At 64.5% G+C, this 221,970-nt stretch carries 220 protein-coding genes, 2 tRNA genes and 2 pseudogenes (2 of these 224 only partly in view); 85 read left to right on the top strand and 139 right to left on the bottom strand.

From position 1 onward, the window contains the following. Nucleotides 1–137 carry the 5' end (the start) of an ArsC family reductase gene (locus I6F12_RS07765; protein ID WP_036000881.1) on the bottom strand. It extends 223 nt beyond the left edge of the window, so only the first 137 of its 360 coding nucleotides appear in the window; the start codon lies at nucleotides 135–137; the stop codon falls past the left edge of the window. 105 nt (nucleotides 138–242) lie between these two features. On the opposite strand from I6F12_RS07765, the gene I6F12_RS07760 reads away from it, so the two are divergent. After that, nucleotides 243–614 (top strand): tRNA-binding protein, encoded by a 372-nt coding sequence (locus I6F12_RS07760; protein ID WP_225155908.1) that lies wholly within the window; start codon nucleotides 243–245, stop codon nucleotides 612–614. A gap of 13 nt (nucleotides 615–627) precedes the next feature. Here I6F12_RS07760 and I6F12_RS07755 read toward each other — a convergent pair whose 3' ends face one another. Together I6F12_RS07755 and I6F12_RS07750 are read right to left on the bottom strand one after the other, a co-directional pair. After that, nucleotides 628–1,359, bottom strand: coding sequence for a glutathione S-transferase N-terminal domain-containing protein (locus I6F12_RS07755; protein ID WP_225146780.1), 732 nt, complete (start codon nucleotides 1,357–1,359; stop codon nucleotides 628–630). A gap of 86 nt (nucleotides 1,360–1,445) precedes the next feature. Then, nucleotides 1,446–1,592 carry a hypothetical protein gene (locus tag I6F12_RS07750; RefSeq protein ID WP_192893234.1) on the bottom strand — a complete coding sequence of 49 codons (147 nt, stop codon included), beginning with the start codon at nucleotides 1,590–1,592 and terminating at the stop codon, nucleotides 1,446–1,448. Nucleotides 1,593–1,758: 166 nt separating this feature from the next. Here I6F12_RS07750 and I6F12_RS07745 point away from each other — a divergent pair, with 166 nt between their 5' ends. Next, nucleotides 1,759–1,971, top strand: a complete 213-nt coding sequence (locus I6F12_RS07745; RefSeq protein ID WP_225155907.1) for a hypothetical protein — start codon at nucleotides 1,759–1,761, stop codon at nucleotides 1,969–1,971. Between the two features lie 6 nt (nucleotides 1,972–1,977). Here I6F12_RS07745 and I6F12_RS07740 read toward each other — a convergent pair whose 3' ends face one another. Continuing rightward, a complete protein-coding gene (locus I6F12_RS07740; RefSeq protein WP_225112239.1) occupies nucleotides 1,978–2,649 on the bottom strand; it encodes a DUF429 domain-containing protein in 672 nt (223 codons plus the stop codon). A 942-nt stretch (nucleotides 2,650–3,591) separates the two neighbouring features. Between I6F12_RS07740 and I6F12_RS07735 the strand changes: the two genes are divergently transcribed. The 3 genes from I6F12_RS07735 to I6F12_RS07725 all read left to right on the top strand — a co-directional run bounded on the left by I6F12_RS07735 (nucleotide 3,592) and on the right by I6F12_RS07725 (nucleotide 6,631). Beyond that, nucleotides 3,592–3,747: transfer RNA gene (locus I6F12_RS07735), tRNA-Arg, on the top strand. Nucleotides 3,748–3,853: 106 nt separating this feature from the next. Beyond that, nucleotides 3,854–5,179, top strand: a complete 1,326-nt coding sequence (locus I6F12_RS07730) for a TROVE domain-containing protein (RefSeq protein WP_225155906.1) — start codon at nucleotides 3,854–3,856, stop codon at nucleotides 5,177–5,179. Nucleotides 5,180–5,290: 111 nt separating this feature from the next. Next, nucleotides 5,291–6,631, top strand: a complete 1,341-nt coding sequence (locus tag I6F12_RS07725) for an RtcB family protein (RefSeq protein WP_036022627.1) — start codon at nucleotides 5,291–5,293, stop codon at nucleotides 6,629–6,631. A gap of 74 nt (nucleotides 6,632–6,705) precedes the next feature. Here I6F12_RS07725 and I6F12_RS07720 read toward each other — a convergent pair whose 3' ends face one another. From I6F12_RS07720 to I6F12_RS07695, 6 genes and pseudogenes are all read right to left on the bottom strand, one after another. After that, the gene (locus tag I6F12_RS07720) at nucleotides 6,706–7,203 is read right to left on the bottom strand and encodes a sigma-70 family RNA polymerase sigma factor (protein WP_225155905.1); all 498 of its coding nucleotides are present in this window, start codon (nucleotides 7,201–7,203) and stop codon (nucleotides 6,706–6,708) included. Then, nucleotides 7,164–7,310: pseudogene (locus I6F12_RS07715) on the bottom strand (DUF2892 domain-containing protein); the annotation flags it as partial. The gene I6F12_RS07720 and the pseudogene I6F12_RS07715, both read right to left, overlap by 40 nt. A gap of 95 nt (nucleotides 7,311–7,405) precedes the next feature. After that, on the bottom strand, nucleotides 7,406–8,590 hold the full coding sequence (locus I6F12_RS07710) for a serine hydrolase domain-containing protein (protein ID WP_225155904.1): 1,185 nt from the start codon (nucleotides 8,588–8,590) through the stop codon (nucleotides 7,406–7,408). Between the two features lie 71 nt (nucleotides 8,591–8,661). Next, the gene (locus tag I6F12_RS07705) at nucleotides 8,662–9,354 is read right to left on the bottom strand and encodes a GNAT family N-acetyltransferase (RefSeq protein WP_225155903.1); all 693 of its coding nucleotides are present in this window, start codon (nucleotides 9,352–9,354) and stop codon (nucleotides 8,662–8,664) included. Nucleotides 9,355–9,358: 4 nt separating this feature from the next. Then, entirely contained in the window at nucleotides 9,359–9,706 is a 348-nt protein-coding gene (locus I6F12_RS07700; RefSeq protein WP_225125733.1) for a Lin0512 family protein, read from the bottom strand. Between the two features lie 213 nt (nucleotides 9,707–9,919). Then, nucleotides 9,920–11,575 (bottom strand): acetolactate synthase large subunit, encoded by a 1,656-nt coding sequence (locus I6F12_RS07695; RefSeq protein ID WP_225125734.1) that lies wholly within the window; start codon nucleotides 11,573–11,575, stop codon nucleotides 9,920–9,922. Between the two features lie 162 nt (nucleotides 11,576–11,737). On the opposite strand from I6F12_RS07695, the gene I6F12_RS07690 reads away from it, so the two are divergent. After that, the gene (locus I6F12_RS07690; RefSeq protein WP_225112235.1) at nucleotides 11,738–12,610 is read left to right on the top strand and encodes a bifunctional helix-turn-helix transcriptional regulator/GNAT family N-acetyltransferase; all 873 of its coding nucleotides are present in this window, start codon (nucleotides 11,738–11,740) and stop codon (nucleotides 12,608–12,610) included. 55 nt (nucleotides 12,611–12,665) lie between these two features. After that, nucleotides 12,666–13,052, top strand: coding sequence for an ester cyclase (locus I6F12_RS07685; RefSeq protein ID WP_109144036.1), 387 nt, complete (start codon nucleotides 12,666–12,668; stop codon nucleotides 13,050–13,052). A gap of 21 nt (nucleotides 13,053–13,073) precedes the next feature. Here I6F12_RS07685 and I6F12_RS07680 read toward each other — a convergent pair whose 3' ends face one another. Next, the gene (locus I6F12_RS07680; protein ID WP_225155902.1) at nucleotides 13,074–14,294 is read right to left on the bottom strand and encodes an MFS transporter; all 1,221 of its coding nucleotides are present in this window, start codon (nucleotides 14,292–14,294) and stop codon (nucleotides 13,074–13,076) included. Between the two features lie 342 nt (nucleotides 14,295–14,636). Here I6F12_RS07680 and I6F12_RS07675 point away from each other — a divergent pair, with 342 nt between their 5' ends. Beyond that, a complete protein-coding gene (locus tag I6F12_RS07675) occupies nucleotides 14,637–15,092 on the top strand; it encodes a cupin domain-containing protein (protein ID WP_225140223.1) in 456 nt (151 codons plus the stop codon). Nucleotides 15,093–15,105: 13 nt separating this feature from the next. On the opposite strand, the gene I6F12_RS07670 is transcribed toward I6F12_RS07675, so the two are convergent. Both I6F12_RS07670 and I6F12_RS07665 read right to left on the bottom strand, forming a co-directional pair. Further along, nucleotides 15,106–15,681 (bottom strand): DUF308 domain-containing protein, encoded by a 576-nt coding sequence (locus I6F12_RS07670; RefSeq protein ID WP_074447870.1) that lies wholly within the window; start codon nucleotides 15,679–15,681, stop codon nucleotides 15,106–15,108. Between the two features lie 78 nt (nucleotides 15,682–15,759). Next, nucleotides 15,760–16,344: a TetR/AcrR family transcriptional regulator gene (locus I6F12_RS07665; protein ID WP_036000944.1), complete on the bottom strand. Its 585-nt coding sequence runs from the start codon at nucleotides 16,342–16,344 to the stop codon at nucleotides 15,760–15,762. 80 nt (nucleotides 16,345–16,424) lie between these two features. On the opposite strand from I6F12_RS07665, the gene I6F12_RS07660 reads away from it, so the two are divergent. Continuing rightward, nucleotides 16,425–16,925 carry a peptide deformylase gene (locus I6F12_RS07660; RefSeq protein WP_225155901.1) on the top strand — a complete coding sequence of 167 codons (501 nt, stop codon included), beginning with the start codon at nucleotides 16,425–16,427 and terminating at the stop codon, nucleotides 16,923–16,925. Between the two features lie 163 nt (nucleotides 16,926–17,088). On the opposite strand, the gene I6F12_RS07655 is transcribed toward I6F12_RS07660, so the two are convergent. Beyond that, complete coding sequence (locus tag I6F12_RS07655) at nucleotides 17,089–17,451, bottom strand: metalloregulator ArsR/SmtB family transcription factor (RefSeq protein WP_225146625.1); 363 nt, start codon at nucleotides 17,449–17,451, stop codon at nucleotides 17,089–17,091. Then, nucleotides 17,451–18,113: an SRPBCC family protein gene (locus I6F12_RS07650; RefSeq protein WP_036000961.1), complete on the bottom strand. Its 663-nt coding sequence runs from the start codon at nucleotides 18,111–18,113 to the stop codon at nucleotides 17,451–17,453. The genes I6F12_RS07655 and I6F12_RS07650 overlap by 1 nt, the downstream gene beginning before the upstream one ends. 173 nt (nucleotides 18,114–18,286) lie before the next feature. On the opposite strand from I6F12_RS07650, the gene I6F12_RS07645 reads away from it, so the two are divergent. Beyond that, on the top strand, nucleotides 18,287–18,637 hold the full coding sequence (locus I6F12_RS07645; RefSeq protein ID WP_109144042.1) for a cupin domain-containing protein: 351 nt from the start codon (nucleotides 18,287–18,289) through the stop codon (nucleotides 18,635–18,637). Between the two features lie 160 nt (nucleotides 18,638–18,797). Here I6F12_RS07645 and I6F12_RS07640 read toward each other — a convergent pair whose 3' ends face one another. The 5 genes from I6F12_RS07640 to guaA all read right to left on the bottom strand — a co-directional run bounded on the left by I6F12_RS07640 (nucleotide 18,798) and on the right by guaA (nucleotide 25,358). Then, nucleotides 18,798–20,054 carry a serine hydrolase gene (locus tag I6F12_RS07640; protein WP_225155900.1) on the bottom strand — a complete coding sequence of 419 codons (1,257 nt, stop codon included), beginning with the start codon at nucleotides 20,052–20,054 and terminating at the stop codon, nucleotides 18,798–18,800. A gap of 307 nt (nucleotides 20,055–20,361) precedes the next feature. After that, nucleotides 20,362–21,372 (bottom strand): cytochrome d ubiquinol oxidase subunit II, encoded by a 1,011-nt coding sequence (gene cydB, locus I6F12_RS07635; RefSeq protein WP_225140217.1) that lies wholly within the window; start codon nucleotides 21,370–21,372, stop codon nucleotides 20,362–20,364. Further along, on the bottom strand, nucleotides 21,369–22,814 hold the full coding sequence (locus tag I6F12_RS07630) for a cytochrome ubiquinol oxidase subunit I (protein ID WP_225155899.1): 1,446 nt from the start codon (nucleotides 22,812–22,814) through the stop codon (nucleotides 21,369–21,371). The genes cydB and I6F12_RS07630 overlap by 4 nt, the downstream gene beginning before the upstream one ends. Before the next feature lie 296 nt (nucleotides 22,815–23,110). Continuing rightward, entirely contained in the window at nucleotides 23,111–23,548 is a 438-nt protein-coding gene (locus tag I6F12_RS07625; protein WP_225155898.1) for a nuclear transport factor 2 family protein, read from the bottom strand. A 211-nt stretch (nucleotides 23,549–23,759) separates the two neighbouring features. After that, nucleotides 23,760–25,358, bottom strand: coding sequence for a glutamine-hydrolyzing GMP synthase (guaA, locus tag I6F12_RS07620; protein ID WP_225155897.1), 1,599 nt, complete (start codon nucleotides 25,356–25,358; stop codon nucleotides 23,760–23,762). A gap of 260 nt (nucleotides 25,359–25,618) precedes the next feature. Between guaA and I6F12_RS07615 the strand changes: the two genes are divergently transcribed. Together I6F12_RS07615 and I6F12_RS07610 are read left to right on the top strand one after the other, a co-directional pair. Then, complete coding sequence (locus I6F12_RS07615; protein WP_036000985.1) at nucleotides 25,619–25,951, top strand: DHCW motif cupin fold protein; 333 nt, start codon at nucleotides 25,619–25,621, stop codon at nucleotides 25,949–25,951. Between the two features lie 263 nt (nucleotides 25,952–26,214). Continuing rightward, on the top strand, nucleotides 26,215–26,424 hold the full coding sequence (locus I6F12_RS07610; RefSeq protein WP_008141931.1) for a cold-shock protein: 210 nt from the start codon (nucleotides 26,215–26,217) through the stop codon (nucleotides 26,422–26,424). Nucleotides 26,425–26,629: 205 nt separating this feature from the next. Here the strand turns inward: I6F12_RS07610 and I6F12_RS07605 are convergent, their stop codons facing one another. Both I6F12_RS07605 and I6F12_RS07600 read right to left on the bottom strand, forming a co-directional pair. Beyond that, nucleotides 26,630–27,931 carry an RsmB/NOP family class I SAM-dependent RNA methyltransferase gene (locus I6F12_RS07605; RefSeq protein ID WP_225155896.1) on the bottom strand — a complete coding sequence of 434 codons (1,302 nt, stop codon included), beginning with the start codon at nucleotides 27,929–27,931 and terminating at the stop codon, nucleotides 26,630–26,632. Between the two features lie 28 nt (nucleotides 27,932–27,959). Further along, nucleotides 27,960–28,382, bottom strand: coding sequence for an MAPEG family protein (locus I6F12_RS07600; RefSeq protein ID WP_036000992.1), 423 nt, complete (start codon nucleotides 28,380–28,382; stop codon nucleotides 27,960–27,962). A 154-nt stretch (nucleotides 28,383–28,536) separates the two neighbouring features. Between I6F12_RS07600 and I6F12_RS07595 the strand changes: the two genes are divergently transcribed. The 3 genes from I6F12_RS07595 to I6F12_RS07585 all read left to right on the top strand — a co-directional run bounded on the left by I6F12_RS07595 (nucleotide 28,537) and on the right by I6F12_RS07585 (nucleotide 30,796). Beyond that, nucleotides 28,537–29,151 (top strand): acriflavin resistance protein, encoded by a 615-nt coding sequence (locus I6F12_RS07595; RefSeq protein ID WP_225155895.1) that lies wholly within the window; start codon nucleotides 28,537–28,539, stop codon nucleotides 29,149–29,151. Between the two features lie 69 nt (nucleotides 29,152–29,220). Continuing rightward, nucleotides 29,221–30,063: a metallophosphoesterase gene (locus I6F12_RS07590; protein ID WP_225155894.1), complete on the top strand. Its 843-nt coding sequence runs from the start codon at nucleotides 29,221–29,223 to the stop codon at nucleotides 30,061–30,063. 202 nt (nucleotides 30,064–30,265) lie between these two features. Beyond that, nucleotides 30,266–30,796 carry a DUF992 domain-containing protein gene (locus I6F12_RS07585; RefSeq protein ID WP_225155893.1) on the top strand — a complete coding sequence of 177 codons (531 nt, stop codon included), beginning with the start codon at nucleotides 30,266–30,268 and terminating at the stop codon, nucleotides 30,794–30,796. Nucleotides 30,797–30,814: 18 nt separating this feature from the next. On the opposite strand, the gene I6F12_RS07580 is transcribed toward I6F12_RS07585, so the two are convergent. Next, nucleotides 30,815–31,756 (bottom strand): alpha/beta hydrolase, encoded by a 942-nt coding sequence (locus I6F12_RS07580; RefSeq protein ID WP_225155892.1) that lies wholly within the window; start codon nucleotides 31,754–31,756, stop codon nucleotides 30,815–30,817. Nucleotides 31,757–31,986: 230 nt separating this feature from the next. On the opposite strand from I6F12_RS07580, the gene I6F12_RS07575 reads away from it, so the two are divergent. Beyond that, nucleotides 31,987–32,583: a phasin family protein gene (locus tag I6F12_RS07575; RefSeq protein ID WP_036001015.1), complete on the top strand. Its 597-nt coding sequence runs from the start codon at nucleotides 31,987–31,989 to the stop codon at nucleotides 32,581–32,583. 173 nt (nucleotides 32,584–32,756) lie between these two features. Here the strand turns inward: I6F12_RS07575 and I6F12_RS07570 are convergent, their stop codons facing one another. The 3 genes from I6F12_RS07570 to I6F12_RS07560 all read right to left on the bottom strand — a co-directional run bounded on the left by I6F12_RS07570 (nucleotide 32,757) and on the right by I6F12_RS07560 (nucleotide 36,082). Beyond that, nucleotides 32,757–33,050, bottom strand: coding sequence for a hypothetical protein (locus I6F12_RS07570; protein ID WP_057028917.1), 294 nt, complete (start codon nucleotides 33,048–33,050; stop codon nucleotides 32,757–32,759). 257 nt (nucleotides 33,051–33,307) lie between these two features. After that, nucleotides 33,308–34,330, bottom strand: coding sequence for an NADP-dependent oxidoreductase (locus I6F12_RS07565; RefSeq protein WP_225155891.1), 1,023 nt, complete (start codon nucleotides 34,328–34,330; stop codon nucleotides 33,308–33,310). Between the two features lie 186 nt (nucleotides 34,331–34,516). Next, the gene (locus I6F12_RS07560; protein WP_225155890.1) at nucleotides 34,517–36,082 is read right to left on the bottom strand and encodes a winged helix-turn-helix domain-containing tetratricopeptide repeat protein; all 1,566 of its coding nucleotides are present in this window, start codon (nucleotides 36,080–36,082) and stop codon (nucleotides 34,517–34,519) included. A 195-nt stretch (nucleotides 36,083–36,277) separates the two neighbouring features. Between I6F12_RS07560 and I6F12_RS07555 the strand changes: the two genes are divergently transcribed. The 3 genes from I6F12_RS07555 to I6F12_RS07545 are packed head-to-tail and all read left to right on the top strand — an operon-like array spanning nucleotide 36,278 to nucleotide 38,561. Next, nucleotides 36,278–37,048, top strand: a complete 771-nt coding sequence (locus I6F12_RS07555; RefSeq protein WP_225155889.1) for an SDR family oxidoreductase — start codon at nucleotides 36,278–36,280, stop codon at nucleotides 37,046–37,048. Further along, nucleotides 37,045–37,866, top strand: coding sequence for an alpha/beta hydrolase (locus I6F12_RS07550; RefSeq protein WP_225155888.1), 822 nt, complete (start codon nucleotides 37,045–37,047; stop codon nucleotides 37,864–37,866). Before I6F12_RS07555 ends, I6F12_RS07550 begins: the two co-directional genes overlap by 4 nt. A 47-nt stretch (nucleotides 37,867–37,913) precedes the next feature. Continuing rightward, a complete protein-coding gene (locus I6F12_RS07545) occupies nucleotides 37,914–38,561 on the top strand; it encodes a hypothetical protein (protein ID WP_225155887.1) in 648 nt (215 codons plus the stop codon). Nucleotides 38,562–38,690: 129 nt separating this feature from the next. Here the strand turns inward: I6F12_RS07545 and guaB are convergent, their stop codons facing one another. Beyond that, the gene (gene guaB, locus I6F12_RS07540; RefSeq protein WP_036001027.1) at nucleotides 38,691–40,184 is read right to left on the bottom strand and encodes an IMP dehydrogenase; all 1,494 of its coding nucleotides are present in this window, start codon (nucleotides 40,182–40,184) and stop codon (nucleotides 38,691–38,693) included. Between the two features lie 453 nt (nucleotides 40,185–40,637). Here guaB and I6F12_RS07535 point away from each other — a divergent pair, with 453 nt between their 5' ends. Continuing rightward, on the top strand, nucleotides 40,638–42,128 hold the full coding sequence (locus I6F12_RS07535) for an MDR family MFS transporter (RefSeq protein WP_225140203.1): 1,491 nt from the start codon (nucleotides 40,638–40,640) through the stop codon (nucleotides 42,126–42,128). A gap of 105 nt (nucleotides 42,129–42,233) precedes the next feature. Here the strand turns inward: I6F12_RS07535 and I6F12_RS07530 are convergent, their stop codons facing one another. Continuing rightward, on the bottom strand, nucleotides 42,234–42,920 hold the full coding sequence (locus I6F12_RS07530) for an RlmE family RNA methyltransferase (protein ID WP_036022539.1): 687 nt from the start codon (nucleotides 42,918–42,920) through the stop codon (nucleotides 42,234–42,236). 2 nt (nucleotides 42,921–42,922) lie between these two features. Further along, nucleotides 42,923–43,996: a Ppx/GppA phosphatase family protein gene (locus I6F12_RS07525; protein WP_225155886.1), complete on the bottom strand. Its 1,074-nt coding sequence runs from the start codon at nucleotides 43,994–43,996 to the stop codon at nucleotides 42,923–42,925. A gap of 210 nt (nucleotides 43,997–44,206) precedes the next feature. Between I6F12_RS07525 and I6F12_RS07520 the strand changes: the two genes are divergently transcribed. Next, nucleotides 44,207–46,579 (top strand): xanthine dehydrogenase family protein molybdopterin-binding subunit, encoded by a 2,373-nt coding sequence (locus tag I6F12_RS07520; RefSeq protein ID WP_225155885.1) that lies wholly within the window; start codon nucleotides 44,207–44,209, stop codon nucleotides 46,577–46,579. Between the two features lie 170 nt (nucleotides 46,580–46,749). Here the strand turns inward: I6F12_RS07520 and I6F12_RS07515 are convergent, their stop codons facing one another. After that, nucleotides 46,750–47,550: a hypothetical protein gene (locus tag I6F12_RS07515; protein WP_225155884.1), complete on the bottom strand. Its 801-nt coding sequence runs from the start codon at nucleotides 47,548–47,550 to the stop codon at nucleotides 46,750–46,752. Between the two features lie 107 nt (nucleotides 47,551–47,657). Here I6F12_RS07515 and I6F12_RS07510 point away from each other — a divergent pair, with 107 nt between their 5' ends. The 3 genes from I6F12_RS07510 to I6F12_RS07500 are packed head-to-tail and all read left to right on the top strand — an operon-like array spanning nucleotide 47,658 to nucleotide 51,046. Next, nucleotides 47,658–48,149, top strand: coding sequence for a YaiI/YqxD family protein (locus tag I6F12_RS07510; protein WP_225155883.1), 492 nt, complete (start codon nucleotides 47,658–47,660; stop codon nucleotides 48,147–48,149). Nucleotides 48,150–48,151: 2 nt separating this feature from the next. Then, nucleotides 48,152–49,963: an ATP-binding cassette domain-containing protein gene (locus I6F12_RS07505; protein WP_036001046.1), complete on the top strand. Its 1,812-nt coding sequence runs from the start codon at nucleotides 48,152–48,154 to the stop codon at nucleotides 49,961–49,963. A gap of 3 nt (nucleotides 49,964–49,966) precedes the next feature. Then, nucleotides 49,967–51,046, top strand: a complete 1,080-nt coding sequence (locus I6F12_RS07500) for a D-TA family PLP-dependent enzyme (RefSeq protein ID WP_225155882.1) — start codon at nucleotides 49,967–49,969, stop codon at nucleotides 51,044–51,046. 115 nt (nucleotides 51,047–51,161) lie between these two features. Here the strand turns inward: I6F12_RS07500 and I6F12_RS07495 are convergent, their stop codons facing one another. The 8 genes from I6F12_RS07495 to I6F12_RS07460 all read right to left on the bottom strand — a co-directional run bounded on the left by I6F12_RS07495 (nucleotide 51,162) and on the right by I6F12_RS07460 (nucleotide 60,350). Further along, nucleotides 51,162–52,379 carry a TIGR03862 family flavoprotein gene (locus I6F12_RS07495; protein ID WP_225156134.1) on the bottom strand — a complete coding sequence of 406 codons (1,218 nt, stop codon included), beginning with the start codon at nucleotides 52,377–52,379 and terminating at the stop codon, nucleotides 51,162–51,164. Further along, nucleotides 52,376–53,293 carry an SDR family NAD(P)-dependent oxidoreductase gene (locus I6F12_RS07490; protein WP_225141536.1) on the bottom strand — a complete coding sequence of 306 codons (918 nt, stop codon included), beginning with the start codon at nucleotides 53,291–53,293 and terminating at the stop codon, nucleotides 52,376–52,378. The genes I6F12_RS07495 and I6F12_RS07490 overlap by 4 nt, the downstream gene beginning before the upstream one ends. Nucleotides 53,294–53,411: 118 nt before the next feature. Further along, nucleotides 53,412–53,891 (bottom strand): MaoC family dehydratase, encoded by a 480-nt coding sequence (locus I6F12_RS07485; RefSeq protein WP_036001055.1) that lies wholly within the window; start codon nucleotides 53,889–53,891, stop codon nucleotides 53,412–53,414. Continuing rightward, on the bottom strand, nucleotides 53,892–55,610 hold the full coding sequence (locus I6F12_RS07480; RefSeq protein ID WP_225155881.1) for an AMP-binding protein: 1,719 nt from the start codon (nucleotides 55,608–55,610) through the stop codon (nucleotides 53,892–53,894). Then, complete coding sequence (gene mmsB / locus I6F12_RS07475; RefSeq protein ID WP_345944149.1) at nucleotides 55,610–56,530, bottom strand: 3-hydroxyisobutyrate dehydrogenase; 921 nt, start codon at nucleotides 56,528–56,530, stop codon at nucleotides 55,610–55,612. Before mmsB ends, I6F12_RS07480 begins: the two co-directional genes overlap by 1 nt. Continuing rightward, complete coding sequence (locus I6F12_RS07470) at nucleotides 56,526–57,590, bottom strand: enoyl-CoA hydratase/isomerase family protein (protein WP_225155880.1); 1,065 nt, start codon at nucleotides 57,588–57,590, stop codon at nucleotides 56,526–56,528. Before I6F12_RS07470 ends, mmsB begins: the two co-directional genes overlap by 5 nt. Beyond that, nucleotides 57,587–58,732 carry an isobutyryl-CoA dehydrogenase gene (locus I6F12_RS07465; RefSeq protein WP_225155879.1) on the bottom strand — a complete coding sequence of 382 codons (1,146 nt, stop codon included), beginning with the start codon at nucleotides 58,730–58,732 and terminating at the stop codon, nucleotides 57,587–57,589. The genes I6F12_RS07470 and I6F12_RS07465 overlap by 4 nt, the downstream gene beginning before the upstream one ends. 121 nt (nucleotides 58,733–58,853) lie before the next feature. Further along, nucleotides 58,854–60,350, bottom strand: a complete 1,497-nt coding sequence (locus tag I6F12_RS07460; RefSeq protein WP_036001072.1) for a CoA-acylating methylmalonate-semialdehyde dehydrogenase — start codon at nucleotides 60,348–60,350, stop codon at nucleotides 58,854–58,856. A gap of 102 nt (nucleotides 60,351–60,452) precedes the next feature. Here I6F12_RS07460 and I6F12_RS07455 point away from each other — a divergent pair, with 102 nt between their 5' ends. After that, the gene (locus I6F12_RS07455; RefSeq protein WP_036034254.1) at nucleotides 60,453–61,361 is read left to right on the top strand and encodes a LysR family transcriptional regulator; all 909 of its coding nucleotides are present in this window, start codon (nucleotides 60,453–60,455) and stop codon (nucleotides 61,359–61,361) included. 160 nt (nucleotides 61,362–61,521) lie between these two features. Here I6F12_RS07455 and I6F12_RS07450 read toward each other — a convergent pair whose 3' ends face one another. Together I6F12_RS07450 and I6F12_RS07445 are read right to left on the bottom strand one after the other, a co-directional pair. Then, on the bottom strand, nucleotides 61,522–62,142 hold the full coding sequence (locus I6F12_RS07450) for a TetR/AcrR family transcriptional regulator (RefSeq protein ID WP_036001077.1): 621 nt from the start codon (nucleotides 62,140–62,142) through the stop codon (nucleotides 61,522–61,524). A 69-nt stretch (nucleotides 62,143–62,211) separates the two neighbouring features. Then, nucleotides 62,212–62,739, bottom strand: a complete 528-nt coding sequence (locus I6F12_RS07445) for a PaaI family thioesterase (RefSeq protein ID WP_036022513.1) — start codon at nucleotides 62,737–62,739, stop codon at nucleotides 62,212–62,214. A gap of 155 nt (nucleotides 62,740–62,894) precedes the next feature. Here I6F12_RS07445 and I6F12_RS07440 point away from each other — a divergent pair, with 155 nt between their 5' ends. The 4 genes from I6F12_RS07440 to I6F12_RS07425 all read left to right on the top strand — a co-directional run bounded on the left by I6F12_RS07440 (nucleotide 62,895) and on the right by I6F12_RS07425 (nucleotide 67,390). Then, entirely contained in the window at nucleotides 62,895–63,665 is a 771-nt protein-coding gene (locus I6F12_RS07440; protein WP_225125777.1) for an enoyl-CoA hydratase, read from the top strand. 270 nt (nucleotides 63,666–63,935) lie between these two features. After that, nucleotides 63,936–65,126 carry an acetyl-CoA C-acyltransferase gene (locus I6F12_RS07435; protein WP_225155878.1) on the top strand — a complete coding sequence of 397 codons (1,191 nt, stop codon included), beginning with the start codon at nucleotides 63,936–63,938 and terminating at the stop codon, nucleotides 65,124–65,126. A gap of 109 nt (nucleotides 65,127–65,235) precedes the next feature. After that, on the top strand, nucleotides 65,236–66,525 hold the full coding sequence (locus tag I6F12_RS07430) for an MFS transporter (RefSeq protein ID WP_225155877.1): 1,290 nt from the start codon (nucleotides 65,236–65,238) through the stop codon (nucleotides 66,523–66,525). Nucleotides 66,526–66,646: 121 nt separating this feature from the next. Beyond that, a complete protein-coding gene (locus I6F12_RS07425) occupies nucleotides 66,647–67,390 on the top strand; it encodes a DUF72 domain-containing protein (protein ID WP_051056846.1) in 744 nt (247 codons plus the stop codon). A gap of 22 nt (nucleotides 67,391–67,412) precedes the next feature. Here the strand turns inward: I6F12_RS07425 and I6F12_RS07420 are convergent, their stop codons facing one another. Further along, on the bottom strand, nucleotides 67,413–67,580 hold the full coding sequence (locus I6F12_RS07420; protein WP_081494475.1) for a DUF2934 domain-containing protein: 168 nt from the start codon (nucleotides 67,578–67,580) through the stop codon (nucleotides 67,413–67,415). A 182-nt stretch (nucleotides 67,581–67,762) separates the two neighbouring features. Between I6F12_RS07420 and I6F12_RS07415 the strand changes: the two genes are divergently transcribed. Next, nucleotides 67,763–69,232, top strand: coding sequence for an FAD-binding oxidoreductase (locus I6F12_RS07415; protein ID WP_225141517.1), 1,470 nt, complete (start codon nucleotides 67,763–67,765; stop codon nucleotides 69,230–69,232). A gap of 78 nt (nucleotides 69,233–69,310) precedes the next feature. Here I6F12_RS07415 and I6F12_RS07410 read toward each other — a convergent pair whose 3' ends face one another. From I6F12_RS07410 to I6F12_RS07395, 4 genes are all read right to left on the bottom strand, one after another. Continuing rightward, a complete protein-coding gene (locus tag I6F12_RS07410) occupies nucleotides 69,311–69,904 on the bottom strand; it encodes a hypothetical protein (protein ID WP_085974346.1) in 594 nt (197 codons plus the stop codon). A gap of 279 nt (nucleotides 69,905–70,183) precedes the next feature. Further along, the gene (locus I6F12_RS07405) at nucleotides 70,184–71,881 is read right to left on the bottom strand and encodes a GMC oxidoreductase (protein ID WP_225155876.1); all 1,698 of its coding nucleotides are present in this window, start codon (nucleotides 71,879–71,881) and stop codon (nucleotides 70,184–70,186) included. Nucleotides 71,882–72,156: 275 nt separating this feature from the next. Continuing rightward, nucleotides 72,157–73,716, bottom strand: a complete 1,560-nt coding sequence (locus tag I6F12_RS07400; RefSeq protein ID WP_225155875.1) for a carboxyl transferase domain-containing protein — start codon at nucleotides 73,714–73,716, stop codon at nucleotides 72,157–72,159. Then, nucleotides 73,646–74,620, bottom strand: a complete 975-nt coding sequence (locus I6F12_RS07395) for a helix-turn-helix domain-containing protein (RefSeq protein ID WP_225124252.1) — start codon at nucleotides 74,618–74,620, stop codon at nucleotides 73,646–73,648. The genes I6F12_RS07400 and I6F12_RS07395 overlap by 71 nt, the downstream gene beginning before the upstream one ends. Before the next feature lie 95 nt (nucleotides 74,621–74,715). Here I6F12_RS07395 and I6F12_RS07390 point away from each other — a divergent pair, with 95 nt between their 5' ends. The 4 genes from I6F12_RS07390 to glsA all read left to right on the top strand — a co-directional run bounded on the left by I6F12_RS07390 (nucleotide 74,716) and on the right by glsA (nucleotide 80,452). After that, nucleotides 74,716–74,937 carry an acetyl-CoA carboxylase biotin carboxyl carrier protein subunit gene (locus tag I6F12_RS07390; RefSeq protein ID WP_225155874.1) on the top strand — a complete coding sequence of 74 codons (222 nt, stop codon included), beginning with the start codon at nucleotides 74,716–74,718 and terminating at the stop codon, nucleotides 74,935–74,937. Between the two features lie 167 nt (nucleotides 74,938–75,104). Continuing rightward, nucleotides 75,105–76,271 carry a TAXI family TRAP transporter solute-binding subunit gene (locus tag I6F12_RS07385; protein WP_225112202.1) on the top strand — a complete coding sequence of 389 codons (1,167 nt, stop codon included), beginning with the start codon at nucleotides 75,105–75,107 and terminating at the stop codon, nucleotides 76,269–76,271. 236 nt (nucleotides 76,272–76,507) lie between these two features. Beyond that, the gene (locus tag I6F12_RS07380; protein WP_225155873.1) at nucleotides 76,508–78,583 is read left to right on the top strand and encodes a TRAP transporter permease; all 2,076 of its coding nucleotides are present in this window, start codon (nucleotides 76,508–76,510) and stop codon (nucleotides 78,581–78,583) included. 21 nt (nucleotides 78,584–78,604) lie between these two features. Beyond that, on the top strand, nucleotides 78,605–80,452 hold the full coding sequence (glsA, locus tag I6F12_RS07375) for a glutaminase A (RefSeq protein WP_225155872.1): 1,848 nt from the start codon (nucleotides 78,605–78,607) through the stop codon (nucleotides 80,450–80,452). A 130-nt stretch (nucleotides 80,453–80,582) separates the two neighbouring features. On the opposite strand, the gene I6F12_RS07370 is transcribed toward glsA, so the two are convergent. The 14 genes from I6F12_RS07370 to ugpC all read right to left on the bottom strand — a co-directional run bounded on the left by I6F12_RS07370 (nucleotide 80,583) and on the right by ugpC (nucleotide 93,748). Beyond that, nucleotides 80,583–80,885: a nucleoside triphosphate pyrophosphohydrolase family protein gene (locus tag I6F12_RS07370; protein WP_036022497.1), complete on the bottom strand. Its 303-nt coding sequence runs from the start codon at nucleotides 80,883–80,885 to the stop codon at nucleotides 80,583–80,585. Nucleotides 80,886–80,913: 28 nt separating this feature from the next. Beyond that, a complete protein-coding gene (locus I6F12_RS07365; protein WP_036001128.1) occupies nucleotides 80,914–81,441 on the bottom strand; it encodes a carboxymuconolactone decarboxylase family protein in 528 nt (175 codons plus the stop codon). 639 nt (nucleotides 81,442–82,080) lie between these two features. Further along, nucleotides 82,081–82,440 carry an OB-fold domain-containing protein gene (locus tag I6F12_RS07360; RefSeq protein ID WP_225155871.1) on the bottom strand — a complete coding sequence of 120 codons (360 nt, stop codon included), beginning with the start codon at nucleotides 82,438–82,440 and terminating at the stop codon, nucleotides 82,081–82,083. After that, nucleotides 82,437–83,573, bottom strand: a complete 1,137-nt coding sequence (locus I6F12_RS07355; protein ID WP_225155870.1) for a thiolase family protein — start codon at nucleotides 83,571–83,573, stop codon at nucleotides 82,437–82,439. Before I6F12_RS07355 ends, I6F12_RS07360 begins: the two co-directional genes overlap by 4 nt. A gap of 157 nt (nucleotides 83,574–83,730) precedes the next feature. Further along, nucleotides 83,731–84,930 (bottom strand): CoA transferase, encoded by a 1,200-nt coding sequence (locus tag I6F12_RS07350; RefSeq protein ID WP_225125788.1) that lies wholly within the window; start codon nucleotides 84,928–84,930, stop codon nucleotides 83,731–83,733. A gap of 124 nt (nucleotides 84,931–85,054) precedes the next feature. Further along, nucleotides 85,055–85,261, bottom strand: coding sequence for a hypothetical protein (locus tag I6F12_RS07345; RefSeq protein ID WP_036001140.1), 207 nt, complete (start codon nucleotides 85,259–85,261; stop codon nucleotides 85,055–85,057). A 121-nt stretch (nucleotides 85,262–85,382) separates the two neighbouring features. Continuing rightward, complete coding sequence (locus I6F12_RS07340; RefSeq protein WP_027571779.1) at nucleotides 85,383–86,552, bottom strand: acetyl-CoA acetyltransferase; 1,170 nt, start codon at nucleotides 86,550–86,552, stop codon at nucleotides 85,383–85,385. A 60-nt stretch (nucleotides 86,553–86,612) separates the two neighbouring features. Continuing rightward, nucleotides 86,613–87,263, bottom strand: coding sequence for a bifunctional 4-hydroxy-2-oxoglutarate aldolase/2-dehydro-3-deoxy-phosphogluconate aldolase (gene eda, locus I6F12_RS07335; RefSeq protein WP_225155869.1), 651 nt, complete (start codon nucleotides 87,261–87,263; stop codon nucleotides 86,613–86,615). A gap of 25 nt (nucleotides 87,264–87,288) precedes the next feature. After that, nucleotides 87,289–88,263, bottom strand: coding sequence for a sugar kinase (locus tag I6F12_RS07330; RefSeq protein WP_225156133.1), 975 nt, complete (start codon nucleotides 88,261–88,263; stop codon nucleotides 87,289–87,291). A 24-nt stretch (nucleotides 88,264–88,287) separates the two neighbouring features. After that, nucleotides 88,288–89,274 (bottom strand): D-erythronate dehydrogenase, encoded by a 987-nt coding sequence (gene denD, locus I6F12_RS07325; RefSeq protein ID WP_036022474.1) that lies wholly within the window; start codon nucleotides 89,272–89,274, stop codon nucleotides 88,288–88,290. 87 nt (nucleotides 89,275–89,361) lie between these two features. After that, on the bottom strand, nucleotides 89,362–90,297 hold the full coding sequence (locus I6F12_RS07320) for a carbohydrate ABC transporter permease (RefSeq protein WP_036022472.1): 936 nt from the start codon (nucleotides 90,295–90,297) through the stop codon (nucleotides 89,362–89,364). Then, nucleotides 90,290–91,243 carry a sugar ABC transporter permease gene (locus tag I6F12_RS07315; protein ID WP_085972022.1) on the bottom strand — a complete coding sequence of 318 codons (954 nt, stop codon included), beginning with the start codon at nucleotides 91,241–91,243 and terminating at the stop codon, nucleotides 90,290–90,292. Before I6F12_RS07315 ends, I6F12_RS07320 begins: the two co-directional genes overlap by 8 nt. Nucleotides 91,244–91,308: 65 nt before the next feature. After that, nucleotides 91,309–92,628 (bottom strand): ABC transporter substrate-binding protein, encoded by a 1,320-nt coding sequence (locus I6F12_RS07310; protein ID WP_036022467.1) that lies wholly within the window; start codon nucleotides 92,626–92,628, stop codon nucleotides 91,309–91,311. Between the two features lie 52 nt (nucleotides 92,629–92,680). Next, complete coding sequence (ugpC, locus tag I6F12_RS07305; RefSeq protein WP_036001178.1) at nucleotides 92,681–93,748, bottom strand: sn-glycerol-3-phosphate ABC transporter ATP-binding protein UgpC; 1,068 nt, start codon at nucleotides 93,746–93,748, stop codon at nucleotides 92,681–92,683. 201 nt (nucleotides 93,749–93,949) lie between these two features. On the opposite strand from ugpC, the gene I6F12_RS07300 reads away from it, so the two are divergent. The 7 genes from I6F12_RS07300 to I6F12_RS07270 all read left to right on the top strand — a co-directional run bounded on the left by I6F12_RS07300 (nucleotide 93,950) and on the right by I6F12_RS07270 (nucleotide 100,350). Beyond that, nucleotides 93,950–95,050, top strand: coding sequence for a LacI family DNA-binding transcriptional regulator (locus I6F12_RS07300; RefSeq protein WP_225124260.1), 1,101 nt, complete (start codon nucleotides 93,950–93,952; stop codon nucleotides 95,048–95,050). Nucleotides 95,051–95,173: 123 nt separating this feature from the next. Then, on the top strand, nucleotides 95,174–97,003 hold the full coding sequence (locus I6F12_RS07295; protein WP_225155868.1) for an IlvD/Edd family dehydratase: 1,830 nt from the start codon (nucleotides 95,174–95,176) through the stop codon (nucleotides 97,001–97,003). Between the two features lie 136 nt (nucleotides 97,004–97,139). Next, on the top strand, nucleotides 97,140–97,871 hold the full coding sequence (locus I6F12_RS07290; protein WP_036001186.1) for an SDR family oxidoreductase: 732 nt from the start codon (nucleotides 97,140–97,142) through the stop codon (nucleotides 97,869–97,871). Nucleotides 97,872–97,889: 18 nt separating this feature from the next. Continuing rightward, nucleotides 97,890–98,636 (top strand): SDR family NAD(P)-dependent oxidoreductase, encoded by a 747-nt coding sequence (locus I6F12_RS07285; RefSeq protein ID WP_225155867.1) that lies wholly within the window; start codon nucleotides 97,890–97,892, stop codon nucleotides 98,634–98,636. A gap of 7 nt (nucleotides 98,637–98,643) precedes the next feature. Further along, nucleotides 98,644–99,036, top strand: coding sequence for a GFA family protein (locus I6F12_RS07280; protein WP_225155866.1), 393 nt, complete (start codon nucleotides 98,644–98,646; stop codon nucleotides 99,034–99,036). 147 nt (nucleotides 99,037–99,183) lie between these two features. Further along, the gene (locus I6F12_RS07275) at nucleotides 99,184–99,864 is read left to right on the top strand and encodes a site-2 protease family protein (RefSeq protein WP_036001193.1); all 681 of its coding nucleotides are present in this window, start codon (nucleotides 99,184–99,186) and stop codon (nucleotides 99,862–99,864) included. 63 nt (nucleotides 99,865–99,927) lie between these two features. After that, entirely contained in the window at nucleotides 99,928–100,350 is a 423-nt protein-coding gene (locus I6F12_RS07270) for a hypothetical protein (protein WP_036034307.1), read from the top strand. Here the strand turns inward: I6F12_RS07270 and I6F12_RS07265 are convergent. The 5 genes and pseudogenes from I6F12_RS07265 to I6F12_RS07245 form a co-directional block, all read right to left on the bottom strand. Beyond that, the gene (locus tag I6F12_RS07265; RefSeq protein ID WP_036001198.1) at nucleotides 100,338–101,162 is read right to left on the bottom strand and encodes a TonB family protein; all 825 of its coding nucleotides are present in this window, start codon (nucleotides 101,160–101,162) and stop codon (nucleotides 100,338–100,340) included. The genes I6F12_RS07270 and I6F12_RS07265 overlap by 13 nt on opposite strands. A gap of 12 nt (nucleotides 101,163–101,174) precedes the next feature. Beyond that, the gene (exbD, locus tag I6F12_RS07260; RefSeq protein WP_036001202.1) at nucleotides 101,175–101,630 is read right to left on the bottom strand and encodes a TonB system transport protein ExbD; all 456 of its coding nucleotides are present in this window, start codon (nucleotides 101,628–101,630) and stop codon (nucleotides 101,175–101,177) included. Nucleotides 101,631–101,633: 3 nt separating this feature from the next. After that, a complete protein-coding gene (gene exbB, locus I6F12_RS07255) occupies nucleotides 101,634–102,566 on the bottom strand; it encodes a tonB-system energizer ExbB (RefSeq protein WP_225112193.1) in 933 nt (310 codons plus the stop codon). Further along, a pseudogene (locus I6F12_RS07250) lies at nucleotides 102,563–102,790 on the bottom strand (PKHD-type hydroxylase); the annotation flags it as partial. The gene exbB and the pseudogene I6F12_RS07250, both read right to left, overlap by 4 nt. 126 nt (nucleotides 102,791–102,916) lie before the next feature. After that, on the bottom strand, nucleotides 102,917–103,213 hold the full coding sequence (locus I6F12_RS07245; RefSeq protein WP_225156132.1) for a hypothetical protein: 297 nt from the start codon (nucleotides 103,211–103,213) through the stop codon (nucleotides 102,917–102,919). 374 nt (nucleotides 103,214–103,587) lie between these two features. Here I6F12_RS07245 and I6F12_RS07240 point away from each other — a divergent pair, with 374 nt between their 5' ends. The 3 genes from I6F12_RS07240 to I6F12_RS07230 are packed head-to-tail and all read left to right on the top strand — an operon-like array spanning nucleotide 103,588 to nucleotide 108,521. Continuing rightward, nucleotides 103,588–104,760 carry an efflux RND transporter periplasmic adaptor subunit gene (locus I6F12_RS07240; protein ID WP_225125804.1) on the top strand — a complete coding sequence of 391 codons (1,173 nt, stop codon included), beginning with the start codon at nucleotides 103,588–103,590 and terminating at the stop codon, nucleotides 104,758–104,760. Then, nucleotides 104,757–107,900, top strand: coding sequence for a multidrug efflux RND transporter permease subunit (locus I6F12_RS07235; protein WP_225155865.1), 3,144 nt, complete (start codon nucleotides 104,757–104,759; stop codon nucleotides 107,898–107,900). The genes I6F12_RS07240 and I6F12_RS07235 overlap by 4 nt, the downstream gene beginning before the upstream one ends. Nucleotides 107,901–107,960: 60 nt before the next feature. Then, nucleotides 107,961–108,521, top strand: a complete 561-nt coding sequence (locus I6F12_RS07230; RefSeq protein ID WP_192893240.1) for an invasion associated locus B family protein — start codon at nucleotides 107,961–107,963, stop codon at nucleotides 108,519–108,521. Between the two features lie 10 nt (nucleotides 108,522–108,531). Here I6F12_RS07230 and I6F12_RS07225 read toward each other — a convergent pair whose 3' ends face one another. Next, on the bottom strand, nucleotides 108,532–108,894 hold the full coding sequence (locus tag I6F12_RS07225; protein WP_036001227.1) for a DUF1428 family protein: 363 nt from the start codon (nucleotides 108,892–108,894) through the stop codon (nucleotides 108,532–108,534). Between the two features lie 515 nt (nucleotides 108,895–109,409). Beyond that, on the bottom strand, nucleotides 109,410–110,351 hold the full coding sequence (locus I6F12_RS07220) for a LysR substrate-binding domain-containing protein (protein ID WP_225155864.1): 942 nt from the start codon (nucleotides 110,349–110,351) through the stop codon (nucleotides 109,410–109,412). A 111-nt stretch (nucleotides 110,352–110,462) separates the two neighbouring features. On the opposite strand from I6F12_RS07220, the gene I6F12_RS07215 reads away from it, so the two are divergent. From I6F12_RS07215 to I6F12_RS07200, 4 genes are all read left to right on the top strand, one after another. Then, nucleotides 110,463–111,332, top strand: a complete 870-nt coding sequence (locus tag I6F12_RS07215) for a pirin family protein (RefSeq protein WP_225156131.1) — start codon at nucleotides 110,463–110,465, stop codon at nucleotides 111,330–111,332. A 131-nt stretch (nucleotides 111,333–111,463) separates the two neighbouring features. After that, nucleotides 111,464–112,102 carry a hydrolase gene (locus tag I6F12_RS07210; RefSeq protein WP_225155863.1) on the top strand — a complete coding sequence of 213 codons (639 nt, stop codon included), beginning with the start codon at nucleotides 111,464–111,466 and terminating at the stop codon, nucleotides 112,100–112,102. Between the two features lie 165 nt (nucleotides 112,103–112,267). Then, nucleotides 112,268–113,008 (top strand): SDR family oxidoreductase, encoded by a 741-nt coding sequence (locus I6F12_RS07205; RefSeq protein WP_225155862.1) that lies wholly within the window; start codon nucleotides 112,268–112,270, stop codon nucleotides 113,006–113,008. A 64-nt stretch (nucleotides 113,009–113,072) separates the two neighbouring features. Further along, nucleotides 113,073–113,588, top strand: a complete 516-nt coding sequence (locus I6F12_RS07200; protein ID WP_225141492.1) for a nuclear transport factor 2 family protein — start codon at nucleotides 113,073–113,075, stop codon at nucleotides 113,586–113,588. A gap of 167 nt (nucleotides 113,589–113,755) precedes the next feature. On the opposite strand, the gene I6F12_RS07195 is transcribed toward I6F12_RS07200, so the two are convergent. The 6 genes from I6F12_RS07195 to I6F12_RS07170 form a co-directional block, all read right to left on the bottom strand. Then, entirely contained in the window at nucleotides 113,756–113,995 is a 240-nt protein-coding gene (locus I6F12_RS07195) for a hypothetical protein (protein ID WP_225155861.1), read from the bottom strand. 211 nt (nucleotides 113,996–114,206) lie between these two features. Further along, a tRNA-Gln gene (locus I6F12_RS07190) sits at nucleotides 114,207–114,280 on the bottom strand. A gap of 160 nt (nucleotides 114,281–114,440) precedes the next feature. Beyond that, nucleotides 114,441–115,343 (bottom strand): ribonuclease Z, encoded by a 903-nt coding sequence (gene rnz / locus I6F12_RS07185; RefSeq protein ID WP_225155860.1) that lies wholly within the window; start codon nucleotides 115,341–115,343, stop codon nucleotides 114,441–114,443. 52 nt (nucleotides 115,344–115,395) lie between these two features. Then, nucleotides 115,396–116,379: an antibiotic biosynthesis monooxygenase gene (locus I6F12_RS07180; RefSeq protein ID WP_036001231.1), complete on the bottom strand. Its 984-nt coding sequence runs from the start codon at nucleotides 116,377–116,379 to the stop codon at nucleotides 115,396–115,398. Between the two features lie 15 nt (nucleotides 116,380–116,394). Further along, nucleotides 116,395–117,792 carry a guanine deaminase gene (guaD, locus tag I6F12_RS07175; protein WP_036022398.1) on the bottom strand — a complete coding sequence of 466 codons (1,398 nt, stop codon included), beginning with the start codon at nucleotides 117,790–117,792 and terminating at the stop codon, nucleotides 116,395–116,397. Nucleotides 117,793–117,807: 15 nt separating this feature from the next. After that, complete coding sequence (locus tag I6F12_RS07170) at nucleotides 117,808–119,025, bottom strand: multidrug effflux MFS transporter (RefSeq protein WP_225155859.1); 1,218 nt, start codon at nucleotides 119,023–119,025, stop codon at nucleotides 117,808–117,810. Nucleotides 119,026–119,534: 509 nt separating this feature from the next. On the opposite strand from I6F12_RS07170, the gene I6F12_RS07165 reads away from it, so the two are divergent. Next, nucleotides 119,535–120,119 carry a DUF1349 domain-containing protein gene (locus I6F12_RS07165; RefSeq protein WP_036001240.1) on the top strand — a complete coding sequence of 195 codons (585 nt, stop codon included), beginning with the start codon at nucleotides 119,535–119,537 and terminating at the stop codon, nucleotides 120,117–120,119. Nucleotides 120,120–120,183: 64 nt separating this feature from the next. Here the strand turns inward: I6F12_RS07165 and I6F12_RS07160 are convergent, their stop codons facing one another. Further along, the gene (locus tag I6F12_RS07160) at nucleotides 120,184–120,786 is read right to left on the bottom strand and encodes a TetR/AcrR family transcriptional regulator (RefSeq protein ID WP_225155858.1); all 603 of its coding nucleotides are present in this window, start codon (nucleotides 120,784–120,786) and stop codon (nucleotides 120,184–120,186) included. A gap of 199 nt (nucleotides 120,787–120,985) precedes the next feature. Here I6F12_RS07160 and I6F12_RS07155 point away from each other — a divergent pair, with 199 nt between their 5' ends. After that, nucleotides 120,986–122,230 (top strand): efflux RND transporter periplasmic adaptor subunit, encoded by a 1,245-nt coding sequence (locus I6F12_RS07155; RefSeq protein WP_036001246.1) that lies wholly within the window; start codon nucleotides 120,986–120,988, stop codon nucleotides 122,228–122,230. Between the two features lie 182 nt (nucleotides 122,231–122,412). After that, on the top strand, nucleotides 122,413–125,601 hold the full coding sequence (locus tag I6F12_RS07150; RefSeq protein WP_036001401.1) for a multidrug efflux RND transporter permease subunit: 3,189 nt from the start codon (nucleotides 122,413–122,415) through the stop codon (nucleotides 125,599–125,601). A gap of 36 nt (nucleotides 125,602–125,637) precedes the next feature. Here I6F12_RS07150 and I6F12_RS07145 read toward each other — a convergent pair whose 3' ends face one another. From I6F12_RS07145 to I6F12_RS07120, 6 genes are all read right to left on the bottom strand, one after another. Then, a complete protein-coding gene (locus I6F12_RS07145) occupies nucleotides 125,638–126,150 on the bottom strand; it encodes a hypothetical protein (protein WP_225155857.1) in 513 nt (170 codons plus the stop codon). An 86-nt stretch (nucleotides 126,151–126,236) separates the two neighbouring features. After that, nucleotides 126,237–126,683: a MaoC family dehydratase gene (locus I6F12_RS07140; protein ID WP_036001252.1), complete on the bottom strand. Its 447-nt coding sequence runs from the start codon at nucleotides 126,681–126,683 to the stop codon at nucleotides 126,237–126,239. Nucleotides 126,684–127,167: 484 nt separating this feature from the next. Next, the gene (locus I6F12_RS07135; RefSeq protein ID WP_036001255.1) at nucleotides 127,168–127,590 is read right to left on the bottom strand and encodes a hypothetical protein; all 423 of its coding nucleotides are present in this window, start codon (nucleotides 127,588–127,590) and stop codon (nucleotides 127,168–127,170) included. 12 nt (nucleotides 127,591–127,602) lie between these two features. Next, on the bottom strand, nucleotides 127,603–127,824 hold the full coding sequence (locus I6F12_RS07130) for a hypothetical protein (protein WP_007592399.1): 222 nt from the start codon (nucleotides 127,822–127,824) through the stop codon (nucleotides 127,603–127,605). A 113-nt stretch (nucleotides 127,825–127,937) separates the two neighbouring features. Beyond that, entirely contained in the window at nucleotides 127,938–128,756 is an 819-nt protein-coding gene (locus I6F12_RS07125) for a lytic murein transglycosylase (RefSeq protein WP_036001257.1), read from the bottom strand. 40 nt (nucleotides 128,757–128,796) lie between these two features. Continuing rightward, entirely contained in the window at nucleotides 128,797–130,650 is a 1,854-nt protein-coding gene (locus I6F12_RS07120; RefSeq protein ID WP_225155856.1) for an NAD(P)/FAD-dependent oxidoreductase, read from the bottom strand. 171 nt (nucleotides 130,651–130,821) lie between these two features. On the opposite strand from I6F12_RS07120, the gene I6F12_RS07115 reads away from it, so the two are divergent. Further along, nucleotides 130,822–132,447 carry a long-chain fatty acid--CoA ligase gene (locus tag I6F12_RS07115; protein ID WP_225155855.1) on the top strand — a complete coding sequence of 542 codons (1,626 nt, stop codon included), beginning with the start codon at nucleotides 130,822–130,824 and terminating at the stop codon, nucleotides 132,445–132,447. A gap of 31 nt (nucleotides 132,448–132,478) precedes the next feature. Then, nucleotides 132,479–133,690, top strand: coding sequence for an acyl-CoA dehydrogenase family protein (locus I6F12_RS07110; protein WP_225155854.1), 1,212 nt, complete (start codon nucleotides 132,479–132,481; stop codon nucleotides 133,688–133,690). 21 nt (nucleotides 133,691–133,711) lie between these two features. Here I6F12_RS07110 and I6F12_RS07105 read toward each other — a convergent pair whose 3' ends face one another. The 5 genes from I6F12_RS07105 to I6F12_RS07085 all read right to left on the bottom strand — a co-directional run bounded on the left by I6F12_RS07105 (nucleotide 133,712) and on the right by I6F12_RS07085 (nucleotide 138,898). Beyond that, nucleotides 133,712–134,620, bottom strand: a complete 909-nt coding sequence (locus I6F12_RS07105) for an amino acid ABC transporter substrate-binding protein (RefSeq protein WP_036022387.1) — start codon at nucleotides 134,618–134,620, stop codon at nucleotides 133,712–133,714. A gap of 129 nt (nucleotides 134,621–134,749) precedes the next feature. Next, nucleotides 134,750–136,183, bottom strand: coding sequence for an amidohydrolase family protein (locus I6F12_RS07100; protein WP_225155853.1), 1,434 nt, complete (start codon nucleotides 136,181–136,183; stop codon nucleotides 134,750–134,752). Between the two features lie 16 nt (nucleotides 136,184–136,199). After that, nucleotides 136,200–137,225, bottom strand: coding sequence for an ABC transporter substrate-binding protein (locus I6F12_RS07095; RefSeq protein WP_036034362.1), 1,026 nt, complete (start codon nucleotides 137,223–137,225; stop codon nucleotides 136,200–136,202). Between the two features lie 39 nt (nucleotides 137,226–137,264). Beyond that, nucleotides 137,265–138,041, bottom strand: coding sequence for an ABC transporter permease (locus I6F12_RS07090; RefSeq protein ID WP_225132862.1), 777 nt, complete (start codon nucleotides 138,039–138,041; stop codon nucleotides 137,265–137,267). After that, nucleotides 138,041–138,898 (bottom strand): ABC transporter ATP-binding protein, encoded by an 858-nt coding sequence (locus I6F12_RS07085; protein WP_036001404.1) that lies wholly within the window; start codon nucleotides 138,896–138,898, stop codon nucleotides 138,041–138,043. The genes I6F12_RS07090 and I6F12_RS07085 overlap by 1 nt, the downstream gene beginning before the upstream one ends. A 194-nt stretch (nucleotides 138,899–139,092) precedes the next feature. On the opposite strand from I6F12_RS07085, the gene I6F12_RS07080 reads away from it, so the two are divergent. Beyond that, entirely contained in the window at nucleotides 139,093–139,851 is a 759-nt protein-coding gene (locus I6F12_RS07080; RefSeq protein WP_225155852.1) for a GntR family transcriptional regulator, read from the top strand. Here the strand turns inward: I6F12_RS07080 and I6F12_RS07075 are convergent. Next, nucleotides 139,848–140,264, bottom strand: a complete 417-nt coding sequence (locus I6F12_RS07075; RefSeq protein WP_225155851.1) for a nuclear transport factor 2 family protein — start codon at nucleotides 140,262–140,264, stop codon at nucleotides 139,848–139,850. The genes I6F12_RS07080 and I6F12_RS07075 overlap by 4 nt on opposite strands. 150 nt (nucleotides 140,265–140,414) lie before the next feature. Here I6F12_RS07075 and I6F12_RS07070 point away from each other — a divergent pair, with 150 nt between their 5' ends. Together I6F12_RS07070 and I6F12_RS07065 are read left to right on the top strand one after the other, a co-directional pair. Continuing rightward, on the top strand, nucleotides 140,415–141,650 hold the full coding sequence (locus I6F12_RS07070) for an amidohydrolase family protein (RefSeq protein ID WP_225155850.1): 1,236 nt from the start codon (nucleotides 140,415–140,417) through the stop codon (nucleotides 141,648–141,650). A 196-nt stretch (nucleotides 141,651–141,846) separates the two neighbouring features. Continuing rightward, a complete protein-coding gene (locus tag I6F12_RS07065; protein WP_225155849.1) occupies nucleotides 141,847–142,170 on the top strand; it encodes a hypothetical protein in 324 nt (107 codons plus the stop codon). Here I6F12_RS07065 and I6F12_RS07060 read toward each other — a convergent pair whose 3' ends face one another. The 6 genes from I6F12_RS07060 to I6F12_RS07035 form a co-directional block, all read right to left on the bottom strand. After that, complete coding sequence (locus tag I6F12_RS07060; RefSeq protein WP_225155848.1) at nucleotides 142,171–143,094, bottom strand: NAD(P)-dependent oxidoreductase; 924 nt, start codon at nucleotides 143,092–143,094, stop codon at nucleotides 142,171–142,173. After that, nucleotides 143,094–143,972 (bottom strand): hypothetical protein, encoded by an 879-nt coding sequence (locus I6F12_RS07055; protein WP_225155847.1) that lies wholly within the window; start codon nucleotides 143,970–143,972, stop codon nucleotides 143,094–143,096. The genes I6F12_RS07060 and I6F12_RS07055 overlap by 1 nt, the downstream gene beginning before the upstream one ends. After that, nucleotides 143,969–144,682: a PIG-L deacetylase family protein gene (locus I6F12_RS07050; RefSeq protein ID WP_225155846.1), complete on the bottom strand. Its 714-nt coding sequence runs from the start codon at nucleotides 144,680–144,682 to the stop codon at nucleotides 143,969–143,971. Before I6F12_RS07050 ends, I6F12_RS07055 begins: the two co-directional genes overlap by 4 nt. 64 nt (nucleotides 144,683–144,746) lie before the next feature. After that, nucleotides 144,747–145,631: an amidohydrolase family protein gene (locus I6F12_RS07045; protein ID WP_225155845.1), complete on the bottom strand. Its 885-nt coding sequence runs from the start codon at nucleotides 145,629–145,631 to the stop codon at nucleotides 144,747–144,749. Nucleotides 145,632–145,652: 21 nt separating this feature from the next. After that, nucleotides 145,653–146,363 (bottom strand): TetR family transcriptional regulator, encoded by a 711-nt coding sequence (locus tag I6F12_RS07040; protein WP_225155844.1) that lies wholly within the window; start codon nucleotides 146,361–146,363, stop codon nucleotides 145,653–145,655. 84 nt (nucleotides 146,364–146,447) lie between these two features. Beyond that, nucleotides 146,448–147,590, bottom strand: coding sequence for a mechanosensitive ion channel family protein (locus I6F12_RS07035; RefSeq protein WP_036001308.1), 1,143 nt, complete (start codon nucleotides 147,588–147,590; stop codon nucleotides 146,448–146,450). 126 nt (nucleotides 147,591–147,716) lie between these two features. Between I6F12_RS07035 and I6F12_RS07030 the strand changes: the two genes are divergently transcribed. Next, nucleotides 147,717–148,967, top strand: coding sequence for a DUF763 domain-containing protein (locus I6F12_RS07030; RefSeq protein WP_225155843.1), 1,251 nt, complete (start codon nucleotides 147,717–147,719; stop codon nucleotides 148,965–148,967). Between the two features lie 35 nt (nucleotides 148,968–149,002). Here the strand turns inward: I6F12_RS07030 and I6F12_RS07025 are convergent, their stop codons facing one another. The 8 genes from I6F12_RS07025 to I6F12_RS06990 form a co-directional block, all read right to left on the bottom strand. Continuing rightward, nucleotides 149,003–149,245: a hypothetical protein gene (locus tag I6F12_RS07025; RefSeq protein ID WP_036001316.1), complete on the bottom strand. Its 243-nt coding sequence runs from the start codon at nucleotides 149,243–149,245 to the stop codon at nucleotides 149,003–149,005. A 24-nt stretch (nucleotides 149,246–149,269) separates the two neighbouring features. Then, nucleotides 149,270–149,533, bottom strand: coding sequence for a hypothetical protein (locus I6F12_RS07020; RefSeq protein ID WP_036001319.1), 264 nt, complete (start codon nucleotides 149,531–149,533; stop codon nucleotides 149,270–149,272). A 15-nt stretch (nucleotides 149,534–149,548) separates the two neighbouring features. Continuing rightward, on the bottom strand, nucleotides 149,549–149,776 hold the full coding sequence (locus tag I6F12_RS07015; RefSeq protein WP_036034382.1) for a hypothetical protein: 228 nt from the start codon (nucleotides 149,774–149,776) through the stop codon (nucleotides 149,549–149,551). 1 nt (nucleotide 149,777) lies between these two features. Then, nucleotides 149,778–149,978, bottom strand: coding sequence for a hypothetical protein (locus I6F12_RS07010; protein WP_036001325.1), 201 nt, complete (start codon nucleotides 149,976–149,978; stop codon nucleotides 149,778–149,780). A 14-nt stretch (nucleotides 149,979–149,992) separates the two neighbouring features. Further along, on the bottom strand, nucleotides 149,993–150,178 hold the full coding sequence (locus I6F12_RS07005) for a hypothetical protein (RefSeq protein WP_036001413.1): 186 nt from the start codon (nucleotides 150,176–150,178) through the stop codon (nucleotides 149,993–149,995). Between the two features lie 147 nt (nucleotides 150,179–150,325). After that, the gene (locus tag I6F12_RS07000) at nucleotides 150,326–151,597 is read right to left on the bottom strand and encodes a cytochrome P450 (RefSeq protein ID WP_225155842.1); all 1,272 of its coding nucleotides are present in this window, start codon (nucleotides 151,595–151,597) and stop codon (nucleotides 150,326–150,328) included. Nucleotides 151,598–151,698: 101 nt separating this feature from the next. Then, nucleotides 151,699–152,022 (bottom strand): hypothetical protein, encoded by a 324-nt coding sequence (locus tag I6F12_RS06995; protein WP_036001330.1) that lies wholly within the window; start codon nucleotides 152,020–152,022, stop codon nucleotides 151,699–151,701. A 191-nt stretch (nucleotides 152,023–152,213) separates the two neighbouring features. Next, entirely contained in the window at nucleotides 152,214–152,987 is a 774-nt protein-coding gene (locus I6F12_RS06990) for a ferredoxin--NADP reductase (protein WP_036001332.1), read from the bottom strand. 157 nt (nucleotides 152,988–153,144) lie between these two features. On the opposite strand from I6F12_RS06990, the gene I6F12_RS06985 reads away from it, so the two are divergent. Both I6F12_RS06985 and I6F12_RS06980 read left to right on the top strand, forming a co-directional pair. Continuing rightward, the gene (locus I6F12_RS06985) at nucleotides 153,145–154,341 is read left to right on the top strand and encodes an amidohydrolase family protein (protein ID WP_225155841.1); all 1,197 of its coding nucleotides are present in this window, start codon (nucleotides 153,145–153,147) and stop codon (nucleotides 154,339–154,341) included. A gap of 125 nt (nucleotides 154,342–154,466) precedes the next feature. Continuing rightward, a complete protein-coding gene (locus I6F12_RS06980) occupies nucleotides 154,467–155,168 on the top strand; it encodes a hypothetical protein (RefSeq protein WP_225155840.1) in 702 nt (233 codons plus the stop codon). Between the two features lie 4 nt (nucleotides 155,169–155,172). On the opposite strand, the gene I6F12_RS06975 is transcribed toward I6F12_RS06980, so the two are convergent. The 9 genes from I6F12_RS06975 to I6F12_RS06935 all read right to left on the bottom strand — a co-directional run bounded on the left by I6F12_RS06975 (nucleotide 155,173) and on the right by I6F12_RS06935 (nucleotide 163,918). Further along, complete coding sequence (locus I6F12_RS06975; RefSeq protein WP_225171382.1) at nucleotides 155,173–155,562, bottom strand: hypothetical protein; 390 nt, start codon at nucleotides 155,560–155,562, stop codon at nucleotides 155,173–155,175. 160 nt (nucleotides 155,563–155,722) lie between these two features. Continuing rightward, nucleotides 155,723–156,178, bottom strand: coding sequence for a MarR family transcriptional regulator (locus I6F12_RS06970; RefSeq protein WP_036001344.1), 456 nt, complete (start codon nucleotides 156,176–156,178; stop codon nucleotides 155,723–155,725). A gap of 24 nt (nucleotides 156,179–156,202) precedes the next feature. Further along, the gene (locus I6F12_RS06965; RefSeq protein ID WP_036022338.1) at nucleotides 156,203–156,907 is read right to left on the bottom strand and encodes an ABC transporter ATP-binding protein; all 705 of its coding nucleotides are present in this window, start codon (nucleotides 156,905–156,907) and stop codon (nucleotides 156,203–156,205) included. Continuing rightward, nucleotides 156,904–157,695 (bottom strand): ABC transporter ATP-binding protein, encoded by a 792-nt coding sequence (locus tag I6F12_RS06960; RefSeq protein WP_109144118.1) that lies wholly within the window; start codon nucleotides 157,693–157,695, stop codon nucleotides 156,904–156,906. Before I6F12_RS06960 ends, I6F12_RS06965 begins: the two co-directional genes overlap by 4 nt. Beyond that, a complete protein-coding gene (locus tag I6F12_RS06955; protein WP_225155839.1) occupies nucleotides 157,692–159,581 on the bottom strand; it encodes an ABC transporter permease in 1,890 nt (629 codons plus the stop codon). The genes I6F12_RS06960 and I6F12_RS06955 overlap by 4 nt, the downstream gene beginning before the upstream one ends. 147 nt (nucleotides 159,582–159,728) lie before the next feature. Further along, nucleotides 159,729–160,931 (bottom strand): ABC transporter substrate-binding protein, encoded by a 1,203-nt coding sequence (locus tag I6F12_RS06950; RefSeq protein WP_225140161.1) that lies wholly within the window; start codon nucleotides 160,929–160,931, stop codon nucleotides 159,729–159,731. A 36-nt stretch (nucleotides 160,932–160,967) separates the two neighbouring features. Further along, nucleotides 160,968–161,552 carry an amino acid synthesis family protein gene (locus tag I6F12_RS06945; protein ID WP_025035619.1) on the bottom strand — a complete coding sequence of 195 codons (585 nt, stop codon included), beginning with the start codon at nucleotides 161,550–161,552 and terminating at the stop codon, nucleotides 160,968–160,970. 15 nt (nucleotides 161,553–161,567) lie between these two features. Further along, nucleotides 161,568–162,464, bottom strand: a complete 897-nt coding sequence (locus tag I6F12_RS06940; RefSeq protein ID WP_036001359.1) for a UPF0280 family protein — start codon at nucleotides 162,462–162,464, stop codon at nucleotides 161,568–161,570. Next, nucleotides 162,461–163,918 (bottom strand): hypothetical protein, encoded by a 1,458-nt coding sequence (locus I6F12_RS06935; RefSeq protein WP_057029297.1) that lies wholly within the window; start codon nucleotides 163,916–163,918, stop codon nucleotides 162,461–162,463. Before I6F12_RS06935 ends, I6F12_RS06940 begins: the two co-directional genes overlap by 4 nt. A 265-nt stretch (nucleotides 163,919–164,183) precedes the next feature. Between I6F12_RS06935 and I6F12_RS06930 the strand changes: the two genes are divergently transcribed. Both I6F12_RS06930 and I6F12_RS06925 read left to right on the top strand, forming a co-directional pair. Beyond that, on the top strand, nucleotides 164,184–164,666 hold the full coding sequence (locus tag I6F12_RS06930; protein ID WP_225155838.1) for a (2Fe-2S)-binding protein: 483 nt from the start codon (nucleotides 164,184–164,186) through the stop codon (nucleotides 164,664–164,666). Beyond that, nucleotides 164,666–168,193: a molybdopterin cofactor-binding domain-containing protein gene (locus I6F12_RS06925; protein WP_225155837.1), complete on the top strand. Its 3,528-nt coding sequence runs from the start codon at nucleotides 164,666–164,668 to the stop codon at nucleotides 168,191–168,193. The genes I6F12_RS06930 and I6F12_RS06925 overlap by 1 nt, the downstream gene beginning before the upstream one ends. A gap of 140 nt (nucleotides 168,194–168,333) precedes the next feature. Here I6F12_RS06925 and I6F12_RS06920 read toward each other — a convergent pair whose 3' ends face one another. Further along, nucleotides 168,334–169,302, bottom strand: a complete 969-nt coding sequence (locus I6F12_RS06920; protein ID WP_225155836.1) for a catechol 2,3-dioxygenase — start codon at nucleotides 169,300–169,302, stop codon at nucleotides 168,334–168,336. A gap of 369 nt (nucleotides 169,303–169,671) precedes the next feature. Between I6F12_RS06920 and I6F12_RS06915 the strand changes: the two genes are divergently transcribed. From I6F12_RS06915 to I6F12_RS06905, 3 genes are all read left to right on the top strand, one after another. Then, nucleotides 169,672–171,411, top strand: coding sequence for a DUF87 domain-containing protein (locus tag I6F12_RS06915; RefSeq protein ID WP_036001369.1), 1,740 nt, complete (start codon nucleotides 169,672–169,674; stop codon nucleotides 171,409–171,411). Nucleotides 171,412–171,624: 213 nt separating this feature from the next. Further along, the gene (locus tag I6F12_RS06910; protein WP_225155835.1) at nucleotides 171,625–172,206 is read left to right on the top strand and encodes a peroxidase-related enzyme; all 582 of its coding nucleotides are present in this window, start codon (nucleotides 171,625–171,627) and stop codon (nucleotides 172,204–172,206) included. Nucleotides 172,207–172,216: 10 nt separating this feature from the next. Beyond that, nucleotides 172,217–172,720: an MgtC/SapB family protein gene (locus I6F12_RS06905; protein WP_225155834.1), complete on the top strand. Its 504-nt coding sequence runs from the start codon at nucleotides 172,217–172,219 to the stop codon at nucleotides 172,718–172,720. On the opposite strand, the gene I6F12_RS06900 is transcribed toward I6F12_RS06905, so the two are convergent. The 3 genes from I6F12_RS06900 to I6F12_RS06890 form a co-directional block, all read right to left on the bottom strand. Further along, a complete protein-coding gene (locus I6F12_RS06900) occupies nucleotides 172,717–175,269 on the bottom strand; it encodes a cation-translocating P-type ATPase (protein ID WP_225155833.1) in 2,553 nt (850 codons plus the stop codon). The genes I6F12_RS06905 and I6F12_RS06900 overlap by 4 nt on opposite strands. Next, nucleotides 175,266–175,433 carry a hypothetical protein gene (locus I6F12_RS06895; protein ID WP_167361653.1) on the bottom strand — a complete coding sequence of 56 codons (168 nt, stop codon included), beginning with the start codon at nucleotides 175,431–175,433 and terminating at the stop codon, nucleotides 175,266–175,268. Before I6F12_RS06895 ends, I6F12_RS06900 begins: the two co-directional genes overlap by 4 nt. Nucleotides 175,434–175,674: 241 nt before the next feature. Beyond that, complete coding sequence (locus I6F12_RS06890) at nucleotides 175,675–175,818, bottom strand: hypothetical protein (RefSeq protein ID WP_167361652.1); 144 nt, start codon at nucleotides 175,816–175,818, stop codon at nucleotides 175,675–175,677. 231 nt (nucleotides 175,819–176,049) lie between these two features. Between I6F12_RS06890 and I6F12_RS06885 the strand changes: the two genes are divergently transcribed. Next, nucleotides 176,050–176,205: a hypothetical protein gene (locus I6F12_RS06885; RefSeq protein ID WP_165637160.1), complete on the top strand. Its 156-nt coding sequence runs from the start codon at nucleotides 176,050–176,052 to the stop codon at nucleotides 176,203–176,205. An 11-nt stretch (nucleotides 176,206–176,216) separates the two neighbouring features. Here the strand turns inward: I6F12_RS06885 and I6F12_RS06880 are convergent, their stop codons facing one another. Further along, complete coding sequence (locus I6F12_RS06880; RefSeq protein ID WP_036022321.1) at nucleotides 176,217–176,846, bottom strand: ParB-like protein; 630 nt, start codon at nucleotides 176,844–176,846, stop codon at nucleotides 176,217–176,219. A gap of 322 nt (nucleotides 176,847–177,168) precedes the next feature. Here I6F12_RS06880 and I6F12_RS06875 point away from each other — a divergent pair, with 322 nt between their 5' ends. The 6 genes from I6F12_RS06875 to I6F12_RS06850 all read left to right on the top strand — a co-directional run bounded on the left by I6F12_RS06875 (nucleotide 177,169) and on the right by I6F12_RS06850 (nucleotide 181,955). Continuing rightward, entirely contained in the window at nucleotides 177,169–177,510 is a 342-nt protein-coding gene (locus I6F12_RS06875; protein WP_036001385.1) for a hypothetical protein, read from the top strand. A gap of 234 nt (nucleotides 177,511–177,744) precedes the next feature. After that, on the top strand, nucleotides 177,745–178,032 hold the full coding sequence (locus I6F12_RS06870) for an acyl carrier protein (RefSeq protein WP_007592476.1): 288 nt from the start codon (nucleotides 177,745–177,747) through the stop codon (nucleotides 178,030–178,032). Between the two features lie 10 nt (nucleotides 178,033–178,042). Continuing rightward, nucleotides 178,043–178,513, top strand: coding sequence for a 3-hydroxyacyl-ACP dehydratase FabZ family protein (locus I6F12_RS06865; protein WP_036001387.1), 471 nt, complete (start codon nucleotides 178,043–178,045; stop codon nucleotides 178,511–178,513). Beyond that, nucleotides 178,510–179,715 carry a beta-ketoacyl-ACP synthase gene (locus I6F12_RS06860; RefSeq protein ID WP_036001390.1) on the top strand — a complete coding sequence of 402 codons (1,206 nt, stop codon included), beginning with the start codon at nucleotides 178,510–178,512 and terminating at the stop codon, nucleotides 179,713–179,715. Before I6F12_RS06865 ends, I6F12_RS06860 begins: the two co-directional genes overlap by 4 nt. Before the next feature lie 21 nt (nucleotides 179,716–179,736). Beyond that, nucleotides 179,737–181,014, top strand: coding sequence for a beta-ketoacyl-ACP synthase (locus tag I6F12_RS06855; protein ID WP_036001392.1), 1,278 nt, complete (start codon nucleotides 179,737–179,739; stop codon nucleotides 181,012–181,014). Between the two features lie 8 nt (nucleotides 181,015–181,022). After that, nucleotides 181,023–181,955, top strand: coding sequence for a lipid A biosynthesis lauroyl acyltransferase (locus I6F12_RS06850; protein WP_225155832.1), 933 nt, complete (start codon nucleotides 181,023–181,025; stop codon nucleotides 181,953–181,955). A 99-nt stretch (nucleotides 181,956–182,054) separates the two neighbouring features. Here I6F12_RS06850 and I6F12_RS06845 read toward each other — a convergent pair whose 3' ends face one another. From I6F12_RS06845 to I6F12_RS06815, 7 genes are all read right to left on the bottom strand, one after another. After that, nucleotides 182,055–183,161 carry a polyamine ABC transporter substrate-binding protein gene (locus I6F12_RS06845; protein ID WP_225155831.1) on the bottom strand — a complete coding sequence of 369 codons (1,107 nt, stop codon included), beginning with the start codon at nucleotides 183,159–183,161 and terminating at the stop codon, nucleotides 182,055–182,057. A gap of 6 nt (nucleotides 183,162–183,167) precedes the next feature. Next, nucleotides 183,168–184,349, bottom strand: coding sequence for an aminotransferase (locus I6F12_RS06840; protein ID WP_225155830.1), 1,182 nt, complete (start codon nucleotides 184,347–184,349; stop codon nucleotides 183,168–183,170). A gap of 7 nt (nucleotides 184,350–184,356) precedes the next feature. Further along, entirely contained in the window at nucleotides 184,357–184,710 is a 354-nt protein-coding gene (locus tag I6F12_RS06835; protein WP_225155829.1) for a rhodanese-like domain-containing protein, read from the bottom strand. A 146-nt stretch (nucleotides 184,711–184,856) separates the two neighbouring features. Beyond that, nucleotides 184,857–186,791 (bottom strand): potassium transporter Kup, encoded by a 1,935-nt coding sequence (locus I6F12_RS06830; RefSeq protein ID WP_225155828.1) that lies wholly within the window; start codon nucleotides 186,789–186,791, stop codon nucleotides 184,857–184,859. 140 nt (nucleotides 186,792–186,931) lie between these two features. Continuing rightward, on the bottom strand, nucleotides 186,932–188,830 hold the full coding sequence (locus I6F12_RS06825) for a potassium transporter Kup (RefSeq protein WP_036001442.1): 1,899 nt from the start codon (nucleotides 188,828–188,830) through the stop codon (nucleotides 186,932–186,934). A 173-nt stretch (nucleotides 188,831–189,003) separates the two neighbouring features. After that, the gene (locus I6F12_RS06820) at nucleotides 189,004–189,834 is read right to left on the bottom strand and encodes a flagellar motor protein MotB (protein WP_225155827.1); all 831 of its coding nucleotides are present in this window, start codon (nucleotides 189,832–189,834) and stop codon (nucleotides 189,004–189,006) included. A gap of 23 nt (nucleotides 189,835–189,857) precedes the next feature. Next, nucleotides 189,858–190,631, bottom strand: coding sequence for a MotA/TolQ/ExbB proton channel family protein (locus I6F12_RS06815; protein WP_036001447.1), 774 nt, complete (start codon nucleotides 190,629–190,631; stop codon nucleotides 189,858–189,860). Nucleotides 190,632–190,932: 301 nt separating this feature from the next. Here I6F12_RS06815 and I6F12_RS06810 point away from each other — a divergent pair, with 301 nt between their 5' ends. Beyond that, nucleotides 190,933–191,226: a hypothetical protein gene (locus tag I6F12_RS06810; protein WP_036001448.1), complete on the top strand. Its 294-nt coding sequence runs from the start codon at nucleotides 190,933–190,935 to the stop codon at nucleotides 191,224–191,226. A 117-nt stretch (nucleotides 191,227–191,343) separates the two neighbouring features. Here the strand turns inward: I6F12_RS06810 and I6F12_RS06805 are convergent, their stop codons facing one another. The 4 genes from I6F12_RS06805 to I6F12_RS06790 form a co-directional block, all read right to left on the bottom strand. Continuing rightward, nucleotides 191,344–192,063 (bottom strand): RraA family protein, encoded by a 720-nt coding sequence (locus I6F12_RS06805; RefSeq protein WP_036034447.1) that lies wholly within the window; start codon nucleotides 192,061–192,063, stop codon nucleotides 191,344–191,346. 123 nt (nucleotides 192,064–192,186) lie between these two features. After that, nucleotides 192,187–193,068 (bottom strand): phosphatidylcholine/phosphatidylserine synthase, encoded by an 882-nt coding sequence (locus I6F12_RS06800; RefSeq protein WP_036001453.1) that lies wholly within the window; start codon nucleotides 193,066–193,068, stop codon nucleotides 192,187–192,189. Nucleotides 193,069–193,154: 86 nt separating this feature from the next. Beyond that, the gene (locus I6F12_RS06795; RefSeq protein WP_225112817.1) at nucleotides 193,155–193,877 is read right to left on the bottom strand and encodes a phosphatidylserine decarboxylase; all 723 of its coding nucleotides are present in this window, start codon (nucleotides 193,875–193,877) and stop codon (nucleotides 193,155–193,157) included. Nucleotides 193,878–193,948: 71 nt separating this feature from the next. Beyond that, on the bottom strand, nucleotides 193,949–195,907 hold the full coding sequence (locus I6F12_RS06790) for an ABC transporter ATP-binding protein/permease (protein WP_225155826.1): 1,959 nt from the start codon (nucleotides 195,905–195,907) through the stop codon (nucleotides 193,949–193,951). 200 nt (nucleotides 195,908–196,107) lie between these two features. On the opposite strand from I6F12_RS06790, the gene I6F12_RS06785 reads away from it, so the two are divergent. Further along, nucleotides 196,108–196,713: a TIGR00730 family Rossman fold protein gene (locus I6F12_RS06785; RefSeq protein WP_025035586.1), complete on the top strand. Its 606-nt coding sequence runs from the start codon at nucleotides 196,108–196,110 to the stop codon at nucleotides 196,711–196,713. A 108-nt stretch (nucleotides 196,714–196,821) separates the two neighbouring features. On the opposite strand, the gene I6F12_RS06780 is transcribed toward I6F12_RS06785, so the two are convergent. The 4 genes from I6F12_RS06780 to cysS all read right to left on the bottom strand — a co-directional run bounded on the left by I6F12_RS06780 (nucleotide 196,822) and on the right by cysS (nucleotide 200,925). Next, nucleotides 196,822–197,199 (bottom strand): VOC family protein, encoded by a 378-nt coding sequence (locus I6F12_RS06780; protein ID WP_036001466.1) that lies wholly within the window; start codon nucleotides 197,197–197,199, stop codon nucleotides 196,822–196,824. 141 nt (nucleotides 197,200–197,340) lie between these two features. Further along, nucleotides 197,341–198,939 (bottom strand): citramalate synthase, encoded by a 1,599-nt coding sequence (gene cimA / locus I6F12_RS06775; RefSeq protein WP_057028835.1) that lies wholly within the window; start codon nucleotides 198,937–198,939, stop codon nucleotides 197,341–197,343. After that, nucleotides 198,936–199,427, bottom strand: a complete 492-nt coding sequence (locus tag I6F12_RS06770) for a GNAT family N-acetyltransferase (RefSeq protein ID WP_036001471.1) — start codon at nucleotides 199,425–199,427, stop codon at nucleotides 198,936–198,938. Before I6F12_RS06770 ends, cimA begins: the two co-directional genes overlap by 4 nt. Before the next feature lie 115 nt (nucleotides 199,428–199,542). After that, nucleotides 199,543–200,925 carry a cysteine--tRNA ligase gene (cysS, locus tag I6F12_RS06765; protein ID WP_225155825.1) on the bottom strand — a complete coding sequence of 461 codons (1,383 nt, stop codon included), beginning with the start codon at nucleotides 200,923–200,925 and terminating at the stop codon, nucleotides 199,543–199,545. A gap of 289 nt (nucleotides 200,926–201,214) precedes the next feature. Here cysS and I6F12_RS06760 point away from each other — a divergent pair, with 289 nt between their 5' ends. Both I6F12_RS06760 and I6F12_RS06755 read left to right on the top strand, forming a co-directional pair. Next, nucleotides 201,215–201,508, top strand: coding sequence for a hypothetical protein (locus tag I6F12_RS06760; RefSeq protein WP_225155824.1), 294 nt, complete (start codon nucleotides 201,215–201,217; stop codon nucleotides 201,506–201,508). A 140-nt stretch (nucleotides 201,509–201,648) separates the two neighbouring features. Beyond that, nucleotides 201,649–202,818 (top strand): DUF2865 domain-containing protein, encoded by a 1,170-nt coding sequence (locus I6F12_RS06755; RefSeq protein WP_074447864.1) that lies wholly within the window; start codon nucleotides 201,649–201,651, stop codon nucleotides 202,816–202,818. A gap of 52 nt (nucleotides 202,819–202,870) precedes the next feature. Here I6F12_RS06755 and I6F12_RS06750 read toward each other — a convergent pair whose 3' ends face one another. Continuing rightward, nucleotides 202,871–203,776, bottom strand: coding sequence for a DUF2189 domain-containing protein (locus tag I6F12_RS06750; RefSeq protein WP_225155823.1), 906 nt, complete (start codon nucleotides 203,774–203,776; stop codon nucleotides 202,871–202,873). A 526-nt stretch (nucleotides 203,777–204,302) separates the two neighbouring features. Here I6F12_RS06750 and I6F12_RS06745 point away from each other — a divergent pair. The 5 genes from I6F12_RS06745 (at nucleotide 204,303) to I6F12_RS06725 (ending at nucleotide 208,828) form a co-directional block, all read left to right on the top strand. Further along, nucleotides 204,303–205,136, top strand: coding sequence for a cytochrome c oxidase subunit II (locus I6F12_RS06745; protein ID WP_036001495.1), 834 nt, complete (start codon nucleotides 204,303–204,305; stop codon nucleotides 205,134–205,136). Between the two features lie 73 nt (nucleotides 205,137–205,209). Then, nucleotides 205,210–206,988, top strand: coding sequence for a cbb3-type cytochrome c oxidase subunit I (locus tag I6F12_RS06740; protein WP_225155822.1), 1,779 nt, complete (start codon nucleotides 205,210–205,212; stop codon nucleotides 206,986–206,988). Further along, a complete protein-coding gene (locus tag I6F12_RS06735; RefSeq protein ID WP_225155821.1) occupies nucleotides 206,985–207,689 on the top strand; it encodes a cytochrome c oxidase subunit 3 in 705 nt (234 codons plus the stop codon). Before I6F12_RS06740 ends, I6F12_RS06735 begins: the two co-directional genes overlap by 4 nt. 14 nt (nucleotides 207,690–207,703) lie before the next feature. After that, nucleotides 207,704–208,426 (top strand): heme-copper oxidase subunit III family protein, encoded by a 723-nt coding sequence (locus I6F12_RS06730; protein WP_036001504.1) that lies wholly within the window; start codon nucleotides 207,704–207,706, stop codon nucleotides 208,424–208,426. 9 nt (nucleotides 208,427–208,435) lie between these two features. Continuing rightward, nucleotides 208,436–208,828 carry a cytochrome C oxidase subunit IV family protein gene (locus tag I6F12_RS06725; protein ID WP_225146547.1) on the top strand — a complete coding sequence of 131 codons (393 nt, stop codon included), beginning with the start codon at nucleotides 208,436–208,438 and terminating at the stop codon, nucleotides 208,826–208,828. A 25-nt stretch (nucleotides 208,829–208,853) separates the two neighbouring features. On the opposite strand, the gene I6F12_RS06720 is transcribed toward I6F12_RS06725, so the two are convergent. The 3 genes from I6F12_RS06720 to I6F12_RS06710 all read right to left on the bottom strand — a co-directional run bounded on the left by I6F12_RS06720 (nucleotide 208,854) and on the right by I6F12_RS06710 (nucleotide 212,572). Then, the gene (locus tag I6F12_RS06720) at nucleotides 208,854–210,611 is read right to left on the bottom strand and encodes an NAD+ synthase (protein WP_036001510.1); all 1,758 of its coding nucleotides are present in this window, start codon (nucleotides 210,609–210,611) and stop codon (nucleotides 208,854–208,856) included. 214 nt (nucleotides 210,612–210,825) lie between these two features. Continuing rightward, nucleotides 210,826–211,179, bottom strand: coding sequence for a diacylglycerol kinase (locus I6F12_RS06715; RefSeq protein WP_036001513.1), 354 nt, complete (start codon nucleotides 211,177–211,179; stop codon nucleotides 210,826–210,828). Nucleotides 211,180–211,183: 4 nt separating this feature from the next. Beyond that, nucleotides 211,184–212,572 carry a 3-deoxy-7-phosphoheptulonate synthase class II gene (locus I6F12_RS06710; RefSeq protein ID WP_036001515.1) on the bottom strand — a complete coding sequence of 463 codons (1,389 nt, stop codon included), beginning with the start codon at nucleotides 212,570–212,572 and terminating at the stop codon, nucleotides 211,184–211,186. Between the two features lie 181 nt (nucleotides 212,573–212,753). Here I6F12_RS06710 and I6F12_RS06705 point away from each other — a divergent pair, with 181 nt between their 5' ends. Further along, complete coding sequence (locus tag I6F12_RS06705) at nucleotides 212,754–213,650, top strand: alpha/beta fold hydrolase (RefSeq protein ID WP_109144142.1); 897 nt, start codon at nucleotides 212,754–212,756, stop codon at nucleotides 213,648–213,650. Nucleotides 213,651–213,657: 7 nt separating this feature from the next. Here I6F12_RS06705 and I6F12_RS06700 read toward each other — a convergent pair whose 3' ends face one another. From I6F12_RS06700 to I6F12_RS06680, 5 genes are all read right to left on the bottom strand, one after another. After that, entirely contained in the window at nucleotides 213,658–213,921 is a 264-nt protein-coding gene (locus tag I6F12_RS06700) for a hypothetical protein (protein WP_036001521.1), read from the bottom strand. 202 nt (nucleotides 213,922–214,123) lie between these two features. Further along, on the bottom strand, nucleotides 214,124–214,708 hold the full coding sequence (locus tag I6F12_RS06695) for a TIGR00645 family protein (protein WP_036022249.1): 585 nt from the start codon (nucleotides 214,706–214,708) through the stop codon (nucleotides 214,124–214,126). Between the two features lie 31 nt (nucleotides 214,709–214,739). Continuing rightward, complete coding sequence (locus I6F12_RS06690) at nucleotides 214,740–215,387, bottom strand: TerC family protein (protein WP_036022248.1); 648 nt, start codon at nucleotides 215,385–215,387, stop codon at nucleotides 214,740–214,742. After that, a complete protein-coding gene (locus I6F12_RS06685; RefSeq protein WP_036022245.1) occupies nucleotides 215,384–215,746 on the bottom strand; it encodes a hypothetical protein in 363 nt (120 codons plus the stop codon). Before I6F12_RS06685 ends, I6F12_RS06690 begins: the two co-directional genes overlap by 4 nt. Before the next feature lie 2 nt (nucleotides 215,747–215,748). Next, nucleotides 215,749–216,216 carry a TerB family tellurite resistance protein gene (locus I6F12_RS06680; RefSeq protein ID WP_109144143.1) on the bottom strand — a complete coding sequence of 156 codons (468 nt, stop codon included), beginning with the start codon at nucleotides 216,214–216,216 and terminating at the stop codon, nucleotides 215,749–215,751. A gap of 359 nt (nucleotides 216,217–216,575) precedes the next feature. Here I6F12_RS06680 and I6F12_RS06675 point away from each other — a divergent pair, with 359 nt between their 5' ends. From I6F12_RS06675 to I6F12_RS06660, 4 genes are all read left to right on the top strand, one after another. Beyond that, nucleotides 216,576–217,403, top strand: a complete 828-nt coding sequence (locus tag I6F12_RS06675) for a class II glutamine amidotransferase (RefSeq protein WP_225112816.1) — start codon at nucleotides 216,576–216,578, stop codon at nucleotides 217,401–217,403. Between the two features lie 18 nt (nucleotides 217,404–217,421). Further along, a complete protein-coding gene (locus I6F12_RS06670; protein WP_225155820.1) occupies nucleotides 217,422–218,651 on the top strand; it encodes a carboxylate-amine ligase in 1,230 nt (409 codons plus the stop codon). Between the two features lie 64 nt (nucleotides 218,652–218,715). Next, complete coding sequence (locus I6F12_RS06665; RefSeq protein ID WP_036022282.1) at nucleotides 218,716–218,901, top strand: hypothetical protein; 186 nt, start codon at nucleotides 218,716–218,718, stop codon at nucleotides 218,899–218,901. Nucleotides 218,902–219,223: 322 nt separating this feature from the next. Next, entirely contained in the window at nucleotides 219,224–220,363 is a 1,140-nt protein-coding gene (locus I6F12_RS06660) for a glucuronate isomerase (protein WP_225155819.1), read from the top strand. A gap of 2 nt (nucleotides 220,364–220,365) precedes the next feature. Here I6F12_RS06660 and gor read toward each other — a convergent pair whose 3' ends face one another. Further along, entirely contained in the window at nucleotides 220,366–221,754 is a 1,389-nt protein-coding gene (gor, locus tag I6F12_RS06655) for a glutathione-disulfide reductase (protein WP_036001552.1), read from the bottom strand. Nucleotides 221,755–221,801: 47 nt separating this feature from the next. After that, a protein-coding gene (locus I6F12_RS06650) for a DUF2059 domain-containing protein (protein WP_036022233.1) crosses the window boundary here: on the bottom strand, nucleotides 221,802–221,970 show its final stretch. It continues 374 nt past the right edge of the window; the window shows 169 of its 543 coding nt (coding positions 375–543); the start codon falls outside the window, past its right edge; it ends in the stop codon at nucleotides 221,802–221,804.

Here is a 221,970-nt window from a genome sequence, read left to right as displayed (position 1 = left end):
CACTGCTTCAGCCTGTCCTTCTCGACACCCGCCGCCTTGTAGTCGTGAAACGCGTAAGCCACGCCATGGCCATCGAGCCAGGCGCGGGCCTTCTTCATGGTGTCGCAGTTCTTGATGCCGTAGATGATGGTGGGCAAGACGGTCCTCGCGCATGGCGTAGCAATGATGTGCGTGGCGTTGTACGAAACTCCGCGTCGCGCGACAATGTCGCGAGACGCGTCACCCCACCGAACGGACATCCCATGCACGTCACCCACGATCCCGCAGCGGCGGCCGCACCGACCATCGACTTCGACACATTTCTCGCGGTCGACGTCCGTGTCGGCACCATCGTCGACGCCAAACCGTTTCCGGAAGCGCGCAAGCCGGCCTGGCGGCTGTGGATCGATTTCGGCCCCGCCATCGGCGTGCGCAAGAGCTCGGCCCAGATCACCGAAAACCACCCGCTCGAAACCCTCGTGGGCCAACAGGTCGCGGCCGTCGTCAATTTTCCGCCGCGCCAGATCGGCCCGGTCGTCTCCGAGGTGCTGACGCTCGGCTTCCCCGATGCCGACGGCAAGGTGGTGCTGGTGCAGCCGAGGAAGCCGGTGCCGAACGGCGGACGGCTGTTCTAGCCTCAGGGCCTTGTCAGGGCCTTGCCGGAATGTTCAATCCGCGCTGCACCGCGGGACGCGCGAGGCCGCGTTCGAGCCAGGCGCCGACCGCCTTGAACTGGGCGAATTCGACGAGATCGCCAGCGCCGTAGAAGCCGATGAGATTGCGCACCCAGCCGAGCATGGAGATGTCGGCGATGGTGTAGTCGTCATCCATGAACCATTGTCGGCCGGCGAGGTGCGCCTCCATCACGCCGAGCAGGCGCTTGGACTCGTCGACGTAGCGTCCCAGCGGCCGCTTGTCCTCGTAGTCCTTGCCGGCAAATTTGTGAAAGAAGCCGACCTGGCCGAACATCGGCCCGACGCCGCCCATCTGGAAGTGCAGCCATTGCAGCGTCTGATAACGCCGCGCGGCATCCTGCGGCAGCAGCTTGCCGGTCTTCTCCGCGAGATATTGCAGGATCGCCCCGGACTCGAACAGCGCCAATGGTTTCCTGTCGCGGGGACCGTTGGGATCGAGGATCGCCGGAATCTTACCGTTGGGATTGAGCGAGAGGAATTCGGGCGTCTTCTGCTCGTCCTTGCCGAAGTCGACGAGATGCGCTTCGTAAGGAAGCTCGATCTCCTCCAGCATGATCGAAACCTTGACGCCGTTCGGCGTCGGCAGCGAATAGAGTTGAAGTAATTCCGGATGCTTGGGTGGCCAGCGCCTGGTGATCGGAAAGACTGACAGACGGTCCCAGTTGGGGACAGGAATGGAGGACATATCGGACATCGGGACTCTGGGTGCATGGACTGAGGCGTGCTCAATCTAGGCAAGGTACCGCACCGCGCAAGTCACTTCCGGCTGTGCTAGGGCGGCAGTGTCGCCATCGCCACGAACGGGGGCATTGCTTCATACTGCAGCCTCGACTCGATGAACCGTTGACCCGTGATCAGCAGCAGGGCCGTAAAGGCAACCGCGAGCATCGCGGTCGCCAATTGGCACACGTCGTACATTGTATTGTATATCCCTCGACAGCCTCTGGCGTAGAACGTCGGCTCAGGCGCCACGTTCCAGGCGACGACAAAATATTGCTATTTTTTCCCGATCTCGCTGCGACGGCATCGCTCTGTTCCGGCGGCTCTCAAAGGGACCAATGGCCCCCTCGCGCGTTGTCGCTTAATGAACATCGAGAAACGCGCCCTGCTCGACCACGCCGAACGCTGTCGCCGCGTCGCGAACGATCTCACGCACAGCAAAGCGGCGCAGCGGTTGCGGGCGATGGCCGAGGAGTACGAAGCGAGAGCAACAAGACTGAACGACGAAGACGTCCGCTCGACTCCAAGCCGCAATAGTCGCTGCCGGCTGGAAGGTAAAGGCGAGCGGCAGGGCTGATCGCCTTCAGAAGTTGATCTCCATCCGTAGTCCGCGCGGATCGATCCTGCCGTCACCAACGGATTGCGTGCTGTCGCGCGCTGCGACAGCGCACGCACAGGCGTCGATGAGATCGTCGCGACCGATCCCGGTGCCGTGGCGAAGCGTGAGCCATCTCTTGACCTCAGTGAAGCCGCGGCCTCTCAAAAGCGCGATACGCTGCTCGCGGCCCCGCGGCGAGGTCTTCGGTTCGAGCCGCACGCGTCCTGCCAGATTCCAGAAGATCAATTCCGGATGCGCTTCGCCGATCGTCGCCTGCCGCGCCGGCGTCATGGCCTCGTCGACCTCCCTCATCTTGTCCCTGATATTCCAGAGCTGCGCCGACACGCCCCTGCCCTCGCCTTCGTGCTTCCAGTAATGGCGATTGGCCGCCGCCATGTCGTGGAACGCCCAGAGGTCGCGGCGCGCGCCGAGAAACACGGCTGGGCCGATCAGTTCGCGTGCGCGCAAATCGCAGGCGCGGTAGCCGCTCGCGTTCAGTCCGATCGGCATGTCGATCATCGCGCGGGCGTGCGGGATTGCGAGCAGACGCATCAGGCTTGGCGAATAATCGAAGCCTTGATCGCCGCGCTCGTCAATCCACGCTGCGACCCAGCCGAAGCGAAATCCGTCGAGCCCCAGATAGTTTTTGCAAGTCATGCGTCCGTCAATTTCAGTTTCCTCGCGCGTCTCGCTTGACATCCGCAAGTTGCGGGCGTATGTCCCGCGCCCTCGCAAGCACTTCCGTTTGCGACAGACACCATGAACCGAGCGATGTCGTACCGCTACGAAAGAACTGTCCGCATACCGAATAGCCCAAAGCTGTTCGATTGCGCATGCCCGGCTCATGGGAGCGATCTTGCCTGACCGCGAGATCGACAGTCCGCTTCTCACGGACCCTCCTGAGCCTGCCGCTCCGGAGGGTTTTTTGTTGCCCGCCGCGCGGCCCCACCGAACATCCCGGCAATGGCCGGAACGAGAGACCCGGATCTCGGGGCTCGCGCTGGAGAGGCGCGTGCCCAAGTGCGCGGGGCCTGCCGGAGGGAACGAGGCGATGAGCCGGACACCGATGGCAGAGCGAACCCAGTGGGTTCGCAATGTGCGGCGCGTCGACAGCGCCGCGATCGAATTTTTGTAACTCGGTTTGCCGTGAGGGATCGCGGCTCAACCGACGCTGGTGGTGAAGATGTCGGATACTTCTCCACACGGCACAGCGGGTATGCCTCCCGCCTTTGACACACGCACCGGGATGCGGCCTCGGAAAAGGCTTGCACGCGGCCCGGCGCAGGATCTGTCCGTTGGGGACAGAGACTGTGTTGTTGTCACTGAAAGCCGATATCGCCCGTTCCCCAGCCTACCCATCAATGGCCGATGCGAAAGCACCGGCCTGGCGGTGGTGAAGATGTCTGTTACTTCGTGGTAAAGGCGTGAAAGCGCCGAGCAGGTTCGAACCCTGCGCGCCGAAAGGCGGATCGCCCGCAAGGGCAGCAACAGCATCGATCGTTCCCCGCCAACCCCATCACGATCCGTGGTGAAGATTTCTGTTACTTCGCCTGCAACGCGAGAGGCCGCGGGTTCGAATCCCGCCCGGTGTCCCATGCACCGGTAGCTCAGAGGATAGAGCGCTTTCCGGCGAGCTTCGGCTCGTCGGGTACAGCAATCGCCCGTTCCCGGATCGTGTCCCCTAGCCACCGCCGGTGGTGAAGAGCGCTGTTACTTCGGATCGCAATGTCGAAGGTTCGACTCCTTCCGGACGAAAGTCCGTAGCTCAGCGGTAGAGCATGTGACTTGCCCGCAAGGGCAGTACAGCCTCGCCTGTTCCCCGGCACCGTTTCCATCCCCATCAACCCAAGAGGAGGCCATCATGGTCAGGCTCAACAAGATCGTTCGCGCCTTCACGCGGGAGGGCGCACGCGCAATTCGCTTCACGCCCGAGATGGAGCTGAAGCGCGCGCTGATGAACTGCCTCCTGTGGGAGGACCAGTTCTACGAGGATGGCGTCGCCATCGCCGACCGCATCAAGGCCCTCGTGCCCAAGGTCGCGCCCGCGCGCGTCGCGCAGCTTGCGATCGAGGCGCGCGAGGTGATGAAGCTGCGGCACGCACCGCTCCTCGTCATCCGCGAGATGGCGCGGAACGAGAAGCACCGCACCCTCGTTGCCGACACGCTCGCCCAGGTGATCCAGCGTCCCGACGAGATGACGGAGCTGCTCGCGATCTACTGGGCGGATGCGCTGGGGCCGATGCAGCAGCGCAAGCGCCAGCCGGTCTCGGCACAGGTGAAGAAGGGTCTTGCCCGCGCGCTGACCAAGTTCGACGCCTATCAGCTCGCCAAGTGGGACCGCGACGGCGCGGTGCGGATCAGGGACGTTCTGTTCCTGGTGCACGCCAAGCCGAAAGACGCCGATCAGGCGAAGGTGTGGAAGCAGCTCGTCGATGGCGAGCTCGCCTCCCCCGACACCTGGGAGGTTTCGCTCTCGGCCGGCAATAACAAGCGCGAGACCTTCGAGCGGCTGATCGCCGAGCGAAAGCTCGGCGGCCTGGCGCTACTGCGCAATCTGCGCCTGATGCAGAATGCGCAGGTCCCGCGCGAGACCATCGCAGGCGCGATCGAGGCGATGCGGACGGATCGTATCCTGCCCTATCGCTTCATCACGGCGGCGCGCTATGCGCCGGACTTCGAGCCCGAGCTCGAGGCTGCGATGCTCAAGTCGATCAAGGACCATGTGCGGCTTCCGGGCCGCACCCGGCTCCTGATCGACGTGTCCGGCTCGATGTTCGCGACCCTCTCCGCGCAGTCGGAAATGACGCGCGCGGAGGCGGCGTGTGGCCTTGCCATTCTCGCCCGCGAGATCTGCGACGAGGTCGAGATCTTCACCTTCTCCAACGAGGTCGTGAAGGCCCCTCCCCGCCGCGGTTTCGCGCTGCGGGATGCGATCATCAACTCGCAGCCGCATGGCGGAACCTATCTCGGCAAGGCGGTGACGGAGATCGACTGCAAGGGCGATCGCCTCATCGTCTTCACCGACGAGCAGAGCCACGACCAGGTGCCCGAGCCGAGGTCGCGCGGCACCATGGTCAACGTGGCTTCGTATCAGCACGGCGTCGGTCACGGCGCCTGGACCCGCGTCAACGGCTTCTCCGAGGCCGTGGTCGCGTGGATCGCGGCGTCCGAGACGGCGTTGAACTGATGCGCAACAACAATGGCCCCGGACGCGAGATGCGCCCGGGGCCAGCGAAATCTCTGAAATGATCCGCCCGCCCCCGTTATGGTGCGCGCGGAATGACAAGGATCTACGACCATGCGACGACCCGATCCCTACATGGAACGCGCCCGCGAGCTCTGCCTCGCCGCCGGTGTCGATCCCGACTCGCGCGTCGGCGAAGGACGCGGCCAGCCGGCCTGGTGCCTGTACAAGGACGCCGCGCGCAAGGAGCATCTTGCCCGCGAGGCCAATGCGACCGCGAGCTCGATTGCCGCGTTCCGGACGCAGGACGCCCGTTTCCAGAATGCGCCGCTGAAGGTGTTCGGCCCGCATGAGGAGGCGACGATCGCGCAGATGCGCAATTGCATGGCCATCGGCAATGTCGTCTCCGGCGTGATCTGCGCCGACGGCCATCTGGGCTATGCGCAGCCGGTCGGCGGGGTGATCGCCTATGAGAAGCAGATCAGCATCTCCGGCGTCGGCTTCGACATTGGCTGCGGCAACATGGCGGCTCGGCTCGACACGCGCTTCGACGACATCGCGGGGATCGCTCCCACGATCATCCGCGACGTCGCCAAGGTGATCTCGTTCGGCGTCGGACGTGCCAACGCGGAACGGGCCGAGCACGACCTGTTCGACGACGGCGAGGCCTGGCGCGAAAGCGACATGGAGGACTACCGTCAGAAGGCGGTGAAGCAGCTCGGCACGGTCGGATCGGGCAACCACTATGTCGACCTCATGCGCGACGAGGAAGGCTTCGTCTGGATCGGCGTCCACTTCGGCAGCCGCGGTCTCGGGCACACCTCCGCGACGCGCTACCTCAAGGCCGCCGGCGGCAAGGACGGCATGAACGTCCCGCCCGCCGTCGTCGACGAGGACAGCGAGCTCGGCCGCCGCTACATCGCGGCGATGCAGCTCGCCGGGCGCTATGCCTATGCGGGCCGCGAGTGGGTCGTCGAGCGCGTCCGCCAGATCATCGGCGGCAGCGTCACCGAGAGCGTGCACAACCACCACAATTATGCCTGGCGTGAGACCCACGACGGCAAGGATTTGTGGGTGGTGCGCAAGGGCGCGACGCCGGCGTTTCCCGGCCAGAAGGGGTTCGTCGGCGGCTCGATGGGCGACGACGCCGTCATCCTCGAAGGCGTCGACAGCCCGGAAGCCAAGGCCTCGCTCTACTCGACCGTGCACGGCGCCGGCCGCCTGTTCGGACGACGTGAGGCGAAGCGGCGCTTCTCGCGCGAGGAGATGGACCGTTGGCTGAACGAGCGCGGCGTCACCTTGATCGGTGCCGACCTCGACGAGAGCCCGATGGCCTATCGCCGCCTACCGGACGTGCTGGCCCAACACGCCGGCACCGTGCGCGTGCTGCACACGCTGCGGCCATTCGCCGTCGCCATGGCCGGCGAAGGCGAGTTCGATCCGTGGAAGGACTAAAGCGAAACCGTGGGCGGGAGGCGACGTCTCCCGCCCACGTCACTCCATTTTCTTTCTTTGAATCCGGTCGCCTCTCATCTCGTCAGATATTCGCGCATTAACGCGCGGGCGCGATGCAGCCGCGCCTTCACGGTCTGCCTGCTCGCGCCGAGCGCGGCGGCAATCTCTTCGATCGTCATCTCCTTGACGTCGCGCATCAGGGCGACATCGCGATAGTGCGGCGGCAGGGCCTCGAACGCCGCGGCGACGTCGAGCCGCAGGTCGGCCTCGGGGCGCAACAGCAGTGCGGCCTCCGCCTCGCCCTGATCGACTGCCGGTACAACGCCGGCCCGGCGCGCGAGCCGCAGGCATTCGCGCCGGACCACGCTGAACAGCCAGGCCGACAACGCCAGCAGCGAACGGATCGTGCCGACGTGGCGGAACAGGATCCACAGCGCCTCCTGCGTCGCATCCTCGGCGTCCGCTGAGCTGCGGCAGGTCGCGCGCGCATAGCGACGAATATCCGGCTGCGTTGTCTCGAGCAGACGCGCAATGTCAGCGCGAAGCCGGCGCCACCGAGCGCGACCAGCCATGCTGTCGCGCCGGCAAGATAAACGAACGCCGCAGCCGCCACCGCAATCCCCAGGACGACCCGCACCACCTGATGCAGTCCGCCGATGTTCTTCCTATAGAATCCCATCACATCCTCCGATATGGGCCGAGACCGATTGCCTCGACCAGCAAGAGGACGCGACGGCCAAGAAGGATTCGCGCTGACGGAAGATTTTTTTGCGATCAGGCTCCGACCGCCTGATAGGCCAGGCGCTTGAACTCGAAGAAGAACGGATTCCAGAAGCCCATATAGCGCTGGGCCATCAGCACGCCCGCCGTATTGGCTTCCGGACAGATCCACCAATGGGTCCCGGCCAGGCCGCCCCATTGGAATTCACCGGTCGAGTTCGGCGGATCGAACGGTGTCGGCGCGAAGGTGACGGCGCCGCCGAGGCCAAAGCCCTTGCCGGGAATCGGGCCGAGATTGGCAAAGCGGATGGTCTGGCCTGCGGGCAGCTGGTTCGTCATCATCTGCCGCAGCGTTTCCGGCTTCAGCAACGCATCGGACCCGGGCAGCAGCGCACACACCAGCGCGAGCATGTCTGGCAAGGTCGAGACCAGACCGCCGCCGCCCGAGAGCCGCGGCAGCGGCCGCCGATAGGCTTGCGGGTAAGGCAGATGGTCGGCCCGCGTGAGGCCGGGCTTCATGGGGTCGAGCACGTCGGCGCCGTTGTAGAGCGCGACCAGCCTGCCCTGCTGTGTCTCGGGGACATAAAAGCCGGTGTCGGTCATGCCGAGGGAATCGAAGATGCGCGCCTTCAGGAAGGCGTCGAGCGGCTGGCCCGAGACGACCTCGACCACACGGCCGAGCACGTCGGTCGCCACGGAATATTCCCAGGCCGTGCCAGGGTGATAGGACAGCGGCAGGTCGGCGAGCCTGTCGATCATGTCGCTGAGCGGCGTTAGCGGATTGAGCACGCGCGCCTCGTTGTAAGCCTTGAACAGCACCGTGCCGGGATCGAAGATACCGTAGCTGAGACCGGAGGTGTGGGTCAGGAGCTGGCGGATCGTGATCGGACTCTTCGCCGGCTCGACATCGGCAAGGCTCGAAGCGCCCTGCTTCAGCACCTTGCGATTGCCGAGCTGCGGCAGGAATTTTTCGACTGCGTCATCGAGCCCGATGCGGCCTTGCTCGACCAGCAGCATGATCGCGCAGGTGACGAAGATCTTGGTGTTGGAGAACGCCCGGAAGATATGATCGGGCCGCAGCGCAGTGTTGGCCTCTCGGTCGGCAAAGCCCACGCATTGCTGATCGACCACCTCGCGGCCGCGCAGCACGGCCCAGGATACGCCGGGAATGATCTCCTGATCGACGTAGCGCTGCATCGCCGTCCGTACGGCGGAAAAATCAGTCGTTCTGGCGTCCATGTGCTCCCCCCCGATTTGTGGTTGGAATCGATATAGCGCGATTTCTCAGGATATGAAGCCCACGGTGCAGCTCATCCCTGCTTCATCAGCACGGTGACCTGCAGCCGGCGCCGAATCCGCATGCCCTGCCGCTGGTACAGCGCGATGGCAGACGTATTGCTCGCGAACACGTGCAGGAACGGAATTTCGCCGCGCGCCTCGATCTGGCGCGCGATGGCGGCGAGCAACGCCTGTGCGTAGCCGCGACCGCGATGATCGGGATGCACGCAGACCGCCGTCATCTCGGTGAAATTGCCCGGCTTCATCCGCTCGCCGGCCATGGCGACCAGCTCGCCGCGTGCACGGATGCCGAGGAATGTGCCGAGCTCGTGCGTCCGCGCCGCAAACGGCCCGGGCTTGGTCAGCTCGGTCAGCGCCATCATGGCGGGAACGTCAGTCGCGCCGAGGCGGACGATCTCGGCATCGCGCAGCGAAGTGTCGGCGGGCGAGCCGATCAACTGCTCGCCGGGCTCCGCGAGCAGCACCTTGAAGCTGGCGGGAATTTCGACGGGCTCGGGCGTGAACAGCACCGCGACTTGCGAGCCCGACATGAGATCGCCGAGCGCCGCAAAACTTGCCGCGGACATGTCCGCCATATCGGCAAACGGCGTCATGTCCACGGGATAGTGCAGAGCCCGCGGGCCGCCCTCGGCCAGATGCTTCTGGCTCGTCGTCAACGCGCTCCAGATCGGGCGATCCAGCAGCGCCTCATCGCTCGCGGACATCGGCCTAATCCTTGTCGAAGCTGACGATGACGGCGGCATTGGCGATCAGGATGGGATCGTTGGCCACTTCCGTGGCCGAGGGGATCTCCAGCCCGCCCTTGACCGCGGTGACGGTCACGGTGCCGTAAGGCAGCTCCTTGGCGACGGCTTCCTTGTCGACGGCTTCTGGATTCGGCACGCCGATCGTGACGTCCACGTACATGTCGTTCGCGGTCTTGCCGATCATCCGGAAGAAGCCGAGGCTGGAATGCCTGATGGCATCGGAGACCGCGCGCTTGGCCGCCTTGGTGGCGTCCCTGCCGTGGACGTCGACGCCCATGCCCATCTCGGTGACACAACGAACGCGAGGCATGCTTTATTCCTGTGGCTGGTTGGGTAGTGGAGAGTTTCGACGATCGGCACGCCCAACACAAGTGTGGTTGTCATGTTGAACCGAGACGTGCGCCACAGGCTCCGTCATTGCGAGCGCAGCGAAGCAATCCAGAATCTTTCCGCGGTGACAGTCTGGATTGTTTCGTCGCAAGGGCTCCTCGCAATGACGAACGGTGAGAGCGTCGCACAAAATTCACGCCTTCGCCTTCTCGTGCGCCCGCAACTCGTCGACCAGCACCCGTACGTTCTCCGAATAATCGATCGGGACCACGACCAGATGCACGCCGCCTTCCCTGAAGGCGGCATCGAGCGTCGTGCCGAAGCTGTCGATGCTTTCGATTCGATGACCCTTGGCGCCATAAGCCTTGGCGTATAGTGCAAAATCCGGATTGCCAAACGTCATGCCGTAATCGGCAAAGCGGTCGACGGCCTGCTTCCAGCGGATCATGCCGTAGGCCTTGTCCTCCAGCACCAGCACGACCAGGTTGAGCTTGAGGCGGACCGCCGTCTCTATCTCCTGGCTGTTCATCATGAAGCCGCCGTCGCCGGCAACCGCAAGCACGCGGCGGTCGGGATAGAGCATCGCGGCCATCATCGCCGACGGCAGGCCGGCGCCCATGGTCGCCAGCGCATTGTCGAGCAGCAGCGTGTTGGCGACGCGGGTGCGGTAGTTGCGCGCAAACCAGATCTTGTACATGCCGTTGTCGAGGGCGACGATGCCGTTCTCCGGAATCACCTGGCGGATGTCGTGCACGATGCGCTGCGGCGTGGGCGGCCAGCGCGCTTCGGTGGCGCGGTCGGCGATGTGCTTCAGTATCTCTTCGCGCAGCGGCAGCAGCGCCCCGGCCTGCGGCAGCTTGCCTTCGAGGCGATCCGCCAGCAGCTCCAGGCTCGGGCCGACGTCCCCTACGACCTCGGCATCGGGGAAATAGACCTGCTCGACGCTCGCCGGCGTGTAGCTGACGTGAATGACCTTCGGGCCCGAGGGCCCCATGATGAAGGGCGGTTTCTCGATCGGGTCGTGACCGATCGCAACGATCAGGTCGGCAGCGTCAATGGCATCATGCACATAGTCGCGCTCGGATAAGGCGGCAGTGCCCATGTAGAGATTGGTGCCGCCGGGCACGGTGCCCTTGCCCATCTGAGTCGTGAAGAACGGAATGCCGGTCCGCCGCACGAAGCTTGCGATGCCGTGTGTCGACCGCGGCCGGCTGGTCGCAGCGCCCATCATCACCAGCGGGCGCTTGGCGGCCATGATCATCTCGGCGGCGCGGTCGAGCGCGGCGCGATGGGCGACCGGGATTTCGATCGGATGGACCGGGATCACGGGGACCGCAGGCACCTCGTCCCCGGCAACGTCCTCGGGCAGTTCGAGATGCACCGGCCCGGGCCGCTCCTCCATCGCGACGCGAAAGGCGTCGCGCACCACGGTCGGGATGCTGGAGGCGCTGACGATCTGCCGCGAAAGTTTCGTGAGCGGCTTCATGGTCGCCACCACGTCCACGATCTGAAAGCGGGCCTGCCGGCTGCTCATGATCGGCTTTTGACCGGTGATCAGGATCATCGGCATGGCACCGAGATGCGCATAGGCGGCGCCCGTCGACAGGTTGAGAGCACCCGGGCCGAGCGTCGACAGACAAACGCCGGGCTTGCCGGTCAGCCGCCCGTGGGTGGCGGCCATGAAGGCCGCGGCCTGCTCGTGGCGGGTCAGGATCAGCTCGATCCTCGAAGCACGCAGCGATTCGACCAGATCGAGATTCTCTTCGCCGGGGATGCCGAAGATGCGGTCAACACCCTCATTCTCCAACGCCGCGACAAACAGGTCCGATCCCTTCGCTTTGCGTTCCATCCCGCCCAATGCCGCCTCCGCTCGTTGTGAATTCAGACTCCCCGAGCGGCCGCATGGTAACGGCTCGCGACACGGGAACAACTCACAAAGAGGCGCGCAACTGCAACTCGATCAGCTCTCGCTCGATTGACAAGCCGCGATATCTGACTAAAGTCAGATATCATGCTCGATCCCGTCTCCCGCGTTCGCCGCTTCAACCGCGCCGTCACCTCTGCGGTCGGAGCGCTCGATACGTCGTTTCTCGGGCGCGGCCGGCCGCTGGGTGCCGCGCGCGTGCTCAATGCGATCGGGCACGGGCGATCGGACGTGGCGGAGATCCGCGACTATCTCGGTCTCGATTCCGGGCTGATGAGCCGGCTGCTCCGCAGCCTCGAGGACGAGGGGCTGATCGAGACCGCCGCACGCGAGGACGATGCGCGGCGGCGCATGGCAACGCTCACACGGGCGGGCCGGCGCGAGTTCGCAGCCTACGAGGCGCTGTCCAACGCGCAGGCCGAAGGCCTCCTCGCGCAACATTCGCAACGCGAGGCGTTGCTGGCGGCGATGGACCTGATCGCCTCCGCGCTGACGCGCGAGCGCGTCGCGCTGGAGGAGACGGATCCGCGCTGCGAGCAAGCGCGCTACTGCCTCGGCGAGTACTATGCCGAGCTCGGCCGCCGCTTCAGCCAGGGCTTTGAGGTCTCGCTGTCACGCGACCCCGACGCCAAGGACATGCGCCGGCCGCGCGGCACATTCCTCGTTGCGATGTCGGACACGCTGCCGATCGGCTGCGTCGGCTTGAAGGGCACCGATCACGGCTACGCCGAGATCAAGCGGCTGTGGGTCGCGCCCGCCGCGCGCGGGCTGCGGCTCGGCCGCCGCCTGATGGATGCGGCCGAGAGCGCCGCGCGCGAGCTCGGCATCGCGCTGCTGCGGCTCGACACCAACAGCGCACTGCCCGAAGCCGGTCAGCTCTATCGCAGCACGGGCTGGCGCGAGATCCCGCGGTTCAACGACGATCCCTATCCGGACCTCTTCTTCGAAAAGCGCCTCTGACGCTGGACCGGTTCGCGGTCCTCGCGCGTTGGTCGAGGCCGTGGGAGCTTCGATAATGATGAGAGACGACCTCGCCGACATCTACCGCGCCTACATCGCTTGCCTGAATCGGCGGGATTGGCCGGCACTCGGACAATTCGTGCATGAGGAGGCCACCCACAACGCGCGGCCCCTTGGGCTTGCGGGCTATCGCGCGATGCTGGAACGGGATGTTCGGGAGATCCCCGATCTGCAGTTCCATATCGAGATGCTGATCTCCGATCCTCCCCGCATCGCCGCCCGATTGAAGTTTGACTGCACACCGGTCGGGACATTCGTTGGTCTTGCGGTCAACGGGCGGCGCGTGTCCTTCTGCGAAAACGTCTTCTACGAATTTCTCGACGGCAAGATCCGGCAGGTCTGGTCGGTGATCGACAAGGCCGCGATCGAGGCGCAGCTCTGACGCCACGCCTCGATCTCGAATTCACGCCGCCGCGGGCGCCACCTCGCCTTGCGGCTTTGCGAAGGGGCGGAACGTCATCGCCATCAGGAAGGCCCCTAAGCCCATCGCCCAGGAGGCGATGTAGAGCCAGGCATAGCTGGAGAAGGCATCGTAGATCAGGCCGCCGGCGAGCGGGCCGGTCGCCATGCCGAGGCTGCCTGCCATCGCCGTGCCGCCGATCACCGTGCCCATCATCTTGAGCGGGAAGTTCTCGCGGATCAGAACGGCATAGAGTGGCATAGTGCCGGCATAGATGAAGCCGAAGATCGCGCCGACCGCATAGAACGTCGTCAGCTGTTGCGCGAAGACATAGGCGAGCGCGCCGAAGGCCTGCAGCAGCAGGCCCGAGACCAGCACGCGCTTGGCGCCGAAGCGGTCGCCCATCAGGCCGAAGGCGATGCGCCCGCCGAGGCCGGCAAATCCCTCGATGCTGTAGATCGTCACCGCTGCGACCAGCGGGATGCCGCAACTCACGGCATAGCTGACGGTGTGGATGATCGGGCCGGAATGCGTCGCGCAGCAGAAGAAGTTGGTGGCGAGGAGGATCAGGAATTGCGGCGAGCGCAACGCCTCGCCCATCGACATCTCGTTTTGTCCGGCGGTTTCGCCGGCGGGCGCGGCCGGACCTTGCGCGAGCGCCGGAGGACGGCGCACCAGGAACGAGACCGGGATCATGATGGCGCCGACCACGAGCGCGATGATCTGCATCGAGGTGCGCCAGTCGTGGCCGGAGACGAGCCAGGCCGCCAGCGGCGACATCGTCATCGGCGCCATGCCCATGCCGGCCGAGACCAGCGACACGGCGAGGCCGCGATTGGTGTCGAACCAGCCCGTGACGGTCGCCATCATGGGCGCGAAGATCGCCGCGCAGGCGGCGCCGACCAGCAGGCCGAACACGATCTGGAACACGAGAAGCGAGGTGGCGTAGCTCGCCGCAAACAGGCTGAGCGCCAGCACGACTGATCCCGTCAGCACCACCGGCAGCGGCCCGAACCGGTCGGACAGCGTGCCCCAGGCCATGCTGGTGAAGGCCATGGCCAGAAAGCCGATCGTCATCGCGCTGGAGATGCCGGTCACCGACCAGCCGGTGTCCTTGGTGATCGGCTGCAGGAACACCGGCAGCGAAAACATGCCGCCGATCGCGACGCAGCCGAGCAGGCCGCCGGCGGCGACGATCACCCAGCGATAGTTGGAAGAAATCATTTCAGTCTCCCGTCAGGTCTGTCTCGCGTGAAAGACGAACGGGAACTGCGCCGGCCGACAGGCCGACGTCATTTTTGCCGCACGCTTTCGTGAGCGGCCAGCAAAACTCGCAAAACAACCCCATGCACAGTAGCCGGCGCTAGCGGGATCAATGACTTACCTACCAGGAACGACAGCTCAGCGGCTCCCTGTCCTCGCGCGACATCATCACAGATCGGTTTGACACGTCGGGCAAAACAGCCGCAGAATGACAGCATCCCACACATATTGATCTGGTCCGCGATGTTCATCGTGATGATGCTTCGCGCCGCCGGTCTGTTGGTGGATTGCAGGGAGTCCCACATGCCAAAGATCGACGTCGCCACCGTGCCGGCTCGCAAGGGCTCCGGCTATCCGGCGCCTTTCAATGCGCCTTGCGCCGAGCGCATTCGCAAGCGGCTCGGCGATGCCGGAGGCTTGTCGGATTTCGGCGTCAACCTGATGCGCCTGCCGCCGGGCACCTGGTCGAGCCAGCGGCACTGGCATTCGCACGAGGACGAGTTCGTCTACATTCTCGAAGGCGAAGTGACGCTGATCGAGGATGGCGGCGAAACCGTGCTGCACGCCGGCGATTGCGCCGCCTTCCCCAAGGCCAGCGGCAACGGCCATCACATGATCAACAGGTCGAGCGTGACGGCGGTCTATCTCGAGATCGGCTCACGCTCGCCAGCCGACCTCATCACCTGCTCCGACATCGACATGATGAGCCCGGCAGCGGACGGCCGCTTCCTGCACAAGGACGGCACGCCCTATCTGTAAGTGACATTGCGGCTCACAGGGCCGCACTACGGCGCCAGTCGCCGACCGTGAGCCAGACGGCCGAGACCAGGAAGTAGATCGCGCCGACGGCGGCATAGCCCGCGACATTCGCAATCGACGGCACCGCAGGCGTCGCGGCCTGGAAGATGAAGAAGCCGCCCGCCAGGGCCGACTGGCCACCGCTGAGCACCATGGCCCATTGCGCGCCGAGACGCTTCCAGCGCCGCACGGCCGTGCCGAGCTGGAGCAGTCCGGACAGGATCGCCCAGGCTCCGAAGATTCCGAGCACCCAGTTCATACTGACCTGCAAGGCCAGGATGACCGCAATGGTGGTGGCGAGGCTGACCAGCACGTTCAGGCCCTGCGTGCGGTTCTGGTTCAAGCCACCGCTCCAGAGCGCGTCGAGATAATTGGCGGCAGCGTCCCACGCCGGATAGGCAACGAGCAACGTCGCTGCGATCACTGCCGATGACGGCGCGATCGCGAGGGCCGCAATGACCCAAGCGACGGAAAACGCGGCACGCATGAAGTAGTACTGCTTCAGCCATTGCGCCTGGTCGGCGCCCAAAGCCATCTCGCTGGTTCTCATTTTCTGCCTCTTTACCTACTAGTTGGTAGTTTACGTACGACGCCGAATCACCGCCCTGCCCGGCCTGGGCCGATCTCGTCAGTGCCTGGTGGAAAGCCGCTCCAGCAGCGGCCGGGTGATTGTCCCGAAGATTTTTGGATCGCCATAGGCCCGCGCCGACAGCATCGCGCCGTGAACGGTTGCCATGAATCCCTCCGCCTCGGCCCGCGCGGTGCCGGAGAGATGGAGCCGGCCTTGCCGCTTGCCGCGCTCCATCACCGAAGCCAGCCACGACGACACGGAGCGGAAATGCGCGCGGACTTCGAGCGCCACTTCCTCGGGCAGAATCGGAAGCTCACTGGCAAGGAGCGCGCAGACGCAGAAGGGAGCCGTCGCATCCTTGATGCACGCCTCCCAATAGGCGATGTAGCTTTTGAGCTGCTCGGCGGGGTCGGCGACATTGCGCTCGAGCGCCGACAGCCCTGCCTGGGCCTCCTCGCGATAGCGCGACACCAGGGTGCGGACCAGATCGACCTTGCTGGCAAAGTGGTGGTGGATGCTCGGCTTGCGGATGCCGACGACATCGGCGATGTCGGCGTAACTGAAGCCGTTGTAGCCGCCCGCGATGATCAGCGTACGGGCGCAGCCAAGAATGTCGTCGGCGGTCGAGGAAGCGGTGCTCATGGCGCTTAGCTACCTTCCAGTAGGTAGGCGGTCAAGCGAGGATGCTTCAATGATCCGTGAGTGAGTGGTAGGAGCCCTGCATGACCATCCGCCCGATCGTGCGCTATCCCGACCGCCGGCTTGCGCTGCCGGCCCGCCTCGTCACCGCGTTCGACGATTCCTTGCGCGAGCTCGCGCAGGATCTGCTCGACACAATGCGCGCCGCGCCCGGCATCGGCATCACCGCGCCGCATATCGGCGTGCCCTTGCGCGTCGTGGTGCTGGAGCTCGACGCGAAGGACGGCCCGCAGACCTACGTCAATCCGGAGATCACATGGGTCTCGCCGGAGATGATCATGCACCGCGAAGGCAGCGTCTCGATGCCGGGGATCAACGACGAGGTGCAGCGACACGCGTGGGTGCGGATCAGCTATCGGGATCTCGACGGCAACATGCACACCGAGGAGTCCGAAGCCCTGCGAGCTGTCTGCCATCAGCACGAGATCGACCAGCTCGACGGCATGTTCTGGATTCAGCGGCTGTCGCGGCTGAAGCGGGAGCGGCTGGTGAAGAAGTTCGAGAAGATGTCGCGGAATTCGTAGGGTGGATTAGCGCAGCGTAATCCACCTGAGTACGACAAAATGAGAGAGATGGTGGATTACGCCGCCCGCTGCGCTTCGCGGCGGCCTGCTAATCCACCCTACGCTACTGCCTGTGTGGGACACCCTGGATTACGCTGCGCTCCATCCAGGCTACGGAGCCCGATTACGCCCTCTTCCCTGTCCGCTTGATGATCGGCTCCTTGCGACGCTCGCGCTTGCCGCGCGCGATCTCGGTGGCGAGCGCGTCCAGCTTCGGCTCCCAGAAAATCCTGAACTGGCCGACCCAGGCATCGACCGCTTGCAGCCCGGCGGCGTCGACCGAATAGAGGCGCCTTTGCGCCTCCGCCCGGACGCTCGCAAAGCCGCTCTCGCGCAGCACCTTGAGGTGCTGCGAGACGGCCGCCTGGGTGATGCCGAACTCGGCCCCGATGACTTCGACGACCTCGCCGGACGCCATCTCCTTGAGGCCGAGCAGCTCGAGGATGCGGCGGCGCACGGGATCGGCGAGGACCTCGAAGGCGTGCATCAGCTTCCGGTGCCGGGATGAACGATGTCGGGCGGCATCTCGCCGCGATAGAATGCGATGGTGCGGTCCGAGCGCTGCTTCGCCTCGTCAGGATCGACCCCGCTTGCGACATGCGCCGCACGCCAATATTCGCCGCTCGTCGTCATGAAGTCCTTGCCCTCGGGCGAGACCATCCACGCCTCCGCCGTTTCATGATCGACCGATGCCCCGGTCGCAAGATATCGCTCAAGTCCCGCAAGCGCGAGGTCCCAACCGATACCGACCGCACCCGGACCGAACTGATTCCAATGATCCTCGATGATCGCGGTGTGCTCAAGCGTCAGGCGCGCCTGGCTTCGCTCGGCTTTCAGGCTGACGTCGATCCAGCTCGTGGCGCCGCCGAATTCCCAGGTCGCGGCGAAATGGGTGGGCGGCGTGCAGGACGTGATGGTGCCGCCGGCATTGCCTTTGACCTGGTAGCGTCCGCCGAGCCGGAGGTCGCCCTCGACCGGCGCAAACCAGCGCGGGATCCGCTCCCTGCTGGTCACGGCGTCCCAGAGATCGTCGACGCTGGTGTCGTAGAGCCGCGTTAGCGTCACCGCGCTAGCCGGCTTGCCGTCTCTCTCCAAGCTCCTCACCGAGCGCGTCACAAGCCCCAAGACCCTGGCGACGTCGATCTGCATTTTCGGTTCTCCCTGTGGTTCATCCGCCGAACAAATATCGATCGCGACTAATATAAGTCAATACTTATATTGCGCGACGTTCCGCTGCGTCAAACCGCCCGCGAGGCGGAACCAAACAACGGCCACGGCGTCTATCGGTGCCCTCCCCCAGCTCCACAAGACGGAATGACCTCATGAAAGTTCGCAAATTCGCCATCGCCGACGCCTCGCTCGAGCGCTCACCGGGACAGGATGGCGATATTTTCGTCGCCAACATGGTCGACCAGCGCCACGGCGGACCTATCACGATCGGCTTCGGCCGCTACGCGCCGAACCAAAATCTCAAGGAGACGATGAAGGTCGACGATGTCATGATCGTCCTCGAAGGGAAGCTGTCGGTCACGAGCGACGGCAGCACCGTGACCGCGGGGCCCGGCGAGATCGTCCATATGCCGAAGGGCGAGACGGTCACGATCCGCTCGCACGAGCAAGGCGCCGTCACCGCCTATGTCACCTATCCGCATTGGCAGGAGGCGCATGAGTGAGGCACGAGCTGCGACGCCCTACCCGCCGGGCATCAGCGCCTTCGCCGGCTCGTAGGGCGGATTAGCCGAAGGCGTAATCCGCCATTGCCGACACGGCGCGGCGAGAGATGGTGGATTACGCCGGCGGGCTGCGCTTCGCGCAACCGCAGGCTAATCCACCCTACCCGCCCGTCACTAGCGCCTTCGCTAGCGCCATGTAGGCCGGCAGCGTCACGGGATCGTTGGCGGCGTTGCCTGCCATGGGATGCGAGGCGTAGCGTGCGATCACCATTTCGGCCTTGGGATCGATGTAGATGCCCTGGCCGTAGACGCCGCGCGCCATGTAGGCGCCGTGCTCATTGTGCGTGATCCACCATTGATTGCGGTAGGAGGCGCCCGGCAGTGTGGTGTAGCCGGCCGGCTTGAATTTTTCGGGATCGCCGCCGCGCGCGATGTCCTCGACCACCTGCGACGGCACGATCTGGCGGCCGTTGAAGCGGCCGTAGTTGCGCATGGTCTCGCCAAAGCGAGCGAGATCGCGCAATGTCGTGGAGAGACCGCCGCCGCCGCTCTCGGTGCCTATGCGGTCGACGTGATAATGCGCGTCCTCCTCAGCGCCCATCGGCTGCCAGATCCGCTCGGACAGGAGGTCGGACAGCGTCAGGCCGCTGGCGCGCCTGATGATCCACGCGAGCACGTCGGTGTTGACGGTCTTGTAGGCAAAGGCCTTGCCGTGCTCGCCTTGCTTCTTCTGCGCGATGAGGAAATCGAAGATGGTGGTGGGGCCGTCATAGCCCGGAGGGATCGGCGCCATGCCGTTGGCGCGCCTGAGGCCCCACACGTCCGAGTTCTTGTCGGTGTAGACCTCGGTGTAGAGCAGCCCCGTGGTCATATCCATGACCTCGTGCCCACGCGCATCGCCGAACGCGCTTGGCTTCAGCTCCGGAACATAGTCGACGACGGGCGCCTGCGGATCGACCTTGCCCTCAGCGACCAGAATCCCCGCGAGCACGCCGGTGAACGACTTCGTCACCGACATCGCGATATGCGGCTTGTGCGGCTTCAACGCGCCGAAATAGCGCTCATAGATCAGCCTGCCCCGGTGCAGCACGGCGATGCCGTCAGTGTAAGTCTCCTCCAGCATCTTTTCGAACGTCATGGGTCGGCCGTCCATCGTGACCGAGGCAACCCGGCCGATGTCCTGCTCCGCCCGCGGCAACACCGACGCCGGCCCTGCCCCGCGCCAGACGTTCACGGTCGGCACGAGCTGGCGGATGTTGCTCCAGGCCCAGCGCAGCTCGGGGAAGCTGCGGAAGGAGCCGTCCTGGAAGGTAATGAGGCGGTCGGGGGATGGCGGGAAGCCGCGCATATAGCCGAGGGTTTCGGGGTCGGTTTCAGCGGCAGCAGGCTGCTGGCTGGCGGCAGTCGCGACGGACATTAAGCGGGCTCCTTGGAGACGATGCGGATGTCGTATCACGGGAGCAGAGGTCGGGCATCCGACGTTTGTGCCGGGTAGCTACGCAAAGTCGAGATGACGTGGCCAAGCATGGCACGCGAACGGCTCGCAGCGCCGCACTATGCCGAAAGAGGAGTGGCAGCCTGCCGATCCTGCCCGCTCCGGATTCCTCATCCCGCCTTGAGCAACCACCGGATCGGCAATGCGACCACGAAGAGCGTGGTGACACCTGCAGCCCACAGCGTCACGAACCATAGCAGCTGCCTCCAAGTCCGCGATGCGCGCAGCATCAGTGATACCCCTCGCCGTGCCGCACCTTGCCGCGGAAGATCCAATAGACGTAGCCGGTATAGACAAGGATCACCGGTACCAGCACCGCCGCGCCGACGAGCAGGAACAACTGGCTGCTGGGATGCGTGGCTGCCTGCCAGATCGTAATCGAGGGCGGCACGATCATCGGCCACATGCTAATGCCCAGCCCGGCATAAGAAAGCAGGAAAAAGCCGAGCGCGCACAGGAACGGCATCCCATCCTCGCCCTTCGCGAGCGCGCGGTGAAAGCGCCATGCCAGCAGGGCCAAGAGAACTGGCACAGGCGCTGCGTAAAGCATGTTCGGCAGCGTCAGCCATCGCTCCCGGAACGCAGGGCTTTGGATGACCATCATCAGTGATATGAGGGCGATGAAGCCGAGTGTCGCAAACCCGAGAACGCGTGCGTAGTTGCGGCAGCGTGCCTGAAGCGCGCCGTCGGTCTTCCATATCAGCCAGCACGCGCCGAGCAGGCCGTAGCCGACGACAAGGGCAACACCGGTCAAAACCGAGAAAGGTGTCAGCCAGTCCCACCACCCGCCGGCGTAAGCACGCCCCTCCACGCGGATGCCCTGCACGATGGCACCAAGGCAAACGCCCTGGAGCAATGCGGCCGCAAAGCTGCCCCACGAGAAGGCGCGGTCCCACCATATTTCACCAGCCGACGTCCGCGCTCGAAACCGCATTTCGAAGGCTACTCCGCGGAACACCAGCGCCAGCAGCATCAGAATGAGCGGCATGTACAGCGCAGGAAAAATCGTCGCGTAGGCCAGTGGAAACACGGCGAACAATCCGCCGCCACCGAGGACGAGCCAGGTTTCGTTGCCGTCCCAGACCGGTGCCACCGAGTTGACCATGACATCGCGATCGGGCCTCGCCACCTCGGCCGGAAACAGGATGCCGACGCCGAGGTCGAAGCCGTCCATCACGACGTAGAGCAGCACGGCCGTGGCGATCAGCAGCGCCCAAATCAATGTGAGGTCGATGCTCATGGCCGGATCCCCGCCTGCCGCGGCTCTGCTCTGTGCGTGTCTGACCCTGCTATCAAGGCTGGCGCCGGCGTGATGCCGGCCGTGCGGACCGGCTGGCCTTGTGGCGGTCCGTGCTCGCCGGCTTCAGGGGTCTGGCGGAAGAGGTGAAACAGATAAGCAATCCCCGCGCCGAACACGACAAAGTACACGACAACGAATGCCGCCAGAGACGCGGCCACCGCCGGCGCTGCGATCGGCGCCACGCTATCGGCGGTCCTCAGCAGTCCATAAACCGTGAATGGCTGGCGTCCCGCTTCCGTCACTGTCCATCCAGCCGTCACAGCGATCAGCCCCGACGGCCCCATGGCCACGGCAAAGCGGTGCAGCCATGGCGTGTCGTACAGAGCGTCGCGCCAACGCAGAACGAGCGAGGCCATGCCGAGCACGATCATCAGAATCCCCAAGCCGACCATGATGCGGAACGCCCAGAAGACGAGCGGAATGTTGGTCGGCCAGGTGTCTTTCGGGAAAGCCTTGAGCCCCTTGACCTCTCCATCAAGGCTATGCGTGAGATAGAGGCTCGCAAAGCCAGGAATGGCAATTTGGCCGCGCGTCACCCCGGCTTCGGCGTCCGGCATTCCGAACAGGATGGAAGGCGCGCGGCGCTCGGTCTCGAAGTGACCCTCCATGGCGGCGACCTTGGTGGGCTGGTGGTGATACGAATTCACCCCATGCAGATCGCCGATCAGAAGCTGTAGCGGGGCCACGATCGCGGCCATCCACATCGCCATTGAAAACATGATGCGTGCGCGTTCGTTCATCCTGTTCCGCAGCACGTGCCAGGCGCCCACGGCTCCCACGATCATCGCGGTCGTCAGGTAAGCCGCCGTCACCGTGTGGGCGAAGCGATAAGGGAACGACGGATTGAAGATGATCGCCGGCCAGCTCTCGGGGATGAATTGGCCGTCCGCTCCCATCGCGTGTCCTGCCGGCGTCTGCATCCAGGAATTTGCGGCTAGAATCCAGAAGGCCGAGAGCAAGGTGCCGCCCGCGACGAAACAGGTCGCGACGAAATGCAGGCGCGGGCCGACGCGTCCCAGGCCGAAGAGCATGACTCCAAGGAAGCCGGCCTCGAGAAAGAATGCCGTCAGCACCTCGTAGCCGAGGAGCGGCCCGAGCACCGGGGATGTCTTGTCGGCAAACACCGACCAGTTCGTGCCGAACTGGTATGACATGACCAAGCCCGACACCACGCCCATGGCGAAAGCGACGGCGAAAATCTTCAGCCAATAGCGGTAGGTATCGAGATAGGCGCCGCGGCCCGTCCACAGCCACAGCCCTTCGAGCACCGCAAGATAGCTCGCCAGCCCGATCGTGAAGGCCGGAAACAGGAAGTGCCAGACCACCGTGAAGGCAAACTGGAAGCGCGCAAGATCCAACGCGCTGGGTAATAAGTCGGACATAGCTCCGCCCCCGACATCAAGTGCGGCCCGCAGCTAACGCTTTCAACCTACGCTTGTTCCAACTGCCTCGAACATCCGATGTCGAGGGTTTTAAGCATTCTGCGGGCACTGTCCTTGAAGGCTATCCTCGGCACATTACCATCTCAATATGCCGGAATGTCCTACCCCGCGCACGGCCTGCAACGGACGAGTTGCGGTTGAGTTCGACGCGCAGAGGCCGTTCTGCCGGCTTCGAAGAGCCGGCGCCGAGCTTCTTTGATCAATGCAAGTTCTGGCGCGCTGCCGTTGGGCAAGCCTCACAAGAGGCCATTGTCCTTGAGCAGTTGAACTTCATCACCCGTAATCCAGCCGAAAACCTTCAGCAGCCCATCATTCTGCTCAAGCAGATAGGCATTAGTAAAAGGCACGTCGATACGCCTGCCATCTTTCTCGAATTCGCTGCTCCAGCCCACGTGGACAAGGCAATGTGTTTCATCGATTGAATGCATCTCGATCTCGGAGACGGTGACCGCCTTGTTTCCGATCTGACGGTAGCGCTCGTATCCTTTTGAAATCCGCTCGACAAAAGCGTGATCGTTGTCCCCTGCCATGACACCCTTCGGTCCTGCAGCGATATATTGGGTGGAAAAAAGCGAACGAAAAAACTCCTCATCAAGAGTACCGTCCAAGCCATCTCTGAAGGCTTGGGCATATCGTTCAAAGAACTGTTCCACTTCGCTTGTCGAGATGGTCATCGCAACTCCTCCTTCGACTTCGAGAAAATGTTGCCAGATCCGCCGCAAGCTGGGTGCGCTACCTATCGATCTTGGCAAAGATGGGCCCTGTGCCAGCGACGCGAGTCTTGCCGGCGCTCGCAAGCACCAGCTTGAAAACGAAGAAGCCCGCATCTCTGCGGGCGTTCCAGGGTTTCACCTTTCTGGTTTCGGGCCGTGCCAACCAACCAGATCACTCCCACTCGATCGTCCCAGGCGGCTTGCTCGTCACATCATACACCACGCGGTTCACGCCCTTCACCTCGTTGATGATGCGCGTCGCGGTCTCCCCTAAGAACTTCATGTCGAACTGGTAGAAGTCCGCGGTCATTCCGTCGGTCGAGGTCACCGCGCGCAGGCCAACGACGTAATCGTAAGTGCGGCCGTCGCCCATGACGCCGACGGTCTTTACCGGGAGCAGCACCGCAAAAGCCTGCCAGATCTCGTCGTAGAGGCCGTGCTTCCTGATCTGGTCGATGTAGACGGCGTCGGCCTTGCGCAGGATGTCGAGCTTGTCCCGGGTGATCTCGCCGGGGCAGCGGATGGCGAGGCCCGGGCCCGGGAACGGGTGGCGACCGACGAAGATTTCGGGGAGGCCGAGCTCACGGCCGAGCTTGCGCACCTCGTCCTTGAACAGCTCGCGCAGGGGCTCGACGAGCTTCATGTTCATGCGCTCGGGCAGGCCGCCAACATTGTGGTGCGACTTGATCGTGACGGAAGGTCCGCCGGTGAAGGAGACGCTCTCGATCACATCAGGATAGAGCGTGCCTTGCGCCAGGAAGTCGGCGCCGCCGATCTTCTTGGCTTCAGCTTCGAACACCTCGATGAAGAGGCGGCCGATGGTCTTGCGCTTGGCTTCGGGGTCGGTGACGCCCTCCAGCTCGCCGAGGAATTGCTTGGAGGCGTCCACGTGCACGAGCGGGATGTTGTAATGGTGGCGAAAGAGGTCGACGACCTGCTCGGCCTCGTTGAGGCGCATCAAGCCGTGATCGACGAACACACACGTCAGCTGGTCGCCAATGGCCTCGTGGATCAAGACGGCCGCAACGGCCGAATCGACGCCGCCGGAGAGGCCGCAGATCACCCTGCCCTTGCCGACCTGCTGGCGGATCTTTGCAATCTCCTCCTCGCGGAAGGCGCGCATGGTCCAGTCGCCGGTGAGGCCGGCGATCTTGCGCACGAAATTGCGGATGAGCTTGGCGCCGTCGGGCGTGTGCACCACCTCGGGGTGGAACATCAGGCCGTAATATTTGCGCTTCTCATCCTGGATGATTGCGAAGGGCGCATTCGGCGAGGTGCCGGCGACGGAGAAGCCTGGCGGCATCCTGGTGATGCGGTCGCCATGGCTCATCCAGACCTGGTTCTTGCTGCCTGACGACCAGACGTCCGCGAACAGCTGGCTCTCGGCCTTCACCTCGACATCGGCGCGGCCGAATTCGCGGTGATGGCCGCCCTCGACCTCGCCCCCTAACTGGGCCGCCATGGTCATCTGGCCGTAGCAGATGCCCATCACCGGCACGCCGGAATCGAAGATGAGTTGCGGGGCGCGGGGCGAGCCGGCCTCGTGCACCGATTCCGGGCCGCCGGACAGGATCACCGCTTTCGGCTTCATCTCCTCGAAGGCGGCCTCCGCCTTGTTGAACGGGACGATCTCGCAATAGACGCCGTCCTCGCGCACGCGGCGCGCGATCAGCTGCGTCACCTGGCTGCCGAAGTCGACGATGAGAATCTTGTCGTGCGCCGAGGCCACCGAGGGCGTCGACGAGGAGCGGTCGTTCTGTGCTGCTGTCATGGCCAGCCAATACGCTGGCGGCGCGCGGGCCGCAACCGCGGTGGTGGAGCGCCCACATGCTTCTTTGGGCATAGACACGAGGGGCTTAGGTAAGTAATATTTACCTAATTTGGTCAACGCAAACGTCGTCGCAACGCTAACGAGCGCTCCAAGAAAAAGCGGCCACATCCGGGCGACGATCAACGCCTCGCGCCCGCAATGACGGAGGCAACAGCGTGCGCTAACAAAAGCGGCGCCGGCTCCGAGACAGGATCGCCCCCATGAAACTCCCCACCTCCCCCTTCACCGTCACCGACTGGAGCAAGGTTGAGCCGACCACGCATCCCGGCGAGAGCGGCGAGGCCACATGGCGCACGCTCAACATCGGCGAACTCCGCGTGCGGATGGTGGAGTACTCGCCGGGCTATCTCGCCGATCACTGGTGCGATCGCGGCCACGTGCTCTATGTGCTGAAGGGCGAGCTCGACTCTGAGTTGCGCGACGGGCGCAAATTCAAGCTCACGGCGGGGATGAGCTACCAGGTATCGGACTTCGGCGACGCCGCGCACCGGTCCTCGACGACGACGGGGGCGACGCTCTTCATCGTCGACTGAAGCGCGCCGACGGTTAATTTGCACCGCGAAATAGCAAAGTGGCGGGACGTTTCGGGCCACGGGTGGTGCCTTGAAGTGGCCCCAAATTCTCGCTATATTGTGATCATCGATACTTGGCCGAACGACTGGGCCGCTTCGCTTCGTTGCTGACGGGCGCGCACGCTTCAGATGAATTCTCCAAACATCGACTCATCAGGGACTATGGGCGCAATGCTGCGTACCGGTCTGCGTGCGTACCTCTCTAACTAAACAAGGAAATTCCCATGGCTATGGGCACCGTGAAGTGGTTCAACACCCAAAAGGGTTATGGTTTCATCCAGCCGGATGACGGCCAGAAGGACGTGTTCGTTCACATCAGCGCCGTCGAGCGCGCTGGCCTCTCCTCCCTCAACGAGGGTCAGAAGGTCTCGTTCGACATCGTCGCCGACCGCCGCAGCGGCAAGTCGTCGGCTGACAATCTCCGCGTCGGCTAACGCCCTCGCACCGTTCTGACCGCGGACGTACCGGCAGAACGTTGGAACTCGAAAGCCCCGCGACCGGGATCGGTCTGCGGGGCTTTTGTTTTTGATGTCATTCCGGGGCGCCCGCAGGGCGAACCCGGAACCCATGGACCCGCGGAGACCGCCGCACGATGGATTCCGGGCTCGCGCTACGCGCGCCCCGGAATGACAACGTCGATCAGCCGGTCTTTTTCAGCACCGACACGAAAAACCCATCCGTCCCGGTCCGGCGCGGCGTCATCAGCCAGCCCTCGGCTGACTGCAGCGCAGCCTCGCCAAAGGCTTCCGCCTTGTCCCAGAGCACGCTTGCAGTCTGCTCGGGCGGGACGACCGAGAACTCGCCATGTCGGCCGACGAACGCCCTCACCTGCTCGCCGTTCTCCTCCGCCAGCACCGAGCAGGTGATGTAGGCGATGCGGCCGCCCGGCTTGACCAGCGGAACCGCGCGCTCCAGCACCTCGGCCTGGTCGCGCAGGCGGATCTCCAGCGCGCCGGGGCGCATGCGCCATTTGGCATCGGGGTTGCGGCGCCAGGTGCCGGTTCCGGTGCAGGGCGCGTCGATCACGACGAGGTCGGCGGTGCTGCGGATGTCGGCAAGCGAATCGGCCTCGCCCTTGGGCGTGCGGATGTCGGCGTTGTGGACGCCGGCGCGCGACAGCCGCTCATGGATCGGCGCGAGCTGGCGCTTGTCACGGTCGGTTGCGATCAGCCGACCCTTGCCCTGCATCAGGGCGGCCAGCGCCAGCGACTTGCCGCCGGCGCCGGCGCAGAGATCGATCACCTGCTCGCCGGGTTTTGCCGCGGTAAACTGGGCCGCAAGCTGCGATCCCTCATCCTGCACTTCAATCGCGCCCTTGATGAAATCCTCCTCCGCCTGGATGCCGGGGTTGCGCGCATCGGCCGAAAGCTCGATGCGCAGGCCGGTTGCGGACCAGGGCGTCGGTTTTGCATGAAGATGAGAAAGCGCCTTCAGCGCCTTGTCGCGGTTGGACTTTAGCGTGTTGACGCGCAGGTCCAGCGGCGCCCGGCTCGCCATCGCGGCCGCCTCCGCGGCGCGATCCTCGCCGAACACTTTTGCAAGGTGCGGGTCGAGCCATTCCGGGTAGTCGCCGGCGACGGCGGCAGGTGCGTCCTGGAGGGAGCGCGAGGCGAGCGCCGCCTGCTCGGCCTCGGTCAGCGGCGCCGGCGCAAAGCGGCTGCCGTCGAACAAGGCACCCATAGTCGCCGTGTCCATGTTGCGCTCGAGGCGGAGCATGCCGATCAGCCGGGCCCGTGCGGTATCGGAATCCATCAGCCAGGCGCTCGAGGCGTAGCGGCGCAGCACATCCCAGACGAGGCCGGCGATGGCCGCGCGGTCGCCGGAACCGGCGAAGCGGTGCGCGGTGCCCCACTCCTTCAGCGCCTTCGCCGCGGGCACGCGGTCCCTCTCGATGGTGTCGATCAGTTCGATGGCTGCGGACAGCCGGGCAGCGGGGGTCATTTGGGTTCTTTCAAGTGGTGCGCAGCGCCTAGATCAGCAGCAAAAGCTTCAGCGCGAAGTAAATCCACATCGCGAGCAGCACCAGCACGCCGGCGAGCCAGACCGTGGAGCGGCGGCCGAGATCGTTGGAGGAAACGAACACGCCGGCATGGGCAAAGCGCGTCACCACGAACACCCAGGACATCAGCACGATGAAGAGATCGGCGCGGCGCAAGGGCAATGCCAGCGCGATCAGTACGTAAAACAGCACCGGCAGCTCGAACTGGTTGCGGTAGCAATTGGCGATTTGTGTGGCGCCCTTCGGCCAGTTTGGCTCGCCGAGCGCAATGTCGCGGATCTTGGTCTCGCCGGAGACCAGGGTCTTGCGGCGCGCCAGGACCATGCCGATCAGCAGCGCGAAGGTGAGAGCGACCTGCACGAAGACCGGCAGCAGGACCATTTGAACGGACATCGGAACTTTCCCGTAAAGGCGAAATGCCGCCGACGTCATTAGCCGCGACTTTTGGCGCTGACAATGAACGACTTGAACCGGCGTTCCCGCTTCCCCGACCAACCCCAGATTGTTGAAGCGATTTCGGCCCCTTGGGCCCCGAGGCGAGCCAGCCATGAATTCCTTGTCCAGCTTGTTCAGCGAAGCCGCCGCGGGCCAGCTCGGCCTCCTGATGTCGGCACTGTCGGGGATCGCGGCAGCGCTCGCGGTCGCGTTGGCCATGACGGTCTACTTCCGCCTGAGCTATCGGACCTGGCGGGACGTCGCCCGGCATGGCCTGGCGACCTTGGCCGCGCTCGCGCTGTTCGCCTTTGCCGCCTACGACATGCGTCACGCGGCGCTCGCCTATCTCGGTCTCAACCCCTCCAAGCCTGCCGTCGAGTTCGAGATCCGCATGCCCCGGGAGATGCTGGCGGCGGTGGGCGACAGCCAGATCGAGCTGCACACCGACCGCAACCAGACATTGGCGCTGGTGGACGGCGTGCGCGACCTCTCGGACGGCCGGGCCGTGCTGCGCGGCGCAGTGGTGCTCAACCACCGCACGGCCGATCGCGTTCTGGTCGTGAACCTCTCAGGCAAGGGCGTCTTCGAGTTCCGCCTCCGCCTGCCGGCCGAGCCGCATCGCTCCGGCCAGTTCGGCCCCTGGCACCTCGCCGACCGCATCGCTTCCCCGCTCGCCGCTGCCGTCGCCCCGCAGGACGGCTACAGCATCCGCTATCGCGTGCTTTAAACTTTGTTCGTTGCGATCCATGCCCGGCCCGTCATCGTTCCGACGCGCGGCGACGGGTAGGATGATCGCATGCCCGAATTTCGTCTCACGCAGATTTCCGACACCCATCTCGGCCGGCGCTTTCCCGGCCTGATCGCCAACTTCGCGGCGATCAGCGAGCACATCGACGCCGGTAGGCCCGATCTCGTCGTCAACACCGGCGATGTCTCGTTCGACGGGCCGACCAGCCGCGACGACGTCGAATTCGCAAAGAGCCTGCACGACGCGCTGCCGGTCACCTGCCGCTATCTCCCCGGCAATCACGATATCGGGGACAATCCGACCGCGATCGGGCCGGCGCCGAAGCCGCCGGTCAGCGAGACGCACCGCCAGCAGTTCTGCGACATCATCGGCGAAGATCATTGGGCGTTTGACGCCGCGGGCTGGCGCTTCATCGGCCTCAATTCGCTGGTGATGAATTCGGGCCTCGCCTTCGAGGCCGAGCAGCTCGACTGGCTGTCTCAGGAAATCTCGCGCGTGAACGGCAGGCCGGTCGCGCTGTTCCTGCACAAGCCGCTGTTCCTCAACCTGCCCGACGATCCCGAGACGCCGGAGACGTCGATCCGCTACGTGCCGCAGCCGGCGCGGGCGCGGCTGATCGAGATGTTCGGCAAGGTCGACCTGCGTCTCATCGCCAGCGGGCACGTGCACCAGCGCCGCGACTTCACCTTCCGCCACACCCGCCACGTCTGGGCGCCGTCAGCGGGCTTCGTCATCAACGATCAGCGCCAGGACCGGATCGCGATCAAGGAAGTCGGCCTGGTCGAATACCGCTTCCAGGCCGACAGTCTCGAGGTCCGCCACATCAGGGCGGCCGGCCAGGTCGATGTCGATATCGAGGAGCTGCTCATCCAGATGGGCGACGGGCACTGATAAAATCGGCTGCGTGCAGTAAGCGCGCTTGATGTCCGCCTGTCACTCAACACCTAGCGCAGAGCCGGACACGCGTGCTCCACATCCCGACCCCGTAAGCGAGGCCTGTCTCGTGGTTCTGGAGCTTCGGCTTGCGACCAACAGGAACATCGCTGGCTCCGCGCGCATTGAAGGACGATCAGACTACGTCGATGGAGGCCCCATGACCAGGACAACGCTGAATGAAGCGAGGCTGATCAATTTGGCCACGGCTTGCGCGGCCTTGGCACTCGTCCTCACGATGGTTCCGGCAACGGCGCAGGAGGCTGGGCGCTCGAGAGTCGGCACACTCACGTGCAACATATCGCCCGGAGTCGGCATGATTGTTGCGGGACAACGGCAGCTGAGCTGCATCTATGCATCGGCACGAGGCAGGGCACGCGAGGCTTACGAAGGCACCGTCAGCACGCTTGGTCTGGACATAGGAGCCACGTCCGGCGGTCAGTTCGTTTGGACCGTGTTTGCGCCAACGACAGTTCGCCGGGCAGCCTTGGCCGGAACTTATGCGGGCGCGACCGCCGGCGGCACTGTCGGCGCCGGAGTTGGTGCCAACCTCCTGGTGGGCGGCTCGGATCGTACGATTGCCTTGCAGCCGGTGTCCGTCCAGGCGCAGACAGGTGTGAACGTCGCAGCAGGCATATCAAGAATGGAATTGCGGCCGGTTGCTGCGCCTGCACGCGGCAAGGCCCAGTGACGGCCGTCGCTGCCGATCTCAGGAGTTCGTCATTGAGTTGACGACCTCCACGATGGCGGCGGGGTCTGCGTACGTGACCATATGCCCGGCATTTGGAACAAGGTGAAGATCGGACCGAGGCAGTGCTTGATGTAAATCCTGCGCTTGTCTGAATTCGATCACTTGGTCCTCTGTTCCGTGGAATATCTGCACTCGCTCGCCGATGGCTGGATAATAAGCTTGGAATTGTGTTGCAGTTGGAATGAGGAGTGCACTTTCCTCCGCAGCCGCCCTCAACTGTGTGGGCCTGAGCACCAAAGACACTGGAAATTCATTCCTGAACGTCTGCGGGACAGAACGGGGCGCAAAGATCTTGCGGAGAGCTCCTGGCAGGACGGCCCACGAACCGATCGGCGCGACAGTGTAACTGACCAGGTCGCCCAGGACCGGTATGGCTGGACCTGACATCAGCCACACGTCCAATCGGCCGGTCGGGAAATAGTACCCTGACGCAAGCACAAGACCCTGGGTCGGATAATCCTTTCGCACGGCGAGAGCGATAGCGACCAAGGCGCCCCAAGAATGGCCGAGCACAACCGGATTGCGGATTCCAAGTTGATTGAGCGCCTTCGCCAGCAGAGCGGCTTGAGCTGCCGCGGTCCATATTCGGAGCCGCGGCCGCTGACTATAGCCAAAGCCTGGGCGATCGAAGCACACCACGCGATTGGTGCGGGCAAGAAGATCGACCAGACCGCTGATCGTGAAGTCCTGGATCATGGATCCGTTGCCATGGAGCAGCACGACGCAAGGAGCGGCCGGATCCCCTCGATCGACATAGTGGAGCACTACGCCTTCGCATTCGAGGAACTTGCCGATTGGTGGATTCCTCCACTCGGCCAGTTTTGAGAAGCCGATGTTACCGACGACGAGAAGCGCCAATAACAAGGCAGCGATGAGCAACACGGTTTCAGCGGTGGTCATTACTGACCCTTGATGATCGAGGGTATGAACATGAGACCCGCGGTGCCAAGCAAGTGAACCAATCCATGGAGTAATTGGAAGTTGAAGCGCTCGTTCCTGCGCGCGATCGCGGAGGATTGATTAAAAATCACGTGCCCCGGAACGGTCGAGAAATGCCCACGTTGGCCGCTAAGGATCGCACCTGTGACGGAGAGGATCCGACGTCACCAACAATAACCAAGGAGCAACAGATGGCTAATCCACGCCAGGAGGAAAAGTCTACGCAAAGCCCTGAGGACACAATGCGCCGCGCCGCCGAAAGGACCGCTGAGCAAACCAGACGGATCGGCTTAGCTACCGCTGAGGCCAGCGAGGAGGTGGCTCAAGCCAGCAGTCACCTGCTGCAACAGAATGCCGAGATGTTGCAAAACAGTTGGCGCTTCGGCGTCGACATGGCCACTGTGATGTTGGGCCGGTCTGCTGATCAGCTTGGTCGCACGTTCGGTGTGACGGGCAATGAAACGGAGCAGGCAACAGAACGATCGGTCCGCAACGCTGAAGCAATCATGTACTCTACAACGGCGGTCGTCAAAGGAATGAACGGCGTCTCACGCGAGTACTTCGATTTCGTTCGACAGCAGATCGAGAGGACCATGGACCGTATGAATGAACTCTGGCGCTGCCGAACTCCGCAGGATTTGGCGGCTGTGCAGACCGATCTGATGCGCGATTCGATCAGAAGCGCCCTCGATACCAGCCGCCGGATGGCGGACATGTCTTTGAAGGTCGCTGACGATGCAGGAAACCATATTACTCAGAGTATCGAACGCATGCGGCACGCCGCCTAAAGCGCGATGCGATTAAGATGAATCGTCATCGCGCTTTGATTACTGTTTGAGCATGAGCTTTTCGGAAAACCGCTACCCACTTTTCCGAATCATGCTGTAGCGGGCTGTCACAGCCATGGCGCACATGTGCGGCTGACCCTCAGCCGCTCTTGTGTTGAGGCCTCGCGGAAGACTCAAGCCACGCTTTTAAGATCCTGCTGGATGGCCGCGAGCAGCGATTGCAGCGCAGCGCTGTTCACCGGCTTGGCCTCGGTGCCGGCTGGCTGAGCAGCGGGGCGCTGCGCAGCTTTCACGGGACGCTTCGGGAATGGCGGAGGCGCAGGCATTGCGGCCGGGGCGAATTCGCCCTCGTCCTCGGCGTGAACGAACTTGCCATGGATGACGTCGTCGCGACGGCCCATGATGAACATGGTCGCCCAATAGCCGACGGCCAGGAGGATGACGCAGAAAATACCAATCTCTAACATCGCAGCACCTAAAATATGCGCGATGATTCAATGCCTTCGTCCGGCCGTCAATGAACAGGCGGTCACACCCGCGGCTTTTGCGGGCAGGTGTGACCATTTGGTGACTCTTTCTTAACTATCCCCACGCGGCGTGTGGCCGCGGGGCCACGTGAGTCCCATTCCCTGTCGCCTAAAGCGCGATGAATGCGCTCGCGCTTTAGGTTGTTGTTTTGGCATGATCTTTCCGGAAAACCGCTTCGCACTTTTCCGGATCATGCCTAGGCCTTGTCCGGCCCGACCCGGACCAGCTGCTTGCCGAAATTGGCCCCCTTCAGCAGGCCTATGAAGGCGCCGGGGGCGCTTTCCAGGCCCTCGGTGACGAACTCCTTGTACTTGACCTTGCCGTCGCGAACCCAGCCGGACATGTCGCGCAGGAAGTCTCCGTGGCGGGCGGCGAAGTCGGAGACGATGAAGCCGCGGAAGGTCAGCCGCTTGGTCAGCGTGGCGCGCATCAGGCTGGCGGCCCATTTCGGCGGCTTGGCCTCGGTGTCGTTGTAATGGGCGATCAGGCCGCACACCGGCACGCGCGCAAACGGGTTGAGCAGCGGAAACACCGCCTCGAACACGGCACCGCCGACATTCTCGAAATAGACGTCGATGCCATCAGGGCAGGCGTCCTTCAGCTTGGCGGCGAGATCGGGATCGCGGTGATCGATGCAGGCATCGAAGCCGAGCTCCTTCACCACGTAGTCGCACTTGTCCTTGCCGCCGGCGATGCCGACCGCACGGGCGCCCTTGATCTTGGCGATCTGCCCCACCGCCGAGCCGACCGCGCCGGAGGCACCGGCAACGACGACGGTCTCGCCCTGTTGCGGCTTGCCGATGTCGAGCAGGCCCGTATAGGCGGTCATGCCGGGCATGCCGAGCACACCGATCGAGGTCGAGATCGGCCCGAGCTTGGGATCGACCTTGATCAGGCCCTTGCCGTTCGAGGTCGCATGGGTCTGCCAGCCCGAGCGGATGCGCACGATGTCGCCGACCGCGAAATCAGGATTGTTTGAGGCCGCGACCTCGCTGACCGCCTCGCCTTCCATCACGCCGCCGACCGGCACCGGAGCTGCGTAGGACGGCCCTTCGCTCATGCGCCCGCGCATATAGGGATCGAGCGACAGCCAGATCGTGCGCAGCAGGACTTCGCCCTGCCCTGGCGTCGGAACGGCGAATTCCTCCAGGCGAAAATCAGACGGCTTGGGTTCGCCGACGGGACGCGCGGCGAGAACGATGCGTTTGGCTTGGGCCATGGCTTCCTCCTTTTGTCTTTCGATACGGACGGAAGCGGAGGCAGCGAGGCGCGTCAACACAAAAGCGGTGAGCGGTTGGCCCCTCGGAGCCGAGGGCGCGTCGGCGTCGATTCAAGGCCTATCGCCGATCAAGCCCGTTCAGATCTGTTGTCGCCGTTTCCAGCACTTGTGCCGACACGGCGTCCTTCATTCGGGTAGCCCGGCCATCCGCATGCCCTCCGAGGCGAGCGCGAAATCCTGCGGGCGGCGGACGAGCAGCCAATCCTCCAAAACGCTGACCCGTAAAGTCGGATCCAGCCTGCGGACGTGGGCCATCGCTTCACGGGCTTCGTCCATCCGCCCGGCTAGCGCGTGGCTCGCCGCCATGAAGGCGGCCACCCGCAGGACGTTCGGCATCTGCCGCGATGCCCGCTGCAGTGACGCCACCGCGTCGTCGAAGCGGCGGCAATACAGATGTCCCATCGCGATCCCGGTCTGCATCTGAAATATCTCGGGGTCGAGCGGGCTGAGCCGCATGGCGCGACTGAAATAGTCGATCGCGCTGTCGTGTTCGCCCATCGAGATTCGTTGATACCCGCCGAGATACCAGATCGTCGACGAATTCGGATTGAGCACCAGCGCGCGGTCTACATGGGCGACGCAGGTGTCCAGATCGCCGCCGAAATGGGGCCATGCGTGGCCGCCACGGCACAATGCAACTGCGTCGTTCTTGTTCAGCGTCACCGCGCGCTGGCACAACCGCGCCGCCTCGGCGCCATCGGCGGCGCGGTCTGCGAGCCAGCGATTCATCTTGCGCCAGTAGAAGCACCACGCCGCCATGCCATAAGCCGCAGCAAAGTCCGGATCGCGATCGATCGCCCCATAGAACAGCGCTAATGCCCCATCGATTCCGTCGCGGGTCGCGGTGTGGAATTGCGCCAAGCCGCGGAGATAATAGTCGTAGGCATCGAGGCTTTCGGTCGGCTTGCGCTTGGCGCGTTCGATTTCGGCGAGCTCGAGCTGGGGCGCAATCGCGCCGACGACGCTGGCGGTGATCTGGTCCTGCAGCTCGAAGATGTCGTCCATCGCGCTCTCGAACCGCTCAGCCCACAGATGAGCGCCGGTGGAGGCGTCGATCAATTGTCCGGTGATGCGCACGCGGCCAGCGGAGCGGCGCACGCTGCCTTCCAGCACGTAGCGTACGCCCAGTTCGCGGCCAATTTGCTTCACATCGACCGCGCGGCCCTTGTAGGTGAAGCTGGAATTGCGGGCGATCACGAACAGCCAACGGATTCGCGACAGACCGAAGATGATGTCTTCGACGACGCCGTCGGCGAAGTAGTCCTGAGCGGCGTCCCCGCTCAGGTTCAGAAACGGCAGCACAGCGATCGAGGGCCGGTCGGGCAGGTCGAGCGCGGCAACCGGCTTCTCCGCCGACGGCACGATCGCGATGCGCTGATCGGCCGCTACGTGCACCTCGCCGACAAAGCGGAACCCCTTGCGCGGAACGGTTCGAATCAGCCGCTGCCCCTCTCCACTGTCTTCCAGCGCCTTGCGCACAGCGTTGATGTGGCTGGCCAGCGTCGATTCCGAGACGATCCGCCCGCCCCAGACCGTGTCGAACAGATCATTCTTGCTAACGACGTGGTCGCGGTTGCGCACCAGATACAGCAGCAGATCGAAAGCCTGCGGCGTGAGGCTGACAGCCCCGGAGTCCCGCCGCAACTCCCGCCGGTCCTCATCGAGGACATAGGCTTCGAAGGTGAACCGCACCACAAAGACCCTGATTGAAATCGAGCGGCATCCCGCTCTCGGCGCACCCCAGCCGAGGCTGCTGCGCCCTGTTTGGACGAAACTGCAAGCAGATTTCAAGCGAAAACCAAGGGCGCTGCACGTCCCTACCAAGGTCTCGGGCCGGATTCCGGCGCATCCTTGCCGCCTCTGGAGCGAACGAGACGCGAGGGCACAATGAAGATCGTGGTGATCGGCGGCAGCGGCCTGATCGGAAGCAATGTGGTGCGCAGGCTTCAGGCCAAAGGCCACGAGGTGGTCGCGGCCTCGCCCTCCTCCGGCGTCAACACGTTGACCCGCGAGGGCCTCGCCGAAGCAGTCGACGGTGCACAAGTCGTAATCGACGTCGCGAACTCGCCGGCCTTCGACGACAAGACCGCGATGGATTTCTTCCGGACCTCGGGCCGCAACCTGCTGGCGGCCGAAACCGCCGCCGAGGTGAAGCATCATCTCGCGCTGTCGGTGGTGGGTACCGACCGACTGCAGACGAGCGGCTATTTTCGCGCAAAGCTTGTGCAAGAGGAGCTCATCCAAGCATCAAGCCTTCCATACACCATCCTGCGCGCGACCCAGTTCTTCGAATTCATCGACGCGATCATCGCAGGCGGCGCTGAGGGCGACGTGATCCGGCTGTCGCCCGCGCATCTCCAGCCCGTCGCTGCCGACGACGTCGCGGCCACACTGACCGAATTGGCGCTTGGTCCGCCTCGCAACCGCATAATCGAGATCGCTGGTCCCGAAAGGCGTGGCCTCGATGACTTTGCACAGCAGGTTCTGGCCGCCAGGGGCGACACACGCCGAGTGATCCCCGATATCCGGGCGGACTATTTCGGCCTGACCCTGAACGATCAGTCGCTGACGCCGGGCGACGAGCCACAGCTCGGGCGGACCCGGCTCGCCGACTGGCTCGACAACCCACTCCTCACCCCAAAGGATGCAAAACCATGAGCACGATCACCACCAAGGACGGCACCGAGATCTATTACAAGGACTGGGGCCAAGGCCCTGTCGTGACCTTCTCGCACGGCTGGCCGCTGAATGCAGACGCCTGGGACGGCCAGATGCTGTTCCTTGCCCAGCACGGCTTTCGCGTCGTCGCGCACGACCGGCGCGGTCATGGTCGCTCCAGCCAGGCCTCGGAGCACAACGACATGAACGGCTATGCGGACGATCTCGCCGCGGTGATCGAAGCGCTTGATTTACGCGACGCCACGCTGATCGGCCATTCCACCGGCGGTGGCGAGGTCGCACGCTATATCGGCCGCCATGGTACCGGTCGCGTCGCCAAGGCGGTACTGATCGCGGCGGTGCCGCCGATCATGCTGAAGACCGAAGCCAACCCGGAGGGACTTCCGATCGAGGTGTTCGACGCCATTCGTGCAGGCGTCGCCGGCGACCGGTCGCAATACTACAAGGATCTGGCGATTGCCTTCTACGGCGCAAACCGACCTGGTGCAAAAGTCTCGCCGGGCACGCTCGACCAGTTCTGGCTGTGGAGCATGCAGGCAGGCGCCAAGAATGCCTATGAGAGCGTCAAAGCCTTTTCGGAAACTGATTTCACCGAGGACCTGAAGAAGTTCGATGTGCCGACCCTGGTCCTGCACGGCGAGGACGACCAGATCGTGCCGGTCAAGGACTCCGCGCGCAAATCGGCGAAGCTCATCAAGGGCGCCAAGGACGTCTACTACCCGGGGGCCCCGCACGGCCTGACCGCCACCCATCAGGATCAGATCAACGCCGAGCTGCTGAAATTCATCCGGAGCTAGCGATCTCGTTCACCTGAATTGCAGACCTCAACGAGAAAGACAGCAGCATGGACAAACCTGCCCACCGCACCCTCGCGGGCGTCGTCGTTCCCGACGCTCCCATAGTCGATGCCGCAATCGAACATGCGCGGCAGCACTGCGCGCCGTATCTGTTCAACCACGTCGTCCGCTCGTGGCTGTTCGCGGCAAGGCTCGGACAATTGCAGAACGTGGTGCACGATGAGGAGGTGCTCGCGGTCGGCACCCTGCTGCACGACATCACGCTGAATGAAAGCTTCGCCGGACCGCGCCGCTTCGAGGTCGAAGGCGCGGACCTGGCGCGGCACTTTGCCGCCGAGCGCGGCTTCGACCGGCGCCGCGCCCAGCTGATCTGGGACAGCGTCGCGCTGAACTCGACCCCGTCGATCGCTCTCTACAAAGAGAGCGAGGTTGCACTCGCCACGGCCGGCATCTGCTTCGACGTCATCGGGCTGCAATACGACATCATCCCCGCCGCCGAAGTGTCGCGGATCGTCGCCGAATTCCCGCGAATGCAGATCAAGCGGCAATTCCGCCGCTGCTTCTGCCATATCGCAAGCACCAGGCCGGAAACAAGCTACGACAATTTCATCCGGGATTTCGGCGAACGCTTTGTCGAAGGATACAGCGCGCCTTCGGTGGTTGATCTGGTGGATGCCGCGCCATTCCCCGAGTAGGATTGCATCTCAACCCCACCTGAGCGACCGCGACGACAAGCTTATCCGAAATCCGGTCGCGGGCCGCTCCGGTCGAACCAAGCACGGCAGTATCTTATCGCGCGCAAAACGCGCGCGCGACCGAAGCGCCTAACCCCCGCCCGGATAGTTCGGGCTCTCGCGCGTGATGGTGACGTCGTGGACGTGGCTTTCGCGCAGGCCCGCGCCGGTGATGCGGACGAACTGGGCCTTGTCGTGCAGCTCCTTCATGTCGCGTGCGCCGACATAGCCCATCGCGGCGCGCAAGCCGCCAGCGAGCTGGTGCATGACGTTGCCGACCGGGCCCTTGTAGGGCACCTGGCCCTCGATGCCCTCGGGCACGAGCTTGAGCGTGTCCTTGATGTCCTGCTGGAAGTAGCGGTCGGCAGATCCCCGCGCCATCGCGCCGACCGAGCCCATGCCGCGATAAGCCTTGTAGGACCGGCCCTGCCACAAAAACACTTCGCCGGGCGTCTCGTCGGTGCCGGCGAGCAGCGAACCGACCATGGCAATGTCGGCGCCGGCCGCGAGCGCTTTTGCAAGGTCGCCGGAATATTTGATGCCACCGTCAGCGATGACGGGGATGTCGGCCTTCTTCGCCGCTTCGACCGCATCCATGATCGCGGTGAGCTGGGGCACGCCGACGCCGGCGACGATGCGCGTGGTGCAGATCGAGCCCGGGCCGATGCCGACCTTGATGCAATCCGCGCCCGCATCGATCAGCGCCTGCGCGCCTTCCGTGGTGGCGACGTTGCCGGCGACGACCTGCACCGAATTGGACAGGCGCTTGATGCGGTTCACCGCCTGCAGCACGTGACGGGAATGGCCGTGCGCGGTGTCGACGACGACAAGGTCGACGCCGGCATCGATCAGCCGCTCGGTGCGCTCGAAGCCGGTATCGCCGACCGTGGTGGCGGCAGCGACGCGAAGACGCCCCTGCCCGTCCTTGCAGGCGAGCGGATGAGCAACCGCCTTCTCCATGTCCTTCACGGTGATGAGCCCGACGCAGCGATATTGATCGTCGACCACCAGCAGCTTCTCGATGCGGTGCTGGTGCAGCATCCGCCGCGCCTCATCCTGGTTGACATTCTCACGGACTGTGACGAGCCCTTCACGGGTCATCAGCTCGGAGACTTTTTGCCGGCGGTCGGTGGCAAAGCGCACGTCGCGGTTGGTGAGGATGCCGACCAGCTTGCCGGGCGTGTTCTTGCCGGCGCCGGTGACGACGGGAATGCCGGAGATGCCGTGATCGCTCATCAGCTTGAGCGCGTCGTCGAGCGTGGCGTCGGGGCTGATGGTGAGCGGGTTCACCACCATGCCGGACTCGTAGCGCTTGACCTGCCGCACCTGGGCGGCCTGCCCTTCGGGATCGAAATTGCGGTGGATGACGCCAAGGCCGCCGGCCTGCGCCATGGCGATCGCCATGCGGGCCTCGGTGACGGTGTCCATGGCCGAGGCCATGATCGGGATGTTGAGCGGAATGGCGCGGGTGACGCGAGAGCGAATGTCGACCTCGCCCGGCATGACGTCGGACAGGCCCGGCTTCAACAGCACGTCGTCGAACGTAAAGGCTTCGCGGATGCCCTGAAGTTGCACCGTGGCCATCTGCCAACTCCTTCCTGCGGCCCTGCCGCAAATGCTAATGGATGAGCGCCGCCCTCGGCGTCCCTTGCGGCAACGCCTTGAGAATCGGAGCCCATCGGTGGGGTTGACGCGGGTCGATAGCACGGCCGCGTGACGAATCAAAGCAATTCGGGCCGCTGGCCAGCCATGCACAGGGGTTTTTTGGCCGATTCAGCGGGGTTGGGCTCGGTACGCCGTCCCTCCACCGGTCATTCCGGGGCGCGACGAAGTCGCGAGCCCGGAATCCATCGCGCAGCGGATGCTGCAGTCCGATGGATTCCGGGTTCGCGCCAAGTGGGCGCGCCCCGGAATGACGAAAGACGGTCACACCGTTGTTACGCGGGATTTAGGTGCCATGCATGGATCCGCAATGGTCGGCGGCGGACGGCGGTGATAAGCCGCAACTCCACTCCTCCTTCCGATTTCATTGCCCTCATGGTCGACAAGCAACGCGTCATTCCGCTGATCGTGGCCACGGCTCTCTTTATGGAGAACATGGATTCGACCGTGATCGCCACCTCGCTGCCGGCGATCGCGGCCGACATCGGCACCAGCCCGCTGACGCTGAAGCTCGCGATCACCTCCTATCTGCTGTCGCTCGCGGTGTTCATTCCGGCGAGCGGCTGGACCGCCGACCGGTTTGGCGCGCGGATGGTGTTCGCGATCGCCGTCGGCGTGTTCATGGTCGGCTCGGTCGGCTGCGCGCTCTCGACCTCGGTCACCGACTTCGTGTTCGCGCGCATCCTGCAAGGCATGGGCGGCGCCATGATGACGCCGGTCGGGCGCCTCGTGCTGCTGCGTTCGGTCGATAAGAGCGCGCTGGTCAACGCCATGGCTTGGGTGACGGTCCCTGCCCTGATCGGTCCCGTGATCGGCCCGCCGCTCGGCGGCTTCATCACGACCTATGCGTCCTGGCACTGGATCTTCCTGATCAACATCCCGATCGGGCTGCTCGGGATCTTCATGGCGCTGAAGTACATCGACCCGATCAAGAGCGAGGAACGCGAGCCATTCGATCTCTACGGCATGGTGCTCTCTGGGCTGGGGCTCGCAGGCATCGCCTTCGGCCTTTCCGTTGCCGGGCTCAACCTGCTGCCATGGAGCACGGTGGCCGCGCTGGTCGTGGGCGGAGCGATCTCGATGACGCTCTACGTCATCCACGCGCGGCGGACCAGATCGCCGGTGCTGGACTTCTCGCTCCTGAAGCTGCCGACGCTGCGCGCAGCCGTGTTCGGCGGCTTCCTGTTCCGGCTCGGCATCGGCGCGCTGCCGTTCCTGCTGCCGCTCCTGATGCAGATCGGCTTCGGCCTGTCGCCGTTCCATTCCGGCCTCGTCACCTTTGCCTCCTCGCTCGGGGCGATGGGCATGAAGACGCTGGCAGCGCGCATCATCCGCACCTTCGGCTTCCGCAATTTGATGACGGTGAACGCGATCGTCAGCGCGTTCTTTCTCGGCGTCTGTGCGCTGTTCACGGTGACGACGCCGCTGCTCATCATCATGGTGATCCTGGTGGTCGGCGGCTTCTTCCGCTCGCTGCAGTTCACTGCGATCAACACGGTCGCCTATGCCGACGTCGAGACCGCGCAGATGAGCCGCGCCACCACCCTCGTCAGCGTCAACCAGCAGCTCGCGATCTCGGCCGGCGTCGCCGTCGGCGCGGCCTGTGTCGAGACCACGATGTGGTTCAGCCATGTCAGCGAGCTCAACGCCACGGTGTTCGCGCCCGCCTTCGTCGTAGTCGCGCTGACCTCGGCGGCCTCGAGCTGGTTCTTCTGGCAGATGCCCGCGGACGCCGGCCACGAGATTTCTGGACGCAAGGCGGTGGAGATCGCGAGCCGCAAGGGCGCCGGCAAGGGTGCGGAGAAGGCCGCGGTCAAGGCGGCGTCCGAGGATACGCAGGACGTGCGGGATCAGCGGCTGGGGTAGTCTCCTCCCGTCATTGCGAGCGAAGCGAAGCAATCCAGAATCTCTCCGCAGAAGCACTCTGGATTGCTTCGTCGCAAGAGCTCCTCGCAATGACGGAGTACGTAGCTACGCCGCTCCGCCGCCTCGAAATCCCGTCGCCAGCACATAGCGTTCGGACGAATCCTGCCGGCTCGCCGCCGGCTTGACGTGACGCACCGTTGCAAAGTCGCGCTTGAGCTGGGCGAGCAGCTCGGCATCGGCGCCGCTCTGGAACGTTTTCGCCAGGAACGTGCCGCCGGGTTTGAGCACGTCGCAGGCAAAGGCCGCCGCCGTCTCGACCAGGCCGACGATGCGGAGCTGGTCGGTCTTGCGGTGGCCGGTGGTGTTGGCGGCCATGTCGGACATCACGACGTCGGCCTTGCCGCCCAGCATCGCGGTGAGCTTCTCGGGCGCGTCGTTGTCCATGAAGTCGAGCTGCGCGAAATCGACCCCGGGAATCTCCGGCATCTCCAACAGATCGATCGCGACGACCTTGCCCTTGCCTTCCAATGATCCGACGCGCTTGGCGGCAATCTGGCTCCAGCCGCCGGGCGCCGCGCCGAGATCGACCACGGCCATGCCAGGCTTCAGAAGCCGGAACTTGTCGTCGATCTCCAGCAGCTTGAACGCGGCGCGGGAGCGATAGCCCGCCGCCTTGGCTTTGGCGACGTAGGGATCGTTGAGCTGCCGCTCCAGCCACAGCTTCGACGACAATTTGCGCTTGCCGCCGGTCTTGACCTGAACGTGCAAGCGGCCGGTGGTGTCCTTGGCCATACTCACCAGCTCCTGAGCGCACCGTCCTCGCGCATCATCTCGACCAGCATGCCCTCGCGCAAGCCGCGGTCGGCGACGCGCAGGCGCGGCAGCGGAAAGGCGCGGCGGATAGCGTCGAGGATGGCGCAGCCCGCCAGGACGAGATCGGCGCGCTCGACGCTGATGCAGCTGTTGGCGGCACGCTCCTCGTAGCTCATGCCGAGCAGCTTGTTGATGGTCGCGGTGATGTCGGCATCGTTCATCCAGATGCTGTCGATGCGGCGGCGGTCATAGCGCGCGAGGTTGAGATGGATGCCGGCCAGCGTCGTCACCGTGCCCGACGTGCCGAGCAGGTGCATGTCGGCGAGATCGCGGCCGTGCTCCTCGGCGAATGGCGCGACGTGGCTTGCGACCTCCTGCTCCATGGTGGCATAGATCTCTGGCGTGACGTCGCGTCCGCCGAACTGCTCAGCGAGCGTGACCACACCATAGGGAATCGACATCCAGGCCTTGATGCGCGGTTCCGGCTTTTCCGGGTCGCGCTCGATCCGCACCAGCTCGGTGGAGCCGCCGCCGATGTCGAACAGGATCGCGCCCCGCCCCCTGGGATCGACCAGCGGCGAGCAGCCCAGCACGGCGAGGGCGGCCTCGGTCTCGCGGTCGATCACCTCGAGCTCGATGCCGGTCTCGGCCGCAACGCGGCTGCGGAAACCTTCCGCGTTCGAAGCCGCGCGGCAGGCTTCGGTCGCGATCAGCCGCAGCCGACGCGCCTTCCGCAGATTGATCTTGTCGCGGCAGATGCTGAGCGCGGCGATGGCGCGCTCGATCGCGGCGTCGCTAATGCACCCCGTCGCCGAGACGCCCTCCCCGAGCCGGATGATGCGCGAGAAGGAATCGACCACACGAAAGCCGTCCTGGGTCGGACAGGCGATCAGCAGCCTGCAATTGTTGGTGCCGAGGTCCAGCGCCGCATAGACGCCGGTTCCCGGCGCCTGCGCGCCGACGGCCGGATTGGTGGCCAACGCCACCGCCGCCATCGACCCCTCCAGCTCGCTATGCGGCGCATGGCCGTCGCGGAGCCGCGTGTGGTCATTCATACAAACTGTCTTTCCGCGGCCGGTCGGGCCGGTTTGGAATTGATTATTCGCCTGAAACATTAGCAGCGCGGCAGGCCTGCGCAACAACGCATCACATGGGACCATGTCCAATCGTGCGTTGTCGTGAACGGGGGTGGTGGGTTATTTGAGGGAGTCCGGTGCTCCGCTGCCGCGAAAATGCGCAAATGCCGGCTTTTCAGGTCAATTCCCATGCAAGAACACACCAAATCGTCGACGCTCGAGAACGCTATTGCACTGCAAAAGTATGGCGTCGGGCAACCGGTCCGCCGCAAGGAGGATGACACGCTGGTGCGCGGCAAGGGCTGCTACACCGACGATTTCAACCTGCCGAACCAGGCCTATGCCGTAGTCGTCCGCTCGACCCATGCCCATGGATTCATCCGCAGCATCGGCCTCGATGCCGCCAAGGCGATGCCGGGCGTGCTGGGGGCGTGGTCCGGGAAGGATCTTGATGCCGCCGGCTATGGCCCCTTCACCTGCGGCCTGCCGCTGAAGAGCCGCGACGGCTCGCCCCTGCTCCAGACCAACCGCCAGCCCCTGGCGACCGACAAGGTCCGCTTCGTCGGCGATCCCGTCGCCTTCGTGGTGGCCGAGACGCTGGCTCAGGCGCGCGACGCGGCCGAGGCGGTCGACCTCGACATCGAGCCGCTGCCGGCGGTGACGGACCCGGAGCAAGCCGCCAAGCCCGGCGCGCCGCAGCTCTATGACCACATTCCTGGTAACGTCGCGCTCGACTACCACTATGGCGACATGGACAAGGTGAACGCCGCCTTCGCCAGCGCCGCTCATGTGACCAAGCTCGACATCGAGAACACCCGCGTTGCCGTGGTCTCGATGGAGCCGCGCGTGGGGCTTGCCTCCTACGACAAGAAGACCGAGCGCTACACGCTTCAGGTGCCGACCCAGGGCGTTGCCGGCAACCGCGCCAATCTCGCGAAGAACCTGAAGGTGCCGAACGAGAAGGTGCGCATCCTCACCGCCAATGTCGGCGGCTCCTTCGGCATGAAGAACATCAACTATCCCGAGTACATGTGCATTCTGTATGCGGCGAAGGCACTGGGACGCCCGGTGAAGTGGCTGGACGAGCGCTCGACCAGCTTCCTCTCCGACAGCCACGGCCGCGCCCAGAAGATCCACGCCGAGCTCGCGCTCGATGCCGAGGGGCACTTCCTCGCAGCAAAGCTGTCCGGCTACGGCAATCTCGGCGCCTACATCACCGGCGTCGCGCCGGGGCCGCTTTCGCTCAACACCGGCAAGAACTTCTCCAGCGTCTATCGCACGCCGCTGATGGCGGTCGACATCAAAGTGGTGCTGACCAACACCACGCTGATGGGGGCCTATCGCGGCGCCGGCCGGCCCGAGGCGAACTATTACATGGAGCGGCTGATCGACCGCGCCGCCGACGAGATGGGCATCAACCGGCTGACCTTGCGCAAGCGCAACTTCATCAAGCCGAACCAGATCCCGTTCGCGGCGTCCTCCGGCGTCACTTATGACAGCGGCGACTTCCAGGCCGTGTTCAACAAGGCGCTCGAAATCTCCGACCACGAGAACTTCGCCAAGCGCAAGAAGGAGAGCAAGAAGGCGGGCAAGCTGCGCGGCATTGCGGTCGGCTCCTATCTCGAGGTCACGGCGCCGCCGAGCCCCGAGCTCGGCAAGATCGTGTTCGATCCTGACGGCACCGTGCAGCTCATCACCGGCACGCTCGACTACGGCCAGGGCCACGCCACCCCGTTCGCGCAGGTGCTGTGCGATCAGCTCGGCGTCCCCTTCGAGAGCGTCAAGCTCGTGCAGGGCGACAGCGATATCGTCCACACCGGCAACGGCACCGGCGGCTCACGCTCGATCACCGCGACGGGCCAGGCCATCGTGGGGGCCGCAAAGCTCGTCATCGAGAAGGGCAAACGCGCCGCTGCACATATGCTGGAAGCATCCGAAGCCGATATCGAGTTTGCCGACGGCAGCTTTACGATCGCCGGCACCGATCGCAGCATCGACATCATGGAGCTCGCCAAGCGTCTGCATGACGGCAAGGTGCCGGAGGGCGTGCCTGACAGCCTCGATGTCGACCACACCAGCGAACCGGTCGCCTCGGCGTTCCCGAACGGCTGCCACGTCGCCGAGGTCGAGATCGACCCGGACACCGGTGTGGTGCAGATCGTGCGCTACAGCGCGGTCAACGATTTCGGCACGGTGATCAACCCGATGCTGGTCGCGGGCCAGCTCCATGGCGGCGTGGTCCAGGGCATCGGCCAGGCCCTGATGGAGCACATTCGCTACGACGACAATGGCCAGCCGATCACGGGCTCGCTGATGGACTACGCCCTGCCCCGCGCGGAGGACGTCCCCAACATGACGGTCGGCGACCACCCGGTGCCCGCCACCACCAATCCGCTCGGCAGCAAGGGCTGCGGCGAAGCCGGCTGCGCCGGCAGCCTGTCGACGGTGGTGAACGCGGTGCTCGACGCGCTGTCGGAGTACGGCATCAAGCACATCGACATGCCGCTGACCCCCGAGCGGGTGTGGCGCGCGATCCAGGAGGCGAAGGCCAAGGCGGCGTAAGGGGCACTGTCGTCGCCACAAACTCTACTGTCATCGCCCGGCTTGACCGGGCGATCCAGTACTCCGAGACGGCAGCGATTGACCGAGAAGCTGCGGCGTACTGGATTCCCCGCCTTCGCGGGGAATGACGACGTCCTTGATTGACGGGCGTGGGCTTTCCCAACTGTCCGCTACGCCGCCGCCTGCTCGCGCGGCTGGTAGATCGCGGTGTGCTGGCAATGCGCGAGCGGCGTCGTGCCGTTGGCGACGACCAGCGCGTCGAACTCGACGAAGCGGTGGCCCTTCTTCTCGTAATTCGCAGTGACCTTGGCCCGCGCCGTGATCTCGTCGCCGGCGCGCGCGGCGGACAGCAGCTGCATGCGGCTGCCCACGTGGATCCAGGGACCCAGGATGGTGTTGTCCACCAGGACGCGGTTCATGACGCGCTGGATCAGGCCGGGATGGCCGAGGCTCTCGCGGGCAAAAATCGGATCGGCCTCCCTGACGTCAGTGAGATAGTCGGCCGCATCCTGCCCGGCCCACCGGCGCGGCGTCGTGCCCAGCCATTTGCCCAGCTCGAATGTCGCAGGACTGACAGGCTTGCGCTCGGCGGCGGCGGGGACTTCGACATAGTCGCTCAACGACACCGCCGGCACCGCCGCCGGCAGCGACGCCGTTCCCGTGGCACACAGCTCGGTGCGACTGAACACCTCGATGGTCAGCAGGCCGTTGTGCTCGGTGGCATCGACATCGGCGGTCTCGCCGTCATAGACCGGCTTGATGAAGCGGGCCTCGACCAGCCCGCGAGAGAGGAAATCGCGGCCCCAGCGCGCGATCGGCACGTGCATCATGTAGGCGAAGACGTCGACGCCGGGGACCAGCCCGCCGGAAAAGCCGAAGCGGCGGGCCACATTGTCGTCGTGCATCTTGTTTTCGGACTGCCTGGCGGTGTTGTAGGCCTCGACGCGGTAGGTTTCGAGCCGGTTCGGCATGACTGGCCTTTCCCCTGTTCTTGTTGTTTCAGGAGCGATCGTAGGGCCTGAGGAACTGGGGTCAATCCCCTCGCCTTTGCGGCCCGAATGCGGTACCACGCGGCGGAATGACCGAGACCCCGACCCGCATCTATGTCGACGCCGACGCCTGTCCGGTGAAGGACGAAATCTATCGCGTGGCGATCCGGCACGGCGTGCCCGTGAGCGTGGTCGCCGGCAACTTCATCCGCGTGCCGCAAGACCCGCTGATCGAGCGCATCGCCGCAGGCGCCGGCATGGACGCCGCCGACGACTGGATCGCCGAGCGCGCGAGGCCTGGCGACGTCGTGGTGACCTCGGACATTCCGCTGGCCAGCCGCTGCGTCAAGGCGGGCGCCGACGTGATCGCGCCGAACGGCAAGCCGTTCACCGAAGAATCGATCGGGATGACGCTGGCGGTGCGCAATCTGATGACGGACCTGCGATCGGCCGGCGAAGTCACCGGCGGCCCGCGCTCGTTCTCGCCGCGAGACCGCTCCAGCTTCCTCTCGGCGCTCGACCAGACACTGCGCCGGATCCAGCGCCGCCGCGCAGATCAGGCCGCAACGAGCCAAAGTTAGCCATGGCCCCGCCGCTGATCCAACTCAAAGACATCAGGCTGACCTTCGGCGGCACGCCGCTGCTGTCGGGCGTCGAGCTCAACGTCGCGCCATCCGAACGGGTCTGCCTGATCGGCCGCAACGGCTCCGGCAAATCGACCCTTTTGAAGATCGCGGCCGGCCTGGTCGAGCCTGACGCCGGCACACGCTTCGTGCAGCCCGGCGCAACGGTGCGCTACCTGCCGCAGGAGCCGGATTTCGGCGCGCACAAGAGCACGCTCGCCTATGTCGAGTCCGGGCTCGCGCCGGGGGACGACCAGCACCAGGCGCGCTATCTCCTGGAGCAGCTCGGCCTCACCGGCGAGGAGAACCCGCACAACCTCTCCGGTGGCGAGGCGCGCCGCGCGGCGCTGGCCTTCGTGCTGGCGCCCTCGCCCGACATCCTGCTGCTGGACGAGCCGACCAACCATCTCGATCTCGCCACCATCGAATGGCTGGAGCAGGAGCTCGACTCCAGGCGCAGCGCGCTCGTCATCATCAGCCATGACCGCCGCTTCCTCACCAATCTCTCGCGCTCCACCGCCTGGCTCGACCGCGGCAGGATCAAGCAGATCGACCGCGGCTTTGCCTCGTTCGAGAGCTGGCGCGACGAGGTGCTGGCCGAGGAGGAGCGCGACCAGCACAAGCTCGACCGCAAGATCGTCGACGAGGAGCACTGGCTGCGCCACGGCGTCTCCGGCCGCCGCAAGCGCAACGTCAAGCGGCTCGCCAATCTGCATGCGCTGCGCGCCCAGCGCCGCAACTATCGCGGCACCGCCGGCAGCGCCAACCTCGCAGCCAGCGAAGCCGAGCAGTCCGGCAAGCTGGTGATCGAGGCCAAGGGCATCACGAAGTCTTACGGGGAGCGCAAGATCGTCGAGAATTTCTCGACCCGCATCCAGCGCGGCGACCGGCTCGGCATCATCGGGCCGAACGGCGCCGGCAAGACCACGCTGGTCAACCTGCTCACCGGCGGCATGCAGCCGGATTCCGGGACGATACGTCTCGGCGCCAATCTGGAGATGGCGACGCTCGACCAGCATCGCGAAAGCCTCGATCCGAAATCGACACTGGCGGAAGCGCTCACAGGCGGCCGCGGCGATCAAATCATGGTCGGCGGCAAGCCGAAGCACGTCGTCGGCTACATGAAGGACTTCCTGTTCGCGCAGGAGCAACGCGGCACACCGCTGGAGGTGCTCTCGGGCGGCGAGCGCGGCCGGCTGATGCTGGCGCGAGCGCTGGCAAAGCCGTCGAACCTCCTGGTGCTGGACGAGCCGACCAACGATCTCGACCTCGAAACGCTCGACGTGCTCGAGGAGATGCTTGGCGACTACGAAGGCACCGTCATCCTGATCAGTCACGACCGCGACTTCCTCGACCGCGTCGTCACCTCGGTGATTGCGCCGGAGGGTAACGGCAAGTGGACCGAATATGCCGGTGGCTACAGCGACATGCTGAGCCAACGTGGCGCCGATTTGAAGCGCGAGGCGCCGAAAGCGCCACCGCTGGCGGAGAAGAAGGACGAGCGCGCAGCGGTCCCCTCGTCCGCGCCCAAGCGCAAGCTCAGCTTCAACGAGAAGCACGCGTTGGAAACGCTGCCGAAGAAGATGGAAACGCTGCACGCCGATATTGCAAAATTGCAGCGTGTGCTCGACGACCCCGGTCTCTATGCGAAAGATCGCAAAAAATTCGACGACACCTCGGCTGCCATCGCCAAGGCGCACGAAGAACTGTCCGCCGCCGAAGAGCGTTGGCTCGAACTCGAAATGCTCCGCGAAGAGATTGAACAGGCATAACTCATGACAACAACTCTTGCAGCCAAGATCGCCCGCGAATACGGCACACCCTGTGCCGTCATCGACATGGACAGGGTCGAGCGTAACATCGCGCGGATCCAGAAGGCCTGCGACGACGCCGGAATCGCCAATCGCCCCCACATCAAGACGCACAAGAACCCGACCATTGCCAAGATGCAGGTCGCGGCCGGCGCCAAGGGCATCACCTGCCAGAAACTGGGCGAAGCCGAGATCATGGCCAATGCCGGCATCGACGACATCCTGATCAGCTACAATCTGCTGGGCGATGAGAAGATGGCGCGGCTCGGCGCGCTGCAGGCGAAGGCCAACATGACGGTGGCGGCCGACAATTCGACCGTCGTCGCCGGCCTGCCTAAGGCGGCTGCGGCGTCAGGCCGCCCGCTCTCGGTCGTGGTCGAATGCGATACCGGGCGCAAGCGCGCAGGGGTCGAGACCCCGGCCGAGGCCATTGCGCTGGCGCGCGAGATCGCGGCCTCCAAGGGCCTCGAGTTCGCCGGCTTCATGCTGTATCCGACCGAGACCGGCTGGGCTGAGGCCCAAAAGTTCTACGACGAGGCGCTGGCTGGCGTGCGCGCGCACGGGCTCGACGCCAAGATCGTCTCGACCGGCGGCACGCCGAACCTCGTCAATATCGGCAAGCTCAAGGGCGGCACCGAGCACCGCTTCGGCACCTACATCTACAACGATCGCATGCAGGTCGCCGCGGGCTCGGCGACCTGGGACGATTGCGCACTGCACATCTATTCGACCGTGGTCAGCCGCGCCGCGCCCGAGCGCGGCATTCTCGATGCCGGCTCGAAGACGCTGACCACGGATACCGGCGGGCTCGACGGCCACGGCCTGATCCTGGAGCATCCCGAAGCCAGAATCGCCAAATTCGCCGAGGAGCACGGTTTTCTCGATCTGTCCCGCAGCAACACGCGGCCCAATGTCGGCGACGTCGTCCGCATCGTGCCGAACCACGTCTGCGTCGTCGTCAACATGATGGACGAGGTGGTGATGGTGCGCGGCGAGGAGATCATCGGCACGCTGCCGGTGGCCGCGCGTGGGAAGCTGCGGTAGGTGTACGCGCGCCGTTGCCACGGCCGTCATTGCGAGGAGCTCTTGCGACGAAGCAATCCAGACTTCCGCGGAGGAGGGATTCTGGATTGCTTCGCTGCGCTCGCAATGACGGTGGTTAACGACTGACCCACCCCAGCACGCCCCTGCCCGCCGCAGCCCCGGTCGCGAAGGACGCCTGCAAGAGATAGCCGCCGGTCGGTGCTTCCCAATCCAGCATCTCGCCGGCCGCAAACGTGCCCGGCAGCTTGCGCAGCATGAATTGCTCATCGAGCTCGTCGAACCTTATTCCACCCGCGGTCGAGATCGCGCGATCGATCGGCGCCACTCCGGTGAGCTGAACCGGAACAGCGTTGACCAGATCTGCGAGCTCCGCCGGCGAGAACGCCGCCAGCGGCCGGCCGGAGGCGATGGCGGCCTCCTGCATGAGGCCGATGCCGACCGGCGACAATTGCGCGGCCTTGCGCAGGAAGTTCGCCAGCGATTGCTTGCCGCGCGTGCCTGACAGCCGCGTGGTCAGCGCAGCGGTGTCGAGATCGGGCCGCAACACGATCATCAGCGTCGCCTGTCCGAGATTCAGCACAGCCTCGCGCAGTTCCGCCGACAACGCGTAGATCGCGCCGCCTTCGATGCCGCTGCGGGTGATCATCGCCTCTCCGCGCACCGTGTGCGCACGAAGCGTCAGCGCCACGCCCTTGAGCGGCTGGCCTTCGAAACGGTCACGGAACACTTTGGACCATGCGACCGTGAAGCCGGAATTGGCCGGCCGCAGCTTCGAGACGGCAATGCCCTTTGCAGCGAGGATGTCGACCCAGCCGGCGTCCGAGCCGAGCCGCGGCCAGCTTGCGCCGCCGAGCGCGAGCAGCGTGGCGTTCGCTTCGATGGCGGAGACGCCTTTCGGCGTCTGAAAGATCAACCGACCCTCGCCGTCCCAGCCGATCCAGCGATGGCGAAAAGCAAAGCGGACACCGGCGGCATCGAGCCGCCGCAGCCAGGCGCGCAGCAAGGGCGAGGCCTTGAACGTTTTCGGAAACACGCGTCCGCTGCTGCCGACGAAGGTCGGCTCGCCCAGCGCCTCGCTCCAGGCACGTAGCGCATCGGGCGAAAATGCCTCGACCGCCGCCTGCAGCTTCGGTGCGGCCTCGCGATAGCGCGCCATGAATTGCGGCAGCGGTTCGCTGTGAGTGAGGTTGAGTCCGCCGCGGCCGGCCATCAGGAATTTGCGCCCCGCTGACGGCATCGCGTCGTAGACAGTGACGCGGGCGCCGCCTGACGCCAGCACCTCCGCCGCCATCAGCCCGGCGGGACCTGCGCCGATGACGGCGACGTCGGTCAGAGCTTGATCCCCGCCCGCGCCGCGGCCTGGGCGACGTATTTCTGCGTCTGCTCGAACGCGCCCTGCAGCGCCCTGGCCTTCGACATGTCGCTGATCTCGGCGAAATGCGCGGCGATCGCATCCGGCGTCCACTCGCTCTCCGGCAGGTTGATACCTTCGCTCTCCAAAATCTTGATCACCGCAAACGAGCCGGCACCGGCGCCCATGATGGTGCGGGTCGGCGCATCCTCGCTCAGCATGTACTCGACCGCAGGGGTGATCGCGTTCGGCTTCATCAGTTGCAGCGCCTGCGGCGGCAGCAGCTCTTCGGTCATGCGCGTCGCCGCCGTCGGCGAGATGATGTTGACGCGGATGTCGTTCTTGCGGCCCTCCTCGGCGAGCACGTTCATCAGGCCGACCATGCCGGACTTCGCGGCGCCGTAATTGGCCTGACCGAAATTGCCGTACAGGCCCGAGGATGAGGTGGTCAGCACGATGCGGCCGTAATTGCGGTCACGCATGCCGGCCCAGGCCGCCTTGCAGCAATAGAAAGTGCCGACGAGATGCACGTCGAGTACCTTTTGGAAATCGGCCACCTCCATCTTGCCGAACGACTTGTCGCGCAGGATGCCGGCATTGGCGCACAAGAGATCGACGCTGCCCCACTCCTTGGTAGCGCGCTCGACCATGGCGGTGACCTGCTCGAAATTGGAGACGTCGGCGCCGTCGGCCATCGCGATGCCGCCGGCCTTGCGGATCTCCTCGACCACGGCCTCGGCCGGCGACAGCGAGCCTCCGGTGCCGTCGCGCGCGCCACCGAAATCGTTGACCACGACCTTGGCGCCGCGGCTCGCCAGCCCCAGCGCATGCGCGCGTCCGAGACCATTGCCCGCGCCGGTGACGATGGCGACGCGTCCGTCGAACCTGATTGGCATAGTGGGTTTCCCAGATGTTAGCCGTCATGGCCGGGTTTGACCCGGCCATCCATCAAAATCGACAGGCTTTTGAGCAGCGATGGGTTGCCGGGTCAAGCCCGGCAAGGACGGCACGGGCCTACTCGAAATAGATCAGGCCGAGCCAGTCGGCGACGAGCGCCGGTTTATCCTCGCCCTCGATCTCGACCGTGACGTTGGTGCGGGACTGGAGCTCGCCTGGCTTGCGGAGCTTGGCTTCCGCCAGCACGAAACGGCCACGCACGCGCTTGCCTGAGCGCACCGGCGAGATGAAGCGCAGCCTGTCGAAGCCGTAATTCACGCCCATCGTGGTGCCCGCAATCACGGGCATCACCTCGTAGGACATGATCGACAGCAGCGACATCGTGAGAAAACCATGCGCAATGGTAGTGCCGAACGCGGTTTCCTTCTTCGCGCGTTCCGGATCGACGTGGATGAACTGGTGATCTTCGATCACGTCGGCATAGCTGTCGATGCGGGGCTGATCGATCAGGTGCCACGACGATACGCCGATCTCCTTGCCGATCATGGCCTGATAGGCCTCGAGCGTAACAGGCGGCTTCTTCCAGACTTCGTTCACTTAGGTCTCACTCCGTGTCTTCGCCAGCTCCGGAAAATCCTCCTCACGGAATTCCCGGCCGCGCAAGGGATCGCTGCGATCGTCGTCGCGTTCGAGCCGTCGTAGCTGGACGCGGCGGATCTTTCCAGAGATCGTCTTCGGCAGCTCGGTGACGATTTCGAGGCGGCGGATGCGCTTGAACGGGGCCAGACGCGCGTGCAGGTGCTTGAAGATCGATAGCGCGGTTTCCGGCGAGCGTTCTGCACCCGCGGTCAGCAGCACGAACGCCTTGGGGATCGCGAGCCGGATTGGATCCGGGCTCGGCACCACCGCAGCTTCCGCGACCAGCTCGTGCTCGAGCAGGACGCTCTCCAGTTCGAACGGGCTGATGCGATAATCGGAGGATTTGAAGACGTCGTCAGAGCGGCCGACGAAGGTCAAGTAGCCGTCCTCATCCGCGAATACGACGTCGCCACTGCGATAGAGCGCGCCTGCGGCGCCGGACAATTTGCCGTCGTCGCCCTGATAGCCCTGCATCAGGCCGGCGGGGCGGTCGGCGCCGAGCACCAGCGTCACCTCGCCCTCCTTTGCGGGATGGCCGTCGGCATCGCTGATCTGCACGCGATAGCCCGGCAACGGACGGCCCATCGAGCCGATCTTGATCGGCTGGCCCGGCGAATTGCCGGCGAGCGCCGTGGTCTCGGTCTGGCCGTAGCCGTCGCGAATGGTGAGGCCCCAGGCCGCCTGCACCTGATCAATCACCTCGGGATTGAGCGGCTCGCCGGCGCCGCAGACCTCGCGAAGCGCCACCTTGAACGAGGCGAGGTTCTCCTGGATGAACAGCCGCCACACCGTCGGCGGCGCGCACAGCGTGGTGACGCCGCAGCGGCCGATGGTGGCAAGCAGCGACTTGGCATCAAAGCGCGGCTGGTTGACCACGAACACGGTCGCACCCGCATTCCACGGCGCGAAGAAGCAGCTCCAGGCATGCTTGGCCCAGCCGGGCGAGGAGATGTTGAGATGGACGTCGCCGGGCTTCAGCCCGATCCAGTACATCGTCGAGAGATGGCCGACGGGATAGCTGCGCTGACTGTGTCGCACCAATTTTGGTTTTGCTGTCGTACCCGAGGTGAAATACAGCAGCATCGGATCGTCGGCATTGGTCGGACCATCAGGCGCGAAGCTTTCGGATGCTTTTGCTGCTTCGTCATATGCCAGCCAACCGTCGGAGGCCGCGCCGACGACGATGCGAACGACATTCTCGGCGCCTAGGCTCGTGAATTTCGCGACCTGGTCCTGCGCGGCGACCACTGCCCTTGCCTTGCCGCGATCGAGCCGGTCGCGCAGCTCGTCGGCGGTCAGCAGCGTCGTGGCGGGAATGACGACCACGCCGAGCTTCATCGCGGCAAGCATCGTCTCCCACAGCGGAACCATGTTGCCGAGCAGCAGCAGGAGATGGTCGCCGCGCCGGAGGCCCTGCGCGCGGAGGAAGTTGGCGACCTGGTTGGAGCGGCGCGACAGCGCCGCGAAGGACAGCTTCGTCTGCTTGTCCTGGGCGGCATCGACGATCCAGAGCGCGGGCCGATCCTTGCTGTCCGCATTGGCCGCGAGCTCGGCGTCGAACCAGTCGAGCGCCCAGTTGAAAGGAACCGGATCAGGCCAGCGGAAGCCTTTGACCGCTGCCTCGTAATCCGTACGGTGTTGCAGAAGGAACGCGCGTGCTTCCTGGAATGTGGTCATCAAGCTTTCCCGGCTAAACTCCTAACGTGCTTGATAATTCCGGAAAAATCCACCCCGCCCTGGCCGGCTGCGTCGAAAGACTGATAGATCTCCTGCGCATGCTTGCCGAGCGGCGTGGCCGCGCCCGCGGCCTTGGCCGCCTCCTGCGCCAGGGTGAGGTCCTTCACCATCAGCGCCGAGGCAAAGCCCGGCTTGTAATCGTTGTTGGCCGGCGAGGTCGGCACCGGGCCCGGCACCGGGCAATAGGTCGTCAGCGACCAGCACTGGCCGGACGAGGTCGAGGCCACATCGAACAGCGCCTGATGCGAGAGCCCGAGCTTTTCACCGAGCGCAAAGGCCTCGCTCACCGCGATCATGGAAATGCCGAGGATCATGTTGTTGCAGATCTTTGCGGCCTGGCCGGCACCGGCGCCGCCGCAATGCACGATCTTCTTGCCCATATTCTCGAGCACGGGCTTGGCCGCGGCAAATGCCTTCTCCTCGCCGCCGCACATGAAGGTGAGCGTCGCACCCTTGGCACCGCCCGTGCCGCCGGAGACCGGCGCATCGACCGAGAGCACGCCGTGCTTGGCGGCGAGCGCATGCGCGGCTCGCGCGCTTTCGACGTCGATGGTGGAGCTGTCGATGATGAGCGCACCCTTGGTCATGGCGGGCACGACCTCGTTCCAGACGCCGAGCACATGCTTGCCTGCGGGCAGCATGGTGACGACGACATCGGCGCCCTTCACCGCGGCCGGGGCGCTGTCGGCGATGCTGGCGCCATCGGTCTTGGCCTGATTGCGCGAGGCTTCGACAAGATCGAACGCCACCACCTTGTGGCCGGCCTTGACGAGGTTGGCCGCCATCGGGCCGCCCATGTTGCCGAGACCGATGAATGCGATCGTCGCCATTGTCGTTTCCTCCGCTACAGCGTTGTTAATTGAACTTCAATTCGTCCGCGCCGATCTCGGCGAAATAGGGCGCAAGCACCTCCGGCGTCACATCCTCGATCCGCGGCGGCGACCAGGTCGGGTTGCGGTCCTTGTCGATCACGGCGGCGCGCACGCCCTCGCGAAAATCATCGCTCCGAAACACCTCCAGCGCGGCGCGGTATTCGCGAACCAGGCACTCTTCCAGGCTCGATCCGCGCGCAAGGCGCAGTAGCTTCAGCGTGACCACCATGCCGCGCGGCGATTTTTCGTTCAGCGTCTTCAGCGTGGCCAGCGCGAACTCGGAACCATCGCGCTTCAGCGCAGCGACAATGTCCTCCATGCGGTCGAAGCCGAACAACGCATCGATGACCGGCTCCCTGGCGGCGACCGGCCCCGCAGTCTCGCCGGAGGCGAAGCCGTCGATGAGCTTGCTGACATCGGCTGCGGTCGCACCGGACCGCAGCTTGGTCAGCGCCTCGCGCAGCTCCGGCAATCTCGCCGCCGGCACCACCCAATCGGCAAACTTCGCGTAGATCGCGTCCGGCCCGTTCATGGTCTGGCCGGTCAGCCCGAAATAGGTGCCGATCTCGCCCGGCGCATGCGACAGCAGATAGGTGCCGCCGACATCGGGGAAGAAGCCGAGGCCGACTTCGGGCATCGCTAGCTTGGTGCGGTCGGTGACGACACGATGGCTGGCATGCGCTGAAAGCCCGACGCCGCCGCCCATCACGATGCCGTCCATGAAGGCGACATAGGGCTTTGGAAACTTCTTGATCCGGGCATTGAGGATGTACTCCTCGCGCCACAGGATCTTGCCGAGATCGCCACAAGCCTTCGAGCTTTCCCAGAGCGTGCGGATGTCGCCGCCGGCGCAAAGGCCGCGCTCGCCGGCGCCTTCCAGCAGGATCACGGCAATTGCAGGATCAACTTCGAAGCGATCGAGCGCCTTGTCGATGTCGCGAAACATCTCCAGCGTCACGGCATTGATCGCCTTGGGACGATTGAGCCTGATGATGCCGGCGGCGCCTTCGACGCGCGCGACGAGATCGCCCTCTTCCGCTCCGCTCATCGCGCGCCCTCGATCAGTTTGCGCGCCACGATGAGCCGCATGATTTCATTGGTGCCTTCGAGTATCTGGTGCACGCGTAAGTCGCGCACGATCTTCTCAATGCCGTATTCACTGAGGTAGCCGTAGCCGCCGTGGAGTTGCAGCGCATGGTTGGCAACCTCGAACCCGACATCGGTGCCGAAGCGTTTAGCCATGGCGCAGAGCATGGTGGCGTCGGGGTCTTTGCGATCGAGCGCCGCGGCGGCGCGCCACAGGAAGGTGCGCGCGGCCTCCAACTCGATCGCCATGTCGGCGAGACGGAATTGCAGCGCCTGCAATTCGTCGAGCCGCTTCCCGAACGCCTTGCGCTCCTTCATGTAGGCGCGCGCCTTGTCGAGTGCTGCTTGCGCGCCGCCGAGCGAGCACGCCGTAATGTTGAGACGGCCGCCGTCGAGGCCGGCCATCGCGATCTTGAAGCCTGTGCCCTCCTCGCTCAGGCGATTGGCCTCAGGCACGCGGGCGTTCTCGAATATCACCGCGCGGGTCGGCTGCGCGTTCCAGCCCATCTTGCGTTCATTGGCGCCGAAGGAGACACCCGGCGCCTTGCCGTCGATCACGAGCGTCGAGATGCCGCCGGGACCGTCGCCACCGGTACGTACCATCGCGACCAGAATATCCGTTCCGCCAGCGCCGGAGATGAATTGCTTCTGGCCGTTTAGGACGTAGTGGTCGCCGTCGCGCACGGCGCGCGTGCGCAGCGCCGCGGCGTCCGAGCCGGCACCCGGCTCGGTCAGGCAGTAGCTTGCGATCAGCTCCATGGTGCAGAGCTTCGGCAGCCATTGGTGGCGCTGGGTGTCGCTGCCGAAGGCATCGATCATCCAGCTCGCCATGTTGTGGATGGAGATGAAGGCCGAGGTGGTCGGGCAGCCCGTCGCCAGCGCCTCGAAGATCAGCGCTGCGTCGAACCGCGTCATGGCGGAGCCGCCAACATCGTCGCGGATATAGATGCCGCCCATGCCGAGCTTGGCGGCTTCGCGCATCACCTCGACTGGAAAATACTTCTCCTCGTCCCAACGCAGCGCGTGCGGCGCGATCCTTTCCGCCGCAAACGCCAGCGCCATGTCGCGAAGGACGACCTGATCCTCGTTCAGAGCGAACTGCATGCTGGGCTGCTCACTATTCTCGTCATTGCGAGGAGCGAAGCGACGAAGCAATCCAGAGTAGTTCCGCAGTGACAGTCTGGATTGCTTCGCTGCGCTCGCAATGACAGGCTGGGCTACAGCCTTACTTCATCAGCGGGATCGAGAACTCCGCGCCTTCCTTGACGCCGGACGGCCAGCGCGAGGTCACCGTCTTGGTCTTGGTGTAGAAGCGGATCGAATCCGGTCCGTGCTGGTTGAGATCGCCGAAGCCCGATTTCTTCCAGCCGCCGAAGGTGTAATAAGCGATCGGCACCGGGATCGGCACGTTGATGCCGACCATGCCGACGTTGACCCTGGCCGCGAAGTCGCGCGCGGCATCGCCGTCGCGGGTGAAGATGGCAACGCCGTTGCCGTAATCGTGGTCGGACGGCAGCGCCAGCGCCTCCTTGTAGTCGTGCGCGCGCACCACCGAGAGCACCGGGCCAAAGATCTCTTCCTTGTAGATCCGCATGTCCTTGGTGACGTTGTCGAACAGCGAACCGCCGAGATAGAAGCCGTTCTCGTAACCCTGCATCTTGAAGCCGCGGCCGTCGACGGCGAGCGTCGCGCCTTCCTTGACGCCGATGTCGATGTAGCTCTTGACCTTCTCGACCGCCTCGCGGGTCACGAGCGGACCGTAGTCGGCCGACGGATCGATCGAGGTGCCGATCTTCAAGGACTCGACGCGCGGGATCAGCTTTTCCATCAGGCGGTCGGCGGTGGACTTGCCGACGGGGACCGCGACGGAAACGGCCATGCAGCGCTCGCCGGCCGAGCCGTAGCCGGCGCCGATCAGCGCGTCGACGGCCTGGTCCATGTCCGCGTCCGGCATGACGATGGCGTGGTTCTTGGCGCCGCCGAAGCACTGGCAGCGCTTGCCGGTCTGCGCGGCGCGCTCGTAGATGTACTGCGCGATCGGCGTCGAGCCGACGAAGCCGATGGCCTTGATGTCGGGATCGTCGAGGATGGCGTCGACCGCCTCCTTGTCGCCGTTGACGACGTTGAGGATGCCGGCGGGCAGGCCCGCTTCCATCATGAGTTCAGCGAGCAGCATCGGCACGCCGGGGTCGCGCTCCGAGGGCTTGAGGATGAAAGCGTTGCCGCAGGCGATCGCCGGCGCAAACTTCCACATCGGGATCATCGCCGGGAAATTGAACGGCGTAATGCCTGCGACGACGCCGAGCGGCTGACGCATCGAATAGATGTCGATGCCGGGGCCAGCGCCTTCGGTGTACTCGCCCTTCATCAGATGCGGAATGCCGCAAGCGAATTCCGCGACTTCTAGGCCGCGCTGGATGTCGCCCTTGGCGTCGGGGACGGTCTTGCCGTGCTCGCGCGCGAGCAGCTCGGCGAGCTTGTCGTAATCGCGCTGGACCAGCTCAACAAATTTCATCATGACGCGGGCGCGGCGCTGCGGGTTGGTCGCGGCCCATTCGGGCTGTGCGGCGCGCGCGTTCTCGACGGCGGCGCGGACCTCGGCCTTGGACGCCAGCGCCACCTTGGCCTGAACGTCACCGGTCATCGGCTCGAAAACGTCGGCGGTGCGGCCAGAGGTGCCCTTGACCTCCTTGCCACCGATGAAATGTCCGATTGAACGCATGGAATGGTCTCCTTCAGGCCGAGCGTGGTCGCTTTGACAAATCCTATTGACCTGCATTTTATAGGATTCAAGTCTGAGATAATGCACCATAGATGTGCGAAAATGCTGGATCAAGGCGCTATCGATTGGGACGACTTTCGCTTCGTGCTGGCCATCGTGCGGGGCGGCTCGGTGTCGGCTGCGGCAAAACAGCTGGGGGTCGACCATGCCACCGTGATCCGCCGCGTCGACCGGCTGGAGAAGCACCTCTCGGCCAAGCTGTTCGACCGGCGCAAGACCGGCTACCTCCTCACCGAGGCCGGCCAGCGCGTCGCCGACAGCGCCGAAGCCATGGAATCGACCATCGTCGCCAACCAGGAGCAGGTCGGCGGCTCCGTGGCGCGGCTGACCGGCACGGTGCGGATCGGCGCGCCTGATGGGTTCGGCACCGCCTTCCTGGCGCCGCGGCTGACGCCGTTCGCGGACCGCTATCCCGATCTCGATCTGCAACTTGTGGCCACCGCGCGGCTGTTTAGCCTCTCCAAGCGCGAGGCCGACATCGCCATCAGCCTGACCATGCCCAAGGAAGGCCGCATCGTCGGCCGCAAGCTGCTCGACTATCGCCTTGGGCTCTACGCGGCCCCCGCCTATCTCGACCGCTTCCCGAAAATCGCCTCGCGGCAGGATCTGACGCAGCACCGCTTCGTCGGTTACATCGAGGAACTCCTGTTCACGCCGGAGCTCGATTATCTGCCCCAGGTGTCGCCGCGGATTTCCGCACGCTTCCGCAGCGCCAATCTGATCGCCCAGCTCAACGCCACGCTCTCAGGCTTCGGCATCGCCGTGCTGCCGCACTTCATGGCGAGCGACTATCCGCAGCTCGTCGCCGTGCTGCCCGACGAGATCTCGATCACGCGGACGTTCTGGATGTTGATGCACGCCGATAGCAAGGACCTGGCGCGGATCAGGGCCGTGGCGGATTACATCTCGGAGATTGTCGAGCGCGAGCGGGCGTTGTTTGCTGGGCGGTGAACGGCGGTCTCGTAGGGGTCTCGTAGGGGTCTCGTAGGGTGGGTTAGCCGAAGGCGTAACCCACCTCTTCCGTCTCCGCGGACGAACACAGTGGTGGGTTACGCCAAGCGAATGCGCTTCGCGCAATCGCATGGCTAACCCACCCTACACGGCATTTCGCCTAGTTCTGTTTCGCCTTCTTCGCGGCCGCCACCTTCGACTCACGCTTCGCTCCCTCGAGCGCGTGGTCCCGGCCGGCCTTCAGCATCTCGTCGGACAATTCGCTCGAGCCGGCGATGCGCGCCAGCAGCATGGTTCCGGCCATCGTCGCGAGCGTCGCGATCGCCTGCTTGCGTGCCGCCTTGCGGGGCATGTTCGGGATGGTGTCGGTCAGGGCCTCGATCATCTCATCCAGCTTGCCGGCAAAGGCCTTGCGTGTCTTCGGACTCTCGCGGGCGATCTCGGCTCCCAGCGCGGGAATCGAGCAGCCGTGACCGGGATTGTCGCGATGCAGCGTGGACAAATAGCTCTCCGCGATCAGCGCCAGCCGCTTTTCCGGAGCGACCTCGCCGGTGAGCTTGCGCCAGTGTTCCATCGAACGGTCCATCGCGTAGGCAAAAGCCTCAATCACCAGCGCCTCGCGGGAATCGAAATGCGCGTAAAAGCCGCCGTGGGTCAGGCCCGCCTCTTTCATGAGGTCGGCGACGCCGATACCGTGGGCACCCTTCTCCCGCAGCCGCACCGAGGCCTTCTTCACGATGCGATCGTGGGTTTCCTGCTTGTGTTCCCGGGAATAGCGCATGCGGATCTCATTGAATGTCGGAGATCATCTCATAACACGCAAATGCCGAGATGGGTGCATTAATTCATGTCAAGTTGTGCCGATCATGGAGAAGGTCGCAGTTGCATGGACCGCAAGTGCGCCCTTGCCGTCCCGCACAAAACCCTCGGTATAGCTGGTCTGGCGTCCTAGCTTGATCACCTTGCCCTCGGCCGAAATCAGCCCGGAACGCACCGACAGGGGGCGCAGATAAGTCAGCTTCAGATCGAGGGTCACCGAGCTTTGTCCGGCCTCCAGCCTGGTCGAGATGGCGCATCCCATGGCCGTATCGAGCAGCGCTGCGGCGGTCGCGCCATGGAGAAGTCCGATGGTGTTTTCGAGATCCTCGCGCGGCTCCAGTTCCATGACGATCCGGCCCGGCTCGACCACGGCCATGGTGAAACCTATCAGCTTGGCGAAGGGCGGCGGCGGCAGGCGGCCGTCACGGATGCCCAGCATGGCATCCATGCCCGACAGGCCCATCGCCGCCCGCGCCACCGGCGCAGGCACCTGCCAGTCCACTACGCGTTCCCGCCTCTGCGCGGGCGAAAACAGGTCGGGTTGATCGTCACCGGTCATGGCAGCCTCTTTAGATGATATTCGTCATACTATGCCACGGACTTCACGCTGGCAACCCGGCCTCCCCGCCGATTGACAAGACGTACGTTTCGGCCCGGAAGTGATCCCGACCGGCGCGCCCCGCGCATGTCCACGAAACCTTTCGAGATCCCACGATGGAAATGCTCAACAATCATTGCGGCGTGACGCGCGATGCGCGCGGCGTCGTTCATGTCGCGATCTGCAACGCCGGCCCGCTCAACATCCTCGGCTCGCCCGTGACCGACGCCGTGCGCGAAGGCCTGCAGCAGCTCGCATCCGACCGCAACATCCGCGTCGTCGTGCTGCGCGGACAGAGCGAGAAGAGCCTGATCGGCGGAGCCGACATCAAGGAGATGGCCGGGCTCGACCAGACATCCGCCGAGGCCTTCATCAGCCGCCTGCGCGATCTCTGCGAGGCGGTGCGCGCCTTCCCTGCCCCGATCATCGCACGCATGCCGGGCTGGTGCCTCGGCGGCGGGCTCGAAGTGGCGGCGGCCTGCGACTTCCGAGTCGCCGCGCATGATGCCCATTTCGGCATGCCCGAGGTGCGTGTCGGCATCCCCTCGGTGATCCATGCCGCGCTGTTGCCGCGCCTGATCGGTTGGGCCCGCGCGCGCTGGCTGGTGATGACGGCGGAGAACATCGATGCAGCCACGGCGCTGGCATGGGGCCTGGTCGACAAGGTCGCTGCGCCCGGCGAACTCGATGCCGAGGTCGAGCATTTAGTGAAGGCCTTGCTCGAATGCGGCCCCGAGGCGCTGCGCTCGCAAAAGGCGCTGCTGCGGCAGTGGGAAGAGCTGCCGCTGACCGAGTCGGTGAATTTGAGCGTGAAAGTGTTCGGCGAATCGTTCCTGACGGACGAGCCGACGCGGCTGATGGGCGCGTTTGTGAACCGGAAGCGGTAGGATGCAGGTTGCCGTGCCCCGGACGCAGCGCAGCGCCCGCTTGGCGGTGCGCTGCTGAGCCGGGGCCCATGCACCGATGAGGTCGGCGCGATCTGGGTCCCGGCTCTGCGTCGCAACGTTGCACGTCGCGCCGCGTCCGGGACACGGACGAGGGAGTGACCAAATCTCATCCGACCCACGACATTTTCTCATCCCAACCGCGGTTGCATTTTTTGCGCCGCATCATATGATGTTCATCATCTTACACGTCATCGCCAGGGAGTTCTCGTCATGGCCGAAGCCGCCGATCCCGTCGTCATCGTCTCCGCCGCACGCACCCCGCTCGGCCGCTTCATGGGCGAGTTGTCGCCGCTCCCGGCCCACAAGCTCGGCTCACACGTAATCGGTGCGGTGCTCGAACGCGCCAAGCTCGCGCCCGAGAAGGTCGACGAGGTCTTCATGGGCTGCGTGCTGCCGGCAGGCCAAGGCCAAGCGCCGGCGCGGCAGGCCGCGCGGAACGCCGGTCTGCCCGATGCGACCGGCGCCACCACCGTCAACAAGGTCTGCGGTTCCGGCATGAAAGCGACCATGCTGGCGCACGACATCATCCGTGCCGGCTCGGCCGACATCGTCGTCTCCGGCGGCATGGAGAGCATGAGCAACGCGCCCTACCTGCTCGCCAAGGCGCGCGGCGGCTATCGCGTCGGCCACGACCGCATCATCGACCACATGATGATGGACGGCCTGGAGGACGCCTACGAGACCGGCCGTTCCATGGGCGATTTCGGCGAAGCTACCGCGGAAGCCTATCAATTCACCCGCAAGGACCAGGACGCCTATGCGATGGAGACGCTCAGCCGCGCCCGCAAGGCCGTCGAGGGCGGCGCGTTCAAGGCCGAGATCGCGCCGATCACGCTGACCGAAAAGGCCGGCCCGCGCGTGATCGCCAATGACGAGCATCCGCTCAAGGTCGACCCCGCCAAGATCCCCGGATTGAAGCCGGCATTCCGCGCCAACGGCACCATCACGCCGGCCGCCTCCTCCGCCAATGCCGACGGCGCCGCCGCGCTGGTGCTGACGAAGCGCGCACTTGCCGACCGGGGCGGCCTGCCTGTTCTTGCCGAGATCAAGGGCCATGCCACCCACAGCCAGGAGCCGCAATGGTTCACCACGGCACCGATCCCGGCGATCCGCAAGCTGCTGGACAAGGTCGGCTGGAGCGCGGGCGACGTCGACCTGTTCGAGATCAACGAGGCCTTTGCCGTGGTGGCGATGGCGGCGCAGCGCGACCTCGGCATTCCCCGCGACAAGCTGAACGTCAATGGCGGCGCCTGCGCGCTGGGCCACCCGATCGGCGCCACCGGCGCGCGGCTGATCGTGACGCTGCTGCATGCGCTGGAGGCCAACAACCTCAAGCGCGGCATCGCCGCACTCTGCATCGGCGGCGGTGAAGCCACGGCCATCGCGGTGGAACGCCGCTGACGCGGACGTCCGGAAACGAGGGAACTCTGTCATTTGCGACAGATACATCCCGTGCCATTCTCTAACTGACGCAGGTCTCTTGCGGCCTGCCCATCCACGTTGAGGCCCAATGATTTCGAACTGGCTCGCGGCAGCACTGTCCCGCCGTAACATTCATTATGGCTGGGTGATGGTCGGCGTGACTTTCCTCACCGCGCTGATCAGCGCCGGCACGGTCGGCGCGCCCGGCGTGTTCATCGTTCCCCTGCAGAAGGAGTTCGGCTGGAGCACGGCGGAGATCTCGTCCGCGCTGTCGATCCGCTTCATCCTGTTCGGACTGATGGCGCCGTTCGCGGCCGCCCTGCTCAACCGCTATGGCCTGCGCAACGTCACGCTGGCCGCCCAGCTGATCGTGGTCTCGGCGCTCGTGCTCTCGCTCGGCATGACGGAGGTCTGGCAGCTCATTGCCCTCTGGGGCGTGGTGATCGGGATCGGGACCGGCATGACGGCCTTGGTGCTCGGCGCGACCATCGCCACGCGCTGGTTCGCGACACGACGCGGCCTCGTGGTCGGCATCATGACCGCAAGCGTTGCCACCGGCCAGCTCGTGTTCCTGCCGCTGCTGGCGAGCCTCACCGAGCGCTACGGCTGGCGTCTCGCACTCGGCCTGGTCTGCATCATGCTCGTTATTTCGTCGCTGGCGGTGCTGCTCGCAATGCGTGACCGGCCGAGCGACGTCGGCCTGCGGCCGTTCGGCGACGAAGGCACCGAACCTTTGCCGGCGCCGCCGGTCAGCCACGGCTCGATCACTGGCGTTGCGCTCGGCACGCTGCGCGATGCCTCGAGGTCGATGGCGTTCTGGATCTTGTTCGCGACCTTCTTCGTCTGCGGCGCCTCCACCAACGGGCTCGTGCAGGTGCACCTGATCCCGATGTGCCTCGATTTCGGCATCCCGCAGGTGCAGGCGGCGAGCCTGCTCGCTGCAATGGGCATCTTCGACTTCTTCGGCACGATCATGTCTGGCTGGCTATCGGACCGCTACGACAATCGCTGGCTCCTGTTCTGGTACTACGGTCTGCGCGGGCTCTCGCTGATCTTCCTCCCCTTCAGCGATTTCTCCTTCTACGGCCTCTCGGTTTTCGCGATGTTCTACGGTCTCGACTGGATCGCGACGGTGCCGCCGACGGTGCGGCTCACCGCGCAGAAGTTCGGGCCCGAGCGCGCCAATCTGGTGTTCGGCTGGATCTTCGCCGGCCATCAGCTCGGCGCGGGCGCCGCGGCGTTTGGCGCAGGCTTCTCGCGGACCGTCTATCAGAGCTACCTGCCCGCCTTCTTCATCGCCGGCGCGCTCTGCGTATTCGCGGCCCTGATCGTGCTGGCGCTGTCGCGGCAGCCGAAGCCGCAAGTGGCGATGGCGTGAGAAGGAACCACGTCTTCTGCCTTCCGGTTTGACAGAAGAAACAGAGCCCCGCAGTGTCGTGAAGGCGGGCCAAATCGTTCCGACATGACCACGCCGCAAAGATGCCTCCTATGCTGTGGCGATGACAGACAGGCCTGGACGGACGCGCAAGCATGCCCTTCGGATTGGCACGGCGGGATGGAACGTGCCGTCCCAGCATGCGGATGCGTTCAAGGCCGAGGGCTCCCACCTTGAGCGCTACGCCTCAGTGCTGAACTGCACCGAGATCAACACGTCGTTCTATCGTCCGCATCGGCGCACGACATATGAGCGATGGAGCGCTGCGGTGCCGGCCGGCTTCCGTTTTGCGGTCAAGGTCCCGCAATCGATCAGCCATGCGCCGGAGCTGAGGTTCGATCGCGCGGACGTCGATCGGTTCTGCGAGGAGATTTCCGGCCTTGGGCAAAAGCTCGGCGTGCTGCTGCTGCAATTGCCTTCGTCGACAATCTTCGCAAGGCGCGGCGCCGGGAAGCTCGTAATAGCGCTGCAGAAAGGGGGGCAGGTGCCGGTGGTTTGCGAGCCACGGCACGCGAGCTGGTTCACCAGGCCGGCCGACGACTGGCTGGCGCAACGAGGCGTCGCGCGGGTGGCCGCGGATCCACCGCGTGCCGCCAATGGCGCTGCGCCCGGCGGCTGGACCGGGCTGGCCTATTTTCGGCTTCACGGTTCACCGAGGGTCTATTATTCCAGCTATGACGCGGCTGCCTTGGCGGCGCTCAAGGTGCGGCTGGCCGGATGCGCGGCGGCCTCGGTCTGGTGCATTTTCGACAACACCGCTTCGGGCGCAGCCATGGCCAATGCCCGCCAGCTGGTTGAAGCCCGATAGCGCCAGACCGTTCGCTCGCGGATTACTCCGTGAAAGTCTTTGAGGATTCTTCGGCATTTGCGCCGGCGTCGTTTGATAATTCGCGCTCGGCTTCTCGCCAGAACTCGTCCTGGCGGCCCTCCGGCTTGCCTGCGAGTTCCCAAAGCTGGTGGGCTCTCACCCGGATGAGCTCCTCGTCAACCTTCGCCATGCGGCTCTCCTGTTGTGCCGAGAAGCAAACGTCGTGCTGCTGCGGACCGTTCCAAGCGGTCAGGCCGACCCAAACTCCCCACACGCGTGGCGCATTGCCGTTAGACTCGGCAGCCTAAACGTGGACAATGGCTGCGGCGCTTCGCGCGCTCAGTACACACAAAGATGTGCCAGAGGAAACAAATGCCGCTCCCGACGTCCCTGCCCACCATCCCGACCGCTCCCGTGACCGAACCATTGCGCGATGCGTTGCGCGCGATCGTCGGCGACAAAGGCCTGATCGAGGACGAGCATGGCAAGCAGCCGTTTGTGACGGATTGGCGGGGATTGCTGGTCGGCAACGCCGGCGCCGTCGTTCGCCCTGGCAGCACCGAGGAGGTCTCGAAAGTGGTCCGGCTCTGCCACGAGCACGGCGTCGCGATCGTGCCGCAGGGCGGCAACACCGGCCTGATGGGCGGGGCGACGCCCTGGCCTGCGCACACCGGCATCGTGCTGTCGCTCGGCCGGATGAACCGCGTGCTGGATGTCGATCCCGTCGGCTATTCGATGACGGTCGAGGCCGGCTGCGTGTTACAGACGCTTCAGGAGACCGCAAGCGAGCACGACCGCTTCCTGCCGCTGAGCCTCGGTGCCCAGGGCTCCTGCATGATCGGCGGCAATCTCTCCACCAACGCCGGCGGCGTGCAGGTGCTGCGCTACGGCAATGCCCGCAATCTCGTGCTGGGGCTCGAGGTCGTGCTGCCGAATGGCGAGGTCTGGGACGGATTGCGCGCGCTCAAGAAGGACAACACCGGCTACGACCTCAAGCACCTGTTCATGGGCGCCGAGGGGACGCTGGGCATCATCACCAAGGCCGTGCTCAAGCTGTGGCCGGCACCGAAGGACGTCTGCACGGCGTGGCTGGCGATCCGCGATCCCCGCGCGGCGCTGGAAATCCTGTCCGAGGCGCACGCGGCATCCGAGGACAATGTCGGCTCCTGCGAGCTGCTCAGCCGGGCGGCCATCGACCTTTCCCTGCGCCACATTCCCGGGACGCAGGATCCGCTGAAGGCGGATACGCCCTGGTACCTGCTGCTGGAATGGTCGTCGGCGCGCCCGCGGCAGGACGGAACCGAGGGCATGTCCGGCAAGATGGAGCAGTTTCTCGCCGATCAACTCGAGGCCGGCCGCGTGCTGGATGCGGCGATCGCGCACACATTCGGTCAATCGCGCAACATGTGGCGCATCCGCGAAGCAATGGCGGAGGCCTCACGCGCCGAGGGACCGGGGATCAGTTTCGACGTGTCGGTGGCGATTTCAGGGATTCCGGAGTTCATCGACAAGGGCCTCAAGGCCGTGCTCGACATTCTCCCGACCATCCGGCCCTATCCGCTCGGCCATATCGGCGACGGCAATCTGCATTTCTCGTTCATGGGACCGAAGGGCATGGACCAGCAGACGCTGAACCAATACGCGCCCGCCATCACGCGCGCCGTGAACGATCTCGTCACCTCCATGGGCGGCTCGATCTCGGCGGAGCACGGCATCGGCATCGACAAGCTCGACGAGCTCAGCCACTACCGCTCCAAGACCGAGCTCGACATCATGCGCACCATCAAACGCGCGCTCGATCCGCACAACATCATGAATCCCGGCAAGGTGCTCCGGCTGTGATCGGCTCGGCGTTCGGCGTTGGCGGGTCGCAAAGATGTTGCGACCCGTCCGCCGTTTTTGGAGCGCTATCCGCTGCCCTCAAGCCACCGAGCCGCCGCGCGGGTTGACAATCGTATACCCTCGCAGCGAACGCGCGTGGATTCGCGTCGCGCGCCCACCCGAGTTGGCGTCATAGGCCATCCAGACGTCGCCTCCGAGGTGCTGTTCAAGGACGAAAACGTGTCCTCGTCGCGCAGCAACCATTCCCGGTGCGGGTGATGTCCTGGGAAAGCGGAGCCAATTGGACGCAAGATTCAATTCCGGCACGATACGTCCGAACACGCGCAGAGCCGCGCCGCAGCCGCAGAACGACGAAGGGCAACCGGCCGGACGGCCACCGACAATGCGAGCGCCGTGGGCACCGGAGACGGCCGCCGGCGTGGTCGTGCTCCCAGCATCAGTCACCGTCAGTTGTGTCGAGCGGTACGCTTGCAGTGTGGACCTGGAAATCAGCGAAGATCTGGAAGCCAGTGAGGGCCTGGCAACCCGCTCGCGTCGCGTCTGCGAATACGAGAAGTCGCAGGGCATGGTGACGTTGCATTCAGGAGCTTGATGAATGCGATAAGGGCGCGCTTCCGAAGCGACAGAACCCAGGGCAACGAAGACGCACGCAGAAAATACTCGCTTGAACATTGCAGGACTCCAAATGAGAGACCCTGCCCCGGGCAAAGAGACCAATAACAGTTTGGCTGAAATGGGCCTAAAGCGCGGCTGAAACTGGCTGCGATCGCGCGCCACGACTGCACGATCTCATAGCCTACACGTAGCGCCTGAGATGATTAACTCGCAGCGCTCGAACGCTCGATCAGCGCGTCAAGCTGGCGGCATGCAACCAAGTCGGACCGCGCGAGGCAAGTATCCATCAGCGCTCCTCCTCCCCGCACTGCCCGGATCGCCAGAACTCGCTGCCGCTCATTGCATCATTGCGGCCGCGATCTTCTCCGCTGACATCAACACCGGAAAGTTGGTGTTGGCGCATGGCACCACCGGGAAGATCGAGGCATCGACGACGCGCAGGCCCTGCACGCCCTTGACGCGGCCCTGATTGTCGACCACCGCCATCGGATCCTCAGTGCGGCCCATGCGGCACGAGCACGAGGCGTGCCAGACGCCGATCGTCGCCTTGCGCACGAAGGCTTCCAGCGCCTCGTCGTCGTTCATCACCTGATCGAAGGTGAAGCCTTCGACGACGAAATTGTCGATCATATAGTGACGCAGCGCCGCCGGCCCGTCCATCAAGGTCGCGGCGATCGTGGTGAGAATCTTGTTCCTGGTGTTGACCACGCCGATCTTGCGGACGCGATCGGTATAGGCGGCCGGAAACGGCTTGTCCGTCACCTTCCTGACCACCTCGCTCATCTGGATCGCCGCCATCTTGCGGAAACCGCTCATCAGGCGATCGAGATCGCGGCGGTCGGACAGCAGGTTGAACTCGACGATCGGCTCTGCCGAGGGATCGCGCGAGGCGAGCTTGACCTGTCCGGTCTCGGAATAGGTCTTGTTGACGAAGGTCAGGAGCGAGCCGATCTGCGCGCCGACGGCGTGCCAGGCCGATTTGCTGATGACGACGACGAACATGTCGCCCTTGGGCACATCAGGCAGCCCGGAGGAGTACCGCAGGCCGAGCTGCATGTGACGCCTGGTGTGCTCGTTCATGCGCGCGCCGCGGCGAACAAACGACGACAGCGAGATCGAGGGATGGTCCATCAGGCGCTGGCCGACGCCCGGCAAGGCCGCCAGCACGGGAATGCCCAGATCCTTGAGGTGACCGACGGGACCGATGCCGGCGCGGAGCAGATGCGCCGGCGAATGGATGGCGCCGCTGGAGAGGATGATCTCGCGCCCGCGGAATTCCTGCTCGCGTCCGTCGACCATCGCCTTCACGCCGACGCAGCGCGTGCCTTCGAACAGCAGCTCTCGCACCTGCGTGTTGGTCGAAATCGCAAGGTTCGCACGCGCGCGGGTGTCGCGATCGAGATACCCCATCGCGGCCGAGACGCGCTGCTCGGCCTGATTGGAATGCGTCACCGGGAAAAAGCCGTCGACGAATTCGCCGTTCTGGTCGGCCACGAATTGATGGCCGGCCTGCTGGAAGGCCTGCGCGAACGCCTCCGAATGCCGCGTCCAGTGCTCGCGCGGGATGCGGCGGACAGGGATCCTTCCGTCCGTGCCGTGATACGGTCCGTCGAAATCGAGGTCGCGCTCCACCTTCTTGAAGAACGGCAGCACGTCAGCCCACGACCACCCCTCGGCGCCGCGCGCCTCCCATTCATCGTAGTCGGTCGGCGCGCCGCGGTTGGCCATCTGCCCGTTGATCGACGAGCCCCCGCCCAGCACGCGCGCCTGCTCGTATTTGCGCAAAGGAGGCCGCGACTCCTCGGGATTGTTGTGGCTGACGACCTGGGTCGTCACCTTGAGCTCGGTCCAGTGAAAGCGCGGATCGAAATAGGCGGTGCCGGGATAGCTGTCCCTGATTTCGGCTGGCTCGTTGCCGGGTGGCGTGTCCTGACCGGCTTCGCAGAGCAGGACCTTGTTGGCGCTCCTGGCGGAGAGCCGGTGGGCCAGCACGGACCCCGCCGAGCCGCCGCCCACGATGATGAAGTCGTACACGATTGGCGCTTCCTCTTGTTCTTGTTGGCGGAGCTTAGCGCGTTATTGTTTTGCCGTGGAAGTGTCTTGGATTGTGTCGATGCCGCACCTCGTGTCTCGGACGCACTGCAACGCTTCAAGCGTTGCGGCGCTGAGCCGGGACCCAGGAAGCTCCAGATTCGCTGTGGCATGGGCCCCGGCTCTGCAGCGCACCGCTGAACTGGACGATGCTTCGCATCGCCAGGGCAGCGGCGCGCTGCGTCGGGGCACGAGCGTCATGACTTGGCACAAGGATGCTACGGCCTGATCGTCATATTCTCCGGCGGCCCCGGCTTTCGCAGCGGCTCCGCGAGCCGGGCAAACTCGCACAGGAGCGATCGCGTCTTCCTGGGATCGATGATCTCCTCGACCCAGAATTTTTCGGCCGAGCGGAACGGCGAGCGGAGCTTGTTGAGCCGCTCCTCGATCTCCTTCAGCTTCGCCGCCTTGTCTTCCGCCGCGTCGATGTCGGCGCGGTAGGCGGCTTCGATTCCGCCTTCGAGCGGCAGCGAGCCCCAATAGGCCGAGGGCCAGGCATAGCGGATCGAGAAGCGGTCGGCCGGCTGGTGCACGACACCGGCGACGCCGAACGCGTTGCGCAGGATCACGGTGCACCAGGGCACGGTGGTCTGGTTCACCGCCGCCATGGCACGCACGCCGTGGCGAATGGTGGCCGCCTTCTCCGCATCGAGGCCGATCATGAAGCCGGGGCAATCCATGAGATAGACGACCGGCAGGTGGAAGGTCTCGGCGAAGTCGACCCAGCGCACCACTTTCTGGCAGGCATCCGCGGTCCAGGATCCGCCATAGTGGAAGCTATCGCTGGCGAGCAGCAGCACCGCCCTGCCCTCGAGCCGCGCGAGGCCGACGATGATCGGCTTGCCGAAGTTTTTTGCGACCTCGAAGAACGAGCCCTTGTCGACGACGGACTCGATGATGGGCCGCATCTTGTAGACCTGCTTGCGGTTGCGCGGCACCGCGTTCATCAGCGCTTCGTCGCTGCGTTCAGGACTGTCCGTGCAGGGCAAGGTCGGCGGCAGCTCGTAGACCGATGACGGCAGGTAGGAGAGGAAGCGCCGCGCGCAGGCGAACGCCTCCTCCTCGGTGTCGACCGCATGATCCACCGCGCCGGCGCGGGTCTGGATGTCGGCGCCGCCGAGCTCCTCCTTGGTAAGGTCCTGCCCCAGCGCCTTCACCACCGGCGGACCCGCGACGAACATCGCGGACTTCCGCGTCATGATGGAATAGTGGCTGGCGGCAAGACGCGCGGCGCCCAGGCCCGCCACCGAGCCGAGGCCGAGCGCGACCACCGGCACGCGCGACAGATTCTCCGTCGTGAAGCGATACCAGCGCGTGCCGCCGATGCCGCCGGGCAGATTGGCCGCGCCCTTGGTCTCGATGGTCTTGACCGAGCCGCCGCCGCCGGAGCCTTCGATGATGCGGACGATGGGCAGCCGGAAATCGTGCGCCATCTCCTCCGCCATCAGCGGCTTGGCCGAGATCGACGCATCCGCCGAGCCGCCGCGCACGGTGAAATCGTCGCCGACCACGACCAATGTGCGGCCGTAGACGCGCGCGCGGCCAAACACGCAATTGGCCGGCGTGAGCTTCTTCAGATCGCCGCTGGAATCGTACTCGCCGATGCCGGAGACGGCACCGATCTCGTGAAAGCTGCCTTTGTCGATCAGCTTGTCGATACGCTCCCGAACAGTCAGCCGGCCCTGGTCATGCTGTCGCTTGACCTTGTCAACGCCGCCCATCTCCCGCGCGAAGGCTTCGCGCCGGGCGAGCTCGTCGAGTTCCGGCTTCCAGTTCATTCACTCCCTCCGAATGGATCGGCTTGTTATTGTTGTGCACGGCCATGGCGACCGGCTTACGCGAGATACGGTTGTTGAAGGCGTCGCCTTCCGCGCCTTCCATCAGGCTGCCGAGCGAGCGGCCAAGCTGGAGCATCAGCGGCGCGACTTCCTCGTGCAGACGCTGCTCGTCATACATCGCCGACAGAAGACCGATCGTGATGACCACGAAGGTCTGGTACTGCGGCGACCAGATCGGCACCGCGAGACCGTTGATGTGCGGGCTCCAGAGGCCGCAGGCGACGACATAGCCGCGCTCGCGCAACATCTGCCGGTTGGCCTCGATGCGGGGCTTGAGAATCTTCGCAGCTTCGGGGGCTTCCCGCTCCATGTCCGCGACGAAGGCATCACCGACTTCCGGCGCGAGCGCCGCGGTGTAGGCCGCGCCCGCGGCGGTCGAGGCCATCGAGATGCGGCTGCCGGTGCCCTCGTGCAAGCCGAGCGCCGTCGCCGAACGCGCGAACTGGAGATAGACGAGATGGAAGCGGTCGGGGACGACGAAGCCGACCGTGCCCGGCAGCTGCTCGGCGACTTCCTGCAGCCGCTGGCGAATCATGCTGCGCAGCTGCGCGCCCTTCATCATCGAAGCACTCATCGCCACCGCGCTCGGGCCGATGCGATACTTCTGGTCGCGCGGGAGATACACGAGCTGGCCCATGCGGGTCAGCGTATGCGTGAGCCGCGATACCGTCGAGCGCGGCAGACCGCAGCGATTTGAAATCTCGAGATTGCCGAGTCGCGCCTCGTGGCCCTCGAAGCATCGCAATACGTCGAACGCGCGCGACACCACCTGGATCACATCACCCTCACCGGCTTCGCCAGCGAGCGCACCTTGCCTGCTCAACCGCTCCGAACGTCGTCCCATGATCCCTACCGTTGTGTTCCGCTGTGCGGAATTAAATTCCACTTGCAGACGACGCTACCTCAGGCATTTTGCGACGACAACAAAAAGGCGATGGCATGCCAGAAATTAAGATCGTCACGGAGGTCGCGGGACGCATCTGCGCAACTCTCGTGCAAGTTGGAGGAACCGTCGCGGATGGCGATGACGTTGTGGTGGTCGAAGCGATGAAGATGGAGATCCCAGTGCCCTCGCCCGCAAACGGCACCATCACATCGCTTCTGGTAAAGGTCGATGACGTCGTTGCGGAGGGACAGGCGATAGCGATCGTCGCGAGCTGAGCGTCTTATCCGGTCTTTTCCGCGACAATGTGTCAGTCGCATTCCCACGCGCGCTGTATGGCGTTGCCATCGCTTGATCGCGGTGACATGATCGGTTTCAAACAAAACGTTGTTTCAAACAAAGAATGAAAATCTTCGCGGCAAAGCGAAGATCATTGGAGGGAAACATGCTTCGTGGGCTGCTCGTGCTCGCGCCTGCTCTGGTGGCGGGCATTTCTTTTGCGTCTACACGCTATTCGTTCGCCGAAGACATCAAGCTGCCGGCGACATTGACCTTCACCGCCTATGACACCGGCACCGCCGGATTCAACATCGCGGTCGGCGTCGGCAAGATGATGAAGGACAAGTACGGCACCGACGTGCGCGTGCTCCCCGCAGGCAACGACGTCGCGCGCCTCGCGCCGCTGCGCGCCAAGCGCGCGGTTTCCGCGGCCATGGGGTCGGGCACCTACTTCGCGCAGGAAGGCGTGTTCGAGTTCGGCTCGAAGGAATGGGGTCCGCAGCCGCTGCAGACTCTGCTCTCGACCGTCGACTGCAATTGCGCCTCGCTTGCGGTGGCCGCCGACACCGGCGTGAAGGAGCTGAAGGACCTCAAGGGCAAGCGCGTCGGCTTCGTGGTCGGCTCACCCGCGCTGAACCAGAACTCGCTCGCGGTGCTCGCCTTCGCCGGGCTGACGCAGAAGGACGTCAAGGCTGTCGAATTCGCCAGCTACGGCGCGATGTGGAAAGGGCTGATCAACAACGACGTCGATGCCGCCTTCGGCACCACCATCACCGGTCCCGCCAAGGAGGCCGAGGCTTCGCCGCGCGGGTTGATCTGGCCGCCGCTGCCCGCCAAGGACAAGGAAGGTTGGGCGCGGATGCAGAAGGTCGGCTCGTTCTTCTTCCCGCAGCTTGCGACTTGCGGTGCCGGCATCTCGCCGGAGAAGCCGATCGAGCTCGGCAATTATCCCTACCCGATCTTCGTCGCCTACGCCTCGCAACCGGCCGACCAGGTCTATGCGATCACCAAGGCGATGATCGTCAACTACGACGCTTATAAGGACTCCGCGCCCGGCGCCGGCGGACTCGCGGCCAACCGCCAGACCAAGAACTGGGTGGTGCCGGTGCATCCCGGCGCGGTGAAGGCGTTGAAAGAGGCCGGCCAATGGAGCGACGCTCAGGAGGCACATAACAACCAGCTGATCAAGCGGCAGGAGGTGCTGGCGGCCGCCTGGGCCGATTACGGCAAGTCCAATCCGCCGTCGGACGACAAGGCGTTCCTCGACGGCTGGACGAAGGCGCGTGCCGCCGCGCTAGCAAAAGCGGGCATGCCGAACGGGTTCGAGGAATAGAGCGAGGTGTTGTTAGGCGTGATCGTTGCCTCGCGAGAAGTGCGCCCCCTCTCCCGCTTGCGGGAGAGGGTTGGGGAGAGGGTGCCTCCGCGGTGGGATTCCCCCAGAGGAGAAAGCCCTCACCCGGCGCTTCGCGCCAACCTCTCCCGCACGCGGGAGAGGTTGAGCGCGCGGCCAGAGCGGTTCAAACAACTGCCGTTTGCCTGATTGCGTTCACCAGCCCACGCGCGGGATCGATGATGTCCTCTTCCACTTCCACCGTCCCGCAAGACGAGCCCAAGCGCGTCGTGTTCGATGATCCCCATGGCGCCGCCGGCAACATGCAGGAAGCGGAAGTCACGCGCGTCCGCACGTTGCGCGGCGCGTGGCGCTGGACGCTGATCGTTGCGACCGCCGCGACGATCCTGCTCTGCATCAACCAGCAATTCTCGCTGCGCTTCTTCGTCGGATACACCCAGCTCAACACGGAATATTTCTATCTCCTGATCGCGTTGATGCTGCCGTTCACGTTCCTGATCTTTCCGGGCACCGGACGCGCGCCGCTCGACCGCGTTCCCTGGTATGACCTCGTCCTGTTCGTCGTGACCTTCGCGGCGGCGCTCATGCTGATGGTTAACGTGCGCAAAGCGGCGGAGGCCGGCTGGGAATTCGGCGGCGCGCCCAACACGGTGATCGCCGCAGGCCTCGTGATGTGGGTGATGCTGATGGAAGCGTTGCGCCGCACCGGCGGCTGGAGCCTGCTCCTCAGCGTTCTGCCCTTCACTGTCTATCCCCTGTTCGCCGAAGCCCGCTGGCTCGGGCCGTTTCGTGGCACGCAATCGACGCTCGAGCAGGCGACCGCCTATCACGTGCTCTCGGGCGAGAGCCTGCTCGGCATCCCCATCCAGGCCTTCGCCGACACCGTGATCGGCTTTTTGGTGTTCGGCACCGCGCTGATGATGACGGGCGCCGGAAAGTTCTTCATCAACCTGGCCTTCGCGTTGTGTGGCACCTTTCGCGGCGGCGCGGCAAAAGTCTGTATCTTTGCCAGCGGCCTGCTCGGCATGATGTCGGGTTCGATCATCTCCAACGTGCTCACCGCCGGCACCATGACCATCCCGGTGATGAAGAAGAGCGGCTTTCGCGCCTCCTATGCCGCCGCGATCGAGGCCTGCGCCTCGACCGGCGCCGTGCTGGCGCCGCCAGTGATGGGTGCGACCGCTTTCGTGATCGCCCAGTTCCTCAACGTCAGCTACGCCGATGTCGCCCTCGCCGCAATCATTCCGGCCGTGCTCTACTACGTCGGCCTCTTCATGCAGGTCGACGCTTACGCGGCGCGCCACAAGCTGAAAGGTATTCCCCGCGCCGAGCTGCCGCGGATCATGGATACGATCAAGGACGGCTGGTACTACGTCTTCGTCATCGCGCTTCTGATCGTGATGCTGCTCTACTTCAAGCGCGAGAGCCACGCGCCGTTCTACGCCACCGCGCTGCTTCTCGTGCTCAACCAGTTCTTCTCGAAGGACACGCGCTGGACATTTGCGACGATCGGCAAGTTCCTGGAGGTCAACGGCCGCACCTTCGTCGAGCTGGTCGGCATCCTCGCCGGCTGCGGCCTGCTGATCGGCGCGTTCTCGATGACGGGCGTGGTGTCGAGCCTTGCCAACGACCTCCTGCACATCGCCGGCGACAATGCCTTCCTGCTGCTCGGCATGTGCGCCCTCACCAGCCTCATTCTCGGCCTTGGGCTGACGACGACGGCCTGCTACATCTTCCTCGCCATCCTGGTCGCGCCTGCGCTGGAGAAGCTCGGGCTCAACCGCATGGCGGTGCACATGTTCATCTTCTATTGGGGCATGCTGTCGTCGATCACCCCGCCGGTCGCGATCGCTTCCTTCGCAGCTGCCGGCATCGCCGGATCGCCGGCCATGAAGACCGGCTGGGAATCGATGTGGGTCGGCAGCATCATCTATTTCCTGCCGTTCTTCTTCGTGCTCAATCCGGCGCTGGTGCTGCAGGGTTCGAGCCCATACCTCGCCGGGCTCGGCCTGATGGGCCTCGCCGCCTTCGGTACGCTGTTCATCTGCGGCGGCATCCAGGGCTACCAGCCTTTCGTCGGGGACTTGCGCGGCACAGGCAGCCTGGAATGGCCCATTCGCGTGCTGCTGGTGATCGGCGGCTTCGTGGTGGCGACCCCCGGCGGCGGCATCATGCCGCTGTCGCAGATGCAGGTGACGCTGCTCGGCCTTGGCATCCTGCTGCCGACGATCCTGATCGCGCTTCTCCTGGTCCGGCGCCCGCCTGTGATGCCGGACGGGTTGCGCGTACCCTGATTGCGTTGCACAAGGGAGGCGATGAAAGCCCTCTCGCCTCTCGCCACCGCCTGGACCCGCTCGAAGCCGCCCTTGCTGCGGTTCCTGGACAATTGCCTCAGCGAATTCTCCGCCGAAACGTCGGGCCATGTCGCCGATTACATTCCCGAGCTCGGCAAGGCGGACCCTGCCTATTTCGGCATCAGCCTGGCGACGCTTGACGGCCATGTCTATGAAGTCGGCGACTCAAGGGTGCCCTTCACCATCCAGTCGATGTCGAAACCCTTCGTGTTCGCGCTGGCGCTGGACCTGCTCGGCGCCGGCAAGGTCGAAGGCGCGATCGGCGTCGAACCCTCCGGCGATCCCTTCAACTCGATCCGGCTCAATTCCGAGAACCATCCGTTCAACCCGATGGTCAATGCCGGCGCGATCGCCTGCACCGGGTTGATCTACGACAGCAAGGGCGCGGAGGCTTTCGAGCAGATCCGCCTTGCGCTCAGCCGTTTTGCAGGCCGCGACCTTTCCGTCGACGACGCCGTCTATTCTTCCGAGAGCCAGACCGGCGACCGCAACCGCGCAATCGGCTATCTGCTCAAGACCAACGCGGTGATCTCGGACAACGTCGCCGGCGTGCTCGACGTCTATTTCCGGCAATGCGCCGTGCTGGTGACCGCGCGCGATATCGCGGTGATGGCGGCAACGCTCGCCAATCGCGGCATCAATCCGGTCACCGGCGAGCAGGTGCTGAGCGCCTACGCGATCTCGCGCACACTTTCGGTGATGACGTCGTCGGGCATGTACGACTATGCCGGCGAGTGGATCTACCGCATCGGGATCCCCGCCAAGAGCGGCGTCGGCGGCGGCATCCTGGCCGCGCTCCCTGCCCGCCTCGGCCTCGGCAGCTATTCGCCAAAACTTGACAAGCACGGCAACAGCGTGCGCGGCATCAAGGTCTGCGAGGCGCTGTCCTCGCATTACGACCTGCACATGCTCAACCGCAGCGACGACGCACGCAACGCCGTCATCGCCGACTACGACATCGGCAAGAGCCCGTCGCGCCGCGTGCGCCGCCCGCAGGAGCGCGAGATCCTGGCGGCCCACGAGCAGGAGGTGCGCATCATCGAACTGGTCGGCACGCTGTCGCTGTCGGCGGTGGATTACGTCTCGCGCCGGCTCGCGGGACGACCGCGGCCGCAATTCGTGATCTTCGATCTCCACCGCGTGACCTCGACTACGCGGGCCGGCGCACGACTTGTGGCCGAAGCGTTCGAGGAATTGGCCGCGCTGAATGTCACGGTGGTCTTGTCGGGCGTCCGGCGCGCCTCCAAGGAATGGAATACGTTACGCGAATGGACCGCTGAGCTGAAGAACGTGCGCGATTTCTATCTGCTCGACACTGCGATCGAATGGGCCGAAGACCAGATCGTCTATCGCTACGGCGGCTCGATCGATTTTCACGAGACCACCGAGCTAGCCGAACAGCCGCTGCTGACCGGGCTGAGCGAGGAAGAGCTGACGGATCTCGCCTCGCTCTGCACCATCAGGACCTATCAATCCGGCGCCAAAATCCTCACGGCCGGCGACCCCGCCGATGCCCTGTACTTCCTGCGCAGCGGCGCTGTGCACGTCACCTTGCCCGATGGCGTCAGGCTGGCGACGCTCACCGCCGGCATGGCGTTCGGCGAGATGGCGCTGCTGGAACAAACCCGCTCCGCCGACGTGTTCGCCGACATGGCAGCGACGGCATGCGAGGTCCCGCTGAAGGATTTCGAGCGCTTCCGCAAGCAGCACCCCCGCGCCAGCGAATGCATCATGCGTAACCTGGCCCAGCTCCTGGCCGACCGCCTGATCGTCGCCAACGCCAAGGTGGATATTCTGACCTCGACGTGAGCGGTTCATGCGCAACAGATCGTCATGCCCGGGCTGTCCCGGGCATCCACGTTCTTCGTGCTGCGCGGCAAGTCGTGGATGGCCGGGACAAGCCCGGCCATGACGCCGGAGCTCCCAGCTTTCACTTGCTCTACCGGCTCGCCGCTTCGCTGATGCGTCGCCTGATCTTGGCGGCACTGGCGTTGAGCAGCGCGGACGGCTGCTGGCCGGTGGCGGCGCACAGGCAGGCCCAGTAGTAGACGACATCGCCAAGCTCTTCGACGAGACCGGCCTTGTCGAGCCAGTCGTCGCGCAGGAGCTTCTTGATGTGCTCGGCGACCTCGCCCGCCTCAGCGGCAAGGCCCAGCCCGAGATAAGACAACCGCTCGTTCGACGGATGCTCGTCGACTTTGGCAATGGTTGCGGCCCAGGCCGCATATTCATCGATTGTCATGAGCATCCCTCGCAAGCCGAGCTTTGGATCAGCCCACCACTTCGGTGACGGGCTGGAGGTCGATCTCGAACGTCTCCAGGAATTTTGATGTCATGATGTAGAAGCCGACCGAGAGCTGGAGCTCGACCAGCGCCGCTGGCGTCAGCTTCGATGCGATCGCCTTGAAGGTCGCATCCGTCGGCTTCGTCAGCTTCACGATCTCGTCGGTGAAGGCGAGCGCGGCGCGCTGCACCTCGTTGAAGCAGGATGCGGCCTGCCAGTTCTCGAGCGCCTCGTTCTGCTCGTCGGTGACGCCGACATTCTTGCCGATGCGCTTGTGCGCGACGATCTCATAGGGTGCCTCGCACAGAATGCCGGTACGGGTGATCGCAAGCTCGCGCACGATGGGGTCGAGCTCGCCCTTGTGCCTGATTGCGCCCCCGAGGCGGCAATATTGCTCAAAGTAACTCGGCGAATGCGCCATCATCCGGAAGATGTTGGCATGGCGGTTCTTGTCGAGGATTTCGCGGGTGCGGTCGGATGCCTTGGACGGGTCGCTGTACTGAATGCGGGCCATGATTTTCCTGAAGCTTTCCCTGATCTTTTGATGCTTTTTGTCGCCATTGGCGAAGGTTCCCGAAGACTCTATTCGCGTGGGGACGCACGAGCAACATCATCGAGTCAAATTGCCGCCGCATTGCTGATCGACCCTGACACAGTCGATATTCGCCGCGGGGGGACAAATCGCGGCGGATACTCGCAAGGGGTGTTCCGAGTAAAAACAATTGGCCGTCGTATGCGCTCACCGCGCAACGATGAGTCACGCCCAAGTCTAGGGAGAAACGGCATGAAGGAAGCCACCAAGGGGGCAGCCTCGGGAGCGCTCGCGCATATGCTGGCGGTGACGGCGATGCTCGTCATCGCCAGCATCTTGTTCTACGGGCGTTAGAGTATTTCGATTGCGCATGATCTTTTCGGAAAACCGCTTCACACTTTTCCGGATCAGGCGCTCAGCGTTTTCGTCATTCCGGGGTGGCTCTCGCACAAGCCAAGCCCAGAATTCCCGTTCCAGGCTCGGTCGCATGACCGCCCCCGAATGACGGATCCCTCGGTTGGCGTGTAGCCCGAATGAAGCGCAGCGCAATCCGGGAAGTCTGTCCGCGAGGTGCGAATCCCGGATTTCGCTGCGCTCCATCCGGGCTACATTCGCGTTTCCCTATTTGGTTTTGGCAAAGAACGGCACCAGCTTGCCGGCAAAGGGCTTGAGGCTCGCAATGACCGAATCGCCGATGGCGAGGTCATTCTCGCCGTGGGCCATCATGCGAAATCCCTCGGCGCAATCGACCAGCAGGATGTTGTAGGGCACGTGCGCGCGCGTCTCGGGCGTTGCCGCGCGGCAGACCAACGAGGTCGCATACACCCTGCCCTTGCCGCTGGCGCGCTGCTCGCGCGGGTCCGATTCGCCACAAGCTGCGCAGAAGGCCCGATGAAAATACTGTACATGCCCGCATGCGGTGCAGGCCTGGTAGGTGATGGCCTCTTCACCCTTGGTCCAGTCCGCAAGACGCTCACTCATCGCACCCGCTCCAGGAACATGCTGACGTGAGACGACAGCACGCCGCCGTCGCCGTGCAGCAGTGCAATCGAGGCGTCGCGGACCTGGCGGGTGGCCGCCCGCCCCGTCATCTGCAAATGCGCCTCGACGAGATGCGCCATGGCGCCGCCGACGCCGCAATGGCCGTAACTGAGCAGGCCGCCATGGGTATTCAGCGGCATCGCGCCATCACGGCTGAAATGGCCGGCGCGCACGCGCGCGGCCGCCTCGCCGCGGCCGGCGAGACCGAGGTCTTCCAGCAGCATCGCGAGCGTGATCGTAAAGCTGTCGTAGATCGCGGCGTAGCGCACGTCGAAGATCGCGAGACCCGTGGCCGCCTTTGCACGCGCGATGGAGATCTCGGCGCCAAGCTCGCTGAGGGCGGGCGCTGCCGTGACATGCTGATGCGTGTGGGCCTGGGCGCAGCCGCGGATACGCACGCCCGCTTCCCCGGTTCGCTCGCGGCTGACAACGAACGCCGCGCCGCCGTCGGAGACCGGGCAACAATCGAGCAGCTTGAGCGGCAGCGCCACTGGCTTGGAGGCCATGACGTCGGCGACATTGATGGGATCGTGGAATTGCGCGCCGGGATGGGTGCAGGCGTGGGCACGCATCAGCACCGCGAATTCGGCGAGATCCTCTTCGGTCACGCCGTATTCGTGCATGTATCGGTTGGCAACGAGGCCGTAATAAGCGGGAATGGTCGGTCCTAACGGCACCTCGTAGTCGGGATGGCCGACCTGCGCCAGCGCCTGGATCGAGGCATCGCGGCTCTGCCCGGTGAGCCGGTTCTCGCCAGCGACCACCAGAACGTTCCGGCAGACACCTGACGCGACGAGATGATGTGCAAGCATCGTCATCGCAAGACCCGTGGCGCCGCCGACCTGGACGGCATGGGCGTAAGACGGGCGGATACCAAAATGCTCGGCGAAGACGGTGGCGAGCATGATGTGCGGGGAGACCGTGGAATAGCCGCAGAGGATGCCGTCGATGTCGGTGCGCTTGAGGCCGGCATCGTCGAGCGCGGCTTGCGCGGCCTCGCTCATCAGGTCGAGCGAGGAGGAGCCCTCGTGCTTGCCGAACGACGTGAGGCCGACGCCGGTGATGAAGCTCATGGTGCCATTTCTCCACCGTCATTCCGGGGCGCGACGAAGTCGCGAGCCCGGAATCCATCGAACGGCATGTGCGGAGGATGAATGGATTCCGGGCTCGCGCCCAAGTGGGCGCGCCCCGGAATGACGGATGAGAGAAGCGTGGTCATCTCCACTCCCCCTACTCCGGTGCGTCACGCGTGACGCCGTCGCGCACCATGGCTGCGATCTCGTCAGCGGAATAGCCGATCTCGCGCAAAATCTCGGCGCCGTGCTCGTTGAGCCGCGGCGCCAGGCGTACCGGCTCGGCTTCGGTCTCGGACCAGGTCGCCGTCACTTTCATGCTGCGGATCGGACCTTCGGTCGGATGGGTCACCACCGGGAAAAAGCCGGTCGCCTCCAGATGCTCATCGTGCAGGATCGAGGCGAGATCGTGCATCGGCATGACAGGCACGTCGGCTTTCGTCAGCAGGTCGATCCATTCCGCCGTGGTCCGCGTCTCGAAGATGCGGGCGAGCTCGGCATACACCACATTGATATTGGCGGCCCGGCCGGCGAAGGTTGCAAATTTGGGATCGGCGCGCAGGTCGTCGCGCCCCGTGGCCTTGAAGAAGTTCTCCCACTGCTTGTCGTTGTAGACGATGACGCTGAGATAGCCGTCCGAGGTCTTGTAGGGCCTGCGGTCGCGCGAGAGATGGCGGGCATAGCCGCCCTTGTCGAGCGGCGGCTCGAACGTGAGCCCGCCCATGTGGTCGCCCATGACGAAGCCGGCCATGGTCTCGAACATCGGAATGTCCAGACGCTGGCCGCGGCCGGTGCGGTCGCGGTGCACGAGGCTGGCGCAGATCGCGCCGACCGCGGTGAGGCCGACGATACGGTCGACGAGCGCGTTCGGCACGTAGCGCGGCACGCCGTCGCCGGTCTGCGCCATCAGCGCCGGCAGCGCCGTGGCGCCCTGGATCAGGTCGTCGTAAGCGGGTTTTGCGGCATAGGGCCCGTCCTGGCCGAAGCCGAACACGCCGGCATAGACCAGGCGCGGGTTGATGGCGGAGACGACGTCGTAGCCGAGCTGCAGCCGCGCCATCGCCTGCGGGCGGACGTTGTAGACCAGGACGTCGGCGTCCTTCAAAAGCCGCAGCACGGCTTCGCGCCCCGCAGCCTTCTTCAGATCGAGACAGATCGAGCGCTTGCTGCGGTTGGTGTTGAGAAATACCGGCCCCATGCCGGCGTGACGCATCGGGCCGATCAGGCGGGTGACGTCGCCGTCCAGCGATTCCACCTTGACGACGTCGGCACCGTAATCGCCGAGCATTTGGGTCGCATAAGGGCCCATCAGCACGGTGGTCATGTCGACGACCTTGATGCCTTTCAGCGGCCCCATCGTTCGCTCCCGATTGCGCCGAGCCCAACTGCCCACGCGATTTCGGTCCAGCTAACGGCAGTGCCGCCGCTCGCGCAAGGGCGGGCGGCGTATGGCGGCATGCGCCGCGGGGCGACGTCGGCCGCTATTTCTTCTGACGGGATTCCCGGATCTTCAGGAGCCGGTCGAGTTCGTCATTCTGCTGATTGATCCGGTCGGCGATGCGCGACTCGTTCTGCTCGCCGGAGGCGGCAGCGGCCTGCTCGATGAGCTGGCGGATATTGTCTTCGAGGATCGCGATACGATCGTTGAGTGCGTCCATCGACAGTGAATCTTCGTAGTTAGTGCTCATGATGCATTTCCCGCAAAATCAATCAGAGCATTAAGGGGGCCGCGCGAGCCCACCATGATCTAACGCAAAGAAATAAGGCGGGCATGGCGTATGGCGCCTTTGCCCACCCTACAGGATCAAACTACTTCAGCGGCTCCAGGACGGAGACGTAGTTGGCGACGGCCGCGCCACCCATGTTGAAGATGCCGCCGAGCTTGGCGTTCTTGAGCTGCATGCCCTCGGGCGCCTGGCCCGCGAGCTGCATCGCGGTCATCACATGCATGGAGACGCCGGTGGCGCCGATCGGATGGCCCTTGGCCTTGAGGCCGCCGGACGGATTGACCGGCAGCTTGCCGTCCTTGAGCGTCCAGCCTTCTTTGATGGCGCGGGCGCCCTGCCCCTTCGGCGTCAGACCCATCGCTTCGTACTCGATCAGCTCGGCGACGGTGAAGCAGTCATGGGTCTCGACGAAGGAGAGATCGGACAGCGTGACACCGGCCTTCTCCAGCGCCCGCTGCCAGGCGACCGTGCAGCCCTCGAACTGCAGGATGTCGCGCTTACTCATCGGCAGGAAGTCCTGGGCGTGCGCAGTGGCGCGGAAGCCGATCGACTTGGTCATGCCCTTGGCCGTCTCGGCATCGGCCAGCACCAGCGCAGCGGCGCCGTCGGAGACCAGCGAGCAGTCCGTCCGCTTCAGCGGGCCGGCGACATAGGGGTTCTTCTCGCTCTCGGCGCGGCAGAAGTCGAAGCCAAAGTCCTTGCGCATCTGGGCGAAGGGATTGGCGACGCCGTTCTTGTGGTTCTTGGCCGCGATCAGCGCCAGCGCATCGGACTGGTCGCCGTATTTCTGGAAGTAGGAGCTGGCGATCTTGCCGAACACGCCGGCGAAACCGCCGACCGTGTCGCCGTCCTCAGGGAGGTAGGAAGCCTTGAGCAGGTTCTTGCCGATCTCGGCGCTCGGCGTGCGCGTCATCTGCTCGACGCCGACGACCAGCACAATCTTGGCCGCCCCTGCGGCAATCGCGCGCAGGCCCTGATGCACGGCGGCAGATCCCGTGGCGCAGGCGTTCTCGACACGGGTCGCCGGCTTGAAGCGCAGCTTGGGATCGGCCTGCAGTACCAGCGACGCCGTGAAATCCTGCGGCGAGAAGCCGGCGTTGAAATGGCCGAGCACGATCTCGTCGACATCACCGGCCGAGATGCCGGCATCCGCCAGCGCCTCATTGGCGACGCGGGTGACGAGGCTTTCGACGGTTTCGGTGTCGAACTTGCCGAACGGCGTATGCGCCCATCCGACGATGCTGGCGGTCATGGTCATTTCTCCCTGGAGGCCTCTTCCTGAGCTAAGTCTTAGCCCAGGGATGGCAAGACTTCACGCGGCTTTCAGCGCCTTGAGGGTCCGCTCGCAGATGGCAGTTATGCCGGCCCAGTTCCCGGCCCGGATTTCCGCCGTCGGGCACAGCCAGGACCCGCCAACCGCAACGACATTGGGTTCAGCCAGCCAGGTCGCGGCATTGGCCTCGCCCACCCCGCCGGTCGGGCAGAACCGCAGGTTCGGGAACGGCCCGCCGAGGGCGCGCAGGCCCTTGATGCCGCCGGCCTGCTCCGCCGGGAAGAACTTTGCGACGTCGAAACCGTAGGACAGCGCCATCATCAGCTCCGAGGCCGTGGCAATGCCCGGCGCGAACGGCAAGGAGCTGTCGGTCGCGGCCTTGAGCAGATCGGGGGTCAGGCCCGGGCTGATGCCGAACGCGACGCCGAGCTTCTCGACGCGGCTGAAGTCGGACGGGTTGAGAATGGTCCCGATGCCGACGACCGCCTCGGGGACCTCGGTCATCATCGCGCGCGCCGCCTCGATCGCAACGGGGGTGCGCAAGGTCACCTCCAGCGTGCGGACCCCGCCGGCAACCAGGGCGCGCGCCAGCGGCACCGCATCCTGGATGCGCTCGATGGTGAGGACGGGAATGACGGTCGCAGCCTTGAACAGGGCGACGAGGTGGTTCTGTTGGGCAGCCGTGGTCATGGGTCTCGATTCATTTGGTCGCTGTCTAATTGTTGGCCTGGCGGGACGCCGCCGGCCGGTGCCGCTTCTTCGGCGGCATGGCATAGCCCGGAATGATGGCGCCGGGATAGCAGATCACGAGGCTGGCGAGCCGATGTCCTGATAGGGCCGCCTCGGCCGGCTCGGCGCCGGCAAGTCGGGCCGCGATATAAGCCGCGGCGAAGCTGTCGCCGGCGGCGGTGGTATCGACCACCCGCTTGGTCATGGGCTCGGCGCGGACCTCGCTGGCGCCGCCGGGGTAGCGCAACAGGCTCACCGGCTCGGGCAGACGGAACACCAGTTCCGGGGTTGGGATGCGCGCCATCAGCTGGTCGTGACTTTCGCCGGGATGGAGGGCGAGCAGATCCTCGGTCGAGGTCAGCACGATGTCGGCGGCCGCGAAGGCGGTCGCAAACACCTCCCGCGCGATATCGCGGTCCGGCCAGCCGCGCGCGCGGAAATTGGTGTCGAACACGAAGCGAGTGCCGAGCAGGCGCGCGCGCTTGATGGCGCCGAACAGGCGCTCGCGCCCGGCCGCGTCGTAGATCGAGAGCGTGATCGCAGAGAGATAGACGACGTCGTAGCTCATCAGCGAGTTGAGCAGCTCGTCCGTCTCCGGCAGGCTCATCAGCTGGCGCGCGGCCGCACTGTCGCGCCAATGGAAGAACTGGCGCTCGCCCTCCGCATCCGTCTGGATCATGTAGAGGCCGGGCAGCTTGCCCGCGAGCCGCACGACACGCCGCGTGCCGACGCCTTCCGCATTCCAGGCCGCGACCATCTCGTCGCTCAGGGCGTCATCGCCGAGCGCGGTGAGATAATCGACCTTGACGTCCAGCCGCGCCAGATACACCGCCGTGTTGAGGGTGTCGCCGCCGAAGCCGCGTGAGTACAGGCCACCGCCCTGCCCCTGCCCGGCGGACGCGCCGCCCTGGGCCTGCCGCAGCTCGACCATGCATTCGCCGATGCAAGCAACGCTCGCCATCATCAGGGCCCGCTCAGTCCGAGCTCAGGCGACGAAATTGCCGCCGAGCTCGTCTTCGATGTGAATGCGGATGATATCGTCGAACGTCTTCTCGGCGGTGGTGAAGCCGAGTTCGCGCGACCGCCTGGCATCGAAATTGCGCGGCCAGCCGCCGACGATGCCGACGATGAAGGGATCGGGCTCGCGCTTGATGCGCGCGGCGACCTTCTCGCCCGCAACCCGCTTCAAGGCGGCGATCTGCTCGCCGACCGTGGCCGATAGGCCCGGCATGGTCAGGTTGCGGCGCGGGCCGACAGTGGCGAGATCCATGGTGCCGGCGTGAAGCAGGAAGCCGACGGCCGAGCGAGGCGTCGCGTGCCAGTGGCGGACGTCCTCGGAGACCGGAAGGATCGCTTCCTTGCCGGCGAGCGGTTCGCGCAGAATGTTGGAGAAGAAGCCCGATGCCGCCTTGTTGGGCAGGCCCGGCCGGATGCAGATGGTCGGCAGGCGGATGCCGATGCCGTCAAGGAAGCCGCGGCGGGAATAATCGGCGAGCAGAAGTTCGCCGATCGCCTTCTGCGTGCCGTAGCTGAGCAGCGGGGTATGGAAGAACTCGTCGCCGATCGCATCGGGAAACGGCGCGCCGAACACTGCGATCGAGGACGTGAACACCACGCGCGGCTTGTAGCCGCCGCCCGCAAGGCGGATCGCATCGAGCAGCATCCGCGTGCCGTCGAGATTGATGCGATAGCCCTTGTCGAAGTCGAGCTCGGCCTCGCCGGAGACGATCGCGGCGAGATGGAAGATCACGTCGGGGCGACCTGCGATCAGTTTCTCAGCCGCGCCCGGGACGGCGAAATCGCCCGAGACGGTCTCGACGGCAAAACCGGCCTGCTCCGGCTTCTTCGGCTCGACCACGTCATGCATGGTCAGCTTGGTGATATCGCTCTTGCCGAGCCGGCCGTCGCGCAGCAGCCGTTCACAGAGCTTGCGGCCGACCATGCCGGCGGCGCCGAGAACCAGAATGTGCAAGAGCTCAACTCCTTCTTATTGGCCGGACTTATTGGCCGGAGCGCGCCGCTCCTGAAACCATTGGCGCGCCCTCGGCAAGCCCCGCGATCATTCCTTCACGGCGCCGGTCATCGCCGACACATAATGCTCCACGAAGAAGGCGTAAAGGATCACGAGCGGCAGCGAGCCGGCCAGCGCGCCCGCCATCAGCGAGCCCCAGCGGTAGATGTCACCGTCCACGAACTCGTTCACGATCGCGACCGGCACCGTCTTGTTGCTGGTCGATTGCAGGAAGGTCAGGGCGTAGATGAACTCGTTCCAGCACAGCGTGAAGCAGAAGATGAAGGCCGAGATCAGGCCGGGAATGGCCAGCGGCACGACGATCTTGATCAGGATCTGCCAGCGGCTCGCCCCGTCGATCAGCGCGCATTCCTCGAGCTCGAAGGGGATGGTCTTGAAATAGCCCATCAACAGCCAGGTCGAGAACGGGATCAGGATGGTCGGATAGGTCAGGATCAGCGCCAGCGGCGAATCGAACAGGCCGTACTGATACACGACCGTGGCGAGCGGAATGAACAGGATCGACGGCGGCACCAGATAGGCGAGGAAGATCAGCCCGCCGACGAGATTGGCGCCCTTGTAACGCAAGCGCACGATGGCGTAGGCGGCGAACACCGAGGCGATGATCGAGAGCACCGTCGCGCAGATCGCCACGTACATCGTGTTCCAGAGCCAGTACGGATAGTAGCTCTCGAACAGCAGCTTGTGGAAGTGCTTGAAGGTCGGATTCCAGGTCCAGAACGGATTGTACTTGTCGAGGTCGAGCAGCTGCTCGTCGGGCTTCACCGAGGTCAGCGCCATCCAGTAGAACGGGAACAGCAGGACGACGACGATGATGGCGAGCGGCAGGTACAGCGTCACCAGCCTGCGCGGCACCGACTGCAGATAGCTCATGCCCTCGCTGTGATCATCCTTCGCGACTGTCGGAGCCGAGCTATGCAGGACGGCCTTGAGATCGATCCGCGAGGTGGGGAGATCAGTCATTGTTTTCTCCCTGCTGCCACTTGCGGCGCTGCAATCCGAACCAGGAGACCATGATCGCGGCGAGCAGGAACGGAATCATCGCGCTGGAGATCGCGGCCCCCTCGCCGAGCTGCCCGGCGATGATCGCACGCTGATAGGACAGGGTCGCCATCAGATGAGTGGCGTTGACGGGGCCGCCACGCGTCATCGCCCAGATCAGCTGGAAATCGGTGAAGGTGAACAGCACCGAGAAGGTCATCACGACGGCGATGATCGGCGTCAAGAGCGGATAGGTGATGTAGCGGAAATTCTGCCAGCGCGTGGCGCCGTCGAGCGTCGCGGCTTCATAGAGCGACGGCGAGACGGTCTGGAGGCCTGCGAGCAGCGTGATCGCGACGAACGGCACGCCGCGCCAGATATTGGCGAAGATCACGCAAATGCGTGCCCAGGTCGTGTCGCCGAGGAAGTTGATGTTCTGGTTGATCAGGCCGAGCTGCTTCAGCGACCAGGAGATGATCGAGAATTGCGAGTCGAAGATCCACCAGAAGGCGAGCGCGGAGAGCACCGTCGGAACGATGAAGGGGATGAGCACCATCGCGCGCAGCATCGCCTTGAACGGCATGTGCTCGTTGAGCAGCAGCGCGAGGTAAAGGCCGATGCCGAATTTGAAGGCGCTGGCGACGAAGGTGTAGAGCAGCGTATTGAACACCGACAGCCAGAAGATGGAATCGTCCCACAGCCATTCGTAGTTCTCGAAGGCGATGAACTGTCCGACCCTGCCGATGCGCGTGTCCGTGAAGGACAGCCAGATGCCCAGCCCCAGCGGATAGGCCAGGAAGAAGATCAGGAACACCATGGCCGGCACCATGAACCAGAAGCCGAGCCAATTGCGATTGTGTTTAAGCTGGGCCCAGGCGCCAGCCTCGGTCATCTGAGGCTTGGCCCGGGGAATTGCGACATCAGCCATGCCCGATATCCTTGATCGAAATGTTGACGAGCGGGCGACCCAAGAGGCGCCCGCCCCGTGACTGTTCAGCGATAGATGCGCTTCAGCTGGCGCTCGGCTTCCGCCATCGCGCCCTTCGCATCCTTGGCGCCGGTGCAGTAATTGGCGAACATGTCGACGACGATGAAGTCGGCGATCGCGGTTGCCGCCTTCTCGCCGACGGTGCCGATGCCCGACGCCGGCAGCGTGCGCTTGGAGGCCTGCGAGAACACGGCGTTCTTGGGATCGGCCGTCCAGATCGGCGCCGATTCATAGGCGTTCAGGGTCTGCGTCAGATAGCCCTGCGCGCCGGCCAGCCACTTCTCGTAGTTCTCCTTCTCCAGCATGAAGGCGACGAAGGCCTTTGCCGCATTCGGATATTTGGTGAAGTTGAAGGCGAGGATCGGCAGCGCCAGCTGCAGCTCGGTCGGCTTGCCGACCGGACCGACCGGCCAGAGCGCGTGATAGGTGTCCTCGGTGAGCTCCTTCTTGCTGGGATCGGTCTTGGCGGCGACGTAGATCGAGATGCCGTTCGCCGTGCAATAGAGCTCGCCGGCGAGATACGCCTTGTTGTTGGAGGAATCGTTCCAGGACGCCGTGCCCGGAATGAAGTTGTCGTACAGCGCCTTGCAATATTCCAGCGCCTTCGCCGTCTCCGGCGAATTGATGACGATCTTGTCGTTCTGGTCGACCGTGTAGGCACCGTGGCCCCACAGCACCCAGTGCAGCCAGGAATTGCCGTCGCCCGAGGCGTGACCGAGCGCGAAGCCGGCCGGCGTGTTGTTGGCCTTGAGCGCCTTGCACATCTCGAGGAAGCCGGGGAAGTCCTTCGGGAATTCCTTGAAGCCAGCCTTGTCGAGCGCCGACTTGCGGTAGGTCATGTAACCGCCGTTGGTCGCGACGGGAATGCCGAGCCAGTCGTTGCCGAGCTTGCAGGTCTTGGCCGCCGCATCGGTCCAGCCGCCGTATTTGTTGCCGAGATAATCGGCGACATCATTCATCTTCAGCACTTTGGTCGGGAAAAGCTGCGGCAGGGTGTGCAGACCCCAGGCGAGATCGAGGCCGGAGCCGGTGTTGGCCGCAACCGAGGCCTTCGGCTGCACGTCCTCGAAGGACTCGCTGAAGGTGTTCATCTCGGTGCCGGTCGCGGCCTTGAACGCCGCCACCATCGCGTTGAACGCATCGTCCTCCGCCGGCACGAAGCGCTTCCAGCGCATCACGGTCAGCTTGGCGCCCGGCTCGGCCTTCCAGGGCGCGCTCTGCGCCCAGGCCTTGGCGAAGTCGAACAGTGCCGGCCCCGTCAGCATGCCGGTCGCAGCCAAAGCGGTGCCGCCTTGAAGCAGAGACCGGCGGGTAAAGTCTTGCATGTTGTCCTCCCTGTGATGCTTTTTTGTTGTCTATGCCTTGTCGTCTGATGCGTTAGGCGTTCATGCGTTTGCCCGTCGCATCGTCGAACAGATGGACCAGCGATGGCTCGGGCTTCAGCCGCACCTTGTCGCCCGGATTGAACTGGTGACGCTCGCGGAAGACCGCGACGACCTGCTCGCCGCCGAGCTTGGCAAACACCTGCGTCTCCGAGCCGGTCGGCTCGACGACGATGATCTCGGCCTCGGCGCCGTCATCGGCGATGGTGAAGTGCTCCGGTCGCACGCCATAGACCGCAGGACGGCCGTCGGAATTGGCGGGCGCGGTCTTGAGCGGGAGCTTGACGCCGTTCGGTCCTTCGAAGCTCGCAACGCCGTTGACGCGCACATGGCCTTTGAGGAAGTTCATGGCAGGCGAGCCGATGAAGCCGGCCACGAACTGGTTGTCGGGCTTGTCGTAGAGCTCGAGCGGGGTGCCCATCTGCTCGACGATGCCGTCATGCATGACAACGATCTTGTCGGCCATGGTCATGGCCTCGATCTGGTCGTGGGTGACGTAGACGGTCGTCGTCTTCAGCCGCTGGTGCAGCTCCTTGATCTCGGTGCGCATGGCCACGCGCAGCTTGGCGTCCAGGTTCGACAACGGCTCGTCGAACAGGAACACCTGCGGATCGCGCACGATGGCGCGGCCCATGGCGACGCGCTGGCGCTGACCGCCGGAGAGCTGTCGCGGATAGCGGTCGAGCAGCGGCGACAGCGCGAGGATCTCGGCGGCGCGCTTGACGCGCTTGTTGATCTCGTCCGAGCTGGCATTCCGCAGCTTGAGCGAGAAGCCCATGTTGTCGGCGACCGTCATGTGCGGATAGAGCGCGTAGTTCTGGAAGACCATCGCAATGTCCCGCTCCTTGGGCTGGACATTGTTGACGACGCGGTCGCCGATCGAGATCGTCCCGGAAGTGATGTTCTCGAGGCCGGCGAGCATGCGCAGAAGCGTCGACTTGCCGCAGCCGGAGGGGCCGACCAGGACGACGAACTGGCCGTCCTCGATCGGAATCGTCACGCCGTGCAGGACTTCAAAATTGCCGAACGATTTCCGCACGTCGCGGATTTGCACAGACGACATCTAGCTCCCTCCTCGAAAGTCGACGGCGCCTCTCGCGCCGCGACCGTCTTGTTTTTCGGACTTTACCGAACCAGGCCCGATATTAGCGGGCAACATTGTCGGTAGTTTGTGCGGTTTTGGCAATTTGTCTTTGGTTAGTCGTTGCTGGTAGCGCTGTCAACGTTCCTTTGTTTGCGGGACTGACTGTGTTAAGAGCAGCAAATGGGTCGAAAACGCACCAAGTCAGGCAAAATCCGGCTGGCCGAAGTGGCCGAGCTCGCCGGCGTCAGCCCGATTACCGCGTCGCGCTTTTTCCGCAATCCGGAGGCCCTGTCAGTCGCCAAGCGGACGCGGGTCGAGAGCGCCGCCAAGGAGCTCGGCTATGTGCCCAACCTTGCCGCGCGCGCCCTCGCCTCGCAACGCACCGAGGTCATCGGTGTCCTGATCCCATCGCTCACCAACAACGTGTTCTCGGACGTGCTGCGCGGCATCTATGACGCCTCCGAAGGCAGCCGCTACTCGATCCAGTTGTCCAACACGCGCTACAGCATTCTCCAGGAAGAGAAGTTGCTGCGTCTGTTTCTGGCACAGAAGCCGGCCGGGCTGATCGTCACCGGCATCGACCAGACCGCGGAGTCCCGCGCGATGCTTCAGGCCGCGGACTGTCCGATCGTGCAGATCATGGAGATCGGCCCGGACCCGGTCGACATGATGATCGGCTTTTCGCACTATGATGCGGCCCGCGCGGCGATCGCGCATCTGTTCGAGCAAGGTCACCGCAAGGTCGGCTTCGTCGGCGCGAGGATGGATCCCAGGGTGCAGCGGCGGCTGGACGGATATGTCTCGGCCATGAAGGACGCCGGATCGTTCGACCAGCGCCTGGTGGTCACGACGGCGACGCCAACCTCGGTGACGCTCGGCGGCGCCCTGTTCACCGATCTGCTGGCGCGCGAGCCGGACATCGATGCGGTGTTCTGCGCCAACGACGACCTCGCGCTCGGCGTGCTGTTCGAATGCCGGCGCCGGGAGATCACAGTCCCCGGGCAGATCGCGATCGTCGGCTTCAACGATCTCGAATTCATGGCCGCCGCCGTCCCCACCCTCACCAGCGTCCGCACCAACCGCTATGAGATGGGCAAGACGGCCGCCACCATGCTGATCGACGCGATCGAGGGCCGCCGCCCGGAGCAGCCGGTGCTCGATCTCGGCTTCAAGGTGATCGAGCGGCAAAGCTCGTCGGCGCGACGTTCGGACAGCAGGCCAGCCGTATCAGGCGCGGGCGCGGCGAACAAAATGATAGCGTTACCAAGCAGCCACGACTAGTATCGGAATCGTGAGGAAACGACCCGCCAGCGGGAAGGCAGATCATCGCGCGCGCCGTTGGGCACCGCACATGCCGACACCATGAGACGGACGGTAGTCGCGTTTGCATTGCAGGAGAAACCAATGACAAAGAAACCAACCAACGGGCATGCCGCCGGCAGCAACGGTACCCGCCGCCATCTTCGCTCGCAGGAATGGTTCAACAACCCGCACAATCCGGGCATGACCGCGCTCTATATGGAGCGTTACCTGAATTACGGCCTCACCCGCGCCGAGCTGCAATCCGGCAAGCCGATCATCGGCATCGCCCAGACCGGAAACGATCTGTCCCCCTGCAACCGCCATCATCTCGAGCTCGCGCACCGCGTCCGCGAAGGCATCCGCGAGGCCGGCGGCATCGCGATGGAATTCCCGACCCATCCCATTCAGGAGACCGGCAAGCGACCGACCGCGGCGCTCGACCGTAACCTCGCTTATCTCGGCCTCGTCGAAATTCTCTACGGCTATCCGCTCGACGGCGTGGTGCTGACCACCGGCTGCGACAAGACCACGCCGGCCTGCATGATGGCGGCGGCGACGGTGAACCTGCCCGCGATCGTGCTGTCGGGCGGCCCGATGCTGAACGGCTGGCACAATGGCGAGCGCACCGGCTCCGGCACCATCGTCTGGAAATCGCGCGAGCGGCTCGCGGCCGGCGAGATCGACTATGAAGAGTTCATGGAGATCGTGGCCTCCTCGGCGCCCTCGGTCGGCCATTGCAACACCATGGGGACGGCCTCGACCATGAACGGGCTTGCCGAAGCGCTCGGCTTCTCGCTGCCGGGCTGCGCGGCGATCCCGGCGCCCTATCGCGAGCGCGGCCAGATCGCTTACGAGACCGGAAAACGCATCGTCGAGATGGTCTGGGAGGATTTGAAGCCTTCCGACATCCTGACCCGCAAGGCGTTCGAGAACTGCATCGTGATCAATTCGGCGATCGGCGGCTCGACCAACGCGCCGATCCACATCAACGCCCTCGCCCGCCATATCGGCGTCGAGCTGTCGATCGAGGACTGGCAGAAGTTCGGCCACGACGTGCCGCTCCTGGTCAACATGCAGCCGGCCGGCTTCTATCTCGGCGAGGAATTTCACCGCGCCGGCGGCGTGCCCGCGGTGGTGCGCGAATTGATGAAGCACAAGCGCATCCATGAGGACGCGGTCACGGTCAACGGCCGCGGCATCGGCGAGAACTGCAAGAACGCGCCCGCTCCCGACAACGACGTGATCTGGGCTTACGACAAGCCGCTGGTGAAGGACGCCGGCTTCCTGGTGCTGAAGGGCAATCTGTTCGATTCCGCGATCATGAAGACAAGCGTGATCTCCAAGGAATTCCGCGACCGCTACCTCAGCAACCCGAAGGACCTCAATGCCTTCGAGGGCCGCGCCATCGTGTTCGAGGGGCCGGAGGATTATCACGAGCGGATCGACGATCCCTCGCTCGACATCGACGAGCGCTGCGTGCTGTTCATCCGCGGCACCGGCCCGATCGGCTACCCCGGTGGCGCCGAGGTTGTGAACATGCAGCCGCCGGCGGCGCTGATCAAACGCGGCATCCTGTCCCTGCCCTGCATCGGCGACGGTCGCCAGTCCGGCACTTCTGGCTCGCCCTCGATCCTCAACGCCTCGCCTGAAGCGGCCGCCAATGGCGGGCTTGCCGTCCTCAAGACCGGCGACAAGGTCCGCATCGACCTCAACAAGGGCAGCGCCAACATCCTGATCCCGGACGAGGAGCTGAAGAAGCGCTACGCCGAGCTCAAGGCCAGCGGCGGCTTCAAGCATCCGCCGAACCAGACGCCGTGGCAGGAGATCTATCGCAACACCGTCGGCCAGCAATCGACCGGCGCCTGCATGGAGCTCGCCACGCGCTACCAGAACGTCGCCGGTACGTTCGGTGTGGCGCGGGACAATCACTGACACGGTCATTCCGGGGCGCGACGCAGTCGCGAGCCCGGAATCCATTCATCCACCGGCGCTGTGGCGCGATGGATTCCGGGTTCGCGCCAAGAGGCGCGCCCCGGAATGACGAAGGAAAATTCGCAGGAGAAACAACATGGCAGACCGCCTAAAGGGAAAGCGCGCCGTCGTCACGGCTGCCGCGGCAGGCATTGGGCGCGCTTGCGCCATCGCGTTCGCGCGTGAAGGCGCAACCGTCATCGCCACCGACATCAACGAAGCCGGCATCGCGAGCCTGACGAAGGAAGGCATCGCCGAGGTCGCAAAGCTCGACGTCCGCAACACCGCCGACGTCAACGCCTTCGCCAAGCGCGTCGGCAAGATCGACATCCTGCTCAACGCCGCCGGCTTCGTGCACCACGGCACCATCCTGGAGTGCTCGGAAGAGGATTTCGATTTCTCGTTCGACCTGAACGTCAAGTCGATGCACCGGACCATCAAGGCCTTCCTGCCCGACATGATCGCCGGCGGCGGCGGCAGCATCGTCAACATCTCGTCCTGCGCGGCCTTGCGGCCGCCGGCGAACCGCTACGTCTACAGCTCGTCGAAGGCGGCGGTGTCGCTGCTGTCGCGCGCGGTCGCGCTCGACTTCATCACCAAGGGCATCCGCTGCAACTCGATCTGTCCCGGCACCGTCGAGACGCCTTCGATGCTCGACCGCGCGGCAGCCCAGGGCCCGCAGGGCAAGGAGATGTTCATCTCGCGCCAGAAGATGGGCCGGCTCGGCACCGCCGAGGAGATCGCCGCGATGGCGGTCTATCTCGGCAGCGACGAGAGCGCCTTCACCACCGGCGTCGATCTCGTCGTCGACGGCGGCTACATGCTCTGACGCAGGAAGGCCTCCGGCATGAACAAGATCGATCTCAACGGCCGCATCGCTATCGTCACCGGCGGCGCGCAGGGCTTTGGCCGCGCCATCACCGAGCGCTTCGTCGCCTCCGGCGCCAAGGTCGCGATCTGGGACTTTGACGCCGCGCTGGCCGAGAAGACGGCAAAGGAGATCGGCGGCGAAACGAAAGTCTTCAAGGTCGACGTCACCGACACGGCGGCCGTCGAGCAGGCACGCGATGCGACGCTCAAGACCTTCGGCAAGATCGACATTCTCGTCAACAACGCCGGCATCGCCGGGGTCAACAAGCCGGTGTGGGAGACGGACCTGGAGGAATGGCGGAAAGTTCTGCGCATCAACCTCGATGGCCCCTTCATCGTCTCCAAGGCGATCGTGCCCGAAATGCTCAAGCAGAAATACGGGCGGATCGTGAACATCGCCTCGATCGCCGGCAAGGAAGGCAACCCGAACGCCGCGCATTATTCGGCGTCCAAGGCCGGCCTGATCGCGCTGACGAAGTCGCTCGGCAAGGAGCTCGCCGCCCATGACATCCTCGTCAACGCGGTGACACCGGCGGCGGCGAAGACCGCGATCTTCGACCAGATGACGCAGCAGCATATCGACTTCATGTTGTCGAAGATCCCGAAGGGGCGCTTCGTGCTGGTGGAAGAGCTCGCCGCGATGGTGAGCTGGCTCGCGTCGGAGGACTGCGCGTTCTCGACCGGCGCGGTGTTTGATATTTCCGGTGGGCGGGCGACCTATTGAGGACATCATGATCCGGGAAGGCGGCTGCCTGTGCGGCGCGGTACGGTTCAAGGCGGAGGGCGAGCCGCTCAACGTCCGCATCTGCCATTGCCGCATCTGCCAGAAGGCGATGGGTTCGCCCTATTTCGCCCGCGCGCAGTTCGACCAGCGTGCGCTGAGCGTCGACGGCGAGACTGCACGCTACGCCTCCTCGGAGAATATCGATCGCGTGTTCTGCAAGCGCTGCGGCACGCGGCTTTTCGCCTGGCGCCGCAACGGCACGCTAGCGGGCGTTGCGCTCGCCACCTTCGATGATCGTAACGCCTTTGCGCCGACCGAGCACATCTGGGCGTCGGAAAAGCTCGCCTGGGTGAAGCTCGACGACGGCTTGGTGCAATATCCCGGGACGATCCCGGCGTGACTTTGCGCGACTGCACGGCGGCCGGCCGAAGCATCCATCTGCAGCGTGGCAATTCGGAACCGGTCACCCTATGTTGAGCCGAAGCGTTGCTGCGCCGGTTTGGTCAGGACGGTTGCAAGGCCGCTAGCTAACCGAAATGGATGAGCTGTGAACATTTCCTTGTACGACCTGTCGGTGTGGGTGCTTCCCCTCGTGCTCGCCATCACCTTCCATGAGGCCGCGCATGCCTTCGTCGCGGACCGGCTCGGGGACAACACGGCCGCGCAGCTCGGCCGCGTCAGCTTCAATCCTATCAGGCATATCGACCCGTTCGGCACCGTCATCCTGCCGGCGATGCTGCTGTTCGCGCATTCGCCGTTCCTGTTCGGCTACGCCAAGCCGGTGCCGGTAAACTTCCGCAAGCTGAACAATCCCAGGCTCGACATGGTCTGGGTAGCGCTGGCCGGACCCGCCACCAACATCCTGCTGGCGCTCGCCACCGCCCTCGCCTTCCATGCCCTGCCGCTGGTGCCCGCGAGCGCGGCGAAATGGGTTGCCGACAACCTCAAGAATGCCCTCATCATCAACGCCATCCTGGCCGTCTTCAACATGATGCCGATCCCCCCGCTGGACGGCGGCCGAGTTGCGGTCGGGCTGCTGCCGCGGGCCCTCGCCTTGCCGCTGGCCCGGCTCGAGCCGTTCGGTATGTTGATCCTGATCGGGCTCTTGATCCTGCTGCCGCTGGCGGGCTCGCAGTTAGGTCTAAATCTTGATGTTATTTCAGCAATACTGCGGACGTTGACCGGTTATGTGATTCAGGCTGTTCTCTTCCTGACCGGCAATGCGTAGTTGAACCGGAACACCCGAACACGAGCCGAAAGGCCAGAGGCCGACTTGGTCAAAGCTGCCGATATGCTGATCGCGCGACGCGCCGACACCCGCGCCCGCGCCGATTTCGCCACCTGGAAGATGATGGCTAAGCTCAACGGGGCGTCCGCGCTGCCTCCGGAAGCCCAAGAGTTCCTGAGCAGCTACAGGAACCTGTTGGCGCAGATGAGCGAGGGCGAAGCCACCGAGGCCACCATCGGTGCGATCTACAAGGCCTATTACGTCGAGATGGGTGGCGCTGGAACGCCGCCCGACGTCCGTCCGCGCGAGGCCGAGCCGGCAGCGGATAATGTTACCGCTTTCCGGCGCCCGGCGCCGAAGCCGAAAAGCGCTGGTTTCTTCGGGACAGGCGCGGCCAGCGGAGCCCAGAAACGGCCCCTGCCCGTGGCGCTGATCTTCGCCTGCCTGGTGGTGGTCTATGTCGGGATCCGGCTCTACTGGCGTTGAGCCGACTTCTTGTTGGCGGTCTTCTTCGATTTCTCAGGGGCGAAGCTGATCTCGAGGGTGCGCTCGAAACGCTCCTCGGTCAGTTGAACCGGAGGCGGCTCGAAAGGATCCGCCTTGCGAACCATCGAGATCGCAGCTGCATCGTAGGCGGCGTCGCCGGACGACGCGATCACGTCGACCGAGACCACATTTCCCTTTCGGTTGAGCGCGAAACTCACCGTGACCTTCTGATTGGCGTTCTCTCTGCCTTCCGGATTGATCTGGTGCTGCTTGATACGCGCACTGATTTTCTTGTTCCAGTCCACCGTGATCTTCAGGATGTCCTTGCCGAGCCCAACCACCGGCGCCAGGGCCTTTTCGGCCTCGCGCGTTGCGTCCTCGAACGTTTGCCGGGCCATATCAACCTGCTTTGGGGCAGCCTCCATGGCGGGCGTTTCAACGGCAGCCGCCTTCGGATCGTCGTCCTGCTCCTTCTTCGCAACCTTTTCGCTGACAATGCGATCGGGATCCTCGGCCTCTTGCGGTCGATCTTGAGGAAGTTCCGTCTCCTTCAGTTCGGCCTTCTGCTCTGGAAGCTCCGGGCGCTCCTCTTGTGCCGCGGAGTCGTTTGGTCCGGTCGGCAAATCGGATTCCTGAGCCTCCGGCGAAGCCATCTCGACGGCGAACTCGGCTCCGGCCGCGCCGAGACCATCGCCGTCGTCGTCGCCGTGCAAATGCGCCAGCGCGAGCGCAGCACCGCCGAGATGCAGGGCGAGCGCGGCCGCCGCCGCCAGGATCCAGAGCTTCCGGGATGGTCTCGGTTCGTCCGCCATCGTTCCGTCTTCTTAAGGCTGGGCGGCGCCTGCCACAGGCGCCCCCGGTGCGCCTTCCAGCGCGACCAGCTTCACCCGCGTATAGCCGCCCGAGCGCAAGAGCTCCATCACGCCCATCAACTCGCCATAGGGCACCGAGCGATCAGCGCGCAGGAAAACGTACTTGTCCTTGCTCATCTCGGAAAGGCCGTCGAGGGTTCCGATCAACTCGGCCCGGTGAACGGCGTTCTCCCCGATCGCGAGCGTCAGATCGGGCTTGATGCTGAGATAGGTCGGCTTGTCCGGCTTCTTCTGCGGCGTCGCACTCGACGTCGGCAGATCGATCGGCAGGTCGACCGTGGACAGCGGCGCGGCGACCATGAAGATGATCAGCAGCACCAGAATGACGTCGATGAACGGCGTGACGTTGATGTCATGCGTTTCCGAGAAATCGTCGTCGTCATCATTGTCAGCGAGCGAAACGGCCATGGTCTACTCCGCCGCGCGCGAATGCACGCTGCCGTGGCTGCGGTCGAGATCACGCGACAGCAGTCGCCCCGCCGCGCCCGAGGCGCGGCTGACGAGCTCGAGATAGCCTTTCGTCACGCGCGAGAAGTGGTTGTAGATGATGACGGCGGGAATGGCGGCGACGAGGCCGATCGCGGTGGCGAGCAGCGCCTCGGCGATGCCGGGCGCGACCACGGCGAGGTTCGTGGTCTGCGACTTCGAGATGCCGATGAAGCTGTTCATGATGCCCCAGACCGTGCCGAACAGGCCGACGAAGGGCGAGGTCGAGCCGATGGTCGCGAGCACGCCCATGCCGATCCGGATACGCCGTTGCTCCGCGCGCACGATCTCGGAAAAGCTCGAGGCGGCGCGTTCCTTGATGCCGGCATCGCTGGACAGGCCAGCCGACATCCGCGCTTCGCGCAACGCCGCCGCAAGGAACGACGGCAGGATGCCCTCCTTGGTGCCGAGCGCCATCTGCGCTTCGGCAAGCGAGCGCGCCTCCGCAATCTTCTTCAACGCCGCACGCAGCTTGCCGGAGGCGACCGACAGCTCGATCGACTTGGCGATGAAGACGGTCCAGGTCATCAGCGAAGCGAAGGCGAGCCCGATCATCACCGCCTTCACGATGACGTCCGCCGACATGAACATCACCCAGGGCGACAATTCCTTCATGGCCGCAGCCTCGGGCTTCGCACCCGCGGGATTGGCGGCCACCGGGGCGGCGCCCACGACGGCGGGAGCCGTCGAGGCCGCAGGCGCAGCTGCCGGGGGGACGGTCCCGGCAGCGGACGGCTGAGCCGTCGATGGGGCCGGTGCCGGCGGGCTCTGCGTCTGGGCGGAAACGGGGGATGCGAGCCAGGCAGACGCCAGCATCAAGGCTGCGGCAAGGCTTGCTTGAAAGGAGATGGTCTTCATACTTCGGCCCAGTAGCGAATGAGATTGTGATAGATACCCGTCAATTTGACCGTTTCGGGATCGTCACGCCCGAGCCGTTCCACCAGCGCCTGTATCGCGGTGTCGAGGCCATAGATCATGCTCCGGGCTTGATCGTCCCGTATCATGCTCTGAAGCCAGAAGAAAGACGCAACCCGCGTCCCCCTGGTCACGGGGGCGACGAGAGGTGCTGGAGGATAGAGCACAAGGCCCTCCAATTCCTGTCGTTCACACGCGTCGAACGAATGTCGCCTGTTGGTATCGGCCACACAATTGCGGGTCAATGCGTGCCGTTCGCGAGAACCCTTGAATAGATCAAGATCAAAACGATTCTAAACTGCCCCGCTCTCTGAGCGAAGGATGCGTCCTAAACGCAAATCGATTGCTGGCCACTCGATCGCCGCTCTGGGTTTCATCAGCCACAGCAACTCGTCGACGGTCTTCGCAACGGCGCGCACGAGATCGGTGCTGTCCATGCCGGCGATGTTGGCGCCGTTGACAACGGCTTTGATTTCGTCGCGAAAGTCGGTGAGGAAGCACAAGGGATCGCGCTGCTCGTTGGCGACACGCGCGATCAACCCCTTGATCAGAATCTGGCACGCGATCAGCTTGCCGTTCAGCTCGTGCATGCTTTGCTCCGTCGCTGCGGCGCCGAAATGGACGATGCCGAAATCCATGGTAACCGAAACGGCTACGAGGCGACTTAGAACCGTTCTTGCGGCAGATCCGAAAGGCAGCGCGGCGCGGGGCCGATCGGTCCTGAGCACACTGCTCCGCGTGCTGCGCAAGACTTGCACGCCGGCCGGTCGCGGCGGGAAAACGCGGCATTGCACGTCGCCGCGCCAACGAGCTGCCTACACGGTGCAAAGCTTTCCAATTGTTTAGGATTCTCACCCGATAGTGCTGTTTACTCTGGAAGTTGGCGTGTATTATACATCATGCTGGAACCGTACGATTGCCCCGATATTCGTAGCCGAGGGCATACGAGCCGACACGAGACGACATGAACAAGTCCCGGCCGATCCTTTGGCTTCTGATCATCGCGGCCGTGGCTTCTGCGGGCTATTATGGTTGGCAGAAATTCGGCACGTCCGAGGCTGGAAAAACCCAGACCGCACAAAAAGGCCCGCCTCGCCCCTCCGCCGTCCCGGTCAGCGTTGCGCCGGTTCAGAAGACCGACTTTCCGGTCTATCTCACTGGTCTCGGCACGGTTCAGGGCTTTAACACGGTCCAGGTCCGAAGCCGTGTGGATGGCCAGATCGACAGGCTCGAATTTAGGGAAGGCCAGATCGTCAAGCAGGGCGATCTCCTGGTTTCGATCGATCCCCGCCCCTATCAGGCCACGCTTGACCAGGCCAAGGCCAAGAAGGCGCAGGACGAGGCCAGTCTCGCCAACGCCAATCTCGAGCTCCAGCGCGCCACGAAGCTCGGCGAATTCGCCACCGCCCAGCGCGTCGACACACAGCGCTCCACCGTCGCTCAGCTCACCGCCCAGATCGCCGCCGACGATGCCGCGATCTCCAACGCCCAGACCCAGCTCGATTACACCCAGATCAAGGCGCCGATCACCGGCGTGGCAGGCCTGCGTCAGGTCGACGTCGGCAACATCGTCAACGCTTCGTCGCAGACTGCCATCGTCACGATCTCGCAGGTCGAGCCGATCGCCGTGATCTTCACCGCGCCGGAAGACCAGCTCCCCTATATCAGCGAGGGCCAGAAGGCCGGCGCGCTCAAGGTGATCGCCTTCACCACCGACGGCAAGAGAACGCTGGCCGAGGGCAAGCTCGCGGTGATCAACAACCAGGTCGACGCGACCAGCGGCACGATCCGGCTCAAGGCGGTGTTCGACAACAAGGAAAGAACGCTGTGGCCGGGGCAATCGGTCTCGACGCGGCTCCTGGTGCGAACGCTGAAGGATGCGACGGTCGTTCCGGATGACGCGGTCCAGCGCTCCACCAACGGACTCTATGCCTATACGGTCAACCAGGACAACAAGGCCGAACTGCACAAGATCAAGGTCAGCTATGGCATCGACGGTCATTCGGTCATCGAGGAAGGATTGAGCCCCGGTCAGCAGGTGATCGTCGGCGGACAGTTCAAGGTGCAGCCCGGAAGCCTGGTGTCGACGGCGGTAGCAAGCTCGGATCCGACCCAGAACAAGGTTCGACAGCAATGATCGGGGGCGGGATTTCGGCGCCTTTCATCCGATATCCCATCGGCACCTCGCTGCTGATGGCCGGCATTCTCTTCGTCGGCCTGGTCGCCTATCCCCTGCTCCCGGTCGCGCCCCTGCCGCAGGTGGACTTTCCGACCATTCAGGTCACCGCCAATTTGCCCGGCGGCAGCCCCGAGACCATGGCTTCGTCGGTGGCGCAGCCGCTCGAGCGGCAATTCGCCCAGATTCCTGGCATCGCGCAGATGACCTCGACGAGCTATCTGGGCACGGCGTCGATCACCATCCAATTCGACCTCAACCGCAACATCGACGGCGCCGCCAACGACGTACAGGGTGCCATCAACGCGGCCAGCGGCCAGTTGCCGAGGAACCTGCCGTCGCCCCCGACCTACCGCAAGGTCAACCCCGCCGATGCGCCGATCCTGCTCCTGTCGGCGACGTCGGAGACGCTGCCGCTGACCAGCGTCAGCGATGCCGTCGACACCCAGCTCGCCCAGCAGATCAGCCAGCTCTCGGGCGTCGCCCAGGTCTTCATCGGCGGCCAGCAGAAACCCTCGATCCGCATTCAGGTCGATCCCGCAAAGCTGGTCGCCAAGGGCTTGTCGATGGAGGATATCCGCAGCCAGATCGCGATCACCACGGTCGACAGCCCCAAGGGCAATATCGACGGCGAGAAGCGGGCCTATACGATCTACGCCAACGACCAGCTCACCCACGCGAAGGACTGGAACGACGTCATCATCGCCTATCGCAACGGCGCTCCGTTGCGAATCCGCGATATCGGCCAAGCGGTCACCGCTGCCGAAGACGCCAAGCAGGCGGCGTGGGCCAACGGCAAGCGCGGCGTGTTCCTGGTGATCTTCAAGCAGCCCGGCGCCAACGTCATCGAAACCGTCGACAGGATCAAGGCGACCCTCCCTCGTCTCGTGGCGGCGATCCCGCCCGCGATCAAGATCGAGCTCATCAGCGACCGCACCGCGACCATCCGTGCCGCGGTCGAGGACGTCCAGTTCACGCTGCTCTTGACCATTGTGCTCGTGGTCATGGTCATCTTCATCTTCCTGCGCAGCTTCTGGGCGACGGTCATTCCTACCGTCACGGTCCCGCTGGCGCTGCTGGGCGCGTGCGCCCTGATGTGGCCGGTCGGCTATTCGCTCGACAATCTGTCGCTGATGGCGCTCACCATCGCGGTCGGTTTCGTGGTCGACGACGCCATCGTAATGCTCGAGAACATCACGCGTTACATCGAGGAAGGCGACTCGCCGATGGAGGCCGCCTTCAAGGGCTCCAAGGAAATCGGCTTCACGATCGTCTCCATCAGCATCTCGCTGGTCGCGGTGCTGATCCCGCTGCTCCTGATGGGCGGCATTATCGGGCGCCTGTTCCGCGAATTCGCCGTGGTGCTGGCGATGACTATCTTCGTTTCGATGTTCGTATCGCTGACGCTGACACCGATGATGGCCTCACGCTTCCTGCGTGCCCATGGTGAGGTGCAGCACGGCCGCTTCTATCAATGGAGCGAGCGCGCCTTCGACGCGATGCTGCGCGGCTACGAATATGTGCTCGATCACGCCCTCGCCTGGCGGCGCACCACGCTCGCGATCTTCTTCGTCACGCTCGGCCTGTCGATCTACCTGTTCGTGCTGATCCCCAAGGGCTTCTTCCCGCAGCAGGACGTCGGCCTGATCACGGCCACGTCCGAAGCCTCGCAGGACATCTCGTTCAAGGAGATGGTGAGACGCCAGGAGCAACTCGGCAAGATCATCCTGGCCGATCCCGACGTTGCCAGCGTTGCCATGTCGATCGGCGGCAGCGGCCGTGCCGGCAACAACGGCAACCTGTTCATCACGCTGAAGCCGCGCAATGAGCGTGACGCTTCGGCCCAGCAGATCATCGCGCGTCTGCGTCCGCAGTTCGACAAGGTCCAGGGCGCCCGCCTCTACATGCAGGCGGCCCAGGACGTGCGGCTCGGCGGTCGACCCACGCGCACTCAGTTCGAATTCACGCTGCAAGACGCCAATCTGGACGAGCTGAACGAATGGGCGCCGAAGATCCTTGGCAAGATGCAGACACTGCCGGAGCTGCGCGACGTCGCGACCGACCAGCAGACGCAGGGCACGACGGTCCAGCTCAAGATCAACCGCGACACCGCCGCCCGCTACGGCATCCAGCCCCAGCTGATCGACGATACGCTGTATGATTCCTTCGGACAGCGGCAGGTCACGCAATATTTCACGCAGCTCAACACCTACAAGGTGATCCTGGAAGTCCTGCCGGAGATGCAGGGCGATCTCGAGACGCTAAACAAGCTCTATGTGAAATCGCCGCTGACCGGCGACCAGGTGCCGCTGTCGACCTTCGCGAGCTGGACCACCGATCCGGTCCGCCCGCTCTCGATCAGCCATCAAGGCCAGTTCCCGTCGATCACGATCAGCTTCAATCTCGCGCAAGGCGTCGCGCTCGGCCAGGCCACCGAGGCCGTGCAGAAGGCGATGGCGGAGCTCGGGACGCCGCCCACGCTGAATTCGAGCTTCCAGGGCACCGCGCAGGCGTTCCAGCAATCGCTCGGCACCGTGCCGCTCCTGATCCTCGCCGCGCTGGTCGTGGTCTATCTGATCCTCGGCATTCTCTACGAGAGCTACATCCATCCGATCACGATTCTGTCGACGCTACCCTCGGCCGGCGTCGGCGCGCTCGCGATCCTGATGGCGGCCGGATTCGACTTCAGCCTGATCGCGCTGATCGGCATCATCCTCCTGATCGGCATCGTGAAGAAGAACGGCATCATGATGGTGGACTTCGCGATTGCCGCCGAGCGCGACGAGCACAAGACGCCGGAGGAATCGATCCGCCAGGCCGCACTGCTGCGCTTCCGCCCGATCATGATGACGACGATGGCGGCCCTGCTCGGCGGCGTGCCCCTCATGCTCGGCCACGGCACCGGCGCCGAAATCCGCCAGCCGCTCGGCTACGCCATGGTCGGCGGCCTGATCGTCAGCCAGGCGCTGACGCTGTTCACCACGCCGGTCGTCTATCTCTATCTCGACAAGCTCAACAACTGGTTCTCGACCTGGGGCCGTTCGGACGACGAAGGCGAGGAGACGCCCGAGCAGGGCAGCGTCAAGGAAGCCGCCGAGTAAGGTTGCGCCGCGCCTGCCGCGACGCTACAGCGAGACCCCGGTTCGCAAATGCGGTTTCCCATGCCCATGCAATCCAGACTTGCCGCCCTTGCCGCTGCCGTCCTGTTGTCAGCAGGCGCAGCGCACGCCCAGCAGGGCGCCAAGAAGAATGCCGCGCCCGCGCCGGCCGCGCAGCCCGCGCCCGCCCCGACGCAGGCTGACGGGGCTTCCGGAGAGCCCGGCTGGATCGTCCGCTGCACCAGCGCAAGCCGCGACGCGCCGCTCGAATGCGCGATGGAGCAGAACGCGGTGCTGACCAAGACGGGCCAGACCGTCGTCCTGATCAACATCCGCATCGCGCCCGACACCCGCACGCCGATCGCGCTTCTGCAATTGCCGCTCGGCCTCAACCTTCCCGTCGGGGCCAAGCTCCAGGTCGACGAAGGCAAGACGTTCGATCTCCAGATCCAGACCTGCGAGAATCGCGGCTGCTACGCCTCGACCCCGGTTGCGCCGGACCTGCTCGCCGCCTTGCGGTCGGGCAAGCAGCTGAAGGTCTCTTTTCAGAACATGGCCAAGGAGACCATCGCGATCCCGATGCCGCTCGGCGATTTCGCGGCGGCCTACGACAAGATCAAGTAGCGGGCACGCCTCACGTCACGATGTCGCTCGCCCGAAGCAGCGTCGTGAAGCCGCCATAGATCATGCGCTTGCCGTCGAACGGCATGCCCTCGAACTTGATGCGCGGGTCCGCCATCACCTTCTTGTTGATGGCATCGCGGCTCTCGCGGTCCCGATAGACGATCCAGGCGAACACCACGACCTCGTCCTCCTTCGCGATCACAGCGCGCGGAAACGAGGTGAGCTCTCCATAGGGAACGTCGTCGCCGATGCATTCGACGTAGTCGAGCGCGCCGTGCTCCATCCAGATGGCGCAGGCTTGCGTCGCCAGCGCCTTGTAGGCCTCGATATTGTCCTTCGGCACGGCGAGAACGAAACCATCGACATAGGGCATTTGCGGATCTCCTTGGGTTGTCCAGCCCAAGGACGATACAGCGCGCGGCGATCCGACATTGAAATGCAAATGTCAGGTGAGGCAAACCGCCGCGTGTGGTGAGATGGCGATGCATGCCCCGAACGCCTCGCAAGCAAACCCTGGGAACGCGCTCGGAACTGGCTGCCCTTCGTGGATGATTGCGGATATCGGCTGCCCCCATCTCAAGATTGACCTTGACCGTGCCACGTCGCTCCGCTGCTGAGCGAGCGCGGCGGTTCATAGCCCGCGAGGTGGAACCTGCGGAAGAACTCAATGGACTCCGCGCGCTGCAGTGACGTGCCCAGCATCGGGGGATCAGGCCTGATGACCTGCGAATTCCGGCGCTTGACGCGGAGCAAACAGGCCGGCCTGGGCGGCGCGCAGATAGCGCATTTCGCGGGGCCCGACAGCTAAAAATATGCCGATGACGGGCTTCTCGATGCGGGCAGCGTGTGAAACCGCGCCTGTGCTCGACCGTTGCCGGCGCCTGGCGCTCAATCCCGCCTGTCGCTGACGATTGGCCGGACGATCTTGTCGGCCTGGGCGCGTTGGATCGCGCATTCGCGGACGAAAAAGTCGATCAGCGCGCGGACCGAGGGGAGAAGTCCCCGGCGCGACGGGAATACGGCGTGCACGATGCCCGAACGGGGCCTCCAGTCAGGAAGGACGTGGACGAGGCGTCCCGCCTTGATGTCGTCGGCGACAAAGATGGTCGGGAGTTGGACAGCTCCTGCACCGGCAATCGCCGCATCGCGGAGGACTGACATGTCGTCGGTGATCAGGCGCGGCGTATGCGGCACCAAGGTCGCTAGGCCATCTCCATGGTGCAGGTCCCAGGCATGGACCCGATCCGGTCGCTCCTGGTCGAGGCTGGGAAGGCCGTGGAGATCCGCTGGCGATTTTATTGTGCCGTGGATGAGTGAGGATGCAGCCACGAGACACTGGCTGCTTTCATCGAGCCAGCGCATCACGAGATCGCTGGTCTCAAGCGGCGGAAATCGCACACGGATCGAGAGGTCGAATCCTTCGGCGATCACATCGACGCGGCGGTTCGTGCTCTCCAGCCGCACCTGCACGCCGCGCTGCTGCATCATGAAGCGCGCGATCAGTTCGCCGAACTGGAAGGAGAGCAGGCCGCTCGGGCAACTCATGCGCACCACGCCGCGCGGCTCCGCCTGCACCGCGGCGACAATCTGCTCGGCCGCCTCGGCTTCGACGATCATCGCGACGCAGCGCTCATAGAAGTCCTGCCCGATGTCGGTCACCGAGAAGCGACGCGACGAGCGATTGAGGAGGCGAACGCCAAGGCGCTCCTCAAGCAGAAGGATGCGGCGGCTCAGTTTCGATTTCTGAATCCCGAGGGCACGGCCCGCCGGTGCGAAGCCCCCATGCTCAACGACGGAGGCGAAATAGTAGAGGTCATTGAAGTCCTGCATCGTCCTAAGCATAGGACGCTGCGTCGCGTATGGCAATCTTTGAGCTTCATCGTCGCGAGTTTACCCCTCTTCTTGATGAAGAGACGCGGCTCGACGCGTCAGGAGGGCAACATGGCCAAGACGGTACTCGGCCGGTACGGCAATGACCGGCAGCATTGGGTGGGCGACGGTTTTCCAGTGCGCTCGCTCTTTTCGTACAACACGCTGGGCGCGCATATCAGCCCGTTCCTCCTGCTCGACTATGCGGGACCGTATACCTTCGCGCCGACCATGCATCGGCGAGGCGTGAGCGAGCATCCCCATCGCGGCTTCGAAACCGTCACCATCGTTTACGAAGGCGAGGTCGAGCACCGTGATTCCGCCGGCAAAGGCGGGGTGATCGGGCCCGGCGATGTGCAATGGATGACGGCCGCAGGCGGCATTCTCCATGAGGAATATCACTCGGCGGGCTTTGCCAAGGCGGGTGGACCGCTCCGCATGGTGCAGCTCTGGGTCAACCTGCCGGCCAAGGACAAGATGGCACCGGGCGGGTATCAGGGCATCGCGAAGGCGGACATTCCCAACGTCTCGCTCCCGCATGGTGCGGGGAAGGCGCGGGTCATCGCCGGCGCGTATCGCGGCATCAAAGGACCGGCCCACACCTTCACGCCGATCAATGTGTGGGACCTGAGCCTGAAGGCCGATGCGGACCTCACGCTCGACCTGCCCGAGGGGCATACCGCGATGATCGTGGTGTTGACCGGGCATGTCACGGTCGGCCGCAGCCTGGACGCGGGTCCGGCGGAAATGGTGCTGCTCGACCGCAAGGGCAGCGATGTCGTCATTCACGCGAACGGAGAGGCGAAGCTGCTGGTCCTCACCGGCGATCCGATCGACGAGCCGATCGTGGGCCACGGGCCATTCGTCATGAACAGCGAGGCGGAAATCCGCCAAGCCATCGACGACCTCAACAGCGGGCGCTTCGTCACCGCCGCGGCGTGACTAGGGGCCGGACTCACGTGTGGGTCCGGCCCCTTTTCCTTGCGGAAGGGTGTGCGCTCACTCTTCCGCGCGATCCCGGGCTCCGGCCCATTCCCAGCGCAGAACCCCGACCGATAAAGAGAGGCCCAGCAATGGCCAGTGAACCGATCCGCAATCCGCAGACCGACCATCTTCTGACGTCGCAGAACGCGGCATTCATCATCATCGACTATCAGCCGATTCAGGTGTCCTCGATCCGCTCGATTCCGCGCGACGAGCTGGTGTTCAACATCGTGAGCACCGCCAAGGCGGCCGTGCATTACAAGCTTCCGATCGTCCATTCGACGGTCAATGTTGCAACCGGCCGCAACAAGCCACCCATTCAGGAACTGCAGGCCGTCCTCGGGCACCTGCCGACATACGACCGGACCTCGATCAACAGCTGGGAGGACATAGCGTTCAAGCAGGCGGTGAAGGCGATCGGCCGCCGCAAGCTGATCATGACCGCGCTCTGGACCGAAGCCTGCCTGACGTTCCCGGCGCTGGACGCGATCCAGGAGGGCTATGAGGTCTATGTGCCGGTCGACGCGGTCGGCGGGACGTCGCTGGCCGCGCATGAGGCGGCGCTGCGCCGCATCGAGCAGGCCGGTGCCAAGCTGATCAGCCGGGTGCAGATGTATTGCGAGCTCCAGCGCGACTGGGCGCGCGAAGCGACCGTCCCGGGATTCATGGGCGTCTTCGAAAGCTTCGACGGGTTCAACCCCGAGAAAGCTGCGGGAGCAGTTCGATAGCAGGCTACGACCAAGGGGCTTCGCCCTCAAGGGCCCGTGTCGAAGAGAGACACGGGCCGCGCCTGGACGGGTCCAGATGAGCCGCCCCGCCCATACAAGGCGGAGCATATCGGGCGCCTGATATGAGCCCGTGCTCAAATTCGAAGATGAAAGAAAAGGACCACGATGATCCATCTGGACGGGAAGCGCGCGTTGGTGACTGGCGGGGCGCGGGGCATCGGAGCCGCAATTGCCTTGGCGCTGGCTGAGAACGGCGCGCACGTGGCGTTCACCTTTCAGCGTTCGGTCGAACAAGCCAACGCGGTGGTCAAGTCCGTGGAGGCGACAGGACGGCGCTCGGTCGCAATCCAGGCCGACAGCGCGGACCCGGGCGCCATCGTACGCTCCGTGCAAGAAGCCGTCTCGGGGCTCGGCGGACTCGACATCCTCGTCAACAATGCGGCGATCGGTCAGTACGGACTGATCGCTGATCTTGACGTGGCCAAATACCAAACTCTGATGGACGTCAACGTGCGAGCGCCAGTTCTGTTTGCCAAGGCTGTCATTCCCCATCTTTCTGCAGGAGGTCGCATCATCTCGATCGGATCGGGTCTCGGCGAGCGCGTCCCGTTTCCCGGAGTGACCGCCTATGCGATGTCCAAGGCTGCCTTGATCTCCTTTACGCGCGGCTTGTCGCGTGAACTTGGCCCTAGGGGCATCACCGTGAATCTTGTCCAACCCGGGTCGGTAGACACGGATGCCAATCCGGCGGACGGGCCGACTTCCGCTGTCCAGAGGAGTCTTACATCGCTGGGGCGATTCGCTGAGCCGCGCGAAATCGCGAATGCTGTGGTCTTTCTCGCCAGTCCTGCGGCAAGCGTGATCACTGGCGCCACCCTGACCGTTGATGCAGGCGCAATCGCGTAAGGGACGTCAATTGAAGCAACACGGACGCCTCGATTCCTAGAATTTCCTAAAGGAGGAACCCACCATGTCCACTCGTGCGCCCGCTCTTGCCCAGAGGTCGTCTACAGCCGAACCCGCCTCGACGGCATCGCCTTTGGCGGTACTGCGGTCGATCTTGTCGAACCCGACCGATCTGGATTTCGTCAAACAATTTACGACTGATGACTTCATCTATGTATCGCTCAACTATGAACACGCGGAACTGAAGCAGATCATGCCTTGGGCCGGAACAAACAAAGGCACCGAGGGACTGGTTCAGACCTTTATCGACGTCAGTCGTTATTGGACGATAGACGACTTCCAAATTCAGGACAGTTTTGAAAATAAGAACGGCGCCGCGATCTTTGGCTCCTTTACTTACACGTCAAACATTCTGGGTAAAACCGTCACATCACCTTTCGCGGTTCTGGCGCGCGGCGAGAACGGCAAGCTGTCCTACGTGCAGTTTATGGAAGATACCTTTGCAACAGTTCGCAGTTTCAGAGAAAGCGGCGAGTATCTCATCAAAGCAAGTCCAGACGGATCGGAAACCCTCGTCTGACAGCTTATAGCTGCCTACGCGACGCGATCATCGCGATCCCGTTCAGCTGGCGCGCCAAGCTCGGCCAGGGCGCGGCGCTCGACCTCAGCCCGCGATGAGCCGGCCGGAACCGTTGGTGGCCGAGGATCTCGATGCCGTCCTAGCCGCGCGCCGGTGGGCAAGACTCGCTATAGGATCGACGGCGGATACACCTGCGTTTCTTGCTGCGAATGTTTGATCTTTCCGACGAGGGCTATCGCGACGGCGCGCATAACTGGGGTGCCTATCAGGCGGCGGGCGCTCCGGCGTCGATCGAGCGATTCTTCCCGCCGAGCTAGGCCGAGCATGTGAGCCAGCACGAGCGGGCGACGAAGCACGATCATGATGTTCACGCCCGAACGCACCGATTTCGCGGTCAACTCCTCCATCGCGCAGAGGTCTAGTCAGGTTTGGCAAAGCTGCCATTAGAGCGAACCTCTCCGCGAGGGCTCGGATTGGCTTACGCTTGGCTCTTGGCTGTCCCCATCCGGAGCCCGGCTAACAAAATTGTCGGACAGATCGCTGAGGTCATCTCAAAGTGAGCAGAATCGACCGGGTGCGGGGAGTAGTAGATCGTAGATGAGCGTACGTGGGAGCGCGTGGCTGGGGAACCTGGATTCGAACCAAGACAAACAGAGTCAGAGTCTGTTGTGCTACCGTTACACCATTCCCCAACGGAATAGTCGAACAAATTCAAAGACTTAACTGATTTGCTCGACTGTGGCCGGGAAGCGCATCGCGCCAATCGCGGCTCAGGCGTGGCAGCCTTCTACCCGCTCGCATCTGGGCTGGCAAGCGCTGCGGTGGATGGATCGGGGGTCAGGGCGCGCTTGATCAGACGACGATGTGGTCGAAGTCTGCGGCGATCCGGGTGTTCGGGAAGACTTTTGCTGCTTCGGCGAGAATCTCCGCGTCCTCGTAGCGCCCTGACATATGCGTCAGCACGAGCTGTCCGACCTTGTTCGTGGCCGCAAAGGAGGCCGCTTCTGCCGCGGTGAGATGGCCGTAATTCCGCGCGGTCGGCGTGTCGCGATCGAGGAACGTGGCCTCGATCACCAGCATGTCGGCACCGGCCACGTATCGCGACAGCCCATCGGTGGTCTCGGTGTCGCCGATCACGACGAGCTTGCTGCCGCCGCTCGAAGGACCCAGGACGTCTTCCGGATCGATGCTTCGGTTTGCAAGCACGATCGGTCGGCCCGCGGCCAACTCGCCGCGCAAGGGACCGTCGGGGACACCGAGCGCGCCGAGGCGATCAGGCCGAAGGTGACGGCGCGCGGGGCTTTGGAAGACGAAGCCGAAGCTGTCGGTGTCGCGGTGGCGTACCGGAAAACAATCGATGGTGAATTCACCGGCGTCGATGACTTGTCCTTCGGTCAGCGCTGCTAACTCTAAGGCGATCGGCGCCCTGCCCGCGCCCCACAGGCCGGCGAGCATGCGGGTGACGAGGTCGAGCGTGCCCGCGCCGCCGTGAACGGTCATCGTCTCGGACGTCTGCCGCAAGCCGAGCGTCGAGAATAATCCGGGCATGCCGAGCACGTGGTCGAGATGGGCGTGGGTGAGCAGGATGCGGTCGAGCCGCCGGAAGCCGGCGCCGCTGCGCAGCAGCTGGCGCTGCGTGCCCTCGCCGCAATCGACCAGGACGCGCTTGCCTGCGGCTTCCACAAGGAGTGCCGGATGGTTGCGCTCCGCCGAGGGAACGCTCGCCGATGTCCCGAGAAACGTCAGGGCGAACATGGTCGTCGATGTCCAGCGACCGTCCTTCTCCGCGTCGATACGGTTGACGGTCTCACCGTCCCCAATGCCACGCGAGCAGCAGCGCGTACAGGCCCATCGACCCGGCATAGAGCACGGCGAGCAGCACGTACCCCGCGATCTGGCGACTGATCGTCGCCTTCGGCGTCACCCACCAGTCGAGCGCCTTGAAGGCGGCGGGCACCAGCCACCAGCCGAGCAGCTGCGTGCTGACGAGATTGCCGATGAACAGCGACAGCCAGACCGGCACGCCGTTTCTGTCGATCAGGGGCGCGCTGATGAAAGTACCCCAGAGGTAGACCACGGGATAAAGCACCAGGAGAACGATCAGGTTGCTCTTCCAGATGAAACCGGGCCCTTGCTCGGGAGCCTGCGTCTTGCCGGCCGGGAACCAGAAATTGAAGCCGTAGCTCGCCCGTTTCACGTTCATGCCGGCGTTGAAGCGCGCGCCCTCCTTCAGCAGCGTCTGCCGCAACGGCGAGTCGAGCCAGGCATTGAGATTGGCATCGCTGTCGAAAGACAGGATGATGATCCATTCGTCATGCAGGCCCGGAATCGGCCGCTCGACCTTGTGCCGCAGAAATCCCTTGAACTCGGCCTCCGCTGCCTGGATGCGCTGCTGCCATTTCAGGAAGGCGTCCTCGAGTCCATCAGGGACTTTGAATGAGATGACGGCCGAGACCGCGCTGTCGCGCGGGACGCCGGTGTCGGGCAGGATATGGACGTCCTCCGAACCGACGAAGAAGCGCTGCACCTCCGCGATCAACTTCGCCCGCACCTCGCTCTGCAGCCAGGCACGTGCCGCAGCCGGGCTCGCGAAACGCAGGATCGTCACCCAGTCCACATGCGCCGGCGGTTGCGGCGGCACCACTTCAAGGCTGAGGAAGCCTGGCCAGGCCTTGAGCACCTCGCCGACCTCACCGTTCCACCGGGCGAACGCAGCAAAGCCGTCGTCGGCGATGCGGCGCTGAATGACAAGAGCGACCGGCTGGCCGGTTGTTTCAGGAGATGCGCTCATTGGCAGCGGTCCGCCTCAGCCTTTCTTGTAGAGCCGCTTGCCCATCACCCAGGTCTCGTCGACGCAGCGATCGTCGCCGACCATCATGATGGCGAACAGCATGCTCGCGGCCTCGTCCATCGTGCGCGGGCCGGCGCCGTCGGCGATCAGCGATTGATGCCACGCTTGCGCGACCTGCCCGCCGTTCGGATCGAGCGCGACGAAATCGGCCTCCTTGCCCGGCTCGAAGTTGCCGAGCTTGTCGTCGATGTAGAGGCCTTCGGCGCCGCCGAGCGTGATCGACCAGAAACCGCGATAGGGCGAGAGCTTGTTGCGCTCGGCTTCCGCGAGGTCCTTGCGCGCGGGATCGATGCTGCCGTCGAGCAGCGTGTTGTTGCACATGCCGACCTTGTAGGCGTCGTCGAGCACGGAGATCATCGAGAAGCGGTTGCCGCCGCCGACATCGGTGCCGAACGACATCTTGACGCGATGCTCGGGATCGGTGGCGCGGCCGAGGCGGAACAGGCCACTGCCGAGGAACAGATTCGAGCACGGGCAGAACACCACCGCCGCGCCCTTCTTCGACATGCGGCGGAACTCGTTGTTGGAGAGATAGACGCCGTGGCCGCCGGAGAATTTCGGACCGACCAGGTCGAACTTCTCGTAGACACCGAGATAATCCTGGCAGTCCGGATGCTCGACCAGCACGCCGCTGCATTCGGCCGGATTCTCGGAGATATGGGTGTTGACCCAGCAGTCCGGATGCTCGTGCTTGAGACGCTGACACGCTCTCAGCAATTCCGGCGAGGCACCAAAGGCGAAGCGCGGCGTGATGGCGTAGAGATTGCGGCCCTTGTTGTGGTACTGCGCGATCAGCCGCTTGCTGTCGCGATAGAAATTTTCCGGCGTATCGATGAAATCGGCCGGCGCGTTGCGATCGATCCCGGTGAGGCCCGCGATGACGCGCATGTTGCGCCTGCTCGCTTCCTCGAACAACTCCTCGGTCGAAACAGGCGAGGAGCTCGTGAAGGCTTGGCAGGTGGTGGTGCCTGAGGCGAGCAGCGCATCGAGGAAACGCTTCACGCCCTCGCGCGCGTAGTCGCGATCCCGGTATTTGAGCTCTTCCGGGTAGACCCATTTCTGCAGCCACGGCAGGAGCTGCTCACCATAGGCCCCTAACACGCGCGTCTGCGGCAGATGGATGTGGCCGTCGATGAAGCCGGGAACGATGATGCGGTCCTTGATGTGGGTGACCTCGACGCCCGGATGGGCGGCGGCAATCTTGTCATAAGGACCGAACGCCTTGATCACGCCGTCAGTGACGACCATGAGACCATCCTGGTGAAAGCGCGCGGCGGCCGGCTCGTTGCCGACGTGCTTCCAGGGATCGTCGACGAAATCGAAGAACGTGCCGCGAATTCCGACCGTGGTCATGATTTGGTTCCTTATTTAACTGTGTGTCGCTTGGCGCGCCGACGGCAGCGAGATCGCGAGCAGCGTCCCCGCTATGGCGCAGAGCCCGAGATAAAGCCATCCGATCGGCGCCTGTGTCGCTTCGGGCAACACCGCCGTGATCGCCATGGCACCGCTCACGGCGAGATAGCAGAGCGCGCTGATGAGGCCGCCAACCAGGCCATGGTCGCGTTCGAACAGGCCAAGCGCCATGCCGTACATCATCGGGCACAGCACGCCGCAGCCGCCGAGCACCAGCGCGCCGCCGATCGTGATCGACGTAAAATCCAGACCTAGGGTCATGCCCGTTACGCTCAGGACCGCAGAGCCGGCGAGGAACAGCGCGAAGGCGCCGAAGCCCAGCAAGCGCGCCGGCATGACGCGCGCGAAATGCGCGCAGCCGAGCTCGCCGGCGAGATTGACCCCGCCAAGCCCGAGTGCGACGAGGCCGTAGATGGCCGCCGAATAGCCGAGACCGGTCTGGTAGAAGAACGGCGCGACGACGCCGAACGCCAGCTGCGCGCTGGCCGCCGCGGCAAACACCAGCACGAAGGCGAGGAAGCCCGGGCGGACCAGCGCATCGCGCAAAATACCGGCAGTGCGGCGCGGATCGAACGGCGCGCGCCGCTCTGCCGGCAATGTTTCGGGCAGAAGAAATGCGACGATCGCGGCGACGATCGCCGCGGCGACGGCAATGACGACGAAGACGCCGCGCCACGAGGTCAGCTCGACGATGAAGCCACCGGCTGCCGGCGCCAGCACCGGCGCAAGGCCCCAGGCGGCACCCAACAAGCCGGAGATCGCGGTGAGCTCGCGGCCGCGGAAACAATCGGCTGCGACCGCATAGGCGACGACGAGACAAGTGCAGCCGCCGATGCCTTGCAGGAAGCGCAAGCCGAGCAGCAGCGAGGCGCTGGTGGCCATCGCACAGGCGATGCTCATCGCGATCAGGACCGACAGGCCTGCGAGCAGCACGTTGCGGCGGCCGAGAGTGTCCGAGGCGATGCCGACCGGCACCAGCGCCAGAGACATGCCGAGCATGTAAGCGGTAACGGTATTCTGCATCGACGCCGAGTCAGCTGTGAGATCCACCACCATCTGCGGCAGGCCGGGCGTGTAGGCATCGAGCGGAATCTGGCTGAACGGCACGACGCACAACAGGATCGGCACGATCCCAATCCTGGCGCGACCGGCGTCCGAAGCAAGTGCAGTCATGGCTTACGGTCCCTCGACTCCCGCCGGTCCCGTCTTTTCGTGCGCGCAATGAGACACGATGCAGGCTGCGGATATTGACGCGCGGAACGTGCCAGAACTGTATGTAAAAACTCTTAGGGGTTCCCGTATCGATACGGTTTGCGGCGCTGGATGATCAGGCTCCGGGCACGCTCAAACAAAAATGCGAAAACAACCCCATGCACAGTACGAATCATTGAAGAATTTCGCACCGCATGGTGCGGGTCCTGCCGGCGAAGGCCGTTTGACACGTCGGGCAGAACAGGCGCAAAGTTGCATGATCGCCGATCGTGAATCCGCAACTCGCGCCGACGCCGTTAACCGGTCGGAAGCCATGGCTGCTATCAAACGTGAGCCGGCCTCGACATCGGCACCACTGTCGATGGCGCGAGGCTGAACTCTATGCACGCGCCCGATCGCAGTTTGCACGAGGCCATGCTTGTCCGGCAGATGGATCGAGCCACGGCAGGCATCGGCAATCGAGGTTGGAAATGACTCTCCTCAGAAGTGACGGCGTGTGGTTGAACGAACCGAAACGATGGACGGCAGAGGACGATCGCCTCCAGGTCGTGACGGACAAAGGCACCGATTTCTGGCGAGAAACCCACTACGGCTTTTATCGTGACAGCGGGCATTTCCTGGGCTTTCCAACCGGCGAGGCATTCACCGCCAGCTTACGTGTACAGGGCGACTTCCAGGCGCTCTACGATCAGGCGGGCATCATGGTGCGCATCGACGCGCGACATTGGGTCAAGGCCGGCATCGAACTGTCGGACGGCCGCGCCATGCTTGCAAGCGTGCTAACCGACGGGCGATCGGACTGGGCAACGGCACCCTATGAGCATGATGCCGGAGACTTCTGGGTCCGCGCAACCGTCGCCGACGGCGTCCTTCGTCTACAAGTCTCGGCCGATGGCAAGACCTGGCCTCTCATGCGGCTAGCGCCGTTTCCGGCAGCAAGCTCCTATCTTGTGGGCCCGATGGCCTGCACGCCCGAGCGGGCGGGACTGGAAGTCGTGTTCTCGAACTTTCGTCTGACACCGCCGCTTGGAAAGGACCTTCACGACCTGAGCTAAGCGGCCTTGCGATCTATCGCGCTCCCGAGCGGGCAGATCGTCGTTCAGCGCAGGCCACTCGTCTCTACCCCCTGGCCGACTGCGCTTCCACGGCCTGCACGGCGACATCAGCGACCTGCCGCAGCGCTTCACGATCGGCGCCTGAAGACGCCATCACGCCCATGCCGACCGCCACCGCCGAGACATAGCGCGCGAGCGCGGCCGGATCGGCGCTCTCCTTGAGATCGCCCTCCGCCTTGGCGCGGATGAAGCGGTCGCGGAGCTGGTCCTCGTTCTGGGCGCGGCGCGCGGCGAGCTCGAACGGGACGTTCTCGGAGCCGGTGCCGCAGGCGATGCCGCCCTGCACGAGCAGGCAGCCGGGCGGATTGGCGGGATCGGTCTGCTTGTCGGCGATGCCCATCAGCATCCGCTCCGCCACCTCGCGAGCGGTGGGCGCTGCGACCACCTCGTCCATCCAGATGTTGCGCAGCGTGGTGTAGCGGTCGAGCGCAGCCTTCAGCAGGCCTTCCTTGTTGCCGAAGCAGGCGTAGAGACTGGGCGGATTGATGCCCATGGCCTCCGTGAGCTGGGCAATGGTCGCGCCCTCATAGCCATGGCGCCAAAACACTTCCATCGCCTGGTCCAACGCCGTTTCGGCGTCGAATTCGCGGGGGCGTCCCATGCCCATGTGCCTGTCTCCTCGGATTCGGCGTGCTGTCTCAGCCTAACGCCGGATCCTATCTATTTGTCCTAGCTTTCTTTTTCTTGTGTCTTCCAATCGTCGCGGTATCGGCGTACAATTTTCTTAGTGATTGGTACATAAGTATCTTGCACTGCGGTATCCAGCTCCACATCTGTAGTGAACACTACATATCTGGAGCGCGCAAATGCATCCCTCCCAAAATACCTCCCGCACCGGCCATTTCCGCCGCCTTCTGGGCGGCGTCGCCATCGTGGGCGCCCTCGCCGCGGCCGGCTCGATCGTGACCGGCCGCTATTTTCATGCGGCGCAAGCGACCGCACCGGCGGCCGCAGCTGAACAAGCCGTTTCCGTCACCGTCGCGATGATCGAGCCGCGGCAGACCGTGCTGTGGGACGATTTCTCCGGCCGGCTCGAGGCGATCAACCGTGTCGAGCTCCGCCCCCGCGTTGCGGGTGCGATCATGTCGGCGAACTTCACCGAGGGCGCGCTGGTGAAGGCCGGCGACGTGCTGTTCAAGATTGATCCCGCCCCCTATGCGGCCGAGGTCGACAAAGCTGCCGCCCAGCTCGAGGCCGCCAAAGCGCGCGTCGTCTTCACCCAAAGCGAGCTCGAGCGTGGCGCACAGCTCGTCGGCAACGCCGTGGTCACCCGGCGGGACTACGACCAGCGCGACAACGCCAATCGCGAAGCAATCGCCAACGTCAAGGCGGCCGAGGCGACGCTGCAGACCGCAAAGCTCAATCTCGACTACACCGAAGTGCGCGCCCCCGTGGATGGCCGCGTCGGCAAGATCGAGGTCACCGTCGGCAATCTCGTCGCCGCCGGCACCGCCTCGCCGGTGTTGACCTCGCTGGTCTCGGTCAATCCGATCTACGCCTCGTTCGATGCGGACGAAGAGGTGGTGCTGCGCGCGCTGAACTCGATCGCCGATGCTTCCGGGCAACGCGGCAAGCTCGACCAGATCCCGGTCGAGATGACGACCTCGGGCGGCTTGTCCGCGAAGGGCAACATCCAGCTGATCGACAACCAGGTCAACGGCCAGAGCGGCACCATCCGTGTCCGCGCGGTGTTCCGCAACGACGATGGGCGTCTCATCCCCGGCCAGTTCGCGCGCGTGCGCATGGGCCAGCCGAAGCAACAGGCGCTGGTGATGATCGACGAGCGCGCGATCGGCACCGACCAGGACAAGAAGTTCGTGATGGCAGTCGGCGACGACAGCCGCGCCGTCTACCGGCCGGTCACGCTCGGCGGCGCGGTCGATGGGCTTCGCATCGTCACCTCGGGCCTGAAGTCCGGCGACCGCATCGTCGTCAATGGTCTGCAACGCGTGCGTCCGGGAGCCCTCCTCAAGACGGAGGTGGCGGCGATGGGCGCACGGGGGCCGCAGCAGGCGTCGAACCACAGCAACCAGGACGTGGTGCAGCGTTAATGCACCCCGTCATCCCGGGGCGCGCATCGCGCGAACTACGGTGCGCAATTGCGCACCTGAGAATCTCGAGCGTACGAAACTCCGAACACATCACCTCTGGATTCCGGGTTCGCGCTTCGCGCGCCCCGGAATGACGAGTGGAGGTCTCGGAGAACATCAGGATATTGCCCAGGGGCAAGGCCATGAATCTGTCAAAGTTCTTCATCGATCGTCCGATTTTCGCCGGCGTGCTGTCGGTCCTGATCTTCCTTGCCGGCCTGATCTCGCTGTTCGCGATGCCGATCTCGGAATATCCGGACGTCGTGCCGCCCTCCGTCGTGGTGCGCGCGACCTATCCCGGCGCCAACCCCAAGGTTATCGCGGAGACAGTGGCGACCCCGATCGAGGAGCAGATCAACGGCGTCGAGAACATGCTCTACATGTCGAGCCAGGCGACCACCGACGGCGCGATGACGCTGACGGTGACGTTCCGGCTCGGCACCGATCCCGACAAGGCGACGCAGCTGGTGCAGAACCGCGTGCAGCAGGCCGAGCCGCGTCTGCCGGCCGTCGTGCGCCAGCTCGGCATCATCACCAAGAAGTCCTCGCCCGACCTCACCATGGTGGTGCATCTGTTGTCGCCGAACGGCCGCTACGACATGACGTATTTGCGCAACTATGCCGTGCTCAACGTCAAGGACCGGCTGGCGCGGATCGACGGCGTCGGCGACGTCCAGCTCTATGGCGCCGGCGACTATTCGATGCGGGTCTGGGTCGATCCGCAGAAGGCGGCCGAGCACGGCCTGACCGCAAGCGACATCGTGCGCGCCATCCAGGCGCAGAACGTCGAGGCTGCCGCCGGCGTGGTCGGCTCCTCTCCGAACGTCAAAGGCATCGATCTCCAGCTCTCGGTCAATGCCGAAGGCCGGCTCGCCAACGAGGAGCAGTTCGGCGACATCGTGGTCAAGACCGGCACGCGCGGCGAGGTCGTTCGTCTGCGCGATGTCGCGCGCATCGAGCTCGGCGCGTCCGAATACGGCCTGCGCTCGCTGCTCGACAACAAGCATGCGGTGGCAATCCCGATCTCCCAGGCGCCCGGCTCCAACGCGCTGCAGATCTCCGACAACGTCCGCGCCACCATGGCGGAGATCAAGAAGAACATGCCGGAGGGCGTGTCCTACCAGATCGTCTACGACCCGACTCAGTTCGTTCGCTCCTCGATCGAAGCCGTCATCCACACGCTGTTGGAAGCCATCGCACTCGTGGTGCTGGTGGTGATCCTGTTCCTCCAGACCTGGCGGGCTTCGATCATCCCCCTGCTGGCCGTGCCGGTGTCGATCGTCGGCACCTTCGCCGTGATGCACGTGTTCGGCTTCTCGATCAACGCGCTCACCTTGTTCGGCCTGGTGCTCGCTATCGGCATCGTTGTCGACGACGCCATCGTCGTGGTCGAGAACGTCGAGCGCAACATCGAGTCCGGGCTGTCGCCGCGCGATGCCACCTATCAGGCCATGCGCGAGGTCTCGGGCCCGATCATCGCGATCGCGCTGGTGCTGATCGCGGTGTTCGTGCCGCTCGCCTTCATCTCCGGCCTCACGGGACAGTTCTACAAGCAGTTCGCGCTAACGATCGCGATCTCGACGGTGATCTCGGCCATCAATTCCCTGACGCTATCTCCGGCGTTGTCGGCGCTGCTGCTCAAGGGCCACAACGAGCCGAAGGACTGGCTGACGCTGATCATGGAGAAGAGCCTCGGCTGGTTCTTCCGCGGGTTCAACAAGGCGTTCACGCGGTCCTCGGAGAACTACAGCGGCAGCGTCGGCAAGGTGATCTCGCGTAAGTCCGCGATGATGGGCCTTTATGTGGTCCTCGTCGGACTCACCGCATTTCTGTTCCAGCAGGTGCCGAGCGGCTTCGTGCCGGGCCAGGACAAGCAATATCTGGTCGGCTTCGCCCGCCTGCCCGACGGCGCCACGCTCGACCGCAGCGAAGAGGTGATCCGCAGGATGAGCGACATCGCGCTGACCCAGCCCGGTGTCGAGAGCTCGGTGGCCTTCCCGGGCCTGTCGATCTCCGGCTTCACCAACTCATCCAATGCCGGCATCGTGTTCTCGACGCTGAAGCCGTTCGACGAGCGCAAGGATCCCTCGCTCAGCGGCCCTGCGATCGCGGCCGAGCTGAACAAGAAATATGCCGGCATCCAGGAAGCCTTCATCGCCATGTTCCCGCCGCCGCCGGTCAACGGCCTCGGCACCATCGGCGGCTTCAAGCTGCAGATCGAGGACCGCGCCGGTCTCGGCTATGACGCCCTGAACGAGGCAACCACCGCCTTCATGGCGGCGATGCAGAAGGCGCCGGAGATCGCGGGCGTGTTCTCCAGCTTCCAGGTCAACGTGCCCCAGCTGTTCGCCGACATCGACCGCACCAAAGCGCTGCAGCTGGGCGTGCCCGTCACCGAGGTGTTCAACACGCTGCAGATCTACCTCGGCTCCTACTACGTCAACGACTTCAACAAGTTCGGCCGCACCTATTCGGTCCGCGTCCAGGCCGATGCGCCGTTCCGCGCCCGCGCCGACGACATCAGGCAGTTGAAGGTGCGCTCGTCGTCCGGCGACATGGTGCCATTGTCGGCGCTGCTCAATATCCGCCAGAGCGCGGGGCCGGAGCGCGCGATCCGCTACAACGGCTTCCTCTCGTCCGATATCAACGCGGCGGCTGCGCCGGGCTTTTCATCGGGCCAGGCGCAGGAAGCGGCGACGCGGATCGCGGCGGAGGTGCTGCCGCCGGGCTTTGCCTTCGAATGGACCGACCTGACCTATCAGGAGTTCATCGCCGGCAATTCCGGCATCTGGGTGTTTCCGCTGGCGATCCTGCTGGTGTTCCTGGTGCTGGCCGCGCTCTATGAGAGCCTGACCCTGCCGCTGTCGATCATCATGATCGTGCCGATGGGCTTGCTCGCCGCGATGTTCGGCGTCTGGATCTCCAAGGGCGACAACAACGTCTTCACCCAGATCGGCCTCATCGTGCTGGTCGGCCTCTCCGCCAAGAACGCGATCCTGATCGTCGAATTCGCGCGCGAGCTCGAATTCGCCGGGCGCACGCCGATCCGGGCTGCGATCGAAGCCAGCCGCTTGCGGCTACGCCCGATCCTGATGACGTCGATGGCGTTCATCATGGGCGTGCTGCCGCTGGTGCTCTCGACCGGCGCGGGCTCGGAGATGCGGCGCGCCATGGGCGTTGCCGTGTTCTCGGGCATGATCGGCGTCACCGTGTTCGGCCTGTTCCTGACGCCGGTGTTCTATGTGCTGCTTAGAACCGTCACCGGCATGAAGCCGCTGGTTCATCACGGCAGCGACATCAGCGCAGCGCCGGTCCAGGGGCCTGCCGAGTGAACAGCGTCCCGCCGCGGCACGCCCCCGGCGGGACCATCATTTCCGGTTCTCCTCGCAGAATTTCAGCGCCGCCAGCGCCTCGCCGGCCCGCGGGATCTGCATCTCGATGCTGTCATCGTCGTCGTCCTCGAAGTCCAGCGTGAGGCGCTTGGCCTTCGCGAGGCGGTCCATGATCGACTGGTCGTATGCGAAGATGCCGCGCACCGTCGTCTTGTCCATGACCTCCCACTTGGCCTTCTTCATGATGTCGGCATCGTCGGTGCCGACATCGGCCCGGAGGATCTCACCGGCCTTGTCCCATTCCCAACCGTCGTAGATCATCACGATCACGATCGCCTGCTCGGAATAGGTGATCACGATGACGTACTCACGGTTCTCGTCATCCTTGTCCTTGTAGCCGCGGCTGGCATTGCAATGGGTGTCCTGCGCCCGCTTCTCGATGGTCCAGTCGCCGACCTTGGATTGTTGCGCAAGCGCGGGCCTCGAGCTCGAGGCGGTTGCGCTCAAGACGCAAGCGAGAATTCTGGCGGCAAGAAGAGATCGTTTCATGTCGGCCTCCAGCGCGTTCCCCGCGCCGAGATGACCACCTCTCCCGGCGGCTCGCAAGAGGGCGAGGCGAACGGCGGGCGGCCGTCCTATCCCCGCCGCGGCACGATCGCGATCGGAGTGAAGGTGTAAACCTCCTCGCCGTTCTGGTTGAACATGGTCCATTTCACCAGCGCGATGCCTTGCGGCTTCGATTTCGACGGCGTCAGGCTCATGACCTCGCCGACCAGATGCAGGCGGTCGTTGGGCCGCACCGGCATGGTCCAGCGCAGGCCGTCCACCCCGGCGCCGATCAGCGGATGCGGGCCGAACGGACGGGTCTGGATCGCAAGGTTCATCGCGATCGCGGCGGTGTGCCATCCCGAGGCGGCAAGCCCCTTGAACAGGGTCTGCTTCGCCGCCTCGTGGTCGAGATGCATCGGCTGCGGATCGAACTCGGCGGCAAAGCGCTTGATGTCGGCCTCGGTGACCACGACTTCGGGGGATTTGAACTGCATTCCGATGGTGAGATCGTCGAACCACTCGACCTGCGCCATGATTTTGCCTCGCAAAATGACGTGCCGCTCCCGAAGAGACGGCTCAAAATCGACTGAGCCATGAGGGATATAGCGGGCCCGCAGCGCACAAACCAGCGCAAGGTTCCTGACGAAACCCCTTTCCCGATGCGACGAAACACGCCTGAAACAGATGGCCGCTTAAGTAGTTGTCAAAATAAATACAGGGACGGCCACCATGCAGTTCATCCTCGACCTGATCTACGAATATTCGTGCTGCCAGAATCTCGTTGCCCAGCCGCTGCGGGAGGACGAGCTATGATCGAGCTGATCTCAGCCCTGCTCGCGCTGTGCAGCATCGGCGTCTTCGCGGCGCATGCGTTCGACGCTTACCGCACTACGCATTCCTGACCGTTCTGACGCTAAAGCGCGATGCGATTAGGATGAATCGTCATCGCGCTTTAGGTTGTTGTTTGAGCATGATCCTTTTGGAAAACCGCTCCGCACTTTTCCTCCGGATCATGCTCTAGAAAGGTCGCCGGTAGAAGTGCTCGGAATGCGTCGCCGGCGGAAACCGGTTGGCGAGCGCAAGCGCCCCTCTCTCGTCCGTCTCGAGCGCGATCTTCTGCGCCAACATCACATCGCCCGGTACCAGGAAGCCTGACGGGACGAAGCACCACCCCATCGTCGCGCGCCCCTCACTATCGACCTCGTGGACGTTGGCGGCTGTGCCGTAGTGGATGCGATAGGTCCGGCCGGTGTCGCAACCGACGACGTCGAAATACCGAAACTGCTCGAATTGAGCGCGCTGCGCCGGTGACAGCCATTCGGCCAGAAGCCGGCGGCCGCGCGCATCCGGCGTGTTCTCGCCGAAGAAGCGGCGATAGAGTTCACGCAGCGCATGCAGGCGCGCACGCGCCGGCGCGCGGAGCCAAACTGCCGCGATCATGAGCAGCTCAGATCAACCGCCGACCAGGCGGGGATAGAACAGCGTTTCCTGCGCGGTCGGATCGAACGATCGGATCCGGGTCACTTCGCCGGGTCCGGTTCGAAGCGCGGCGGTGAAGCCCGCTCCGGTCAGCTCACGAAAGCGCCGTTCGGCTCGCGCCAGCGCCTCGGCGTTGCCAGGATCAAACTCGTGGCGCGTATCGCCAGTTTGGTCCATCACGATCTGGGTAGCCATGTTGAGTCTCCTCATGCCCAGCCCTGAACTTGATCAAAGCAAACCTCGTGCCGTCGGTTCCAGAAGGCAACAACTTTCTCTCGCCGTCGCATCACACGTCGCTGAGCAAGAGCTCAGCGTGAGGCCGCAGCACTCCCGCCCTCGTCGATCTGCCGGCCCATCAGCGCGATCGCCTTCTGATAGACACCAGCGGCATTCCAAGCCTCGATGGCAGCGAAATTGGGCTCGCCCGGCTGGTATCCGGCTCCCGCACGCCAACCATGGGCTTTGAGGAAATTCGCGGTCGAGTTCAGCGCATTGGCCGCAACTTCGAGATTGCCGGTGCCGTAGGCCAGAATGCTCTTGGGCATGAACTGGGTCTGGCCGACCTCGCCATGCATGGAGCCGCGGGTCGATCCCGACAGCGTACCGCGGTCGATCAGCTTCAGGGCGGCATAGAGCTGGTCGGTGAAGAATTCGGGACGGCGGCAGTCATAGGCGAGGGTCGCAATCGACGACAGCATGTTCTGGTTGCCGCGCTGGCTGCCGAAGCCGGTCTCCATGCCCCAGATCGCGATCAGCGGCCCGGGCGGGACGCCATAGCGCTGCTCGATCGAGGCGAACAAGGCGGCCTGCGACTGCTTGAGCTGCCGGCCCTTGGCGACGATGGTGGTGGCGCCGCGCTTGGCCAGGAACTGGTCCAGCGTCAGCGAGAAGCTGCGCTGGCCGCGGTCGGCCGCGATCGTGGCGCTGGCATAGTTCGTTTGCATCAGCGCCGACAGCGCGGTGGGGCCGATGCCCTTGCCCTGCGCCTCCGCGCTGAACTCGCGCTTCCAGGCCTCGAAGCCGGCCGGCGAGCTGCCGCATTGCGCGGCCTCGGCGGAGGATGCCAGGCAACCGAGCAGCGTCATTGCGCCAAGAACCGCTCCCGCAACAGCCCTGCCCCTGATCATGCCCGACCTCTCCTGTCCTGTACCGCTCGGCGGCGCAATCTTACCCGCTGGAATGCGCCGACTCCATGGCCCGATCATAGGACAATTCGAGGCCTTCCAGGTTGCCCTCTTTGCGCCATTTGTCGAGCAGCCGCAGGAATGCCACCGGCCCGCGCCAATATTGGCTGTTTCTTGCCGCGATCGGATCGAACACGCCTTCGTTATTGTAGTAGCCCGGCGTGCATTCGGCCAGATAGGTCTGCCGACCGAGCGCGGCCTTGACGACCTCCTCGACCCAGGCGTTCTCGGCCGCAAGCGTCGGCTCCAGGGTGCGTGCGTTGCGCTCGCGCGCCTGCTTGATGACATAGGCGATGTGCTGCGACTGCTCGTCGATGATGTGCGGAAAATTGGCGCTCTGGCCGGCCTGCACGGTGACGATCAGGAAGCAGTTCGGAAAGCCGCGGCTGTAGAAGCCGTGCAGCGTCTTGACGCCGTCCTGCCAGCGCTCGGACAGGCTCATGCCGTCGCGGCCATAGACCTCGAAGCCCATTCGGCGCGCGTAATCGGTGCCGACCTCGAAGCCGCTGGCATAGATCAGGCAGTCGAGCTCGTAGGCCTTGCCGCCGGCGACGACGGCATTCTCGGTGATGCGTTCGACGCCCTTCCCCCCGGTATCGACGAGATGCACGTTGGGACGGTTGAAGGTGTCCAGATATTCGTCGTGGAAGCAGGGCCGCTTGCAGAACGCCTTGTACCAGGGCTTGAGCGCAGTCGCGGTCGCCTCGTCCTTGACCACGGTGTCGACGCGCGCGCGGATCTCCTCCATCTTGCGGTAGTCGGCCTGCTCGATGACCTTCAGCGCTTCCTCAATCGAGGTCACCGGCTGCTTTTGCCGGCGCGGTGCCAGCAGGATTTCGCCGAGCAGGCCGGTCCAGCCGTCCTGCACCAGGTCCTGCTCGAACGGCTCGCCTGAAATCACGGCGGTAAAATTGTCCATGCGCTCGCGCTGCCAGCCTGGCTTGAGGCTCTGCGCCCAGGCCGGGTCCGTCGGACGATCGTCGCGAACGCCGATTGCGGACGGCGTGCGCTGGAACACATAGAGCTCCTTGGCGGAGCGGCCGAGATGCGGCACGCATTGCACGGCGGTGGCGCCGGTGCCGATGATGCCGACGCGCTTGCCGGCAAGACCGGTCAGGCCACCATCCGCGTTGCCGCCGGTGTAGCCGTAATCCCAGCGGCTGGTGTGAAAGCTGTGACCTCTGAACGTCTCGATGCCGGCAATGCCCGGCAGCTTCGGACGGCTCAGCGGACCGCCGGCGAGGATGACGAAGCGCGCGCGGATCTGGTCGCCCCTGTTCGTCTCGACCAGCCACCGCGCCTCATGCTCCTGCCAGGTCATCCGCGAGATGACGGTCTGAAACAGCGCGCGCTCGTACAGGTCGAAATGACGGCCGATGCGGCGCGAGTGCTCGTAGATCTCCGGCGCCCGGGCATATTTGCGCACGGGCATGTAACCGGTCTCTTCCAGCAACGGCAGGTAGATATAGCTCTCGGTATCGCAGGCGGCGCCGGGATAACGATTCCAGTACCAGGTGCCGCCGAAGTCGGCGGCCTTTTCCACGATACGAAAATCCGCGATGCCGGCCTCGCGCAATCGCGCGCCACACAGCAGGCCGCCGAAGCCACCGCCGACGATGAGCACTTCGGTCGCTTCGTCGACGGCCGCGCGCGCAAATCCGGGATCGGCCCAGGGGTCGTCGAGATAACGGCCGAACTCGCCCGCAACCTCGACATACTGCGCCTTGCCCTCGGCGCGCAGACGGCGGTCGCGCTCGTCGCGATAACGGGCACGGAGGGCGGAAATATCGACCGTAGAAGCGCCGCTTGCATCGGTCTTGTGTCTTTCCGCTGACATTCGATTCCTCCCGCGCATGCTGCTTCGCCGGCAGCTCACCGCACGTTAGCGCCGAAAAAGCGCGGCATGCAATCACGCTGATTGTTTTTTGCGTGAACGCTGCGTGACGTTCCGCTAACCTCGAGCGCAAATCACGAGCCACGCAACGACGTGACCATCCGGAGGGAGACCATGCAGGGATTGATGATGGACATGCCGCTGCTGATCAGCGGCCTGATCCAGTATGCGGCCGATTATCATGGCGAAGCCGAGATCGTCGCACGCGAGATCGAGGGCGACATTCATCGCTACACCTACGCCGACGCCCATCCGCGCATCAAGCGCATGGCGCTGGCGCTGAAGCGGCTAGGCATGAAGCAAGGCGACCGCGTCGGAACGCTGGCCTGGAATACACACCGGCATTTCGAGATGTTCTACGCCGCGCCGGGCATGGGCTACGTGCTGCACACGGTCAATCCCAGGCTGTTTCCCGAGCAGCTCGTCTACATCATCAACCATGCCGAGGACCGCCTGCTCTACATCGACCGCGCCACGCTGCCGATCGTGGAGGCGATCGCGCCCCAGCTAACGACGGTCGAAGCCTATGTCGTGATGTCCTCGCGCGAGCGGATGCCGGAGACGAAGCTCGCGAACGTGCATTGTTACGAAGAGCTTCTGGAACGCGAGAACGATGCCGGCTTCGCCTGGCCGGAGTTCGACGAGAAGTCTGCCTCGACGATCTGCTACACGTCGGGCACGACGGGCAATCCAAAGGGCGTAATCTACTCGCACCGCGCCGCGATCCTGCAGACCATGACCTGCTGCAATTTCGACTTCCTGCCGGGACATGTCGAAGGTGTGCGCGAGGTGATGATGCCGATGGCGCCGCTGTTCCACGGCAATGGCTGGAACATGCCGTTCACAGCGCCCTATACGGGATCGAAGCTCGTGCTGCCCGGCCGCAACTACGAGCCGGACAAGCTCTATGAATTGCTGGAAGGCGAGAAGGTGACGCTGTCGGCGGGCGTGCCGAGCTTCTGGCTGATCCTGCTCGATTGGCTCGGGCGGACCGGCAACAAATTCTCGACCTTGCGCGCGACGTTGTCGTCAGGCTCGGCCCCGCCGCGCGCGATGGTGGAGAAGCTCAAGCGCGAGTACAATGTCGATTACATCCAGGCCTGGGGCATGACCGAGGCGCTGGGCTGCTCGATGCCGGGCCTGCGGCCCGGCTCGGAGCATCTCAGCGAGAAGGAGAGATTCGACCGGCGCCAGGTCTCCGGCCGCGCCTGCTTCGGCACCGCCTTGCGCATCGTCGATGATGCCGGCAACGAGCTGCCGCGCGACGGCAAGACCGTCGGCCATCTGCGCGCCCGTGGCCCCTGGGTCGCCTCCGGCTACATGAAGCTGGACGAAGGCCTCGACCGCGACGGCTGGCTGATCACCGGCGACATGGCCGTGATCGACCCACAAGGCCACGTCACGCTGACCGACCGTTCCAAGGACGTGATCAAGTCCGGCGGCGAGTGGATCTCCTCGATCCAGCTCGAGGACATCGCCCTGTCCCACCCCGACGTGCTGCAAGCGGCCGTCGTCGCGATCAGCCACGAGAAATGGCAGGAGCGCCCCCTGCTCCTCGTCGTCCGCAAGAAGGGCGCGACCGTCGACGGCAAGGCGCTGCTCGAGCATATGCGTCCGAAGATCGCGAGCTGGTGGCTGCCGGACGCCGTCGAATTCCTCGACGAATTTCCGATGACCGGCACCGGCAAGGTGCTGAAATCCGCTCTGCGCGATAGGTTCAAAGAGTACCGGGTCGCGTGACCCGCTCGCCGTCGATCAAGGAGACCAGAAAATGCTCTATCCGATGTCGCCGAAAGTCGTCGAGCTCAAGCGCAGGCTCGAAAGCTTCATGGACCGGCACATCTATCCGAACGAGGAGCGCTTCTACCGCGAGGCTGAAGAGCTCGGGCCGTGGAAGGTCTATCCGGTCGTCGAGGAGCTTAAGCCGCTGGCGCGCGCGGAGGGGCTGTGGGATCTGTTTCTGCCCGAGAGCGATCACGGCGCGGGCCTCTCCAATCTCGAATACGCGCCACTGTGCGAGGTGATGGGCCGTTCGCACCTTGCTCCTGAAGTCTTCAACTGCTCGGCGCCCGACACCGGCAACATGGAGGTGCTGGAGCGTTACGGCAGCGAGCAGGACAAGGAGCGCTGGCTGAAGCCGCTGCTCGCGGGCGAAATCCGCTCCTGCTTCGCCATGACCGAGCCGGCGGTCGCATCATCCGATGCGACCAACATCGAGAGCTCGATCGTACGGGACGGCCACCATTACGTCATCAACGGGCGCAAATGGTACACCACCAACGCGACCGACCCTCGCTGCAAGATCTGCATCTTCATGGGCAAGACCGACCCCGACAATCCCGACCGTCACAAGCAGCAATCCATGATCCTGGTGCCGATGGACACGCCGGGCATCGAGGTCAAGCGTCCCCTGCCCGTGTTCGGCTTCTACGGCGTGCCCGACCGCGCCTCCGAAGTGGTGTTCACCAATGTGCGCGTGCCCAAGGAAAACATGCTGCTCGGCGAGGGCCGCGGCTTCGAGATTGCGCAGGGCCGTCTCGGGCCCGGCCGCATCCATCATTGCATGCGGCTGATCGGCCTTTCCGAACGCACGCTGGAGAAGATGTGCCGCCGCGTGCGGAGCCGGGTCGCCTTCGGCAAGCCGGTCTCGGAGCAGACGGTGACGCAGGAGCGCATTGCGGAGGCGCGCATCATGATCGAGCAGGCGCGGCTACTGACGCTGAACGCGGCCCATGCGATGGACACGGTCGGCAACAAGGTGGCGAAGGCAGAGATCGCAATGATCAAGGTCGCCGTGCCCAACATGGCCTGTCAGATCATCGACTGGGCCATTCAGGCCCATGGCGGCGGCGGCACCTCGAACGATTTCGGCCTGACGCAGGCCTACGCCACCGCGCGCTTGCTGCGACTTGCCGATGGACCCGATGAGGTCCATCGCAACCAGATCGCGCGGCTCGAGCTGAAGAAATACTCGAACGCGTAAGAAAGGCGCTCTTCCTTCGCTTCAGTTCACCACATAGACGTCAGGATCGGCGCTCGAGCTCGGTTTCTTGAAGGCGTTGCGCAAGGCCGATGACATTGGGACGTTGTAGTTGAGGCCGTTCGGCGGCGTCGGCGATTGCAGCCATTTCTTGTAGAGCACCTCGATCTCGGGGCTGGCATAAAGCTCCGCGGTGGCGCGATCGGCGAGCGCCTTGAACGGCGCATCCTCTCGCCGCAGCATGATGCCGTAGGGCTCGGGCTTGGAGAACGCCTCCTCGCTGATCATGTAAGCTTGCGGCTCCTTCGACCGCGCGATCGCGACCGCGAGCTGGACGTCGTCGAGCGCGTAGGCCTGGGCGCGGTCGGTCTCCAGCAGCAGGAATGCCTCGGCCTGGTCCTTGGCCGGCATGATGTTGATGCCGAGATTGCGCTCGGTGTTGACCTTGGCGAGCTGCGTCAGGTTCACGGATCCCGCGACCGCCGTGACCGCCTTGCCCTTGAGATCGTCGATGGTCTTGATGCTCGCCGCCTTCCTGGCCGCGAACCGCGTCGCGCTGAGGAAGTGCGTGTTGGTGAAGGCGACCTGCTTCTGGCGGTCGGCATTGTTGGTGGTCGCCGAGCAATGCAGGTCGAGCGTGCCGTTGACCATCAAAGGAATCCGGTTCGAGGACGTCACCGCGACAGTCTCGACCGAAATGTCTGATATGCCGAGCTGCTTCTTCACGGCTTCGACGATACGAAGGCAGATGTCCATGGCAAAGCCGACCGGCTTCTGGTTGCCGTCGAGATAGCTGAATGGGACGGAGGCCTCCTGATAGCCCAGCGTGATCTTCTTGGTCTCCTTGATCTTCTGGAGCGTGCCAGCGAGGTCTTCGGCTGACGCCGCGCCTGCAAGACTTGTCAGGGCAAGGAAAAGAACGGGTAGACGCATCAGTTGCTCCTCAATGGGGTCGTCGGCCTTATCGCGAGGGGGGTGATAACCGACACATGCAGCGTCCGCCAGACGGGACAGCGACTACCAGCTATCGCGCTTTTCAATACTGGCCAAACGGACGCTGCTTCACTGGCACGTCAGCTGCTGCTCGAACCAGCCGCTCAACCGATCCGACAGGGACGGCCACATCCGCCGGAAGCTGTCGAGCTTGCCGACATTGGCGCGATACATCGCCCGCAATTCCTGCTCGACAGCCGGCAGGTCGACGCCTGCGCAGACCCCGTCCCGCGCGATCGTCCTGCCGGCGACGACCACCTCCTTCACCAGCGACGCATTGCCGCGCGCGAACAGCAGCGCCATGGGATCGACCGGCATGATCTGGTCTCGATCGAGCCGGTCAAGATCGATCACGACGTAGTCGGCGGGATTGCCCGCCGCGAGCTCACCATTCCCGGGCGCCCCGGTCGCATGGCGTCCGTTGCGGATGGCGAGCGCAAACATCTCGGCGGGCGTCCATGTCGCCTTGAAGCCGAGCCCGCCGTGAACCATCTGCACCAGCCGCATCTCGCGCAGGATGTCGTCATCCTCGTCCAGCGCCAGACCGTCGACGCCCACAGTGATGGCGCAGCCGCATCTGTGCGCAGCGGCGATCGGGGCGAGGCCCGAGCGCAAATGCATGTTCGAGCTGAAATTGGTGACGATGCGCGCGCCGGAGGCGGCGATCATCTCGAGCTCTTCGGGACGGGCGTGAATGCAATGCGCCAGCGTCAGCCGCTCGGAGAGAAAGCCGACCTCGCGAAGCCAGCGCACCATGTCCGGAAAGTGCTGGTCGGCCCAGGCGCGCTGATAAACTGTTTCCAACAGATGCATGTGAATGCGGCGACCGGTCCGCGCGGAGTTCTCCGCGACGGCCTCCAGCAGCGGCTTCGAGCACCATTGCACGCCGGCGGGTCCGAGCTGCACGTCGACCATCGGTCCGGCGATGGCTGCGGCAATCGCATCGGTCAGCTCGATATAGGCCTTCGGCGACATCGGCGCGCGAACGAAGAGATCCTCGATCGTCTTGCGATCGTCCCCGGGAAGCCCCGAAAGCACGGGCGCGGCATCACCGTAGACGATGGGATTCTGGTCGCGCACCGCCAATGCAAACGCCATGCGAATCCCGACGTCGGATGCGGCTTTCGCAATGGCCTTGGCCTCGTCCACCAGCGGCATCGTCCCGCTCGGGCGCGTGTAATGGACCATCATCGCCGCGCAGCCCGCCTTGGCGGAACGGGCCAATGCCGAGACGGCGGTCAGATAGGGATCGACCGGCGAGCCCAGCGCGGTTCGCAAAATCCAGCTTTCCAGGGGCATGCCGACCGCACCGAAGGACGACGCCGTGGCACGGGCATGATCATGGGCGTTGACGAAGGCAGGGATGACGAAGGAGCGAGGCGCCGGCCCCGCTCCTCCCGAGATTTCGGTGATGACGCCCTCGTCGTGCCGCAGCACGACGTTCTCGCTGACGCCACGGTCAGGGCCACGGAACAGGCTGGTTGCCGAGACCTCCGTGGCCATGGCTGTTCCTCCAAGTTCAGTTGGCAGTGTACACCAGCTCCCGCTCCGCGCGCGGCGGCAGGAATTCGCGCGAGAACACCTCCGCCGGCGTCGGCGCACGGGCGAGCTGATAGCCCTCGACCACGATGCCGATCGCGCGCGTCATCCGGTCGTCCTTGATGTCGCCGATGCCGATCTCCTTCATCTCCGGCGAGACGATCAGCTTCTCGAAGGAATATTGCAGCCGGCGCTTCTCCACCTCGGCGTTGATGAGATTGTCGTAGTTCAGCGCCGCCTTCATGCCGGCATTCTGGTCCTTGGCGATCGCGATCGCACCCTTGTTGATGGCGCGCACCAGGCCCGCGACGGCCTTCGGATTCGAGGCGATCAGCTTGCGGGAGACCATCACGCCGTTGGAATAGAGATCGAGGCCATATTCACCGAAGGAGAACCATTTGAAGTCCTTGTCCGGATCCTGGCGGTTGAGCACCAGATTGAAATAGCTGGTGATGTTGAAGACGAGGGCCGCATCGATGTCGCCCTTGATCAGCATCGGCTCCTGCAGGTTCGGCGCCATGTTGGAGATCTTGATCTTCTCACCGTCGAGACTATTCTTGCGCGTGAACACCGGCAACAGGCGCGTCGTCGGCGTGCCCTGCGCACCGCCGAGCGTGCGGCCTTCGAAATCCTTGATGGTGTTGATGCCGCTGCTCTTCTTGGCGACGATGGCGAACGGCGGCTGGTTCCACATCATGTAGACCATGACGGGCGCCTCCTGCGGCTTGGTCGAGGCGTTCTGGATGATGGCGTTGACGTCGCCGAAGCCGGCGTCATAGGCGCCCGACATCACGCGCGTGACGGTGGCGCCGGAGCCCTCGCCCTGATCGATGACGACGTTGAGGCCTTCCTCTTTGAAGAAGCCGTTGTCCTTGGCATAGAAGAAGGCAGCGTCGCTGCCCTGGGTTTTCCAGCCTAGCGTGAACTTGATCGTGGTCTCCTGCGCGGTGGCGGCGCCTGCGGATAGCGCCAATCCAAGCAGCGCGGCGGTTAACTTCCTCAACATCGAGACCTCCTCAGCTTCGTTGCGTGACGGTTCAAGAAATCAGGTGGCGATCACGTCGTTCTTGCGCGTGGCCCAGCCGGTGACCTGTCCTTCGATCAGCGAGAACACGACGTAGAGCGCGACACCGAGCCCGGCGAGCACGAACAAGCCCGCGAACACCAGCGGCACGTTGAAATTGGAGGACGCGGTCATCATGACGTTGCCGATGCCGCGGTTGGAGGCGACCGTCTCCGACAGCACCGCGCCGACGAAGGCGTAGGAGATCGCGACCTTCAGCGAAGCAAAGAAGAACGGCATGGTGCGCGGCAGACCGACATTCCAGAGGATATCGAGCTTGCTGGCGCCGAGCGCCTTCAAGACGTCCTCGAGCTCGGGCTCCGTGGTGGCAAGTCCCGTCGCGATATTGACCACGATCGGGAAGAAGCAGATCGACAGCGCAGTCAGCACCGCCGGCACCGTGCCGGAGCCGAACCACAGCACGAAGATCGGCACCACCGCGACCTTGGGGATCGAGGAGAAGCCGATCAGCAGCGGATAGCAGGTGTCGTAGGCCGTCTTCGACACGCCGATGATCGCGCCGAGGGCGACGCCGAGCGCGACGCCAAGCACGAAGCCGAGCATGGTGGTGGCGAGCGTCTGCACGATGTGCGGCCACAGCACCGGGAAGCGCTGGACCAGCGTCACGAAGACCTGCGAGGGCCGCGGCAGCACCAGGTCGGACATGCCGGTCATCAGGCAGAACAGCTCCCAGGCGACGAAGAACAGCACGATCAGCCCCGCCGACCACGCTTTTTGCCTGACATCGATCCCTAACATCAGCCTGCCCCCTGCTCAGCGGCGCTGCGCGCATCCTCGATGAAGGCGCGCAGCTTCTGGTTCAGCGCGACGAAATCCGGCTCGAACGTCATCGCGACCGTGCGCGGCCGCGCGAACTCCACGCGGCTGTCGTCGAGGATGCGGCCGGGACGCGCGCTCATCACGCAGATACGACTGGCAAGGAAGCCGGCTTCGCGCAGATCGTGCGTCACCAGCAGCACGGTTGGCTTGTGCGTCATCCAGAGATTCTGGAGGATCGCCCATAGCTCCTCGCGGGTGAACTGGTCGAGCGCGCCGAAGGGCTCGTCGAGCAGCAGCATGCGCGGCTCGTGGATCAACGCGCGGCAGAGATTGGCGCGCTGGAGCATGCCGCCGGAGAGCTGCCAGGGATAGCGGTTGCCAAACCCTTTGAGGCCGACCTGCTCCAGCAGCGCATTGGCCTTGTCGCGGAATTCGGTCTTGCGCAGCTTGCGGAACTTCGAGCGGAACGGCTCGACGATCTTCAGCGGCAGCATGATGTTCCGCTCGATCGTCATCCACGGCAGCATGGTCGGGTTCTGAAAGGCCATGCCGACCCGCATCGCCCGAGCCGCCACCTCGCGGCCGCCGACGATGACGACGCCGCTGGTCGGCTGCACCAGGCCGCTGACCAGCCGCAAAATGGTCGATTTGCCGCATCCGGACGGGCCGACCAATGCGACAAACTCGCCGTCGGCGATCTTGAGCGTGGTCTTCGACAAAGCAGGCACGGCGCGGTCGCCGCGCCCGAAGGTCACCGAGGCCTCCGACAGCTCGATGGCGATCGTCGCAGAGCCTTCGGGAACGGGCTGGCCGTCGAACTGGGCGTTGGGTTGCATGCGCATCACGGAAAAAAGTGCATGCAAGCTGGATGCCAGCGATCGAGCCCCGCGAAATCAATGGCCTAGCCGAAACCCGCGTCAAACCGCCGGATTCGATTTAGGCAGTCCCGAGGCCAAACTGCATGCAATTGGAGCGCTGAATCGACGCGAGCCTGTGCTAAAGAGAGATATCACTCCCATGGGATTCGCCGATGGCGGCACGCGCCAGCAGCAAGACTTCTGAATCGTCGGACAAGGTCAGCGTGATCTGCCGCGCGCTCCGGCGCGCCATCATCGAGCAGGCGCTGGAGCCCGGCGCCAAGCTGCCGGAAGATTCACTCGGCGAACGTTTCGGCGTCAGCCGCACCATTGCCCGCCATGCCCTCGGCCAACTCGCCGCCGAAGGCCTCGTCGAGCTCCGCCGCAACCGGATCGCCGTGGTGGCGACGCCGAGCTGGCAGGAGGCGCGCGATGCCTTCGACATCCGCATCGAGCTCGAACGCCTCGTCGTGCGCCAGCTCGCGGGCAAGCTGACCAAGGCGCAGATCGCCGAGCTGAACGCCCATGTCGATGCCGAGGATCGCGCCCGCGGCGGCACGGATGCGGTGTCGATCCGACTCGCGACCGAATTCCACATTCTGCTCGCCCATATGACGAACAGCCCGATTCTGGTGCGCTATGTCAGCGAGGTCGCCTATCGCTGCTGCCTGACGCTGTCGCTGTACAGCCGGCCGCATTCCACCGAATGCGCCATCAACGAGCACCGCGCCATCATCGCGGCGCTTGCCAAGGGCGATGCGGCCAAGGTGATGGAATTGATGCATCATCACCTGGATTCGGTGGCCAATCGTGCGCTGGTCGCTCCCACTCCGCAGCGTGGCCGCGATCTGCTCGACATCCTCGCACCCTATGCGGACGAGGTGACGAGCAATCGCGTCGTCAAGCTGCCGAAAATCGCGCGGAGGGGCTAAGCCTCGATGCCGCGCTGGACGAGGATGCGCTCGGCGCTGTCGTTCCAGACATCCATCTTCACGATCTGCCCGTCCCTCACGACGAAGCGATCGACATAGCGGTTGCCCTCGAACGGCGTGCCGTCCATCCATTCGCCATAGAGCGTGCCGACGCTGTAGACGACGGTCTCGTCCGGGCCCGGGCAGACGTCGAACCGGTCCATCTTCTTCTTGACCCAGCGATAGCGTTTCGCGTTGAAGCCGGTCGGCCCGCGCGGATGGTCGAACGCGCGCCCGCCGGTGAACGTGATCGCCGTGCCCGGCTTCATATAGGCCGCAGCGGCGTCGGGATCCGGTATCATCGAAGCGGTGAGATAGGCTTCGACGATCTCGGCGTCGGTCATCGGGCTTTCGGGTTTTGCGGCAGTAGACATCGCGGGGTTCTCTTGGGACGCCGCTATTTTACAATCCGGGCCTCAAAGTGCATGCACATTTTTTAGACAATACGGCCTCAGCACTGCACACAATCTGGAGCTGCCCGCTCCGATGGCTTCGGCTAGGCTGCTGCAGCTGAATCCAACGCCATGACCACCCAAGCCGCTTTCGACCTGATCTTCCGCAACGCGCTGTTGCGCTCTTCCGCCGCACCGGTCGATATCGGGGTGAAGGACGGCCGCATCGCCGCGATCGCGCCAAAGCTGGCCTGCGAGGCCGCCGAGGTCGACGTTGACGGCCTCCTCGCCCTGCCCGGCTTCGTCGACACCCACATCCATCTGGACAAGGCCTGCCTGCTCGGCCGCTGCGGCCACGATCTCGGCAGCGTCTCGGAGGCGATCCGCGCCGTCGCCGGGATGAAGAAGGATTTCACAATCGAGGACGTCTACGCGCGCGGCGCCAGGGTGCTCGAACGCGCCATCGGCAACGGCACGACGCGCATGCGGACGCATGTCGAGATCGACCCCCGCATCGGCCTCCGCGGCTACGAGGCGGTCAAGGCGCTGAAGCGCGATTACGCCTGGGCGATCGATCTCGAGCTCTGCGTCTTCCCGCAGGAAGGCCTCACCAACGATCCCGGAGCCGAGGAGCTGCTGATCCAGGCGCTGCGCGAAGGCGGCGAGGTCATTGGCGGCTGTCCCTACATGGACACCGACCCGAACGCCCATCTCGCGCGCATCTTCGATCTCGCTGAGGAATTCGACATCGACGTCGATCTCCATCTCGATTTCGATCTCGATCCCTCCTGGTGGCATCTCGACGAGGTCTGCCGCCAGACCGAGCGGCGCAGCTACGGCGGACGCGTCGCGATCGGCCATGCCACGAAACTGTCGGCCTTGCCCCCCGAACGGATGAAGGCGGCCACTGCGCAACTGGCAAGGTCAGGCGTTGCGGTCACCGTCCTGCCCGCGACCGATCTCTATCTGATGGGGCGCGAGGCCACGCACAACGCGCCGCGCGGGCTGACCCTCGCCCACAAGCTTGCCGGCGACGGCGTGCTCTGCTCGGTCGCGACCAACAACGTGCTCAATCCCTTCACGCCGTTCGGCGATGCCTCGCTGCTGCGGATGGCGAACTTCTACGCCAACGTCGCGCACGCCTCGGTCAGCGACTTCGACACCTGCCTGGACCTCGTGACCGAGCTGCCGGCCCGGCTGATGAACCTCGCCGACTACGGCATCGAGGTCGGCAATCCCGCCGATCTGATCGTGCTCGATACCAAGGACAGCCGATTCGCCATCGCCGAGCTGCCTGACGTCCTGATGGGCTTCAAGCGCGGCCGGCAGACATTTGCACGGCCGCGGCCGACCCTGTTCAAGAGCTGACAGCGGTTCTGGGTCCGATATCCCGGGAATCGCGCGCAGAACTTGTTGGCGGCGGAGCCACTGCAGTTCGATTTTACCGCCGGTCCGCGCCGACCCGAGTTCGGTAGAATCCCGGACCGTAGCTCAACGCATTGCGAGGCAGGCCGCGCCGCCATAACTAGGACGTGCACTGACAATCTGCGTTCAGTGGGGAAGTATGAGTCCGTTCAGCGCATTCAGCAGCATCGATGATTCCGTCCAGGCCCGAACGCCGACCGATACGGCGGTGAAGCGGCTGGACGGCATCGGCCACGTTCTCTCGGGTCTCGATATCTCGGCCATCCAGACGCAGGCCGACGTGAACCGTACGCTCTGGACGCTCGATGCCGCCAGCAAGTGCGTTCGCGCCGTGCTGGCGGAGTTCCGCACCCAGCCGGCCACCGAGCAGCTCGTCCGTAAATCCCGCAATCTGATCGACCTCATCGAACGCGCGCGTGACCAGGTCGGGAGCTTCGAATCCCGCGACCCGGTCCTGAGCTGACTATTTCGTCCGATTGATCTTCGCCAGGATCCGGTCCGCCTCGGTGCGCCAGTCCGCACTGCGGGCGAATTCGCTGCTGCCCCTCAACCCGAACAGCCCCTCATCGGCGAGATCGGCCATCCAGGCCTGCCGCTCGGCCGTGCCTTGCGCCGACCACGGCGTCAGCCCCGCCTCGCGCACGGTCTCGGCGACCTCGCGCACCTCCTCGGCCCGGCGGCGGCCGTGCTCGATCACGCGCTGGAAGCAATAGGCGCCCAGCTCCTCCCAGTCGATCCCGGGGAACGTTTCCGCAAGCGAAGGCAGCACCGCATCCTCGACGCCATAGGCACGCGCCGTCGTGAAGCTCTCGATGACCATGGCCTCCAGGCCCTTGATCATGATGCTGCGGCACATTTTGACGGCCGAGGACACGCCGAGCTTGTCACTGGCAACCTTGGCCGCGAAACCGATCGTATTCAGCAGCGGCTCGAGCTCCCTCGCGCCGGGTCCGCCGAGCAGCAAAGGCACCTTGATGCGATAAGGCGGCACCGAGGTCATCACCGCGCCCTCGACATAGCGCCCGGCGGCGCCGTCGATCAGCGCCGCCGCGCGCTGCTTGGCGCCAGGAGAGGCCGAGTTGAAATCGAGAAACCAGGTGCCCTGATTGATCGCTGCCACACAGGCCTTTGCGACCGGCACGGCCTGGCTCGCCGTGACGGCGGAGATGATGAAGTCGGACTTCGCGGCCAGCTCTGCGTGGGAAGTTGCAAGAGAGACATCGAATTTCGCCGCATGCTCCTGCAGCGGCGCGCCCTGCTCGCCGCCGAGCTTGATATCGTAGGCTGAGACCTTGATGTCCTGCTGGCGCAAATCCTCGGCCAAAATCCGGCCGACCTCGCCATAGCCGACCAGTCCGATCTGCCAGCGCCTGGGATCACCTGCCATCAGTTCAGTCCTCGTGTCGTCTCGTCAAAGAGCTCATCGACCGTATAGCGGCGCGGGATCAGCGCCTGCTGGAATGCGTAGTCGATGATCAGCTCGAGCGGTTTTCTGTTGGCCTCGATCCCGAACGGAACGAGGTCCGGCGTTGCCGTCGGTCCCGTCTGCGCCTTGTTCCGCTTGAGCAGATCATAGACGCCGGCGACCACGTCGGGGCGCGATTTCGCCAGGCTCTCGGTCACGACCACGAGATGGTTGATCGGGACCACGCCTCGCCGCGAATACCATCTGGAGGCTTCTGCGGCCGGATCGGGAAACAGCGGCTTCAGCTTGGGATCATCGGAGGTCTCGCCGAGGACGGCATCGAGCTCGCCGTCGCGCAGCATCTGCAGGATCTTCTTGTCCTTCGGCGCGCGCTCCGTGGTGTCGACATATTCGGCGACATGCGGATCCTCGAAGGTGATCCAGCGAATCCTGTCGAGATCGACGCCGCAATCGTTGGCGAGGATGCCCCTGATCCAGGCGCCCGTCGTGGTCGTGAAGGAGCGGATACCGACGCGCTTGCCTTCGAGATCGGTGGGCCCGAGCGTCCCATGCGCGGGATTATAGAGAGCGTAAGAATGCTGGAAGCGGCCGAGCATGGTCGCCGGCAGCAGCACCAGCGGCTTGCCGTGCGCTTTCGCCATCAAATAGGTGACGATCGCCATCTCGCAGACGTCGAAGGCCTGCTCGCGCACCATCGGCTTGAACGCCGTGTTGGTCGGCGTGTATTCGATGAAATCGAGATCGAACAGGTCGGAACGGAGCGCCCCGCTCTTCACCGCCTGCACATGGTGGTGACTGCCGAGTACGGCCTTCAGCTTGATGTTGCGGACCGGCTTCATGTCAGCTCGTCCGCAACCGTCGGAAACAGGCGCTGATAGGCCTCGCCATAGGTCATGGGCACGCCGGTGTTGCGGCTGCCCTGGATGCCGCGGTTGAGCGCGACGCGCTCGTAATAGCCCCAGAGATGTTTTTGCGCGGCGAGAATCTGGAACGCCTCGTATTTCTCCTTCCAGACCTCGTCGATTTTGAGGATCGTGTCCGGCTTGTAGTTGCACTGCTCGGGCTGGTGCGGCTCGAACAGGAACACCGGCGGGGCCGAGTATTTGTACTGCGCGCCGGGCTTGTGGCCCATGGCCTGCGCGACCACGCGCGTCTCCTGCGCGAAATGCGCCGCGTTCGGATGGTCGAAATTATAGGGGTCTTCCAGCGCATGCGTCAGGACGAAGCTCGGATTGAGCTCGCGGTAGATGTCCACCATGCGGTCGAAATGCGCCTCGGTGAGCTTCAGCGGATAGTCACCGCAATCGAAGAACTCGATTTCGGCGCCCAGCAGCCTGGCTGCCCGCTCCGCTTCGTCCTTGCGGCCGGCCTTGACCGATTCCAGCGTCGCGCCCTGCTCCTTCCAGGCGAACTGGCTCTCGCCGCGCTCCCCGAAGGACAGGCACACGATCTTCATCCGATAGCCCTTCTTCGCATGCAGCGCGATGGCGCCGCCGGCGCGCCAGACGAAATCGCCGGGATGGGCGGTGACGATGAGGCCTGTTTTCATGGGCTACTCCTTTTCGTTCGTATGCATCCGCCAGCGTCCGCAACGCATGTCGCGCAACGTCTCGTCACGCCTCGAACCCGAACAGGCGCGCGGGATTGTCGACCAAAATCTTCGTCTGCACCGCCGGCTCCGGCGCGAACAGCGGAATCAGATCGACGAGATCGCCGTCATTCGGCATCACCTTGACGTTGGGATGCGGCCAGTCCGTACCCCAGATGACGCGATCCGGCGCGGTCTCGACGATCTTTCGCGCGAACGGCACCGCATCGGTGAACGGCGGACCGATAGAGGACACCCGCTCCGAGCCGCAGATCTTCACCCAGCACTTGTCATCGCGCTGCATCAGCTCGATCAGGATCTTGAACGGCAACTGGTCGAGCCCGTCTGCCGCCTTCACCCGGCCCATATGGTCGATGGTGTAGGTCAGGGGCAGCCTTGTCAGCATGTCGGCATATTCGGGCAGATCGATCGCATCGAAATGCAGATCGATGTGCCAGCCGAGCGGCGTGACCATCGCGACGATGCGGTCGAACACGCGCTTGTCGGGGACGCCGCCGAGATGGCGGACGAAATTGAAACGGCAGCCGCGAAAACCGCCCTCATGCAGCACGCGCAGGTCGCGCTCGGTGACGGCGCCATCGATGTTGGCGACGGCACGGTAGGCGCCATTGCTCTCAGCGATCGCATCGAGCGCCACCCTGTTGTCGGTGCCGTGCACGCTGGCATTGACGATGACGGCGCGCTCCACGCCGAGCTTGGCATGCAGGATGCGAAAATCCTCCAGCGGCGCATCCGGCGGCGTGTAGGAACGCTCCGGCGCGTAAGGGTATTTCGCGCCGGGCCCGAAGATGTGGCAATGCGCGTCACACGACAGCTTCGGCAGCCTGAACTTCGGCGCGCGCGTATCAGGATCGGGCGGCGGAATGGTCGGCGTGTACATCATCGTCATGAGGTGAACCGCCGAAGCGTTTCACGTCTTGCCGGCGACGACCGGCCGCCGCCGCGCCGGCGCGGCCTCATCCAGCGCCGGCGCCTGGAAAGCCGCGACGGTGGCCTGCACCAATTGTTCGATGGCGCAAGCGGCATCGCTGCCGTCGGCCTCGCCGCGCGACAGGCGCGACACGCGTTCCGGCGTCACCAGTGAATAATAGAGTGCGCCGAGCAGGAAGTGACTGCGCCAGACGATGTCCGTGCGCGGAATGTGCGGCAGACTCTCGTGCACCGCGTCGATGAAGGCGTGGCTGGTGTCGTCGAAGGTCTGCGCGATGATCTTTCGCGCGACCTCGTTACCTTCCGCCGACATCACCGCGCGCAGCCGCGTGAAACGCGCCCCGCCGCCGGCGAGATCGCTGCCCGAGGTGAAGGCCGGCACCACATAGGCCCGAACGATCGCCTCCAGCCGGTCCTGGAGATCGCGCACGCGCTTTGCGGCCGCGAGCAGCTCGGAACGGCGCAGATTCATCGGCCCGCAATGACGCCGGTAGATCTCCAGCAGCAAACCGTCCTTGGTCTTGAAATGATAGGTCACGCTGCCCGGATTTGCCCCGGCAGCTTGCGCAATGTCGCGCACCGATACGGCATTGAAGCCGTTGGTGGCGAACAGCTCCTCCGCGGCGGCGAGGATCGCCTCGCGCATGTTCGGCTTGCGGGCCGCTTCCTTGCTGGTGGGCTTGCGTACCATGAGATTTGTACTATCGTACAAAAGATCAGGTCTCGTCAACAAGAACGTGGCAATGGCGGGACGGCGCAGGCGCGTAAGCGCCGTTCAGTGACTGGCGCTCGCCCGCATCTTCTCCGGCGGTGCGGGACGCAGTCCGAGATCGCCCTCTCCGTCTCCCGACGGGATCAGGATGGCGCGGTCGCGCGGCAGCGCCTCCGGCATCTCGTCGCGGATGAAGGCGATGAGCTTCTCCCTGATCTCGCAGCGCAGGTCCCACGACTGCGGTGCGTTCCTGGCACTGACCAGCGCCCGAAGCTCGATGGTGCGCGAATCGGCATCGATCACCTGGAGATTCACCACCTCCCCGTCCCACAGCTTCGACTGCTTCACCGCCTCCTCCAGCCAGCGTCGGATGCGCGGGACGTCGGCGCGATAGTCGACATGCAGCGCGACGACGCCGATGAGGGATGCGGTGTCGCGCGTCCAGTTCTGGAACGGCTTTTCGATGAAGTAGGACAGCGGCACCACCATGCGGCGCCAATCCCACAGCCGGATCACGACATAGGTCGAGGCGATGTCCTCGATCCAGCCCCATTCGTTCTCGATGATCACGGCATCCTCGATGCGGATCGGCTGGGTGATCGCGATCTGCAGGCCGGCGATCAGATTGCTCAGCAGCGGGCGCGCGGCAAGGCCGACGATGATGCCGGCAGCACCTGCGGAGGCGAACAGGCTGACTCCGTATTGCTTCACGGAGTCGAACGTCATCAGCGCGGCGGAGACCGTGATGATGACGATGATGGTGTCGGTGACGCGCTTGAACACGCGCACCTGCGTGACGTGCTTGCGCGCGACGAAATTCTCGGTGACATCGCGAAAGTTCTGCAAGTAGCGCGCCGCGCTCATGTCGACGATCCGGATCGAGATCCAGCCGATCAGCGCGATGAAGGCCACGACGAACAGCCGCGTCAGGGGGGTGCGGATCGTATCGTCGAGCGGCGCCAGCGGCAGCACCATTGCGACGGCGGCAAGGCAAAGCGCCATTTGCGCGGGGCCTGCCGTGCGCTCGATGAACACGCTCAAGAGCGGAAGCCGCGTTCCGAAAGCGCGGTTGAGAAGCCATGTGGCAACCCGGTAGACGAGCAGGGCAAGAAGGATCGCGCCGGCAACCAGGGTGAGGCCGATGAACCATGACGGTATCCAGCCGAACATCCTGTCGATATCGGCCGTCAGAGCCTGCCAATCCATGGATCGTCCCCATCATTGCACTCACGCAACCCGCACAACGCATCCCGGCCGGCTTCGCTCCCCCGCCCCGTGCAATGCAGCATCCCGCAGGTGCAACCGTCGCTGAGCTGCGCTAGGCTTGTCGCCATGACTCGACGAACCGGCAGCGCCGATCTTCCTCTTCACACCGGGCGGGTTCCGCCCTGGCTGGCAAGTCGCATGTCCTCGCTCGGGGCGATCGTCACCCAGGCGATCGTGCATCATTACGGCCGCGACGCATTTCTACAGCGCCTGTCGCATCCATTCTGGTTCCAGTCGTTTGGCGCCGTGATGGGAATGGACTGGCACTCCTCCGGCATCACCACCTCCGTGATCGGCGCGCTGAAGCGCGGGCTCGGACCGCTCCAGGACGAGCTCGGGATTTACGTCTGTGGCGGTCGCGGTCAGCATTCGCGCAAGACGCCGGACGAGCTGTTGCAGCTCGGCGACCGCGTCGGATTCGACGGCGTCAACCTGACCCGGGCCAGCCGTCTGGTCGCCAAGGTCGACAGCGCCGCGGTCCAGGACGGCTTTGACCTTTATCTGCACGGCTTCTTCGTCACCACTGAGGGCAAATGGACGGTGGTGCAGCAGGGCATGAACGGCGACAAGCGGCAGGCGCGGCGCTATCACTGGCACTCCGAGGCAGTGAAGAGCTTTGTCGATACGCCGCACAGCGCAATCGACGGGCCGCAGCAGGGCGAGATCGTCAATCTCACCGATCATCGCGCCGATCTGTCTCGGACGGCACAGCTCGAGCTGCTCTCCGACCTCGGCCCGGATCGCATCGTCTCCGAATTCGAGCGGCTCGCGGGGACCCCGTCCACGCCGGCGCAAGGCATGCTGCCGCATCTGATCATGCCTGCGCATCATGATGTGCGGCCGAAGGACGTGTTCGCGCGCCGCCTGCACGGCACGCTCGCCGCCGCAGCCGAGCGCGGCCCGGTCGATTTCCCGGAGCTGCTGCTGACGCCGGGCGTCGGCGCGCGCACCGTGCGCTCGCTAGCCATGGTCGCTGAGGTCGTGCACGGCGCGCCCTATCGCTTCACCGACCCCGCCCGTTTCTCGCTCGCCCATGGCGGCAAGGACCGGCATCCCTACCCCGTTCCGATCAAGGTCTATGACGAGACCATCCGGGTGCTGAAGGGCGCGATCCGAAACGCGAAGCTCGGACGCGACGAGGAGATGCAGGCGATCAAACGCCTCGACGACCAGGCACGGCGGTTGGAGAGGACCGCGCGCGGCCCATCAGTCGATGCTTTCATCGCCGGCGAGCGTGCGGCCTCACCGGAGCTCGATGGCCGTTCGGTGTTCGGCTGGGAGCGGGACCTTGCGCCCACAAAAAAGCGGACCGGCTGAACACCGGTCCGCAAGTTGGCGGAAGGAACGCCCTCTCAGGTCTCGTCGGCCTCCGGCTTCTCATCGAGCCGGTTTGCTGCGTGGTCCTGATATTGTTCGGTCTGGATGGACTTGCCGTCCATGCCGCGAATGTCCGAATGCTGTTTCTTGTCGCGGTTGGACAGGACCATGTTGTCGCCGATCATCTCCTTCGGCACGTCGGTCAATGCGCCGGTGCCGTCGCCCTTGCCATGCATGCCCGATCTGAAGTGCGTCTTGCTGCCATGCCCACCAGGCATCAGTCTCTCCTCTCTTCGGATGATTTAGTGCTTCTGTTGTGCCGTCGTCGGTTTGGGCGGCTTGTGGCCGCTCTGGCCGGGATCGTTGTGCTTGTTGTGATCGCTCTCCTGGTTGAGACCGCCGCGGCTCACTGGAAACTCGCTGTGACGAGCTTCGGGGTTCGCACGATGGACGCGCGTGTCTTGCGGGTTATGACCGGCGGCCTGCTCGAGTTCTCGCGCATCCGGAACATCTGGCTTCCGCTCGAGGATGCGCACTTGCTGTTCGTGAGTCTTCTTGCCCTGCATTGTGAGCCTCCAATCTTACCGGCCTCTTCGGGGCGAACCGCTCCGCGCGACATCCTTGTCGATACCGCCACCGGCGTTCACGTCGTTTTCGACGTCGCCTTCGATCGTGTTCTCGCCCAAGACGTCCTCGAGGTCGTCAGGCGAAACGCCTGCCCTGTTCGCGCCCTTGGATCCGCCGATCAGGGGATTGTCATGCAGGTCCTTCTCGGTCGGCGCGTACAGCTTGGGTTGCTTGTTGGCCATGTCACCTGCCTCCGCCCTTTCCGGCCTCGTCGTGCGTGTGATGGGAATCGCGCTCGCCACCGCCGCCGGAAACCCGGCTGTGGCTGCGCTGCGGATCGTCCGCCGGCGGCTTCTTCACCTGAAGTGGTGCCTTCGCGTTCTCATGCGAGGCGCCGGGTCCGCCCTGTCGAATGCTGTTCGGTGTCTTCGTGGATGTCGACATGAATGTCGTCCTCCTCAGCGATCTTGCTGATAGCCTTGGTTGGTCGTGTTCTGCTTGATGTTGCCCTGCTGTCCCTGCTGATCCGGATTCTGTACACGCTCTTGACCGTGCGGCATCTGATCGGCGGACATCTGCTTGCGATCGCCGGTTCCCTTGCGGCTCTGATTGTCCGGTGGAACAGGTGGCATCTTGCTGGCCATGATCTTGTCTCCCGTTAAGACGTCGATCTGCGACATGGGCCCCAAGGAACTCCCCTCCTCGCCATGTCGGGATGACAACAGCACGAACGGCACACCGTTCCTGGCCGATCACAACAGGCAAAGATTTTCCGAAGGGCGCCGCCAACGTCAGTTTGCCGCGGTGAGGGAACGATCGCCCCTCGTTCCGCTGCGTGCAGTCGCCTCTGTTCCGCGGCCCTCTGCCGTGACAGGAAGCTTCGCGATCGCGCGCAAGCCCGGCCGCTTGCGCCAGCGGATTTCAGCGGCATCGACGGCAAGACTCAATTTCGGCCAACGCACGAACAGCGCCTCCAGCGCGCAGGCCGCCTCGATGCGCGCGAGCTGATGGCCGAGGCAGAAGTGGATTCCCGTGCCGAATGAGATATGGCGGTTCGGCTTGCGTTCGAGATCGAGGGTCTCGGGACGATCATGTACCGCGGGATCCATGTTCGCAGCGGCGAGCATCACCATGACGCGATCGCCCTTCTTCAGGCGCACGCCCTCGACCTCGACATCGCGCCGCACGTAGCGTGGCTTGGAGAATTGCACGGGCGAGACGAAGCGCAGAAACTCCTCGACCGCGAGCCCGACGCGGCTCCAATCCTGTTCCAGCCAGTCGCGCAGCTCGGGATTCCTGAGCAGCTCGTAGATGGAACCGCTGATGAGATGGGTGGTGGTTTCCGATCCCGCCCCGAGCAACAGAAACACCATCGAGACCATTTCATCCGGCGTGATCTGGCCGCCTTCGCGCTCGACCTGAATCAGCTCGGCAATCAGGCCCTCGCCGCCCTGGACACGCGCGATCTGCAACTGCTGCTCGAGGTAGGCGCGCATCTTGCGCACCGCGAACAGCAGGCGGAAGAAGCTGACGACATTCGTCAGCGAGGTCATCGCGTTGGCCCAGGCGATGAACTTTGGACGATCTGCGAGCGGCAGACCGAGCAGCTCCGAGATCACCGCGAGCGGCAGGATGCGCGCATAGCGCTGGACCAGATCGGCCGGGGATCCTTGCGCGAACAGCTCGTCGGCCAGACCGTCAGCGATGGCCCGGATGCGCGGCTCCATCGCAACGATCGCGCGGCGGCGAAACGCTTCGTCGACGATGCTGCGCAGCCGCGTGTGATCCGGCTCGTCCTTCGTCAGCATGTTGTTGGCGATGGTCCTGACGAACCTCGGCATCCACCAGCGCAAGCCCGCGATATCGCCATCCTCCTTGCGCAAGGTGAAGGTCGCGCCGTCCTTCAGGACCTGCGCGGTGGCGTCATGGGTCGTGGTGATCCAGACATTGCCGACGATGGGAAACCGCGTCGCGACCACGGGTGCGGACATGCGCAATTTCGCGATCGCCTTGGGCGGATCGCGAAAGAAGGCCTCGCTGGTGAAATCGAGGCGCACTGTCATGGGATCACCGGAACGATTGGTGGCGTATCACCGAGATGGTGCGCGGCGCGGCCGGCGCAAGGGCGCGTCTGCTCGTCGGCCGCGGGCGTGGCGAGCCGCGCCTATCCACGCCCGGATGAGCGCTGGCCGCTCTTGCGCTGCTGTTGGGTGTAGGCGTCCCAATGGCTCCAGCTGCCATTGCTGAGGCTCTGCAGGTCGGTTGCGAGTGGACGGCGCGTCCGTTTGTCGTGATCGGCGATGGCGCGCTCCGACTGTGCGATCTTGCGCTTGAGTTCCGCGATCGTCTTCTGCGTCTGGCCGTTGCGCTTCGAGGTGGCGATCTCGCCCATCGTGAAGCGCGCGGTCTCCAGCGCCTTCAGCTCGGCGCGGTTCTTCTTCAACTGAACCCGGTGCCAGGCGATGTTGCTGTCGCTGTCCGCAACCATGTGGGAACTCCGCTGATTCGGTCCCACATAGTATCGTGCGCCGAATCGGCGCCGCAACGCCCCGGCAGTGGCGAAAATGCGATCTTCTCGCGCAGAAATTCCGGATCTGGAGCCCCCGCAACGGGGCCTTAGATTCTTATTTGGGCGGGTCTTCTTGACGCGAACCGGTATCCACTTCGCTCGAAAACGCTTCAGCGCTCGGCGAAGGCCTTCTCTACCACGAACTGGGCAGGCTCGCCGTGATTGCCCTCGACGAAGCCGCGCTCACCCAGGAGGACGCGGGTGTCCGCCACAAGGGCCGGGCTGCCGCAGATCATGACGCGGTCATGGGCGGCTTCCAGCACCGGCAGGCCGATATCGGCGAACAGCTTGCCTGAGGTGATGAGATCGGTGATGCGGCCGCGATTGCGGAAGGGATCGCGCGTCACGGTCGGATAGTAGATCAGCTGGTTCTGGATGTACTCGCCGAGCAGCTCGTCCTTCGGCAGATGCTCGGTGATCATCTCGCCATAGGCGAGCTCCTTGACGTGCCGACAGCCGTGCAGCAGCACCACCTTCTCGAACCGCTCATAGGTCTCGGGATCCTTGATCACGCTCAGGAACGGCGCAAGACCCGTGCCGGTGCCGATCAGGTAGAGGTTACGTCCCTCTTCCAGATTGTCGATCACCAGTGTGCCGGTGGCCTTGCGGCTGACGATGATCTCGTCGCCTTCCTTCAGATGTTGGAGGCGCGAGGTCAGCGGTCCGTCCGGCACCTTGATCGAGAAGAACTCCAGCGTGTCCTCGTAATTGGCGCTGGCGACGCTGTAGGCCCGCAGCAGCGGCTTCTCGCCGACCCTGAGCCCGATCATGGTGAATTCGCCGTTGCGGAAGCGGAAGGTCGGGGTGCGGGTGGTCTTGAAGGAGAACAGCGTATCGGTCCAGTGGTGGACGCTCAAAACGCTTTCTTGATTGAAATTGCTCATCTCACCTTCCCTGTCGCGTCGATTGCGGTTCCGAGGCCGGCAGCTATGCGTCGTTTGTACACGATCATTCGTATACTAATGAATAATCCGGCTTGATCCGGCGGTCAAGGCTGCCCAAGATCGGAAGCGTTGCAGTTAGGAATAAGGAGCCCCTTCCATGGCGCATGACGCACCCCAGGCCACCGGACCCTCGAAGCTGGTGATCCGCAATATCGGCCTGATCCTGTCCGGCGCTTTGGAAAAGCCGATCCTGGACGGCGACACCATCGTCGCCGAGAACGGCAAGATCAGCGCGATCGGCCGCTTCAAGGAGGTCAATACCGAAGGCGCCACCGCCATCGTCGACGCCAACGGCACCACGGTGGCGCCGGGCCTGATCGACAGCCACGTCCACCCTGTCGCCGGCGACTGGACGCCGCGGCAGAACCAGATCAACTGGATCGACAGCTATCTGCACGGCGGCGTCACCACCATGATCTCCGCCGGCGAGGTGCACATGCCCGGCCGCCCCCGCGACGTCGTCGGCCTCAAGGCCATGGCCGTGTTCGCCCAGCGCGCATTCTGGACCTTGCGCCCCGGCGGCGTGAAGATTCACGCTGGCGCGCCGGTGATCGAATGCGAGATGGTGGAAGAAGACTTCAAGGAGATGGCGGCCAACGGCGTCAAGCTGCTCGGCGAGGTCGGCCTTGGCGGCGTCAAGGACGGCCCGACCGCGCGGAAAATGGTCGGCTGGGCGCGCAAATACGGCATCCAGAGCACCATCCACACCGGCGGCCCCTCGATTCCCGGCTCCGGCCTGATCGACAAGGACGTGGTGCTGGAGGCCGACACCGACGTGGTCGGTCACATCAACGGCGGCCACACCGCCCTGCCCGACGACCAGATCCGCTGCATCTGCGAGGGCTGCAAGCGCGGCCTCGAGCTCGTGCACAACGGCAATGAGCGCTCGGCCCTGTTCACGCTGCGCACCGCGCGCGAGATGGGCGACCTGCACCGCGTCATCCTCGGCACCGACGCACCCGCCGGCTCCGGCGTGCAGCCGCTCGGCATTCTGCGCATGGTCTCGATGCTGTCCTCGCTCGGCGACCTCCCGGCCGAGATCGCATTCTGCCTTGCCACCGGCAACACCGCGCGGATGCGTCAGCTCGATTGCGGCCTGATCGAGGTCGGCCGCTCCGCCGACTTCGTCATCATGGACAAGGCCCAGCACTCGCCTGGCAAGAACATCCTGGAGAGCGTCCAGCTCGGCGATCTCCCCGGCATCGGCATGACCATCATCGACGGCATCGTCCGCACCCAGCGCAGCCGCAACACGCCGCCGGCCGGCAAGGTGCCGGAGGTGGTGGCGAAGTGATGCAGCCGGAGCGGCCCGCCGCTCCGCATTGTCCCTCGAAGGCATTGAACAAGTCGCAAGCCTGTTGCGTCTAACGCAGGCAGCCCTCGGCGGCGGCAGTTTATTGTTCGACCATCGAGGCTGACATGAAGGACCCATCACGGATAGCCGTGGGCGTCGCTGGCGCGGTGGCGGGCTATATCGCGATCTTTGTGCTGTTTTCTCTGCTCGATGTCGGCAACCGTGCGGCCCCGATCACATCGGGTCTGCTGGGACTGTTCGTCTACTCGCCCATGGGCGCGATCGCCGGCGCGGTTCTCGCCAACTGGCTCGTGGCGCGTTCAGGCAAAGATACAGGACAGGACGCAGGCGTCGGCGGTGTCGCGCGGAACAGCTTGAAGTCGCTCGGCATCGTCGCCCTGCTCTGCACCGCCGGCATCGGCGCCTACATTGCGTACGCATACGCGACCGCAACGCCCTGGCTCAACCGCAACGGCGCCAATCCCCTGCTCGTGTTCGAGGTCCGCTTTCCGGCGGGAGTAACGGTGCCGACATCGGCGCAGGACATCACCATCGAACTGCAAACCGACATCAACACCATGCCGGGCGAAGTCAGTCCGGCCGCGTTCTATCGCGATGGCGACCAGGCGGTTATCGCCGGCGAAGTCGAGCTGGCGTTTCGAACCTCGCACCGGCAGCTCGCTGTCAACATCCAGGGCCAGCCGAGCCGGATCTATCCGATCGATTTGACGGCCCGGGCGCCGCATACGCCGGAATTCGGAACGTGGCGGCGGCTTGGTGACGGCAGCGAAATCCGCTACCGCGCCAAATGGCCGGGAAAGACGTAAGAGATCAGCGCTTCTTCGCAATCTCACAGCGCACATAGGTCTGGCGCTTGGCCCGCCCAACCGGACCGTTGTCCATCACCAGCCTGCCATCCGCAGCGACAGAGACGCGAGGATTGGAGCGAAATTTTTCGCCCTCGCCTTCGCAGGCCAGCTTCATTTTCCAGCCGAGCCTTCCGTCGGCCGTGATCTGGCTGGCGCGGCACCGCGTCTCATACCAGTACAGGCGATTGCCGCCCTCGATGCTCATGCGGTTGGGACTGTCGTCGTCGCGACAGTCCTTTTTGGTCGAGGCCCAGAAGCCTTCGTAAGGCTGCGCCGCCAAGGCGGGAGCGCATTGGCCGGCGAGCACGGCACCAAGACTCAAGACAACCGCAAAGCGCGTCGCAACTCTCATGACCAAAACCTCGATAAACCCTTCATCAAGGTTAGTCGCCAGTTCCGGCACCTTGTTCAACTGCCGTACGGTGGTCAACGCGCGAAGTGCCGTGCCCACGATTTTTGCGACTCGAGAAAGGATGGCGGGCACGCTTCGCATTGCCCGCCCTACGAAACCTTCACCTGAGCTTGTTCAGCAGCATCATCAGCGTCTCGCGCTCTTTCGCCTCGAGCGGCGCCAGCGTCTCGCGGGTGATCGCCAGCGCGTTCGGCGCCAGCTTTTCGGCAAGCTGCTGTCCGGCGCGGGTCAGGCTCACCAGCAGGCGGCGGCCGTCCTCGGGATCCTGGCTCGTCTCGGTGAGGCCGCGCGCGGTGAGACGATCGATCACGCCCTTGATGGTCGCGACGTCCATCGCCGTCAGGCGCCCGAGCTGATTCTGCGAGCACGGCCCGGTCTCGGCCAGTTTCGACAGCGCCGCCCATTGCGTCGGCGTCAGATTGGTGCCGATGTCGCGGGCGAAGATCGAGCTGTGGCGCTGCCAGACCTGGCGCAGGATGAAGCCGACCTGTTCGTCGAGCACGTAAGGCGGTTTCGCTGGTTTGACACTTTTCTTTGCCGCAACGCTTCTCGCCATCCGTTCGCAGCCCTTCCCCTTGCCTCACAACGACAGATGCGCGTCGCGGATATCCGGGCGCGCGTCGAGCTCGGCCATGGTGCCGCCGAAGCAGATGCGGCCGCGCTCGATGATGTAGGCGCGATCCGAAATCAGCCGCGCGAAATGCAGATTTTGCTCGGAGACGACGATGCTGACGCCTTCCTTCTTCATGGTCAGGATGGCGTCGACCATCTGCTCCACGATCTTCGGCGACAGGCCCTCCGACGGCTCGTCCAGCAGCACCAGCGAGGGATTGCCCATCAGCGTGCGCGCGATGGTGAGCATCTGCTGCTCGCCGCCGCTCATGCGTCCGCCCGGGCGGTTCTTCATCTCGCCGAGGTTAGGAAACAGCGCGAACAGCTTTTCGCGCGTCCAGTGCGGCGCGTTCGGACGCTTCGGCTGGCGGCCGACTTCGAGGTTTTCCTCGACGGTCAGGTCCGTGAAGATGCGACGCTCCTCCGGCACGTAGCCGAGGCCATCGCGCACGATCTCGTGTGTCGGCTTCGACGAGACGTCCTTGCCCTCGAACGTGATGCGGCCGGAGCGCTGCGCGACGAGGCCGACGATCGACCGGAACGTCGTCGACTTGCCGGCGCCGTTGCGTCCCAGCAGTGCCACCACCTCGCCCTCGCCGACCTCGAAGCCGATGTCGAACAGGATATGCGCCGGACCATAATGGCTGTTGAGGTCCTGCACCGTGAGCTTCATGTGGAGGCTCCCTCGCGGTGGCGGGAATCGTAGACCAGGCCCTCGCCGAGATAGACCGCCTGCACCTGGGGATTGCCGCGCACTTCCGCCGGCGAGCCCTCCGCGATCAACGTCCCGCGGTTGAGCACGAGGATGCGATCGGCATGCTCGAACACCACGTCCATGTCGTGCTCGGTGAAGAGCACGCCGATGGATTTTTCTCGGGCAATGCGCGCGGTCAGCCGCATCAATTCGACGCGCTCGCGCGGTGCCATTCCGGCCGTCGGCTCGTCCATCAGCAGCAGTTTGGGCTGGTTGGCGAGCGCAACCGCAAGCTCGAGCCGCTTGAGATCGCCATAGGCAAGCTCGCCGCAGGGCCGGTCCGCATAGCCGCCCATGCCGACCAGCTCGAGCAGGCGGCCGGCCTCGTCGCGATCGAACTTCGGCGCCGAGCCGAACAGATTGAACAGCTGCTTGCCGTGCGAGATCAGCGCGACCTGCACGTTCTCGCGCACGGTCATGGTGGCGAAGGTCGCGGTGATCTGGAAGGTGCGGCCGACGCCGAGCCGCCAGACCTCACGCGGCTTCCGGCCGGTGATCTCCTCGCCAAGCAGGCGAACGTGGCCGCTATCAGGCATGTTCTGGCCGTTGAGCATGTCGAAGCAGGTGCTTTTTCCGGCGCCGTTCGGCCCGATCAGCGCCAGGATCTCGCCGGCCCGCAGCGAGAACGAGACGCCTCGCACGGCATGGATGCCGCCATAGGATTTGGTCAGGCCTTCGACCGCGAGAAGTGGAGGTGCGACGCTCATTCGGCAGACTCGATCGGCTTGGCGAGCAAAGGTGATCCCGGCGGCGATGCTTTCTTGCGGCGCTGCGCCAGCATCTCCAGCGTGCCGACGATGCCCTTGGGGAAGACGACGACGATCAGCATGATGAAGCCGCCGAGCACGAGCTTCGACAGATCGGTCTGGCTCACCAGCCAGATGTTCAAAGCCTTGTAGACGATGGCGCCGATCACCGCGCCCGACACCGTCTCGACGCCGCCGAGCAGCACCATGACCAGCGCGTCGACCGAGAGCGAGATGCCGAGATTGTCGGGGAACACGCTGCCCTTCAGGTAGGCAAACAGCGCACCGCCGATGCCGGCGGTCGTGCCGGCGATCACGAAGGCGGTCCACTGGATGCGCTTGGCATCGATGCCGATGGCTTCGCTGCGCAGAACCGAGTCGCGCGTGGCACGAAGCGCGTAGCCGAACGGCGAGAACACCATGGCCCGCAGCGCGACAGTCACCAGCGCCGCGACGCCGAGCGAAAGCCAATAGAAGCGCGACGGACTTGCCACCCAGCTCGATGGCCAGAGGCCGAGAATGCCGTTGTCGCCGCCGGTCACGTCCACCCACTGGAACGCGATCGACCAGACGATCTGCGCGAAGGCGAGCGTCAGCATTGCGAAATAGACGCCGGAGAGCTGCACCGCGAAGAAGCCGAACACGGCCGCGCCCATGCAGCCGAGCAGCGGCCCGAGCAGCAGGCAGACGATCATCGGCAGTCCCGCCATCTTGGCGAGGAAGGCGATGCCATAGGCGCCCAGGCCAAAATAGGCGGCGTGCCCAAACGATGCGAGGCCGCCGACCGACATCAGGAAGTGCAGGCTGACGGCGAAGATCACGAAGATCGCGATCTCCGAGCCCACGGTCAGCAGATAATTGCCGGCGAACAGCGGCAGCATCGCCGCGACGACGAGCGCCGCGAGCGCCATCAGCCGCTCGTTGGAGGTCAGCGGGCGCCAGGGATTGACGGTGAGGCCCGGCGTCTTGCGCGCGGCCGCCTCCGGCTTGCCGAACAGGCCCCAGGGACGCACGATCAGCACCACCGCCATGACCAGGAAGACGAGAATGATCGAGATCTTCGGGAAGATCAGGATGCCGAAGGCATTCAGCTCGGAGACCAGCACCGCCGCGACGAAGGCGCCGACGATGCTGCCGAGGCCGCCGATCACGACCACGACGAAGACCTCGACGATGATGCGCAGGTCCATGGCGTGGTGCACGGCATCGCGCGGGATCTGGAGCGCGCCGCCGAGCGCTGCCAGGAAGACACCGACAGCGAACACCGACGTGAACAGCCACTTTTGGTTGACGCCGAGCGCGGCCACCATGTCGCGATCCTGCGTCGCCGCGCGCACCAAGACGCCCCAGCGCGTGCGCTGGAACAGCAGCCAGAGAATGCCGAGCACGACGGGACCGAGCACGATCAGGAACAGGTCGTAGCTCGGAATGTTCTGGCCGAAGAAATCGATCGCGCCCCTGAAGCCCGGCGCGCGGCGGCCGACGAGATCGTCGGGCCCCCAGATCAGCACGACGAGATCCTCGACCATCAAGGTCAGGCCGAAGGTCGCGAGCAGCTGGAACAGCTCGGGCGCATGATAGATGCGCCGGAGCAGCACCATCTCGACGATGACGCCGATCAGCGCCACCGCGAACGCGGCCAGGACGATGCCGCCCCAGAAGCCGAACGCGCCGGACAAGCGCTCGGTCAGGGTGAAGGCGATGTAGGCGCCGATCATGTAGAAGGCGCCATGCGCGAAATTCACGATCCGGGTCACGCCGAAGATGATCGACAGGCCCGAGGCCACCAGAAACAGCGACGCTGCGCTGGCGAGACCGGTCAGAAACTGTACGACGTAAAAGGCCATCGGCGGTCCGGGTTGGTTAGGTCTCGGTGCTGGTCTTCATCCTTCGAGACGGCGCTCCGCGCCTCCTCAGGATGAGGTCCGGGACCCTCATGGTGAGGAGCGCGGCGACGCCGCGCGTCTCGAACCATGAAGGCCCCGGTCTCTGTATTAATCCTTCGGACGCAACTTCGCGACTTCGGCATCGCTGGGCAGATAGTCCGCGCCTTTCTTGTAAGACGAGTCCACCATCACGCCCTTGCCGTCCTTCAGCGCGGTCTTGCCGACGAAGGCCCCGAGCGTCGACTGGTGGTCGATCTTGCGGAAGGTGATCTCGCCGAACGGCGATGGCATCGTAAGCCCCTCCGCCGCGGCAATCAGCTTCTCCGGATCGGTCGATCCTGCCTTGGCCAGGATCGCGGCGGCCGACTTGATGGTCTGGTAGCCGACGATCGAGCCGAGACGCGGATAGTCGTTGTACTTGGCCTGGTACGCCTTCAGGAACGCGTCATGCTCGGGCGTCTTGATCGAGTACCAGGGATAGCCGGTGACGATCCAGCCCTCCGGCGTCTCGTCCTTGAGCGGGTCGAGATATTCGGGCTCACCGGTGAGGAAGGAGACGACCTCACGCCCCTTGAACAGGCCGCGGGTGTTGCCTTCGCGCACGAGCTTGACGAGATCCGCGCCGAACGTGACGTTGAGGATCGCTTCCGGGTTGGCCGCGGCAACCGCCTGCACCACCGGGCCGGCGTCGATCTTGCCCTGCGGCGGCCATTGCTCGTCGACCCACTGGATGTCGGGCCGCTTCTCCGACATCAGCTTCTTGAACACCGCGACCGCCGACTGGCCGTATTCGTAGTTCGGCGCGATCGTCGCCCAGCGTTTCGCCGGCAGCTTGCTGGCAGCTTCCACCAGCATCGCCGCCTGCATGTAGTTGGAGGGACGCAGGCGGAAGGTGTACTTGTTGCCCTTGGACCAGGTGATGGCGTCCGTGAGCGGCTCGGCCGCGAGGAAGAACACCTTCTTCTGGTTGGCGAAGTCAGAGACCGCAAGACCGATGTTCGACAGGAACGTTCCCGCGAGCATCGCGACGCCCTCGCTCGAGACGAGCTCGTTGGCCGCGGTCTGCGCGTCCGCCGGCTTGCCGCCGTCGTCCTTGGAGATGACGACGAGCTTCTTGCCGTTGATGCCGCCGGCCGCGTTGACTTCCTCGACCGCAAGCTGCCAGCCCTTGCGATAGGGCTCGGTGAATGCCGGCAGCAGCGAATAGCTGTTGATCTCGCCGATCTTGATGTCCTGCGCCAGGGCCGAATGAGCCATGCCGCCTGCCAGAAGCGCGAAGGCCGCGCCGACGATAGTATTTCTTGCTCGCATCCCAACCTCCAATTTGAACTCGCTTACGACTTCTATCTATCTCAGACCGTCTTCGCCCTTGATCTCCGCGACCGTCAGCCCGCCGACGCGCGGCAGCGGACGGCCGCTGTCGGTGACGGCGACCGCGACCATGATCTCGTTGGCACGCGGCGCGTCGTTGATCTGTACCTCCATGCCGTCGAAATGGCTGCGGACGAAGGCTGCGTCCTTGTGCCCCAGCGGAATGTCCAGGGTCGTGCCGGGGCCGCTGCGCTTCTTCGAGGACGGGATCAGTGCCGCGCCCTTGCCCAGAACCTTGCGCACCGGCGCCCCCATCTTGGGGTGGAGGATTGCGGCGGCATGCTCCAGCTCGCCGTTCTCGCCGACGGCCGCGGCCTTGCCGTAGCTGTGCGCCTTGGCACCATCGATGCCGAGCGCCGCCACCGCGCGCTTCGACAGGAGCTCGCCCAGCTCCTCGCCGATCGCGATCAGCGGCGAAAGATCCTCGACATATTTTCCGGCGAAAGGATTTTCGATCACGGCGATCGCGGCGGCACGCCGGGTCGGCGGCGACACCTGGCGTCCCATCTCCATCTGCGTCTCTTCGACGACGGTGACGATCTTGCGGATGATCGCGCTCATGTTTCGCTTCCCTGTTCAGGCATGGACCGCGTTCTCCAGCACACGCGGGCGCGATCGTTGCTCTTCTATATCCTTTGTTCCGATGACAAGCATATCACCACAAAGCCGCAGCACGGCACCTTCGATCAGTCCGCGATCGAACAATTGCCGTGCACATTCCGCGCCAGATTCAAGCGCGGCTGCGATCTCATCGTGAGACAGCTCGCCGACACCGCGCGTCACAAGGCGTGCGCCCAGATCGCTGTCGGGCTGAAGCTCGTTCGCAGGCTGTCGGATGATTGCGGGATGCCCGGGCAGATCGACGGCATTGGCGATCACCGTCGCGGCCGCATCGGCCTGCGAAGCGGTTGCGGCCAGCACGGTCACGGCATCGGCGATCCCGAGCGAAAAGCTGCGGCCGTGCCGACCGCTGGTCGCGACGCCCCGCACCGGATCGTTCGCATCGATCCGCATCCTCCGCATCACGCCGTCGTGGTCGGGACGATCCATCAGGCCGACCGAAAAATGCTCGCCCACACCGAGATGCAGCGCGATGTCGCCGCCATTGTTGACGTAAATCCGATCGAGCGGTGCAGCGCGCAGCATCGCGGCCAGAATCTCCTCCGCGACGCTGCCGGCAACGGCCGCCATCGGCGTGATGAAGCAATCGGCGGCATAAGGCGCGACGGCAGCGTGCATGCGGCGGGCGACAACGCCCTTCAGCGAGGTCTTCTCCTCGACCGCCGTACGCAGCCCTGGCAATTCCGCGCAAAGCTCGTCGAGCAATCCAGTGAACCGCAGCGCCGCAGCCTCATAGGCGACCCGCACCGCATCCGTACGTCCCCTCGCCTCCACGATCAGATCGATCGGTCCATCCTGCAAATGCAGCCGCCGGCCATCAGACAGCAATGCGATTTGCGGGCGCCTGGTCATGTGCGAGGCCCCGGAATCGGGTTCTGCCAGGGCAATTGGCGGACATCGTCGCCGCTCTGCACCTCGGAGAGCGGCTTCACATAATCCATGTGGCCACCGAGCGCGGCATAGTCGGACAGCTTCATGGTGAATTCGATCGGCGCGACCAGGGCCGGTGTCGGCACATAGCCGAACGCGCCTGACGGCATCTGCGTCACGTCGACCATGTAGGTGATGCCGCCGCCGGGCCAGACATAGACCGGCGCGCCGCCGCTGGTGACGCGCGTCAGCGCATCCTTCACCGAGCGCGTCAGCCGCACCGGGTTGTCGGTGACGCCAGCGCGCAAGGAGCCGCCCGCGCCCGCCATGAACAACACCGTGCACAGCGCGGGCTCGCAATTTTCCTGGATGCGCTCGACCGAGAACTTCAAGTCGTCAGGCATCTCGGTCTCGACCGGCTTCAAGGCCTGGTCGAGCACGTAATAGGACGAATGCTCTCCGGTGGTGGAGACCATCAGCATGGTCAGACCGGGCTTTGCTTCCTTAGCATCGAACGGGCCAAGGATCGACAGGGGATCTGAGATGTTGGTGCCGCCCCAGCCCGTGCCTGGATCGGCCACCTGGAAATAGCGGCCGGGCGTCGAGCGACGGCCCTTCATCTTGATGCCGGTGTCGGCGATGTCGAGCAGCTTGCCCGCTTGATGCTCGCTGAGCACGCCGGTAATGTGGTCATCGACCACGACGACTTCGTCCACCTTGCCGTGCCATTGCTTGGCGAACATGCCGATCGTCGCCGAGCCGCAGCCGACGCGCATGCGCTCTTCCTTCACGCCGTTGACGATCGGCGGCTGCCCGGCCTGCACCACCACGGTGGCGCCGCCGTCGATGGTGAGCTCCACCGCCTTGCAATTGGCGAGGTCCATCAGCGTGTCGCAGGTGACGCGGCCCTCCTTCTTGGAGCCGCCGGTGAGATGATGCACGCCGCCTAGCGAGAGCATCTGCGAGCCGTATTCGCTGGTGGTGACATGGCCGACCGCCTCGCCCTGCGCGCGCACGGTCGCGGTCTCCGGGCCGAGATAGCGATCGGTGTCGATCTTCACCTTGATGCCGCAATAGGAGAAGATGCCCTCGGTGACGACCGTCACCATGTCGACGCCGTCGACCTCCGCAGAGACGATGAACGGCGCCGGCTTGTAGTCGGGATAGGTCGTGCCTGCCCCGATCGCCGTCACGAAAGTCGAGGGCTCATGGACGATCTTGCCGTCCCAGTCCTCGGTGCGGCTGAACGGGACGAGCTTGCCGCCATGAGAAACGGTACGCTCCAGGATGACATGCGGATCGACGCGGACGAGCTTGCCGTCGTGATTGGCATAGCGATCGCAGGCCCCCGCCGCGCCGGGCTTGATGTAGCACATCACCGGACAAGCATCGCAGCGGATCTTGTCGATGACGGCGCTCGTCGTTTCTGTCACCATGTCGGAGCCGGCGGACATCGCAGTTATCATTCGTATACGAACGATGTTGCGCGCGCTGCCCCGGGGCTGTCAAGCGGCGATGCAGCGCAAAAGATGCCACTGCCGCATAAAACCTCATTTGCCTATCCGCACTGTCCACAAAGAAGGCACCCGCGCTGCAGTGCGGCATGCACCGCTTGCACGTTTGTGTACAAACGGTATCGTCGCGGCGTCCGATTTTCGCGATTGCATGATCTTGGATATCGTCTTGGGCTTGGAAACGAGGATGACGCAGACACCGATCCGCCTCACCGTGAACGGCAGGATCCACGAGGTCACGGCAGCGCGCGACACGCCGCTGCTCTACGTGCTGCGCAATGATCTCGCGCTGAACGGCCCGAAATACGGCTGCGGCTTGGGGGAATGCGGCACCTGTACTGTCCTGATCAACGGAGTGGCGGCACGCTCCTGCGTGATTCCGGTGAGCGGCTGCGCCGGGCGCGACATCGTGACGCTCGAAGGCCTCGGCACGCGCGACAAGCCCGACGTCGTGCAGCAGGCCTTCATCGACGAGCAGGCCGCACAATGCGGCTATTGTCTCAACGGCATGATCATGACCACCAAGGCGTTGCTCGCGATCAACCCGCGGCCGACCGAGCAGGAGGCGCTGGCGGCACTGCGCTACAATCTCTGCCGCTGCGGCACGCATGTCGAGATCCTTCGCGCGGTGATGCGCGCATCCGGCCAACTCACCGAGGCCGCAGGTTGATGGCCTTCTTTGTTTCGAACGGAGCTGAGCGCGGGGGTTCGCTCGTCGTCGCGCGCAGCGTGGACGAGGTCACGTCGGAGACCTTCGTCCGCATCACCGCGGACGGTTCGGTCACGGCCTATAACGGCCATGTCGATCTCGGCACCGGCATCCGCACTGCGCTGGGCCAGATCGTCGCCGAAGAGCTCGACGTCTCCTTTGCGCGCGTCGTCGTCGTGCTCGGCGACACGGCATTGGTGCCGAACCAGGGCGCGACGATCGCGAGCGAGACCATCCAGATCACGGCCGTGCCGCTGCGGAAGGCTGCGGCGCAAGCCCGGCACTTTCTGATCGCGCGCGCGGCGGAACGCCTGGACTTGCCCGAAGCCGAGCTCAAGATCGAGGACGGACTCGTTCGCGGCCACGACAATCGCAGCGTCAGCTATGGCGAGCTCATCGGCGACGAAGCGATCCGCCTCGAGCTCGCCGATGACGTCGAGCTCAAGCCTGTCGGCGATTACGCCATCGTGGGCCAGTCGGTGCCGCGCGTCGATCTACCTGCTAAAGCCACGGGCGAGCTGACTTTCGTGCACGACGTCCGAGTATCAGGAATGGTGCATGGCCGCGTGGTGCGGCCGCCCTATGCTGGCGTCGATGCCGGACCGTTCGTCGGCACCAGCCTCATTGCGGTCGACGAATCCTCCGTGCGCGACATTCCCGGCCTTGTCGCCGTCGTGCGGATCGGCGATTTCGTCGGCGTCGTCGCCGAGCGCGAGGAGAATGCGATCCGCGCGGCAGAGCAGCTCAAGGTGAGCTGGAAGCCGACGCCGACGCTGACCGATCTTGGCGATGTCGAGACCGCCCTGCGCGCCAATCCCTCGACGCCGCGCACGCTGATCGACAAGGGCGAGGTCGAAAAGGCGATATCGGGCGCGGCCAAGCCGATGCAGCGCACTTACGTCTGGCCGTATCAGATGCACGCCTCGATCGGCCCTTCCTGCGCCGTCGCCGACTTCCAGGACGGCAACATCCGCGTCTGGTCGGGCACGCAGAACCCGCACGTGCTGCGCGGCGACCTGGCGCTGCTGATCGAGCGCCCCGAGAGCGAGATCGAGGTGATCCGGCTGGAGGCCGCCGGCTGCTACGGTCGCAACTGCGCCGACGACGTCTCCGCCGATGCGCTCCTGCTGTCGCGCGCCGTCGGCCGTCCCGTCCGCGTGCAATTGACGCGCGAGCAGGAGCACGCCTGGGAGCCCAAGGGCACCGCGCAGCTCATCGACGTCAATGGCGGCCTCGACGCTGACGGCAGCATCGCCGCTTACGATCTCGCCACGCGCTACCCCTCGAACGCCGCTCCGACGCTGGCGCTGCTGCTGACCGGTCGCATCTCCCCCGAGCCCACCGTGCTCCAGATGGGCGACCGCACCGCGATCCCTCCTTACGATTACGAGCACATGCGCGTCGTCGCCCACGACACGCCGCCGATCGTGCGGGCCTCCTGGTTCCGCGGCGTCTCGGCATTGCCGAACACCTTTGCGCATGAATCCTATATCGACGAGGCTGCAACCGAAGCCGGCGTCGATCCGATCGAATATCGTCTGCGCTACCTGAAGGATCAGCGCGCTGTCGATCTCGTCAATGCTGTGGCCGAGCGCGCGGGCTGGACGCCCCGCCCCGTTCGCGAGGAGAAGGACGGCGACGTCGTGCACGGCCGCGGCTTTGCCTACGCGCTCTACGTCCACAGCAAGTTTCCGGGCTATGGCGCGGCGTGGTCGGCCTGGGTTGCCGACGTCGCGGTGAACAAGACGACCGGCGACGTCAGCGTGACGCGCGTCGTCGCGGGGCAGGATTCCGGGTTGATGATCAACCCGGACGGCGTGCGCCACCAGATCCAGGGCAACGTCATCCAATCCACCAGCCGCGCGCTGATGGAAGAGGTGTCGTTCGAGCGCGGCACGGTGGCCGCGCGCGAATGGGGCGCCTATCCCATCATCCCCTTCCCCGACGTACCCAAGATCGACGTCTTGATGCTGCCGCGGCAGGACCAGCCGCCGCTCGGCGTCGGCGAGTCTGCTTCGGTGCCGAGCGCAGCGGCGATCGCGAACGCCATCTTCGATGCCACCGGCGTGCGCTTCCGCGAGCCGCCGTTCACGCCTGAGCGAATCCTCAAGGGTCTGCGCGGCGATGCGGCGGTGACGCCGCAGGCTCTGCCCGCACCGGCGGCATCGCGGCCCTCCCGGGTCTGGGCGAATCCGTTCGCCAGGCGCGCCGGTATCGCTGCAGCGATCGCAGCCGTCTGCACCGCTGCCATCGGCATCGGTGCGGCGCTCCTTCCAGGTCGCGCGATTGCGCCGATCGCACGGCCCGACGCGTCGGTCTATTCCGCGGCGACCATCGCCCGCGGCGAGCAGCTTGCAGCGCTTGGCAATTGCGCGGAGTGCCATACCAGCATTGGCGGCGCGCTCAACGCCGGCGGCCGCGCATTGGAGACGCCATTCGGCACGATCTATTCGACCAACATCACGCCCGACGTCGAGACCGGTATCGGTGCCTGGTCCTATCCGGCCTTCGAGCGCGCCATGCGCGATGGCTTGCATCGCGACGGACGGCAGCTCTATCCCGCTTTTCCCTACACGCATTTTGCAAAGACCAGCGACGCCGATCTGCAGGCGCTCTACGCTTATCTGATGGCGCAGCCTGCGGTGCGCGCGACGACGCCGGCGAGTGCGCTCGCCTTCCCGTTCAACCTGCGCCCGCTGCTCGCGGGCTGGAACGCGCTGTTCCACCGAACCCACGAATTCAAGCCGGACCCGTCAAAGTCCGAGCTTTGGAATCGCGGCGCCTATCTGGTCGAAGGTCTCGGCCATTGCAGCGGCTGTCATTCGCCGCGCAACGCGCTCGGCGCCGAGCAACGCAACGCTTATCTCGCCGGTGGCTTTGCCGAGGGCTGGGAAGCGCCGGCGCTGACCTCGGTCTCGCACGCGCCGATCCCGTGGAGCGAGGATGAGCTCTACGCCTATTTGCGCACCGGCCATTCGCGTTACCACGGTGTCGCGGCCGGCCCGATGGCGCCTGTCGTCAGGGATCTCAAAGCCCTGCCCGACCAGGACATCCGCGCGATGGCGGTCTATCTCAACTCGTTCAATGACACGGCGGTCGACCAACAGGCGCAGGATGCGCTTGCCGCCAAGCTCGAGCGCGCGACCCAGGTCAGCGTCGCATCGTCGACCGGTGCGCGGCTCTACCAGGGCGCCTGTGCGGTCTGCCACGAGGTCGGCGGCCTGCCGCTGTTCGGCACACGGCCCTCGCTCGCGCTCAACAGCAACCTGCACAGCGCCACGTCGGACAATCTGGTGCAAGTGATCCTGCACGGCATCGCCGAGCCCGTCTCGAGCGATCTCGGCTACATGCCCGCGTTCAGAAACAGCATGAACGACGCGCAGATCGCGGAGCTCGTCAGCTTCCTGCGCCGGCAGTTCGCACCTGGCAAGCCGGCCTGGACCGGCGTGCGCGAGACGATTGCAAAAGTGCGGGCGTCAACGCACTAGACAATTCATTCCGTCATTCCGGGGCCCGAGCGCAGCGAGGGAGCCCGGTATCCAAAACCACCAGCCGGGGTTATGGATTCCGGGCTCGCCGCTTCGCGTCGCCCCGGAATGACACCGCGTGAAGCGTCAGGGATACAGAACTACGCGTGCTTCTTCACCTCCACCGGCGGCGTGCCGTGGGTGTGGAAGGACTCGATCGTCTTCAATCCCCAGGCCTGGCCCTTCTTGCGCTCCTCCTCGGTCCACACGATCGGCTTCCAGTCGGGCGCGAGAATGAGGCGCGCGCCGGCATTGGCGACTTCGACGCGGTTGCCGCCGGGCTCGTAGACATAGAGGAAGAAGGTCTGCTGGATCGCGTGCTTGTGCGGGCCGGTCTCGATGTGCACGCCGTTCTCTAGAAAAATGTCCGCGGCGCGCAGAATCTCCTCGCGGCTGTCGAGCGCGTAGGTGACGTGGTGGAAGCGGCCCGGCACGCCCGAATGATCGAGCGAATAGGCAAAGTCGTAGCTCTTGTTCGACATCGTCAGCCACATCGCCGCCTCACGGCCGTCGTTGAGCACGATCTGCTCGGTGAGGCGGCAGCCGAGGTAATTCTCGAAGAACTCGCGGTTGGCCTTGATGTCGACGGCGAGGCAATTGAGATGATCGAGCCGGCGGACGTTGACGCCGCGCGCCGGAAAGCGCTGCGCCTGGTTCTTTAGTGCGGGCTTGAGCTCCGGCGGCGCCTGATACCATTCGGTCTCGTAATAGAGCTCGACGATGTGGCCATCGGGGTCGCGGCAGCGGAAGGTCGGCCCCTGCCCCATGTCGCCGTCGATCCAGCCGATGTCGAAGCCGGATCCCTTCAGAGCGGCGACGCGCCGCTCCAGCGCCTGCTGGCTGCGCGCACGGAGCGCCATGTGGCCCATGCCCGAGGTCTTCGACGCCGTGAGCTTGAGCGAATAGCGCTCGTAATCGTCCCAGCCGCGCAAATAGACCGACTCGCCCTTCTGTCCGCTGACGGTCATGCCCATGACATCGACGAAGAACTTCAGGCTCTCGTCGGGCTTCGGCGTCAGCAGCTCCATGTGGCCGAGGTGGGCAAGGTCGAGGATCGGTTCGGGCTGCATGTTTTCCTCCTGGATCGGACGCGGGGCTTTCGGCGCGGCGCCTCATTTGTACTAATGTACAAATCATTAGGTCCAGTCAACAAAGCAGCCGGTATCCTGCTGCGATCGGCGCCTGACCGCCGGCCTCCGGACGAGACGGGCAGCCTGCCCGAATGGTAAACTCTTCCTTAAGGACCATCTCACCTGAAAGGTCCGGAAAATGCAGCATTTTCCCGGCGATTTTGCCAATAAGCAGGCATTGACGGCGAGGCTCCCGACCGAATTACCGCGGATTTAACGGAGCCGGCGCGTCCGGCGTTTAACCGTTTGTGCAGCGACGGCCGCGCATAGTCCGGGCAACTCCCCTTGCTCTTGCCAGGTTCATTCATCGTGACATCCTTTGGACGCGTGATTTCGGTTCGCGGATCGCTCGCCCGGGTTGGGCTTCTGGCGGAAAGCCGGATGCCGATCTCGGAGGTGCGGGCCACCGTCGGCCGGTTCGTCAGCATTCGCTGCGCCAGCTCGGTCATCGTTGCGATGATCACGGAGGTCTCCTGCGAAAATCTGTCGAGCTCCGACAATTACATTGCCATCGCCTCGGTCGACCTGCTCGGCGAGATCCTCAATGCCGCGGACAAGGCCAAGTTTCAGCGCGGCGTCACCAACTATCCGACCATCGGCGATGCAGTCGACCTGATCACGAGCCAGGAGCTGCGCACGATCTACGCGCCGACCGGCTCGGACCAGATCAATGTCGGCTTCCTGCAGCAGGACCGCTCGGTCATCGCCTATGTCGACGTCGAGGAAATGCTGTCCAAGCATTTTGCCGTGCTGGGATCGACCGGCGTCGGTAAATCGACCGGCGTCTCGCTGCTGCTCAACGAGATCCTGAAGGCGCGGCCGAACCTGCGCATCTTCCTGCTCGACGTGCACAACGAATATGGCCGCTGCTTTGGCGACCGCGCGCTGGTGCTCAACCCGCGGAACCTGAAGCTGCCGTTCTGGCTGTTCAACTTCGAGGAAATCGTCGACGTGCTGTTCGGCGGCCGCGCCGGCGTCCCGGAAGAGCTCGACATCCTCGCCGAGGTGATCCCGCTCGCCAAAGGCGTCTACACACAGTACCAGAACGCCGACCGCATCGGCCTCAAGCGCATCGATCCCAAGCAGATCGGCTACACCGTCGATACGCCGGTGCCCTATCGCCTGGTCGACCTGTTGTCGCTGATCGACGAGCGCATGGGCAAGCTCGAGAACCGCTCCTCGCGCATCATCTATCACAAGCTGATCTCGCGCATCGAGGCCGTGCGCAACGACCCGCGCTACGCCTTCATGTTCGACAACGCCAATGTCGGCGGCGACACCATGGCCGAGGTGATCAGCCATCTGTTCCGCCTGCCCGCCAACGGCAAGCCGATGACGGTGATGCAGCTCGCCGGCTTCCCGGCCGAGGTGATCGATTCCGTCGTCTCCGTGCTCTGCCGCATGGCCTTCGATTTCGGCCTGTGGAGCGACGGCGTCTCGCCGCTGCTGTTCGTCTGCGAAGAGGCGCACCGCTACGCCTCCGCCGACCGCAACATCGGCTTCGGCCCGACCCGCAAGGCGGTATCGCGCATCGCCAAGGAAGGCCGCAAATACGGCGTCTATCTCGGCCTCATCACCCAGCGCCCCGCCGAGCTCGACGCCACCATCATCTCCCAGTGCAACACGCTGTTCACGATGCGCCTCGCCAACGACCGCGACCAGGCGCTGCTGCGCGCCGCCGTGTCGGACGCCGCCGCGAACCTGCTCTCCTTCGTGCCGTCGCTCGGCACCCGCGAGGTGCTGGCGTTCGGCGAAGGCGTGGCGCTGCCGACCCGCTTGCGCTTCAAGGAGGTGCCGCCGCACCAATTGCCGCGCGGCGAGGCCACCATCTCGAGCGTGCCCTCCGTCACCTCCGGCCACGACATGCATTTCGTCAGCGCCGTGCTCGAACGCTGGCGCGGCGCCACCTCGCAGCGCGACGTGCCGAACGACCCCGTGTTCTCGGCACCGCCCGCGAAGACGATGTCCAGCGTCGAAGCCCCGATGCTGCAGCCCTCGATGGGCCTCGATCCGGACCGCTTCTCGCTGCTGAAGAAGCCGCTGCGGTAAGGCTTCGCTCCATCCACATCGTCATTGCGAGCGCAGCGAAGCAATCCAGAGTCTTTCCGCCGGGGGGACTCTGGATTGCTTCGCTGCGCTCGCAATGACGGAGGATGGAACGTCGTTCCCACCTGACACCTTCGTCGCGGCCGCTTCGGACCGGCAGATTGAGCCCGCCCCACGCATCGACTATGGTTCCCGCCCCAAGCTGGAACCATGCCCATGACAAAGACCGCCGCGCAACGCTTTGCCGCCCCCGCCCTCGACACCCTGCCCGACGACATCCGTAAGCGCCTCCTTGCCGTGCAGGAGAAGAGCGGCTTCGTCCCGAACGTGTTCCTGACGCTGGCCTATCGCCCCGACGAGTTCCGCGCCTTCTTCGCCTATCACGACGCGCTGATGGAGAAGGACGGCGGCCTCACCAAGGCCGAGCGCGAGATGATCGTGGTGGCGACGTCGGCGGCCAACCAGTGCCAATATTGCGTGATCGCCCATGGCGCGATCCTGCGCATCCGCGCCAAGAACCCTGTGATCGCCGACCAGGTCGCCATCAACTACCGCAAGGCCGATATCACGCCGCGGCAGAAGGCGATGCTCGATTTCGCCATGAAGGTCTCGGTAGACGCGCAGCGGATTTCCGAGAACGATTTCGCCGCTCTCGCGCCGCACGGCTTCAGCGACGATGATATCTGGGACATCGCCGCGATCTCGGCCTTCTTCGCGCTGTCGAACCGGCTGGCGAATTTCACGGGCATGCGGCCGAACGAGGAGTTCTATCTGATGGGCCGCCTGCCGAAGACGTGATCGAGGCGCCATGACCGAGCTCGATTGGCCCGAAATCCTGCTGCGCCTCGGCACGGCCACGCTTGCCGGCGGCGCGATCGGCCTCAACCGCGACCTGCACGGCAAGCCGATCGGGCTGAAGACGCTCGGCATCGTCGGGCTCTCCACCGCGAGCGTGGTTCTGCTCGCATTGCAGCTCGCCGAACCGGCCAGGGTCGTCGACGCCGCCAGCCGTGTCATCCAGGGCATCCTCACCGGCATCGGCTTTCTCGGCGCCGGCGTCATCGTGCACCAAAGCACCGGGTTTCGCGTTCGAGGCCTCACTAGCGCCGCCTGCACTTTCCTTGCCGCCTGCCTCGGCATCGTCTGCGGCGCCGGACAATGGAAGATCGTCGTCGTCGCCCTGGCGCTGGCCTTCGTGCTGCTGACGATTGGCCGCCGCCTCGAGCGCCGGCTGCATCGTGCGCTTGGCGGCAAGGAAGATCCGCAGCGGACGGAGACCTCGCCGAGCTCGGGTCAGCGGGAGAGCGATTAGAATCGCAACCGTCGGCCCCAAAACGGCTTCAGCAGTTCGAGCGCCGTGAGCACCAGCACTCCCGCGCCGAGCGTGATCATCAAATCGTCAAGATGCAGGGGACCGAAGCGAAACAGGCCTGAGGCCGGCGGCCAGAACAAGGCTGTGGCGAGAACGAGCGCAATCAAGAGGAAGATCCAGAGCAATGCCGCGTTCGGACGGAAGAAGGCAGACAAGAAGGATGCGCTGAAGGATCGATTGACCAGCACCAGCGCGAGGACGCAGACGACGAGCGCGATGAATGCGAGGGTGCGAGCCTCCTCGGGCGGAAGGCCGGAACGAAGCGCTGCGACGAAGATCACGGCGATCAAGGCGAAGGCCATCGTGCCTTGCAGAACGCTCCAGGCGATCAGGGGCCACGAGAACAGCTCCGCATCGGCACGCCGCGGCGGACGCTTCATGACGTCGCGCTCCTCCCGCTCGGCCTCGAACACCAGCGAGCAGACGGGATCGATGATCAGCTCCAGAAAGGCGATGTGCACCGGGCCGAGCACCAGCGGCAGCCCGAACACCAGGGGAAGCAGCGCAAGACCCGCGATCGGCACGTGGACGGCAAAGATAAAGGCCATGGCCTTGCGCAGATTGTCGTAGATCCGGCGACCGAGGCGGATGGATGCGACGATGGAGCTGAAGTCGTCGTCGAGCAGGACGATCGAGGATGCCTCGCGAGCGACGTCGGTGCCGCGGCCACCCATCGCGATTCCGATATGGGCGGCCTTCAGCGACGGCGCGTCGTTGACGCCGTCGCCCGTCATCGCGACGATCTCGCCGCTGCGCTTCAGCGCCTGCACGATCCGCAGCTTCTGCTCCGGCAGAACCCGCGCGAAGACGTTAACCTTCCTGACGAGTGCCTCGAGCTCGCGGTCGTCAGCGAGCTTGACCTGCTCCCCGGTCGCGACCTCATCGACGTCGAGCCCGGCTTGCGCGGCGATCGCCATGGCGGTCGCCGGATAGTCGCCCGTGATCATGATGACGCGGATGCCGGCCGAACGGCATTCGCGAACCGCCTCCGGAACATGAGGCCGCAACGGATCGGCAAGCCCGACCAGGCCAACGAAACGAAATACAAAAGCCTCCTGGGATGCCGGCAGGGAAGCCTCATCGCAAACGGCAACCGCCATCCCCAGCACCCGGAGCCCGTCCTTCGCCATGGCCCCGACGGCAGCTTGCACGGCCTCCCGATCGGCCTCGTTCAGCCTGCACAGGCGCGCAATCGCTTCCGGCGCGCCCTTGGCGCATGCGACGAGGTCCGCCCCTCCGGCTGTCCGCCAAACCTGGGTCATGGCCAGCAGCTCGGGGCGCAGACCATAGGTGCGCACCAGCGTCCGCTCGCCATCCATCGCGTCGCCGTCCCGCAGGACACCACGCGCGAACGAATGCAGCGCCTTCTCCATCGGATCGAACGGCTCCGGAGAGCTTGCCAGTGCCCCGCAGCGCGCCAGCTCTGCGAATTCGCGCCCGACCTGATCCGGTCCGGACGCCTCCGCGCGCAGGCGCGCGCCGTCCAGCAGGCGCAGCTCGGCGACCGACATCTGATTCTGCGTCAGCGTTCCGGTCTTGTCGGTGCACAGGACTGTTGCTGAGCCGAGGACCTCGATGGCGGCGGCGCGCCGCGTCAGGACGCGGGCCTGCGAAATCCGCCACGCACCCATTGCCATGAACACCGTGAGCACGACGCCGAATTCTTCCGGAAGCATCGACATACCGATGGCGACGCCTGCCAGCAGCGCCTGCAGCCAGTCGCCGCGCGAGACGCCGTAGAGCACAATCGCGGCCAGGCTGATGATGGTGCCGCCGAGGAAGCAGAGCCGCACCAGCCTTGCGGTCTGTTGCTGAAGCCGCGGCGGCTCGGCCCGCAAGCCGCGAAGCGACAGCCCGATCTTCCCGATCTCGCTGCGCGGCCCGGTGGCCTCGACCAGCGCCAACCCCTCGCCGCGCACGACGAGCGAGCCGGAATACACGAATGGCTGATCCTCGCCGCCGGGCCGGTGAGCGGCCGCCGTGACCTTGTCGGCGGTCTTCTTGCGGACGGGCACCGACTCGCCGGTCAGCAGGGACTCGTCGATCTGCAAGTCCCGCGCTTCGACGAGCGCGGCGTCGGCGGGAACGCGATCGCCTTCACCGAGGACGAGAAGGTCGCCCTGCACGACCTCGCGGCCGGCAATTCGCCGGCGCGCACCGTCACGCACCACCAGCGCCCGCGGGCTGGTCAGATCGCGCAAGGCTTCCAGCACGCGCTCGGTTCGGGTTTCCTGCACCACCGTGATCACGATGGACATTGCCCCGAACGCCAGCAGAATCACCGCCTCCTTGAGATCGCCGAGCACGAGGTAGATCAGCCCGCCGCAGAGCAGCAGCAGCAGCATCGGCTCGCGCAGCACTTCCACCACGATACGCAGCGGACTGCGTCGTTCCGGCCGAGTCAGTTCGTTGGGGCCGTCTGCCGCGAGCCTCGCCCGCGCCTCGGTCTCACTCAGACCAGCCGCACCTCCGCGTTGCACCTCGCTCACGGTTTCCGCCGCAGGCTCCAGAAGCTGCCGGCACCGACGATTGCGGTGGCGAGCAGGACGGCGACGAAGGTCTGGATGATGGTGAAGTTCAGCGCGTCACGCGCGACGAACAGCGCCGTGATCGCGCCGGCGAGGACAAAGAGAATGCGAAAGATGACGCTCATGGCCGTGCCTCCAAGATCTGCATGACAAGATCTGCATGACTTGGAGCCCGGGCCCTCGGCATCGGGGCGCAACGCTGTCTCTGCAACCATGCAGGCAGACCTTAGCCGGTCAGGGCGAGGCAGGTTTGCGACAGGTCAAACCTGACCCGGCCATCATCGGTCGACGACTGCGACGTGATGTCCACCCAGCAGCCAACAGTCAACAGCCGCTGCATCGCTCACGGCCGCGAGGCGTATGCGGCTAGCGCTTCGCCATCAACTCGAGCGCCGGAGCAAAGCGCTCCGCGAACGTCAACGTCTTGGCGTGGTGGACTGCGGCGAAGGATGCAGAGATTCCCGCCGAAGCGACCGCGAGCAAGCCAACTACGAAAGCCAGACGGCGCATGTTCGCCTCCTGTGTGAGCTCGACTACCCCATAGAGATGGGACGGCTCTGTTTCAGGACGGTTTCGTGGGCGCGGAAATTGATTTCGCTCAAGCGGCTGTGATGAGATCCGGCTTATCTGGGTGCATTGAGTAACCAACTAACTGGGGCCGACGTGTTTTGGAGCGGCGGCCGTGTTGGGAATTACCCGCAGCAGCATTCGCCGGAATGGGAGTCATCAAGGACTACGCAAATGAAGATCGTGATCCAGAAGCTCAATGGCCTGTGGCATCTCATCGTCGGATCGAGCCAGATCCGAACGCCCTTCCTGGATACCCAGGACCGCGCGCTGGTGGTAACTTACGCCCGCCGGGCCTACCCCGGCGCCAGGATCTTCCAGCGCGACTGACGTGAATACCCTCAGTCGTCGTCCGCCGGGCCGCACCAGCCGGGCAGATAGATCGCATTCTTGCTTCTGGCCGCGGCCATCGCCTTCTCGAGCGCATTATCGAAATCGGCCTCCACCGCCTTGCGCGAGACCTGCCGGCGCAGGAAGTCGGCCCACAGGAATTCGGAGAACGGCGTGGTGTCCTTGGCGAAGCCGCCCATGCGGCGCAATTCGCCGGCAAGACTGCGGAACGGATCGTCCTTGAGATCGGCGACGGATTTCGGCAGGTCGCGGAACGAGCGCCGCTCGCCCTTGGCGTCGTAAGGATAGACCCAGCGCTTGTTGTCCATGACGCCCCAGAACGCCTCGCGCTCCACCATCCTGAGATCGCCGACGACGGTCACCAGAACCTCCCTGACGCCTTCATCGTGCAGCGCGCGGCCGAGGTGATGATGGTCGATCACGTAGTAGCGCGCGTCGGGGCCGTAAACGACGGGGATCATGTGCTTGCCGAGCAGATCCGCCTGCTTCTTCTTGCCGTGCTCGCGCCAGCGCCTGCGCTTCTCCTTGACCTCGCGCATGCCGACCGTCATCTGCGTCGGCCGGAGCGACAGGATCGGAACCGGATGCACTCTCGGCTCGCGCGCGTTGGTCGTGGTCATGATCGAGGCCCCTGGCAGCAACGAACGGTTCGGGTTCCCGCGACTATGCCACGGGTCCCGCGGTGGCAAAATCCGTTCGGAAGACGCGCAGATCACAAGTCGATGCCGACCGGTAAAAAGACGTCCTCAATGGCTGTCGCTATGCCCGCGTTGCAGCGCAACGCTCGCGACGGACACGATGGCCCGTTGCTGGATCGCGGCACACCGGTCCATGCGCAAAATAGTACGAACGCACAAATGCATCCTGGCATTGCAAAGATTTACTGCAACGCGTGCCTCACCTATGCTATCTAGATCGCTGCTTCGGAGTGATCCCCGCCCCATGAACAATCAGCGGCCCATAAGCTCTGATGAGGAGCACCGGGTGCTCCAGTTCAGGCCGCGCACCCCGCCTTCTCCAAGGGTCCAGCGCGGCAATGGCTCCGTGCAACCGCTCCGCGGCACGCCCGAACGGCTGGACCTGTCACGCTACGAGCAGCCGCGTGCCGAGCCCGACAATTACCGGCAGCGCATGCTTGCCAACATCGCAGCGCTCGCCTTCACCATCGCGCTGACGGCGATCGGGATCTGGCTCGCGGTCAGCATCGCCGACCTGCGCCGGACCCAGGATTGCGTGCTGATGGGCCGCCGCGACTGCGTCAAGATCACGACGCCGCATATTTAGGGACCGGCCCGGCACGTACCTCGCGGCGGACGGACCCAGCCGGCATCCCCAGCCACGTCCGATGCTGTCCCCGGAGGCCTGCCCGGCTCCATTGAACTCAAGGCGGCGCTCCGATATACGGGCTTTCGACCCGGCCAGAGGGGGGTTTGAGGGCGTCATCAGGGGCGCGATGCCCAGCCACCGTGCCACTCTGGACAATCTGACAAATACCTACAATATATCAAAGGCTTAGTGATGTCATCCACATTCGATCAGGTCGCCACGATCATCGCTGAAACCTGCGACATCCCGCGCGACACGATCACGCCGGATAGCCATGCCATCGATGACCTCGGCATCGACAGCCTCGATTTTCTCGACATCGCCTTCGCGATCGACAAGCAGTTCGGCATCAAGCTGCCGCTGGAGAAGTGGACTCAGGAGGTCAACGACGGCAAGGCGACCACCGAGCAATATTTCGTGCTGAAGAACCTGTGCGCCCGCATCGACGAACTGGTTGCGGCCAAGGGCGCGAGCGCCTAAGGGCGCAGTCATGCAACTCGAATACTTCCACATGATCGATCGCATCGTCGACCTCAAGGTCGACGAGAAGACGATCGTCGTCGAAGCGCAGGTCCCGCAGGAAAGCACCATCTTCGAGGGGCACTTCCCGGGTTATCCCTTGATGCCCGGCGTGCTCCTGATCGAATCGATGGCGCAGGCCTCGGGCTGGCTTCAACTCGGCGTGTTCCGATTCGAACGCATGCCGATCCTGGCCGCCGTGAAGGAGGCCAAGGTCCGCGGCTCGGTCTTCCCCGGCGACCTCATGAGCATCGAGGCGAGCCTCACCCATGAAGGCTCCGGCTATGCCATGACCGAGGCCAAGATCCGGGTCGGCGGCAAGCTGCGCGCCAATTCGGCGCTGACCTTCACGCTGATTCCCTTCCCCAATGCGGATATGCGCGGATACATGGCGAAGGTCGCCGAGCGCGTCGGCTTTCCGCAACAGGCCGTATCGTCATGACTGACACTCCCGCTTTGAAGCCGGGCCAGACCGAGGTCTGGATCACCGGCATTGGGCTCGCCACCTCGCTCGGCGAGGGCCTCGACGCCAATTGGGCCGCGCTTTCCGAGAAGCGCATCAATGTCGACGAGAAGGGCTTTGCGCCCTACATCGTGCATCCCTTGATGCCGGTATCCTTCGACAGCCAGATCCCGAAGAAGGGCGACCAGCGCCAGATGGAAGCCTGGCAGCGCATCGGCACCTATGCCGCCGGTCTTGCGCTCGATTCCGCCGGCATCAAAGGCAACAAGGACATCCTGTCGAAGATCGACATGGTGGTCGCCGCGGGCGGCGGCGAGCGCGACATCAACGTCGACAGCGGCATTCTCACCGCCGAGGCCAAGGGCGCCAACGCGCCGGGCTTCCTCAACGAACGGCTGATGAGCGATCTCCGGCCGACGCTGTTCCTGGCCCAGCTCTCCAACCTGCTTGCCGGCAACATCGCCATCGTGCACGGTCTCGGCGGCACCTCGCGCACCTTCATGGGCGAAGAGGTCGCCGGCGCCGATGCCGCCCGCATCGCGCTCGCGCGCATCGCCTCGGGCGAGAGCGACATCGCGCTGGTCGGCGGATCGCACAACGGCGAGCGCAAGGACTTGCTCGTCCTCTACGAATTCGGCGATTTCAACCTGAAGGACAAGTTCGCGCCCGTGTGGGCGCGCAAGGACCATCCCGGCTTCGCGCTCGGCTCGGCCGGCGCCTTCCTGGTGCTGGAGTCGAAGGCGCATGCGGAAGCGCGCGGCGCCAAGCCGTTCGCCAAGCTGTCGAGCGTCGTCGCCGACCTCGCCAAGCGCAAGCAGCCTGGCGACATGACCGCGACGCTCGAGAAGCTGTGGGCCAAGCTGCCCAGGCGCGAGGGCAAGGGCGCGATCATCACCGGCGCGACCGGGGCGGAGCCTGCGACCTCGGACGAGCGTGACTTCCTGAAGAACCATGCCGACTTTCCGGTGCGCTCGACCGGCACGGTGTTCGGCCACGCCATGGAAACGCAATTCCCGCTCGGCATTGCCCTCGCCGCATTGTCGATCTCGCGCGGCGCGCTGTTCCCGCCGAATGATTCCACGGGGACCGAGATTGAAATGCAGGGCGCGCCCACCCAGATCGTGGTGGTGGGAGCCGGACACTGGCGCGGCGAAGGCATGGCGCTGGTCGAGGCGGTTTAATCAGCTCAAGCGGGGATCGACATGACTGCACCACGCGACAAACTCGGGCGTCCCGTCGTCGTCGTCACCGGCATGGGCATCATGACCTCGCTCGGCGCCGGCAAATCCGACAATTGGGCAAAGCTCGTCGCCGGCGAATCCGGTATCCGCACGATCACGCGTTTTCCGATCGACGGTCTCAAGACCACGATGGCCGGAACGGTCGATTTCGTCAGCGCCGATCCGTTCTCTTCCACCGCTCTGTCCGAGCGGATGGCCGAGCTGGTGACGCAGGAAGCGCTGGAGCAGGCCGGCATCGGCGCCAAGGCCGATTTCCCGGGTCCGCTTTTCCTCGCGGTGGCGCCGGTCGAGGTTGAATGGCCGCAGCGTCGCGAGCTCGGTCGCGCCGTCGGCCAGCAAGACATCACCTATGACGATCTGCTCCGCATCTCCGGCGGCGGCAAGTTTAGCGCCTATCATCATCGCTTCATGTTCGGCTCGGTTGCCGCCTATCTTGCCGAGACCTTCGGCACCAAGGGCTCGCCGATCTCGCTGTCGACGGCGTGCGCGTCCGGAGCCACCTCGATCCAGCTCGGCGTCGAGGCGATCCGCCGCGGCGAGACGGACGCAGCGCTTTGCGTCGCGACCGACGGCACCGTGAACCCGGAAGCGCTGGTGCGCTTCTCGCTGCTCTCGGCGCTGTCGACCCAGAACGATCCGCCGCAGGCGGCCTCCCGTCCCTTCTCCAAGAACCGCGACGGTTTTGTCATGGCGGAAGGCGCCGGCGCGCTGGTGTTGGAGAGCTATGAAGCCGCCACCGCGCGCGGCGCAAAAATTCTCGGCGTGATCGCCGGCTGCGGCGAGCTCACCGATTCCTTCCACCGCACCCGCTCCTCGCCCGACGGCAAGCCGATCATCGGCTGCATGAACAAGACGCTGGCCGATGCCGGCATGACGCCGGATCAGATCGACCACATCAACGCGCACGGCACCGCGACGCCCGAGAACGACAAGATGGAGTTCAACACGACGTCGGCCGTTTTCGGCGAGCTCGCGCAGAAGATTCCGGTTACCTCCAACAAGTCGATGGTCGGCCACACCATCTCTGCCGCCGGCGCAGTCGAGGCGATCTTCTCGCTGCTCACGCTCGAGCATCAGCGCATTCCGCCGACCATCAACTACGACAATCCGGATCCCACGATCCTGTTCGACGTCGTCGGCAACAAGGCGCGCGATGCTCGCGTGACCGCGGTGATGTCGAACTCGTTCGGCTTCGGCGGCCAGAACGCTTCGCTGATCCTGACCCGCGAACCGGCCTGACCGGACGCATGGCGCTGCTTCCTGCGAGCACGAAGGCCCGCGCGCGGGAGGCTGCCAAATCGCTCGGCGGCAGCCTGATCGGCGCCGCGACTGTCGCGATGCTGCGCACCACGCGCTATTTCGATCCGGCCAAGACCTCGGACTTCTTCGCGCGTGCCGTCAAGCTGATCGGGCCGCGCCTGCGCGAGCACCGCATCGGCCGCGCCAACCTCACCGCCGCCTTCCCCGAGAAGTCACCGGAGGAGATCGAACGGATCCTGATGGGCGTCTGGGACAATCTCGGCCGCGTCGGCGCCGAGTTCGCCCATATCGACCAGGTCTGGGATTACGCCCGCGATGTCCCCGAGAAGAGTCGCATCGAGATTTCCGCGCGCAGCATCGAGCTGTTCGACCAGATCCGCGACGACGGCAAGCCGGCGCTGATCTTCGCCGCACATCTTGCGAACTGGGAATTGCCGGCGCTCGCCGCGGTCGCGCATGGCCTGGACACCGCGATTCTCTATCGCCGCCCGAACATCGCCTCGGCCGATCGCATCATCCAGGAGATGCGCCAGGTCAACATGGGCACGCTGATCCCGGCCGGCCGCGACGCGCCGCTGCGGCTCGCGCAGGCGCTGAAGGACGGCAAGCACGTCGCCATGCTGATCGACCAGTATCTGACAGCCGGCGTCGAGGTCACGTTCTTCGGCCGCAAGACCCGCGCCAATCCGATGCTGGCGCGCCTCTTGCGCCAGGTCGAATGCCCAATCCACGGCGTGCGCATCATCCGCCTGCCCGACGGCCGCTTCCGCGGCGAGCTGACCGAGGAGATCCCGCCGGTGCGCGATGCCGACGGCAGGATCGACATCCAGGGCACCACGCAGGCGATCACGAGCGTGGTGGAAAGCTGGGTACGAGAACATCCCGAGCAGTGGCTGTGGCTGCATCGCAGGTGGCGGTAAATACTCCGTCATTGCGAGCGCAGCGAAGCAATCCAGAATCGTTCCACGGAAGCAGTCTGGATTGCTTCGTCGCTTCGCTCCTCGCAATGACAGGCGCTACTACCGCCCCGTCTTCACCTTGGTCCAGAGCCGGTTGATGATCCGCTGCGTCGCCGGCTCGCGCGCCGTGATGACGAACAGTTTTGCCAGCGTCGCCTCGTCCGGATAGATGTTCTTGTCATCAAGGATTTTCGGATCGACCAGCTTCTGGCTCGCGAGATTGCCGCTCGCGTAGGACAGGAAGTCCGAGTTCTTGGCGGCAACGTCCGGGCGATAGAGATAGTTGATCAGCTCGTAGGCTTCCCTAACATTCTTGGCATCCGCGGGGATCGCGAGATTGTCGAAGAACATCTGCGCGCCCTCCTTCGGAATGGTGTAGCCGATCTCGACGCCGCTTTTGGCTTCCGCGGCGCGGGCGCGGGCCTGCATGATGTCACCGGACCAGCCGACCACGAAGCAGATCTCGCCGGTGGCGAGCGCGCTTAGATATTCGGACGAGTGAAACTTGCGTACGGAGGGGCGGACTTTCGCCACGGCATCGGCGGCCTTTTCCAGGTCCGCGTGCTTGGTCGAGTTCGGATCGAGCCCGAGCCAGCTCAGCGCCGCCGGGAAGATGTCGTCGGCGGAGTCGAGCATGTGGACGCCGCAGTCCTTGAACTTGGCGAGGTTCTCCGGCTTGAAGACGATGTCCCAGCTGTCGATCTTCGCATCAGCCCCAAGGATCTGCTTCACCTTGGCGATGTTGTAGCCGATGCCCGTCGTGCCCCACATGTAGTTGGCGGCGTAGACATTGCCGGGGTCGTAGGTGGCGAGGCGCTGCGTCACCACCGGCCAGGCATTGGCGAGGTTCGGGAGCTTCGACTTGTCGAGCTTCTGGAAGATATTGGCCTTGATCTGGCGCTGCAGGAAATAAGCGGTGGGCACCACGACGTCATAACCGGACTTGCCGGCCATCAGGCGCGTCTCCAGCGTCTCGTTGGCGTCGAAGGTATCGTAGACGACCTTGATGCCGGTCTCCTTGGTGAAGGCCTCAAGGACGTCAGGCGCCATGTAGTTGGACCAGTTGTAGAAGTTGACGACCCGCTCCTCGGCCCCGGCGGGGGCGGAGAGCAACGTCAGTGCCGCAGCGATCGCGAAACCAAGCCTGAGGCGGCCGACGTTCGTCATCTCGATCTACCTCTTGCGTCCACGCACCGCATCCGACAGCCGCTCCAGCGCGGTGTCGAGCGTTTGGTCCTTCTTGGCAAAGCAGAAGCGCACCACCGAGGTCACGGGGTCCTGCTCGTAGAAGGCCGAGACCGGAATCGCCGCGACCTTGTAGTCCTTCACGATGCGCCAGCAGAACTCAGTGTCACTCTCGTTGAGCCCGAGCGGCGACAGGTCGACGGTGAGGAAGTAGGTGCCTTGCGACTTCAGCACGGGGAAGCCGAGGCTCTCCAGTCCCTTGGTCAGCCGGTCCCTGCTCCGCGTCAGGTCCTTGCGCATCGACAGGAAGTAGTCGTCGGACTTGCCGAGCCCATAGGCGACCGCGGCCTGCAGGTTCGGCGCGGTGGTGAAGGTCAGGAACTGGTGCACCTTGGCCGCGACGCGGAGCAGCGGTGGCGCCGCGCAGACGAAGCCGATCTTCCAGCCCGTCAGCGAGAAGATCTTGCCGGCCGAGCCGACCTTGATGGTGCGCTCGCGCATGCCGGGAATGGTGATCAGCGGGATATGCTTGTGCTCGTCGAAGGTGACGTGCTCCCAGACCTCGTCGCAGATCGCGATGACGTCGAACTCCTGGCAGTAGCGCGCCAAGACCTCGAGGTCCTCGCGCGGATAGACCACCGCGCTGGGATTTAAGGGGTTGTTGAAGAGCACCGCCTTGGTCTTTGAATTGAACACGCTTTTCAGCATGTCTTCATTCAGCCGCCAGTGCGGCGGCTCGAGACGCACCAAGCGCGGAATGCCACCGGCCTGGCGGATGATCGGCAGATAGGAATCGTACACCGGCTGGAAACAGACCACCTCGTCGCCGGGCTGGACCACCGCGAGGATCGCCGAGGTCAGCGCCTCGGTCCCGCCGGAGGTGACCATCACCTCGCTCATCGGATCGAGCTTGAGGCCGTGCCAATGGCCGTAATGGGTCGCAATCGCCTGGCGCAGCTCCGGCAGGCCCATCATCGAGGGGTACTGGTTGTAGCCGTTCAGCGAGGCCTCGGCCGCGGCGCGGCGGATGTCCTCGGGGCCGGGATCGTCGGGAAAGCCCTGGCCGAGATTAATCGCATTGTTGTCGCGCGCGGCCTGCGACATCGCCTCGAAGATGGTGACGGGAAGGTCGGCGAAGACCTTGTTCAGCGAAGAGCTCTTGGTCGTCATTGCGCGGTTAGCCACCGACCTTGCTGGGAAGCCCGGCCGCCTTCCAGCCCAGCATGCCGCCGGCCAGATGCTTGTCGTAAGACAGGCCCGCCGCCTGTGCCGCCAGCGAGGCTGTCACCGAGCGCTTGCCCGAACGGCAGGCGAACACGACTTCCTTGCCGGCCGGATCGGGGATCGCCTTGGGATCGAAGGTCGAGAGCGGAACCACGACGCCGTAAGGGTACGCCTCGGCCTCGACCTCGTTCGGCTCACGGACGTCGACGAGCAGATAGCGCCCTTCCGCGACACCCTTGGCGACCTCGTCCGGGGTCAGATCCTGCACTTGATTTGCCACATCATCCTCCAACGTCGCGGGCCGCATGCCGGGGCGATCCCGGCCGGCGGCAACCTCGCCTCTCAGGAGACGAAAATCAAGCGCCACAAAGGCTTGAGCCGCGCGGCGCAAGTTAAAGCTAAATCGCAGCGACTTGAAGTCCGCTTTGAATCCCATGCCCTGAGGTCGCTGCCCTAGATCGTCACCTGCGTACCGACCTCGACCACACGGCCGGACGGGATCTGGAAATAGTCGGTGGCGTCGTTGGCGGAGCGGCTGAGCGAGATGAACAGCCGGTCCTGCCAGCGCGGCATGCCGGAATGGGCGGCGGGCTTGAGCGCCCTGCGCGACAGGAAGAACGAGGTCGACATGATGTCGAACTGCCAGCCCAGCTTGCGGGCGATCGCGAGCGCCTTCGGCACGTTGGGCGATTCCATGAAGCCGAACTTCAGCGTCACCTTGGAGAAGGTCGGTGAAATCTGCTCCAGCTTCACCCGTTCGGCCGGATCGATCCGCGGGGTTTGCGCGGTCTCGATGGTGAGAATGACGTTCTTCTCGTGCAGCACCTTGTAGTGTTTCAGACTATGCATCAGCGCGGTCGGCGCGCTGAGCGGGTCCGAGGTCAGGAACACCGCAGTGCCAGGCACCCGCTGCGGCGGCCGCTTCTCCAGCATCGCCACGAGATCGGCGAGCGGAAACTCGAGCTTGCGCGACTTTTCAAACAGCAGCCGGCTGCCGCGCCGCCACGTGTACATCAGGATGATCATGAGCGCGCCGAGCGCCAGTGGCACCCAGCCGCCCTCGAACACCTTCAACAGGTTCGCGCTCAGGAAGGTCAGATCGAGGAACAGGAACGGCGCAATCAGCGCGCCGGCAGCAAGCGCTGACCAGCGCCAGCCCTTCCAGACCACGACGAAGCCCATCATCGCCGTGACCACCATGGTACCGGTGACGGAGATGCCGTAGGCGGATGCGAGCGCGCTCGACGAGCGGAACAGCAGCACCAGCAGCACCACCGCGACCAGCAGCAGCTGGTTGATGCGCGGAATGAAGATCTGGCCGGAATGGGCCTCCGACGTATGGCGAATTTCAAAGCGCGGCAGCAGCCCGAGCTGGATCGCCTGGCGCGTCAGCGAATAGGCGCCGGTGATGACGGCCTGGCTCGCGATGACGGTCGCCATGGTGGCGAGCACGACCATGCAGCCTCGGACGAAGCCTTGCGGAAACAGCTGAAAGAACGGGCTCACGATCGCGCCGGGGTCGCCGAGCACCAGCGCGCCCTGCCCCAGATAGTTCAGCGCCAGCGAGGGCAGCACGATGGTAAGCCAAGCGGTCTGGATCGGCCGCTTGCCGAAATGGCCGAGATCGGCATAGAGCGCCTCGGCGCCAGTCACCGCCAGGAACACCGCGCCCAGCGTCACGAAGCCGACGATGCCATGGTGCAGCATGAAGTTCACGGCGTAGAGCGGGTTGAGCGCAAGCAGCACCTGCGGCTGCTGGGCGATCTGAGGGATCGCCGCCACCGCCAGAACCGTGAACCAGACGCACATGATCGGGCCGAAGAAGGCGGCAACGCGCGCCGTGCCGCGGGACTGCACGGCGAACAGGCCGACCAAGATCACAACCGTCAGCGGAACGATGTAGGGCTCGAACCTTAGCGTGACGTCCTTCATGCCCTCGATCGCCGACAGCACGGAGAGCGCCGGCGTGATAACGGCATCGCCGTAGAACAAAGCTCCGGAAATGATGCCGAGCAGGACGATGGTGGCCCCGCCGCGGCCGGTGCCAACCGCCCGCTGGGCCAGCGCCATCAGTGCCAGCGTGCCGCCCTCGCCGTTGTTGTCGGCGCGGAGCAGGATCACGACGTATTTGAGCGTCACCACCACGATGAGCGCCCAAAGGATCAGGGAGAGCACGCCGAGGACCGCTGCCGGCGTCGGCAACCCCTCCGCGCCCGAGGCGGCCATCACCGCCTCGCGGAACGCGTAGAGCGGGCTGGTGCCGATGTCGCCGTAAACGACGCCGACGCTCCCGAGCGTCAGCGCGCCGAAACCGGCGGTGGTATGGGCATCGCCATGCCCATTGGCCGCCACCGTTTCCGGGGCGGGAACTGCTACGTCGCTTGTCATGGGAGAGCCCGATGGCCTCTAAAATGCTTCACTGCACAACGGCGGAAGAGCGCGCGGCTTATAGTCCTGCGCCACCGGCATGGCCTAGCCCGATTCTGGGCCGTAGCCATGCAAATATGCATGGCTACGCCAGTTGCATTCTAGATGGTGACCTGGGTTCCGACTTCGACCACGCGGCCGGTGGGGATCTGGAAGTAGTCGGTGGCATCGTTGGCCGACCGGCTCAGCGCGATGAACACATGATCCTGCCAGAGCGGCATGCCCGACTGTGCCGAGGCCTTCAGTGACCTGCGCGACACGAAGAACGACGTCGACATGATGTCGAACTGCCAACCCTGCTTGCGCGCGATGGCGAGCGCCTTCGGCACGTTCGGCTGCTCCATGAAACCGAAGCGCAAGCGGACCTTGGAGAACTTTTCGCTGATCTTCTCCATCCTGAACCGCTCCGACAGATCGACCCGAGGCGTCTGCGCGGTCTCGATGGTCAGAATCACGTTGTGCTCATGCAGCACCTTGTTGTGCTTGAGATTGTGCAGGAGCGCGGTCGGCACGAACGCCGGATCGCTGGTCAGGAACACCGCGGTGCCCTTGACGATGTGCGGTGGCCGCTTCTCCAAACTGCGGATCAGATCGTCCAATGGCACCTCGATCCGGCGGGTCTTCTGGATCAGGATTGCGGAGCCCTTGCGCCAGGTCCAGATCGTCCCGGCCATGACGATGCCGAACAGCAGCGGCACCCAGGCACCTTCGAGCAGCTTGAGCAGGTTGGCGCTGAGGAAGCTCAAATCGACGATGACGAAGGGGACGATCACGGCTGCGGCCGTCGCGGCGCGCCAGTTCCACAACTTCCAGATCACGACGAAGCCCATGATGCCGTCGGCGACCATGGTGGTGGAGACGGCAATACCGTAGGCGGAAGCCAGATTGCTGGGGGTGTGGAACAGCAGCACCAGCAGCATCACGCCGATCAGCAGCAGGCGGTTGACGCGCGGCAGATAGATCTGGCCGGCATGGGATTCGGAGGTGTAACGCACCTCAAAACGCGGCAGGAGCCCGAGTTGCACGGCCTGGTGGACCAGCGAATAGGCGCCGGTGATCACCGCCTGGCTCGCGATCACGGTTGCGGCCGTCGCGAGTCCGACCAGCGGCAGGACCAGGCTCTCGGGCACCATGCGATAAAACGAATGCTCGATCGCGCTGGGATCGGACAGCACCAGCGCACCCTGCCCGAAATAGTTGACTAGAAGCGCCGGCAGCACGAAAAACATCCAGGCCGACTGGATCGGCTTGCGGCCGAAATGGCCGAGATCGGCATAAAGCGCCTCTCCGCCCGTCACCGCCAGGAACACCGCGCCGAGCGTCACGAGGCCGATCACACCGTGCGACAGCACGAACTGCACCGCATAGTACGGATTGATCGCCGCCAGCACCGTGGGATCGTCGGCGATGTGGACAGCCCCCATCACGGCGATGACGGTGAACCAGACCACCATCACCGGCCCGAAGGCCGAGGCGACCAATGCGGTTCCCTTGCTCTGCACGGCGAACAGCAGCACCAGAATGAGCACGGTGAGCGGCACGACATAGTGCTCGAGCGCGGGGGTCGCGAGCTTGAGGCCCTGCACCGCCGATAGCACCGAGATCGCCGGCGTGATCATGGAATCGCCGATGAACATCGAAGCGCCGATCACGCCGAGCGCGAGCAGGACCCAGCTTCGCCGCCCGAGCGCGCGCTGGCCGAGCGCCATCAGCGAGAGCGTGCCGCCCTCCCCGTTATTGTCGGCGCGCAGCAGCAAGAGGACATATTTGGCGGTGACGACGATCAGGAGCGCCCACAGGATCAGCGAGAGCACGCCGAGCACGATGACGCGCGAGACGGGCTCGCCATGGGCGGCGGCCTTGACCGCCTCGTGGAATGCATAGAGCGGCGAAGTGCCGATATCGCCAAAGACGACGCCGACACTCCCGAGCGTAAGGGCCCAAAAACTTGCGGTGGGCCGCCCGTCCTGGGTCTCGGCCTGTGTGATGCTCGCCGTCATGAAGGTGGAGAACGCTTCGTTCCTGAAATTGATCCGGCGCCTTTTGACGCTTCCGGTGCACCTGTCAATCGGCGCACCATCATAGCAGGCGCCGAGCCGGATGCTGTGACGCCACAGCCACGCTCATCGCCCGCGCGACGACATGCCTCAGGTAAGATGGTAGCGCAAGGGGGTTACGGCCTCAGATTCGGCGGCAGCGGCGGATCTTCGCGCATCAAGGTGATGGTCACCCGCCGGTTGGCTGCCAGCGAGGGATCGTCCGGAAACAGCGGCTGGGTATCGGCCTTGCCGGAGACGGCGAAGATGTGCGACGGCGGCAGGCCCTGGCGCTCGAGGATCTGGCGCACGGCGTTGGCGCGATCGGCCGACAGATCGAAGGCGCCATAGTCGCTGCGGGTCGGCACGAACCCCGCCGCGGTGTGGCCGGCGATGGAGACGCGGAGCGGCGTCGCCTTGAGCGGGATCGCGAGCTTCTCGACCAGGCGGCGGGTGCGGTCATAGGGCACCTTGGAGCCATCGGCGAACATCGAGCGGCCGTCCTGGTCGACGATCTCGAGGTTCAGGCCCTGCTTGGTCTCCTCGAACATGATGTGTTTGGACATCTCGGTCAGTTCCGGCATGTCCTGCAACGCCTGGCGCAGCGAGGCTGCGGCCAGCGCGAAATTGCGGTCGACCTTGATCTCCGCGCCGGAGGTCTTTTCGCGGTCTTCCTGATCTGGCGTCGGCGTGTTGGAGGCATCTTCCGGCTGGATGTGGTCGACGTTCTTGAGCCGCGGGCGCGTCGGCAGGCCGTCGGATTCGACGATGCCGGAGTAGCGCGCCTCGGTCTGCACGCCGAACGCCTCGCGCATCGAGCCCGCGACGATCTTCAGCTTGTTGGCGTCTTGCGTGGAGAACGCGACCAGCATCACGAAAAACGCCAGCAGCAGCGCCATCAGGTCGGCGAAGGTCACGAACCAGCCGTGGCCGCCACCGTGAGCATTGCCGCGCTTCTTCTTGGCCATCTCTCAAAATCCAGGCGGCGGCCTCAAGCCGGCACCGGCTCGCCTTCGGTGTGACGATGCTTCTCCGGCAGATAGGCCAGCAGCATTTCGCGCACCAGGGTCGGGCTCTTGGAGTCGCGGATCATCAGGATGCCGTCGATGATCAAGGTGCGGTTGGTCTCTTCGTCCAGCAGCTTGCCGTGCAGCTTGTCCGCGATCGGCAAGCAGATCAGGTTGGCGACAACGGCGCCGTACAGGGTCGCCAGCAGCGCGGTGGCCATGAACGGGCCGAGCTTGGAGGGATCCGACATGTTGGAGAACATCTGCACCATGCCAAGCAGCGTGCCGATCATGCCGAACGCCGGGGCGCAGTCGCCGACGGCGCGGTAGATCTTGCTGCCTTCGTCGAGGTGCATCAGGAAGTTGTCCCGGTCGCGCTCCAGATTGTCGCGAATGAAATCGAGGTCGTAGCCGTCGGCAACATAGCGAATGCCCTTGGCGAGGAAGGGCTCGTCGGTCTCGACCTTTTCGAGTCCGACCGGGCCCTGCTTGCGGGCGATTTCCGCGATGCGGGCGAGCTCGTCGACAAGGTCGTGAGCCGACAGGCGGCTCAGGGTGAAAGCAAACTTCGCGCCCAGCGGCACGCCGTGGATCATCGCGGACAAAGGAAAGCGGATCATCGTCGCTGCGAACGAGCCACCGAAGATGACGATGACGGCGTGGATGTCGTAGAACATCCCGAACGTACCGCCCATCAGGATCAGCGACGACACAACAATGGCTCCTGCGACGAGGCCGACAAGTGTTGCGATATCCATGATCGACTCCAACGCCTACGCAACAACGGCCGTCCTGGCCGCTGGCGCGGCTCAACCCCGAACCGCATCGCAGACCCTAGAGCGCCGCCCTTAAAGGCGCGTAAAGGTTAAGTCTCGACGATGTGCCGCCTGCCGCCGCAATTTGTCCCGGTTGCCGTCCAGCGATAGGAATTTCAACCTTTCGCTAACCATAAGCAGGCGCCCACCACGTCACGTCGGCTGCGGCCCTCCGCCACATCGTGGACGGGGATCAGCTGGTGTCTGCTAGCGTTGCGACAGGGCCAATCGCGGAGCCAGCGCGATGTTGATGCTATTCGGTCTACTCACGGCGCTGCCCGCGGCGCTGGCGTTCCACCTGCTCGAGCCGGAACTCGTGCTTCCGGCGTTCAGCGTGCTGCTCTTTATCGAGGCCGCCTTCGCCGTGCTCGCGGCGCGGTTGATGCGCAGCGCCAACAGCGCAGACGATATCACCCTCTGGGACCTTGCCGGCGGCTTCACCCTGATCGGATGCGCCGCCGCCGTGCTCGGAGAACCGGATCAAGTCGCCCTGCTTCTGACCGAGCAAGGCGGCATTCGGCCGTCGTCCGGGCCGTAGATTGCCCTAAAGCGCGATGCGATTAGGATCGATCGTCATCGCGCTTTAGGTTATTGTTTGAGCATGATCTTTTCGGAAAACCGCTACACGCCTTTCCGGATCACGCTCCAGCAGCCGTCAATGGATCTCCGCAGAGCGCTTCAGCGCGGCCTTGAGCTTCTCGAGCGAGAAGTCGGGACTGCGGGCGATCTCCAGGATCGGCGTCTCGCGGCGGCCGCACAGTTCGGCCGCCTCCGGCAGCTTTGCGGCAAGGTCGAGCGGGATCACGATGGCGCCATGCCGGTCGGCGTGGATGAGGTCGTCCGACTTCACGGTCATGCCGGCGACGCGCACCTCGCCGCCAAAGCTTTCCGCGTGCACCCAGGCGTGCGACGGGCCGATCGAGCCGGCTAGCGCCTGGAACCCTGGCGCCCATTGCGGGATGTCGCGGATCGAGCCGTCGGTGATGACGCCGAGGCAGCCGAGCGCCTTGTGCACGTTGCTCTGTACCTCGCCCCAGAACGCGCCATAGCCGACGTCGGGTCCGTCGATGTCCTGGATCACCGAGATGCGCGGGCCATGGCCGGTGCCGACATATTCGTAATATGCGATTCGGCGCCTGGACTGCTCTTCGGCCGGAAGCGATGATTTCAGAACCGAGCGGATCGTCACCGTGCGGGCATAGCCGACGATCGGCGGCAGGTCGGGAAACGGACAGACCAGCTGCTTGGTGGTGTAGCCGATCAGCCGCCGCTCGGGCGCCACGATCTCCATGGCGTTGCAGATCGTCGGCGTATCGTAACGGCCCAGCGCTTCGAGGACGGAAGCGGGCAGCGGCCCGGTCGCGGAATTGGTCACGGCGTTCTCTCCCAGGTTGGCGGCGATTGATTGCGCGATGCCGCCGGCACAGGGCGATATAGCCGAGATCGGATCTCGACCCAACTCAGGCAGGCTTCATGGCAGATATCCGCGAGGAGCGTTTTAGTGCAGTCGTCCGGGCCGATCGTCGTCTTGCGGCGGCTCCGACAAATTCGCCAGCGTCGGCGCCGAGGGCGGTGACGGGACCTCGCCTCCCGCCGGCGCGGTGGCTTCCATCGCGCGCGCCTGGTCGCGATAGGATTTGTAGCCGAGCGGCAGCGCGAGGAGGTACAGCACCGTGCCGATCGACAGCACGTGCCAGGGATAGGCGATCAGGAGCGCGATGAAGACGATCACGGCGACGAAGGCCGGCAGCACCAGCTCGGGCGGCACGCGCATCCGCTTGGTCTTGCCGGAGAACACGGGCAGGCGCGACACCATCAGAAACGCGATCAGAAGCGTGTAGGCCGCGGTCACCGCCGCAGGTGTGCGCCCGACGTCGAGGAACGCGACATAGATCGGCAGCAGCACGGTGATCGCACCGGCGGGCGCCGGCACGCCGGTGAAGAAATTGGCGGCGAAGGCCGGCTTGTTCGGATCGTCCATGGTGGCATTGAAGCGGGCGAGCCGCAGGCCGCCGGATATCGCGAACACCATGGCGGCGATCCAGCCGGCATTGCCGAGCTCATGCAGCTGCCAGAAATACAGCATCAGGCCGGGCGCCACGCCGAAATTGACGAAGTCGGCGAGACTGTCGAGCTCGGCGCCGAACTTCGACTGCCCCTTGATCATGCGCGCGATGCGGCCATCGATGCCGTCGAGCGCGGCGGCGAACACGATGGCATAGACCGCGAGCGTCATCCGCCCTTCGATCGACAGGCGGATCGAGGTCAGGCCGGCGCAGATCGCCAGCAGCGTGATGACGTTGGGCACCAGCATCCGCACCGGGATCGGTCGGAACCGCCGGCGGCGGACGTCGGGATCCTTGAAATCGTAAGGCGTCATGGCTCGTCCTTATCTCGAGGCGAGATATAGCAAGCCGCGCCGCCCTCCGCCATTGCGGCGGAACGCCTGCGAGCACCGACTATTGGTTAATTGGCGCGGAACGCGCGGCCCGGGTCGTCGCCGGCAAGGTCGGCCAGGATCGTCTCTCCGGCGATCGCGGTCTGCCCTTCCGAGACCAGCGCCTTGGTACCCACGGGCAGGTAGACATCGAGGCGCGAGCCGAAGCGGATCAGGCCGAAACGCTCGCCGGCGCCGATCGCCTGCCCCTCCTTGACGAAGCAGACGATGCGCTTGGCGACCAGGCCGGCGATCTGGACCACGCCGATCCGCGCCGTCGGCGTCGTGATCACCAGCGAGTTGCGCTCGTTGTCCTCGCTCGCCTTGTCGAGCTCGGCGTTGATGAAGAGGCCGGGCCGGTAGGCGATACGATCCACCCTGCCCGCCACGGGCGCGCGGTTCACGTGGCAATTGAACACGCTCATGAAGATCGAGACGCGCGGCAGCGGCCGGTCGCCGAGCCCGAGCTCGGCCGGCGGCAGCGCCATGGTGATCATGGAGACACGCCCGTCGGCCGGCGACACCACGAGACCCTCGCGCGCCGGCGTCACACGGACGGGATCGCGGAAGAACAGCGCACACCACACGGTCAGGATCGTGCCGATCCACCCCAGCGGCGACCACAGCCAGAACAGGAGCAGGCTCGCCAGCGCAAAGGCGCCGATGAAGGGATAACCCTCCTTGTGGATCGGCGGGATCTGACGCTGGATCGAATCGAGAATGGACATTGCTTTTTGCCGGTCGGGGTTAATGCCACGGGGTCGTCGCGCGGGCTTGTTTAGGCCAGACTTTGTTTAGGCCAGACTTGGGACCGGAGACAAGGTCACTCCGCCGCCGCGGGCGTCGTCAGGCTATCATCGACCAGCGGCGGCTCCCGGTTAGGCGCGGCATTGGTGTCGGCCATCTTAGCCAGCTTCTCGCGGGCCTCCTCGGCCTCGCGCTGCCTGTTCCACATGCTGGCATAGAGCCCGCCCTGCGCGAGCAGGCTCGCGTGAGTGCCGCGCTCGGCGATGCGGCCCTGGTCCAGCACGATGATCTCGTCGGCGCCGACGATGGTGGAAAGCCGATGCGCGATCACCAGGGAGGTGCGGTTCTTCGCCACGCGGTCGAGCGCCCCCTGGATCTCGTGCTCCGTATGGGTGTCGAGCGCCGAGGTCGCCTCGTCGAGCACCAGGATCGGCGGCGCCTTGAGCACCGTGCGCGCGATCGCGACGCGCTGCTTCTCGCCGCCCGACAGCTTCAGGCCGCGCTCGCCAACCTGGGTCTCGTAGCCCTTCGGCGCCATGCGGATGAAGTGGTCGATCTGCGCCAGCCGCGCCGCCTCCTCGACCTCGGCATCGGTCGCATCCCAGCGGCCGTAGCGGATGTTGTAGCGGATGCTGTCGTTGAACAGCACGGTGTCCTGCGGCACCATGCCGATCGATGCGCGCAGGCTGGCCTGCGTGACCTCGCGGATGTCCTGGCCGTCGATCAGGATCCTGCCGCCGGAGACATCATAGAGGCGAAACAGGAGCCGCGAGATGGTCGATTTGCCGGCGCCGGAGGGGCCGACGATGGCAACCGTCTTTCCGGCCGGCACTTCGAAGCTGATGCCCTTGAGGATGGGGCGCGCCGGCTCATAGGCAAAGCGCACGTCCTCGAAGCGCACCGTGCCGGCGGAGATGGCCAGCGGCTTCGCGCCAGGCGCGTCCTTGATCTCGGCCTCGCGGCTGAGCACGCCGAACATCTTCTCGATGTCGATGATCGCCTGCTTGATCTCGCGATAGACCATGCCCATGAAGTTCAGCGGCTGGTAGAGCTGGATCATCATGGCGTTGACCAGCACGAAATCGCCGACCGTGTTGGTGCCGTTGCGCACGCCGATCGCGCACATCAGCATGGTCGCGGTCAGGCCCAGCGTGAAGATCACCGCCTGGCCTGTGTTGAGCACCGCGAGCGAGGTGTAGGTGCGGACGCTCGCCTCCTCGTAGCGCTCGACCGACCTGTCGTAGCGCTGCGCCTCGCGTGCCTCGGCACTGAAATACTTCACCGTCTCGTAGTTGAGCAGCGAGTCGATCGCCTTGGTGTTCGCCTCGGTGTCGGAATCGTTCATCTTGCGGCGGATGCCGATCCGCCACTCGGTCGCGACGTAGGTGTAGTACATGTAGAGCGTGACCGTGATCAGGGTCGCGACCACGTAGCGCCAGTCGAATTGCCAGAGCAGCACCGCCAGCAGCAGCGAGACCTCGACGATGGTCGGGATCAGCTGCAGGATCACCATGCGCACGATGACCTCGATGCCCTCGCGGCCGCGCTCGAGCACGCGCGTGAGGCCACCGGTCTTGCGCTCGAGGTGAAAGCGCAGCGACAGCTCGTGCATGTGGATGAAGGTGAGGGTCGCGAGCTTGCGCACCGCATGCATGGCGACGCGGGCGAAGATGCCGTCGCGCCATTGCGTCAGCACCGCCATCAGGATGCGCATCACGCCGTAGCTCGCGGTCAGCAGCAAGGGCGAGGCGATCACCCAGAAATGCCAATTGTCGGCCGCGACCGGCGCGGTGTTGGCGCCGGTCAGCGCATCCGTCGCCCATTTGAAGCTGAACGGCACGGTGAGCGTGATCAGCTTGGCGGCGAGCAGCAGCACCAGCGACCAGACCACCCTCATCTTCAGGTCGGAACGGTCGCCGGGCCAGATGTAGGGCCACAGATGTGCCAGCGTGCCCATCAGCGTGGCCCCGGCCTGCGGTCCTGCCACGGAAGGATCAGGAACGTCGGCGCCGTCGAACGATTGAGGTTGGTCCATCAACAAACCCGAAGCCCGCCGGGTGCGGGCGCAACTGCGATTAACGATTTTCGCCCGTCATATAGAGCCTTCCCGATGCCCGCGCACCCCGCCAGATGGCGAATCTTCGATTGTTTGTCGCGATTTACCGGTAAATTCCCGGACGTATCGAATCACCGTTTGGGCTTGACGCCACTTCGCTGCAATGCATCATGGCACCAATGAGCACGATCAAAACCGTCTGTGTCTATTGCGGCTCCGGCCCTGGAACAAATCCCAACTTTATTGAAGCGGCGAAGGCGCTCGGCAAAGCGCTGGCGGAAAGCAAGATCCGCCTCGTCTATGGCGGCGGCTCGCTCGGCCTGATGGGCGCGGTTGCGACCTCCGTGCTGGATCACGGCGGCATGGTCACCGGCATCATCCCCGACTTCCTGCGGATGCGCGAGAATGCGCTGACGCGCGTGCAGGAGATGGTCGTCACACCCGACATGCACGAGCGCAAGCGGCTGATGTTCGAGCGCTCCGACGCCTTCGTGGCCCTGCCCGGCGGGCTCGGCACGCTGGAGGAGCTGGTGGAGCAGCTGACCTGGCAGCAACTCGGCCGTCACGCCAAGCCCGTGCTGCTCGCCAATGTCGACGGCTTCTGGGAGCCGCTGTTCTCCCTGGTGGCCCACATGCGGCAGACTCAGTTCATCCGCGCCGGCCTCACCGTCGATATCCTGAAGGCGGACAAGGTCGAGGAGATCATCCCACGGCTGCGCGCCGCGGCGGCGCAGATCCCTGACGACCAGCGCGATCTCGCGCCCGACGTGGCCCGGCGGCTCTAAAGCATGATCCGGAAAAGTGTGAAGCGGTTTTCCGAAAAGATCATGCTCAAACAACAACCTAAAGCGCGATGACTATCCATCCTAATCGCATCGCGCTTTAGACCGTCCCTATTCCTGCGGAAACGTCACCGCCTCGATCCGGTTGCCGTCGGGATCGGTGACGAAGGCGGCGTAGTAGCGCACGCGATCGTGCGGGCGGAGGCCCGGTGCGCCGTCGGAGGCGCCGCCAGCGGACAGCGCAGCTGCGTGAAACGCATCGACCTCGGCCGCGGTTTTCGCCCGCAGGCAGATGTGCACGCCGCTCTCCGGCGCGACACGCGGCATGCCCTCGCGCAGATTGATCCAGAACTCCGGATAGGCCTTGCCAAACCCGATCGTCCGCGGCCGCGTGACGAGGCGCGCGAGGCCGAGTGCGGCGAGCGTCGCCTCGTAGAACTTTGCGGCGCGATCGAGATCGCTGACGCCGACGGAGATGTGGTCGATCATGGCCGTGCCCTTTCCCCATCCTCGGTGTCATCGCCCGGCTTGACCGGGCGATCCAGTACTCCGTGACAGCAGTAGATAAATCGATGGGCCGCAGCGTACTGGATTCCCCGCCTTCGCGGGGAATGACAGTCGTCGTGGGGGTTACGCCGGCGCGTCCGACTTCACGAGCTTGTAGATTACCGAATCCATCAGCGCCTGGAACGAGGCATCGATGATGTTCGGGGACACGCCGACGGTGGTCCAACGATCGCCGTTCTCGTCCTCGCTCTCGATCAGCACGCGCGTGACCGCGCCGGTGCCGCCATTGAGGATACGGACGCGATAGTCGATCAGTGTCAGGCCCTCGATGAACTTCTGGTACTTGCCGAGGTCCTTGCGCAGGGCGACGTCGAGCGCGTTGACGGGACCGTTGCCTTCGGCCGCCGAGATCAGATGCTCGCCGGCGACGTCGACCTTGACCACCGCGAGCGCCACCGTGACGCGTTCGCCGAGCGCGTTGTAGCGCTGCTCGACGTTGACGTCGAACTGCTCGACCTCGAAATAATGCGGCACCTTGCCGAGCGTGCGGCGCGCCAGGAGCTCGAACGAGGCGTTGGCGGATTCATAGGCATAGCCGGCCGCCTCGCGCTCCTTCAATTCCTCGACGAGACGCGTCAGCTTCGAATCGCTCTTCTCGTAAGGGATACCGGCGCGGTCGAGCTCGGCGATGACGTTGGAGCGCCCGGCCTGGTCGGACACCAGCACCTTGCGGTGATTGCCGACCAGCTCCGGCAACACATGCTCGTAGGTCTGCGGATCCTTCAGCACGGCGGAGGCATGGATGCCGGTCTTGGTGACGAAGGCGCTCTCGCCGACGTAAGGAGCATGCCGGTTCGGCACGCGGTTCAGCATGTCGTCGAGCGTGCGCGACACCTTGACGAGCGTCGCCAGCTTCTCGGTGGTGACGCCGATCTCGAAAGCGTCGGCAAACCCCGTCTTCAGCTTCAGCGTCGGGATCAGCGAGCAGAGATTGGCATTGCCGCAGCGCTCGCCGAGGCCGTTCAGCGTGCCCTGGATCTGCCGCGCGCCGGCACGCACCGCGGCGAGCGAATTGGCCACCGCCTGCTCGGTGTCGTTATGGGCGTGGATGCCGACGTGATCGCCGGGGATGTGCCTGGTCACGTCTCTGACGATGGCCTCGACCTCATCGGGCATGGTGCCGCCGTTGGTGTCGCACAGCACCACCCAACGCGCACCGGCATCGAAGGCGGCCTTGGCGCAGGCGAGCGCGAAGGCGGCGTCTTCCTTGTAGCCGTCGAAGAAATGCTCGCAATCGAGCATCACCTCGCGGCCGGCCGCCTTCGCCGCCGCGACGCTGTCGCGGATCGAGGCGAGGTTTTCTTCCTTCGTGGTCTCCAGCGCGACGCGGACCTGATAGGCCGACGCCTTCGCCACGAAGCAGATCGCGTCCGCCTTCGCTTCCAAAAGGCCCGCGACGCCCGGATCGTTGGACACCGAGCGGCCCGCCCGCCGCGTCATGCCGAAGGCGGTGAAGCGCGCATGATTGAGCTTGGGCTTGGAGCCAAAGAACTCCGTATCGAGCGGATTGGCCCCGGGATAGCCGCCCTCGACATAGTCGATGCCGAGATCATCGAGCATCGCCGCGATGACCTGCTTGTCGGCCAGCGTGAAGTCGACGCCATTGGTCTGCGCCCCATCGCGCAGCGTGGTGTCGAACAGATAGAGACGCTGCTTGCTCATTGCCCCGCTCCGAGCGTCTTCTTCATGGTGGTGTTGGCGAGCCACTCGTCGTTGATGGTGACGCTGTTGCGCTGCTGGGCGGTGTAGCCGCGCTTGGCGAAGAAGCCCTCCGCGGTATCGCTGGCGTCGACCGAGAGGCTCTTGGCGCCGCGGCCGCCGGCGAGCTTCTCCAGCGCGTCGACCAGCATGGTCGCGATGCCCTGCCCGGCCACGGCCGGATGCACATAGAGCATGCGGATGTGATCGTTGCCGCGCAGCGAAGCAAAACCAACCGGCGAGCCTTCCAGCGTCGCGATCAGCGTCAGGTCGGACGCAAGCCGCTTGCCGAACTCCTCGTCCTCGGCCGCCGCCATCCAGGCTTCCTGCTGCGCCTCGCTATAATCGTCGCCGGTCAACTCCTCGATGCTGGCGGCGAAGATCGCGGCGAGCATCGGCACATCCGCCGGCAGGAAGGGCCTCAGTGCGGGCTTTGGCAAAGTCTGTCCCATCGTCCTTACCACATCCCATAAAGCTTGAGCACGATCGCCACCGCGCCGGCGAGCAGCGCGATTTTCAGCGCGATGTAATAGAGCCAGTGCCGCGGAAACGGCGTCTCGGGGCGCTTCATCGGGCGATCTCCCAGGTGGTGCCTTCCTTGGAGTCCTTGATCGCGACGCCCATCGCAGCGAGCAGATCGCGAATGCGGTCGGACTCGCCAAAGTCCTTGCGGCTACGCGCAGCTGTTCGCTCCGCGAGCAGGCGCTCGACCTCCTTGGCGTCGATCCCGCTCGCCTGCTGCTTGCGCCCTTCCCACTGCGCCGCGTTCTCGGAGAGGAATCCGAGCAGCCGCAACGAGCCCGCAAGACCTGCGATATCGTTGCCGCGCAGGCCGTGCAGCGCCGCGATCGCCTGCGGCGTGTTGAGGTCGTCGAGCAGCGGTTCGACCACCGACGGAGCCGGCTCGCCGGACACGACATCGGCCGCGACGCGATACCAGTCGTCGAGCGTCTTGGCGCTCTCCTCCAGCGACTTCATGGTCCAGTCGATCGGCGAGCGGTAATGCGTCTTGAGCATGTTGAGGCGCAGCACCTCACCCGGCCAATCCCTGAGCAGCTCGTGGATCGTGATGAAGTTGCCGAGGCTCTTCGACATCTTCTCGCTCTCGACCTGCAAGAAGCCGTTATGCATCCAATAGTTCGCCATGCGCTCGCGATGGAAGGCGCAGCAGGTCTGCGCGACCTCGTTCTCGTGGTGCGGAAACACGAGATCGATGCCGCCGCCATGGATGTCGAAATGCTCGCCGAGATGCTTCCAGGCCATCGCTGAGCACTCGATGTGCCAGCCCGGACGCCCCTCCGCCTTGATGCCGGATGGCGACGGCCAGGACGGCTCGCCCGGCTTCGACGGCTTCCACAGCACGAAGTCGGTCGCATCGCGCTTGTAGGGCGCAACATCGACCCGCGCGCCGGCGATCATCTCGTCGAGCGAGCGCTTCGACAGCGCGCCATAGCGCGGCAGCGCGGAATTGGCCGCGTTCATCGCCTGCGGCGAGAACAGCACGTGGTCCTCGGCGACATAGGCAAAGCCGCCGGCGACCAGCTTCTCGATGATCTCGCGCATCTCGCCGATATGCTCGGTGGCGCGCGGCTCGACGCTCGGCCGAAGCGCGCCGAGCGCATCGACGTCGGCATGGAACTGCTTGCCGGTCTGCTCGGTGACCTTGCGAATGGCCTCGTTCAGCGGCAGGCCGGGAAAGTCGCGCGCGGCGCGGTCGTTGATCTTGTCGTCGACGTCGGTGATGTTGCGGACATATTTGACGTGCGCCTCGCCGTAGATGTGGCGCAGCAGCCGAAACAGCACGTCGAACACAATCACCGGCCGCGCATTGCCGATATGGGCGAAGTCATAGACCGTCGGTCCGCAGACATACATGCGGACGTTGTTCGGATCGAGCGGCACGAAGGTGCGCTTTTCCCGGCTCAGCGTATCGTAAAGACGCAATTCCATGACAACCCATCCCTCTCGGCCGGGCGTCCAAGGCTCTCAATGTGTTTGAGAAAAGACGGCTCCAGCCAGCGAATCGCTAGCTCGTAATCTCGCGGCAAATGGCGCAAATGGCGAGGAGACCGTTCATGCGGGCACATATGGGCCACCACGGGCCCCGGCGTCAAGGGCCGCGAAAATGCCGTTTTTGCCCCCGCACGGGGCGCGGCCTGCCCGGAGGGTTCATGATCCCCTAACCATTTGAGGCCATTCTGGAACCTGCGGTTCCCAATTTTTTGCCCCCGGTAATTTCATGCGATCCCTGCTCGCGCTCATTTTCGGCGCCTCCCTCCTTGCAGCACCTCAGGCGTGCGCCGAGACCCGCGTCTTCATCATCGCCGACCAGTGCCTGGCCAAGAACGACATCAAGGGCGACACGTGCGGCGCCTCCGCGGCGCGCACCTATTGCCAGTCACGAGATTTTGCAAAGGCATCAAGCTATCGCCGGGTCGATCCCGATGAAATTACCGGCTCCGTCCCCAAATCCGGCACAAACTGCTCCCATGGCCATTGCGACGAATATGTCGCAATCACCTGCCAGCGCTGAATTCCCTCGGAGCTGGCGGACCTTAGGACCAGCTCGGCCCCTGAAACGACGTGACGATGCCGCAGGAAGCGGCTATTGGGAGGGCGCGCTTCGGCCCCCACCCCACTTGGATGATCACGCTGGGCCGTGACCTCGCTAGAATGGCGGATATGCCTGAATTCTTCTCTCTCCTCCGTGCCCGCTCCCTCCTTGCCTGCACCGTGCTCCTCGGCACACTCGTGCTCGCCGATGGCGCTTTGGCGCAGGCCGGCCCGCCGCCCCAGCCCGGCCAGAACGGGCTCGGACCGAACCCGATGTGCGTGCGGCTGGAAGCCCAACTCGCCGCGCTCGATCGCGGCGGAGGTGATGCCGCGCGCGAAGAGCAGATCCGCCGCTACCAGGATTCCCAGGCCAAGCAGCAGGCCGAGCTCGACCGTGTCACCATGCAGGCCAAGCGCATGGGCTGTGATTCCTCCGGCTTCTTCTCGCTGTTCAACGGCCAGTCGGCGCAGTGCGGCCCGGTCAACACCCAGATCCAGCAGATGCGCGCCAATCTGGACCAGATTACCGGCAGCCTCGAGCGGCTGCGCGGCGGCCCCGGCGCCAACCCGGAGCGCGACAACCAGCGCCGCTCGGTGCTGATGGCGCTGGCGCAGAACAATTGCGGCCCGCAATATGCCAATGCCGTGCAGCAGCAGGGCGGCGGCAACTTCCTCAGCAATCTGTTCGGCGGCAACAACCCGAACAATCCGCAGGCCATGCCGCCCTCCGATCTCGGCCCGCAATCCGGCACCTTCCGCACCGTCTGCGTGCGCACCTGCGACGGCGCTTATTTCCCGATCTCCTTTGCCACCGTGCCGGCGCGCTTCCCTGACGATGAGAAGACCTGCAAGGCGCTGTGCCCGGCCGCGGAAGCCGTGCTCTACAGCCATCGCAATCCCGGCGAGGATATGAACGCTGCGGTCTCGATCGGCGGCCAGCCCTACACGGCGCTGCCGACCGCATTCAAATTCCGCAGCGAGTTCAACCCTTCCTGCTCCTGCAAGGCGGCGGGACAGACCTGGGCGGATGCGCTGAAATCGGCCGATGACAAGGCCGCGGCCGAGCAGCAGGGCGACATCATCGTCACCGAGGAAAGCGCCAGGAAGATGCAGCAGCAACGACTCAACAAGGGCGCGCCGCAGCCTGCCAATGCCAAGAAAGGCGCGGCTCCTGCGCCAGCAACTGCTGCCGCACCGGTCGCCACGCCACCCGCGGACGCGAGCCCCGCGTCGGAGAACAAGCCGATCCGCTCGGTCGGCCCGACCTTCCTGCCGCAGCAGCAGAAGTAGGCCGTCGCTCTGTCATGCTCCGCGCGGGCGTCCCAGCGCGGCCGTTCCGCTGTTACGGCTCGCCCTCGCGGCTCCACGGGAAGAGATTGGCCGGAAAGTCTGCTGCGTAGCGCCTGCCCTTCCGGGGCGGAAGCGGTGCATCCGGTGGGTTCGGATTGGGCTCGACCACCCGCCGATAGAGGTGCCAGGTGGCATGACCGAGCACCGGCAGAACGACGGCGAGACCGACGAAGAGCGGCAGCGAGCCGATCACGAGCAGAGCCGCCACGATGAGGCCCCATCCGGCCATCGCAACCGGATTCGCCGCCACCGCTCGGAGCGACGTGCGGATCGCGTCGATCGCCGTCGCATGACGGTCCAGCATCAACGGAAATGACACGACGCTAACGCACAATGCCACAACCGCAAACAGGAAGCCGACACCGCAACCGATGATGATGAGCGACCAGCCTTCGGGTGTCGTCAGCACGCGCGTTGCGAAGTCGGGTATGCTTGCGGCCGCAGCGTGACCGAAGATCGCGACATAGATTGCGTTCGCGGCACCGATCCAGGCCCCGAACAGGACCAGCAGGAGCACGCCGAGTTCGACCATGGCGCCGAACGACGGTGCGCGCAGCACCTTGATCGCATCCCATGCTTCGACCTCCTCGCCGCGCTCGCGACGACGGCTGAGTTCGTAGAGACCGATCGCGGCAAAAGGACCGATCAAGGCAAAGCCGGCGGCCAGCGGAAACAGTAGCGGCAGCACCGAATAGCCGAGCACCATCCTGAACAGGACGAGACCGAGAACGGGATAAATCAGGCACACGACGATCGCGTGACTCGGCATCGCCTGGAAATCCGCCCAGCCCAGGCGCAGGGCCTCGGTCAGGTCGGACAAGCTGATCTTGCGAATGGGATAGGCGGCCGCTTCGCCGAATGCGCGCCGCCTGATGTCGTGGGAGTACAGAGTGGCCATGTACGGACCCTCCCGTGCTGAAAATCGCGGTTTTCGACAACACGCGCTCTTCAAGCCACGCGTGTCCGCCTGACGAGCAGGAAACGCGAAGGGTCTGGTACGGCAACCCAGGTTCAGTAACCGAGCCTGGCCGGACGGAACCCGTCGCGACCTGCCCGGCAAGCTTAGCGCGCGCGGAGCACGACTGCACTCACGGTTGGGTGAATTGCGCACCCGCACGGATTTGTGCGTTGCATCACCCAAACCGAACATAGGCGCCGGATGCTTGTCGGTTTGCCAGCACCGGCAATCACACCAATTCGGGCACCTCTATTGCTCTATTGACGCCGGATTAGGCTGGGATCATTTTAGACGCAGACGCCCTTAGAGTTGAAGGTCGCGAGCGTTCTCTTGATTTCGCGATCGGTGGACTGGGCGAAGCAAGAGGCCGGCGATGGCATATGCCAAGAAAGGCCAGCCATCGCGACCGACATGAGCTCCGCCCTGGATTCGTATCCGTAGCCTTCGATGGCAAGGATGGATCAGGATGGCTGTCGCACTGATACTGCTTCTGGTCGCGATCGGCTCGGTGCTGTTTCACATCTACAGCCCGTGGTGGTGGACGCCGATCGCCACGAACTGGGCCTATATCGACCACACGATCAACATCACGTTCTGGATCACGGGCTTTGTTTTCGTCGCCGTGATCGCCTTCATGGCTTACTGCGTCTTCCGCTTTCGCCATAGAGAGGGAAGAAGGGCTGACTACAATCCGGAAAACAAAAGGCTCGAATGGTGGCTGAGCGTCGGGACCGGCGTCGGCGTCGCGGCCATGCTGGCGCCTGGCCTCGTGGTCTGGCACCAGTTCGTGACGGTGCCTGCGGATGCCACCGAGATCGAAGTCATGGGCCAGCAATGGCAGTGGAGCTTCCGCCTTCCGGGCAAGGATGGGCAGTTGGGCACATCCGATGTCCGCAACATCGCTTCCGACAATCCGATGGGGCTCAATCGTGACGACCGGCACGCGCAGGACGATGTCGTGATCGAGAGCGGCGACCTGCACCTTCAAGTCGGAAAGCCGGTCAAGGTTCTCCTCCGCTCGGTTGATGTCCTGCACGATTTCTACGTGCCCGAATTCCGAGCCAAGATGGACATGGTTCCAGGCATGGTGACCTATTTCTGGATCACGCCGATCCGAACCGGAACGTTCGATGTCCTCTGTGCGGAGCTTTGTGGCACTGCTCACTATCAAATGCGGGCCAAGGTCATCGTCGACGAAGAGCGTGAATATCACGCTTGGCTGGAGCAACAAAAAACGTTCGCAGAATTATCGCCGGCAAAAGCCGTCGTGAAGACGACGTACCAATCCGGCAGCAAGTAGCAAGCTGCCGCCGAAGATAGATCGGGCGCAAGAGGCCAGCGCCTCCCCCCGATGGAACGACCGAGGAGGTTCTATGGTCGATGTTCCATATGAAGGGATCCCCGGCATCCCGCCTGCCGAAGTACCTGACGTCGAGCTCTATCATCCGCGGAGCTGGTGGACACGATATGTGTTCTCGCAGGACGCCAAGGTGATCGCCATTCAGTATTCGCTGACGGCCACGGCCATCGGGCTGGTGGCCCTGGTGCTGTCGTGGCTGATGCGGCTGCAACTGGGATTCCCCGGCACGTTCTCTTTCATCGATGCCAACCAGTACCTCCAGTTCATCACCATGCACGGCATGATCATGGTGATTTACCTGCTCACCGCATTGTTCCTGGGCGGCTTCGGCAACTACCTGATCCCGCTGATGGTCGGCGCCAGGGACATGGTCTTCCCCTATGTGAACATGCTGAGCTACTGGATTTACCTGCTCGCAGTCCTGGTGCTTGCCTCGACATTCTTCGTGCCCGGCGGCCCCACCGGCGCCGGTTGGACGCTGTACCCGCCGCAAGCAATCCTTTCAGGAACGCCCGGGCAGGATTGGGGCATCCTTCTCATGCTCGCGTCCCTGATCCTGTTCATCATCGGCTTCACCATGGGCGGGCTGAATTATGTGGTCACAGTGTTGCAGGCTCGCACGCGCGGCATGACCTTGATGCGCCTGCCCCTGACGGTGTGGGGCATTTTCACGGCGACCGTCATGGCGCTCCTCGCGTTCCCTGCATTGTTCGTTGCCTCGGTCATGCTGCTGTTCGACCGTCTCTTGGGAACCAGCTTCTTCATGCCCGCCCTCCTCGAGATGGGCACGCTATCGAAACATGGCGGCGGCAGCCCGTTGCTCTTCCAGCACCTGTTCTGGTTCTTCGGTCATCCCGAAGTCTACATCGTTGCCCTGCCCGCCTTCGGCATCGTCTCCGATCTGATCAGCACGCATGCGCGCAAGAACATCTTTGGTTATCGCATGATGGTCTGGGCGATCGTAGCCATCGGCGCGCTCAGCTTCATCGTATGGGCGCACCACATGTATGTGAGCGGCATGTTCCCGCAATTCGGGTACTTCTTCGCCACCACGACGCTCATCATCGCAATCCCCACCGCGATCAAGGTCTACAACTGGGTGCTGACCCTGTGGCGCGGCGACATTCATCTCACGGTGCCGATGCTGTTCGCCCTCGGCTTCATCGTCACCTTCGTGAACGGCGGGCTCACCGGCCTCTTCCTCGGCAACGTCGTCGTGGACGTGCCCCTCTCGGATACCATGTTCGTGGTCGCCCATTTCCACATGGTGATGGGCGTCGCGCCGATCATGGTCGTGCTCGGCGCGATCTATCATTGGTACCCAAAGGTCACGGGGCGGATGCTGAACGAGGCCATGGGAAAGTTTCACTTCTGGGTCACCTTCCTCGGCGCCTACCTGATCTTCTTCCCCATGCACTATCTTGGACTGCTCGGGGTCCCGCGCCGGTATTTCGAACTCCTGGATACGACGTTCATCCCGTCCTCGGCCCATTCACTCAACGCCTTCATCTCCGTGGTGGCCTTGATCGTCGGCTTTAGCCAGATGGTGTTCCTGTTCAACCTTGTCTGGAGCCTGTTCAAAGGTGAGGCCTCAGGCGGCAATCCGTGGCGGGCGACGACGCTGGAGTGGCAGACGCCGGAGACGCCCCCAGCGCACGGCAACTGGGGCAAGGAGCTCCCTGTCGTGTACCGCTGGGCCTATGATTACAGTGTGCCCGGTGCCGTGGAGGACTTCATTCCGCAGAACCAGCCGCCGCGTGCGACTCAGCTCGTTCAGGGAGCTGCTTCGTGAGCGCCATCATCCTGTTCCTGGCTGTGCTTGCGGTGATCGCCGGATGGTGGCTGTCGCAGCAGCGCCTGACGGCGAAGCCCTGGCTGGAGGAAGGCCCGGCCGGTGACTTCCCCGGCGGCGATGCCATAACCTGGCCGGCAGCGAAGATCGGACTTGGCGTGTTTCTCGCGGTCGCGAGCGCCTTGTTCATCCTCTTCATCAGCGCCTACTCGATGCGCATGAGCGTGGTGGACTGGCGGCCGCTGCCGGTGCCGCGGCTGCTGTGGGTCAACACGGGCGTCCTGGTCCTGAGCAGTGTCGCGCTGCAATGGTCGAACGTGGCCGCGCGCCGACACGATACCGAAGGCGTCATGATCGGTCTGCTCGCGGGCGGAGCATCTGCCGTGATCTTCCTCGCCGGGCAGCTCCTGGCCTGGCAACGGCTCGGGGCTGCGGGATATTTCGTGGCGTCCAATCCATCGAATTCCTTCTTCTACCTGTTGACCGCAGTGCACGGGCTGCATCTGACGGGCGGTCTGGTGGCCTTGGGCCGAACCTCGGCCAAGATGTGGCGCGGCGCCGAGATCGCAGACATGCGCTTGAGCGTGGAGCTGTGCGCCATCTACTGGCACTTCCTGCTGTTGGTCTGGCTTGTCCTGCTCGGTCTTCTCACCGGCTGGACCGACGATTTCGTCGACATCTGCCGCCAATTGCTGAGCTAGGGAGGCGAGACCAGATGGCTGAGACCGTGCTGACAAATCCGGGCCAATCGCCTGCGCGGCTTGAAGGCTGGCGCGGCATCGCCGCCGACTGGGCGTCCGATCAGCGCGCCTTCAAGAACGTGTCCTGGGGCAAGGCCATGATGTGGATCTTCCTCCTCAGCGACACCTTCATCTTCAGTTGCTTCCTGCTCTCCTACATGACGGCGCGCATGTCGACGACCGTGCCGTGGCCCAATCCCAGCGAAGTCTTCGCCCTCGATATCGGGGGCAACCACATGCCCCTGATCCTGATCGCCATCATGACCTTCGTGCTGATCAGCAGCAGCGGTACGATGGCGATGGCCGTCAATTTCGGCTACCGCCGCGATCGCGTGAGAACCGCAATCCTGATGCTGGTCACTGCAGCCTTCGGCGCGACCTTCGTCGGAATGCAGGCCTTCGAATGGACCAAGCTGATCATGGAGGGCGTCCGGCCCTGGGGCAATCCATGGGGCGCCCCGCAGTTTGGTGCGAGCTTCTTCATGATCACCGGCTTCCACGGCACCCATGTGACGTTCGGTGTGATCTTCCTGATCGCCATCGCGCGAAAGGTCTTTCGTGGCGACTTCGACGTCGAGAGGCGCGGCTTCTTCACGAGCCGAAGGGGGAATTACGAGATCGTCGAGATCACGGGCCTGTACTGGCACTTCGTCGATCTCGTGTGGGTGTTCATCTTCGCATTCTTCTATCTTTGGTGAGGTCGGCGCATGACAAACGCGGCGGTACACATGGAAGAGCGGCTCCACGCTCCGGCGCACGGCGCAGTCGCAACGGAAGCCGTTCACGCCGAGGGGCAACAGCACCCGATCAAGCTCTACCTCGTGGTCTGGGGCTGGTTGTTCGTCCTCAGCACGTTCTCCTACCTCGTCGACTACTTTGGCCTGCATGGCTATCTGAGGTGGTCGCTGATCCTGCTGTTCATGATGTTGAAGGCCGGCCTGATCGTCGCCGTCTTCATGCACATGGCCTGGGAGCGGCTGGCCTTGACCTATGCCATCCTGCTGCCGCCGGTCGTGGTATTCGTATTTGTGGCGATCATGGCGCTCGAATCCGAATACACGCACTTCCTGAGGGTGCTGTTTTTCGCAACCCCGTCATAGCGCCTGCCGTCGCTCAGGCTAGGCTTCACCCCTCGAATGCGTCGATTGACGCCGTGCTTCCACGTGACACCAGCGCCTCATCCGTCGCCGGCAACGGCTGGCCCTTGTCGCGAAAACGGTTGGTGATGGGATAACGGCGGTCGCGGCCGAAATTCTTCGGTGTCACCTTCACCCCAGGCGCGGCCTGGCGGCGCTTGTATTCGGCGACGTTGAGCAGATGATCGATCCGGATCACCGTCTCGCGGTCGAAGCCGGCGGCGATGATCTGGTCGAGCGGCTCCTCGCGCTCGACCAGGCGCTCCAGGATGGCATCGAGCACGTCGTAAGGCGGCAACGAGTCCTGATCGGTCTGGTTCTCGCGCAGCTCCGCGGTCGGCGGGCGCGTGATGATGTCGGGCGGGATCACCTCGCCGGCAGGGCCGAGCGCGCCCTCCGGCTTCCAGGAATTGCGCAGGCTTGCCAGGCGGAACACCTGCGTCTTGTAGATGTCCTTGATCGGGTTGAAGCCGCCGTTCATGTCGCCATAAAGCGTGGCGTAGCCGACCGACATCTCCGACTTGTTGCCGGTCGTCACCACCATCAGCCCGGTCTTGTTGGAGATCGCCATCAGCAGCGTGCCGCGGGTGCGGGCCTGGAGGTTCTCCTCGGTGATATCGGGCGGCAGGTTCTTGAAGATGCCGGACAGGATCGTCTCGAACCCGGTCACGGCTTCGGCGATCGGCAGCACCTCGTAGCGGATGCCGAGATGGCCGGCGAGCTCGCCGGCATCCGCGATCGAATGCGGCGCGGTGTAGCGGTAAGGCAGCATCACGCCATGCACCTGGTCGACGCCGAGCGCGTCGACCGCGATCGCCGCGCAGAGCGCCGAATCGATGCCGCCGGAGATGCCGAGCAGCACGCCTGGAAAGCCGTTCTTGGCGACGTAATCGCGTAAGCCCAGCACGCAGGCGGCGTAGTCGGCCTTGTCGCGCTCGGGCAGCTCGGCGATCGGCCCGCTGCAGCGCCAGTCGTCGCCGTTTCTGCTGAAGCGCAGCGTGACGATGCCTTCTTCGAAGGCCGGCAGCTGCGCCGCGAGCGAGAGATCGCCATTGAGCGCGAAGGATGCGCCGTCGAACACGAGCTCGTCCTGGCCGCCGACCTGGTTGAGATAGACCAGCGGCAGCCCGCTCTCTGTGACGCGCGCCACCGCGACCGACAGGCGCACGTCGTTCTTGTCGCGGGCGTAAGGCGAGCCGTTCGGCACCAGGATGATCTCGGCGCCGGTCTCGGCCAGCGTCTCGACCACGTTCTCGTAATCCTCGGACTCTTCCAGCCAGATGTCCTCGCAGATCGGCACACCGATGCGCACGCCGCGCACAGTGACGGGACCGGCGGCAGGGCCGCGCGAAAACAGCCGCTTCTCGTCGAACACGCCGTAATTCGGCAGGTTGCACTTGAAACGCAGGCTCGCGATGCGCCCGCCGTCGAGCAGCGCACAGGCATTGTAGAGCATGCCCTCCTCGACCCAGGGCGTGCCGACCAGCATCGCAGGCCCGCCATCGGCGGTCTCGCGCGCGAGGCTTTCGATCGCGGCGCGGCAGGCGGCCTGGAAGGCGGGCTTCTGCACCAGGTCTTCCGGCGGATAGCCGGCGATGAACAGTTCTGGAAACAACACGAGATCGGCGCCGTCGGACTTGGCCTGCGCCCGCGCCGCGCGCGCCTTGGCCGCATTGCCCTCCACGTCGCCCATGGTCGGATTGAGCTGGGCGAGCGTGACCGCGAATGTGTCGAGACGTTCGGTCATCGCGCGCTCGCTTTCACCTCTCCCGAAGGGAGAGGTCGAATTGCATCGGAGATGCAATTCGGGTGAGGGGTTACGGTGTCTCGTGGGAGCTGAGCCCCCTCACCCGATTTGAGCTCGACGATGCTCCGCATCGCGAGACACAAATCGACCTCTCCCCGTTGGGGAGAGGTGAAGGGACCTCGGACACCCACGCGCAATGGATTGTCTCCGCGCTCTAGAGGAACCCCAATCGCTCGATGATGGCAATGATCCAGAACGCGCCGGTCATCAAGAGCGCAACGCCAACCGCGGCCGAGCCCATGTCCTTGACTCGGCCGATCTGCTTGTCGTGATCCAAGGTCAGCCGGTCGGCGAGCTTCTCGATCGCGGTATTGAGCAACTCGACCGTCAGCACGAAAGCGACAGAGCACACCAATTCGACCGCGCGCATCGCCGTGGCGCCGATGAACCAGGCGAGCGGCACCGACAGCAGCAGCGCAAAAATCTCCTCGCGGACCGCCTGCTCCGACCGGAACGCAAAGGCCAGCCCGTTGCGGGAATTGATCGTGGCCTTCCAGATCCGCAGCAAGGTCTTACAGCCCCGCTGCGGCCGGAATCGGCTGAGCCTTGCCGGCGCGCTCCTGCTTGAGCAGCTCGGCGACCAGGAACGCCATATCGATGGATTGCTCGGCGTTGAGGCGGGGATCGCAGACCGTGTGGTAGCGGTCGTTGAGATCCTCGTCCGTGATCGCGCGGGCGCCGCCGAGACATTCGGTGACGTCCTGGCCGGTCATCTCCAGATGCACGCCGCCAGCATGGGTGCCCTCGGCGGCGTGGACCGCGAAGAACGACTTGACCTCGGACAGGATGCGGTCGAACGGGCGAGTCTTGTAGCCGGACGTCGAGGTGATGGTGTTGCCGTGCATGGGATCGCAGGACCAGACCACCACCCGGCCCTCGCGCTTCACGGCACGGACCATGTTCGGCAGATGCTCGCCGATCTTGTCGGAGCCGAAGCGGCCGATCAGCGTCAGCCGGCCCGGCTCGTTGTCGGGATTGAGCACGTCGATCAGCTTCAGCAGCTCGTCCACCTTGAGCGAGGGGCCGCACTTCAGCCCGATCGGATTCTTGATGCCGCGGAAATATTCGACATGGCCGTGATCGAGCTGGCGGGTGCGGTCGCCGATCCAGATCATGTGGCCCGAGGTCGCGTACCAGTCGCCGGTGGTGGAATCGACGCGGGTCATGGCCTGCTCGTAGCCGAGCAGCAGCGCCTCATGGCTGGTGTAGAAATCGGTGGCACGCAGCTCCGGATGGCTCTCGAGGTCGAGGCCGCAGGCGCGCATGAAGTTGAGCGCGTCCGAGATGCGGTCGGCCAGCTCCTTGTAGCGGCGTGACTGCGGGCTATCCTTGAGGAAACCCAGCATCCATTGATGCACGCTGCCGAGATTGGCGAAGCCGCCGGTGGCGAACGCGCGGAGCAGGTTCAGCGTCGCGGCGGACTGGCGATAGGCCATCAGCTGGCGCTGCGGATCGGGAATGCGCGCTTCGCTGGTGAAGGCGATGTCGTTGACGATGTCGCCGCGATAGCTCGGCAGCTCGACGCCATTCACCTTCTCGGTCGCCGACGAGCGCGGTTTCGCGAACTGGCCGGCGATGCGGCCGACCTTCACCACCGGCACCGCGCCGGCATAGGTCAGCACCACCGCCATCTGCAGCAGCACGCGGAAGAAGTCGCGAATGTTGTTGGCGCCGTGCTCGGCGAAGCTCTCGGCGCAGTCGCCGCCCTGCAGCAGGAAGGCCTCGCCGGCCGCAACGCGGCCCAAGGCCTTCTTCAGATTGCGCGCCTCGCCTGCGAACACCAGCGGCGGAAAGGTCGCAAGCTGCGCCTCGACGTCGGCCAGAGCCTTGGCGTCGGGATATTCGGGCACCTGTAGCACCGGCTTGCTGCGCCAGGACTCGGGCGTCCACCGCTCGGACATCGCAATCTCTCCGTGAAGCAAAAACCACAACCTGATCTAGGGGTTGCGAGGGCCGCCTTATACACAGGCCGGCCACGCCCCGCCAGTTGTAAATCCATTTCGCAGCGCAAACCCTTGCGGCCAAAGCCGAATTCGCATTTGCTTGGGCAGGCTTGAGGAATCCGACAGGACACCGACCGCCATGGGCGAGGCACTGGATGACGTTTTCATCGACGAGATCAGCTTCCCGGCAGCCGACGGCTATGCCCTGACCGGCACCCTGTTCCTGCCGCGCGGCGCCAAGCGCCATGCCGTCCTGATCAATTCGGCGACCGCCGTGCCGCGAAAGATTTATCGGGGCTTTGCCTCCTACCTCGCCCATCGCGGCTGCGCGGTGCTGACCTACGATTATCGCGGCATCGGCGATTCCCGCCTGCCGGCGATGGTCGGCTACAACCAGCCGAAATCGCTGGTCGGCTTCAAGGCCTCGATGTCGGACTGGGCGGCGCTCGACGTCACCGCCGCGGTCAGCTGGATGCGCGAGCGCTATCATGCCCTGCCGCTCGCCTATATCGGCCATTCCTTCGGCGGCCAGGCGCTCGGGCTGATCGCGAATAACAGCGATATCTCGCGCGCGGCCTTGGTGGCCTCGCAGGCCGCGACATGGCGGTTGATGACCTCGCCGGAAAAATACCGGGTCTACGCCTTCATGAATTTTGTCGGTGTGCCGCTGGTCAAAGCACTCGGTTACGCACCGGGCTGGGCCGGTATTGGCGAGGATTTGCCCAAGGGCGTCTTCCTGCAATGGACCGAATGGGTCTCGAGCCCGCGCTATCTGTTCGATTCAAAGCTGCCGGCACTCGAGAACTTCGCCAGGTTCAAGGGCGAGCTGCGCTCGCTATGTTTCTCCGACGATCCCTGGGCGACGCGGCCCGCGGTCGAGCTGCTCGCGAGCGGATTCACTGCGATCAAGCCGGAGGTGCTGATGGTCAAACCGTCCGACGTCGGCGCCAAGGGAATAGGCCATTTCGGCTTCTTCCGCCCCGAGCACCGCGACACGCTGTGGCGCGGCGTCGCGGAATGGATTCAGGGGGAATGAGGCTGCGTCAGCGGATGATCGTCGTCAGCGACGAGTAGCGCCGGTTCGGCTTGGCGTCGCTAGGTGCGAACTGCGCGAAGGCGTCGCTGACGCGCACCGCCGGCGGCGTGTCGCTCGCGAACCGAAACTCCTTCGGCCGCGGTGCGTAGAAGCTTGCGCGGTAATAAGCGTCGTCGAAGCGCGCCTCGCCGACGCCGAACAATGCGTCACAGACCAGCAGGAGCGCGTAGACTCCCGCGACCGCTGCGACGATCTCCCTGAGAATTGTCATGCCCGATGCCCTGCCCTTTGCGGGCAGGATGCAGATCGGTTCCAAAGGCCTGGTTTAAGGCGCCCGGCTTCTTGTCGGCAGCGTTTGCCGGCACTGAACCGATTGCAGACAATTTTATCGATCTCGAAAGAGAGCTCGCCCAACCGGACGATCAGGCGGGCTCCAGGATTGGCCGCTCGGGAGGTATTGGGCGGCCAGCTTATCAGCCGTGCTCGGCCGCCTTGCGATGGCCGCTCTCGCTGAGGCGGTCGACCCAGGCGATGCCGACCGCCGAGACGATGAAGGTCATATGAATAAGCACCTGCCACATTACCCCGCTCTCGGTGAAATTGCTGCGGGTCGTGCCGAGATTGCCGGCCTCGATGAAGGTCCTGAGCAGCGAGATCGAGGAGATGCCGATGATCGCCATTGCGAGCTTGATCTTGAGCACGCTGGCATTGACGTGACCGAGCCATTCCGGCTCGTCCGGATGGCCGCTGAGGTTCAGCCGGGAAACGAAGGTCTCGTATCCACCCACGATTACCATGATCAGAAGGTTCGAGATCATGACGACGTCAATCAGCCCGAGTACGACCAGCATGATCTGCTGCTCGCTGGCGTCGAATGAATGCAAGACGAGGTGCCAGAGCTCCTTCAGGAACAACAGCACATAGACGGACTGGGCGACAATGAGGCCAACATAGAGCGGCAGCTGCAGCCAGCGCGAGCCGAAGATCAGCTTCGGAAGCAGGCCGACCGGCGGCAACGGCGCGGCCCGCGCCGAAGGTGCTTTGGGTTCAGACGTCATTGATCACTCCGGACTGCGGTAGATTGTCGCCTCAGAGACTCGCAATCACCGGTGCAAGTTCCAGCGTGCCGCGATAGATCATCTCAAACGAGACGTAAAGGATGATGGCGAGGCCGACATAGGCCACCCAGCGCTGCTTCTGGAGCAAACGGCCAAGCAGATCCGCGGCAACGCCCATCATCCCAACCGACAAGAGCAGGCCGAAGGCCAGGATATAGGGATGCTCCCGCGCGGCGCCCGCGACCGCGAGCACGTTGTCGAGCGACATCGACACGTCGGCGGCGACGATCTGCACCGCCGCTTGGCCGAAAGTCTTCTGCGTTACCGGCTGCTGTACCGGCGCAGCACCTGCGCCGTTACTATCGAATGCGAGTTCTTTCGAATGCGCGGCCTGCTCGCGCAGCTCGCGCCACATCTTCCAGCAGACCCAGAGCAGCAACACGCCGCCGGCGAGCAGAAGGCCGATCACTTGCAGAAGCTGGGTCGCAACGCCGGCGAAGGCGATACGCAGTGCGGTGGCAGCGGCGATACCGACGATGATGGCGCGGCGGCGCTGCTCGGCCGGCAGGCCGGCAGCCGCAAGGCCGATGACGACGGCATTGTCGCCGGCGAGCACGAGATCGATCAGGATGACTTGAAACAGCGCGGACAGCGCTTCGGCGGTGATGAGTTCAGTCATGATTGATCATTCCTAGAGGCAGACGGATCGAGCCAATGCGGCTTGCGCCGCTCGATCCAGTCGAAGACTTTTGAACGGGAGGAGCGCAGCGCAGGCACGTCCTCGGCGAGCAGAGCAAGGCCGAGCGGCAGCATCCAGACGCCGAGCACCGGGAGGATGGAGAGCACACCGCCGACGACCAGCAGCGTGCCCGAGGGGATCCTGACCCAGCGGCTGGACGGCTTGAGCAGATAGGTCAGGGTGTCGCTCATGCGCGGCGGCAGGCGGTCGACGAGCTTGGCCAGGCGCGGGTCTCCACCAGCGATCTGCTCGGTGTTCCCCTCGGTTTGCCTGGCGCGCTCGTTCGAAATCGTGCTCATGCTTACCCCTTCGAGGCGGCCTGCAGCTTGGGGCCCGGCGCACTCGCCCCGACCGGCTTCGCGCGCGGCAGCACCAGCGTCAGCAAGCGCAACAATTTAATCGCCTGGACTTCGTGGGGATGTACGTCCTCGTCTGCGGCAGCAACGCGCTCCGACAGCTCCACCAGATGCGACGACAGCGGCAGGTTCGAAACCGGTCGCAGCGTATCGATCACGACGTTGGCAAAATCCGGCTCTTCGAGCCGTTCGGCGAGTTCGTCGAACATCGCACGGAGCCGTTCGTCGCCGATGTGCGGCGCCAGCTTGCGGTCTCTGATGAAACGGATCACCTCGTCGCGTTCGACGGGTGAGACGCGCCGGTCAGCAACCGCTACCAGGGCGCCCACGATCACCACGGCCGCCGCGGCCTGCTCATTCAGGCTGGACGGTTCCGTGATCTCGATCGAATTTGAGGACTTGGTTCCGGACATCGTAGCTCCCTTAACTTGCGAAATAGCCGCACGGAGCTGCGATGGGGACGAATGGTCGGAGAAAACGAAACAGGGGGCCCGACAATCGGCCGATCCATCGCATTCGCGCGGGACTGGTCATCCGACATCGCGAGGTTTGCCGACGAACGTCGACGTCCTCGCCAGAGGGGCCCGGATTCTTGTTCGCTTCAGAATTATAGGTACGCCTGTCGGAATCAAGGCGGACCGGCTGCGACCAGCCGCCGCATCCGTTCGGCGTTGCGGGATCGGTCATGCAACCCTTTCGCAGCTGGAACCATGCGTCCGTGACAGGTGTTGATGCACCTCGCGACGCATCAAACCGCCTGGCAGGAACCCGCATGTGCCGCTGGATCGCATACCGGGGCGAAACCACCTCGTTCGAGCCTTATGTCACCGAACCCGAGCATTCGCTGATTGCGCAGAGCATCCGCTCGCTTCAGTCCACGGCGGGCTCGAACGGAGACGGCTTTGGTCTCGGCTGGTATGGCGAGCACCCCGAGCCGGGCCTTTATCGCGAGACGCGCCCGGCGTGGTCGGACGAAAACCTGCGCTACCTCTGCCGGCATCTGCACTCGCATCTGTTCTTCGCTCATGTGCGTGCCGCAACCGGCACGGCCGTGACGCGGCAGAATTGTCACCCCTTTGCCTGCGGGCACTGGATGTTCATGCACAACGGGTTCGTCGGGAGCTGGAATCGGCTGCGGCGCAAAGTCGAGGCGCTGATTCCCGATGCCTACTATCCGTCGCGGCTGGGCACGACGGATTCGGAAGCCGTGTTCCTGGCCATGATGGGGGCCGGTCTCGAGCACGATCCGCTCGGCGCGACACAGTCCGTGCTGCAATCCCTCCTCGGATTCGTCAATGAAGGCGGGCTTCGCGAACGGCTGCGCTTTACCAGCGCGATTGCCAACGGCCGCGACCTCTACGCATTTCGGGTCTCGGTGAACGATGCCGCGAACACGCTCTACTTCCGCGAGGACGGCGGGCAAGTCATCGTCGTCTCCGAGCCGTTCGATAAGGAATCGGACTGGGCGGAAGTCCCGCCGAACCACGCCCTGATCGCGCGAGCGTCCGAAGCCGTCAAAATTGTTCCGTTCGACCCTGCAATTTCCAGTACATTGGGTGCGGAACCGGCCACAATCAGACGGATTATCGCCCGCAGGTAATGACCGCGCCGGTGGCCAATGACATTTGCTTCAGACGTTTCAAAGCTGCTGCGTCTTGCCCCCTCCGAGGACAAGCAGCATGTCGTCATCCGTTCTGCCGGCGGCGGCGGCAATCCGGCGGAATATTCCTTCGGCATCGAGGAGGAATACTTCCTCGCTGACCGCCGCAGCTTCGAGGTCGCGATTCGCACGCCCAACGAGCTGTTCGAATCGGCAAACTGGTCGACCGGCGGCCAGGCCATGCGCGAGATGCTGCAATCGCAGCTCGAGGTCGCAACCAACGTTCATGTCGACGTGAACGACGCGCGCGAGGAGCTGCGCTTCCTGCGACGCGAGGTCGCGAACGTCGCTGCGCAATACGGCTTTGTGATCATGGCCTGCGGCACGCACCCGAGCGCAGTCTGGCGCATGTCGCAGCCCAGCCCGAAACCGCGCTACGAGGAGATGATCGAGGATCTGCGCAGCATCGGCCACCGCAACATGATGTGCGGCATGCATGTGCACGTGCAGCTGCCGGATCCCGAGAAGCGCATGGCGGTGATGCGGGCCATGCTGCCGCATCTGCCGCTGTTCATCGCGCTGTCGACGTCCTCGCCGTTCTGGAATTCGCACAAGACCGGATTGAAGGGCTACCGCCTCGCGGCTTATTCCGAGCTGCCGCGCACCGGCCTGCCCGAATTGTTCGAAGGCAAGCAGGATTTCGACGCTTATGTCGGCGCGTTGCAGCGCTCCGGCGTGATCCCGGACGAAAGCCACATCTGGTGGGCAATGCGCCCCTCCATGAAGCATCCGACGCTGGAGCTTCGCGCGCCCGACACCTGCACCTTCGTCGACGACGCGGTTGCCATCGCCTCGCTCTACCGCTGCCTGACGCGGCATCTCTATCTGCGCCCTCAGCTGTCCCGGGAGGTCACTGCGGTCGAGCGCGCGATCGCGGTCGAGAACAAATGGCGCGCCCAGCGCTACGGCACCGACTGCATCTTCGCCTCGAAGGACGGACCGGTGACGATCTCGGAGCTGCTCACGCGAGTGATCGACGACATTGCGGAGGACGCAGCCGCACTGAACTGCTCCGCCGAGATCGAACACTGCCGCACCATCGTCGCGCGCGGCAGCTCGGCGGAATTCCAGCTTCGCGCCTATCGCGAAAGCGGCGACGACATCGCAGCCGTGTCACAATGGATCGCTACCTCTACGCTGTCAGGAACGAGCGCGCCTGTGCATCGCAGCGCTCCTGCACCGTCATAGCGCCCGCGCAAGCTTGCGCGACGAAAATGCCACTCCTGAGTTACGGAGATCGTTGGAGAAGCGCATGAACCGCACCACACCCTGCCCCGGCTGCGGCCATGCGCTTGTGCCGATGCTGACGGCCCACGGCCACACGGAGCCGAGCTGCCTCTGGTGCGAAGGCTTCGACGCGCGCGCCATGGACATGGCGAAATGGGCAGGCAGCCCGTCCGGCAAGCCCGAGCCGGCGCTCCCGCGATCATTCGACTGAACCGTGCCGGGCGCCCGTCGCGGGCCGACTGCATGCGCTTTTGCAGGGCATGCCGACAAATTAGACAAGACAAGCCGCTGCGCCCACTGACGCTTGTCCGGAGAAGTCGGGCGAGTTCGGCGCCACCCATTGTCTAACCTCAGGTGCAATCTCGATTATTTGCGCGTCGCGTGCAGCCGGCGGACCAGCGCGCCGCATTGCGCTCCGGCTGGCCTGAAATTCGCAAGACCGCATCAGGCCAAGTCCCTGCCCGGCCAGATGAGGAGCGGCCAGTCACGTGCGCTCGGCTTCCGGGATGAATGGCCTCAGATCGGAGAATGCCATGAACGTGCATGCTGCCGGAGACATCAAATTCACCGGTCTCACCCATCCGAACGGCGCCCGGCTGCGCCTCAACGATCAGGACTTCGTGGCGATCGATCGCGACAAGAATGCGAATTTCGAGGCGACCTACCGGCCGCAGGCGCTCTACAACCGCGCCAACGAAGGCTTCCACGCCAACAACGAAACCTTCCTGCTGCACGAGGTCGCCACCAATCTGCCGATTTATCGGCCCGACACCGGCCCTACCGACTTCCATCTGCATCTGCCGCCGGGCGGCTTTCAGCTCGTGCTGGTCACTTCGGGCGCGTTCACCTTCGACTATGACGGCCGCTGGTACAATGTCGGCCCGGGCGCGGTGATGCTGCAAAGCGCGATCGTGCATCGCCAGCTGTTCTACACCTGGTCAGGCCTGTCGACCGAAGAGAATTTGAAGACGCCGCAGACGGTGGTGCCCGATCCGATCTCGATGGGCTATTCTGGCAAATTTCTCGAAGCCTTCATCACCGATCCCGCCACCTTTCCGAACCCGACCATTGTCGGCCCGGATCAGATCAATGAGGACGAAACGCCGCGCGTGGCCTGGAGCCATCCGCTGCATGACCGCCCGGCCGATGCCGGCTTCTGGCTTCAGGATCCCCTGGCGCTCGACGCACTGTTCAAGCCGCTCACCGATGGTTCTGTCAGATCGGCGATGCCGGTTTACATTCGCGACATCGGCATCGAGATTCCGAGCGGGCATCTCGTCACCGGCCACATCATCGCGACCGACCCGCGTGGCCACGCGCTCTTGCCGAAGAGCACGTCTGCCGCGGCGGACGCGACCTGTTTTGCCAAGGGCGAGGTCGTGATCTATCGCGTCATTCGCGGCACGGCCGAGTTCAAGAAGAAGTCCGGCGAGAGCTTTGAACTCTCTGCCGGCGACGTGGTGACGGCGGGGAAGGGTTCCATCAGCCTCACGGGTCTCGGCGAAAACACGCAGGTCCTCCGCCTCGGCCTGCTCAAGGGCATGAACGAGCTGCGCAGCTGGACGGCGACGCAGCGCGACGAGATCGACGGCCTCGCCGGTCAGATCATCACGCAAAAGGACGTGCGTCCCCTGCGCACCGAAGGCAAGCCGGTCGGATATCTGTACGGCTGAGGCTACTCCGCCGCCTGCCGCACGTGCCGTGCGGTCGGGGTGCGCATGGTGACGAGCTCTTCGGCCGCGGTCGGATGCAGTGCGATGGTCGCGTCGAAATCGGCCTTGGTCGCCTTCATCTTCACCGCGATCGCGACGGCTTGCGTGATCTCGGCGGCGGCATCGCCGACAATGTGACAGCCGAGCACGCGGTCGGTCGCGCCGTCGACCACGAGCTTCATCAGCACGCGGGTGTCGCGGCCGGACATCGTCGCCTTGATGGGCCGGAACGTCGTCTTGTAGATGTCGACGTGGCTGAATTGCGCGCGCGCCTCGGTTTCCGTCAGGCCGACAGTGCCGACCTCCGGCTGCGAGAACACGGCCGTCGGGATATTGGCGTGGTCGACCTGCACCTCGCGCTTGCCGAACACCGTGTCGGCGAAGGCATGGCCCTCGCGGATCGCGACCGGCGTCAGGTTGAAGCGGTGGGTAACGTCGCCGATGGCATAGATGCTGTCGACCGAGCTCTTGGAGAAATGGTCGACCGCGATGCCGCCGTTGGCGGGATTGATGGCGACGCCGGCATTCTCCAGGCCGAGATTGGCGACGTTCGGATGGCGGCCGATCGCGAACATCACTTGGTCGGAGGCGAGGCTCGAGCCGTTCGACAGATGCGTGGTGAAGTCCTCGCCGTGGCGGTCGACCTTGGTCACGGTGCAGCCGGTGAGGATGGTGATGCCCTGCTTCTCCATCTCGGCGCGGACATGGGTCCGGACATCCTCGTCGAAGCCGCGCAGAATGTTGTCGCCGCGATAGATTACCGTCACATCGGAGCCGAAGCCGGCGAAGATGCCGGCGAATTCCAGCGCGATATAGCCGCCGCCCTGGATCACGATCCGCTTCGGCAGCCTCGCAAGATGAAACGCCTCGTTGGAGGAGATCACGTGCTCGATGCCGGGGATCGCCGCGCCATGGTTGGGCGCGCCGCCGGTGGCGATCAGGATGTACTTCGCCGTGACCTTCCTGTCGTTCTCGAGCAGGCGGACGGTGTGCTTGTCCTCGATCACCGCGCGGCTCTTGACGATCTGCGCGCCTGATTTCTCGACGTTGGCGGTGTAGGCCGCCTCCAGCCGCGCGATCTCCTTGTCCTTGTTGGCGATCAGCGTCGGCCAGTCGAAGCTGGCGGGCGGCACGGTCCAGCCGAAGCCGGCGGCGTCCTCGAGCTCGTGACGGACGTGCGAGCCGATCACGAACAGCTTCTTCGGCACACAGCCGCGGATCACGCAGGTGCCGCCCATGCGGTACTCTTCCGCGATCATGACGCGGGCGCCGTAGCCGGCCGCGATGCGGGCGGCACGGACGCCGCCCGAGCCGCCACCAATGACGAAGAGGTCGACGTCGAAATCAGCCATTATCCACTCCGACCCCTTATCAGGAACGAGCTTTCAGATAGGTGCGCTCAGATCTCCTTGCCACGCTTGCGCATCTCGGCACGGAAGGCGCCCATCACGGTTTCCGAGAAGTTCTGGGCCCAGCTGTTCATGAACGCCATGCTCTGCCCGATCGCGCGCGGCTCGGCATCGATCAGCTTCTTGCCCAGCGGCGACTTGTAGAAGGTGACGAGGTCC

It is taken from the genome of Bradyrhizobium sp. IC4059 (assembly GCF_020193615.1).
Classification (GTDB): domain Bacteria; phylum Pseudomonadota; class Alphaproteobacteria; order Rhizobiales; family Xanthobacteraceae; genus Bradyrhizobium; species Bradyrhizobium yuanmingense.
The sequence above is the reverse complement of the archived record's forward strand: the minus strand, read 5'-3'. Positions and strand labels throughout refer to the sequence as shown.

Coding starts and splice junctions, on each gene's coding strand:
- I6F12_RS07760 (WP_225155908.1), top strand. CDS start 243: ATGCACGTCACCCACGATCCCGCAGCGGCGGCCGCACCGACCATCGAC.
- I6F12_RS07755 (WP_225146780.1), bottom strand. CDS start 1,359: ATGTCCTCCATTCCTGTCCCCAACTGGGACCGTCTGTCAGTCTTTCCG.
- I6F12_RS07750 (WP_192893234.1), bottom strand. CDS start 1,592: ATGTACGACGTGTGCCAATTGGCGACCGCGATGCTCGCGGTTGCCTTT.
- I6F12_RS07745 (WP_225155907.1), top strand. CDS start 1,759: ATGAACATCGAGAAACGCGCCCTGCTCGACCACGCCGAACGCTGTCGC.
- I6F12_RS07740 (WP_225112239.1), bottom strand. CDS start 2,649: ATGACTTGCAAAAACTATCTGGGGCTCGACGGATTTCGCTTCGGCTGG.
- I6F12_RS07730 (WP_225155906.1), top strand. CDS start 3,854: ATGGTCAGGCTCAACAAGATCGTTCGCGCCTTCACGCGGGAGGGCGCA.
- I6F12_RS07725 (WP_036022627.1), top strand. CDS start 5,291: ATGCGACGACCCGATCCCTACATGGAACGCGCCCGCGAGCTCTGCCTC.
- I6F12_RS07720 (WP_225155905.1), bottom strand. CDS start 7,203: ATGGCTGGTCGCGCTCGGTGGCGCCGGCTTCGCGCTGACATTGCGCGT.
- I6F12_RS07710 (WP_225155904.1), bottom strand. CDS start 8,590: ATGGACGCCAGAACGACTGATTTTTCCGCCGTACGGACGGCGATGCAG.
- I6F12_RS07705 (WP_225155903.1), bottom strand. CDS start 9,354: ATGTCCGCGAGCGATGAGGCGCTGCTGGATCGCCCGATCTGGAGCGCG.
- I6F12_RS07700 (WP_225125733.1), bottom strand. CDS start 9,706: ATGCCTCGCGTTCGTTGTGTCACCGAGATGGGCATGGGCGTCGACGTC.
- I6F12_RS07695 (WP_225125734.1), bottom strand. CDS start 11,575: ATGGAACGCAAAGCGAAGGGATCGGACCTGTTTGTCGCGGCGTTGGAG.
- I6F12_RS07690 (WP_225112235.1), top strand. CDS start 11,738: ATGCTCGATCCCGTCTCCCGCGTTCGCCGCTTCAACCGCGCCGTCACC.
- I6F12_RS07685 (WP_109144036.1), top strand. CDS start 12,666: ATGATGAGAGACGACCTCGCCGACATCTACCGCGCCTACATCGCTTGC.
- I6F12_RS07680 (WP_225155902.1), bottom strand. CDS start 14,294: ATGATTTCTTCCAACTATCGCTGGGTGATCGTCGCCGCCGGCGGCCTG.
- I6F12_RS07675 (WP_225140223.1), top strand. CDS start 14,637: ATGCCAAAGATCGACGTCGCCACCGTGCCGGCTCGCAAGGGCTCCGGC.
- I6F12_RS07670 (WP_074447870.1), bottom strand. CDS start 15,681: ATGAGAACCAGCGAGATGGCTTTGGGCGCCGACCAGGCGCAATGGCTG.
- I6F12_RS07665 (WP_036000944.1), bottom strand. CDS start 16,344: ATGAGCACCGCTTCCTCGACCGCCGACGACATTCTTGGCTGCGCCCGT.
- I6F12_RS07660 (WP_225155901.1), top strand. CDS start 16,425: ATGACCATCCGCCCGATCGTGCGCTATCCCGACCGCCGGCTTGCGCTG.
- I6F12_RS07655 (WP_225146625.1), bottom strand. CDS start 17,451: ATGCACGCCTTCGAGGTCCTCGCCGATCCCGTGCGCCGCCGCATCCTC.
- I6F12_RS07650 (WP_036000961.1), bottom strand. CDS start 18,113: ATGCAGATCGACGTCGCCAGGGTCTTGGGGCTTGTGACGCGCTCGGTG.
- I6F12_RS07645 (WP_109144042.1), top strand. CDS start 18,287: ATGAAAGTTCGCAAATTCGCCATCGCCGACGCCTCGCTCGAGCGCTCA.
- I6F12_RS07640 (WP_225155900.1), bottom strand. CDS start 20,054: ATGTCCGTCGCGACTGCCGCCAGCCAGCAGCCTGCTGCCGCTGAAACC.
- cydB (WP_225140217.1), bottom strand. CDS start 21,372: ATGAGCATCGACCTCACATTGATTTGGGCGCTGCTGATCGCCACGGCC.
- I6F12_RS07630 (WP_225155899.1), bottom strand. CDS start 22,814: ATGTCCGACTTATTACCCAGCGCGTTGGATCTTGCGCGCTTCCAGTTT.
- I6F12_RS07625 (WP_225155898.1), bottom strand. CDS start 23,548: ATGACCATCTCGACAAGCGAAGTGGAACAGTTCTTTGAACGATATGCC.
- guaA (WP_225155897.1), bottom strand. CDS start 25,358: ATGACAGCAGCACAGAACGACCGCTCCTCGTCGACGCCCTCGGTGGCC.
- I6F12_RS07615 (WP_036000985.1), top strand. CDS start 25,619: ATGAAACTCCCCACCTCCCCCTTCACCGTCACCGACTGGAGCAAGGTT.
- I6F12_RS07610 (WP_008141931.1), top strand. CDS start 26,215: ATGGCTATGGGCACCGTGAAGTGGTTCAACACCCAAAAGGGTTATGGT.
- I6F12_RS07605 (WP_225155896.1), bottom strand. CDS start 27,931: ATGACCCCCGCTGCCCGGCTGTCCGCAGCCATCGAACTGATCGACACC.
- I6F12_RS07600 (WP_036000992.1), bottom strand. CDS start 28,382: ATGTCCGTTCAAATGGTCCTGCTGCCGGTCTTCGTGCAGGTCGCTCTC.
- I6F12_RS07595 (WP_225155895.1), top strand. CDS start 28,537: ATGAATTCCTTGTCCAGCTTGTTCAGCGAAGCCGCCGCGGGCCAGCTC.
- I6F12_RS07590 (WP_225155894.1), top strand. CDS start 29,221: ATGCCCGAATTTCGTCTCACGCAGATTTCCGACACCCATCTCGGCCGG.
- I6F12_RS07585 (WP_225155893.1), top strand. CDS start 30,266: ATGACCAGGACAACGCTGAATGAAGCGAGGCTGATCAATTTGGCCACG.
- I6F12_RS07580 (WP_225155892.1), bottom strand. CDS start 31,756: ATGACCACCGCTGAAACCGTGTTGCTCATCGCTGCCTTGTTATTGGCG.
- I6F12_RS07575 (WP_036001015.1), top strand. CDS start 31,987: ATGGCTAATCCACGCCAGGAGGAAAAGTCTACGCAAAGCCCTGAGGAC.
- I6F12_RS07570 (WP_057028917.1), bottom strand. CDS start 33,050: ATGTTAGAGATTGGTATTTTCTGCGTCATCCTCCTGGCCGTCGGCTAT.
- I6F12_RS07565 (WP_225155891.1), bottom strand. CDS start 34,330: ATGGCCCAAGCCAAACGCATCGTTCTCGCCGCGCGTCCCGTCGGCGAA.
- I6F12_RS07555 (WP_225155889.1), top strand. CDS start 36,278: ATGAAGATCGTGGTGATCGGCGGCAGCGGCCTGATCGGAAGCAATGTG.
- I6F12_RS07550 (WP_225155888.1), top strand. CDS start 37,045: ATGAGCACGATCACCACCAAGGACGGCACCGAGATCTATTACAAGGAC.
- I6F12_RS07545 (WP_225155887.1), top strand. CDS start 37,914: ATGGACAAACCTGCCCACCGCACCCTCGCGGGCGTCGTCGTTCCCGAC.
- guaB (WP_036001027.1), bottom strand. CDS start 40,184: ATGGCCACGGTGCAACTTCAGGGCATCCGCGAAGCCTTTACGTTCGAC.
- I6F12_RS07535 (WP_225140203.1), top strand. CDS start 40,638: ATGGTCGACAAGCAACGCGTCATTCCGCTGATCGTGGCCACGGCTCTC.
- I6F12_RS07530 (WP_036022539.1), bottom strand. CDS start 42,920: ATGGCCAAGGACACCACCGGCCGCTTGCACGTTCAGGTCAAGACCGGC.
- I6F12_RS07525 (WP_225155886.1), bottom strand. CDS start 43,996: ATGAATGACCACACGCGGCTCCGCGACGGCCATGCGCCGCATAGCGAG.
- I6F12_RS07520 (WP_225155885.1), top strand. CDS start 44,207: ATGCAAGAACACACCAAATCGTCGACGCTCGAGAACGCTATTGCACTG.
- I6F12_RS07515 (WP_225155884.1), bottom strand. CDS start 47,550: ATGCCGAACCGGCTCGAAACCTACCGCGTCGAGGCCTACAACACCGCC.
- I6F12_RS07510 (WP_225155883.1), top strand. CDS start 47,658: ATGACCGAGACCCCGACCCGCATCTATGTCGACGCCGACGCCTGTCCG.
- I6F12_RS07505 (WP_036001046.1), top strand. CDS start 48,152: ATGGCCCCGCCGCTGATCCAACTCAAAGACATCAGGCTGACCTTCGGC.
- I6F12_RS07500 (WP_225155882.1), top strand. CDS start 49,967: ATGACAACAACTCTTGCAGCCAAGATCGCCCGCGAATACGGCACACCC.
- I6F12_RS07490 (WP_225141536.1), bottom strand. CDS start 53,293: ATGCCAATCAGGTTCGACGGACGCGTCGCCATCGTCACCGGCGCGGGC.
- I6F12_RS07480 (WP_225155881.1), bottom strand. CDS start 55,610: ATGACCACATTCCAGGAAGCACGCGCGTTCCTTCTGCAACACCGTACG.
- I6F12_RS07470 (WP_225155880.1), bottom strand. CDS start 57,590: ATGAGCGGAGCGGAAGAGGGCGATCTCGTCGCGCGCGTCGAAGGCGCC.
- I6F12_RS07465 (WP_225155879.1), bottom strand. CDS start 58,732: ATGCAGTTCGCTCTGAACGAGGATCAGGTCGTCCTTCGCGACATGGCG.
- I6F12_RS07460 (WP_036001072.1), bottom strand. CDS start 60,350: ATGCGTTCAATCGGACATTTCATCGGTGGCAAGGAGGTCAAGGGCACC.
- I6F12_RS07455 (WP_036034254.1), top strand. CDS start 60,453: ATGCTGGATCAAGGCGCTATCGATTGGGACGACTTTCGCTTCGTGCTG.
- I6F12_RS07450 (WP_036001077.1), bottom strand. CDS start 62,142: ATGCGCTATTCCCGGGAACACAAGCAGGAAACCCACGATCGCATCGTG.
- I6F12_RS07445 (WP_036022513.1), bottom strand. CDS start 62,739: ATGACCGGTGACGATCAACCCGACCTGTTTTCGCCCGCGCAGAGGCGG.
- I6F12_RS07440 (WP_225125777.1), top strand. CDS start 62,895: ATGGAAATGCTCAACAATCATTGCGGCGTGACGCGCGATGCGCGCGGC.
- I6F12_RS07435 (WP_225155878.1), top strand. CDS start 63,936: ATGGCCGAAGCCGCCGATCCCGTCGTCATCGTCTCCGCCGCACGCACC.
- I6F12_RS07430 (WP_225155877.1), top strand. CDS start 65,236: ATGATTTCGAACTGGCTCGCGGCAGCACTGTCCCGCCGTAACATTCAT.
- I6F12_RS07425 (WP_051056846.1), top strand. CDS start 66,647: ATGACAGACAGGCCTGGACGGACGCGCAAGCATGCCCTTCGGATTGGC.
- I6F12_RS07420 (WP_081494475.1), bottom strand. CDS start 67,580: ATGGCGAAGGTTGACGAGGAGCTCATCCGGGTGAGAGCCCACCAGCTT.
- I6F12_RS07415 (WP_225141517.1), top strand. CDS start 67,763: ATGCCGCTCCCGACGTCCCTGCCCACCATCCCGACCGCTCCCGTGACC.
- I6F12_RS07410 (WP_085974346.1), bottom strand. CDS start 69,904: ATGTTCAAGCGAGTATTTTCTGCGTGCGTCTTCGTTGCCCTGGGTTCT.
- I6F12_RS07400 (WP_225155875.1), bottom strand. CDS start 73,716: ATGAACTGGAAGCCGGAACTCGACGAGCTCGCCCGGCGCGAAGCCTTC.
- I6F12_RS07395 (WP_225124252.1), bottom strand. CDS start 74,620: ATGGGACGACGTTCGGAGCGGTTGAGCAGGCAAGGTGCGCTCGCTGGC.
- I6F12_RS07390 (WP_225155874.1), top strand. CDS start 74,716: ATGCCAGAAATTAAGATCGTCACGGAGGTCGCGGGACGCATCTGCGCA.
- I6F12_RS07385 (WP_225112202.1), top strand. CDS start 75,105: ATGCTTCGTGGGCTGCTCGTGCTCGCGCCTGCTCTGGTGGCGGGCATT.
- I6F12_RS07380 (WP_225155873.1), top strand. CDS start 76,508: ATGATGTCCTCTTCCACTTCCACCGTCCCGCAAGACGAGCCCAAGCGC.
- glsA (WP_225155872.1), top strand. CDS start 78,605: ATGAAAGCCCTCTCGCCTCTCGCCACCGCCTGGACCCGCTCGAAGCCG.
- I6F12_RS07370 (WP_036022497.1), bottom strand. CDS start 80,885: ATGACAATCGATGAATATGCGGCCTGGGCCGCAACCATTGCCAAAGTC.
- I6F12_RS07365 (WP_036001128.1), bottom strand. CDS start 81,441: ATGGCCCGCATTCAGTACAGCGACCCGTCCAAGGCATCCGACCGCACC.
- I6F12_RS07360 (WP_225155871.1), bottom strand. CDS start 82,440: ATGAGTGAGCGTCTTGCGGACTGGACCAAGGGTGAAGAGGCCATCACC.
- I6F12_RS07355 (WP_225155870.1), bottom strand. CDS start 83,573: ATGAGCTTCATCACCGGCGTCGGCCTCACGTCGTTCGGCAAGCACGAG.
- I6F12_RS07350 (WP_225125788.1), bottom strand. CDS start 84,930: ATGGGGCCGCTGAAAGGCATCAAGGTCGTCGACATGACCACCGTGCTG.
- I6F12_RS07345 (WP_036001140.1), bottom strand. CDS start 85,261: ATGAGCACTAACTACGAAGATTCACTGTCGATGGACGCACTCAACGAT.
- I6F12_RS07340 (WP_027571779.1), bottom strand. CDS start 86,552: ATGACCGCCAGCATCGTCGGATGGGCGCATACGCCGTTCGGCAAGTTC.
- eda (WP_225155869.1), bottom strand. CDS start 87,263: ATGACCACGGCTGCCCAACAGAACCACCTCGTCGCCCTGTTCAAGGCT.
- I6F12_RS07330 (WP_225156133.1), bottom strand. CDS start 88,263: ATGGCGAGCGTTGCTTGCATCGGCGAATGCATGGTCGAGCTGCGGCAG.
- I6F12_RS07320 (WP_036022472.1), bottom strand. CDS start 90,297: ATGACTGATCTCCCCACCTCGCGGATCGATCTCAAGGCCGTCCTGCAT.
- I6F12_RS07315 (WP_085972022.1), bottom strand. CDS start 91,243: ATGGCTGATGTCGCAATTCCCCGGGCCAAGCCTCAGATGACCGAGGCT.
- I6F12_RS07310 (WP_036022467.1), bottom strand. CDS start 92,628: ATGCAAGACTTTACCCGCCGGTCTCTGCTTCAAGGCGGCACCGCTTTG.
- ugpC (WP_036001178.1), bottom strand. CDS start 93,748: ATGTCGTCTGTGCAAATCCGCGACGTGCGGAAATCGTTCGGCAATTTT.
- I6F12_RS07300 (WP_225124260.1), top strand. CDS start 93,950: ATGGGTCGAAAACGCACCAAGTCAGGCAAAATCCGGCTGGCCGAAGTG.
- I6F12_RS07295 (WP_225155868.1), top strand. CDS start 95,174: ATGACAAAGAAACCAACCAACGGGCATGCCGCCGGCAGCAACGGTACC.
- I6F12_RS07290 (WP_036001186.1), top strand. CDS start 97,140: ATGGCAGACCGCCTAAAGGGAAAGCGCGCCGTCGTCACGGCTGCCGCG.
- I6F12_RS07285 (WP_225155867.1), top strand. CDS start 97,890: ATGAACAAGATCGATCTCAACGGCCGCATCGCTATCGTCACCGGCGGC.
- I6F12_RS07280 (WP_225155866.1), top strand. CDS start 98,644: ATGATCCGGGAAGGCGGCTGCCTGTGCGGCGCGGTACGGTTCAAGGCG.
- I6F12_RS07270 (WP_036034307.1), top strand. CDS start 99,928: ATGCTGATCGCGCGACGCGCCGACACCCGCGCCCGCGCCGATTTCGCC.
- I6F12_RS07265 (WP_036001198.1), bottom strand. CDS start 101,162: ATGGCGGACGAACCGAGACCATCCCGGAAGCTCTGGATCCTGGCGGCG.
- exbD (WP_036001202.1), bottom strand. CDS start 101,630: ATGGCCGTTTCGCTCGCTGACAATGATGACGACGACGATTTCTCGGAA.
- exbB (WP_225112193.1), bottom strand. CDS start 102,566: ATGAAGACCATCTCCTTTCAAGCAAGCCTTGCCGCAGCCTTGATGCTG.
- I6F12_RS07245 (WP_225156132.1), bottom strand. CDS start 103,213: ATGCACGAGCTGAACGGCAAGCTGATCGCGTGCCAGATTCTGATCAAG.
- I6F12_RS07240 (WP_225125804.1), top strand. CDS start 103,588: ATGAACAAGTCCCGGCCGATCCTTTGGCTTCTGATCATCGCGGCCGTG.
- I6F12_RS07235 (WP_225155865.1), top strand. CDS start 104,757: ATGATCGGGGGCGGGATTTCGGCGCCTTTCATCCGATATCCCATCGGC.
- I6F12_RS07230 (WP_192893240.1), top strand. CDS start 107,961: ATGCCCATGCAATCCAGACTTGCCGCCCTTGCCGCTGCCGTCCTGTTG.
- I6F12_RS07225 (WP_036001227.1), bottom strand. CDS start 108,894: ATGCCCTATGTCGATGGTTTCGTTCTCGCCGTGCCGAAGGACAATATC.
- I6F12_RS07220 (WP_225155864.1), bottom strand. CDS start 110,351: ATGCAGGACTTCAATGACCTCTACTATTTCGCCTCCGTCGTTGAGCAT.
- I6F12_RS07215 (WP_225156131.1), top strand. CDS start 110,463: ATGGCCAAGACGGTACTCGGCCGGTACGGCAATGACCGGCAGCATTGG.
- I6F12_RS07210 (WP_225155863.1), top strand. CDS start 111,464: ATGGCCAGTGAACCGATCCGCAATCCGCAGACCGACCATCTTCTGACG.
- I6F12_RS07205 (WP_225155862.1), top strand. CDS start 112,268: ATGATCCATCTGGACGGGAAGCGCGCGTTGGTGACTGGCGGGGCGCGG.
- I6F12_RS07200 (WP_225141492.1), top strand. CDS start 113,073: ATGTCCACTCGTGCGCCCGCTCTTGCCCAGAGGTCGTCTACAGCCGAA.
- I6F12_RS07195 (WP_225155861.1), bottom strand. CDS start 113,995: ATGGAGGAGTTGACCGCGAAATCGGTGCGTTCGGGCGTGAACATCATG.
- rnz (WP_225155860.1), bottom strand. CDS start 115,343: ATGTTCGCCCTGACGTTTCTCGGGACATCGGCGAGCGTTCCCTCGGCG.
- I6F12_RS07180 (WP_036001231.1), bottom strand. CDS start 116,379: ATGAGCGCATCTCCTGAAACAACCGGCCAGCCGGTCGCTCTTGTCATT.
- guaD (WP_036022398.1), bottom strand. CDS start 117,792: ATGACCACGGTCGGAATTCGCGGCACGTTCTTCGATTTCGTCGACGAT.
- I6F12_RS07170 (WP_225155859.1), bottom strand. CDS start 119,025: ATGACTGCACTTGCTTCGGACGCCGGTCGCGCCAGGATTGGGATCGTG.
- I6F12_RS07165 (WP_036001240.1), top strand. CDS start 119,535: ATGACTCTCCTCAGAAGTGACGGCGTGTGGTTGAACGAACCGAAACGA.
- I6F12_RS07160 (WP_225155858.1), bottom strand. CDS start 120,786: ATGGGCATGGGACGCCCCCGCGAATTCGACGCCGAAACGGCGTTGGAC.
- I6F12_RS07155 (WP_036001246.1), top strand. CDS start 120,986: ATGCATCCCTCCCAAAATACCTCCCGCACCGGCCATTTCCGCCGCCTT.
- I6F12_RS07150 (WP_036001401.1), top strand. CDS start 122,413: ATGAATCTGTCAAAGTTCTTCATCGATCGTCCGATTTTCGCCGGCGTG.
- I6F12_RS07145 (WP_225155857.1), bottom strand. CDS start 126,150: ATGAAACGATCTCTTCTTGCCGCCAGAATTCTCGCTTGCGTCTTGAGC.
- I6F12_RS07140 (WP_036001252.1), bottom strand. CDS start 126,683: ATGGCGCAGGTCGAGTGGTTCGACGATCTCACCATCGGAATGCAGTTC.
- I6F12_RS07135 (WP_036001255.1), bottom strand. CDS start 127,590: ATGATCGCGGCAGTTTGGCTCCGCGCGCCGGCGCGTGCGCGCCTGCAT.
- I6F12_RS07130 (WP_007592399.1), bottom strand. CDS start 127,824: ATGGCTACCCAGATCGTGATGGACCAAACTGGCGATACGCGCCACGAG.
- I6F12_RS07125 (WP_036001257.1), bottom strand. CDS start 128,756: ATGATCAGGGGCAGGGCTGTTGCGGGAGCGGTTCTTGGCGCAATGACG.
- I6F12_RS07120 (WP_225155856.1), bottom strand. CDS start 130,650: ATGTCAGCGGAAAGACACAAGACCGATGCAAGCGGCGCTTCTACGGTC.
- I6F12_RS07115 (WP_225155855.1), top strand. CDS start 130,822: ATGCAGGGATTGATGATGGACATGCCGCTGCTGATCAGCGGCCTGATC.
- I6F12_RS07110 (WP_225155854.1), top strand. CDS start 132,479: ATGCTCTATCCGATGTCGCCGAAAGTCGTCGAGCTCAAGCGCAGGCTC.
- I6F12_RS07105 (WP_036022387.1), bottom strand. CDS start 134,620: ATGCGTCTACCCGTTCTTTTCCTTGCCCTGACAAGTCTTGCAGGCGCG.
- I6F12_RS07100 (WP_225155853.1), bottom strand. CDS start 136,183: ATGGCCACGGAGGTCTCGGCAACCAGCCTGTTCCGTGGCCCTGACCGT.
- I6F12_RS07095 (WP_036034362.1), bottom strand. CDS start 137,225: ATGTTGAGGAAGTTAACCGCCGCGCTGCTTGGATTGGCGCTATCCGCA.
- I6F12_RS07090 (WP_225132862.1), bottom strand. CDS start 138,041: ATGTTAGGGATCGATGTCAGGCAAAAAGCGTGGTCGGCGGGGCTGATC.
- I6F12_RS07085 (WP_036001404.1), bottom strand. CDS start 138,898: ATGCAACCCAACGCCCAGTTCGACGGCCAGCCCGTTCCCGAAGGCTCT.
- I6F12_RS07080 (WP_225155852.1), top strand. CDS start 139,093: ATGGCGGCACGCGCCAGCAGCAAGACTTCTGAATCGTCGGACAAGGTC.
- I6F12_RS07075 (WP_225155851.1), bottom strand. CDS start 140,264: ATGTCTACTGCCGCAAAACCCGAAAGCCCGATGACCGACGCCGAGATC.
- I6F12_RS07070 (WP_225155850.1), top strand. CDS start 140,415: ATGACCACCCAAGCCGCTTTCGACCTGATCTTCCGCAACGCGCTGTTG.
- I6F12_RS07065 (WP_225155849.1), top strand. CDS start 141,847: ATGAGTCCGTTCAGCGCATTCAGCAGCATCGATGATTCCGTCCAGGCC.
- I6F12_RS07060 (WP_225155848.1), bottom strand. CDS start 143,094: ATGGCAGGTGATCCCAGGCGCTGGCAGATCGGACTGGTCGGCTATGGC.
- I6F12_RS07055 (WP_225155847.1), bottom strand. CDS start 143,972: ATGAAGCCGGTCCGCAACATCAAGCTGAAGGCCGTACTCGGCAGTCAC.
- I6F12_RS07050 (WP_225155846.1), bottom strand. CDS start 144,682: ATGAAAACAGGCCTCATCGTCACCGCCCATCCCGGCGATTTCGTCTGG.
- I6F12_RS07045 (WP_225155845.1), bottom strand. CDS start 145,631: ATGACGATGATGTACACGCCGACCATTCCGCCGCCCGATCCTGATACG.
- I6F12_RS07040 (WP_225155844.1), bottom strand. CDS start 146,363: ATGGTACGCAAGCCCACCAGCAAGGAAGCGGCCCGCAAGCCGAACATG.
- I6F12_RS07035 (WP_036001308.1), bottom strand. CDS start 147,590: ATGGATTGGCAGGCTCTGACGGCCGATATCGACAGGATGTTCGGCTGG.
- I6F12_RS07030 (WP_225155843.1), top strand. CDS start 147,717: ATGACTCGACGAACCGGCAGCGCCGATCTTCCTCTTCACACCGGGCGG.
- I6F12_RS07025 (WP_036001316.1), bottom strand. CDS start 149,245: ATGCCTGGTGGGCATGGCAGCAAGACGCACTTCAGATCGGGCATGCAT.
- I6F12_RS07020 (WP_036001319.1), bottom strand. CDS start 149,533: ATGCAGGGCAAGAAGACTCACGAACAGCAAGTGCGCATCCTCGAGCGG.
- I6F12_RS07015 (WP_036034382.1), bottom strand. CDS start 149,776: ATGGCCAACAAGCAACCCAAGCTGTACGCGCCGACCGAGAAGGACCTG.
- I6F12_RS07010 (WP_036001325.1), bottom strand. CDS start 149,978: ATGTCGACATCCACGAAGACACCGAACAGCATTCGACAGGGCGGACCC.
- I6F12_RS07005 (WP_036001413.1), bottom strand. CDS start 150,178: ATGGCCAGCAAGATGCCACCTGTTCCACCGGACAATCAGAGCCGCAAG.
- I6F12_RS07000 (WP_225155842.1), bottom strand. CDS start 151,597: ATGACAGTGCGCCTCGATTTCACCAGCGAGGCCTTCTTTCGCGATCCG.
- I6F12_RS06995 (WP_036001330.1), bottom strand. CDS start 152,022: ATGGTTGCGGACAGCGACAGCAACATCGCCTGGCACCGGGTTCAGTTG.
- I6F12_RS06990 (WP_036001332.1), bottom strand. CDS start 152,987: ATGAGCAATTTCAATCAAGAAAGCGTTTTGAGCGTCCACCACTGGACC.
- I6F12_RS06985 (WP_225155841.1), top strand. CDS start 153,145: ATGGCGCATGACGCACCCCAGGCCACCGGACCCTCGAAGCTGGTGATC.
- I6F12_RS06980 (WP_225155840.1), top strand. CDS start 154,467: ATGAAGGACCCATCACGGATAGCCGTGGGCGTCGCTGGCGCGGTGGCG.
- I6F12_RS06975 (WP_225171382.1), bottom strand. CDS start 155,562: ATGAGAGTTGCGACGCGCTTTGCGGTTGTCTTGAGTCTTGGTGCCGTG.
- I6F12_RS06970 (WP_036001344.1), bottom strand. CDS start 156,178: ATGGCGAGAAGCGTTGCGGCAAAGAAAAGTGTCAAACCAGCGAAACCG.
- I6F12_RS06965 (WP_036022338.1), bottom strand. CDS start 156,907: ATGAAGCTCACGGTGCAGGACCTCAACAGCCATTATGGTCCGGCGCAT.
- I6F12_RS06960 (WP_109144118.1), bottom strand. CDS start 157,695: ATGAGCGTCGCACCTCCACTTCTCGCGGTCGAAGGCCTGACCAAATCC.
- I6F12_RS06955 (WP_225155839.1), bottom strand. CDS start 159,581: ATGGCCTTTTACGTCGTACAGTTTCTGACCGGTCTCGCCAGCGCAGCG.
- I6F12_RS06950 (WP_225140161.1), bottom strand. CDS start 160,931: ATGCGAGCAAGAAATACTATCGTCGGCGCGGCCTTCGCGCTTCTGGCA.
- I6F12_RS06945 (WP_025035619.1), bottom strand. CDS start 161,552: ATGAGCGCGATCATCCGCAAGATCGTCACCGTCGTCGAAGAGACGCAG.
- I6F12_RS06940 (WP_036001359.1), bottom strand. CDS start 162,464: ATGACCAGGCGCCCGCAAATCGCATTGCTGTCTGATGGCCGGCGGCTG.
- I6F12_RS06935 (WP_057029297.1), bottom strand. CDS start 163,918: ATGGTGACAGAAACGACGAGCGCCGTCATCGACAAGATCCGCTGCGAT.
- I6F12_RS06930 (WP_225155838.1), top strand. CDS start 164,184: ATGACGCAGACACCGATCCGCCTCACCGTGAACGGCAGGATCCACGAG.
- I6F12_RS06925 (WP_225155837.1), top strand. CDS start 164,666: ATGGCCTTCTTTGTTTCGAACGGAGCTGAGCGCGGGGGTTCGCTCGTC.
- I6F12_RS06920 (WP_225155836.1), bottom strand. CDS start 169,302: ATGCAGCCCGAACCGATCCTCGACCTTGCCCACCTCGGCCACATGGAG.
- I6F12_RS06910 (WP_225155835.1), top strand. CDS start 171,625: ATGACAAAGACCGCCGCGCAACGCTTTGCCGCCCCCGCCCTCGACACC.
- I6F12_RS06905 (WP_225155834.1), top strand. CDS start 172,217: ATGACCGAGCTCGATTGGCCCGAAATCCTGCTGCGCCTCGGCACGGCC.
- I6F12_RS06895 (WP_167361653.1), bottom strand. CDS start 175,433: ATGAGCGTCATCTTTCGCATTCTCTTTGTCCTCGCCGGCGCGATCACG.
- I6F12_RS06890 (WP_167361652.1), bottom strand. CDS start 175,818: ATGCGCCGTCTGGCTTTCGTAGTTGGCTTGCTCGCGGTCGCTTCGGCG.
- I6F12_RS06885 (WP_165637160.1), top strand. CDS start 176,050: ATGAAGATCGTGATCCAGAAGCTCAATGGCCTGTGGCATCTCATCGTC.
- I6F12_RS06880 (WP_036022321.1), bottom strand. CDS start 176,846: ATGACCACGACCAACGCGCGCGAGCCGAGAGTGCATCCGGTTCCGATC.
- I6F12_RS06875 (WP_036001385.1), top strand. CDS start 177,169: ATGAACAATCAGCGGCCCATAAGCTCTGATGAGGAGCACCGGGTGCTC.
- I6F12_RS06870 (WP_007592476.1), top strand. CDS start 177,745: ATGTCATCCACATTCGATCAGGTCGCCACGATCATCGCTGAAACCTGC.
- I6F12_RS06865 (WP_036001387.1), top strand. CDS start 178,043: ATGCAACTCGAATACTTCCACATGATCGATCGCATCGTCGACCTCAAG.
- I6F12_RS06860 (WP_036001390.1), top strand. CDS start 178,510: ATGACTGACACTCCCGCTTTGAAGCCGGGCCAGACCGAGGTCTGGATC.
- I6F12_RS06855 (WP_036001392.1), top strand. CDS start 179,737: ATGACTGCACCACGCGACAAACTCGGGCGTCCCGTCGTCGTCGTCACC.
- I6F12_RS06850 (WP_225155832.1), top strand. CDS start 181,023: ATGGCGCTGCTTCCTGCGAGCACGAAGGCCCGCGCGCGGGAGGCTGCC.
- I6F12_RS06845 (WP_225155831.1), bottom strand. CDS start 183,161: ATGACGAACGTCGGCCGCCTCAGGCTTGGTTTCGCGATCGCTGCGGCA.
- I6F12_RS06840 (WP_225155830.1), bottom strand. CDS start 184,349: ATGACGACCAAGAGCTCTTCGCTGAACAAGGTCTTCGCCGACCTTCCC.
- I6F12_RS06835 (WP_225155829.1), bottom strand. CDS start 184,710: ATGCGGCCCGCGACGTTGGAGGATGATGTGGCAAATCAAGTGCAGGAT.
- I6F12_RS06830 (WP_225155828.1), bottom strand. CDS start 186,791: ATGACAAGCGACGTAGCAGTTCCCGCCCCGGAAACGGTGGCGGCCAAT.
- I6F12_RS06825 (WP_036001442.1), bottom strand. CDS start 188,830: ATGACGGCGAGCATCACACAGGCCGAGACCCAGGACGGGCGGCCCACC.
- I6F12_RS06820 (WP_225155827.1), bottom strand. CDS start 189,834: ATGGCCAAGAAGAAGCGCGGCAATGCTCACGGTGGCGGCCACGGCTGG.
- I6F12_RS06815 (WP_036001447.1), bottom strand. CDS start 190,631: ATGGATATCGCAACACTTGTCGGCCTCGTCGCAGGAGCCATTGTTGTG.
- I6F12_RS06810 (WP_036001448.1), top strand. CDS start 190,933: ATGTTGATGCTATTCGGTCTACTCACGGCGCTGCCCGCGGCGCTGGCG.
- I6F12_RS06800 (WP_036001453.1), bottom strand. CDS start 193,068: ATGACGCCTTACGATTTCAAGGATCCCGACGTCCGCCGCCGGCGGTTC.
- I6F12_RS06790 (WP_225155826.1), bottom strand. CDS start 195,907: ATGGACCAACCTCAATCGTTCGACGGCGCCGACGTTCCTGATCCTTCC.
- I6F12_RS06785 (WP_025035586.1), top strand. CDS start 196,108: ATGAGCACGATCAAAACCGTCTGTGTCTATTGCGGCTCCGGCCCTGGA.
- I6F12_RS06780 (WP_036001466.1), bottom strand. CDS start 197,199: ATGATCGACCACATCTCCGTCGGCGTCAGCGATCTCGATCGCGCCGCA.
- cimA (WP_057028835.1), bottom strand. CDS start 198,939: ATGAGCAAGCAGCGTCTCTATCTGTTCGACACCACGCTGCGCGATGGG.
- I6F12_RS06770 (WP_036001471.1), bottom strand. CDS start 199,427: ATGGGACAGACTTTGCCAAAGCCCGCACTGAGGCCCTTCCTGCCGGCG.
- cysS (WP_225155825.1), bottom strand. CDS start 200,925: ATGGAATTGCGTCTTTACGATACGCTGAGCCGGGAAAAGCGCACCTTC.
- I6F12_RS06760 (WP_225155824.1), top strand. CDS start 201,215: ATGCGATCCCTGCTCGCGCTCATTTTCGGCGCCTCCCTCCTTGCAGCA.
- I6F12_RS06755 (WP_074447864.1), top strand. CDS start 201,649: ATGGCGGATATGCCTGAATTCTTCTCTCTCCTCCGTGCCCGCTCCCTC.
- I6F12_RS06750 (WP_225155823.1), bottom strand. CDS start 203,776: ATGGCCACTCTGTACTCCCACGACATCAGGCGGCGCGCATTCGGCGAA.
- I6F12_RS06745 (WP_036001495.1), top strand. CDS start 204,303: ATGGCTGTCGCACTGATACTGCTTCTGGTCGCGATCGGCTCGGTGCTG.
- I6F12_RS06740 (WP_225155822.1), top strand. CDS start 205,210: ATGGTCGATGTTCCATATGAAGGGATCCCCGGCATCCCGCCTGCCGAA.
- I6F12_RS06730 (WP_036001504.1), top strand. CDS start 207,704: ATGGCTGAGACCGTGCTGACAAATCCGGGCCAATCGCCTGCGCGGCTT.
- I6F12_RS06725 (WP_225146547.1), top strand. CDS start 208,436: ATGACAAACGCGGCGGTACACATGGAAGAGCGGCTCCACGCTCCGGCG.
- I6F12_RS06720 (WP_036001510.1), bottom strand. CDS start 210,611: ATGACCGAACGTCTCGACACATTCGCGGTCACGCTCGCCCAGCTCAAT.
- I6F12_RS06710 (WP_036001515.1), bottom strand. CDS start 212,572: ATGTCCGAGCGGTGGACGCCCGAGTCCTGGCGCAGCAAGCCGGTGCTA.
- I6F12_RS06705 (WP_109144142.1), top strand. CDS start 212,754: ATGGGCGAGGCACTGGATGACGTTTTCATCGACGAGATCAGCTTCCCG.
- I6F12_RS06700 (WP_036001521.1), bottom strand. CDS start 213,921: ATGACAATTCTCAGGGAGATCGTCGCAGCGGTCGCGGGAGTCTACGCG.
- I6F12_RS06695 (WP_036022249.1), bottom strand. CDS start 214,708: ATGACGTCTGAACCCAAAGCACCTTCGGCGCGGGCCGCGCCGTTGCCG.
- I6F12_RS06690 (WP_036022248.1), bottom strand. CDS start 215,387: ATGACTGAACTCATCACCGCCGAAGCGCTGTCCGCGCTGTTTCAAGTC.
- I6F12_RS06685 (WP_036022245.1), bottom strand. CDS start 215,746: ATGAGCACGATTTCGAACGAGCGCGCCAGGCAAACCGAGGGGAACACC.
- I6F12_RS06680 (WP_109144143.1), bottom strand. CDS start 216,216: ATGTCCGGAACCAAGTCCTCAAATTCGATCGAGATCACGGAACCGTCC.
- I6F12_RS06675 (WP_225112816.1), top strand. CDS start 216,576: ATGTGCCGCTGGATCGCATACCGGGGCGAAACCACCTCGTTCGAGCCT.
- I6F12_RS06670 (WP_225155820.1), top strand. CDS start 217,422: ATGACATTTGCTTCAGACGTTTCAAAGCTGCTGCGTCTTGCCCCCTCC.
- I6F12_RS06665 (WP_036022282.1), top strand. CDS start 218,716: ATGAACCGCACCACACCCTGCCCCGGCTGCGGCCATGCGCTTGTGCCG.
- I6F12_RS06660 (WP_225155819.1), top strand. CDS start 219,224: ATGAACGTGCATGCTGCCGGAGACATCAAATTCACCGGTCTCACCCAT.
- gor (WP_036001552.1), bottom strand. CDS start 221,754: ATGGCTGATTTCGACGTCGACCTCTTCGTCATTGGTGGCGGCTCGGGC.